This is a genomic window from Streptomyces pluripotens (assembly GCF_000802245.2).
Lineage (GTDB): Bacteria > Actinomycetota > Actinomycetes > Streptomycetales > Streptomycetaceae > Streptomyces > Streptomyces pluripotens.
Genome location: NZ_CP021080.1, coordinates 6,142,682 through 6,373,367, shown reverse-complemented (window position 1 = coordinate 6,373,367; position 230,686 = coordinate 6,142,682). Strand labels below are relative to the sequence as shown.

At 70.9% G+C, this 230,686-nt stretch carries 193 protein-coding genes, 1 tRNA gene and 12 pseudogenes (2 of these 206 cut by a window edge); 81 read left to right on the top strand and 125 right to left on the bottom strand.

The genetic code is table 11. The features are described 5' to 3' along the window. Nucleotides 1-637, top strand: partial view of a phospholipase D-like domain-containing protein gene (locus LK06_RS28275; RefSeq protein ID WP_043435366.1) — the end only. 2,039 nt of this gene lie to the left of the window's left edge; only the last 637 of its 2,676 coding nucleotides appear in the window; its start codon lies off the left edge, out of view; its stop codon occupies nt 635-637. Between the two features lie 70 nt (nt 638-707). On the opposite strand, the gene LK06_RS28270 is transcribed toward LK06_RS28275, so the two are convergent. Next, entirely contained in the window at nt 708-1,544 is an 837-nt protein-coding gene (locus tag LK06_RS28270) for a DUF429 domain-containing protein (protein WP_043435365.1), read from the bottom strand. Nucleotides 1,545-1,668: 124 nt separating this feature from the next. Between LK06_RS28270 and LK06_RS28265 the strand changes: the two genes are divergently transcribed. Next, nucleotides 1,669-1,905 carry a hypothetical protein gene (locus LK06_RS28265; protein WP_039657591.1) on the top strand — a complete coding sequence of 79 codons (237 nt, stop codon included), beginning with the start codon at nt 1,669-1,671 and terminating at the stop codon, nt 1,903-1,905. 143 nt (nt 1,906-2,048) lie between these two features. Here LK06_RS28265 and LK06_RS28260 read toward each other — a convergent pair whose 3' ends face one another. Further along, a complete protein-coding gene (locus LK06_RS28260) occupies nt 2,049-2,492 on the bottom strand; it encodes a hypothetical protein (RefSeq protein WP_039657593.1) in 444 nt (147 codons plus the stop codon). A 290-nt stretch (nt 2,493-2,782) separates the two neighbouring features. On the opposite strand from LK06_RS28260, the gene LK06_RS28255 reads away from it, so the two are divergent. Next, entirely contained in the window at nt 2,783-2,968 is a 186-nt protein-coding gene (locus LK06_RS28255; protein WP_039657595.1) for a hypothetical protein, read from the top strand. Between the two features lie 175 nt (nt 2,969-3,143). Here LK06_RS28255 and LK06_RS28250 read toward each other — a convergent pair. The 3 genes from LK06_RS28250 to LK06_RS28240 form a co-directional block, all read right to left on the bottom strand. Beyond that, nucleotides 3,144-3,231: transfer RNA gene (locus LK06_RS28250), tRNA-Leu, on the bottom strand. Between the two features lie 216 nt (nt 3,232-3,447). Continuing rightward, nucleotides 3,448-4,125: a GntR family transcriptional regulator gene (locus LK06_RS28245; RefSeq protein WP_039648104.1), complete on the bottom strand. Its 678-nt coding sequence runs from the start codon at nt 4,123-4,125 to the stop codon at nt 3,448-3,450. A 145-nt stretch (nt 4,126-4,270) separates the two neighbouring features. Continuing rightward, complete coding sequence (locus LK06_RS28240) at nt 4,271-5,218, bottom strand: beta-ketoacyl-ACP synthase III (RefSeq protein WP_039648106.1); 948 nt, start codon at nt 5,216-5,218, stop codon at nt 4,271-4,273. Between the two features lie 436 nt (nt 5,219-5,654). Between LK06_RS28240 and fdhD the strand changes: the two genes are divergently transcribed. Both fdhD and LK06_RS34630 read left to right on the top strand, forming a co-directional pair. Continuing rightward, nucleotides 5,655-6,503, top strand: a complete 849-nt coding sequence (fdhD, locus tag LK06_RS28235) for a formate dehydrogenase accessory sulfurtransferase FdhD (protein ID WP_039648108.1) — start codon at nt 5,655-5,657, stop codon at nt 6,501-6,503. A gap of 45 nt (nt 6,504-6,548) precedes the next feature. Beyond that, a pseudogene (locus LK06_RS34630) lies at nt 6,549-6,849 on the top strand (alcohol dehydrogenase catalytic domain-containing protein); the annotation flags it as partial. Between the two features lie 92 nt (nt 6,850-6,941). On the opposite strand, the gene LK06_RS28225 reads toward LK06_RS34630, so the two are convergent. Beyond that, the gene (locus tag LK06_RS28225; protein ID WP_039648111.1) at nt 6,942-7,985 is read right to left on the bottom strand and encodes a bile acid:sodium symporter family protein; all 1,044 of its coding nucleotides are present in this window, start codon (nt 7,983-7,985) and stop codon (nt 6,942-6,944) included. Between the two features lie 222 nt (nt 7,986-8,207). Between LK06_RS28225 and LK06_RS28220 the strand changes: the two genes are divergently transcribed. The 3 genes from LK06_RS28220 (at nt 8,208) to LK06_RS28210 (ending at nt 12,674) form a co-directional block, all read left to right on the top strand. After that, entirely contained in the window at nt 8,208-9,077 is an 870-nt protein-coding gene (locus tag LK06_RS28220; RefSeq protein ID WP_039648113.1) for a LysR substrate-binding domain-containing protein, read from the top strand. 614 nt (nt 9,078-9,691) lie between these two features. Beyond that, nucleotides 9,692-11,518, top strand: a complete 1,827-nt coding sequence (locus LK06_RS28215; protein WP_039648114.1) for an AMP-dependent synthetase/ligase — start codon at nt 9,692-9,694, stop codon at nt 11,516-11,518. A 319-nt stretch (nt 11,519-11,837) separates the two neighbouring features. Then, nucleotides 11,838-12,674, top strand: coding sequence for an aldo/keto reductase (locus tag LK06_RS28210; protein WP_039648115.1), 837 nt, complete (start codon nt 11,838-11,840; stop codon nt 12,672-12,674). A 496-nt stretch (nt 12,675-13,170) separates the two neighbouring features. Here LK06_RS28210 and LK06_RS28205 read toward each other — a convergent pair whose 3' ends face one another. The 3 genes from LK06_RS28205 to LK06_RS28195 form a co-directional block, all read right to left on the bottom strand. After that, nucleotides 13,171-13,782 carry a hypothetical protein gene (locus LK06_RS28205; RefSeq protein ID WP_043435362.1) on the bottom strand — a complete coding sequence of 204 codons (612 nt, stop codon included), beginning with the start codon at nt 13,780-13,782 and terminating at the stop codon, nt 13,171-13,173. Nucleotides 13,783-14,084: 302 nt separating this feature from the next. Continuing rightward, nucleotides 14,085-14,789: an SDR family oxidoreductase gene (locus tag LK06_RS28200; RefSeq protein ID WP_043435360.1), complete on the bottom strand. Its 705-nt coding sequence runs from the start codon at nt 14,787-14,789 to the stop codon at nt 14,085-14,087. A 115-nt stretch (nt 14,790-14,904) separates the two neighbouring features. Then, nucleotides 14,905-15,831: a class I SAM-dependent methyltransferase gene (locus tag LK06_RS28195; RefSeq protein ID WP_039648532.1), complete on the bottom strand. Its 927-nt coding sequence runs from the start codon at nt 15,829-15,831 to the stop codon at nt 14,905-14,907. Nucleotides 15,832-15,926: 95 nt separating this feature from the next. On the opposite strand from LK06_RS28195, the pseudogene LK06_RS34625 reads away from it, so the two are divergent. After that, nucleotides 15,927-16,163, top strand: a pseudogene (locus tag LK06_RS34625) (hypothetical protein); the annotation flags it as partial. A gap of 216 nt (nt 16,164-16,379) precedes the next feature. On the opposite strand, the gene LK06_RS28185 reads toward LK06_RS34625, so the two are convergent. Together LK06_RS28185 and LK06_RS28180 are read right to left on the bottom strand one after the other, a co-directional pair. Beyond that, the gene (locus LK06_RS28185) at nt 16,380-17,129 is read right to left on the bottom strand and encodes a class I SAM-dependent methyltransferase (protein WP_039648124.1); all 750 of its coding nucleotides are present in this window, start codon (nt 17,127-17,129) and stop codon (nt 16,380-16,382) included. 5 nt (nt 17,130-17,134) lie between these two features. Beyond that, nucleotides 17,135-17,440, bottom strand: a complete 306-nt coding sequence (locus LK06_RS28180) for a 4a-hydroxytetrahydrobiopterin dehydratase (protein ID WP_039648126.1) — start codon at nt 17,438-17,440, stop codon at nt 17,135-17,137. Nucleotides 17,441-17,588: 148 nt separating this feature from the next. Between LK06_RS28180 and LK06_RS28175 the strand changes: the two genes are divergently transcribed. From LK06_RS28175 to narJ, 3 genes are all read left to right on the top strand, one after another. Continuing rightward, nucleotides 17,589-18,416 (top strand): helix-turn-helix domain-containing protein, encoded by an 828-nt coding sequence (locus LK06_RS28175; RefSeq protein WP_039648127.1) that lies wholly within the window; start codon nt 17,589-17,591, stop codon nt 18,414-18,416. A gap of 214 nt (nt 18,417-18,630) precedes the next feature. After that, nucleotides 18,631-19,494 carry a helix-turn-helix domain-containing protein gene (locus LK06_RS28170; RefSeq protein WP_086083531.1) on the top strand — a complete coding sequence of 288 codons (864 nt, stop codon included), beginning with the start codon at nt 18,631-18,633 and terminating at the stop codon, nt 19,492-19,494. A gap of 489 nt (nt 19,495-19,983) precedes the next feature. After that, a complete protein-coding gene (gene narJ, locus LK06_RS28165; RefSeq protein WP_039648132.1) occupies nt 19,984-20,478 on the top strand; it encodes a nitrate reductase molybdenum cofactor assembly chaperone in 495 nt (164 codons plus the stop codon). A 117-nt stretch (nt 20,479-20,595) separates the two neighbouring features. On the opposite strand, the gene dnaK is transcribed toward narJ, so the two are convergent. The 5 genes and pseudogenes from dnaK to LK06_RS28145 form a co-directional block, all read right to left on the bottom strand. Beyond that, entirely contained in the window at nt 20,596-22,449 is a 1,854-nt protein-coding gene (dnaK, locus tag LK06_RS28160) for a molecular chaperone DnaK (RefSeq protein ID WP_039648134.1), read from the bottom strand. 133 nt (nt 22,450-22,582) lie between these two features. After that, nucleotides 22,583-23,008 carry an OsmC family protein gene (locus LK06_RS28155; protein WP_039648135.1) on the bottom strand — a complete coding sequence of 142 codons (426 nt, stop codon included), beginning with the start codon at nt 23,006-23,008 and terminating at the stop codon, nt 22,583-22,585. A gap of 64 nt (nt 23,009-23,072) precedes the next feature. Next, a pseudogene (locus tag LK06_RS34620) lies at nt 23,073-23,303 on the bottom strand (DUF2201 family putative metallopeptidase); the annotation flags it as partial. A gap of 163 nt (nt 23,304-23,466) precedes the next feature. Then, entirely contained in the window at nt 23,467-25,545 is a 2,079-nt protein-coding gene (locus LK06_RS28150; protein ID WP_039648137.1) for a phage holin family protein, read from the bottom strand. A gap of 96 nt (nt 25,546-25,641) precedes the next feature. After that, a complete protein-coding gene (locus LK06_RS28145) occupies nt 25,642-26,073 on the bottom strand; it encodes a hypothetical protein (RefSeq protein ID WP_039648139.1) in 432 nt (143 codons plus the stop codon). Between the two features lie 84 nt (nt 26,074-26,157). On the opposite strand from LK06_RS28145, the gene LK06_RS28140 reads away from it, so the two are divergent. Next, nucleotides 26,158-26,931: an MBL fold metallo-hydrolase gene (locus LK06_RS28140; RefSeq protein WP_039648533.1), complete on the top strand. Its 774-nt coding sequence runs from the start codon at nt 26,158-26,160 to the stop codon at nt 26,929-26,931. Further along, nucleotides 26,928-27,572, top strand: a complete 645-nt coding sequence (locus LK06_RS28135) for a DedA family protein (protein WP_234367528.1) — start codon at nt 26,928-26,930, stop codon at nt 27,570-27,572. The genes LK06_RS28140 and LK06_RS28135 overlap by 4 nt, the downstream gene beginning before the upstream one ends. A 198-nt stretch (nt 27,573-27,770) precedes the next feature. On the opposite strand, the gene LK06_RS28130 is transcribed toward LK06_RS28135, so the two are convergent. From LK06_RS28130 to LK06_RS28120, 3 genes are all read right to left on the bottom strand, one after another. After that, nucleotides 27,771-28,928, bottom strand: a complete 1,158-nt coding sequence (locus LK06_RS28130) for an MBL fold metallo-hydrolase (RefSeq protein WP_078859078.1) — start codon at nt 28,926-28,928, stop codon at nt 27,771-27,773. After that, the gene (locus LK06_RS28125; protein WP_039648140.1) at nt 28,925-30,181 is read right to left on the bottom strand and encodes an aminotransferase class I/II-fold pyridoxal phosphate-dependent enzyme; all 1,257 of its coding nucleotides are present in this window, start codon (nt 30,179-30,181) and stop codon (nt 28,925-28,927) included. Before LK06_RS28125 ends, LK06_RS28130 begins: the two co-directional genes overlap by 4 nt. A gap of 295 nt (nt 30,182-30,476) precedes the next feature. Then, on the bottom strand, nt 30,477-31,469 hold the full coding sequence (locus LK06_RS28120) for a hypothetical protein (RefSeq protein WP_052319057.1): 993 nt from the start codon (nt 31,467-31,469) through the stop codon (nt 30,477-30,479). A 437-nt stretch (nt 31,470-31,906) separates the two neighbouring features. Between LK06_RS28120 and LK06_RS28115 the strand changes: the two genes are divergently transcribed. Next, nucleotides 31,907-32,296: a DUF2795 domain-containing protein gene (locus tag LK06_RS28115; RefSeq protein ID WP_039648537.1), complete on the top strand. Its 390-nt coding sequence runs from the start codon at nt 31,907-31,909 to the stop codon at nt 32,294-32,296. Between the two features lie 264 nt (nt 32,297-32,560). Here the strand turns inward: LK06_RS28115 and LK06_RS28110 are convergent, their stop codons facing one another. The 3 genes from LK06_RS28110 to LK06_RS28100 form a co-directional block, all read right to left on the bottom strand. Then, complete coding sequence (locus LK06_RS28110; protein ID WP_039648142.1) at nt 32,561-32,818, bottom strand: DUF6158 family protein; 258 nt, start codon at nt 32,816-32,818, stop codon at nt 32,561-32,563. Between the two features lie 336 nt (nt 32,819-33,154). Further along, nucleotides 33,155-34,774 (bottom strand): ABC-F family ATP-binding cassette domain-containing protein, encoded by a 1,620-nt coding sequence (locus tag LK06_RS28105; protein WP_039648145.1) that lies wholly within the window; start codon nt 34,772-34,774, stop codon nt 33,155-33,157. 41 nt (nt 34,775-34,815) lie between these two features. After that, on the bottom strand, nt 34,816-35,472 hold the full coding sequence (locus LK06_RS28100; RefSeq protein WP_043435358.1) for a histidine phosphatase family protein: 657 nt from the start codon (nt 35,470-35,472) through the stop codon (nt 34,816-34,818). A gap of 575 nt (nt 35,473-36,047) precedes the next feature. On the opposite strand from LK06_RS28100, the gene LK06_RS28095 reads away from it, so the two are divergent. Together LK06_RS28095 and LK06_RS28090 are read left to right on the top strand one after the other, a co-directional pair. Further along, nucleotides 36,048-36,869 carry a class I SAM-dependent methyltransferase gene (locus LK06_RS28095; protein ID WP_039648149.1) on the top strand — a complete coding sequence of 274 codons (822 nt, stop codon included), beginning with the start codon at nt 36,048-36,050 and terminating at the stop codon, nt 36,867-36,869. Between the two features lie 42 nt (nt 36,870-36,911). Then, the gene (locus tag LK06_RS28090; RefSeq protein ID WP_039648151.1) at nt 36,912-37,082 is read left to right on the top strand and encodes a hypothetical protein; all 171 of its coding nucleotides are present in this window, start codon (nt 36,912-36,914) and stop codon (nt 37,080-37,082) included. Nucleotides 37,083-37,208: 126 nt separating this feature from the next. On the opposite strand, the gene LK06_RS28085 is transcribed toward LK06_RS28090, so the two are convergent. From LK06_RS28085 to LK06_RS35460, 3 genes and pseudogenes are all read right to left on the bottom strand, one after another. Beyond that, nucleotides 37,209-38,003, bottom strand: coding sequence for a GvpL/GvpF family gas vesicle protein (locus LK06_RS28085; RefSeq protein WP_043435355.1), 795 nt, complete (start codon nt 38,001-38,003; stop codon nt 37,209-37,211). A gap of 352 nt (nt 38,004-38,355) precedes the next feature. Next, nucleotides 38,356-40,224, bottom strand: coding sequence for a transketolase (locus tag LK06_RS28080; RefSeq protein ID WP_267886047.1), 1,869 nt, complete (start codon nt 40,222-40,224; stop codon nt 38,356-38,358). Between the two features lie 465 nt (nt 40,225-40,689). After that, a pseudogene (locus tag LK06_RS35460) lies at nt 40,690-40,944 on the bottom strand (FAD-dependent oxidoreductase); the annotation flags it as partial. 545 nt (nt 40,945-41,489) lie between these two features. Between LK06_RS35460 and LK06_RS28070 the strand changes: the two are divergent. After that, nucleotides 41,490-41,837 carry a VOC family protein gene (locus LK06_RS28070; RefSeq protein WP_039648156.1) on the top strand — a complete coding sequence of 116 codons (348 nt, stop codon included), beginning with the start codon at nt 41,490-41,492 and terminating at the stop codon, nt 41,835-41,837. 85 nt (nt 41,838-41,922) lie between these two features. On the opposite strand, the gene LK06_RS35350 is transcribed toward LK06_RS28070, so the two are convergent. The 10 genes and pseudogenes from LK06_RS35350 to LK06_RS28020 form a co-directional block, all read right to left on the bottom strand. Next, nucleotides 41,923-42,336 (bottom strand): hypothetical protein, encoded by a 414-nt coding sequence (locus LK06_RS35350; RefSeq protein ID WP_039648159.1) that lies wholly within the window; start codon nt 42,334-42,336, stop codon nt 41,923-41,925. Between the two features lie 39 nt (nt 42,337-42,375). Then, nucleotides 42,376-42,927 carry a GNAT family N-acetyltransferase gene (locus LK06_RS28060; RefSeq protein ID WP_039648161.1) on the bottom strand — a complete coding sequence of 184 codons (552 nt, stop codon included), beginning with the start codon at nt 42,925-42,927 and terminating at the stop codon, nt 42,376-42,378. A gap of 185 nt (nt 42,928-43,112) precedes the next feature. Then, entirely contained in the window at nt 43,113-44,036 is a 924-nt protein-coding gene (locus LK06_RS28055) for a S66 peptidase family protein (RefSeq protein WP_043408173.1), read from the bottom strand. Nucleotides 44,037-44,114: 78 nt separating this feature from the next. Then, on the bottom strand, nt 44,115-46,082 hold the full coding sequence (locus LK06_RS28050; RefSeq protein WP_043435351.1) for a S9 family peptidase: 1,968 nt from the start codon (nt 46,080-46,082) through the stop codon (nt 44,115-44,117). Between the two features lie 2 nt (nt 46,083-46,084). Further along, on the bottom strand, nt 46,085-47,389 hold the full coding sequence (locus LK06_RS28045) for a M20/M25/M40 family metallo-hydrolase (RefSeq protein ID WP_039648167.1): 1,305 nt from the start codon (nt 47,387-47,389) through the stop codon (nt 46,085-46,087). Continuing rightward, nucleotides 47,382-48,215, bottom strand: coding sequence for a M55 family metallopeptidase (locus LK06_RS28040; RefSeq protein WP_043408178.1), 834 nt, complete (start codon nt 48,213-48,215; stop codon nt 47,382-47,384). The genes LK06_RS28045 and LK06_RS28040 overlap by 8 nt, the downstream gene beginning before the upstream one ends. 330 nt (nt 48,216-48,545) lie before the next feature. After that, nucleotides 48,546-49,265, bottom strand: a complete 720-nt coding sequence (locus LK06_RS28035; protein ID WP_039648170.1) for a class I SAM-dependent methyltransferase — start codon at nt 49,263-49,265, stop codon at nt 48,546-48,548. Between the two features lie 233 nt (nt 49,266-49,498). Continuing rightward, nucleotides 49,499-51,947: pseudogene (locus LK06_RS28030) on the bottom strand (ATP-binding SpoIIE family protein phosphatase). Nucleotides 51,948-52,137: 190 nt separating this feature from the next. Further along, complete coding sequence (locus LK06_RS28025; RefSeq protein WP_043408186.1) at nt 52,138-54,555, bottom strand: MFS transporter; 2,418 nt, start codon at nt 54,553-54,555, stop codon at nt 52,138-52,140. A gap of 153 nt (nt 54,556-54,708) precedes the next feature. Then, nucleotides 54,709-55,152 carry an SRPBCC family protein gene (locus LK06_RS28020; protein ID WP_039648176.1) on the bottom strand — a complete coding sequence of 148 codons (444 nt, stop codon included), beginning with the start codon at nt 55,150-55,152 and terminating at the stop codon, nt 54,709-54,711. Nucleotides 55,153-55,228: 76 nt separating this feature from the next. Between LK06_RS28020 and LK06_RS34610 the strand changes: the two are divergent. Together LK06_RS34610 and LK06_RS28010 are read left to right on the top strand one after the other, a co-directional pair. Continuing rightward, nucleotides 55,229-55,486 (top strand): annotated as a pseudogene (locus LK06_RS34610) (Rv2578c family radical SAM protein); the annotation flags it as partial. 148 nt (nt 55,487-55,634) lie between these two features. Then, nucleotides 55,635-57,197, top strand: a complete 1,563-nt coding sequence (locus LK06_RS28010) for an alpha/beta hydrolase (protein ID WP_043435346.1) — start codon at nt 55,635-55,637, stop codon at nt 57,195-57,197. 251 nt (nt 57,198-57,448) lie between these two features. Here LK06_RS28010 and LK06_RS28005 read toward each other — a convergent pair whose 3' ends face one another. Next, nucleotides 57,449-58,021: an adenylosuccinate lyase gene (locus tag LK06_RS28005; RefSeq protein WP_039648538.1), complete on the bottom strand. Its 573-nt coding sequence runs from the start codon at nt 58,019-58,021 to the stop codon at nt 57,449-57,451. A gap of 421 nt (nt 58,022-58,442) precedes the next feature. Between LK06_RS28005 and LK06_RS28000 the strand changes: the two genes are divergently transcribed. The 9 genes from LK06_RS28000 (at nt 58,443) to pssA (ending at nt 69,465) form a co-directional block, all read left to right on the top strand. Beyond that, on the top strand, nt 58,443-60,248 hold the full coding sequence (locus LK06_RS28000; RefSeq protein WP_039648180.1) for a 3-hydroxyacyl-CoA dehydrogenase family protein: 1,806 nt from the start codon (nt 58,443-58,445) through the stop codon (nt 60,246-60,248). Between the two features lie 118 nt (nt 60,249-60,366). After that, the gene (locus LK06_RS27995; RefSeq protein WP_039648539.1) at nt 60,367-61,209 is read left to right on the top strand and encodes a TetR family transcriptional regulator; all 843 of its coding nucleotides are present in this window, start codon (nt 60,367-60,369) and stop codon (nt 61,207-61,209) included. 454 nt (nt 61,210-61,663) lie between these two features. After that, on the top strand, nt 61,664-63,001 hold the full coding sequence (gene ccrA / locus LK06_RS27990) for a crotonyl-CoA carboxylase/reductase (protein WP_043435377.1): 1,338 nt from the start codon (nt 61,664-61,666) through the stop codon (nt 62,999-63,001). Between the two features lie 17 nt (nt 63,002-63,018). Next, nucleotides 63,019-65,046: a protein meaA gene (locus LK06_RS27985; RefSeq protein WP_043435343.1), complete on the top strand. Its 2,028-nt coding sequence runs from the start codon at nt 63,019-63,021 to the stop codon at nt 65,044-65,046. After that, entirely contained in the window at nt 65,043-66,059 is a 1,017-nt protein-coding gene (locus LK06_RS27980; RefSeq protein ID WP_043435340.1) for an HpcH/HpaI aldolase/citrate lyase family protein, read from the top strand. The genes LK06_RS27985 and LK06_RS27980 overlap by 4 nt, the downstream gene beginning before the upstream one ends. 2 nt (nt 66,060-66,061) lie before the next feature. Next, nucleotides 66,062-66,586, top strand: a complete 525-nt coding sequence (locus LK06_RS27975; protein ID WP_039648185.1) for a MaoC family dehydratase — start codon at nt 66,062-66,064, stop codon at nt 66,584-66,586. Next, nucleotides 66,586-67,800, top strand: a complete 1,215-nt coding sequence (locus LK06_RS27970) for an acyl-CoA dehydrogenase family protein (protein WP_039648187.1) — start codon at nt 66,586-66,588, stop codon at nt 67,798-67,800. Before LK06_RS27975 ends, LK06_RS27970 begins: the two co-directional genes overlap by 1 nt. A 170-nt stretch (nt 67,801-67,970) precedes the next feature. Beyond that, entirely contained in the window at nt 67,971-68,627 is a 657-nt protein-coding gene (locus LK06_RS27965; RefSeq protein ID WP_043408195.1) for a phosphatidylserine decarboxylase, read from the top strand. Between the two features lie 22 nt (nt 68,628-68,649). Continuing rightward, nucleotides 68,650-69,465, top strand: coding sequence for a CDP-diacylglycerol--serine O-phosphatidyltransferase (gene pssA / locus LK06_RS27960; RefSeq protein ID WP_039648541.1), 816 nt, complete (start codon nt 68,650-68,652; stop codon nt 69,463-69,465). 99 nt (nt 69,466-69,564) lie between these two features. Here pssA and LK06_RS27955 read toward each other — a convergent pair whose 3' ends face one another. Continuing rightward, entirely contained in the window at nt 69,565-70,701 is a 1,137-nt protein-coding gene (locus tag LK06_RS27955; protein ID WP_039648542.1) for a glycerate kinase, read from the bottom strand. Between the two features lie 165 nt (nt 70,702-70,866). On the opposite strand from LK06_RS27955, the gene LK06_RS27950 reads away from it, so the two are divergent. The 3 genes from LK06_RS27950 to LK06_RS27940 all read left to right on the top strand — a co-directional run bounded on the left by LK06_RS27950 (nt 70,867) and on the right by LK06_RS27940 (nt 74,013). After that, complete coding sequence (locus LK06_RS27950; protein WP_052269667.1) at nt 70,867-71,988, top strand: ADP-ribosylglycohydrolase family protein; 1,122 nt, start codon at nt 70,867-70,869, stop codon at nt 71,986-71,988. A 232-nt stretch (nt 71,989-72,220) separates the two neighbouring features. After that, entirely contained in the window at nt 72,221-72,958 is a 738-nt protein-coding gene (locus LK06_RS27945) for an SIR2 family NAD-dependent protein deacylase (protein WP_039648191.1), read from the top strand. Nucleotides 72,959-72,993: 35 nt separating this feature from the next. Then, on the top strand, nt 72,994-74,013 hold the full coding sequence (locus LK06_RS27940) for a YhjD/YihY/BrkB family envelope integrity protein (RefSeq protein ID WP_234367527.1): 1,020 nt from the start codon (nt 72,994-72,996) through the stop codon (nt 74,011-74,013). Nucleotides 74,014-74,190: 177 nt separating this feature from the next. Here LK06_RS27940 and LK06_RS27935 read toward each other — a convergent pair whose 3' ends face one another. The 8 genes and pseudogenes from LK06_RS27935 to LK06_RS27900 all read right to left on the bottom strand — a co-directional run. Further along, complete coding sequence (locus tag LK06_RS27935; protein ID WP_052269668.1) at nt 74,191-74,712, bottom strand: methylated-DNA--[protein]-cysteine S-methyltransferase; 522 nt, start codon at nt 74,710-74,712, stop codon at nt 74,191-74,193. Nucleotides 74,713-74,724: 12 nt separating this feature from the next. Beyond that, nucleotides 74,725-76,230: an AlkA N-terminal domain-containing protein gene (locus LK06_RS27930; protein WP_039648193.1), complete on the bottom strand. Its 1,506-nt coding sequence runs from the start codon at nt 76,228-76,230 to the stop codon at nt 74,725-74,727. 284 nt (nt 76,231-76,514) lie between these two features. Beyond that, a complete protein-coding gene (locus LK06_RS27925) occupies nt 76,515-77,372 on the bottom strand; it encodes a methylenetetrahydrofolate reductase (RefSeq protein ID WP_052269698.1) in 858 nt (285 codons plus the stop codon). 394 nt (nt 77,373-77,766) lie between these two features. Beyond that, complete coding sequence (locus LK06_RS27920; protein ID WP_039648195.1) at nt 77,767-78,210, bottom strand: DUF7144 family membrane protein; 444 nt, start codon at nt 78,208-78,210, stop codon at nt 77,767-77,769. A gap of 433 nt (nt 78,211-78,643) precedes the next feature. Next, nucleotides 78,644-79,966 (bottom strand): hypothetical protein, encoded by a 1,323-nt coding sequence (locus LK06_RS27915; RefSeq protein WP_052269669.1) that lies wholly within the window; start codon nt 79,964-79,966, stop codon nt 78,644-78,646. Between the two features lie 148 nt (nt 79,967-80,114). Next, a complete protein-coding gene (locus tag LK06_RS27910) occupies nt 80,115-81,329 on the bottom strand; it encodes a cation:proton antiporter (RefSeq protein ID WP_043435337.1) in 1,215 nt (404 codons plus the stop codon). 21 nt (nt 81,330-81,350) lie between these two features. Further along, nucleotides 81,351-83,252: an alkyl/aryl-sulfatase gene (locus LK06_RS27905; protein ID WP_043435333.1), complete on the bottom strand. Its 1,902-nt coding sequence runs from the start codon at nt 83,250-83,252 to the stop codon at nt 81,351-81,353. Between the two features lie 246 nt (nt 83,253-83,498). After that, nucleotides 83,499-83,804, bottom strand: a pseudogene (locus LK06_RS27900) (TetR/AcrR family transcriptional regulator C-terminal domain-containing protein); the annotation flags it as partial. On the opposite strand from LK06_RS27900, the pseudogene LK06_RS27895 reads away from it, so the two are divergent. Next, nucleotides 83,784-84,839 (top strand): annotated as a pseudogene (locus LK06_RS27895) (CocE/NonD family hydrolase); the annotation flags it as partial. The pseudogenes LK06_RS27900 and LK06_RS27895 sit on opposite strands and share 21 nt — an antisense overlap. A 244-nt stretch (nt 84,840-85,083) precedes the next feature. Here the strand turns inward: LK06_RS27895 and LK06_RS27890 are convergent. The 3 genes from LK06_RS27890 to LK06_RS27880 all read right to left on the bottom strand — a co-directional run bounded on the left by LK06_RS27890 (nt 85,084) and on the right by LK06_RS27880 (nt 88,012). Then, nucleotides 85,084-85,593 carry an O-acetyl-ADP-ribose deacetylase gene (locus tag LK06_RS27890; protein WP_039648200.1) on the bottom strand — a complete coding sequence of 170 codons (510 nt, stop codon included), beginning with the start codon at nt 85,591-85,593 and terminating at the stop codon, nt 85,084-85,086. Further along, complete coding sequence (locus tag LK06_RS27885; protein ID WP_174673945.1) at nt 85,590-87,008, bottom strand: phytoene desaturase family protein; 1,419 nt, start codon at nt 87,006-87,008, stop codon at nt 85,590-85,592. The genes LK06_RS27890 and LK06_RS27885 overlap by 4 nt, the downstream gene beginning before the upstream one ends. Nucleotides 87,009-87,166: 158 nt before the next feature. Then, a complete protein-coding gene (locus LK06_RS27880; protein ID WP_043435330.1) occupies nt 87,167-88,012 on the bottom strand; it encodes an inositol monophosphatase family protein in 846 nt (281 codons plus the stop codon). A 586-nt stretch (nt 88,013-88,598) separates the two neighbouring features. On the opposite strand from LK06_RS27880, the gene LK06_RS27875 reads away from it, so the two are divergent. After that, complete coding sequence (locus LK06_RS27875) at nt 88,599-89,267, top strand: hypothetical protein (protein ID WP_043435369.1); 669 nt, start codon at nt 88,599-88,601, stop codon at nt 89,265-89,267. Nucleotides 89,268-89,470: 203 nt separating this feature from the next. Here the strand turns inward: LK06_RS27875 and LK06_RS27870 are convergent, their stop codons facing one another. The 8 genes from LK06_RS27870 to LK06_RS27835 form a co-directional block, all read right to left on the bottom strand. Next, complete coding sequence (locus tag LK06_RS27870) at nt 89,471-90,997, bottom strand: NCS1 family nucleobase:cation symporter-1 (protein WP_039648208.1); 1,527 nt, start codon at nt 90,995-90,997, stop codon at nt 89,471-89,473. A gap of 161 nt (nt 90,998-91,158) precedes the next feature. Beyond that, nucleotides 91,159-92,187, bottom strand: coding sequence for a TIGR03842 family LLM class F420-dependent oxidoreductase (locus LK06_RS27865; protein WP_043408198.1), 1,029 nt, complete (start codon nt 92,185-92,187; stop codon nt 91,159-91,161). A gap of 19 nt (nt 92,188-92,206) precedes the next feature. Then, nucleotides 92,207-93,610: a dihydropyrimidinase gene (gene hydA / locus LK06_RS27860; protein WP_039648212.1), complete on the bottom strand. Its 1,404-nt coding sequence runs from the start codon at nt 93,608-93,610 to the stop codon at nt 92,207-92,209. A gap of 30 nt (nt 93,611-93,640) precedes the next feature. Then, complete coding sequence (locus tag LK06_RS27855) at nt 93,641-94,483, bottom strand: nitrilase-related carbon-nitrogen hydrolase (RefSeq protein ID WP_039648214.1); 843 nt, start codon at nt 94,481-94,483, stop codon at nt 93,641-93,643. Nucleotides 94,484-94,638: 155 nt separating this feature from the next. Next, on the bottom strand, nt 94,639-96,216 hold the full coding sequence (locus LK06_RS27850) for a PucR family transcriptional regulator (RefSeq protein WP_039648217.1): 1,578 nt from the start codon (nt 96,214-96,216) through the stop codon (nt 94,639-94,641). 190 nt (nt 96,217-96,406) lie between these two features. Beyond that, nucleotides 96,407-97,744, bottom strand: coding sequence for an aspartate aminotransferase family protein (locus LK06_RS27845; RefSeq protein ID WP_052269670.1), 1,338 nt, complete (start codon nt 97,742-97,744; stop codon nt 96,407-96,409). Beyond that, nucleotides 97,687-98,529 (bottom strand): nitrilase-related carbon-nitrogen hydrolase, encoded by an 843-nt coding sequence (locus tag LK06_RS27840; protein WP_039648221.1) that lies wholly within the window; start codon nt 98,527-98,529, stop codon nt 97,687-97,689. The genes LK06_RS27845 and LK06_RS27840 overlap by 58 nt, the downstream gene beginning before the upstream one ends. A gap of 474 nt (nt 98,530-99,003) precedes the next feature. Next, on the bottom strand, nt 99,004-99,222 hold the full coding sequence (locus tag LK06_RS27835; RefSeq protein WP_107067931.1) for an Arc family DNA-binding protein: 219 nt from the start codon (nt 99,220-99,222) through the stop codon (nt 99,004-99,006). Nucleotides 99,223-99,275: 53 nt separating this feature from the next. Here LK06_RS27835 and LK06_RS34605 point away from each other — a divergent pair. Next, a pseudogene (locus tag LK06_RS34605) lies at nt 99,276-99,599 on the top strand (RNA-guided endonuclease TnpB family protein); the annotation flags it as partial. 92 nt (nt 99,600-99,691) lie between these two features. Here LK06_RS34605 and LK06_RS27825 read toward each other — a convergent pair. Next, complete coding sequence (locus LK06_RS27825; protein ID WP_086083526.1) at nt 99,692-101,467, bottom strand: hypothetical protein; 1,776 nt, start codon at nt 101,465-101,467, stop codon at nt 99,692-99,694. 398 nt (nt 101,468-101,865) lie between these two features. On the opposite strand from LK06_RS27825, the gene LK06_RS27820 reads away from it, so the two are divergent. Continuing rightward, a complete protein-coding gene (locus LK06_RS27820; RefSeq protein WP_039648228.1) occupies nt 101,866-104,403 on the top strand; it encodes an ATP-dependent Clp protease ATP-binding subunit in 2,538 nt (845 codons plus the stop codon). Between the two features lie 45 nt (nt 104,404-104,448). On the opposite strand, the gene ggt is transcribed toward LK06_RS27820, so the two are convergent. After that, nucleotides 104,449-106,248: a gamma-glutamyltransferase gene (gene ggt, locus LK06_RS27815; RefSeq protein WP_039648230.1), complete on the bottom strand. Its 1,800-nt coding sequence runs from the start codon at nt 106,246-106,248 to the stop codon at nt 104,449-104,451. A 360-nt stretch (nt 106,249-106,608) separates the two neighbouring features. On the opposite strand from ggt, the gene LK06_RS27810 reads away from it, so the two are divergent. Continuing rightward, nucleotides 106,609-108,177 carry a CocE/NonD family hydrolase gene (locus LK06_RS27810; RefSeq protein ID WP_039648232.1) on the top strand — a complete coding sequence of 523 codons (1,569 nt, stop codon included), beginning with the start codon at nt 106,609-106,611 and terminating at the stop codon, nt 108,175-108,177. 49 nt (nt 108,178-108,226) lie between these two features. On the opposite strand, the pseudogene LK06_RS34600 reads toward LK06_RS27810, so the two are convergent. The 5 genes and pseudogenes from LK06_RS34600 to pcaDC form a co-directional block, all read right to left on the bottom strand. Next, nucleotides 108,227-108,463 (bottom strand): annotated as a pseudogene (locus tag LK06_RS34600) (amino acid ABC transporter permease); the annotation flags it as partial. A 371-nt stretch (nt 108,464-108,834) separates the two neighbouring features. Continuing rightward, a complete protein-coding gene (locus tag LK06_RS27800) occupies nt 108,835-109,266 on the bottom strand; it encodes a DUF6278 family protein (RefSeq protein ID WP_039648236.1) in 432 nt (143 codons plus the stop codon). Between the two features lie 16 nt (nt 109,267-109,282). Beyond that, nucleotides 109,283-110,062 (bottom strand): exodeoxyribonuclease III, encoded by a 780-nt coding sequence (locus tag LK06_RS27795; RefSeq protein WP_039648237.1) that lies wholly within the window; start codon nt 110,060-110,062, stop codon nt 109,283-109,285. 45 nt (nt 110,063-110,107) lie between these two features. Continuing rightward, nucleotides 110,108-110,743, bottom strand: a complete 636-nt coding sequence (locus tag LK06_RS27790) for an MBL fold metallo-hydrolase (RefSeq protein WP_039648239.1) — start codon at nt 110,741-110,743, stop codon at nt 110,108-110,110. 39 nt (nt 110,744-110,782) lie between these two features. After that, nucleotides 110,783-112,072, bottom strand: coding sequence for a bifunctional 3-oxoadipate enol-lactonase/4-carboxymuconolactone decarboxylase PcaDC (pcaDC, locus tag LK06_RS27785; RefSeq protein ID WP_039648241.1), 1,290 nt, complete (start codon nt 112,070-112,072; stop codon nt 110,783-110,785). Nucleotides 112,073-113,079: 1,007 nt separating this feature from the next. Between pcaDC and LK06_RS27775 the strand changes: the two genes are divergently transcribed. From LK06_RS27775 to LK06_RS27760, 4 genes are all read left to right on the top strand, one after another. Next, nucleotides 113,080-116,109: a type 2 lanthipeptide synthetase LanM family protein gene (locus tag LK06_RS27775; RefSeq protein ID WP_052319014.1), complete on the top strand. Its 3,030-nt coding sequence runs from the start codon at nt 113,080-113,082 to the stop codon at nt 116,107-116,109. Nucleotides 116,110-116,142: 33 nt separating this feature from the next. Then, on the top strand, nt 116,143-116,430 hold the full coding sequence (locus LK06_RS27770) for a hypothetical protein (protein WP_039648244.1): 288 nt from the start codon (nt 116,143-116,145) through the stop codon (nt 116,428-116,430). A gap of 99 nt (nt 116,431-116,529) precedes the next feature. Next, entirely contained in the window at nt 116,530-119,460 is a 2,931-nt protein-coding gene (locus LK06_RS27765) for an ATP-binding protein (RefSeq protein WP_043434795.1), read from the top strand. Nucleotides 119,461-119,575: 115 nt separating this feature from the next. Further along, nucleotides 119,576-120,607, top strand: a complete 1,032-nt coding sequence (locus LK06_RS27760; RefSeq protein WP_043408207.1) for a hypothetical protein — start codon at nt 119,576-119,578, stop codon at nt 120,605-120,607. A gap of 144 nt (nt 120,608-120,751) precedes the next feature. On the opposite strand, the gene LK06_RS33495 is transcribed toward LK06_RS27760, so the two are convergent. From LK06_RS33495 to LK06_RS33480, 5 genes are all read right to left on the bottom strand, one after another. After that, nucleotides 120,752-120,904, bottom strand: a complete 153-nt coding sequence (locus LK06_RS33495; RefSeq protein WP_159025050.1) for a hypothetical protein — start codon at nt 120,902-120,904, stop codon at nt 120,752-120,754. A gap of 28 nt (nt 120,905-120,932) precedes the next feature. Next, complete coding sequence (locus LK06_RS33490; RefSeq protein ID WP_159025051.1) at nt 120,933-121,091, bottom strand: LxmA leader domain family RiPP; 159 nt, start codon at nt 121,089-121,091, stop codon at nt 120,933-120,935. Nucleotides 121,092-121,286: 195 nt separating this feature from the next. Next, entirely contained in the window at nt 121,287-121,421 is a 135-nt protein-coding gene (locus LK06_RS34960; protein ID WP_267894078.1) for a hypothetical protein, read from the bottom strand. Nucleotides 121,422-121,455: 34 nt separating this feature from the next. Then, nucleotides 121,456-121,602, bottom strand: coding sequence for an LxmA leader domain family RiPP (locus LK06_RS33485; protein ID WP_159025052.1), 147 nt, complete (start codon nt 121,600-121,602; stop codon nt 121,456-121,458). Nucleotides 121,603-121,632: 30 nt separating this feature from the next. Beyond that, a complete protein-coding gene (locus LK06_RS33480) occupies nt 121,633-121,791 on the bottom strand; it encodes an LxmA leader domain family RiPP (RefSeq protein WP_159025053.1) in 159 nt (52 codons plus the stop codon). Nucleotides 121,792-122,002: 211 nt separating this feature from the next. Here LK06_RS33480 and LK06_RS27755 point away from each other — a divergent pair, with 211 nt between their 5' ends. Further along, on the top strand, nt 122,003-123,235 hold the full coding sequence (locus tag LK06_RS27755) for a helix-turn-helix domain-containing protein (protein ID WP_039648250.1): 1,233 nt from the start codon (nt 122,003-122,005) through the stop codon (nt 123,233-123,235). 88 nt (nt 123,236-123,323) lie between these two features. Here the strand turns inward: LK06_RS27755 and LK06_RS27750 are convergent, their stop codons facing one another. From LK06_RS27750 to lxmK, 5 genes are read right to left on the bottom strand one after another with little or no spacing between them, the layout of a single operon-like run. Beyond that, a complete protein-coding gene (locus LK06_RS27750) occupies nt 123,324-124,475 on the bottom strand; it encodes a phosphotransferase (protein ID WP_052319013.1) in 1,152 nt (383 codons plus the stop codon). Next, nucleotides 124,459-125,169 (bottom strand): flavoprotein, encoded by a 711-nt coding sequence (locus LK06_RS27745; protein WP_078859012.1) that lies wholly within the window; start codon nt 125,167-125,169, stop codon nt 124,459-124,461. Before LK06_RS27745 ends, LK06_RS27750 begins: the two co-directional genes overlap by 17 nt. Next, complete coding sequence (locus LK06_RS27740; RefSeq protein ID WP_199806250.1) at nt 125,162-126,145, bottom strand: LLM class flavin-dependent oxidoreductase; 984 nt, start codon at nt 126,143-126,145, stop codon at nt 125,162-125,164. The genes LK06_RS27745 and LK06_RS27740 overlap by 8 nt, the downstream gene beginning before the upstream one ends. Before the next feature lie 19 nt (nt 126,146-126,164). Next, entirely contained in the window at nt 126,165-127,283 is a 1,119-nt protein-coding gene (locus LK06_RS27735; protein ID WP_052269673.1) for a T3SS effector HopA1 family protein, read from the bottom strand. Beyond that, nucleotides 127,280-128,422 (bottom strand): class V lanthionine synthetase subunit LxmK, encoded by a 1,143-nt coding sequence (gene lxmK / locus LK06_RS27730; RefSeq protein ID WP_159025054.1) that lies wholly within the window; start codon nt 128,420-128,422, stop codon nt 127,280-127,282. The genes LK06_RS27735 and lxmK overlap by 4 nt, the downstream gene beginning before the upstream one ends. A gap of 153 nt (nt 128,423-128,575) precedes the next feature. Between lxmK and LK06_RS27725 the strand changes: the two genes are divergently transcribed. From LK06_RS27725 to LK06_RS27715, 3 genes are read left to right on the top strand one after another with little or no spacing between them, the layout of a single operon-like run. Continuing rightward, nucleotides 128,576-130,396: an ABC transporter ATP-binding protein gene (locus tag LK06_RS27725; RefSeq protein ID WP_039648252.1), complete on the top strand. Its 1,821-nt coding sequence runs from the start codon at nt 128,576-128,578 to the stop codon at nt 130,394-130,396. Further along, nucleotides 130,389-131,753 carry a M16 family metallopeptidase gene (locus LK06_RS27720; protein WP_052269675.1) on the top strand — a complete coding sequence of 455 codons (1,365 nt, stop codon included), beginning with the start codon at nt 130,389-130,391 and terminating at the stop codon, nt 131,751-131,753. Before LK06_RS27725 ends, LK06_RS27720 begins: the two co-directional genes overlap by 8 nt. Before the next feature lie 59 nt (nt 131,754-131,812). Beyond that, nucleotides 131,813-133,174, top strand: coding sequence for a M16 family metallopeptidase (locus LK06_RS27715; RefSeq protein WP_043434793.1), 1,362 nt, complete (start codon nt 131,813-131,815; stop codon nt 133,172-133,174). A gap of 224 nt (nt 133,175-133,398) precedes the next feature. Here the strand turns inward: LK06_RS27715 and LK06_RS27710 are convergent, their stop codons facing one another. From LK06_RS27710 to LK06_RS27700, 3 genes are read right to left on the bottom strand one after another with little or no spacing between them, the layout of a single operon-like run. Next, nucleotides 133,399-133,614: a tautomerase family protein gene (locus tag LK06_RS27710; RefSeq protein WP_039648256.1), complete on the bottom strand. Its 216-nt coding sequence runs from the start codon at nt 133,612-133,614 to the stop codon at nt 133,399-133,401. A 26-nt stretch (nt 133,615-133,640) separates the two neighbouring features. Further along, a complete protein-coding gene (locus tag LK06_RS27705) occupies nt 133,641-134,549 on the bottom strand; it encodes an SDR family NAD(P)-dependent oxidoreductase (protein WP_039648258.1) in 909 nt (302 codons plus the stop codon). 48 nt (nt 134,550-134,597) lie between these two features. Then, nucleotides 134,598-135,380 (bottom strand): SDR family oxidoreductase, encoded by a 783-nt coding sequence (locus LK06_RS27700; RefSeq protein ID WP_039648260.1) that lies wholly within the window; start codon nt 135,378-135,380, stop codon nt 134,598-134,600. A gap of 192 nt (nt 135,381-135,572) precedes the next feature. Here LK06_RS27700 and LK06_RS27695 point away from each other — a divergent pair, with 192 nt between their 5' ends. Further along, the gene (locus LK06_RS27695; RefSeq protein WP_039648261.1) at nt 135,573-136,442 is read left to right on the top strand and encodes a helix-turn-helix transcriptional regulator; all 870 of its coding nucleotides are present in this window, start codon (nt 135,573-135,575) and stop codon (nt 136,440-136,442) included. A gap of 16 nt (nt 136,443-136,458) precedes the next feature. On the opposite strand, the gene LK06_RS27690 is transcribed toward LK06_RS27695, so the two are convergent. Continuing rightward, the gene (locus LK06_RS27690) at nt 136,459-137,541 is read right to left on the bottom strand and encodes a helix-turn-helix transcriptional regulator (RefSeq protein WP_159025055.1); all 1,083 of its coding nucleotides are present in this window, start codon (nt 137,539-137,541) and stop codon (nt 136,459-136,461) included. A gap of 1,111 nt (nt 137,542-138,652) precedes the next feature. On the opposite strand from LK06_RS27690, the gene LK06_RS27685 reads away from it, so the two are divergent. The 7 genes from LK06_RS27685 (at nt 138,653) to LK06_RS27655 (ending at nt 146,354) form a co-directional block, all read left to right on the top strand. Beyond that, the gene (locus LK06_RS27685) at nt 138,653-139,627 is read left to right on the top strand and encodes a ParB/RepB/Spo0J family partition protein (protein WP_052269677.1); all 975 of its coding nucleotides are present in this window, start codon (nt 138,653-138,655) and stop codon (nt 139,625-139,627) included. Between the two features lie 136 nt (nt 139,628-139,763). Further along, on the top strand, nt 139,764-140,975 hold the full coding sequence (locus LK06_RS27680; RefSeq protein ID WP_078859011.1) for an acyl-CoA dehydrogenase family protein: 1,212 nt from the start codon (nt 139,764-139,766) through the stop codon (nt 140,973-140,975). 70 nt (nt 140,976-141,045) lie between these two features. After that, nucleotides 141,046-142,104, top strand: coding sequence for a zinc-dependent alcohol dehydrogenase (locus tag LK06_RS27675; RefSeq protein ID WP_234367526.1), 1,059 nt, complete (start codon nt 141,046-141,048; stop codon nt 142,102-142,104). Between the two features lie 92 nt (nt 142,105-142,196). Beyond that, entirely contained in the window at nt 142,197-143,693 is a 1,497-nt protein-coding gene (locus LK06_RS27670; protein ID WP_052319012.1) for an alpha,alpha-trehalose-phosphate synthase (UDP-forming), read from the top strand. A gap of 45 nt (nt 143,694-143,738) precedes the next feature. Further along, entirely contained in the window at nt 143,739-144,710 is a 972-nt protein-coding gene (locus tag LK06_RS27665) for a UTP--glucose-1-phosphate uridylyltransferase (protein ID WP_078859010.1), read from the top strand. Nucleotides 144,711-144,775: 65 nt separating this feature from the next. Next, nucleotides 144,776-145,387, top strand: a complete 612-nt coding sequence (locus LK06_RS27660; protein ID WP_234367525.1) for a flavin reductase family protein — start codon at nt 144,776-144,778, stop codon at nt 145,385-145,387. Then, on the top strand, nt 145,377-146,354 hold the full coding sequence (locus tag LK06_RS27655) for a Gfo/Idh/MocA family protein (protein ID WP_052269679.1): 978 nt from the start codon (nt 145,377-145,379) through the stop codon (nt 146,352-146,354). Before LK06_RS27660 ends, LK06_RS27655 begins: the two co-directional genes overlap by 11 nt. A 141-nt stretch (nt 146,355-146,495) precedes the next feature. Here LK06_RS27655 and LK06_RS27650 read toward each other — a convergent pair whose 3' ends face one another. After that, nucleotides 146,496-147,101, bottom strand: coding sequence for a CGNR zinc finger domain-containing protein (locus LK06_RS27650; RefSeq protein ID WP_234367524.1), 606 nt, complete (start codon nt 147,099-147,101; stop codon nt 146,496-146,498). A 126-nt stretch (nt 147,102-147,227) separates the two neighbouring features. On the opposite strand from LK06_RS27650, the gene LK06_RS27645 reads away from it, so the two are divergent. Both LK06_RS27645 and LK06_RS27640 read left to right on the top strand, forming a co-directional pair. Continuing rightward, nucleotides 147,228-148,487, top strand: a complete 1,260-nt coding sequence (locus tag LK06_RS27645) for an MFS transporter (RefSeq protein ID WP_234367523.1) — start codon at nt 147,228-147,230, stop codon at nt 148,485-148,487. Between the two features lie 310 nt (nt 148,488-148,797). Next, complete coding sequence (locus LK06_RS27640) at nt 148,798-150,324, top strand: GMC family oxidoreductase (protein ID WP_039648268.1); 1,527 nt, start codon at nt 148,798-148,800, stop codon at nt 150,322-150,324. Between the two features lie 303 nt (nt 150,325-150,627). Here the strand turns inward: LK06_RS27640 and LK06_RS27635 are convergent, their stop codons facing one another. Then, nucleotides 150,628-152,022, bottom strand: coding sequence for an MmgE/PrpD family protein (locus LK06_RS27635; RefSeq protein ID WP_052319011.1), 1,395 nt, complete (start codon nt 152,020-152,022; stop codon nt 150,628-150,630). Between the two features lie 501 nt (nt 152,023-152,523). Between LK06_RS27635 and LK06_RS27630 the strand changes: the two genes are divergently transcribed. Continuing rightward, a complete protein-coding gene (locus LK06_RS27630) occupies nt 152,524-153,582 on the top strand; it encodes a hypothetical protein (protein ID WP_199806251.1) in 1,059 nt (352 codons plus the stop codon). 198 nt (nt 153,583-153,780) lie between these two features. Here LK06_RS27630 and LK06_RS27625 read toward each other — a convergent pair whose 3' ends face one another. The 13 genes from LK06_RS27625 to LK06_RS27570 form a co-directional block, all read right to left on the bottom strand. Beyond that, complete coding sequence (locus tag LK06_RS27625) at nt 153,781-154,443, bottom strand: DUF5825 family protein (RefSeq protein ID WP_039648269.1); 663 nt, start codon at nt 154,441-154,443, stop codon at nt 153,781-153,783. 148 nt (nt 154,444-154,591) lie between these two features. Continuing rightward, a complete protein-coding gene (locus LK06_RS27620) occupies nt 154,592-156,535 on the bottom strand; it encodes a RiPP maturation radical SAM C-methyltransferase (RefSeq protein ID WP_052269682.1) in 1,944 nt (647 codons plus the stop codon). 150 nt (nt 156,536-156,685) lie between these two features. After that, entirely contained in the window at nt 156,686-156,814 is a 129-nt protein-coding gene (locus tag LK06_RS34955; RefSeq protein ID WP_267886053.1) for a hypothetical protein, read from the bottom strand. 6 nt (nt 156,815-156,820) lie between these two features. Then, on the bottom strand, nt 156,821-158,692 hold the full coding sequence (locus LK06_RS27615; RefSeq protein WP_063837845.1) for a S9 family peptidase: 1,872 nt from the start codon (nt 158,690-158,692) through the stop codon (nt 156,821-156,823). Continuing rightward, on the bottom strand, nt 158,692-158,874 hold the full coding sequence (locus tag LK06_RS27610; protein ID WP_043434790.1) for a hypothetical protein: 183 nt from the start codon (nt 158,872-158,874) through the stop codon (nt 158,692-158,694). The genes LK06_RS27615 and LK06_RS27610 overlap by 1 nt, the downstream gene beginning before the upstream one ends. 893 nt (nt 158,875-159,767) lie before the next feature. Beyond that, nucleotides 159,768-161,432, bottom strand: coding sequence for an SWIM zinc finger family protein (locus LK06_RS33890; protein ID WP_234367522.1), 1,665 nt, complete (start codon nt 161,430-161,432; stop codon nt 159,768-159,770). A gap of 620 nt (nt 161,433-162,052) precedes the next feature. Then, on the bottom strand, nt 162,053-164,929 hold the full coding sequence (locus tag LK06_RS27600; RefSeq protein WP_039648273.1) for a DEAD/DEAH box helicase: 2,877 nt from the start codon (nt 164,927-164,929) through the stop codon (nt 162,053-162,055). Nucleotides 164,930-165,026: 97 nt separating this feature from the next. Continuing rightward, nucleotides 165,027-165,608: a hypothetical protein gene (locus LK06_RS27595; RefSeq protein WP_039648275.1), complete on the bottom strand. Its 582-nt coding sequence runs from the start codon at nt 165,606-165,608 to the stop codon at nt 165,027-165,029. Beyond that, nucleotides 165,605-166,750 carry an ROK family glucokinase gene (locus LK06_RS27590; RefSeq protein ID WP_039648277.1) on the bottom strand — a complete coding sequence of 382 codons (1,146 nt, stop codon included), beginning with the start codon at nt 166,748-166,750 and terminating at the stop codon, nt 165,605-165,607. Before LK06_RS27590 ends, LK06_RS27595 begins: the two co-directional genes overlap by 4 nt. A gap of 149 nt (nt 166,751-166,899) precedes the next feature. After that, nucleotides 166,900-167,691: an ATP-binding cassette domain-containing protein gene (locus LK06_RS27585; RefSeq protein WP_039648279.1), complete on the bottom strand. Its 792-nt coding sequence runs from the start codon at nt 167,689-167,691 to the stop codon at nt 166,900-166,902. Next, on the bottom strand, nt 167,688-168,728 hold the full coding sequence (locus LK06_RS27580; protein WP_039648281.1) for an ABC transporter permease: 1,041 nt from the start codon (nt 168,726-168,728) through the stop codon (nt 167,688-167,690). Before LK06_RS27580 ends, LK06_RS27585 begins: the two co-directional genes overlap by 4 nt. Then, the gene (locus LK06_RS27575) at nt 168,725-169,729 is read right to left on the bottom strand and encodes a sugar ABC transporter substrate-binding protein (RefSeq protein ID WP_039648283.1); all 1,005 of its coding nucleotides are present in this window, start codon (nt 169,727-169,729) and stop codon (nt 168,725-168,727) included. Before LK06_RS27575 ends, LK06_RS27580 begins: the two co-directional genes overlap by 4 nt. Before the next feature lie 173 nt (nt 169,730-169,902). Next, nucleotides 169,903-170,640: a GntR family transcriptional regulator gene (locus tag LK06_RS27570; protein WP_086083524.1), complete on the bottom strand. Its 738-nt coding sequence runs from the start codon at nt 170,638-170,640 to the stop codon at nt 169,903-169,905. A gap of 130 nt (nt 170,641-170,770) precedes the next feature. Here LK06_RS27570 and LK06_RS27565 point away from each other — a divergent pair, with 130 nt between their 5' ends. Next, nucleotides 170,771-171,775 (top strand): Gfo/Idh/MocA family protein, encoded by a 1,005-nt coding sequence (locus tag LK06_RS27565; RefSeq protein ID WP_039648287.1) that lies wholly within the window; start codon nt 170,771-170,773, stop codon nt 171,773-171,775. Nucleotides 171,776-171,803: 28 nt separating this feature from the next. Here the strand turns inward: LK06_RS27565 and LK06_RS27560 are convergent, their stop codons facing one another. From LK06_RS27560 to allB, 5 genes are all read right to left on the bottom strand, one after another. Then, nucleotides 171,804-172,994, bottom strand: a complete 1,191-nt coding sequence (locus LK06_RS27560; protein ID WP_174673944.1) for a cytochrome P450 family protein — start codon at nt 172,992-172,994, stop codon at nt 171,804-171,806. A gap of 400 nt (nt 172,995-173,394) precedes the next feature. Beyond that, complete coding sequence (locus LK06_RS27555) at nt 173,395-174,021, bottom strand: dihydrofolate reductase family protein (protein ID WP_043434788.1); 627 nt, start codon at nt 174,019-174,021, stop codon at nt 173,395-173,397. Nucleotides 174,022-174,114: 93 nt separating this feature from the next. Further along, the gene (locus tag LK06_RS27550) at nt 174,115-174,924 is read right to left on the bottom strand and encodes an AIM24 family protein (protein ID WP_071659274.1); all 810 of its coding nucleotides are present in this window, start codon (nt 174,922-174,924) and stop codon (nt 174,115-174,117) included. A 237-nt stretch (nt 174,925-175,161) separates the two neighbouring features. Beyond that, complete coding sequence (gene alc / locus LK06_RS27545; RefSeq protein WP_039648572.1) at nt 175,162-176,292, bottom strand: allantoicase; 1,131 nt, start codon at nt 176,290-176,292, stop codon at nt 175,162-175,164. Nucleotides 176,293-176,342: 50 nt separating this feature from the next. After that, complete coding sequence (gene allB / locus LK06_RS27540; protein WP_039648290.1) at nt 176,343-177,680, bottom strand: allantoinase AllB; 1,338 nt, start codon at nt 177,678-177,680, stop codon at nt 176,343-176,345. A gap of 271 nt (nt 177,681-177,951) precedes the next feature. On the opposite strand from allB, the gene LK06_RS27535 reads away from it, so the two are divergent. Further along, the gene (locus LK06_RS27535; RefSeq protein ID WP_039648292.1) at nt 177,952-178,743 is read left to right on the top strand and encodes an IclR family transcriptional regulator; all 792 of its coding nucleotides are present in this window, start codon (nt 177,952-177,954) and stop codon (nt 178,741-178,743) included. 194 nt (nt 178,744-178,937) lie between these two features. Here LK06_RS27535 and LK06_RS27530 read toward each other — a convergent pair whose 3' ends face one another. After that, complete coding sequence (locus LK06_RS27530) at nt 178,938-179,231, bottom strand: DUF5955 family protein (RefSeq protein WP_043434787.1); 294 nt, start codon at nt 179,229-179,231, stop codon at nt 178,938-178,940. Between the two features lie 169 nt (nt 179,232-179,400). Between LK06_RS27530 and LK06_RS27525 the strand changes: the two genes are divergently transcribed. The 3 genes from LK06_RS27525 to LK06_RS34950 all read left to right on the top strand — a co-directional run bounded on the left by LK06_RS27525 (nt 179,401) and on the right by LK06_RS34950 (nt 182,083). Next, nucleotides 179,401-180,009, top strand: coding sequence for a nucleotidyltransferase family protein (locus LK06_RS27525; protein ID WP_039648297.1), 609 nt, complete (start codon nt 179,401-179,403; stop codon nt 180,007-180,009). 219 nt (nt 180,010-180,228) lie between these two features. Further along, the gene (aceB, locus tag LK06_RS27520; RefSeq protein ID WP_039648299.1) at nt 180,229-181,854 is read left to right on the top strand and encodes a malate synthase A; all 1,626 of its coding nucleotides are present in this window, start codon (nt 180,229-180,231) and stop codon (nt 181,852-181,854) included. A 97-nt stretch (nt 181,855-181,951) separates the two neighbouring features. Continuing rightward, nucleotides 181,952-182,083: a hypothetical protein gene (locus LK06_RS34950; protein WP_267886057.1), complete on the top strand. Its 132-nt coding sequence runs from the start codon at nt 181,952-181,954 to the stop codon at nt 182,081-182,083. A 565-nt stretch (nt 182,084-182,648) separates the two neighbouring features. Here the strand turns inward: LK06_RS34950 and LK06_RS27515 are convergent. The 8 genes and pseudogenes from LK06_RS27515 to LK06_RS27475 form a co-directional block, all read right to left on the bottom strand. Further along, nucleotides 182,649-183,563, bottom strand: coding sequence for a HipA family kinase (locus LK06_RS27515; RefSeq protein ID WP_039648301.1), 915 nt, complete (start codon nt 183,561-183,563; stop codon nt 182,649-182,651). 79 nt (nt 183,564-183,642) lie between these two features. Then, a pseudogene (locus tag LK06_RS27510) lies at nt 183,643-183,930 on the bottom strand (tyrosine-type recombinase/integrase); the annotation flags it as partial. 28 nt (nt 183,931-183,958) lie between these two features. Beyond that, entirely contained in the window at nt 183,959-184,750 is a 792-nt protein-coding gene (locus LK06_RS27505; RefSeq protein WP_159025343.1) for an IS3 family transposase, read from the bottom strand. 623 nt (nt 184,751-185,373) lie between these two features. Continuing rightward, nucleotides 185,374-186,120 carry a hypothetical protein gene (locus LK06_RS27495; RefSeq protein WP_039648314.1) on the bottom strand — a complete coding sequence of 249 codons (747 nt, stop codon included), beginning with the start codon at nt 186,118-186,120 and terminating at the stop codon, nt 185,374-185,376. 214 nt (nt 186,121-186,334) lie between these two features. Further along, entirely contained in the window at nt 186,335-186,733 is a 399-nt protein-coding gene (locus LK06_RS27490) for a DUF6415 family natural product biosynthesis protein (protein WP_234367521.1), read from the bottom strand. Further along, a complete protein-coding gene (locus LK06_RS27485; RefSeq protein WP_043434785.1) occupies nt 186,730-186,939 on the bottom strand; it encodes a hypothetical protein in 210 nt (69 codons plus the stop codon). Before LK06_RS27485 ends, LK06_RS27490 begins: the two co-directional genes overlap by 4 nt. A 122-nt stretch (nt 186,940-187,061) precedes the next feature. Then, nucleotides 187,062-188,312, bottom strand: coding sequence for a helix-turn-helix domain-containing protein (locus LK06_RS27480; RefSeq protein WP_043434783.1), 1,251 nt, complete (start codon nt 188,310-188,312; stop codon nt 187,062-187,064). 483 nt (nt 188,313-188,795) lie between these two features. Further along, on the bottom strand, nt 188,796-189,536 hold the full coding sequence (locus LK06_RS27475) for an NAD(P)-dependent oxidoreductase (protein WP_039648319.1): 741 nt from the start codon (nt 189,534-189,536) through the stop codon (nt 188,796-188,798). A 117-nt stretch (nt 189,537-189,653) separates the two neighbouring features. On the opposite strand from LK06_RS27475, the gene LK06_RS27470 reads away from it, so the two are divergent. Further along, the gene (locus tag LK06_RS27470) at nt 189,654-190,340 is read left to right on the top strand and encodes a TetR/AcrR family transcriptional regulator C-terminal domain-containing protein (RefSeq protein WP_039648321.1); all 687 of its coding nucleotides are present in this window, start codon (nt 189,654-189,656) and stop codon (nt 190,338-190,340) included. A 244-nt stretch (nt 190,341-190,584) separates the two neighbouring features. Here the strand turns inward: LK06_RS27470 and LK06_RS27465 are convergent, their stop codons facing one another. Continuing rightward, nucleotides 190,585-192,114, bottom strand: coding sequence for an IucA/IucC family protein (locus LK06_RS27465; protein WP_039648324.1), 1,530 nt, complete (start codon nt 192,112-192,114; stop codon nt 190,585-190,587). A 260-nt stretch (nt 192,115-192,374) separates the two neighbouring features. Between LK06_RS27465 and LK06_RS27460 the strand changes: the two genes are divergently transcribed. From LK06_RS27460 to LK06_RS27450, 3 genes are read left to right on the top strand one after another with little or no spacing between them, the layout of a single operon-like run. Further along, nucleotides 192,375-193,895, top strand: coding sequence for an IucA/IucC family protein (locus LK06_RS27460; RefSeq protein ID WP_275673703.1), 1,521 nt, complete (start codon nt 192,375-192,377; stop codon nt 193,893-193,895). A 9-nt stretch (nt 193,896-193,904) separates the two neighbouring features. Further along, on the top strand, nt 193,905-195,167 hold the full coding sequence (locus tag LK06_RS27455) for a VWA domain-containing protein (protein WP_043408242.1): 1,263 nt from the start codon (nt 193,905-193,907) through the stop codon (nt 195,165-195,167). Further along, a complete protein-coding gene (locus tag LK06_RS27450) occupies nt 195,167-195,967 on the top strand; it encodes a hypothetical protein (RefSeq protein WP_039648580.1) in 801 nt (266 codons plus the stop codon). The genes LK06_RS27455 and LK06_RS27450 overlap by 1 nt, the downstream gene beginning before the upstream one ends. A 108-nt stretch (nt 195,968-196,075) precedes the next feature. Here the strand turns inward: LK06_RS27450 and LK06_RS27445 are convergent, their stop codons facing one another. After that, nucleotides 196,076-196,714, bottom strand: a complete 639-nt coding sequence (locus LK06_RS27445) for a winged helix-turn-helix transcriptional regulator (RefSeq protein WP_039648328.1) — start codon at nt 196,712-196,714, stop codon at nt 196,076-196,078. Between the two features lie 81 nt (nt 196,715-196,795). On the opposite strand from LK06_RS27445, the gene LK06_RS27440 reads away from it, so the two are divergent. The 4 genes from LK06_RS27440 (at nt 196,796) to LK06_RS27425 (ending at nt 200,392) form a co-directional block, all read left to right on the top strand. Further along, nucleotides 196,796-198,004, top strand: a complete 1,209-nt coding sequence (locus LK06_RS27440; RefSeq protein ID WP_039648330.1) for a pyridoxal phosphate-dependent aminotransferase — start codon at nt 196,796-196,798, stop codon at nt 198,002-198,004. A 364-nt stretch (nt 198,005-198,368) separates the two neighbouring features. Then, entirely contained in the window at nt 198,369-198,968 is a 600-nt protein-coding gene (locus tag LK06_RS27435) for a histidine phosphatase family protein (RefSeq protein WP_039648581.1), read from the top strand. Nucleotides 198,969-199,257: 289 nt separating this feature from the next. Continuing rightward, the gene (locus LK06_RS27430) at nt 199,258-199,875 is read left to right on the top strand and encodes a hypothetical protein (RefSeq protein WP_039648332.1); all 618 of its coding nucleotides are present in this window, start codon (nt 199,258-199,260) and stop codon (nt 199,873-199,875) included. A gap of 94 nt (nt 199,876-199,969) precedes the next feature. Further along, nucleotides 199,970-200,392, top strand: coding sequence for an acyl-CoA thioesterase (locus LK06_RS27425; RefSeq protein ID WP_039648334.1), 423 nt, complete (start codon nt 199,970-199,972; stop codon nt 200,390-200,392). Nucleotides 200,393-200,533: 141 nt separating this feature from the next. Here LK06_RS27425 and LK06_RS27420 read toward each other — a convergent pair whose 3' ends face one another. The 8 genes from LK06_RS27420 to LK06_RS27385 all read right to left on the bottom strand — a co-directional run bounded on the left by LK06_RS27420 (nt 200,534) and on the right by LK06_RS27385 (nt 206,667). After that, nucleotides 200,534-201,901 carry a nucleobase:cation symporter-2 family protein gene (locus tag LK06_RS27420; protein ID WP_043408246.1) on the bottom strand — a complete coding sequence of 456 codons (1,368 nt, stop codon included), beginning with the start codon at nt 201,899-201,901 and terminating at the stop codon, nt 200,534-200,536. 275 nt (nt 201,902-202,176) lie between these two features. Further along, entirely contained in the window at nt 202,177-203,562 is a 1,386-nt protein-coding gene (locus tag LK06_RS27415; RefSeq protein WP_043408248.1) for an 8-oxoguanine deaminase, read from the bottom strand. Nucleotides 203,563-203,630: 68 nt separating this feature from the next. Then, nucleotides 203,631-203,969: a hypothetical protein gene (locus tag LK06_RS27410; RefSeq protein ID WP_039648339.1), complete on the bottom strand. Its 339-nt coding sequence runs from the start codon at nt 203,967-203,969 to the stop codon at nt 203,631-203,633. Between the two features lie 62 nt (nt 203,970-204,031). Beyond that, complete coding sequence (pucL, locus tag LK06_RS27405) at nt 204,032-204,979, bottom strand: factor-independent urate hydroxylase (RefSeq protein WP_043434781.1); 948 nt, start codon at nt 204,977-204,979, stop codon at nt 204,032-204,034. Nucleotides 204,980-204,986: 7 nt separating this feature from the next. Then, entirely contained in the window at nt 204,987-205,385 is a 399-nt protein-coding gene (gene uraH / locus LK06_RS27400) for a hydroxyisourate hydrolase (protein WP_039648343.1), read from the bottom strand. A gap of 4 nt (nt 205,386-205,389) precedes the next feature. Then, the gene (uraD, locus tag LK06_RS27395) at nt 205,390-205,902 is read right to left on the bottom strand and encodes a 2-oxo-4-hydroxy-4-carboxy-5-ureidoimidazoline decarboxylase (RefSeq protein ID WP_039648345.1); all 513 of its coding nucleotides are present in this window, start codon (nt 205,900-205,902) and stop codon (nt 205,390-205,392) included. Nucleotides 205,903-206,044: 142 nt separating this feature from the next. Then, nucleotides 206,045-206,407: a helix-turn-helix domain-containing protein gene (locus tag LK06_RS27390; RefSeq protein ID WP_039648346.1), complete on the bottom strand. Its 363-nt coding sequence runs from the start codon at nt 206,405-206,407 to the stop codon at nt 206,045-206,047. Continuing rightward, on the bottom strand, nt 206,404-206,667 hold the full coding sequence (locus LK06_RS27385) for a YkoF family thiamine-binding protein (RefSeq protein ID WP_039648348.1): 264 nt from the start codon (nt 206,665-206,667) through the stop codon (nt 206,404-206,406). Before LK06_RS27385 ends, LK06_RS27390 begins: the two co-directional genes overlap by 4 nt. A gap of 169 nt (nt 206,668-206,836) precedes the next feature. Between LK06_RS27385 and LK06_RS27380 the strand changes: the two genes are divergently transcribed. The 5 genes from LK06_RS27380 (at nt 206,837) to LK06_RS27360 (ending at nt 211,646) form a co-directional block, all read left to right on the top strand. After that, entirely contained in the window at nt 206,837-207,667 is an 831-nt protein-coding gene (locus LK06_RS27380) for a TIM barrel protein (RefSeq protein WP_039648350.1), read from the top strand. Nucleotides 207,668-207,705: 38 nt separating this feature from the next. Beyond that, on the top strand, nt 207,706-208,599 hold the full coding sequence (locus LK06_RS27375; protein ID WP_039648352.1) for a 2-hydroxy-3-oxopropionate reductase: 894 nt from the start codon (nt 207,706-207,708) through the stop codon (nt 208,597-208,599). Nucleotides 208,600-208,817: 218 nt separating this feature from the next. Then, nucleotides 208,818-210,290 carry a catalase gene (locus LK06_RS27370; RefSeq protein WP_039648582.1) on the top strand — a complete coding sequence of 491 codons (1,473 nt, stop codon included), beginning with the start codon at nt 208,818-208,820 and terminating at the stop codon, nt 210,288-210,290. Between the two features lie 402 nt (nt 210,291-210,692). Then, complete coding sequence (locus LK06_RS27365; RefSeq protein WP_039648354.1) at nt 210,693-210,926, top strand: hypothetical protein; 234 nt, start codon at nt 210,693-210,695, stop codon at nt 210,924-210,926. Between the two features lie 153 nt (nt 210,927-211,079). Beyond that, the gene (locus tag LK06_RS27360; protein WP_043407874.1) at nt 211,080-211,646 is read left to right on the top strand and encodes a TIGR04222 domain-containing membrane protein; all 567 of its coding nucleotides are present in this window, start codon (nt 211,080-211,082) and stop codon (nt 211,644-211,646) included. A 94-nt stretch (nt 211,647-211,740) separates the two neighbouring features. On the opposite strand, the gene gcl is transcribed toward LK06_RS27360, so the two are convergent. Next, nucleotides 211,741-213,528: a glyoxylate carboligase gene (gene gcl / locus LK06_RS27355; protein ID WP_086083521.1), complete on the bottom strand. Its 1,788-nt coding sequence runs from the start codon at nt 213,526-213,528 to the stop codon at nt 211,741-211,743. Between the two features lie 218 nt (nt 213,529-213,746). On the opposite strand from gcl, the gene LK06_RS35125 reads away from it, so the two are divergent. After that, on the top strand, nt 213,747-213,911 hold the full coding sequence (locus LK06_RS35125) for a hypothetical protein (protein WP_199806254.1): 165 nt from the start codon (nt 213,747-213,749) through the stop codon (nt 213,909-213,911). A 438-nt stretch (nt 213,912-214,349) separates the two neighbouring features. On the opposite strand, the gene LK06_RS27345 is transcribed toward LK06_RS35125, so the two are convergent. After that, complete coding sequence (locus LK06_RS27345; protein ID WP_052319010.1) at nt 214,350-215,957, bottom strand: AMP-binding protein; 1,608 nt, start codon at nt 215,955-215,957, stop codon at nt 214,350-214,352. After that, nucleotides 215,954-217,627: an AMP-binding protein gene (locus tag LK06_RS27340; protein WP_039648358.1), complete on the bottom strand. Its 1,674-nt coding sequence runs from the start codon at nt 217,625-217,627 to the stop codon at nt 215,954-215,956. Before LK06_RS27340 ends, LK06_RS27345 begins: the two co-directional genes overlap by 4 nt. 139 nt (nt 217,628-217,766) lie before the next feature. Here LK06_RS27340 and LK06_RS27335 point away from each other — a divergent pair, with 139 nt between their 5' ends. From LK06_RS27335 to LK06_RS27315, 4 genes are all read left to right on the top strand, one after another. Beyond that, nucleotides 217,767-218,621 (top strand): helix-turn-helix transcriptional regulator, encoded by an 855-nt coding sequence (locus LK06_RS27335; RefSeq protein WP_275673679.1) that lies wholly within the window; start codon nt 217,767-217,769, stop codon nt 218,619-218,621. A 153-nt stretch (nt 218,622-218,774) separates the two neighbouring features. Next, on the top strand, nt 218,775-221,627 hold the full coding sequence (locus LK06_RS27330; RefSeq protein WP_043434778.1) for an ATP-binding protein: 2,853 nt from the start codon (nt 218,775-218,777) through the stop codon (nt 221,625-221,627). Between the two features lie 189 nt (nt 221,628-221,816). After that, nucleotides 221,817-222,605, top strand: coding sequence for a S1 family peptidase (locus tag LK06_RS27320; RefSeq protein WP_039648365.1), 789 nt, complete (start codon nt 221,817-221,819; stop codon nt 222,603-222,605). A 294-nt stretch (nt 222,606-222,899) separates the two neighbouring features. Then, complete coding sequence (locus LK06_RS27315) at nt 222,900-224,039, top strand: magnesium and cobalt transport protein CorA (protein ID WP_039648367.1); 1,140 nt, start codon at nt 222,900-222,902, stop codon at nt 224,037-224,039. Nucleotides 224,040-224,124: 85 nt separating this feature from the next. Here LK06_RS27315 and LK06_RS27310 read toward each other — a convergent pair. Next, nucleotides 224,125-224,411: pseudogene (locus LK06_RS27310) on the bottom strand (ISL3 family transposase); the annotation flags it as partial. 160 nt (nt 224,412-224,571) lie between these two features. Here LK06_RS27310 and LK06_RS27305 point away from each other — a divergent pair. After that, nucleotides 224,572-224,763: a hypothetical protein gene (locus tag LK06_RS27305; RefSeq protein WP_043407869.1), complete on the top strand. Its 192-nt coding sequence runs from the start codon at nt 224,572-224,574 to the stop codon at nt 224,761-224,763. 376 nt (nt 224,764-225,139) lie between these two features. Beyond that, complete coding sequence (locus LK06_RS27300; RefSeq protein WP_039648370.1) at nt 225,140-225,562, top strand: MBF2 family protein; 423 nt, start codon at nt 225,140-225,142, stop codon at nt 225,560-225,562. Nucleotides 225,563-225,654: 92 nt separating this feature from the next. On the opposite strand, the gene LK06_RS27295 is transcribed toward LK06_RS27300, so the two are convergent. From LK06_RS27295 to LK06_RS27275, 5 genes are all read right to left on the bottom strand, one after another. Next, the gene (locus LK06_RS27295) at nt 225,655-226,089 is read right to left on the bottom strand and encodes a hypothetical protein (RefSeq protein WP_043434776.1); all 435 of its coding nucleotides are present in this window, start codon (nt 226,087-226,089) and stop codon (nt 225,655-225,657) included. A 541-nt stretch (nt 226,090-226,630) separates the two neighbouring features. Next, on the bottom strand, nt 226,631-227,362 hold the full coding sequence (locus LK06_RS27290; protein ID WP_039648375.1) for an isocitrate lyase/PEP mutase family protein: 732 nt from the start codon (nt 227,360-227,362) through the stop codon (nt 226,631-226,633). Then, nucleotides 227,313-228,557, bottom strand: coding sequence for a 3-deoxy-7-phosphoheptulonate synthase (locus LK06_RS27285; RefSeq protein ID WP_199806258.1), 1,245 nt, complete (start codon nt 228,555-228,557; stop codon nt 227,313-227,315). Before LK06_RS27285 ends, LK06_RS27290 begins: the two co-directional genes overlap by 50 nt. A 200-nt stretch (nt 228,558-228,757) precedes the next feature. Next, nucleotides 228,758-230,176, bottom strand: coding sequence for a nitrosuccinate lyase (locus LK06_RS27280; RefSeq protein ID WP_043407864.1), 1,419 nt, complete (start codon nt 230,174-230,176; stop codon nt 228,758-228,760). Then, a protein-coding gene (locus tag LK06_RS27275; RefSeq protein ID WP_063891051.1) for an FAD/NAD(P)-binding protein crosses the window boundary here: on the bottom strand, nt 230,173-230,686 show its 3' portion. It continues 1,586 nt past the right edge of the window; only the last 514 of its 2,100 coding nucleotides appear in the window; its start codon lies beyond the right edge, outside the window; its stop codon occupies nt 230,173-230,175. Before LK06_RS27275 ends, LK06_RS27280 begins: the two co-directional genes overlap by 4 nt.

Genomic DNA, 230,686 nt, shown 5'->3' with positions numbered 1-230,686 from the left:
CGTCCAGGACGCCACGTTCTCCGGCGGCGGCGAGCACGACGTCCTGGCGGCCCGTGCCTGGCACGGCAGCAAGGCGATGATCGCGCGCGCCGAGCCCGCCGAGGCGGAGGACCTGATGATCCCGCCGGAGCGGGCGCTCGCCCGCGTCGCGTCCTGGAGCGAGGTGGACAGACTCATCGCTCTGGCGCAGGAAAACGACCCCTACGTGGAGGTGGTCGAGGGGCTCACCGCGGCCGGCTGGTCGGTCACGTGCGAGGACGGCCTCTGGGAGATAACGGGCTCCTTCGGCAATCCGCTTCCGGTGGTGGCCAAGGCCGCCGAACGACTGGGGCGGCACCACAGCGACGGCGTGCTCGTACGGGCCCGCAGCAAGAACCGCTGGGCCTTCATGGCGTGGGCGGACCCCTACCTGGTCCTGCTGAATCCCCCGGCACGCGTCTGGCGCACCTATCAGGTACGACTCCCTGCCACACCGGAATCACGGTTCAGCGGCGGCGACCTTTCCGCGGTACCCGGCCGCGTCGGTTCTCCGACCCCGCTGCCGAAGGGCCCACCGGAAGCTCTCAGGAAGATTCTCTCCAAAACAGGCCTCCCCTACCCGGAGTTGGTCAGTCGATTGTTCACACTCGACCCGTGACGGGGAAGGAAAGCGATCTACGCCGTGATGCCACCGGCGACGGCCCGTCGAGCGGCTGAGTTCCCTCCGTTCACCTCGCTCCACGGTCGCGCCGCTGCTCAGGGCGGGCAGGCGCGATGATGGTAGGAGCCTGCCCTGGGGGCAGGGAGCTGTCCGCTCCGAGTACTTGGCAACGCGCCAGTCCGTGCCGGGACCACAGGGCGGCCGTCCACGCACAGAGCAGCGCGTCGATGAGGTCCTCCAGATGCTTGTAGTCAGCCGCCTTCTGAGGTGAGGGCTCGGAGACCAGTTGACGGGAGCCGGGGTGGGAGGAGAGCAGGAGGGGCGGGTCGGCGGTGGTCAGGCCCTCCATGCGCCCGATCATCCTGGCGCACTCCGCCGCCCGCACCGCTCGCCACCGTGCCGTCGGAACTCGTGCCGGTCGGCGCTTGTACGTGGGGCGTTCCTGGTCGTAGCCCAGCTCGGCGGCTCCGACCAGGGTCGTGTACGGATAGCACTCGGAGAAGACCAGACCGCCGGTCGGCGGCCCGCCCCTGCCGTCGTCGTAGGCCCAGCCCGACTCCTGCAACCGTTCCCGCAGCAGCACTCCGGCCTGCCGGGGAGAGCTCTGGTTGGTGCTGTTCGCACTCACCTTCCAACGGCCGTACCGCTGGCCGACCTCCCTTTCGCACGGCCGCTGGCCGACCGGGTTGTCGACGACCAGCGGCGCGTCGACGAATGCCAGGGTCGATCCGTCGACGGCTGTCTTGGCCAGCCATGACATCGTCTCGTCGAGGCCACGGGTCCACCCGCATTCGATCACGACGCCGTGCCCGTCGATGGCGGCCACACCTGATTCATTCGGCTTGGTGCGAGCTCCGCTCTGCGCCCAGGCAAGGTCGATGCCTATGAACCGATCGATTCCCATGCATTCGTAATACCAGAGAACCGGCCACCGGCAGGGCGCGATACTCATCAGCCAGCGCCCCCATGGCGTGGCGGACTGCCGGAGGCGGCTGGCGTCCGCCCGGCAGGCCATGGCCTGCCGGACAATGGTTCTGCCCTCCGCCTCGTACTGGCGGCAACTGGTGCGGCGCTCCAGGCACCCATGGACGCCCGACGAGCGCAAGGACATGGCGTCGCTCCGCCGCCTGCTCACCGGCCTGCTCGACGTCGACGATGCGCTCGCGGAGTCCCTGCACTGGTCGGCACGCCAACACTCCACGGTGCCGCATCACGCTACCGCGCCGCTGGCGAGCCTGACGGAACAGGTGTCCGCCGCGCGCTGAACCGACTGGAGCGGGATGCCTCACGGGGGATCGCCACGGTCAAACGCCTCATGGGCCGCCAGTCCCAGGACCCGAAGGTGAGGCAGGCCGCCACCGTCCTTGCGGCCCTGAGGCCGGCAGCAGCGGTTGAGCATCCTGAGCCGTCAGGCTGACGGCCGGGCCGTCGGCGACCTGCTCGCCGGCCCGGCAACCGCACAGTGCAAGGGGACCGCAAGCGCGACGACAAACAAGCCGAAGACAGTGATCGGCAACAGCCAGAGCAACTGCGCAGGGTCGTCCCACAGCCAGTGCCGGTTACCCCACCAGTTCGCGCTGACGTCCCACACCATCACGGCACTTGCCAGCCAGATCCCTTCCCGCCGCACAAGCCCCACCAGCACGGCAGCCAACGGATCGAGGATCACCAGGCTGACGAAGAAGACCTGCAGAGAGACCTGCGGAAACGACGCATAGGCGTGGATGCCGCCACGGACCAGATCTGCGATATGAGAACCCGTGCCCTCAGTGAAACTAATCGAGTACACCGCGAGAACCCATCTCGCCCATAACGGCTGTGCGCCCCACCGTTCCCGCAACTCAAAGCCCACCGTGTCACCCTCGACAAGCGCCCGAGCCTCCGAGGAGGAGATGGCAGCGCGCGATCTCGCGATCCGTACTGCACTGCTGCACGCGAGTTGAGCCGAACTCACCCGAAGCTCCGAGCCCGCACCGGTTCCCGGCAACGTGCGCCGAGCGAGCCCCCTGTGCACGGGCGGCGAAGCACCCTCATATGTTCGACCGACCGCGCAGTGCGCACACAGCGCGCCCGTAACCAGGAGCGGTAGGAGCATGCCGGGAAGCGGAGCGGGCGCCCCTGCGCTCTGCACGGTCGTGTCCGGTGCAGCCTCTGTGGGCGGAAGACGCAGCCCGCCAGACCCCCGAGCAGACTCAAGCACGCCAGGTGATCAAGGACTGCGAGCGGCGGCTCGCCCGCTCCCAGGCAGCCCCCCAAGCCGGAGCCGAGCCCATCGTCGCCACCCAGCGGGGCAAAGACGCGGCACAGAAGAAGCTCGACGCGCGATAGATCCGATAAGGCCACTGAGGGTCTTGGAGCTATTGCACACCGCATTCAGACGGCCACCGCCGAGAAGAAAGGCCCGCCCTACGAAGCCCTGGGCATCACCATCAGCCACGAATAGCGATGAGGACCTCGACCGTAAGATCGAGGTCCTCATCGCCGTGTCGTCAATCGTTGTAGCTGGTGTCCGAGGGGGGACTTGAACCCCCACGCCCGATAAAGGGCACTAGCACCTCAAGCTAGCGCGTCTGCCATTCCGCCACCCGGACTAGGTGTCTGCCGTCCACCGGGTCTTCCCCGCGGCGACGAGACAACAATACCAAGGTTTCGGAGTGCGTTTCACCTGCGTATCCGTCCGCACGGACGGGAGGGGGCACCCGGAACCACCGGGCGACTGCATACGGTCGGCAGGATCCTGCCTACTGCAGGTAGCGGCTAGGTGTGACTCGCCGGCCCCGGGGAGGACGAGACGTGGCCGCGGCGGGTCAGGAAGCGCTCCGGTAGGAAGAGGAGTGGCGGGTTCGCTCGGTGTGTTCCCTCATTAGACGGCTGGCCAGTTGCTCGTCGTGGTCCCTGATCGCAAACACCAGGTCCGCGTGCTCGCTCCAGGAAGTGCCGCCGCGCATACGGGCCACAGGGGTGTAGTACCAACGGACCCGCCGGTCAACGTGGGCCGCGAGTTCCGCCAGTACCGCGTTGCGGGCCAATTCCATGACCTTGGTGTGGAAAGCCGCGTTCAACGCCATGGCGCGGGCCACGTCATCGGCGGCGACGGCGAGCCTCCCTTGCTCCACGACCCTGAAGAGGGCGTCGACGCCTGCCTGGTCGGCGTTGCGGGCCGCCAACCGGGCCGCCTCCGCTTCCAGCAGGGCACGGACGGTGAGTAGTTGGTCGGCCTCCGCCTCCGTGGGCTCGTGCACGAAGGCGCCCTGGGCGGGCCGCAGGTCGACCCACCCTTCGGAGTTGAGCCGCTGCAGTGCCTCACGGACCGGCTGCCGGGACACTCCGAGGTGTCCGGCGAGTTCGCTCTCCACCAGGTGCTGTCCGGGCGCCAGGACGCGGGTGGTGATGAGCTCCAGCAGCGCCTCGTACACCCGTTCACGCAACGGCCCGGGGCGTTCGAGCTTCGGTACCGCCCCCTGCGGCAGTTCGGTGGACAACATCACGCTCCCCCTCGTGGGCAGGTAGGTGTGGCGTGCGGACGCTGGACGCTCGTGGTCGACCGCCCTCGTCCAGGCACTGCTGTGCACGAGGTCCAGAGGCAGAGCGCGGTGCGGCCACCCGGACGGGCGAACCGCCTCCAGACCCTCACGGGCAGCGTACGACCTGCCCGGCGTACGAGAGGTTGCCTCCGAAGCCGAACAGCAGCACCGGATCACCGCTGGAAAGCGCTCCCCGTTCGACGAGCTTGGAGAAGGCGAGGGGAATGCTGGCGGCCGAGGTGTTGCCGGATTCGGTGACATCGCGGGCAACCACCGCGTTGACGGCACCCAGTTTCTCGGCCAGTGGTTCGATGATGCGCAGGTTGGCCTGGTGCAGGACAACCCCGGCCAGGTCCTCGGGGGCGACGCCGGCCTTCGCGCAAGCACGGCGCGCGATGGCGGGCAATTGGGTGGTGGCCCACCGGTAGACGCTCTGCCCCTCCTGCGCGAACCGCGGCGGCGTGCCCTCGATTCGCACGGCGTGTTTCATCTCCGGCACCGATCCCCACAGCACCGGGCCGATCCCGGCCCCGTGCTCCGGCGGGCACGCCTCGACCACGGCGGCGCCAGCCCCGTCACCGACGAGGACACAGGTCGTTCGGTCGGTCCAGTCGGTGACGTCGGACATCTTGTCGGCGCCGATGACCAGTGCGCGGGTGGCCGCACCGGCACGAACGGTGTGATCCGCAGTGGCCAGCGCGTGGGTGAACCCGGCGCACACCACGTTGACGTCCATCGCCGCCGGCTGCGGGACACCGAGCCGGGCCGCGACCCGGGCCGCTGTGTTCGGGGAGCGGTCGATGGCGGTGGATGTGGCCACGAGGACCAGGTCGATGTCGTCGGGGGTGAGACCGGCGGCGGCGAGGGCCTTGGCCGCAGCGTGCGCGGCCAACTCGTCGACCGGCTCGTCGGGGCCGGCGATATGCCGGGTCCGGATGCCCACCCGGCTGCGGATCCATTCGTCGCTGGTCTCGACCAGGACCGCGAGATCGCTGTTGGTGAGCACCTTGGCGGGCTGGTAGTGACCGATGGCGGCGATGCGCGTGCCGTGCATGTCGGATGTCCCCCTCGTTGCCGTTGGTAGCGGGATCCACCAGTCTGATCAGTGACTCACGGGTACGGCGGCACCTGAAGTCACAGGAAACGCGGGCAGAGATTGTCGGCTCCCGTCAGACCGCCGGAGATCCGGTCGTCGACCGGCGGCGCGCCGGGCCTCTGGACACCCGGGTCCACGGGCGTCCGAGTGGCCAAGTGGCCAAGTTCCGCAGTCTCCGTTCGCGCAGGTCGTCGCCGGATCCCGCCCCACGTCACACAGAACGGGTCGGCCCGCGCGCTGCCTGTGTGCAGGACAATGAGATCGTCGAGGTCACACCTCACCGCACGACGGCCTGGCGGCCCAGGGCGACCTGATGCTGAGGCGGCCCAGGGCAGCCTTTGCATCAAGGGCCTTTCCGGCCGACAGCACGTACAGAACCGGGACTGAAGAGAACATGGGACGAGTCACGGAACGACGCAAGATCCTTCGCATCCGCGACGGAGCCGTCTCCACCCGCCCGGACACCCTCGTCGCCGAAGAGCCCCTGGAGATCCGGCTGAACGGCAAACCCCTCGCGATCACCATGCGCACACCGGGCGATGACTTCGCGCTGGCAGCGGGATTCCTGGTGAGCGAGGGCGTACTGGCTACGGCATCCGATCTGCAGAATATTGTCTACTGTGCGGGAGCGACCGCGGACGGTTCCAACACCTACAACGTGGTCGACGTGAAGACCGCACCACACGTCACCCTGCCGACCTTCGGTCTGGAGCGGAACGTCTACACCTCCTCCTCGTGCGGACTGTGCGGCAAGGCCAGCCTGGACGCTGTGCGCACGACCGCACGCTGGCCGATCGCCGACAGCCCGCCGGTCCGGGTCACTCCCGAGTTGTTGGCCGACCTTCCTGAGCAGCTCCGAGCGGCCCAGCGGGTGTTCGACCGCACCGGTGGCCTGCACGCGGCGGCCCTGTTCACCGAGGGCGGGCAGCTGCTGGACTCAAGGGAGGACGTGGGGCGGCACAACGCGGTCGACAAGCTGATCGGCCGAGCGCTGCGCAACGGCAGCCTGCCGCTGTCCCGGACGATCCTCTTGGTCTCCGGCCGGGCCTCGTTCGAGCTGGCGCAGAAGGCAGTGATGGCGGGCATCCCGGTACTGGCGGCGGTGTCTGCGCCATCATCGCTGGCGGTGGACCTGGCTGCGGAGTCCGGGCTGACGCTGGTGGGCTTCCTGCGGGGCGGCTCGATGAACGTGTACGCCGGCGAGGACCGTCTCTCCCTGCGGGAGGCGGCTGCCCGGGGCTGACGGGGTTCCTGGGACCGGCCGCTCCCGCACGGGACCTGCGGCCCGCTGTTCCTGGAAGAGACTCCCGTCCCGACACCCGGTCGAGGCGAGGTGCTGGTGCGCCGCGAAGCTGTCGGACTCCCCCTGCCGGTGGTCCGCAAGGTCAACGAGGTGCCGAACCGGTCCAGCGGGGCGTCGAGATCGACGGCGAGGTCGTCTCGGCCGGTGAGGGAGTGAACCGTTTCCGAACCGTTTCCGCGCAGGCGACCGGGTGACCGGGCTCTGCTTCGGGCACGGGTACGCGGACTTCGCCCTGCTGCTCGAGACCATGGCTTCGCCCCTGCCGGACGGCGCGACCGCCGTGGACAGGCCTGGATCCGTTCCGGCCGCTCGCCGCGAGTCTCCCGTACGACCGACGGTGAGCCCGGCCGGGAACAGGTGGGCCCGTAGGCGGGACGATCACCGAAGGGCGCGGTCCGACGCCCGTCCCCGGAGCGGGGCGGCTGCTGACTCACGCAGTCCGTCCGGCGCCTCCTCAGGATCGTGGGCCCTGCGCTTGGCGATGACCGCACACACCATCAGCTGCATCTGGTGGAAGAGCATCAGCGGCAGCACGGCCAGGGAGGCATGGGCGCCGAACAAGACACTCGCCATGGGAAGTCCGGAGGCGAGGGACTTCTTCGAACCGGCGAATTGGATGGCGATCCGGTCCTCTCTGCCGAAGCCGAGCGCCTTGCTCCCGTACCAGGTCAGCATGAGCATCACGGCGAGCAGGACGGCCTCGACGACGAGGAGCGCGGCCAGCCGTTCAAGGCCGACCTGGTGCCAGATGCCCTGGGTCACGCCCTCGCTGAAGGCGGTGTAGACGACCAGGAGGATCGAGCCGCGGTCGACCAGTCCGAGGACCCTCTTGTGCCGGGCGACGAACCCGCCGAGCCAGTGCCGCAGCAGTTGCCCGGCCAGGAACGGCACCAGCAGCTGGAGCACGATCTTCACCAGCGATCCGGCGGAGAAGCCGCCGCCGCTGCTGCCGAGCAGGGCCGCCGCGAGCAGCGGGGTCACGACGATGCCTGCGAGGGAGGAGAAGGAGCCCGCACAGATCGCTGCGGGCACGTTTCCGCGGGCGATCGAGGTGAAGGCGATGGACGACTGGATCGTGGACGGCACCAGCGTCAGGAACAGCAGGCCCTGGTACAGAGGCTGGGTCAGCAGTGCCGGCACCAGCCCGCGCGCGGCCAGCCCGAGTATCGGGAAGATGACGAACGTACAGGTGAGCACGGTGACGTGAAGCCGCCAGTGGCGGAGTCCGTTCACTGCCTCCCGGGTGGACAGCCGGGCGCCGTAGAGGAAGAAGAGGAAGGCGATGGCGGCCGTGGAGGCACCCGAAGCCACGTCGGCGGCCGGGCCCCGGGCAGGGAGGAGCGTGGCGATGCCCACCGTCCCGAGCAGCAGCACGATGTACGGGTCGATCGGTATCCAACTCGGCCAGCGCAGGCGTTTCACGGTGCTCCGATTGCTGTATGTCTCCGTGTGGGCACTTTCAGGTCCGCGCGGGTCCGCACGGCCTCGTTGACTCCGTGTGGTTCCGTGCGGGTGCGGGCAGGTGTTGCTGATCCCGGTCTTGCGGAACTGCCTTCATGGTCCCCTTCCCCCGCTGATCGGGAATCCCATTTACCGCTCTGACTGTCATCATGTTTCATGATGACGCGTGTAGGCTCCGGAGTCGTGTACGACCCGACTCAGCTGCGCACCTTCTTGGCCGTGGCTCAGCTGCTCAGCTTCACTCAGGCTGCCCGCCGTCTGGAGCTGCAGCAGTCCACGGTCAGCCAGCACGTACGCCGTCTGGAGGACGCTGTCGGCCGGCAGCTGTTCTCCCGGGACACCCACTCGGTGGAGTTGACCGAGGACGGCGAGGCGATGCAGGGCTTCGCCCGCCGGATCCTGGAGGTGCACGAGCAAGCGACAGCGTTCTTCACCGGCACGCGCGTGCGCGGCCGGCTGCGGTTCGGGGCCTCCGAGGACTTCGTCCTCACCCGGCTGCCGGAGATCCTTGAGGGCTTCCGCCACGATCACCCCGAGGTCGACCTGGAGCTGACGGTGGAGCTGTCGGGCACCCTGCACGAACACTTGGCCGCGGGGAAGCTCGACCTGGTGCTGGCCAAGCGACGCCCGGAGGATCCCCGCGGCGCACTGGTCTGGCGCGACGACCTGGTGTGGATCGGCGCCGAGCGGCTGCGCCTGGACGCCGACCGGCCCGTCCCGCTGATCGTGTATCCGCCACCCGGCATCACCCGGGCCCGCGCGCTGGAGGCGCTGGAGCGGCAGGGTCGGGACTGGCGCATCGTGTGCACGAGCGGCAGCCTCAACGGGTTGACCGCGGCCGCACGCGCCGGGCTCGGAGTGATGGCCCATTCCCAGCGACTGATTCCGCCCGGACTGGTCCGATTGCCGGACCGAACCGGCCTGCCCGAACTGGGCAAGGTCGACTTCGTCCTCGTCCACGGCCGGCGCCGGGCCCCCGCGGAGGGCGCCGCGAACGCGCTGGCGTCAGCGATCCTGGCCGGCGGGGAGCAGCTGCGGCGGCAAAGCGGCTGAGCGGACCGACCGGTCACTGTGGGCAGCCGCCGACCCACGGGTGCGCGGGGCGCCAGGACCGCACGTCCAGGCCACCGCACACCCAGGTCACCCGTCGGCCCAGGTCACCACCTGCCGCCGGGCCCCGCCCGCACCACCTGGAAACACCCGCCAGGGACGGCCCGGCCGCCCCACACGGGCCCGGCGCCACTCGACCGCCGGCCCGGTCCCGGTCTACGCGCCCCCGTAACCTCCGGCACACCCGCACCGCCGGCGGAACGCCTGGTGATCACGATCCCTCGGGGCCCTCCGTGGGGTAGCCAGGGCGGCGACCGCGGTTCCAGGCGACACCACGCGCTCCGGGGCCGCCGGGCGGTGGGGGCGTGCAGGGGCGACTCGGGGCCGTAATCGGCCCGTACAGATTCGGTGGAGATAACGGCCCCGAAGCCTACTGACCCGCCAACATTGCGTCCGCATCTTCCCTATATGCGGGCATTTCCCGGCCGCTGGCCAGTGAAAACGTGAGGTTTGCTCGATTTCCGGCCCCTCCCGCACGTCGACCGGGTGGGGTAGCTTTCACGGCGCCGTGCCGAGCATGACGGGCGTGACCAAGCAGCGAGGAGCGGGAGCGAGGTTTGCAGGAGTTCACCAACCCGCCGTTGGCGTCGGTGCCGCCGGTGGGCGGTCTGGCCGACGTGGTCTTCGAGCATGCGCTGACGGACCCGCTGCACATCGCCCTCGGCCGCAAGGACAGTTCCGGACAATGGCGGGACGTGACCGCCGCGGAGTTCCGCGACGAGGTCCTCTCGCTCGCCAAGGGACTTCTCGCCCACGGCGTCCGCTTCGGGGACCGCGTCGCCATCATGTCCCGCACCCGCTACGAGTGGACCCTGTTCGACTTCGCGTTGTGGACCATCGGCGCCCAGGTCGTGCCCGTGTACCCCACCTCCTCGGCCGAGCAGTGTTTCTGGATGTGCTACGACGCCGAGGTGTCGGCGGCGATCGTGGAGCACGAGGACCACGCCATGACCATCGCCACCGTCATCGACCGACTACCGCGTCTGCGGCGGCTGTGGCAGCTGGACGCGGGCTGTGTGCAGGAGCTCTACGACGCCGGGGCCCATCTGGACGACGAGGTGGCGCACCGGTATCGGGAGGCGGTCACCCCGGACTCGGCCGCCACGATCATCTACACCTCGGGAACCACCGGCCGCCCCAAGGGCTGTGTGCTGTCGCACGGCAACTTCATGTTCGAGGCGGACACCGTGCTCCAGCGGTGGGAGCCGGTGTTCCGTTCCGGGAAGGGCGACGAGGCCTCCACACTGCTGTTCCTGCCACTGGCGCACGTCTTCGGACGCATGGTGGAGGTCGCCGCGATCCGCGGCCGAGTCCGCTTCGGACACCAGCCCGAGCTGCACGCAACTGCACTGCTGCCCGATCTGGCGACCTTTCGGCCGACGTTCATCCTCGCGGTGCCCTACATCTTCGAGAAGGTGTTGGGCGCCGCTCGTCGAAAAGCGGAGAAGGAGGGAAAGTCCGGCCCGTTCGAGAAGGCAGTCGACGTCGCGGTGAAGTACGCGGAGGCCACAGAGGCGAAGGCCTGGGGCATCGGGCCCGGCCCGTCGGCGGGCCTGCGCATGCAGCACCAGCTGTACGACAAACTGGTGTACGCAAAAGTGCGGGCAGCGATGGGCGGCCGTATACAGAATGCGATGTCCGGCGGTTCGGCGATGGACCGCCGGCTCGGGCTGTTCTTCGCGGGCGCCGGAGTGCAGGTCTACGAGGGGTACGGCCTCACCGAGTCGACGGCCGCGGCGACCGCCAACCCGCCCGAACGCACCCGGTACGGGACGGTCGGTCAGGCAATCCCGGGCGTCACGGTGCACATCGCCGGCGACGGGGAGGTCTGGCTGCACGGCGGCAATGTCTTCCAGGGCTACCTCAACAACCAGAAGGCCACCGACGAGACGCTGCACGACGGCTGGCTGGCCACCGGCGACCTGGGTTCCCTGGACGAAGACGGTTACCTGACCATCACCGGCAGGAAGAAAGAGATCCTGGTGACCTCGGGCGGCAAGAGCGTCTCCCCGGGCGTGCTGGAGGAACGGGTCCGCGAGCACCCGCTGGTCAACCAGTGCATCGTCGTCGGCAACGACCGCCCCTACATCGCCGCCCTGGTCACCCTCGACCAGGAGGCGGTCGAGCACTGGCAGCAACTGCGTGGAAAGCCCGGGATGACTCCCGCCCAGCTGGTACGCGATCCGGGCCTGGAAGCGGAAGTGCGGCGGGCGGTCGTCGCCGCCAACACCCTCGTCTCACAGGCCGAGTCGATCCGCACCTTCCGGATCCTCGCCCGGCCGTTCACCGAGGAGAACGGCCTGCTGACACCGTCGTTGAAGCTGAAGCGGAAGGCGATCGAACTGGCGTACACGAACGAGGTCGAGGCCCTGTACCGCACGTGACCCGTATCGCACGTGGCCCAGTCCCGTACCGACCTTTCACGCAGGCGGAAACGGGCGCAACTCCGTCGGCCGGACGGACCAAGCCCGGCGGCAGCCACACCATCGCGGCCCCGGATCTGGCGCGAGATTCCGGGGAAGACGCCTGGTGCTTCACGGCCGCCCTCCTCGGTCCCTATACCCTGCCGTGCGCGCCCCGGGGCTGACTCGCCGGTCAGCCGGAGCGGATTTCCGCGGTCAGGAATGCAACGCGGCGCATGATCGTTGAGCATAGGGAGTAACACGGAGTACCACCCTGTCGACCCTAAGGATCAAAAAGCTCGTGAGCAGCAAGGTCCCCCCGATCATCCTCAACAACGGCGTCGAGATGCCCCAGCTGGGTTTCGGTGTCTGGCAGGTGCCGGACGCCGAGGCCGAGCGAGTCGTCACCACGGCGCTGGAGTCCGGGTACCGCAGCATCGACACAGCCGCGATCTACGGCAACGAAGAAGGCACCGGCAAGGCCATCGCCGTCTCCGGTCTGCCCCGCGAGGACATCTTCGTCACCACCAAGCTCTGGAACAGCGACCAAGGGTACGACTCCACGCTGCGCGCCTTCGACACGTCGTTGGAGAAGCTGGGTCTCGACTACCTCGACCTTTACCTGATCCACTGGCCGGTGCCATCCCGGGGCAACTACATCGACACCTACAAGGCGCTTGAGAAGCTGCACGCCGACGGCCGTGTCCGCGCCCTCGGCGTGTCCAACTTCCTCCCCGAGCACCTGCGGAGGCTGGCTTCCGAGACTTCCGTCATCCCGACGGTCAACCAGATCGAGCTGCACCCGTACCTGCAGCAGCACGCAGCCCGCGCGTTCCACGCGGAGCAGGGCATCGCCACCGAGGCCTGGTCTCCGCTCGGCCAGGGAAGGGGTCTGCTGGAGGTGCCGGCCCTCATCGCGATCGCGCAGAAGCACAACCGCACCCCGGCCCAGATCGTGCTGCGCTGGCACGTCCAGCTCGGCAACATCGTGATCCCGAAGTCCGTGACGCCATCCCGGATCAAGGAGAACATCGAGGTCTTCGACTTCAGCCTGGACGACGAGGACCTCGCGGCCGTCAGTGCGCTCAACGAGGACCGGCGCCTGGGACCCGATCCGGCGACCTTCGACATGGGCTGACGGCCACCCACGAGCGAACCGGCCCCCTCGATCGAGCGACACACCGACGAAGGCCTCCCCTCCCCTCCCCTCCCCTCCCCTCCCCTCCCCTCCCCTCCACTCCACTCCCCTCCACTCCCTCCGCACGACGGCTGGGCGGCCCGCGCACCCACGGACCCGCGCGGGCCCTCGGACGACGTGCTGGCGGGTCGGCTGGAGGCCGGTACGCCGCTCGACGAGGGGGACGGGAACATGCCACCGGCTCATGCGGCTCCCCCACCCGTGCGCCGTACCGGCAGCAAAGATGTCCGTGCGCCGTAGGGGTGGGGAGCAGCCGCGCGCTGCCGTGAGCGGCGGGGGCGCAGGGGCGGCGGTGAACGCTTCTGCGCCGCGCGAAATGCGGGCGGTCGGCGGCGCGAGGATGGAGCGTGCGCGGCGAGGGCCGTGTACGGCACGATGGGCAGGAGCGACACGCGCGGACAGCCCGCGCGCGTGTCGGGCTGCTCGGCACTCCCTCTCAGCCGCCGCGTACCTCCGCGTGCAGGATCTCGAACTCCTCCAGACAGACCACCGTCACATGCGCCTTGACCGCGCTCTCGTGCCGCACCACCGCCTGCCCGGCGCGGGACGCGACGAGTGACCGGTGGTCGGCGAAGAGGGTGCCGGCCATACCACGGCCGCGCCCACGGTCCAGGAACAGGGCCGTACCCGCGAATCCGGGCAGGATCTCCAGCCGGGGCAGTGCGCCTGTCTGGAAGGTCTTGGCGACCTGCTCCGCACCGGCCGGCTCGAATTGCAGCCGGGACACCCGCAGTCCGCCACCCGTGAGGGGCCGGCGCCCGGGCTGGAAGACCGCGACCTCGTAGTTCTCCACCGACATCGTCCCCGCGAAGGGCTCCAGCAGCGTCGGCCTGCGTTCACGCATCACTTCGTCGCTGTTGTGCCGCGCCTCCTCCGACTCCCACCAGCTCACCGTGAGCAGCTTGCCGAGGTCGTGGTCGACGAAGACGCCCGCGCCCCGATAGCCGGGCCGTTCTTCGAGGAGATCGTGTCCTTGGGTGTTCAAAGCCCGGACAGCCGTGCCGAGCTGCGCCGGATCGCCGGTCGCGTACACCGCACGTACGAACATGCGTCTCGCCTCCCGGAGCGGTGACCGCCTCCGTGCCCGTCTCAGAGGCGGGCCTGTCGGGAACAGTCGCCTCCTCCAGTCTCACCATGGTTGCAAATCATCGCAATCCGCACAGACTTCGAGAACTCAGAGCGGCGAGGTGCCGGGACACGACGGCTGCTCCACCTTGTCCCACCAGGTAAGGAAATATTCCTAATAGAGACCTTCAGTCCGCCTTCAGGCGCCGACCCTCGCCGCAATGCGCGGGGCCGGCCCGCTCACGGGCCGTCCCGCCGATCCAGTGTTCCCGGCCGGACGCCAGGTCAGTTGGGCTGTCCCAGCGGACGTACGACCACGGTGTTGACGTCGACCCCGGCAGGCTGACGGATGGCCCAGACGATCGAGTCGGCGACCTGGTCCGCGGTGAGGAGGTGCCCGGGGGGCAGGCTGCCCCGGCCGTCCCAGAAGGGGGTCTCCACCCGGCCGGGGGCAACGAGTGTCACCCCGATACCGAAGTCCGTCACCTGGCGCCGGGTGTTCTCGGCGAGCCCAGTGACCGCCCACTTGGTCGCCCCGTAGATGTTGCCGGGCGAATTCACGAAACCGGCGACGCTGCCGATGAGGACGATCCGGCCGCGAGTCTCCTTCAGGGCCTGCACGGAAGCCCTGATGAGCAGGGCAGGTCCGAGGACATTGGTGAGCACCATCTCGGTCCAGCCGGCCGGGTCGCCATCAGCGACGGAATCGTGGGTGGCGATACCGGCGTTGGCGACAACGATATCCAGTCGACCGTATGCCGTGAGTGTACGGTCGACAGCATTCTGTATTTCGTCGAAGGCGGACGCGTCACCGACGACCGTCTGCAGTTCCTCCGGGTTGCCGAGCCCGTCAGCGAAGTCGCGCAGCCGCTGTTGCGAGCGTCCGGTGACGGTGACCCGATGCCCTGCAGCCAGGAGCTGACGTGCCACGGCGGCACCTATCCCACTACCACCACCAGTGACGAGCGCGACCGGAGAGTCGTCGTTCATGAGGTCCCCCTGCGATTCGTGTGCGTTGCGTAAACGCGGACAAGTCCATCACTTGGAGAGCACTCAAAGGCAAACCACCCGCCAACCGCGTCCCCAACCCCACAGGGCCGTCCAACTAGCCCGGCCGCACCGCCGTGTGCACCGTGTACGCACCCAGAACGAATGTGTCCGACCTGTGGTGCACGCTCGCCCGGTCGGAAGGGTCCAGCAGGCGGTCGAGCGTGGTCCGGTCATCGGGGTCGAGTTCGTCGCCGCACGCCTCACGCAGGCGGGACAGAGCGGCAGCGACGTAGGCACGGGCCCGGTCGGTGGCCGGGGCAGGTAGGTCGAGGAGGAAGCTACGGGTCCGGGTGTGTGTGAGGCCGGCGGCGGTCAGCAGCACCGGCCAGTCCTCGACCGCTGCGACGGAACCGGGCAGTTCGGCCCGCATCCGGGTGAACCAGTCCTCCTGCAGGGCGCCGAGGCGGGCCTGCAGCCCGGGGCGGCCGATGCCGATGTCCCGCGGCAGGAAGCGCAAGGGCAAGCCGCCTTCGAGGAGAGCGAGGGTACCGCCGGGGGCCAGCCGCTCGGCGAACGCAGCGAGGGCGGCCCGCTGGTCGCCGAGGTGGTGCAGGCTCTGACTTGCCCAGAGCAAATCGGCCGGATAGTCCAACTCCCCAAGGATGCCTGGAAGTTCACCGAGAAGGGTGCCGAACCGGTCGGCGACGCCATGCCGGGCGGCCCGGGCTCGGGCGCGTTCCAGCAGCGGCCCGGAGCTGTCGACGGCGACGATCCGGGCTGCGGGGAACGCCTCGGCGAACAAACACGAGACGACTCCGGGGCCACTGCCCGCGTCGACGATCAGCCCCGGCTCGGTCACCTCCTTCGCAAGCCATGCCATGGCCCGCTCGTACACCGGGGTGAACAGTTCCGCCTGGGTCTCCAGCAGGGGGCCCAGCTCGTTCCAATCCATGTCCGTGTCGTGCCCGTGCCCAGGCCCGTGGGGGCGGCCGTTGGCCTGCTCGTGGCGGTGTTCGGTGTCGTGGTGTGCGTCGTGCGCCATGTGGGGCAGCCTCTCGTCCGAGTACGGCCAGGATGCGACGACGCACCGAACCGGGGCCATTCCTGTTGCTGATACGGCAAAGGGTGACGGTTCGGGCCACGGGACGCCCCGGTGACGTCTACCTCTGCCGCCCGTTCCTGGTGCACGCGGCCCAGTCGCACCACGGCACACGGCCCCGTTTCATGGCGCAGCCGCCGCTGCATCCGGCCGTGCCGTACGAGTTGGAGCGGCCAGACGGAGACTACTCGGTGGTGGAATACGCGATCCGCCAGGGTCTTTCTCTGGGTGGGGGCTTGCCCCGGCAGACACTCCGCAGGTCGCCGGAGTCGTGATGGACCCGGCCGGGTCGTCGACCGCTGGGGTCGACCGGTGCGCCCTCGCTCGTGGCCTCCTGTTCGAACGGGTCACCCGCGGTCCGGAGCAGCCACCCCGGCCGCCCCGGCCGGGGTGGCTGCAACAGCCGGAATGATCGGAGTAGCTGAGACAGCTGAGAAGGCCGGGGCCGAGTGCCGCGCCGGCCAACAGCCGGGGGGCACCGGGCTGGAGCGTCAGCCGGCGGCCGGCTTCCGGTAGGCGCGCACGCTGAAGGTCGGATCCGGCCGCGGACGGTTCTGGTCCGGGAGGCGGGCGAGGCGCGCGGCGAACTCCTCGGTGCGCGGATCCCCCGGCGGCAGCATGGTGAACCAGCCACGGTGCAGGTCGGCGATGGTCTCCCGGGGGCTGCGACCTTGTCCGGCACCGCGGAACACGGACCGGCCGACAGGCTGGAGCCCGCACCGGGTGGCGTGGCCGGTGACGGTGCCGGCGGCGTCCGCGGCAGGGCGGCGAGGACGGGGGGCGAGGACGACGTCGATGTCACTGCCGACGTCGTGTGCGGCTGCCTTGTCAACGGTGGTGATGTAGACCCCGCCGGGCCGCAGCACACGGGCGCACTCGGCGACGATGGCACGGACGTCGTCGGCGTCGTCCAGCAGGTGCAGCAGCCAGACGGTGGTGACGGCGCCGAAGGCCCCGCCGCGAAAGGGCAGGCGGCGGCTGTCGGCCCGGACGATCGCGCCGGGCAGCCGGGCCGTCGCCCTACGGACCATTGCCGGGGTGAGATCCGCGCCGGTTACCCTCAGGCCGGGGCGGGCGGCAGCGAGCCGCCGGGTGACGATCCCGGTGCCGCAGGCGACGTCCAGGAGCCGGCCCACAGTGTCGGGTATCAGATCGAGAAGGGTCCGCGTGGCCGCTTCGGCGCGGGCCTCCCCGCCGCGGGAGACGTCGTAGCCGTCGGCTTCCTTGTTGTAGTCCAGCACGCCGCTCAGTGTGCGCCGTGGCCCGGGGCGATGTCCTCCACCCTGCGGGCGAGGTCGAAGTCCTTGTCGGTGACGGCCCCACCCGCGCTGTGGGTGTTCATGCTGAGGGACACGGTGTTGTAGCCGAGGGTGAGGTCGGAATGGTGGTCAAGCTCGTCCTGGACCGCGGCGATGTGTACGACCAGTGCCGCCGCCGCGAAGTGCGAGCCGAGCCGGTAGGAGCGGGCGAGCCGGTCGCCCTCCACCGACCAGCCGGGAAGCTCGGCCAACCGGTCCTCGATCTCCTTTTGCGACAGCGGTTCGACGGCCATGGCCGTGTCTCCCTTCGTAGGTGGCGCGCGGGCACGCGTTCAGCCTGCCACGTCCGGGACGTGCCCACTCCCCCGGCGCGGCGGCGGGTTGCCACGGGGCTGCGCCGCTCACTCCACGATCACGGGCGGGGCGATTAGGGTCGTCGCCATGACCATTGCCGCGCCCGGGCCCACCTCGTCCGCCACCGTCACCGACAAGGGCGCCGGTCCGCTCCTGCGCGCCTGGCGGGAGCGGCGCCGGATCTCGCAGTTGGAGCTGGCGCTGCGCGCCGAGTCATCGGCCCGGCACATCAGCTTCGTCGAAACCGGCCGGTCCCGGCCGAGCGAGAAGTTGCTGCTGCGGCTCGCCGAGCATCTGGATGTGCCGGTGCGCGAGCGCAACACCCTCCTCATGGCGGCCGGTTACGCCCCACGCTTTGCGGAGACCCCGCTGGACGACCCGGCGCTGGACGCCCTGCGCGACGGCATGCAGCGCCTCATCCAGGGCTATGAGCCCTACCCCGCGCTGGTGGTCGACGCCGGTTACACCGTCGTGGCCGCGAACCGGGGCATCGCGATGCTGCTGGAGGGGGTGTCAGCGGAGCTGATGACACCGGCGCCGAACGCGATGCGATTGACCCTGCATCCGCTGGGGCTGGCACCGCGTATCCGCAATCTCAGGGAGTGGCGCGGACATCTGCTGGCCCAGATGGAGCGGGAGATCGCCCTGTACCGCTCCGGCCGGCTGCGGGCCCTGTACGAGGAGGTGTCGGCCTACCCGGTACCCGGGGAGGGCGGGGGTGAGGAACCAGCCGAGCCCGTACCGTATTTTGCGCTGCCGATGCGGATCGAGCACGGTGGCCGGCTCCTGTCGTTCGTGTCGTCGATATCCACTTTCAACACGCCGATGGACGTCACGGTCGCCGAACTCGCGATCGAGACATTCCTACCGGCGGATCCTGCGACCGCCGCATACCTGCATGCTCTGGCTGGCTGATGGCCGGCTCCGCCCGACGGACCGCTGCTGCCGGAAGGCTCCCGGGTCGGCTGGCCGCCGGGTGGCCTACCGACCGGGGGCCCGCACAGCCCGATCATGGGGGCCCACCAAGGGGCCGGGTGCCTGGGCCCGGTGTCCGAGCCGGACCCGGTGTGCGAGACGGCGTCACGTGACAGACTGCACCGGTACTTCGGCGCGTAGGGGAGGGCGTGGCGTGAGTGAGCGGCGGGCTGCGCCCACTGTGGGCCAGGTGGTGCTCGGCAAGCGGTTGCAGGAGCTACGCGAAGCGGCGGGCCTCGGCCGCGATGAGGCCGCCCAGGTGCTTCGGGTGGCGTCGGCGACCGTACGGCGTATGGAGATGGCCGAGGTCGCACTGAAGATCCCGTACGTGCAGGTGCTCCTGTCCACCTACGGGGTGGCCGACGAGGAGGCGGCCGCGTTCGTGCGGCTGGCCGAGGAGGCGAACCAGCCGGGCTGGTGGCAACGGTTCCACGACGTACTGCCGGACTGGTTCAGCCTTTACGTGAGTCTGGAGGGCGCCGCCCGGGTCATCCGCTCCTACGAGCCGCACTTCGTGCCCGGTCTGCTGCAGACCGAGGAGTACGCACGGGCAGTGTTGGAGTCCGGAACGATCGGGCAGACCGAGCCGGAGACGATCGAACGGCATGTGTCGCTGCGTATGGAACGGCAGCGGCTGCTGGAGTGCGACGACCCGCCCCATCTATGGGTGATCATGGATGAGACGGTGGTCAGCCGTCCGGTGAGCGCACGTGCCGAGGTCATGCGGAACCAGTTGGACCGGCTGCTGGAGTACGCCGAACGGGACCGGGTCACACTGCAGATCGCCGAGTTCTCTGCGGGCCCTCATCCGGGGACGTACGCGCCGTTCACACTGTTCCGGTTCGCCGAGCCAGAGCTACCCGACATGGTGTTCACCGAGTATCTGACCGGCGCGCTGTATCTGGACTCGCGCCGGGAGGTTGCCGCGCACCTGGAGGTGCTGGACCACATGACGGCCCGGGCGGCTTCCGCGCAGCGCACGAAGAAGATCCTGCGGGAACACCTGGCGAACGCCTGATACCGAACGGGCGCATGACACCGGGCGTCAAGCGTGATGCCTCGCGAACACGGCGTGTCCTGCTGATGCCCCGGGACCGTCGGACGATGGCCTCGGGGCGGTCCCGTCCGGTCGACGCCTGGGGAACTTCCGGCCTTCCGGCCTTCGCGGATGACCCGTACGGGTCTGTGAACAGGTGCACCCCGGTACCCGCCCCTAGGTTCGAAGAACGGGGTGAACCGAGGGAGCGTGCGTGACAGGCGGACGGACGCCGACGGGACCCGGCGCGGCCCTGCCAGCCACCGGCCGCCGCCACCACGGGTCCACCTGCTGGAGAAGGCTGCTACGGAGCTGGCCGGCGAAGCGGCGCCTCCGGCCGGCCCACCCGGTGTGGGCGTGCGACGGGCCGTTCGGCCGGGACTCCGGCGACGGGTTCCTGCCGCCGCGGTCCATGCAGAACCTCCGCCCGCCGCGCGGGCGGCGGACGTCCGACGACGCGAAGGAGGCCCGATGCCCTCGGACGCGGTGTTGTACCAGGCAGCTGCACTGTGCCTGACCTATCCCGACGACGACCTCATCGCCCGGCTGCCGTTGCTGCGCGAAGCCGCCCCACAGCTACGTACGTTCACGGATTACGCGGCCATCACCTCATCTCAGGATCTGGCCGCACACTATGTGGAGGTCTTCCGTGCCGGGAACCGACACAGCCTGTATCTGAGCCGGTGGTACGAAGGCGACCTGCGACGGCGCCACCTGTTGCTGGTCCACATCGAGGATGTCTACCGGGAGCACGGTCTGGAGTGCAGCAGGGACGAACTGCCTGACTTCCTGCCCGCGGTCCTGGAGCTCACCTCGCGGACCGGCGACACCAGACTGCTGACGGAGTACCGCGGCGCTCTGGAGGGACTGCGTGCGCGGTTGACGGGCTACGGCACCCCGTATGCCTGCGTCCTGGATGCGGTATCCGCCATACTGCCGACTGTATGCAGCCGTCCGCGCCCATAACCACCCTCCGGGGGGCGCCCAGCGGGCCCCGCCGTCCCGGGCGGACACGTTCACCGCCCCCCGTCCCGGTGCGGTACCGGTTGAGGCTGGATGCGGAGCTGCCGGGCGGCGGGAGGGTCAGGCCGCGCCTCCCTTCGTGTCCCGGTCTTCGTCAACGATCTCCGCGTCCACCACTCCTTCTTCGTCGGGAGCGGCGCTCTGTTCCCCGGCCGTGCCACCGCCGGCCTCGGCGTACATGGCCTGACCCATCCGCTGGCTGACGGCAGCGAGCTTCTCGACACCAGTGCGCAGTACTGCGGTGTCCGCGTTCTGGTCGAGCAAGCCCTTCAGCTCGGCGATCGCCTCCTCGACTTCGCCGCGAGTCGCGGCGGGGACCCGGTCGTGATTGTCGCGGAGGAACTTCTCGGTCTGATAGGCAAGTTGTTCGGCCTGGTTGCGTGTCTCGGCCGCTTCGCGGCGTTCGCGGTCCTCCTCCGCGTACTTCTCGGCCTCCCGCATCATGCGGTCAATGTCCTCCTTGGGCAGGGCGGAGCCGCCAGTGACGGTCATCTTCTGTTCGCGGCCGGTCGCCAGGTCCTTGGCGGAGACGTGCATGATCCCGTTGGCATCGATATCGAAGGCGACCTCGATCTGCGGGACACCGCGCGGTGCTGGCGGCAGCCCGGTGAGATCGAAGACGCCGAGCTTCTTGTTGTAGGCGGCGATCTCACGTTCGCCCTGGTAGACCTGGATGCCGACGGAGGGCTGGTTATCGGCGGCGGTGGTGAAGATCTCCGAACGGCGCGTGGGGATCGTGGTGTTGCGTTCGATCAGCTTGGTCATGATGCCGCCCTTGGTCTCGATGCCCAGGGACAGCGGGGTGACGTCGAGCAGCAGTACGTCCTTGACGTCGCCGCGGATGACGCCTGCCTGGAGGGCGGCACCGACGGCAACCACCTCGTCGGGGTTGACGCCCTTGTGCGGGTCCTTGCCGGTGAGTTCCTTGACCAGGTCAGTGACCGCGGGCATCCGGGTGGAACCGCCGACCAAGATGACGTGGTCGATCGCGGACAGGTCCACTCCCGCGTCCCGGACGGCCTGGTGGAAGGGTTCCTTGCAGCGGTCCAGCAAATCGGCGGTGAGTTCCTGGAACTGAGCCCGCGTCAATTTCTCCTCCAGGTGCAGCGGGCCTTCGGCGGAGGCGGTGATGTAGGGCAGGTTGATCGACGTCTCCGAGGAGGACGACAGCTCGATCTTGGCCCTCTCTGCGGCTTCCCTGAGCCGTTGCACGGCCATCTTGTCGGCCGCGAGGTCGATGCCGTACTGCCCTTTGAAGCGCTTCACCAGATGCTCGACGATCCGCTGGTCCCAGTCGTCGCCACCTAGACGGGTGTCGCCGTTGGTGGCTTTCACCTCGATGACACCATCGCCGATTTCCAGCAGGGACACGTCGAAGGTACCGCCACCGAGGTCGAAGACGAGCACGGTCTGCTCCTCGCCGCGGTCCAGGCCGTAGGCGAGTGCGGCGGCGGTCGGTTCGTTGATGATCCGCAGCACCCTGAGACCGGCGATGTCTCCGGCCTCCTTGGTCGCCTGCCGCTGGGTGTCGTCGAAGTAGGCGGGCACGGTGATCACCGCATCTGTGACGTCCTCGCCGAGGTAGGACTCCGCGTCCCGCTTGAGTTTCTGCAGCACCCGGGCCGACAACTCCTGCGCGCGAAAGCGGGTGCCGTCCACGGAGCCGTGCTCGGGAAAGCGCCAGCCCGGATCTCCCATGTGGCGCTTCACGGAACGGGCGGTGCGGTCCACGTTGGTCACGGCCTGCCGTTTCGCGACCTCACCGACCAGCACGTCACCGTTCTTCGCGAATGCCACCACCGACGGTGTGGTCCGCGCACCTTCCGCGTTGGCGACGACGGTGGGTTCGCCGCCCTCCAGGACGGCCACCACCGAGTTCGTCGTCCCGAGGTCGATGCCGACTGCGCGTGTCATGTCCGTCCCCTTCCGCCCGGGTACCTGCCGCACTTCCAGCACAGGACGTGGCTGCGGCGCTGTCAATGCGCGGGCCCCGGAAACGGCGATGCCGCGCCCCGCAGCGGGACGCGGCATCGCAGACGTAGGGGTGTCAGGCCAGCTCAGCCGCCAGAGTGATGGTCGTACCAGTCAGGGCCTGGCTGACCGGGCAGTTCTTCTTGGCGTCCTCGGCGGCCGAGGCGAAGCCCCCGGCGTCCAGGCCCGGTACCTCGCCCCGCACGGTGAGGTGGACGCCCGTGATGCCCTCACCTGGCTGGAAGGTGACGTCGGCCTTGGTCTCCAGCCGGACGGGCGGGGTGCCGGCGCCGGCCAGGGCATGCGAGAGGGCCATGGAGAAGCAGCTGGAGTGGGCGGCGGCGATCAGCTCCTCCGGGCTGGTCTTGCCGTTCGCTTGCTCGGCGCGCGACGGCCACGACACCGGCTGCTGGCCGATGCCGGAGGAATCGAAGGTGACGACTCCGCTACCCTCGATCAGGTTGCCTTGCCAGACGGTGTGTGCGGTGCGCGTGGTGGCCACGGACGGTTCCTTTCGCTGAGTCCCGTTTCCCGGATTCGCTGTCCCTATCCGATCACATCCGTGCTCATCCCACCCTGAAGACCGGCCCACGCGCAGTGAACGGGAGATGACGCCCCTGGGGGGGATCAGTTAGCCCTGTTCCCGGCGTGCCCGCAGTACGTCGCACCAGCCGCCGGTAATGACCAGCGCCGGCGCAGCGGGCAGGAAGTCCTGTGCCTGGTGCAGCAGGTCGATGCAGGACCGTGCCGCCGCGCCCGTGCACCCCACGGCGCATGCGGCGCAGGGTGCCGGCGATGCGGTCGTAGACCTCCTCGGCCGACGCTCCTGCCGTCGGCCTACGGCAGGCTGCCCGCAGCGGACCGCATACGTTCGGCTGCACACAGCAGGTCGAGGTGTGGGGGTGCGCAAGCTCGAATCGAGGATCTTGTACGCGGAAGGTCGCATACAAGATCCTGGATTCAGGCGGCTCGCTCCTCCTCGTCGGCAGCGCTGAGCGGTACCTGGGGTCCGTTCAGCTCGCCCAGCCAGCGGCGCAGCACGCGGTGCAGTTGCTCGGCGCCGGTCAGCTGCCGGCCGTCCTCCGTCGGTGCGGACAGGTCCACGGGGGAGAGCAGGAACGGGTAGGACTGGGCTCCGCCGAGACCGCCGTGGGAGCCGATCTGCTCCTCGAAGGCGAGGACTGTGCCGTCGGCGGGGTCGTGGACGGAGTTCACCATGATGTCCGCAGTGTGTGGGAAGGAGTGGGTGCGGCGGACCGCGTCGGTGGCACCGGGCCCGAAGCTGGTCAGTGGCCCGGGTTCGTCGTCGAGCGCGGCGAGCGGGGTCTCGGTGCCGTGCGGGCCCAGCACCACACCGTCGTGCTCCTTGCTGCGCACTAGTAGGAAGCCGATGCCGGGGTGGTTGGCGAGGGTGGTGAGCAGGGCGGGGTGGCGTGCTTCGATCTCCTCCTTGGTCATGCGGTGGGAGATGTCCGGGAAGGAGACCAGGGCGAGGTTGCCGGAGGCGAGCACCATCGGCTCGGAGCCGCTGTCGGTGCGGTGGCGGCCGTGGTTCTCCTCTACGGGCCGGCGCAGTGCGGCCCGGACGGCGGCGCGGGCCTCGGCGCCGCTGTGGGTGCGCTCGGCACGGCGTGGAACGGGCAGTCCGCAGCCGGCCCGGACGAGGTCGCCCAGGGTGAGACCGTAACGGGCGCGGAAGGTTTCGCCGGGGCTCTGGCCGTGGTCGGACAGGACAACGATCCGGTAGGGGCGGGGAGCGTGTTCGGCGACGCGTTGGATGAGTGCGAGGGAGCGGTCGAGGCGCTGCAGGACCTTCTCGGCGTCGTGGGAGCCCGGGCCGGAGTGGTGGGCGACCTCGTCGTAGGCGACGAGGTCGGCGTAGACGGCGGTGCGGCCGGCGAGCATGTCGCCCATCACCGCGGTCACGACGACGTCCCGTTCGACGGTGGTGGCGAAGGCCCGGACGAGGGGATAGAGGCCGCTGCGGCTGACCCGCGGGCGTTGGTTCCTGACCCGGGCCCGGGCGGACTGGCCGATCTCGCGCGCCACCTCGGCGACGAAGGAGAGGGCGGTGCGGACGGCGTTGGCGGGGTCGGAGAAGTAGGCGAAGTAGCCTGCGCGGGATCGGTATTCCCGGCCGCGGCGGCGGGTGGTGATCGACAGGACGAGTGCCTGTTCGCCGGCGCCGCCGCTGAAGAGGTTGCCGCGGCTGGCGCCGTCGGCGGTGAGCAGTCCACCGTCGCCCGTATGCAGTATGGCGCGGCGCTGGAGTTCGGCGGCGCTGGTCGGCCGGTTGCACACCATCACCTCCCCCCGGTCTTTCTCGTACCACCGGAAGGCCGGCACGTCGAAGGTGCTGCCGTGCAGGATGCCGAGTTGGCTGGCGCCGGTCTGGCTGGACCAGTCGGTGCGCCATGAGGTGAGCCGGTGGGTCGGTTGTCCACCGTCGCCGGTCGACAGCCAGCGGGCGACGGTCGGCATCAGTCCCTTGCCGACGGCGTCCGCGAGGACGTCGTGGCCGACGCCGTCCAGTTGGACGCAGACCAGGCCGGGAGTGGACGGGCAGGGCGGGTGGGACCGGCGGCTGCGGGTGGCGAGCCGGTGCAGGCGACGCCGGTAGGTCTCGTCGTCGCGCACAGCGAGGGCGGCGCCGGTGGCCGAGGCGACCGCGGACATCACGGCGGCGACGATGACGGCCGTCTCCGGGGCGGCCTCGCCTCGGCCGGAGGGGTTGATGCGCAGGGCGAGCAGCAGCAGGGAACCGTTGAGGAAGAAGACCAGCAGGCCCAGGACGAGGGCGGGCACGAGCAGCAGCAGCCGGACGAGGAGCGGCCACACCACGGCGGAGAGCACGCCGAAGGCTCCGGCGCCGCAGGCGGCCGTAACGGCGATGCGGGTGGCGCTGTCGCCGTCAGCGGACTGGAGTCGGAAGTCGGGCAGGAGTGCGGCGAGGACCAGCATGGTGATGGTGGAGACCGCCCATACGGCGGTGCTCCGCCCGATCTGGCTGGCGACTCGACGCCACCGCACGTCTCGCACGCCCCGTACACCTCACGTCCTGGCCCGCTCGAACATCGGGGCCTGGATCCACCCTGTCATACGGGCTGGGGTGTGCCCGGGCGGGTCATCGGGGTCTCACCGTCCGTCGTAGCCTGCCGTCGGCATCGACAGCCGTCGGTGCACCCGTGCCTTCATGTGCGCATCGTACGACGGTTCGGCTCGTCCCACGGTTTCCACGCGCACGCCGCGGCGGGTGCATTCGGCCGTGAACGCCTCCACCGAGGACAGGGCTCGCTGGAGCACGCGCAGGCTGGGGGTGACGAACACGTCCACGCCGGGTCGTACTCCCTCCCACAGGGCGCTGTGGTCGAAGCGCAGCCCGCCGACGAGGAGTTCCCGGGCGACCACGTATCCGTGTTCCGCAGCCCAGTGGGCGCACATCGCGTGCTGGCTGCGGGAGTCCACCAGGAAGGGGTCGGCTTCCAGTTCCTCCAGGGGTGTCAGGCTCGCGATGGCGGTGACGCGTACCTGCGTGATCGCGTCGAAGGCGCCGCGCGGCTGTCCCATGGCGTCCCCCTCACCTCCGGGTTTCGCCGCCGACCCTACTCCTGCCCGTAGGCTTCGGGGAGTCGTCTGAAGGAGGTGGAGAAGGTGCCCGTGGAGATCACGTGGTGGGGTCATGCCACCTGTACGGTGACGGATGCGAACACACGGGTGCTCACCGATCCTCTGTTCGCCCGCCGGCTGGTGCATCTGCGGCGCCGGCGTGGTGGCGTACCGCCAGCGGGAGCCCGCCACGCCGACGTGGTGCTCGTCTCCCACCTGCACGCCGATCATCTGCACCTGCCCTCGCTGGCCGGACTCGCTCCGGGCACGCGGTTGCTCGTTCCGGGGGGCGCGCCGCGTGCGGTACCGGGTCTGCGTCGTCTGAGGCAGTTGCGGATCACCGAGGTGGTCCCCGGGGACGAGGTGCGGATCGGGAATCTGCTGGTCAGGGCGGTGCCTGCGCTCCATGACGGTCGGCGACTGCCGGTGGGCCCGCACCACTCCCCCGCGCTCGGCTATGTCGTGGAGGGCGAGGCACGGACCTACTTCGCCGGGGACACCGGACTGTTCGAGGCCATGGCCGAGCAGGTCGGGCCGGTGGACGTGGCACTGCTCCCGGTGGGCGGCTGGGGACCGTACCTGGGTGAGGGGCATCTGGACGCGGGGCGGGCGGCGCGGGCGCTGACCCGGCTGGCACCGCGTGTCGCGGTGCCGGTGCACTACGGCACGTACTGGCCAATCGGCATGGATGCGGTGCGCCCGCACGAATTCCACGCGCCGGGTGACGAATTCGTGCGCCTGGCAGCTGTGGCCGCGCCGCAGGTCGCGGTGTACCGGCTCGGGCACGGGGAGAGCGTCCGGCTGGAGGTCGCCCGGTGACTCTGTGGCCCTGCGCCGCGGGGCTCGCTGTGGCGTCGGTGTCCACCGTGCCGCCGGAGTCGACCCAGCGGGCGGTCGGCTATCCGTCATTGTTCCTGTTGGTGCTGATCGGGGCGCTGGTGCCGGTGGTGCCGACGGGGGCACTGGTGAGTTCGGCGGCGGTGGTGGCGTTCCATGAGACGGCGCCGTTCGCGTTGGCCCTGGTGTTCGTCACGGCGTCGCTGGCCGCGTTCTTGGGGGATGTGACGCTGTACTGGCTGGGTCGGCGCGGCATGCTGTCGAGGAACGGCTCCCGGTGGCTGGATGCGATCCAGGCGCGGGCGCCGGAGGAGCGGTTGGTGCTGGCGCGGGAGCGGCTGGCCGGGCACGGGGTTGCCGTGCTGGTGTTGTCACGACTGGTGCCCGCGGGACGTATTCCGGTGATGTTGGCCTGTCTGCTGGCCGGGTGGCCACTGCGGCGGTTCGCGCGGGGCAACGCGCCGGCGTGCCTGGCATGGGCGCTGACGTACCAGGTGATCGGGATCCTGGGTGGGTCGTTGTTCGAAGAGCCGTGGGAGGGTGTGGTGGCGGCGGTGGCGCTGACCGTGGTGATCGGTGCGGCGCCGGGGCTGGTGCGGAAGTTCCGGCAGCGGCACCGGTGACCGGGGCGTCGTTGGGGTGCGCGTGTGCGGTACGGGCGTGTGCACGGTCGGTGGTCCTGGGTGGTGCGAGTGCTTTCAGGGGCGGGCCCGTCCGATGTGCCTGGTCGGGCCGGTGGCGCCGGGACCACGTGTCATGCGGGTCGGGGGTTGCCGACAGGTGGCCGGGTGCCGCGGAGCCCCGGTGGCACACCGTGCCGGTCAGGGGATGAGGTCGAGCACCCGGGAGGCGCCCACGGGAAGGTCCCACAGGTCGCCGCGGTCCAGCCCTGCCTGGTCCCAGGCCGTCCGCACTCTCGTGAGCGGTTCCAGAACGGGTTCGGCGGAGAGGATGAACGTGCCCCAGTGCATGGGGGCCATGCGGCGCGCGCCGAGGTCGATCGTGGCCCGGACGGCTTCCTCGGGATCGCAGTGGACGTCGCTGAGCCACCAGCGGGGGTCGTAGGCGCCGATGGGCATCAGGGCGAGGTCAATGCCCGGGTAACGGCGGCCGATGCGGGAGAACCAATGGCCGTAACCGGTGTCACCGGCGAAGTAGAGGCGCTGTCCGCCGGACGCGGTGAGGACCCAGCCGCCCCAGAGACTGCGGCAGGTGTCGGCGAGGGTGCGCTTGGACCAGTGGTGGGCGGGTACGAAGTCGAAGCGCACGCCGCAGAGTTCGGCCCCCTCCCACCAGTCCAGTTCGGTAACGCAGGTGAACCGGCGCCGGCCGAACCAGGGCCCGAGGCCCGCGGGTACGAGTACCGGGGTGGTGCGCGGGAGCCGGCGCAGGGTGGGAGCGTCGAGGTGGTCGTAATGGTTGTGGCTGATGACGACGGCGTCGATGTGGGGCAGGCTGTCCCAGGCGACGCCGACGGGAGTGATGCGGGCCGGGGTGCCGATGATGCGTCGGGACCAGACCGGGTCGGTGAGGACGGTCAGCCCGCCGATCCGGACGATCCAACTGGCGTGTCCCGCCCAGGTTACGGCGAGGGCTTGGCTGCCGACGCGAGGAAGCGGGGCGGGTTCGTACGGGACGTGGGGAACGCCGGCGAGTCCCTCCTGGCCGGGGCGTGTGGAGCCTTCGCGGGCGAAGCGGGCGAGGGCCTTGAGGCCTGGCAGGGGGGCGGTCAGCCGGTCGTGGAACGTCCTTGGCCAGAACCGGTGTTCGCCAAGGGGGCGGGGCTCGGCCAGCGGGGGGAACGGTGTGGCGAAGGGGGACGGCGCGTCGACTCGGTCGGGTGCCGCGGGCGTCGCGGTCCTGGTCCCCGCCGGGGTCGTCACGGTTGCCGTGTCCGCCGCGGGCTTCGCGGTTGCGGTGGTGCCGGCCGCCCCCGTGGTTGTCGCGGCCTCCCCGGACCGGTGCGTCTGCTGCGTCATCGAAGGGGCTCCCCTCGCTGGGCGTCGTCGCGGAGATCGTCGAGGACCGACTTCAAGGAGATCAACGAGCGTTGCACGTGTGGCAGTTCCAACGGCGCGGGTGACGTGAGGCTTTCCGTGCGTTCCTCGTCCGTGCTGCCCAGCAGGGGGCCCGTGGCGAGTCGTACGCGCAGCGCCCCGAGGTCGTCGCCGAAGCGGTGGCCGCCGGAGGCGGGCATACCGAGCCGGGCGGTGAGGAAGTCTTCCAGTTCCTGTGCGTCGCCGACTCCCCGGGCAGTGAGCGGTTCGCGCAGCGGTCCGAGGTCGACGTACAGGTGGCGGCCGGCCTGTGGTGGCCGGGTGAGGGCGCCCGCGGCCACGATCGCGGCGTGCGCAGCCGCGGCCACACGGGCGTGGAGTCGTACGGTGGCCGTGCGGCGCTCCGCGACGGGTGGGGGTTCGTCCAATGCGTATCCGGCGGCCACGGCGACGGGTGCGGCGATGCGTGCGCCGAGCGCGGTGAGGATGTCGAGCACGCGTGCGTGGAGGTGTTGTCCGGGTTCGGTCGCCGGGAAGCGGGCGACGGCGGCGGGCCAGGCAGGGGGTAGCAGGGCGCCGGCGAGGTCGGTGACCACGGTGACCCGATCGGGGCGCATCTCCGCGGGGCTGAGCAGGACGGTCTCGTGCGGAGCGTGCAGCGTGTCGCGCCAGGTCTCGTCGCTGACCAGGTGGAGTCCCTCAGCCGTCGCGGCTTCAACCGTCTCGTGCAGCAATTCGGGCGGGGCGACGGTGGCGGTGGGATCGTCGGCGACGGATAGCACCAGCAGCCGCGGGTCGCCGCCTTCGACGCGGACGCGCCGGATGGTTTCCAACAGGGCGTAGGGATCGGGGACGCCGCCGCTCCCGGCGGGTGTGGGTACGTGGAAGACGGGTCGGCCCAGCAGCCGGGCGTAGGGTGCCCACCATGCGGCGCAGGGGCGGGGTACGAGGACGTCGGCACCGTCCCCGGCGAGCGCGGCGGTGACGGCGAGCAGCAACGCGGGAGCGCCGGGGCCGGCCGCGACGTGGTCGGGTACGCAGGGCAGCCCGCGCCGTGTCCAGTAGCCGCAGGCCGCCTCCAGCAGGGCGGGGGCGCCTCCGATGGGCTGGGCGTCGGCGCGGCCCGCAGCGGCGGCGAGTACGGCGGTGAGGTCGGGTAGCACGGGCAGACCGTCGTCGGGCAGTGGTGGGCCGTAGCGGACGGGGCCGTGGCCCTCGGGGTCCGTCAGACGCATCTCCGTCTCCGTGCAGTCCGTGGTGCCGTGAGTCGATCGGCCCGGGCCGATCGACTGCTGTCTGTCGCCTTTCCGGGACCCGTTCTCTGCCGTCCCTTCCAGTGGGGTGCATCGGGGTCCGTTGGGGTCCGGGTCCATTCCGCTGGGGTCCGTCCAGCCGTCGGCCTGACCTGGTCGTCCTGATCTGTACGTGCCGAAGGTGCAGGTGATGCGTACGGTGATCGTTGGTTTGTGTTCCCGGGATGGTGTGTACCCGCCACGCGGAACTCCATGAGGCTGCTGGGAGTTGCCCGGATCACAGGCCTGGGGTCCGCCGTCCCGCGGTCCGGCGGTGGCCGTACACCCGGTAGCCGGCCCCCCCGAAGGCGGTGGCGATGAGCGCACCGCCCGCGATAAGGGCCGGGACCGAGTCGTTGAAGGTGCCTCCGGCTCCGGCCTCCACTCCGCGTTGCACGGTGGCCGGGGCGCACCCGTGGGCGGCGGGGGACGGCTCGGGGCAGCCGGGTCCATCCGAGCAAGGCGCGCTGCGGAGCCCGGCGCACCGGTCGGCGCCGTCGGAGCAGGGGCCGGTTCCGGTGCACTCCGGTCCGGTGTTGTGGCACTGTTCGTTCTCGCGGCACGGAGGGGAGGACGCGCACGCGTCGCCCTCGTGGCAGTGCGTGCCGTCCTCACAGGGCTCTTCCCAGCACTGGCCGCCGTCCCCGCAGGGCTTGACGCTCGCGCAGGCAGGGGTGTCTGCGCACGGTCCCGGTTCGGCGCACGGATCACCGTCGTCGCCGCGCGCGCCGGTACCGGGGGTCATCGGTGCCTGGTCCGGTACACCGGGGACTTTTGGGCAGTTGCCGTCGATGCTCCAGACGGCATCCGGGCGCGTGCCCGCGGGGTCGTTCGCGGGGCGGTCCACGGGGTCGTTCGCGGGGCGGTCCACGGGGTCGTTCGCGGGGCGGTCCGCAGCTCTGGCCGTCGCAGCTCTGGCGTCCGCGACGAGCAGTGTGGTGACGGGGGAGGCGGTGGCTGTGTGGGAGGTTACGGACGCGTGTGTGCCGGTGCCGTCGACGCGGCTCGGGTGCGGCGCACCGTCGTCGAAGGCCCGGGAGGTGGTGGCGGGGGTGTCGGGCAGCACGCCGTTGGCGGTGTCGCAGGGCACGACCAGGGTGCCGGTGCCACCGGGGCGGACGGCGTGGGGGGCGACCCGGGCGGCGGGGCCAGCCGATGCGGCAGGCCCGACCAGGGCCAGTACGGCACCGGCAACGCAGGCGACGAACAGGGCACGGGCGGTGCGGCGCATGGGGCGGGCTCCTCGGTGGCGACATCGGGGCGGGTGGGGGCGCGGTGTGCCGGGTTCGGCGGCACGGCATGCGGCGCCACGGGGGCGGGACACGGGTACGTGCCCTTGCTGTCATGACAGCCCGGGTGGCGGCGCGTCGCGCGCGGCCGGACCCATTCGCGGGACATGACCGGCCGGTCGGGTGACGGCGGCGGCCCGGAAGGGCCAGCCGCGGAGCCAGCCGCGCGGTGCCCGGTGGGCCGGCGACAGCACCGTGGGCAGGAGCCCACCGCGGTAAGTGGCCCGGGCGCTGGGGCGGGCAGGTGGCGAAGCGGGCTGATTCCGGCGGGCGGATCCGGTGTCGGCCGAAGGCCGCCGGGTACTCGAGGGGAACTGCCGACCGCTGGGATCCGGTTCGCCGGGTGCCCGGTGCGGACTTCGATCCTCTGGAGGGAGCCATGCAGCGAGGCAGTGACCGGCTGAGCGTCTACCGGGACGATGAGATGAAGCACGAGCTCAAGGACCTGCTCAGGTCCGGGCATCCCACGCGCGTCGAGGAGTGGCATGATCCGGAGCCGACGGCGGACGACGACCCGGAGGTCTGGAGCGGTCCGGTGGCTCCCGGGCAGACCGGTGCGTCGGTGGGGGCGGTCCGGCTGGTTCTGGCCCGGTATCTGAACCGGCATCTCTTCCCGGCGAAGGCGGGCGAGCTGGCCCGGGTGCTGCGCCGGGGCAATGCGCCCGGTGCGTTGATCGACGCGGTGGCGGATCTCCCGCGCCGGGAGCGGTACGGGACACGGTATGAGAACGTGCAGCAGCTGGCGGAGGCGCTGGTGGGCCGCGCGTGAACCGGGGCCTGCCGGGAGCAGTAGTGAGCCTGGGTGCACCGGACGATGCGCAGGAATGGTCCGGTGACGGCTGGTACACCCGGTGTGCTTCACCGGGGTGGGAGGGCTGACCGGCTGCGGCGTGCGAACGGGGGTGAAGCGCGAACGGGGGAACGAGGGGCGGCCCTGACTGAGCCAGTCTTCCGTGCAGGGGCCGGGGCGGGGTCTGTTCCGGGCCCGGGTGCCGGAACAGAGGGGGTTTCGGCCCAGACGCCGGGCGGCGGGTCAGTTGCCGGCCGTGTCCGGAGTCGTGGATTCGCCGCAGCCGCGCTCACGGGCGCCCTCGCGGGTGCGGCCCGCGCTCACCAGGCGGCGCGGGTTGCGGCGCAGGTACTCGCCCTCCAGTTGGGCCATGCGCTCATTGTGGGCCCGCAGTGCGTCGTTCGAGCCGTAGAGGAGGGTGTCGTGGCGCGTACGGTGGATCGTCTCCAGCTCCTTCATGAGCTGCTGGTCGTCCAGCCGGCTGGCGTCGACTCCGGTCATGGTGATGCCCCGCTCGTCGTGTCCGTGTCCGTGGCTTGGATGCCCGCCCGGAAGGCACTGCCCCCGAGCGGTTTCCGGGAGAAATCCATCGAGCTCGCGTTCCTGAGTCCACTGTACGAACATCCGGGGTTCCGGGCCTCCGCATGCGGCGGCGTCTCCGGGACCGCGCCGGCGACGTGCTGGTCCGGGCGGTTGAGGTCGTGACGGACGTGGCCGGTCGTCCCACCCGGGCGCCGGTCCAGTCCAGGACCGGCGCCCGGGTGCGCGGGCGTTCCGGTCCGCGGGCGTTCCGGTGCGCTGGTGCGCTGGTGGTCTCGCCGGGTGGGCGGGGCCGGGTCAGCGTGCGCGTTGCACCCTGCGTTCGTCCCAGACCGGATCGGGGGTCTCGCGGACGCGGCCGTCGCTGCCAAAGACCAGGAAGCGGTCGAAGGAGCGGGCGAACCAGCGGTCGTGGGTGACCGCGAGGACGGTGCCCTCGAACGATTCCAGGCCTTCCTGCAAGGCTTCGGCCGATTCCAGGTCGAGGTTGTCGGTCGGCTCGTCCAGCAGGAGTGCGGTGGCTCCCGCCAGTTCCAGCAGCAGGATCTGGAAGCGGGCCTGCTGACCACCGGAGAGGCGATCGAATGCACGTTCGGCCTGTTGGGTCAGCTCGTAGCGGCGGAGCCGGGACATGGCGGCGCCCCGGTCCTGGGAGTGATCCTTCCAGAGGATGTCGAGAAGGGTGCGGCCCTGGAGTTCGGGGTGGGCGTGGGTCTGCGCGAAATGGCCGGGCTGGACCCGTGCGCCCAACCTGAACGCGCCGGTGTGCGCCACATCGCCGCCGGCCAGCAGGCGCAGGAAGTGTGATTTCCCGGAGCCGTTGGAGCCGAGGACGGCGACCCGTTCGCCGTAGAAGACCTCCAGGTCGAACGGCCGCATCAGGCCGGTCAGTTCAAGACCGTTACAGGTCAGGGCTCTCACACCGGTACGGCCGCCCTTCAGGCGCATGGTGATGTCCTGCTCGCGCGGCGGCTCGGGCGGTGGTCCGGCCTCCTCGAACTTGCGCAGCCGGGTCTGTGCGGCCTGGTAGCGGGATGCCATCTCGTGACTGACGGCAGCGGCCTGACGGAGGTTCAGGACCAGTTTCCTCAACTGGGCGTGTTTCTCGTCCCAGCGGCGGCGCAACTCCTCGAAGCGGGCGAAGCGTTCACGGCGGGCGTCGTGGTAGGTGGCAAAGCCGCCGCCGTGCACCCAGGTGTCGGCCCCGGCGGGCCCCGGCTCGACGGAGACGATCTTCTCGGCTGCGCGGGCGAGGAGTTCGCGGTCGTGGGAGACGAACAGCACGGTCTTGCGGGTCCCCTTGAGCTGTTCCTCCAGCCAGCGCTTGCCGGGAACGTCGAGGTAGTTGTCCGGCTCGTCCAGGAGCAGCACCTCATCGGTGCCGCGCAGCAGCGCCTCCAGCACGAGGCGTTTCTGTTCGCCGCCGGACAGGGAGCGCACCTGTCGCCACTGTGCCCGCTCGTACGGCACGCCGAGCGCGGCGGTGGTGCACATGTCCCACAGCGTTTCGGCCTCGTAGCCGCGCGCCTCGGCCCAGTCGGCGAGGGCCTGGGCGTACGTCAGCTGGGCGGCCTCGTCGTCGACGGTCATGATGGCGTGCTCGGCCTCGTCAACGGCTCCGGCCGCCGCTCGGATGCGCGGCGGGGCGACCGAGACGAGGAGGTCGCGTACGGTCGTCTCGTCCCGTACGGAACCCACGAACTGGGGCATCACGCCGAGCCCGCCACTGACGGTGACGGTGCCTCCGTGCGGCTTCAGCTCGCCGGAGACCAGCTTCAGCAGGGTCGTCTTGCCGGCGCCGTTGGGGCCGACCAAGGCGACGGAGGTGCCTTCGCCCACCCGGAACGACACGTCCCCGAGCAGGGCCCTTCCATCGGGCAGGTGGTACTCGAGGTGCGCGGCTTCCAGGTGTCCCATGCGCAGGGATTCTCCCGGGGCGGGCGGATCCGGGCAAACGCTTATCGGGTGTGATCCAACGGCTCCCCCGCCGGGCCGCTCTCGCCGGCCGGTTCCACGGTGGCGCCCTCCCAGCGCAGGGCCTTCCAGCCGTCGGCCGGGGTGCCTTCGAGGATCACCACACCGGTGTTCCGCAGTGGGCGGGCGACGGCGAAGGTCACGTCAAGGTTGACTGCCCGGGCGGCGGTCCACACACGGATCGCGGCGCCGTGGCTGATCATGGCCACGGTGCGGGCACCGCTCACGGCCGCCTCGGCGATCACGGCGTCGTACCGGGCGAGGGCCTCCTTGCCGTTCTCCCCGCCAGGGATGCGCGGTGCAGTGTCCCCGGCCGCCCAGGCAAACACGGTTCGCAGATACCGCTCGGCCCCGCGCGAGTGGCCGGGAAGCATCTCCAGATCACCGGCGGACAGCTCGCGGATTCCGTCGCGGATGATCTGGTTCAGGCCGCGGGCGGCGGCCAGTGGGGCGGCTGTGAGCTGGGTGCGTACGAGAGTGGACGTGTACAGGGCTTCGATGTCCTCGTCGGCGAGGGCCTCGGGCAGTGCGGCGGCTTGCGCCTCGCCGAGCGGGGTCAGCCCGGGGCCCGGGGCGGCAGTGTCCAGCAGTTGCCGCACATTGGACCGGGTCTGGCCGTGGCGGACCAGAAGCAGGCGCATCCGGCGGATCTCCTTACGCGCCAGCCGGGCGTACGGCGCCCGGACGCACGGGAAGCGGGCACTTCAGGGTATCCGCACTCCTTGATCCCGGCCCCCCGGACCCGGCCTCGGTCACACCCCACCACGTCACACCACGTCACACCACCGACGGTAGGGATCTCGCGCGGCCGAACGGCGTCCGGTCATGCGCGCCGAACGGCGTCACCGCGAAACCGCCGGCGGACGCGCGCTGCTGCCGCGAAGAAATCCACGAAGCGACCCGTGGGGCCGTGACCGCTGACCGGTGCGGGCCGGGGGCCGTCGCGGACCGAGTCGGCCGCGGGCGGGTCCATCCATGCGGGCGGGGCCGAGGACCTGATGCTCCACTGCCCCCCGCACCACAGCTCCCTGATGTTGCATCAGTCCAATATGCGATATGCGAGTCTCACCATTCGATAGGAGGCGTACCGTGGGACATGCGGCCGGACGGGGTCTGGGGCCATCGCTCGGTACTGCCGGGTCGGCAGGACGGGACACAAGGAACGCATTCGAATGCGACGGGATATTGGCGTGATGCCACCGGAAGGGACACGACCATGCCGAAAGCGCGAGAGACCGCCGTCTACACGCACGGGCACCACGAGTCGGTGCTGCGATCGCACACCTGGCGCACTGCCGCCAACTCCGCGGCCTATCTGCTGGGCTCGCTCAAGCCCGGCATGACGGTCCTGGACATCGGCTGCGGCCCGGGGACCATCACCGCCGACTTGGCGGAACTGGTTCCCGAGGGCCAGGTCACCGGGGTCGACATCGCACCGGGAATCCTGGAACGGGCCCGGGCCACCGCTGCCGGACGCGGTCTGGCGAACGTCAGCTTCGCGGTCGCCGACGTGCACGCCCTGGACTACCCGGACGACACCTTCTGCATGGTCCACGCCCACCAGGTGCTCCAGCACGTCGGCGATCCGGTGCAGGCGTTGCGGGAGATGCGCCGGGTGACGAAACCGGGCGGGTACGTCGCCGTGCGCGACGCGGACTATGCGGCGATGACGTGGTATCCGACGGTTCCAGGCCTGGACCAGTGGCTCGATCTCTACGAGCGGGTGGCCCGCGCGGGCGGCGGCGAGCCGGACGCCGGGCGGCGACTGAAGGCGTGGGCGCTGGCCGCGGGGTTCCGGGACATCATCGTCACCACCGGCACTTGGACGTTCACCACCGACGCCGAGCGGGCCTGGTGGAGCGGCCTGTGGGCGGACCGCACCGTCTCCTCGGCCTATGCCGAGCGGGCCACATCAGGGGGCCACGCGACAGCGGAGGAATTGCGGGCGGTCGCGGAGGCCTGGCGGGAGTGGGGAAGGCAGGAGGACGGCTGGTTCGCAGTCCTGCACGGGGAGATTCTGTGCCGCGTGGAAGTCTGATCCACGGGTTTCGGGAAACCCGCAGGGCAGGAGGTTCACGTCATGACTGCCATCCTGCTGGTTCTGCTTGTGGCCCTGATTCTCGTCGGTGTCGGATTCGTGGTGAAGATGATCTGGTGGATCGCCCTGGCGGTGCTGATCGTGTGGCTGCTGGGATTCCTGGTCCGGGGCTTGATCGGTTCAGACGACAGGAACCGCGGGCGCCGATGGTGATGTCCGCCGGCCGACGGCAGCGGTGCACACCGTCCGGTTCTCGAAGGGCTAGTCCAAGTGGTTCACGGGCGAGGCGGGCTCCTCTCAAAGCGCCGCTCCCCCTCGCCCCTCCGATGGACCGCCGCGTCATCCCTTGATGCCCTCAGCCGTACTTTCCCCCGTGAACGAGTAGGCGGCCCAGGGACCGGTGAGTACGACCCGGACCCCGGGGGCCTCGCCCTTCGCGCGGTCCACCAGTTCCACGAATTCCTCGGAGTGCGTGCGTGGCACCAGATAGGCCGCATCCAGCACGTTCCGGCCCGGCTCCGCGGCTCGCGGGGACTCCTCCCTGGAAGGCGGGGATTCCTGCGGGGTGCGCAACCGGACGTCACAGGCGTGCTGGGAAAGCCGCTCGTGCAGGGCCTGCGCGAACGTACCGGCCCGCTGCTGCCTCTCCTCCTGGGCGCGAGTGCCTGCCTCCCGGCGGTGCGGCCGACCCCGCCCGTCCGTGGGTTCCACCGCGAGCCCGGCGGGCCCGCCAGGCTCGGGCTCCAGATACACCTTCACGCCCCACTCCACCCGGCCGGCCAGGCGGTTCAGGGTGTTCCGGAAGTCGTCCTCGCGGTTCTCGATCATCGTGCGCACCCCGCTGTCGTCCGGAAAGACGGTCGCCAGCCGCAGCGGCAGCGGAGTGGTGACCGTGGTGAGCGCGTCGATCACGCCCTGGTGCGAGCGTGTGGTCGCGGTCAACCAGTCCGGGTCGGCCAGGTGGGCTCTGAGGGCTTCCCCGGCGAAGTCGGACCGCGGAACCGTACTGACGACCGCGACCAGCCCGCGATGACGCAGCAACGCAGGTGGGGCGCCCCCGATGCCCGTGAGCTGGGTTTGCAGGGGAGTCCCGAAGGGACGACAGACGGCGTACACGTAGCGCAGACCGCTCATGGTGCCTCCCTTCGACGTCCGACCCCGGCTCCGGCGTCTCCAGCCAGGGAGTGCGCGTTGCCCCGGCCCGCTCCGTCCAGGGCCGGACCGCCCCGCCGGATCCGGACCGGGGTGCACCGGGCCGTTCCCCTTCCGGTAGACGCCCATCTCCCAGTCGATGCCCACCTCCCCGGTCTTGTCCACCGAGGCGATGGCGAGCCCCGGTGGTGCACGGCCCTTCGCCGGGGTGGTCGGCGGGACGGCCCCCCGTCTCCTGCGCGATGGTCCCACCACGCGAGGACGGCACCGTGCCGGGCCCGTTCGGTCCTCACCCCGCGGCGGGGCGCGGGTACCGTACGTGTGCCACCGCGGCTCATCGCGCCACCGTCTCCTCCACCAGCAGCCTGACCGCCGCCGAAATACCCGCGGCGTCGATGCCGGCCGCGTGCAACTGTTCGTCGGGAGCGGCCGAGCCGGGCATGGTACGCACGGCGAGCCGCACCGTGCGGGGCCCGGGTCGACCGTCGGCGAACACCTCTGCGACGGCGTCCCCGAGGCCGCCCTCGGCGTGGTGGTCCTCGACCGTGAGGAGGCAGCCGGTCTCCTCGGCGGCCCCGCGCAGTGTGTCCGCGTCGACGGGCTTGACGGAATAGAGGTCGATGACTCGTACCCGGATGCCGTCCTCGGCGAGCCGGTCGGCGGCGGCGAGCGCCTCGTGCACGGTGACCCCGGCCGCCACGACCGTCAGCCGGTCGTCCTCGCTGCTGCGCAGCGTCCTGCTGCCGCCAGCCCCGAACTCCTCACCGGGGCCGTAGACCACCGGGGTCCTGCCGCGCGTGGTGCGCAGATAGCGGATGCCGTCGAGGCTGGCCATGGCCGCGACCAGCTTCGCGGTCTGGTTGGCGTCGCACGGGTAGAACACGGTGGAGCCGTGCACGGCGCGGAACATCGCCAGGTCCTCCAGCCCCATCTGCGAGGGCCCGTCCTGGCCGATCGCGACCCCGGCGTGCGAGCCGACCAGGTTGATGCCCAGGCCGCTGATGGACGCCATGCGAATGAAGTCGTGGGCGCGGGTGAGGAACGCAGCGAACGTCGATGCGTACGGCACCCAGCCGCGCACGGCCATGCCCGCAGCGGAGGCGACGAGCTGTTGCTCGGCGATGTAGCACTCGAAGAACCGGTTGGGGTGGGCCTTGGCGAACTCCTCGGTCCGGGTGGAATCACCGACCTCGCCGTCCAGGGCGACGACGTCGCCGCGGGCGCCGCCGAGCGCGGCAAGCGCCTTGCCGAAGGCGTCCCTGGTGGCGACCTCCTCCCCCACGTCGAAGGCGGGCAGCTGCAGTGCCTCGGTGGTGACCGGGCGTGGCGCGGCGGCGGCCGGCGGCTCACTGACCCGGACGTGCGTGGTACGGGGGCCGCCCAGTTCGGCGATGGCCGCTTCGGCCTCGGGCAGCGGTTTGCCGTGGAGTCCCTCGCGGTCCTCGACGGAAGCCACACCCTTGCCCTTGAGCGTGCGGGCCAGGATCACGGCGGGCTGCCCAGTGGTGGCCAGGGCCTGTGCGTAGGCCCGGTCGATCGCGTCGACGTCGTGGCCGTCGGTCTCGATGGCGTGCCAGCCGAAGGCCTGGAAACGACGTGCGTAGGCGTCCAGGTCGTGTCCGTGCCGGGTGGGGCCGCGCTGCCCGAGCCGGTTGACGTCTACGATCGCGATCAGGTTGTCGAGGTTCTCGTACCCGGCATGTTCGGCGGCTTCCCAGACGGAGCCCTCCGCCAGCTCGCTGTCGCCACACAGCACCCACACACGGTAGCCGGTGCGGTCCAGGCGCTTCGCGGCGAGCGCGATACCGGCCGCGATGGGCAGGCCCTGGCCGAGTGAGCCGGTGGCCGTCTCCACCCAGGGCACGCGCCGGGGCGTCGGGTGTCCTTCGAGTCGGCTGCCCAGCCTGCGGAAAGTGAGCAGCTCGCCGTCTTCGATGGCACCGGCCGCCTTGTAGGCGGCGTAGAGCAGCGGCGAGGCGTGTCCCTTGGACAGCACGAAGCGGTCGTTGGCGGGGTGTCCGGGGCGCTCGAAGTCGTAGCGTAGATGGTTCGCCAGCAGGACGGCCATCAGATCGGCCGCGGACATCGCGGACGTGGGGTGCCCGGACCCCGCGGCGGCGGACGCCCGTACGCTGTCCACGCGCAACTGCTGCCCCAATGCAGCGAGTTCGGTGGTGTTCATCGGCCTCCGGGCGCTGTTCATCGGTCTCCTTCGGTGTTCTTGCGCTCAGTCGGTGAGGTGGGTTCGGCCGGTGCGCGGGGCACGGGGCGGGGGGCGGGGCGGGGGATGAGAGACACCGGGTCGGGGCGATGGGTCAGGGGACTGGTGCGTCGGGCGGGGCCGGTGACCGGTGGCCGGACGTTGCAGCCCGCCCGGGAACCGCGCCACTCCCGGGGAAGCCGTCTCCAGAGGCACCGACCGGTCCCGTGCGAGGCCCAACTGGGCCCCCTGGCACGGAAGTACGACGTCCGGCAACCAGTCGGCGGCGACACGGAGGCGGTTGCCGGGCAGCGCGACCAGGTGGTGGCCGCGGGTGACCGCGCCGACGACCGGTCCGGACAGCGGGATGCCGAACGGGTTGGCGACGGCCCGGCTGCCTCCCAGGTCGACGGCGGTGCCCAGATCACGGTGCCGGTACGGGCGCCGGTGTCGGCCGAGCCCCAGCAAGGCGGCCAGGTCGACCCGGTCCGCCTCGCCGAGCGGCAGTCCCACTGCGCGCAGTGTGTCGGGCAGCGAGACGGTGACCCTGCGGGCCTCCAGGATGCCGGCGGCCACCTGGGGCAGCAGGGGTAGGTACGGGAAGTAGTCGGTCGGGTTCAGCAACGTGATGTCGGCCCGGTCCCGGGCGAGACCGGCCAGTGTGCGGGCAGCCCGGTACCCGGCGAATCCGGCGCCGACGATCACGACGCGAGGTCGGCTCACGATGCGCCTCCGGCGGTGTGGCTCGTCCGAGGCCTTCCGCGTAACCGGTGCCGGGGCACCCAAACCCCGGGCGGGTCACCCATACGCCGGTCGGTGCACCCGAACGCCGAAGTCGGCGCCGCTCCCCCGGGGGACCGGCCGCTGGGGCAGCGGGCGTCCCTCGGCGCCGCCTGGACGGCCTCCCTGGCCGTGTGTCGCCGTGCCCCGGCTGCCCGGCGTCTGGCGGACCGCGCTCTGGCCGGCCGGGTCCGCGCTGAGGTGCCACGCACCGGGGCTGCCCCCGCCGCACCTCCTTCCCTTCCCCTCTTCCCCTGCCCTCCCCTCTCCTTCACGCGGTACGGGGAACCCGCGCCTACCGGATTTCCCCCTGCGGCACGTCCCGTTGCACCGCTCCGCGGGACGGGCCCGGCCGGGGAGCATGCCTTCTGCACACGCGGGGGGTGGGGACGGGCCGGCCGGTGGTGGGTGGTGCGGGGGCCGTCCCGGCCCCTCGGACTGGGGCAGGGGCCTGCGTCGTGGCGGACGCCCCAACTAGGCTCGTCCCCATGGAGATTCTGGGCGCCTCACTGCGTATCTGCGTCGACGACATCGAAGCCGCGGTCCCTTTCTACGAGCGTCTGGCGGGTGGCAGAGCACTGCGCTTTGACCGTGGTGGGGTCCAGGTCGCCGCAGTCGGCTCCTTTCTCCTGATGAGCGGTCCGGAGGCGGAACTGGAGTTCCTGCGCAAAGTGACGGCGACGATCGCGGTGCAGGACGTGGACGAGGCCCACCAGCTGCTGATGGACCTCGGTGCCCGCATCGTCGCGGGACCGGTGTCCACACCCGCGGGCCGCAGCCTGCTCGCGGTGCACCCGGACGGATCGGTGTTCGAGTACGTCGACCAACGCGGCTGAGCCGGTCGGGCCGGGGCGGAGCACGTAGGGACGTCGTAGCGGGGCCGGTGGGGCTCATCGGTGAGGCGGGCCCTCAGCCGGATGATCACGTCCGTGCCCCCTCGTCCCAGGTCGGCGACCCGAGGCCCCTCCCGAACACGGTCCGCGCCTCGGTGCGCCTGCCCTCGGCGAGCAGCAACTCGGCTTCCGGTAAACGGAACCGGCCGCGCCGACGGACGGCGGCTGTTCCCACCCGGCCCGGGCCCGCGCCGTCCGCCGTATCCGAAGCAGCGCCTTGGGGGTCCCGCGACCGACCGCGGCGCAGGCGCAGCTTGTCGCCGCCGTGGGGCGCCTGAACCCGGGCGGTGTGCAGGGGGGAGCAAGAGAGAGTGGCGTGGCCGCCGGCGCCGATGTTCCGTGAAATGCCGCGGGAGTACCAGGCGCCGTTGAGGGCGAGGCCGGCGGCCTGCACCTCGGAGGTGGGGCAGAGGAGTTCACGTCCGGCGGGCAGGTGGAGCAATGAGGTGATCCGGCCACCGAGGCCGGGCGTTCCAGGGGGTCAGCCCAGGGGCCGCATCTCTGCGGTGAGTGCCCAGCGTTCATGGTCGCGCCAGGCACCATCGATGCGGATCATGCTGGGTGAGAAGCCCTCCAGCCGGAACCCGGCTCCACGGGCGAGCGCGATGGACGCGGTGTTCCCGGGCTGTACGTTGATCTCCAGCCGGTGCAGTCCCAGCGGCCCGAACGCGTACTCGATGACCAGGTCCAGGCCCTCGCGCATCAGTCCGCGGCCAGCAGCGTGGAAGAAGGCGCCGTAGCCGAGGGCGCCGCACTGGAAGCCGCCCCGGACGATGTTGTTGACGGTGATGAATCCGGCGATGCCTCCGGTGTCCTTCTCGCACACCAGGAAGCCGGCCTTGCCGTGCTCGCCGGTCAGCCGGGCCACGTAGTTCGCGTAGGCCTCGTCGCTGTCCGGCGGGAACAGCCAGGGCTGGTGCAGGTTCCTGCTCTCACGGGTCCGCGCGGTGAACTCCGGGCCGTCTTCGAGGGTGAAGTGGCGGATGGCCACACGGGGGCCTTCGGAGAGGAATCCGGAAGAGATGTGCAGCATCCGGCCAGCTTACGGCGCGGCTCCGTGTTGTGTTGTCGGACATCCTGTGCAGGGGCACCGGCGGGAAAGGGTGAGCGCAGCGGTGGCGGCACCTGCGGCTGGGGCCTGCCTGGTGTGCCGGTGGCCGGATCCTCGGTGGGCCGCTGTGTGGCTCTCCCGGTGGCCGGTCGCGGATGAGGCGCGGATCACCGAAGGGCCGGCCAGTCGAGCGTCAACGTGGCACCGTCCGCGTCGAGTTCGGCAGCGACTCCGAAGGGAATCGTCAAGGCGCCTTCGCAGTGGCCGAATCCGAAGTCCTCCACCACCGGAACACCGAGCGTGCCGAGCCGATCGGCCAACAGGGGCCGTACCTCGGCGTAGTCGGCGCACTCCTGCCAGGATCCGAGGAGTACTCCGTGTACCCCTTCCAGCCATCCGGAACGCAGGAGTTGGGTGAGGTACCGGTCCAGCCGGTACGTCTCCTCGCCCACGTCTTCCAGGCACAGCAGTCCGCCGCCGGCCGAAGGCCGGGTGTGCGGGGTGCCGCGTTCCGCGGCGAGCAGGCACAGGCAGCCGCCGAGGGTGACGCCGCGGGCGCGGCCGGGCACGAGGGGCGTGCCGCCGGAGGCGATGGTGCGGACTGTTTCCGGGGTGAAGAGGGTGGCTCGCAGATGCTGCTGGGCCCGGGTGGTCTCGATGAAGTCGATGCCGGCCGCCATCGGTCCGTAGAGTGTGGTGAGGCCCAGGCGGGTGGCGAAGGCCTCGTGCAGGACGGTGGCGTCGCTGAAACCGACGAAGATTTTCGGCCCGGCCGCCCGCATCGCGTCCCAGTCGAGCAGGTCGACCAGGCGCTGCGCCCCGTAACCGCCGCGGGCGCACAGGACCGCATCCACAGTGGGGTCGCACCAGGCGTTCTGGAGGTCGGCGGCGCGATCCGCGTCCGTACCCGCCAGGTAGCCGAACTCGCGGTGTTGGGCCAGGACATGGCGTCCGGGTACGGTGTCAAGGCCCCAGCCGCGCAGTACGTTGAAGCCCGCCTGCAGCCTGTCCTTGGGCACCGGCCCGCTGGTGGCGACGACAGCCACCCGCGCCCCGGGGGCCAGCCGGGGTGGCCGCACCAGTGCCTTCACGTGGCCAGCTCCGTCACTTGACCGGCTCTTCACGTGTCTGGCTCTTCACGTGTCTGACTCGTCACAGATCGGGTTCCTTTACGTGATCAGCTCGGTCTTCGGCACCTGCGGTGCCGGGTTCAGCCCGAACACCTGCACATATAGGGACAGTTCGGCTTCCAGGGCGCGGACCATCGTCTCGGCCCGTCGGAACCCGTGCCCCTCCCCCGGGAAGGTGAGATATGCGTGGGGTACGCCGCGGCCCTCGATCCGGGCGAGGAAACGTTCGCACTGCGCGGGCGGGCAGATGGCGTCGTCCAAGCCCTGGAGCAGCAGGAAGGGTACGGTGAGCCGGTCAGCGCGGGCGGTCGGTGAGCGCTCGGCGTAGCGGGCTGGCACGTCCGCGCGCGGGCCGATCAGCGACTCCAGGTAACGGGACTCGAAGTCGTGGGTCTCGCCGGGGCCCCAGGTGGTCAGGTCCAAGACGGGATAGATGATGGTGCCACAGGCGTAGAGACCGGTCGTGGTCAGGGAGGAGGCGGCCGTCCAGCCACCCGCGCTGCCGCCCCGGATGGCGAGCCGGTCGGGGTCTGCGGTCCCCTCGTCGGCGAGGGCGCGGGCGACAGCCGCGCAGTCCTCGACGTCGACCACGCCCCACTGCTCGCGCAGCCGCTCCCGGTAGGCCCGCCCGTATCCGGTGGATCCGCCGTAGTTCACCTCGGCGACGCCGATGCCCCGCGAGGTGAAGTAGGCGATCCCCAGGTCCAGCACGAGCGGCACCCGGCTGGTGGGCCCGCCGTGGGCCCAGATGACGTAGGGCGGCAACTCGCCGTCAGCGGGGCTTCGTTCGGGATGGTGCGGCGGGTAGACGTGGGCGTGCACCGCGCGGCCGTCGGGCCCGGCGAACACCCGGATCTGCGGCTCGGGGTAATAGGCAGGGTCGACGGTGTCCTGGTGTTGGGCGCCGACCGCACGGGCGTGGCCGGTGGTGGTGTCCAGTTCCACGACTTCGTATGCGGTACGAGGACTGGCACCGACACCGATCACACGCCCACCGCAGGTCGCGAGCGTGCCAGCGAACTCGGTCCACGGACCGTCGGTGTCGACCGTCTCGCCGGATTCGGGATCCAGTATCCCGAGTACGGTCGCCCCCCTGCCGTGGACGACCGCGATCATCCCGGAGTCCATCGGCGCGAACCAACGCAGCCCGAGTTGCCAGAGGGGCCCACCGAACTCCTCCTGTCGGGGGCACAGCGGGATGCCGTCGCGGTAGAGGTTCCACCAGCCACTGCGGTCGCTTGTATACAGAATGCTGCCGTCTGCAGACCAGTCGACCTGAGCGACGGCCTCATCCGGCCCGCCGGCGACCGTACGCACGTCCCTCAGCTCACCGTCGTCGCCGACCTCGGCGACGAGAAGCTCCGTACCCTCCCACGGCATGCGCGGATGATCCCAGGCGAGCCAGGCGGCACGTCGCCCGTCGGGGGACAGCCGCGGTCCGGTCACGAACCGGTGCCGGGCCGGAGTGAGCTCGCGGATGGCGTCGCGGTCGTCGGCGGCTGAGCCGTCCAGCGGCACGGCGACGAGAGCGCGACGTACGTCGTCGGGTCCTTCTCCCGTGAACTCCTCCATTACGCACCATGCTTCGCCGCGGACGAGGTCGATGCGGGGCTCCGCCCAACGCCAGCCGCGACCAGTGGATGCCACCGGAGTCAAAGGACGTGGCTCGCCGTCGGGTTCGTACCGGTACAGCCGCTGGTCCGCGAAGTGCACGAACACGACGACTGGCTGGCCGTGGCGCATGACTCCGGTCCAGGGCAGGCCGCCGTACTCGATGATTCGGCTGCGCACGTTCCAGGGGGCCGGCAGCACCTGTTCCTCGGTCCCGTCGGTCCGCCGCCGGACGAGGACCCGGCGTCCACCATCGGCGGGACGGGGTTCGGTCCACCAGATTTCGTCCCCCACCGTCCCCACCCAGTCCGGCCGCCCGTCGTGCGCAGCGGCGAGGGCCGCGTCGATGGGCGAAGGCCATGATCCGTACGACGCCTTGAGCACCGCGTCCCCCAAATCTAGGCGGTGCGCAGGAAGCGATCGAGGACCTGGACGCCGAAGTGCAACGCCTCGACGGGTACTCGCTCGTCCACGCCGTGGAACAGTGCCTGGTAGTCGAGGTCCTCCGGCAGCTTCAGCGGGGCGAAGCCGTAGCCGGTGACACCGAGCCTGGAGAACTGCTTGGCGTCCGTGCCCCCGGTCATGCAGTACGGCACCACATGCCCGTCCGGGGCGAACTCCTCGACGGCCGCTCGCATCTTCGCGAACACGGGTGCGTCCACCGGCGCCTGCAGGGCTTCCGTGCGGTGTTCGAATTCCCAGGTCACGTCCGGTCCGATCAGCCGGTCGAGGGTGCTGCGGAACTCGTCCTCGGCGCCTGCCAGATAGCGCCCGTCGACGAAGGCCACCGCTTCGCCGGGGATGACGTTCAGTTTGTAACCGGCCTCCAGCATGGTCGGGTTGGCGCTGTTGCGGACGGTATCCTCCACCAGTCCGGCGGCTGGGCCGAGCTTCTGCAGCAGCTGTTCGACGTCGGTGAAGTCGGCGTCCATGCCGTACAGGGCGGCTAGCTGGGTCAGTGTGGCCCGTACGGTCGGAGTGAGCCTGAGCGGCCATACGTGCTCGCCGATGCGGGTGACGGCGGCGGCGAGCCGGGTCACCGCGTTCTGCGTGTTCACCTTGGAGCCGTGACCGGCCCTGCCGTGGGCGGTGAGTTTCAGCCAGCCGGTGCCCCTCTCTCCCGCGGCGATGGGGTAGATCTCCCGGCCGGTGCCGTCGTGGAAGGTGAAGGCACCCGATTCGCCGATGCCCTCGGTGCAGCCTTCGAACAGTTCGGGGTGCTGTTCGGCGAGGTATCCGGACCCGTCCTCGGCGCTGGCTTCCTCGTCCGCGGTGAACGCGACGACGAGGTCGCGGCGGGGCCGTACGCCCTGCCGCGACCAGGACCGGAGGACCGCCAGGATCATCGCGTCCATGTTCTTCATGTCCACGGCACCTCGACCCCACACGATGCCGTCGCGGATCTCGCCGGAGAACGGGTGCACGCTCCAGTCGGCGGGCTCGGCGGGCACCACGTCGAGGTGGCCGTGCACCAGCAGTGCGTCGGCGGACGGATCGGTTCCGGCGACCCTGGCCACGACGTTGGTCCGGCCCGGTGTGCGTTCCAGCAGCAGCGGTTCCAGCCCGGCGCCGACCAGCCGCTCGGCCGCGTATTCGGCGGCGGGCCGCTCCCGACAGTCCCCACCGCCCCGGTTGGTGGTGTCCATTCGGATCAGGCCAGAGGTGAACTCCACGACCTCGTCAAGGGCCTGCTGGTCAGCCATACTGCTCCTCCACGGCGGCGGAGACGATCGTGGTGACCGCCTTGAACGTGCGGATGCCCTCGTACATGGTGCTGCTGCGGTACGCCACCTTCCGCTCCCCGGTCCGCGCGACGCCGGGGACGACGGTCGCGGCCATCGCCAGATGCGCGGCATCGAACTCCAGTGCAATGGCGAACGGGCCAGCATATGTCGGTTCTTGACGGTCCGCCAGCTGTGCCGCCTCTTCAGCGGCGGCGCGGATGGCCTCGGCGGTGCGGGACGGGGTACGGCATACCGCCGCGTACCGTGACACGTGGTCCTTGACCGCAACCTTCAGTGCTCCGGGAGCGTACCCGAGCGCGTCCTCACAGGCCAGGTCGTCGCCGGTGACGAGCACGACGGGGACGCCGTACTCGGCAGCCACGTGTGCGTTGAGCAGGCCCTCGCTGGCACGGACGTCGTTCAGCCACACCCCGGTGATCTGGTTGGCGAGGTAGGTGTGGGCGAGGACGCCTTCCATGCCGGCGCCCGCGTGGTAGCCGATGAACGCGATGCCGTCCACGTCGCCGTACTGCACACCCTCCACCATGGACAGTGCCTTGTGCCGCCCGGTGAGCATTTCGACCCGTTCGTCGAGCTGTTCCAGGAGCAGGTTGCGCATGGTCCAGTGGGCCTCGTTGACGAGCACCTGGTCAGCGCCGCCGTCGAAGAAGCCTTCTGCGGCGGCGTTGACGTCGGAGGTGAACATCGACCGGCACCGCTCCCACTGCGGTGTCCCCGGCAGCACGTCGGCCGGCCAGGTGACGCCCGTAGCTCCCTCCATGTCGGCACTGATGAGGATCTTCATGGTGTGTCACGTTACGCGTCGGGAAGCGGACAGGCTACGACCCTCGGCACGGCAGCCCACGGCCTGCCGGTCGGCAGGCGGCAGGGTCCGGATCCGGGGGCTCTGCCCGGCGCCACCGGCCTGGCAGAGCGGAACTCCTCCGGGAAGCCGGTGGAGGTGCCAGTCGTCAGGAACACCTCGGGAGGGAGGTGCACCGGACGCCACGACGTGCCTGACGCCCGCCGGGAGGTGCCGCTCCGCTCCCGCGCTGGCGGGGCGCGGAGCGGAAGGCCGTGGCCGGCCGGTCCGCCCGTGTTCCGCGGTGCGCCCGGCTCCCTGGGAGGACTCCGGTCACTTCCCGGCCAGAATGAACCAACGTGCCGGCAGCTCGATGCGGGTGCCGTCCGCCAGGTACTCGGTCTGCGCGAGGGTGGTCTCGCCGTCGGCGAGGATCGTGAGACCGGACTCGGCGAGCAGGCGCGGGATCTCCTGGTCGTCGGCGTCGGCGGGCCTGAGCCCGTGCCGGAAGACGCGCTGGAGCTTGGGCGGCGGTCCGGCCGGCCCGGCAGCGGCCCGCTGCAGGACGTCCCGGGAGCCGGAGGTGAGTTCGACGACGAACGCGCGTCCTTCGGTGCCGATGAGTTCGGCCACAGCGGCGGCCACGGCGGGGCGCGCGGCAGGTTCGCTCTGGTGGATGACGGCCCGCATGTAGACGTTGCTGTCACCGAGCCGGTCGTGCAAGGTGCGTACGGCGTCGGTGTCGGTCAGGTCGAGTTGCTGGAACTCGACGGCGTCGCCGTGCGCGGCGCGACGGGCGTGCTCGACGGCGGCGTGCGAGAGATCGACGCCGACGGCGCGGGCGAACCGGCCCGATAGGTATCGGGTTTGGGTGCCGTTTCCACAGCCGAGGTCGACGATGGTGCGGTTCGGGTCCGCGTAGGGCAGGAGCAGTTCACTGTGCGGGCCGGCGGTCAGGGAGGGATCGGAGTCCCAGATCGCCTCGCCCTTGGTGCCGGAGGTCTCACTCCAGTAACTCTCCCAGGAATGCCGGTAGTTGTTTGAGACGTTCATGCGATCTCCCCATGGTCGGTTCCGTGATCGGGATATCGCGCTGGCGGGGCGTGGGGCAAGGGGCGAGGGGCCCATCTTCACCGAATGTGTGGAGCCGGGACATACCGGGGCGTGAGAATTCCTTCTACACGCCCCCTCGTTCCGAGGCCGAGGGGGCCTCGGGTCCGCTGGCCGGCTCGGTCCCGTCCGCCGGCCTGTGGTGCCCCCGTTCACCGGCCTTCTGCAACCACCGTCTACAGGCCTGCTGAGACGGCTTGCTCGAACCAGACGGTCTTGCGGTGCCCGGTGGCGGTGGCGCCCCATTCAGTGGCCAGACGGCTGATGACGTTCAGTCCGCGGCCCGACTCGTCGAGGGGGTCGGCGTTGATCAGGCTGGGCAAGGCGGGTTCGCCGTCGGTGACCTCGAAGAGTAGCGCGTCGGTACGGACCACTCGTAGCCCGATCCGGCTGCCGGCCGCATGCCGGACGGCATTGGTGACTGCCTCGCTGACCAGCAGTTCGGCGCTGTCCATCGCCTGTGGCAGGTGCCACTTCAACAGTTGCTCGCGGACCAGGCGGCGGGCCCGGGCCGCCTCGCGAGGGTCGCTGTCGAGGTACCACTCGGCGACGTGGTCGTCGGGGATGCCGTTCAGGCGGGCCATGAGCAGGGCCACGTCGTCCTTGCGGCCGCCGCGGGTGTTCAGGGCGCGGATGATGGTGTCACAGGCGGCGTCCATCGAGGCGGCGGGGTGCGCGGCGGACTCACAGAGGGCGGCCAGCCCGTCGCCGATGTCGGAGCCGCGTACCTCGACCAGGCCGTCGGTGCACAGCACCACGGTCGCCGGGGGCGACTTCGATGCGGGTGACTTCGAAGGGGACGCCGCCAACGCCTATGGGAGCGCCGGTGGGCAGGTCGAGGAGTTCGCTTCGTCCGTCTTCGGCTCGGACCAGCACGGGTGGGATGTGTCCGGCGTTGGCGAGCTGGAGTTCGCCGCGGATGGGGTCGTACACCGCGTAGAGGCACGTGGCAAGGTAGGTGTCGCCGAGCCGTCGGGCCAGGTCGTCGAGGTTGCGCAGGAGCTGGGCGGGCGGAGTCTCCATCGTGGCCATGGTCTGGACGGCGGTACGCAGCTGTCCCATCATGGCGGCGGAGTTGAGTCCGTGACCCATGACGTCGCCGACGACGAGGGCGGTGCGCGATCCGGGCAGTTTGATGCTGTCGAACCAGTCGCCGCCGATGCGGCCGAGCCGGGTGCCGGGCAGGTAGCGGGTGGCGATGTCGCATCCGGCCATCCGGGACGCGACCTTCGGCAGCATGCTGTCCTGCAGGGTGTCGGCGACGCTCTCCTGGTAGGTGTACATGCGGGCGTTGTCGAGGACGAGGCCCGCGCGGGCGGCGAGTTCGGCGCCGGTGGTGCGGTCCATGTCGTCGAACGGCGGCCGGTCGGCGCGGCGTAGCAGCACCATGAAGCCGAGCACGACGTTGCGCGCCTTGAGCGGGACGATCAGCAGGGAGCGACCGTTGATGAGCGGCCTGAGGTCGCGTTTCTCGAACTCCCCGGAGATGCGGTCGCCCAGTTCGTCGCTGATGCGCGGGATGAGGACCGGTTCACCGGTGTTCATGCACTGGTAGAACGGGGTGTGTTCGGGGAATGCGAAGGCTTCGCCGACCGGGACGGTGTCGTCCCAGCGGCCCGGCTCGTCGTTGTGTTCCACCCAGACGCGGAACATCACCGTGCTGGGGTCCGGCGGGCCGTCCGGGAAGCCCTCGCCCGCCAGGGCCGCGGCGCGCAGGTGGGTGCCGGCGAAGTCCGCGAAACGAGGGACGGCGGCGCTGGTGACCTCGCGGATGGTCTCACCAAGGTCGAGTGAGGAGCCGATGCCGGAGCTGACCTCGTTCAGGAACTCCAGCCGCTCGCGGACGGCGGCGTACTCCAGGTCCTGTTCGACGCCGGCCGCGACCGCGGTGGCGGCTGCCCGCTCCCGCGGTGCGACGGTGTCGGCCCGGGTGCGTCCGAGGCGGCGGGGCACTCCCCAGTACGGGGTCACGGGGACCCGGTCGCAATGACTGAACTCCAGGACGGGATAGCCGAGTTCCAGTATCTGGGAGACGATCCGGCCACTGAGGCCCGGACCCATGCTGGGGAGGACCTCGGGGAGCCGTCGTTCGAGTTCATCGGAGGCGGGTAGTTCGGTGTGGCGGGCGAAGCCGGGCGAAATGCGTTCGGCGGTCTCGTCGTCGTGGCCACGTTCGGTACACAGGCGGGTGGCGTCGGCGGCGAGGACGAGGAGCGACGGTCCGGGGCCGATGAGCGGGTAGGCCCACCACAGCATGTCGAGCCGCTCGCCGTCCGGCTCCTGCCGCTGCGAGCTCAGGCGGGCACGGCCGGCTGTGGCGTAGCCCGTATGGCCGCCGAGGGAGGCTTCCAGATCGGGTCCGAACGCGCCGTACTCGTCGTAGGCGTCGAGCAGCGAGTCGCCGCGCAGGTGGTCAGGGAAGGCACCGGAGACCGGCAACAAGTCGGTCGCAGGGCGCCCGACGGCGTCGTGTTTGGGCACGCCGAACAGGCGCCGTGCACCTGTGCTCCAGTGAGACACCAGTCCGTCACGGTCGACGACGACCACGGCCAGCGGGATCCGGCCCGCCGTGGCGCTGCCGGTACCGCGCCCGGGAGCTGTGTCCCGCTTGTTGCCACGGTCCATGGCCCAGGCCCTTTCTCCCCACGGCTGTTCGCAGATCATCTGTGCCGCCCGCAACTACGGTACGGCGGCGGCAGGTCGCGATGTGTGGCAATCCTGGAATTGGATTCACCGGATCGCACCGGCGCGTGGCCCGCGCCTTCGCGGGCGCTCCTGGGCCTTCCACGGTGCGGTCTTCCCGCCTGAGGCCTTGTCAGTCCTCGTGGCCGAGCTGCAGGTCCCGTTCCGTGCGGCCACCGCCCGCGACCTGCAGCACGGTGGCGACCGGCGGGTAGCCGGCGGCGATGAGCGTGTACTCCCCGGAGGAGAGGTCGACGAACCGGAACGTCCCGTCGGCGCCGGTGGTGAGGGTGTCGACCACGTTGCCGGCGGCGTCGAGAAGGGTGACGCGCGCGTCTTCCACGGCCCGTCCGCCGCTCGCCCGGACAGTGCCCTTGAGCACGGCTCCGCCCGCGAGTTCGACGTCCTGCCGGGTCTCCCGGGAGGCCTGCACCGTGACCGGGAGCGCCGCGGGCCGGAAGGCGGGGGCGCTGGCGGCGAGGGTGTACTCACCGGCGACCAGTTCGGTGATGACGTAGCCGCCCTCGCGGCTGCTACGGGTGGCGGCCACGACCTCGCCGTGCACATTGGTGAGGGTGACGGTGGCGTCCCGGACGGGACTGCCGTCGGCGGTGAGCACACTGCCGGCCAGGCGTCCGGCGCCGCCGAGGACGACGTCGAGGTCGACGGGCCGCTCACCGACGGTGACGGAGACAGCCTGCGGCTGGTGGCCGCCGGCCGCGGCGATCATCACATACGCCCCGGAGCCGGGCGTGCTCAGCGCGTACCGCCCGTCCTCACCGCTCGCGCCCCGGCCGATCTGTTGTCCGGCGGCGTCGATGAGGGTGAGGGCCGCGCGCGGCACCGCGGTCCCGTCGGGGTGCTGCACCGTGCCGCAGACGGGGATGCCGGCCGGGTACGACGAACGGGCCTGCGGGATCGGGGTGTTCACCGGCACGGTCTCCTGCTCGGGGGCATGGTGGGACACCAGGGGTTTCTCCTTGAGGAAGAAGGCGATGAACAGGCCGAGGACGAGCACCGGGACGAGGTAGAGGAAGATCCGGGGCATCGCGTCGGCGTAGGCGCGGACGTAGGCGTCACGCAGGACCGGGGGCAGCGCGTGGACGAGCTGCGGGGTGATCGAGTCGGGGTCGGGCAGTCGGGTGGCAGCGTGCCGGGGCAGTTCCCGGGACAGGGAGCGGGCGAGCCGGTCGGCGAAGAGAGTGCCGAACACGGCGGCGCCGACGCTGCCCCCGATCTGCCGGAAGTAGTTGTTGGCGCTGGTGGCGGTGCCGATGTCGGCGGGTCGTACGGAGTTCTGCACGGCGAGGACCAGCACGGGCATCACCATGCCGATGCCCGTGCCGAGGACGGCCATCCACATGCTGTAGTGCAGCCGAGGGGTACCGGCTTCGAGGCGGGAGAGCAGCCACATGCCGAGGGCGGCGACGGCCCCGCCGAGCACGGGGAACACCTTGTAGCGGCCGGTGCGGCTGATGAGCTGTCCGCTGGTGATCGAGGCGCCGACGACCCCGGCCATCATGGGCAGCATCAGCAGTCCGGAGCTGGTGGCGCTGGCCCCGTCGACCATCTGCAGGAAGGTCGGCAGATAGCTGGCGGCGCCGAAGAGGGCGACGCCGGTCACGAGGCCCATCAGGCCGCTGGCGTTGAAGACGGGGTCGCGGAACAGCCGGAGCGGGATGAGAGGTTCGGCGGCGAAGTGCTCGGCGACGAGGAAGAGGACGGCCGCGGCCACCGCGCCCGCGCCGAGGCCGAGGATCTGCGGCGAGCGCCAGGGGTACTCGGTGCCGCCCCAGCTGGTCAGCAGGACCAGACAGGTGGAAGCGGTGGCCAGCAGCAGCGCACCGGGCAGGTCGAGACGGCGGGGGGAGCGGGGCCTGGGGAGTTTCAGGACGACGGTGACGACAGCGAGGGTGAGCAGGCCGAAAGGGACGTTGATGTAGAAGCACCAGCGCCAGGAGAGGTGATCGGTGAAGTAACCGCCAAGGAGCGGCCCCGCGACGGACGCGAGCCCGAACGAGGCACCGATCAGGCCCATGTAGCGCCCTCGTTCGCGGGGCGGCACGATGTCGGCGATGATCGCCTGCACGCCGATCATGAGCCCGCCCGCGCCGACGCCTTGGAGTGCGCGGAAGGCGATCAGCTGGTCCATGGACTGGGCCCGGCCGGCCAGCGCGGAGCCGGCGACGAAGACGGCAATGGCGAACTGGAAGACGCCCTTACGGCCGAACAGGTCGCCGAGCTTGCCGTACAGGGGCAGGCCGATGGTGGAGGTGAGCAGATAGGCGGTGATGGCCCAGGACATCCGGTCCAGACCGTGCAGTTCGCCGACGATCTTCGGCAGCGCGGTGGCGACGATCATCTGGTCCAGCGCCGCGAGGAGCAGCGCCAGCATCAGCCCGGAGAACACCAGCCGTACCCGGCATGCCCGCGGCTGGGCGGAGGGTGCGGAGCCGGAGGGGTCGGAGGCGTCACAGGAGGTGGCGGCAGTCTCGCCCGTCGCGGCTGGTACCGCGGCCGGCTCGTGCTTCACCAGTGTCGTCCCGCCCACGTGCCGCTCCCCTCGTCACACCTGTCACACTTCCCGCACGAGGCGACAACTGCGAACAACTGCGGCGGGTTACGGAACCGCCCGGGGTGGGGCAGAGATCCACCCGAACCGGTGAAGGAGCGCGTCCTCCCCTTCACCGGCGGGTTCCGGGTCCTACTGCTCGACCTCGGCAGCGAGCTTGGCGAGGACGGCGTCGTAGATGCGGCCGAGCCCCTTGGGAGCGAAGGTCTTCTCGAAGAAGCCGCCGATGCCGCCGGCACCGTTCCAGGTGGTGGTCACGACGACCCGGGACTTGCCCTCGCCCGCCGGGGTGACACGCCAGGTGGTGATCATGGAGGAGTTGCGGTCCTTCTCGACCAGTTCCCCGTCGGTAGGCTCGCTCACCTCCAGGAGGCAGTCGCGCACGCGCTTGCTGGTGGCCTGAAGCTTCCAGTGGACGAGGGTTCCCTCACCGTCACCGCCTTCGCGCACCTCGTACTCGCTGAAGTGTTCGGGCAGCACCTTCTGCCGTGTGCCGCGGTAGTCGGCGAGGGCGTCGAACACCTTCTCCGCGTCCGCCGCGACGACCCGTTCCGTAGTGGCCTCGACCTGCGCCATTGCGTTCCTCCAGAACCTAATTGCTCGGGGTTGGGGCAAGCCAACCACTCCGGCGCCCGGGCCCTCAAATCGGGGCCTGCGGCCGGGTGCCCGGGAGTGGTTCACGGCCTGGCTCGGGCAGCACCATCCGCACCTGGTGCGCCGCTGCGAGCAGCTGTACGCGAAGGGGGCCTACGCGCCGAGGTGGCACCGGCGCAGGATCACCCGTCAGGTGCGCGAGCTGGCGCAGGAGTACGGCGTCGGACCACGGGCCCGGGCGTGGCCGTCCCGCATCCGCCCGGCAGCGCCGGCGCGGTCCCCGGCCGCCGCTGAGGACCAGCTGGCACTCATATGACAGACCACCCGGGGGCGTTGGGGGGCATCCATCGGCCCATTCGGGTCACGTATCGCCAGAACGGGTTCTTCAGGTCCCCATTGCCGGGACCATGCGGCGAGGACCGTGACGTTCACGGCTCGTCGAAACCTCCGTCCCGGGAGGACCCATGGGAACACGCGCAGCCGTGCTGTGCGCGGTCGCCGTCATGACGGCGGGCTCGCTCACGGCCGCCCCGGCGCAGGCGACCCCCCGTGCTTCGGCGCCCGCACCCGTCTGGAAGACGTGCGGCACCAGCGCGTACCCGACGCTCCAGTGCACGTCCCTGGAGGTGCCACTGGACCATGCGGACCCGTCGGGCCGTAAGATCACGCTCGCGCTGTCCCGCATCCCGCACACCGCGCCGGTCTTCCAGGGTCCGCTGCTGGTCAACCCCGGCGGCCCCGGTGGCAGCGGGCTGGCGCTGGCCGGCTTCGTCGCCTCGGCGCTGCCCGAGCGCGTGGCGGCCCAGTACGACGTGATCGGCTTCGATCCGCGCGGGGTCGGCAGGAGCACCCCCGCCCTGGACTGCTCACCCGGACACTTCCGGCCGGTGCGCCCGGACACGGTGCCGACCACGCCCGCGCTGGAGCAGGCGAACCTGCGGCGGGCGCGGTCCTTCGCCGCCGCGTGCCGCCGCACGTACTCCGACCTGCTGCCGTACCTCGACACCGTCAGCGCCGCCCGGGACATGGACGCCATCCGGGACGCCCTCGGCGCCCGGAAGATCAGCTACTTCGGCTATTCCTACGGCACCTACCTCGGTGCGGTCTACGCGAAGCTGTACCCCGAGCGGGTCCGCCGGCTGGTGCTGGACTCGATCGTGGACCCGACCGGGGTGTGGTACCAGGACAACATCGGCCAGGACTACGCCTTCAACGACCGCCACCGTGCCCTGATCGCATGGATCGCCACGCACGACACCGTGTACGGGCTCGGCAAGGACCCCGCCAAGATCGAGGCCGAGTGGTACGCGATGCGGGCGGCCCTGGCGCGGGAACCGGCCGCGGGCGAGGTCGGCGCCGCCGAGTTGGAGGACACCTTCGTCCCCGGCGGTTACTACAACGGCTACTGGCCCTACCTCGCCGAGGCGTTCGCAGCCTACGTCCACCGCAAGGACACCGTTCCTCTCGTCAAGGCCTACGAGGACTTCGCCGCCGTGGACGCACAGGGCAGCAACGGCTACAGCATCTACGCGTCCGTGCTGTGCCGTGACGCCGCCTGGCCACGGGGCTGGAACCGGTGGCGCGCGGACACCTGGCAGGTGTACGAGAAGGCGCCTTTCATGGCCTGGAACAACGCCTGGTATAACGCGCCCTGCGCGTTCTGGCCGACCGACGCACTGGAGCCGGTGAACGTCGCCAACGCCAAGCTGCCGCCGGCGCTGCTCTTCCAGGCGACCGACGACGCGGCCACCCCCTACCAGGGCGGTGTGACGGTCCACCGTCTGCTGGCCCGCTCCAGCCTCGTGGTCGAGGAGGGCGGCGGCAACCACGGCATCACGTTGAGTGGCAACGACTGCTTGGACGGGTACCTTTCCGCATATCTGGCCAGCGGCGAGGCGCCGCACGGCGCAGGCGTGGCCGACGCGGTCTGCGGGAAGTCACCCGATCCGGAACCGTTGACGACGAAGGCAGCGTCGGCCTCGTCCCGGGGCTCGGTGCTGCACCGGCTGCTGGGCTTCCGCCGGTAGGCGCCCCCGGCCGGCGGTGAAATCCGCGGGCGCGACGCGTCCGGCGTTCCCCGGGGGCCGGCATGAGCGACCGGCCCACGCGCATGCGCCCGATGGCCGCGGAGAGGCACCACGCCCGCCCGCCGGGGTCTGTGAACGGGCCGCTTCCCGGCCGCACGGCACCGCGGAACCCGCCGAGGCGGGCGGCGTTGCGGTGTTCGAAGTCCGGTACGTCCAGGGCCTGAGCGGCTGACCGCGCATCACCTGGCCGTCTACCGCGGCGGTATCCGCGCCAGCGCGTGCACCGCCGCTTCCGCGAGCACCGGGTGCGCCAGGGCCTCGTTCAGCACCCGTCGGGCACGCGGGTCGCCGAGCGCGCCCAGGCCCTCCACGCAGGCAAGGGCGACCCTCCGGTAGGGGTCGTGCGGGCGCAGTCGGCGCTCCAGCGTGGTGATCAGCGCGGGAACTGACTCCGGGGCGCGCAGGGCGACCAGGAGCCGTACCGGGTGCAGGGCGTAGGCGACGCGCAGTTCATTGGTGGCGAGGGCGGCGGCTGCCCGGGCCGTACGCGGGTCGCCCAGTCGGGCCAGGGCATGGGCGGCGGAGGCGCAGCGCGGGGGGTCCCGGTGGTTGAGCAGCAGCACCAGCGACTCGAAGGCGCGCCGGTCGCCCGCGAGACCGAGGCGGAAGGCGGCCAGTTCCCTGGCCCACAGCGGCTGCCCGGGCGCGGTGAGCAGCACCGCCAGTTCATCATGGTCCTCGGTCGCCGACAGGCGGTCGAATTCCGCCGGGCCGCGCGACTCCTGCCGTAAGCGGTCCGTGAGCGATCGCAACTCTTCGTCCACGACCATCAGCGTAAGCGGGTTCCCGGCGCATGAGGGAGCTACATCACAAAGTCGAGTCGGGGCCGACATCTAGCGCGCTCGTTACCCGCGAGTTAAGCTCATTCGAGCGAGTAACCCTCGCGCTTCCGCTGGCGACGGTTTGGTGACGCGGCCGCCGCTGGAGGTATCACCCCACGCCTGTAGAGGGCGGTTGGGGAACTGTTCGGTTCGGTACACCGTGTGTACCGCGGTACGGCCCGGCTTCGGGACAGAGCCGGTCGGAATCCGCCTCCGCGCGGGCGTGAGCACGCCCGTGGCGCCGGCGGCACCGGGCGTGTGCGATTGCAGCCCGGCAACACCCGCACTCCTTTCCGCACCGTGGTGCGCCACCGGGCGCACCCGGGGCATTCCTCGTCGTCACCCTCATCCCTGGAGTCCCGCGATGGCCACTCCCCTGTCCGACACCCCTCTGTCCCCGCTCAAGACGGTCGCCGTCGTCGGCCTCGGCACGATGGGCACCGGCATCACCGAAGTCCTTGTGAAGGCCGGCCGCGAGGTGATCGGTATCGACGTCAGCGAGGCCCAGGCCACGAAGTCACTCGCTGCGCTGGAGGCCTCCACCGCCCGTGCCGTGGCACGGGGCAAGCTGACCGACCCGGAGCGCTCCGAGGCACTGGCCCGGGTCCGCATCTCCACCGACCTGCACGCGGCGGCCGAGGCCGATCTCGTCATCGAGGTGGCCCCGGAGTCGTACGAGATCAAGCAGCAGATCTTCCGTGAGCTGGACGGTATCGTCCGTCCCGGAACGATCCTCGCGACCGGCACCAACGCCCTGTCGGTGACTCGGCTGGCTGCCGATTCCGCGCACCCCGAGCGGGTGCTCGGCCTGCACTTCTTCAACCCGGCGCCGGCGATGAAGCTGGTCGAGGTCGTTTCCTCGGTGCTGACCGCGCCGCAGGCCGTGGCAGCGGTCACCGATCTCGCGGTCGAGTTGGGCAAGGAGCCGGTCGCGGTCGGCGACCGCCCCGGTTTCGTCGCCGATGGGCTGCTCTTCGGCTACCTCAACCAGGCGGCCGCGATGTACGAGGCCAAGTACGCCTCCCGGGAGGACATCGACGCGGCGATGCGGCTCGGCTGCGGCCTGCCGATGGGGCCGCTCGCTCTGCTGGACCTGATCGGCATCGACACCGCCCGCACGGTCCTGGAAGCCATGTACGCCGAGTCCCGAGACCGGCTGCATGCGCCCGCCCCGATCCTGGGGCAGCTCAGCGAGGCGGGTCTGACCGGCCGCAAATCCGGGCGCGGCTTCTACACGTACGAGGCGCCGGGCAGTGCCACCGTCGTGCCGGACGCGCTGACTCCCGCGGAGGGCGGCCCGACCACCCCGGGCCGCGAGGTCCACTCGGTCGGTGTCGCGGGCTCCGGCACCATGGCCTCCGGCATCGCCGAGGTGTTCGCCAAGGCTGGCTACCAGGTCGTCCTCGCCGCCCGCAGCGAGGAGAAGGCGCAGGCGGCCAAAGCCCGCATCGGCACGTCTCTCGCCCGCTCCGTGGACAAGGGCCGGCTGGCCGCCGAGGCCGCCGCACAGATCCTGGACCGGATCACCGCGGCGGGCTCCTACGACGCCTTCGCCGGCGTCGACCTGGCCGTCGAGGCCATCGCCGAGGACCTGGAGGCCAAGCGGCAGCTGTTCGCGACGCTGGACAAGGTCTGCAAGCCGGGGGCCGTCCTGGCCACCACCACGTCCTCCCTGCCCGTTGTCGCCTGCGCCCGCGCCACCTCGCGCCCGCAGGACGTGATCGGCATGCACTTCTTCAACCCGGCACCGGCCATGAAGCTGGTCGAGGTGGTCCGCACGGTCCTGACGGCCGACGATGTCCACACCACTGTCCGCGAACTGTGCGGCAGGATCGGGAAGCACCCGGTGGACTGCGGCGACCGGGCCGGTTTCATCGTGAACGCGCTGTTGTTCCCGTACCTCAACAACGCGATCAAGATGGTCCAGGAGCACTACGCCTCTCTGGACGACATCGACGCGGCGATGAAACTCGGCGGCGGCTACCCGATGGGCCCCTTCGAGCTGCTGGACGTGGTCGGTCTGGATGTCTCGCTGGCCATCGAGCAGGTCCTGCACCGCGAATTCCGTGACCCCGGCCTCGCCCCGGCGCCGCTGTTGGAGCACCTGGTGGCCGCGGGCTGCCTCGGCCGCAAGACCGGTCGCGGCTTCCGCGAGCATGCCCGCCGCTGACGGCGCCGGCGACGGGTACGACGACGAGCGCGACTGGGGCGGCCTGCTCGGCCCGGCCCAGGGCCCCCCGCCCTTCCCGGGCGGGGGAAACCCCGCACCTGCGCATCGTGCTGCACACATGCAGTACGTTCGGGTCATGTCCCAGCCCGCCAAGTCCTCACGTACACCCGCTACGCCCGACGCGCCGGAAAGTGCCGCAGGCACTCGCGCCGCCGCCCAGCGGCTCAAGATGCGCCGGGAACTGGCGGCCGCAGCCATGGAGCTGTTCGCCACCAAGGGGTACGAGGCGACCACAGTCGACGAGATCGCAGCCGCCGCCGGGGTCGCCCGCCGCACCTTCTTCCGCCACTTCCGTTCCAAGGAAGAGGCGATCTTCCCGGACCACGACGACACGCTGGTGCGCGCCGAGGCGGTCCTCAACGCCGCCCCCGCCCACGAACACCCGCTCGACACCGTGTGCCGCGGCATCAAGGAAGTCATGCGGATGTACGCGGCACGGCCCGAGATCTCGGTCGCCCGCTACAAGCTCACGCGCGAGGTGCCCACCCTGCGCGAGGCGGAGATCGCCTCGGTGGCCCGCTACGAGCGGCTGTTCACGCGCTACCTACTCGGTCACTTCGATGAGCACGCCCACGCCGACGACGCCAACGACGACCCCCTGCTCGCCGAGGTCGCCGCCTCCGCCGTCGTCACCGCCCACAACCACGTGCTCAGGCGCTGGCTGCGGGCGGGTGGCCAGGGAGACGTGGAGGCCCAGCTGGACCACGCCTTCGCGATCGTGCGGAAGACGTTCGGCAGCGGGATCGGAGCCGGACGCAGTTCGACACCCAGGCCGGAGGGCCCCGTATCGGCTCCGGCGGCGGTGTCCGCGCACGACGAGGTGCTGGTGACGGTCGCTCGCACCGATGCACCGCTTCAGGAGGTCATGCGGACCATCCAGGAGGCGTTGAAGGAGCGCTGAGCCCGCTCCCCAGTTCTGACGACGGCGTTCTGACGACGGCGTTCTGACGGCCACCCCGAGGGGTGGCCGTTTTGCCATGCCAGGGGGCATTTTCCGGCAGCTTCCCTACCCCATTCGATCGATCATCGCTCATTTGTTACGTAAAGATTTCATCTGAGAGCAAGTTCTGGCACTCAGTGCCTTGCCGCCTGACACGCGGTGTCATACGTTGGTGGTGTCCGGGCGGCCGGCGCGCAGAGATCATTCGCTCGCCGGCTGTCCCAGCAAGCCTCATGGCCTGCACGCCCGGACGCCTGCGTCACAGGCAACCTCTCGCGCCACAAAGCGCTGCCGAAGCACCACCGGGCCGAACCGACGGCACACCCTCAACACCCCAGCAGCACTCATCACAGCACCGACGAACCCTCAGCGCCCCTCCCTCAGGGCGCTCACCGCCGGAGGCAACACCGTGACCGTGAAGGACATCCTGGACGCGATCCAGTCGCAGGACGCCACGTCCGCCGACTTCGCCGCGCTACGACTCCCCGAGTCGTACCGTGCGATCACCGTGCACAAGGACGAGACGGAGATGTTCGCGGGCCTGCAGACCCGCGACAAGGACCCGCGCAAGTCGATCCACCTCGACGAGGTCCCCGTGCCCGAACTCGGACCGGGCGAGGCCCTGGTGGCCGTGATGGCCTCCTCGGTCAACTACAACTCGGTGTGGACCTCGATCTTCGAGCCGCTGCCGACGTTCGGCTTCCTTGAGCGCTACGGCAGGCTCAGCGAGCTGACGAAGCGCCACGACCTGCCCTACCACATCATCGGCTCGGACCTCGCGGGCGTCGTCCTGCGCACCGGCCCGGGGGTGAACGCCTGGAAACCCGGCGACGAGGTCGTCGCCCACTGCCTGTCCGTCGAGCTGGAGTCCTCCGACGGCCACAACGACACCATGCTCGACCCAGAGCAGCGCATCTGGGGCTTCGAGACCAACTTCGGCGGCCTCGCCGAGATCGCGCTCGTCAAGTCCAACCAGCTGATGCCCAAGCCGGCCCACCTGACCTGGGAGGAGGCCGCGGCCCCCGGCCTGGTCAACTCCACCGCCTACCGGCAACTGGTCTCCCGCAACGGCGCCCAGATGAAACAAGGCGACAACGTCCTCATCTGGGGCGCGAGCGGCGGCCTCGGCTCCTACGCCACCCAGTTCGCCCTCGCCGGCGGCGCCACACCCATCTGCATCGTCTCCAGCGAGCAGAAGGCGGAGATCTGCCGGAAAATGGGAGCCGAGCTGATCATCGACCGCAGCGCCGAGGGCTACAGGTTCTGGAAGGACGAACACACCCAGGACCCGAAGGAGTGGAAGCGCTTCGGCAAGCGCATCCGCGAACTCACCGGCGGCGAGGACGTCGACATCGTCTTCGAACACCCCGGCCGGGAAACCTTCGGCGCCTCGGTCTACGTCACCCGCAAGGGCGGCACGATCGTCACCTGCGCCTCCACCTCCGGCTACCACCACGAGTACGACAACCGCTACCTGTGGATGTCCCTGAAGCGGATCATCGGCTCGCACTTCGCCAACTACCGCGAAGCCTGGGAGGCCAACCGCCTCATCGCCAAGGGCAAGATCCACCCCACCCTGTCGAGGGTCTACTCCCTGCAAGACACCGGCCAGGCCGCCTACGACGTCCACCGCAACCTCCACCAGGGCAAGGTCGGCGTGCTGTGCCTGGCATCCGAAGAAGGCCTGGGCGTGCGCGACAAGGAGATGCGCGCCAAGCACGCCGACGCCATCAACCGCTTCCGCAACGTCTGAGACACCCGAGGTCATAGATGACTGAGCGTCAGAAGGACCGGCCGTGGCTCATGCGCACGTACGCCGGTCACTCCACGGCCGAGGCGTCCAACGAGCTGTACCGGCGCAACCTAGCCAAGGGTCAGACCGGTCTGTCCGTGGCGTTCGACCTGCCGACCCAGACCGGCTACGACCCCGACCACATCCTCGCCCGCGGCGAGGTCGGCCGGGTGGGCGTGCCCGTCGCACACCTCGGTGACATGCGCCGACTGTTCCAGGACATCCCACTGGAGCAGATGAACACCTCGATGACGATCAACGCCACCGCCATGTGGCTGCTGGCGCTCTACCAGGTCGTCGCGGAGGAGCAGGGCGCGGACATCACCAAGCTCCAGGGCACGACCCAGAACGACATCGTCAAGGAGTACCTGTCCCGGGGGACGCATGTCTTCCCTCCCGGCCCCTCGCTCCGGCTGACCACGGACATGATCGCGTACACGGTCTCCCACATCCCGAAGTGGAACCCGATCAACATCTGCAGCTACCACCTGCAGGAGGCCGGAGCCACGCCCGTACAGGAGATCGCGTACGCGGTCTCCACCGCGATCGCCGTCCTGGACGCCGTTCGGGACGGCGGTCAGGTGCCCCCGGAACGCATGGGCGACGTGGTCGCCCGGATCTCCTTCTTCGTGAACGCGGGCGTCCGCTTCATCGAGGAGATGTGCAAGATGAAGGCGTTCGGCCGCATCTGGGACAAGATCACGCGCGAGCGGTACGGCATCGAGAACCCCAAGCAACGCCGTTTTCGCTACGGCGTCCAGGTCAACTCCCTCGGCCTGACGGAGGCGCAGCCGGAGAACAACGTCCAGCGGATCGTCCTGGAGATGCTGGCCGTCACCCTCTCCAAGAACGCCCGTGCGCGTGCCGTGCAGCTGCCCGCCTGGAACGAGGCGCTCGGCCTGCCCCGGCCCTGGGACCAGCAGTGGTCGCTGCGCATCCAGCAGATCCTCGCGTATGAGAGCGACCTACTGGAGTACGACGACATCTTCGAGGGTTCACACGTCATCGAGGCGAAGGTGAACGCCCTCGTCGAGGAGTCCCTCGCCGAGATCGGTCGCATCCAGGAGATGGGCGGCGCGATGGCCGCCGTCGAGTCCGGCTACCTCAAGGCGCAGCTGGTCTCCTCGCACGCCGAGCGCCGGGCGCGGATCGAGTCCGGCGAAGAGAAGATCGTCGGCGTCAACCTCTTCGAGGCCACCGAGCCGAACCCGCTCACGGCCGACCTGGACACCGCGATCATGACGGTCGACCCTGCGGTCGAGGCCCGGGTCACCGAGTCGCTCCAGCACTGGCGGGACACCCGCTACCAGCCTCCCTTCAACCACCCGCGGCCCTGCAAGGCGCTGGAACGGTTGAAGGAGGCCGCCAAGGGGACCGAGAACCTCATGGAGGCCACGCTGGAGTGCGCCCGCGCCGGTGTCACCACCGGCGAATGGGCCGGGGCGCTGCGCGAGGTGTTCGGCGAGTACCGGGCACCCACCGGGGTCTCCTCGGCGCCGGTGGCGGTCGCCGCCGAGGCGGGCTCGGCTCTCGCCGGGGTCCGCGCCGGAGTGGACGCCACAGCCCGCGAGCTGGGCGTCGGCAAGCTGCGCTTCCTGGTCGGCAAGCCGGGTCTGGACGGGCACTCCAACGGCGCGGAGCAGATCGCCGTCCGTGCACGCGACGCCGGCTTCGAGGTGGTCTACCAGGGCATCCGGCTCACTCCGGAGCAGATCGTGGACGCGGCCCTGGCGGAGGACGTGCACGCCGTGGGCCTGTCGATCCTGTCCGGTTCGCACGCCCAGCTGGTTCCGGATGTACTCCAGCGGCTGCGTGTGGCCGGTGCCACAGATATACCCGTGATCGCAGGTGGCATCATCCCGAACGGTGACGCCGAACACCTCAGGGCCGCCGGAGTGGCAGCGGTGTTCACCCCGAAGGACTTCGACATCACCGCGATCATCGGCCGCATCGTCGGCGAGATCCGCAAAGCGAACAAGCTCGACCCCCTGGAGGTCCCCGCATGACGACCGCCCACCCGTCGCCCGCCACCGCCCTTGCGGCGGGCGGCTCCGCCGCACACCCCGTCGACCGCCTTCGACCGCGCCGCTCGTGCCTGGCGGTCCCGGGAAGCAGCCCCCGCTTCCTGGAGAAGGCCCAGGGCCTCCCTGCCGACCAGGTCTTCCTGGACCTGGAGGACGCCTGCGCGCCGCTCGCCAAGCCCGAGGCTCGGCACACCATCGTCAAGTTCCTCAACGAGGGCGACTGGACGGGCAAGACCCGGGTGGTGCGCGTCAACGACTGGACGACGGAGTGGACGTACCGGGACGTTGTCACGGTGGTGGAGGGCGCCGGCCCCAACCTCGACTGCATCATGCTGCCGAAGGTGCAGAACGCCCAGCAGATCGTCGCGCTGGACCTGCTGCTGACCCAGATCGAGAAGACGATGGGCTTCGAGGTCGGCCGCATCGGCATCGAGGCGCAGATCGAGAACGCACAGGGCCTGAACAACGTCAACGAGATCGCTCAGGCCTCCCCGCGCATCGAGACGATCATCTTCGGCCCGGCCGACTTCATGGCGTCGATCAACATGAAGTCCCTCGTCGTGGGCGAGCAGCCGCCGGGCTACCCGGCGGACGCTTACCACTACATCCTGATGAAGATCCTGATGGCCGCCCGCGCCAACGACCTCCAGGCGATCGACGGCCCCTACCTGCAGATCCGCAACGTCGACGGCTTCCGTGAGGTGGCTGGTCGCGCCGCGGCGCTCGGATTCGACGGCAAGTGGGTGCTGCACCCGGGCCAGATCGACGCCGCCAACGAGGTCTTCTCGCCCTCCCAGGAGGACTACGACCACGCCGAACTGATCCTGGACGCGTACGAGTACTACACGTCCGAGGCGGGCGGCAAGAAGGGCTCCGCGATGCTCGGTGACGAGATGATCGACGAGGCCAGCCGCAAGATGGCGCTGGTCGTCGCGGGCAAGGGACGCGCCGCCGGCATGCAGCGCACCAGCACGTTCGAGATTCCGGAGGCGTGAGCATGCAGTTCGGGCGCACCTACGAGGAGTTCGAGGTCGGGGCGACGTACAAGCACTGGCCGGGCAAGACGGTCACGGAGTACGACGACCACCTGTTCTGTCTCCTCACCATGAACCACCACCCGCTCCACATGGACGTCAACTACGCCGAGAAGACAACCGACTTCGGCAAGAACGTCGTGGTGGGCAACTACATCTACTCGCTGCTGCTCGGCATGTCCGTCCCGGACGTCTCCGGCAAGGCGATCGCCAACCTGGAGATCGAGTCGCTCAGGCACGTGGCGCCAACCTTCCACGGCGACACGGTCTACGGCGAGACGACCGTGCTCGACAAGTGGCCGTCGAAGTCGAAGAACGACCGCGGCATCGTCTACGTCGAGACCAAGGGGTACAAGCAGGACGGCACCCTGGTGTGCGTGTTCCGCCGCAAGGTCATGGTGCCCACCGAGACGTACACCAAGGAACGCGGCGGCGAGCAGCCGGGCCGCCCGGAGCTGAACGCACCTACGGAAAAGACGGAGAAGTGATGGCGCGCCTCGCCCAGACCGCCGGTCTGACCGACGTCCAGCAGGAGATCGTCTCCACCGTCCGGGACTTCGTCGACAAGGAGATCATCCCGGTCGCGACCGAACTGGAGCACCGCGACGAGTACCCGCAGGCGATCGTGGACGGCCTGAAGGAACTCGGCCTGTTCGGCCTGATGATCCCCGAGGAGTACGGGGGCCTGGGCGAGTCGCTGCTCACCTACGCGCTGTGCGTGGAGGAGATCGCCCGCGGCTGGATGTCGGTGTCCGGCATCATCAACACGCACTTCATCGTGGCGTACATGCTCAAGCAGCACGGCACGCAGGAGCAGAAGGACCACTTCCTGCCGAGGATGGCGGCCGGTGACGTCCGCGGCGCCTTCTCGATGTCGGAGCCGGGCCTGGGCTCGGATGTCTCGGCGATCACGTCGAAGGCGGTGAAGGACGGCGACGAGTACGTCCTGAACGGCCAGAAGATGTGGCTGACGAACGGCGGCACGTCGTCCCTCGTAGCCGTCCTGGTCCGAAGTGACGAAGGACACTCCCCTTCGGAATCGGCTGCTGCCCCCCACAAGTCGATGACGACCTTCCTGGTGGAGAAGGAGCCCGGCTTCGGCGAGGTCCGCCCGGGCCTCACGATCCCCGGCAAGATCGAGAAGATGGGGTACAAGGGTGTCGATACCACCGAGCTGATCATGGACGGCCTGCGGGTTCCGGCCGACCGGGTGCTCGGCGGTGTCACGGGCCGAGGTTTTTACCAAATGATGGATGGCGTGGAGGTCGGGCGCGTCAACGTGGCGGCGCGTGGCTGTGGTGTCGCTCAGCGTGCGTTCGAGCTGGGTGTGCAGTACGCCCAGCAGCGACACACCTTCGGCAAGCCGATCGCCCAGCACCAGGCCATCCAGTTCAAATTGGCGGAAATGGCCACCAAGGTCGAGGCCGCTCATGCAATGATGGTCAACGCAGCACGCAAAAAGGATTCTGGGGAACGAAACGACCTTGAGGCCGGCATGGCGAAGTACCTCGCCTCCGAGTACTGCAAGGAGGTCGTGGAGGACGCCTTCCGGATCCACGGCGGCTACGGCTTCTCCAAGGAGTACGAGATCGAGCGCCTCTACCGCGAGGCCCCGATGCTGCTGATCGGTGAAGGTACCGCCGAGATCCAGAAAATGATCATCGGGCGCAGGCTGCTCGAAGAGTATCGATTCCAGGGCTGATTGTCCGGTTACGGGGTGTTTTCTCCGAGAAGAAGATCACACCCCGTAGACGCTCTTCGGACGCCGACTCGGCTGACTGGCTTGCCCAGTTACGGCCTGCGACCGGTACGATCCCGGAAAAGCCGCCGTCCCCCGTCAGAGCGCGGCATCATCCGCTACGAAGGTCATCCATGCCCCACAGCCAAACCTCTGCACCTCGCGACAGCCGAGCCGGCGTACGCCTCGCGCGCGGAGCATCGCCGTGGCTTCTCCCGACCGTCGCCACCGCAGCCCTCAGCCTGGCCCGCGCCCGCCGCTCGGGTGCCGCCAGGGCCGTCGCCGTGCCCGCCACCGCGCTCGCGGCGGGCATGCTGTGGTTCTTCCGCGACCCCGAGCGCGAGATCACCCAGGGCCGGGTCATCTCGCCTGCCGACGGTGTGGTGCAGAGCATCATGCCGTGGAAGGACGGGCGCACCCGCGTCGCGATCTTCATGAGCCCGCTCAACGTCCACGTCAACCGGGCGCCCCTCGCCGGCACGGTGACGTCGGTCGAGCACGTCCCCGGCGGCTTCGTTCCGGCCTTCAACAAGGAGAGCGAGAACAACGAGCGCGTAGTCTGGCATTTCGACACCGAACTCGGCGACATCGAGATGATCCAGATCGCCGGCGCGGTGGCCCGCCGCATCGTTCCCTACATCCCTCAGGGCACAAAGGTCGAGCAGGGTGACCGGATCGGTCTGATCCGCTTCGGCTCGCGTGTCGACCTCTATCTGCCCGAGGGTGTGGAGGTCGCGGTCGAGGTCGGGCAGAAGACCGTGGCTGGGGTGACTCGCATTGACCGTGATTGATCCGGAGACCCAGGCGGGCTGGGTGCCCGAGGCCGATGATGCGGATGAAGAAGAGGAGATGCCCCTCTCGCTGCGTCTGTCGATAGCGGACACCCTCACGCTGGGCAACGCCACGTGCGGCTTCATGGCGGTGTACTTCACCACCACCGGCATCCTGATCCCGCACCTCACCGGCAGCCAGGAGTCCGGCATGGCCCGCCACAGCGCGGCCACTGCGGTCATCCTGATGCTGTGCGCGGCCGTGTTCGATCTGTTCGACGGACTCGTGGCCAGGAAGCTGCGTTCGTCACCGATGGGTGCGGAGCTGGACAACCTCTCCGACCTGATCAGCTTCGGCCTCGCCCCCGCCTACTTCGTACTGGTCTACGGCATGGTCGCGGACGACGCGCATCAACGGGTGGCGGCGCTGGGAGCGATCGTGGTGCTGCTGGCCGTGGTGCTCAGACTCGCCCGCTTCAGCTGCGTGACCATGAAGGACGGCGTGTTCCAGGGCATGCCCTCGCCGTTCGGCGCGCTGACGGTGGTCTCCATCGTGCTGTTGGAGCTGCCCTTCGTGGCGACCCTGCTGGCGATCCTGGGCACCGCCTGGCTGATGGTGAGCCGTGTGGAGTACCCGAAGCCGCGGGGACGCCTGGCCGGCGCCATGCTGTCGTGGATCGTCCTCTCGATGGGGCTGCTGGCCGCCTGGGCCTTCGACGCGCCCAGCGGCCAGCTCCTGCTCCAGACGGGCTGCGCCCTGCAACTGGTCATGGGCGCGGTGATCCCGCTGTTCGCCACGGCTCGCCGGGTGAACAACATTCGCGGCAACCGCCGGGAGGCGCGCGCGGCGCAGTCGTGACGCTCCGTGCGAAGGGCCCCGAACCCGGTTGCTTGGGTTCGGGGCCCTTCGCCGTGCACACGCCCACGCCGATGTGCCTCCCCGGGGTTCCCCGGGGGCTCAGCGCAGGAAGTCCTCGGCGATCCGCACCGCGATGCGTTCCAGGATCGGGCCCGCATCCGCGATGCACCGGGCGACGTCGGGCTCAGCCGAGGTCAGCGGATAGGCCCGGCCGATGCCGGCCCGCTCCAGCTCCTGAGGTGCCAGGGTCAGCCGCCCGCACACCGCGACGACCTCCTTGCCGGCGGCCCGGGCGGCGGCGGCGACACCCGCAGGCGCCTTGCCGTGCAGCGTCTGTTCGTCCAGCGAACCCTCACCGGTGATGACCAGCGAGGCCCGTTCCAGCGCCGGCGCGAAGCCCAGCACGTCCAGCATCACTTCGATGCCCGGGCGGAAACGGGCACCCAGGAGCAGCGCACCGTAGCCGATGCCCCCCGCCGCCCCCGCGCCGGGGGACGCCGCGTACTCTGCTGCCCGCGGCCCGACCTCGGCCTCAAGCACCTTCGCGTAGTGTGCGAGGGCCGCGTCCAGGGCCTGCACGTCTTCCGGTGAGGCCCCCTTCTGCGGGCCGTACACCGCAGGTGCACCCTTCGGCCCGGTCAGCGGATTGTCGACATCGCTGGCCAGCACCAGCTCAACGGACGACAGCCGCGGGTCCAGCCCGGACAGATCCGCCCGCGCGAGCTCCGCCAGCCCGCCGCCCCCCGGCGGCACCGGATCCCCCTGAGCATTCAGGAACCGCGCGCCCAGGGCCGACAGCATCCCCGCGCCACCGTCCGTCGTGGCGCTGCCCCCAACGCCGAACACGATGGTCCGCGCGCCCGCGTCCAGCGCGGCTCGCAGTAGTTCCCCGGATCCGTACGTCGAGCCGGTCAGCGGGGCGAAGACACCGGCGGGCAGGCACTGCAGCCCGCTCGCCTCGGCCATCTCCACCACCGCGGTGTCGCCGCGCAGCGCGAATGCGGCCGTGACGTCCCGGCCGAGCGGTCCGGCGACCCGGATCTCCCGCCGTGCGAAGCCGGCCGCGACCGCCGCTTCCACGGTGCCGTCACCACCGTCGGCCACGGGCAGCGCCTCGATGTGAAGATCCGGCACGACCCGGCGCAGCCCGGCCGTCACCCGCTCGGCGACCTGCACGGCCGTCAGCGAGCCCTTGAACTTGTCCGCGGCGATGAGCACCCGACGGGTCTCGTTCACTGCAGCGTCCGCCACCTTGCTTTCCCCTTGCTCTCCGGGCCCCGCGCATGTCAGGGCCAGTCGCGCCGCTGCGACCTTAACCTCACGAGTACCTCTGCGTCATGCCCCGGCCGCCCCCCGGAAGGTCCCTGACAGGCAGCGGCGCAAAACGGGTAGACCCCAACCATGAGCCCTCGTCCCGTCCCCGCCGGGCCCGCCGCCGCCCACCGGGCCGGCCCGGGCCGGCCCACCGGGCCCCCTCTCGCCGACCGTCTCCACGGCGCTTGGCTCGGGCGGGTCGCCGGCAACATGCTCGGCAAGCCGGTCGAACAGGGCGAGGTGTGGACGCGCGCCCGCATCGACCGCTATCTGCGCCGGGCGGCGGCCCTGCCGCTCACCGACTACCTCCCCGAGCCCACCGACGCGGCCGACCGCGCCGCGCTGCGTCCGGAGTGGCGCGCCTGCGTCCGCGGCCGGGTCCATGGCAGCTGCCGCGACGACGACGTGGACTACGCGATCCTCGGCCTGCACCTGCTGGAGACCCACGGCTTCGGATTCAGCACCGAACAGGTCGGCGACCTCTGGCTGCTCACACTGCCCTACCGGCAGATCTTCACCGCGGAACGGGCGGCGTACCGCAACCTCGTGAACGGGTTGAGACCACCGCTGACGGCTACCTACGACAACCCCTGCCAAGAGTGGATCGGCGCCCTCATCCGCGCCGACGTCTACGGCTGGACCTGTCCCGGCGCCCCCTCCCGGGCGGCCGGGCTCGCCCGCCGGGACGCGGTGCTGTCCCACACCGGCAACGGCGTCTACGGCGCCATGTTCGCGGCCGCGCTGATCTCGGCGGCCTTCACCGCCGCCACCGTGCGGGACGCTCTGGAGACCGCGCTCGGGGTGATCCCGGCGAGCAGCCGCCTCGCCCGGACCGTGAGGCGAGTCGTCACCCTCCACGAGGCACGACTGCCCTGGGAGGAGACCCTGACCACGGTGTCCGCCGAGACCGCCGGACTCGGCTGGATCCACACCGTGCCCAACGCCGCCGTGCTCACCGCCGGTCTGCTGTACGGAGATGGCGACTTCACCCGGACCATCGCGCTCACCGTGCGCGGCGGCCTGGACACCGACTCGAACGGGGCGACGGCCGGTTCGGTGGCAGGTGTCCGCGCCGGCGCGGAAGGGATCCCGGCCCGGTGGAAGGACCCGCTGCACGACACGGTGCGCAGCGCCGTGTCCGGTTTCGACGGGGTACGGATCAGTGAGCTGGCCGAACGCACCCTGCGCCTGGCGACGGCGGGGCCGTAGCCGCTGTGCCGGCCGGGTGCGCCGGTCGGCCCTGGACGTGCTCGTGGACGGCACGCTCGCGGCACGCGCACGGCGGAGGTGGAGAACGGCCAGCGGACGGACCGGCAGACCTCCTTCCAGGTCCAGGGGCCCGGCGCGCAAGGCGGGGCCAGGGGGCCTGGGGGGATATGGCCGCCCGCCGGCCGTTCAAACTGTTCGCGGGAGCCGCAGCACCCGGCCTACCCTCGGTGGCATGACCAAGCCACTCGTCGCCGTGCTGAGCGGCGCCGGCATCTCCACTGACTCCGGAATCCCCGACTATCGCGGTCCCAACGGGCTGTGGCGGCAGGATCCGCAGGCCGAGAAGCTGGTGACGTACGAGTACTACATGGGGGACCCGGAGATCCGCCGACGGTCCTGGCAACTGCGGCGCAGGAACCGCGCGCTGCACGCCGAACCGAACGCCGCGCACCGGGCCGTCGCCGAACTGGAGAAGTCCGGGACGACGGTGCGGGTGATCACCCAGAACGTGGACGGTCTGCACCAGCTGGCCGGGATGCCCGCACGCAAGGTGCTCGAACTGCACGGCAGCGCGCGCAGTGTCGTGTGCACCGGGTGCAGGAAGCGCGGGTCGATGGAAGACGTCCTCACCCGGGTCGAGGCCGGCGAGGTAGATCCGGCCTGCCTGGAGTGCGGGGGCATCCTGAAGTCGGCAACGGTGATGTTCGGCGAGCGGCTGGATCCAGCCGTCCTTGGTCAGGCCCTGGCGATCAGCAAGGCCTGCACCGTATTCCTCGCCGTCGGCAGCAGCCTGCAGGTGCAGCCCGCCGCCGGGCTGGTCGGCGTGGCCGCCGACCACGGAGCTCACCTGATCATCGTCAACGCCGAACCGACACCGTATGACGAACTCGCCGACGAGGTCGTCCGGGAGCCGATCGGCACCGCGCTGCCCGCACTGCTGAACCGGTTCAGCGCCGACGGCGCTTCCTAGGACCCGCCGGGAACAACCCTGTGGGTGAAGGAGCCGTGTCGCCCGCCGTCTGCACCCGCAACGGCCGGTTAGGCTCGCCTCGCCCACAGGTTCCGGTCTTCGAGGAAGGTACGACGGCGAGGATCAATCGTGAGCGCCTCGTCGGCCTGCTGACGTTCTGGCTGCGTCCTGCCTTCGCGTTGCGCGTCATCAACCGGTTTCAGAGGATCGTCGGCTTCGACCGCTCGATGGCTCTGGCTTCCAGCGCTCTCACCGCGCTGGTACCCATGGCCATCCTCACCAGCGCCGTCCTGGGCAGCTTCGTCCACTACGACGTCGCGGAGCAGATCATCAGGCGCTACGACCTCACCGGTGCCGGCGCCGAGGCCATCAACTCCCTCTTCTCCCCTGCTGAGAACACGAGCGCGAGCGTGGGTGTCTTCGGGGCGGTCTTCCTGACCATCTCGGTGCTGAGCTTCGCGCGGGCCTCCCAGCGGCTCTTCGAGCAGACCTGGGAACTCAAGCCGCTCAGCGTGCGCAACACGCGCAACGGTCTGTGGTGGATCCTCACCCTCGGCGGCTACACCCTGATCACCGGGTGGATCTCCGCGGTCCTCGGTGGGCGCGGGCTGGGTCTGGGCGCCTCGACGTGCGAGGCACCCTTGACCGCCGTGTTCCTGGTCTGGAGCGGCTGGATCCTGTCGGCCAGGCGGATCGCCTGGCCCGACCTGGTCCCCTTCGGCGTCATCGCGGCCGTCCTCGCGGCCGTCTATTCCGTGGGCGCGGCCCTCTACCTGCCGCACCTGTTCAACACCTACGCTGCCCGCTACGGGGTCGTGGGTGCCGTCTTCGCGATGCTGTCGGCCCTCTTCGCGGCCATGCTGCTCCTCGTGGCATCGGCTGCGGTGGGACGACAGGTGCAGGACGAGCTGGTCCGGATCCGTCAGGGCCGGCGCCCCTCCGAGCACGAGGTACGTCAACAGTGGGAAAGCGTGGTCGAGCAGACACGGTCCCGCTGGCGCACGGTCCGGTCACACGTGTCGCACCGCCGCGACAACGGCGTGGACCGCGCATAGTCCCGCAGTGCGCGCCGGGACCCCGCTCGCCGCCACGGGCGCAGGCCGGCCGCCACACCCCGGGCACGGCTCCGGGGCACGGCCGTGGGGTCTACGGCCCACAGCGGGCCGGTCACCGGCAGGAGCGGTCCGTCCGGCAGCCGGGTGTTGCCGGACGGGGCGGCGTGCGGATGCCGATCACCGTGCCTGCCGTTCGCCTCTCGCACCTCGGCAGAGGGCCGCCGCACGCTCGCACTCCAGCAGGCGCCGTTTGCGCTCCAGGCCGCCGCCGTAGCCGGTGAGGCTGCCGTCCGCGCCGATCACCCGATGGCAGGGGACGACGATGCCGACGGGATTGCGGCCGTTGGCGAGGCCGACCGCACGGGAGGCTCCGGGGCTGCCGAGGGCTTCAGCCAGTTCACCGTAGGTGCGGGTCTCGCCGTAGGGGATGCGGGTGAGCTGCTCCCACACCCGGCGCTGGAACGGCGTTCCCTGCGGGGCGACTTCGATGGTGAACTCGGTCAGTTCACCCGCGAAGTAAGCCGACAGTTGCTCCCGTGTCCGGGCGAAGCAGCGCAGGTCATCGTCGTTCGGGCCGAAGCTCTCCTGAGGTGGGCGGTGCCGCTGGTCGGTCATGTAGAGGCCGCACAGAACGCCGTCCGTGTCGGCGACGAGGGTGAGCGGGCCGTACGGGCTGTCGGTCACGGTATGGCGCTTCACTGCTGAACCTTCTTAACCTTCGTACGTGGGGAGGAAGTTGATCGGGTGATTGTCGGTGGCCCACAGGTACTGGACCGCGTAGGCCCGCCAGGGCCGCCAGCCTTCCGAGCGGGCGGTGAGCGCGGCGGGGGTGGCCGGCAGGCCCAGCTTCTTCGCCGCGCGCCGGACCCCGAGGTCGGTGGGGAGGAAGGCGTCGGGGTCGCCCAGGGCGCGCATGGCGATGACGCCTGCCGTCCAGGGGCCGAAGCCGGGCAGGCCGAGCAGCCGGGTCCGGGCCTCTGCCCAGTCGGCCCCGATGCCCAGGTGCAGTTGCCCCTCGGCGAGCCCGCGCACGAGTGTGGTGAAGGTGGTGCGCCGGGCGCGGGGCATGGCCAGCGTCCCGGGGTCGGCTCCGGCCAGTGCCTCGGGGGACGGGAAGAGATGGGTGAGGCCGCCCTCGGGGTCGTCCAGGGGTTTGCCGTGCGCGGTGACCAGGCGGGCTGCGTGGGTACGGGCAGCCGCGGTGGACACCTGCTGTCCGAGGACGGCACGGACGGCGAATTCCGCCTCGTCGACCGTGCGCGGCACGCGGCGGCCCGGGGCCCGGTCGACCAGGGGGGCGAGCAGCGGGTCGGCACGCAGCCGGGCGTCGACGGCGACCGGGTCGGCGTCCAGGTCGAGCAGGCGGCGGCAGCGGCTGATCGCCACGGACAGGTCGCGCAGGTCCCCGAGGGTGAGGCGGCAGGCAATGTGGTCGGGGCGGGGTGAGAGCGCGGCGATAGCGTGCCCGTACGGCAGCCGTAGGGTGCGCCGGTAGGCTCCGTCGTGCCATTCCTCCACGCCGGGTACGGCGGTGGCGGCGAGGTGGCCGAAGAGGTTGTGCGGGTTGAGCGGGGCGCGGAACGGCAGGCGCAGGGACAGGGTTCCAGGGGTTGCGGGGGTGCCGCCCGCGGGGTTCCCGGGTACGCGGGTGCGGGCGCGCAGCCCGCTCGGGGACACGGCGAAGACCTCACGGACGGTGTCGTTGAAGGTGCGGATGGAGGAGAAGCCGGCTGCGAAGGCGATCTCCGTCATGGGCAGCTGGGTGGTCTCGACGAGCAGCCGCGCGGTCTGCGCGCGCTGGGCGCGGGCGAGCGCCAGGGGCCCGGCACCCAGTTCAGCCAGCAGTTCCCGCTGCACCTGCCGGGTGCTGTACCCGAGCCGGGTGGCTAGTCCAGCCACGCCCTCGCGGTCCACGACGCCGTCGGCGATCAGCCGCATGGCCCGGGCCACCAGGTCGGCGCGCCGGTTCCACTCCGGGGAGCCGGGACTGGCGTCGGGCCGGCAGCGCTTGCAGGCCCGGAATCCGGCCTGCTGGCACGCGGCGGCGCTCGGGTAGAACGCCATGTTCTCCGCCTTGGGCGGGACCGCCGGGCAACTGGGCCTGCAGTAGATGCCAGTGGTCAGGACGGCTGTGAAGAACCATCCGTCGAACCGTGCGTCCTTGGACTGCGCGGCGCGCACGCAGTGCTCCCGGTCGAGCTGTGTCCCTGTTCGCATGTGTCCAGCATCGACCAGTTGACGCCCGGGTGGCTGGCGGGAATCCGACACGTACGTGGGCATGACCAGGGGGGCGGGCGAAGCACTGCGAGGGTGTCCGAGTGCCACAGCGGGCAACGCCTTCCCGTCAAGGAGCCGCGTCCGGTGCCGGCTCTGGGGACCACCGGCCGGAGGCTGGGGGGCAGTACCGGCCGGAAGCCCTCGTGCTGGACGTGCATGAGCTTTCGGACGGGGCGTTGCGTGCCGGGCGTCGCGACGGGGCGAACGTGGTGCCTGCTGCGGCACTAGGCGCGGCTGTGCTGCGGAAGCCCCTCCTGCCACGCAGCCCGGGTCTGCGGAATGCTGCCCTGTCGCCGGAAGCGGGTGGCCCACTCGGCGGTGGTCCGCAGCCCGCCGAACGTGTAGAAATGCACCTTCACCGTGCCGTGCCGCGCGGGGTCGTACCGATCGGCCAGCGCCTGCAGGAAGCGGTCCGGGCCGGTCGTCGCCATCAGGTTGGTCAACGAGAAGCCGTACTTGCGGGCGACGGATGCGCCGGTGGCGACGCCGAAGCGGGTGGCGTAGCCGAGCAGGCGGCGCGCACCCGCCGGGCCCGGGACACCGATGCGGACGGGCAGCTGGACGCCCCGGGCACGGACGGCTTCCAGCCAGTCGAGGACCGGGACGGCGTCGAAGCCGAACTGGGTGATGACGTCGCCGGTGAACCCCTCCGCGGCGATGGCCGCCGCCTTGTCCGCGAGCGCCGTCCACAGGTCGGGGCCGGCTATCGCGGGGTGGCCGTCGGGGTATCCGCTGATGCCGATGTGGCGGACTCCGTGGCGCTGCAGCAGCCCGGTGCGCAGGACGGCGAGGGCGTCCGGGTAGGGGCCCTCGGGGCGGGCGGGGTCACCGCCGACGACGAAGACGTTCCCTGCGGTGCCGTCGGCCGCAAGCCCGGAGAGGAACTCCTCCAGAGCGGAACGGGAGGGCAGCCTGCGCGCGGCGAGGTGCGCAACGGGCACGAATCCGAGCCGTTTGACCTCGCGGGCGGCCGTCAGCCGCATGCCGAGGTCCTCGCCGGCGAGGAAGGTGATGTTGATCCGGGTGCCCGGCGGGATGCTGTCCCGGGCCTCCTCCAGCCGAAGCACGTCCTTGCCGGTCATCTCCAGCGAGAAGCCGTCCAGCAGCTGAGCGGCCCGCTCCGGTCCCCTGGTTCCGGTCGGAAGGGGGGAATCCCCGTCGGGCGGGGCGGTGCGAGCGGGGTCCATCGTGCTCCTCGTACGGTTCGGGGTCTGGCCCCGGCCGATGATGCCACGCGAACGTCCGACGTCCGGGGGCAGGGGCAAGGTGCAGGGGGCGCCGACGCTGGTGTCCGGCCCCCGCGCATCGCAGCGGGACGGTTGCTCCCCATCGGACCACGGCCGCTGCGGTGAGGCCTCGGGCCGCCGAGGGGGCGCGCAGCCGGCGCCCCGGACCCCCGACGGGCGGGGACCCCCGCCCCGGGCTCGTCTGCGGGCGGATGGCGGGCGCGGCAGATGGTCCACCGCGCCCGGGACGTCAGGTGGACGCGGTCGTGGGCTCGTACACCGCGAGCGCCCAGATGATGAACACGTCGATCGCCATCATGATCACCGACCACACCGGCGCGTACGGCAGGAACATGAACTGGGCCACCAGGCTCAGCGAGGCAAGGGCGATACCGACCAGGCGGGCCCACGCGGCGCCGGAGAGGATGCCGAAGCCGGCGACGACGGCGATGGCGCCCAGGATCAGCAGGATCCAGCCCCAGCCGGTCAGGTTGATCTTGTAGACGTAGTCGCCGATGTGGGCGTAGACCTGGTTCTTCGCGATCGCCGCGATTCCCTGCAGGATGGCAAGGACACCGTTGACGACCATCAGGACACCCGCGAAGACGATTCCGCCGGCGACCCAGGAGCTGTTCCCGGTGGGGGGCGGTCCGTAGCCACCGGACGGCGCGCCGGAGTGGGGCTGTGCGGTCATGATCGCGCTCCGTTTCTGTGAGGCGAGGAGCCGGGTCGCGCCCCGTCGGGCAGGGCGGCCGTACCGGGCGTCTTCCGCCCGGCCTGCTTCCGACACTTCACCCCCAACCCCTCGTCCGGCCACGTGGGTTGAGCCGATCGGGTGATACATGCGGCGCCGTCCGGCGGTCTCCGGCCGCTGTCCGGGCCGGAAGACGGCTGTGGTCGCTCCCGCACCGCGGCCCGGCGACCGCTCCCCCACAGGTCTGTCGTGGCTGTGCTTGTTCCCCGGACATGGTTCGGCGCCGGGAGACGACCAGAGTGCCGGGAGCCGGGCCGGGAGACGACCGGAGCGTGTGCCCGCCCCCTCCGGCACGCCCGCGCGACGGCGGCCGGGAGGAACGCCGTCCACGGGTGGCCGCGGCGGTGATGGCGGTGGCGGACCGCGGCGCGGGTCAGGCGGGCGTCCCGGTCGCGGGCGGCTTGCCGGCCGGCGGTTCCGCCAAGAACTCGACGACGGCCAACAGGAACAGCAGGCACAGGGCGAGCCCGACCACCACCCAGCCGGTGGGGTAGGACCACAGCAGGTAGACCAGCAGGACGGCGGCCACCAGCACCCAGGTGATCCAGGTGCGGTAGCGGCTCACGAAGGGGCCGACCGGGCCGGTCCGCATCCCGGCTCGGTCGGCGGTGCCGCGTACCGCGCCGATACCGGAGGTCCACAGCCGTCTGACGAGTCCCGCGCGGCGGCCCGGGCCAGTGAGCCAGGCGGCCAGGGCGACGATGATGCCGAGGGCCACGACCATGCGGACCGTGGTCTGTAGGAAACGGGTCAACGTGTCGTAGACGGCCCCGGCCGCGGCTTGGGAGACGTCGGCTGGCAGCCGGTCGAGATAGATCACCCGGAACACGCGCAGGCCGATGCCGAGGATCCCGGTGGCGACGACGACGCCGAGGCTGCCCGCGACCAGTGCCCGGCGCCGGTGTACCGAGAGCAGCACGCCGCCGGCCACCAGCAGGACCGCCAGTACCGGCAGCCAGTTGCCGGCGAGTTGCAGAAGTCGCACATATGTCTTGATCTTGCCGATCTGATCAGATCTGACGAGGGTGAAGTTCGTGTGCACCGTGGGGATGTTCCCGGCGACGGTGATTCCCGAATCGACGAGGCGCTGCTTGAGCTGGTCCACCAGGGGGCCGATGTCGAGGTTGACGGTGTCGTTCGTCAGCTGCACCGCGCCGCCGCCACTGCCGGTGAGGGCCTTGTCCAAGGCACTGTGGATCTTGCGGTTGGCCTCGGTCCAGACCGTCTTGAAGGCGTTCGACCGGACGACGGTCTGGGCTGCGCTGTGGACGAAGCTGCGTACGGCGCTTTCGAGCGCGTCGCCGAGTCTTCCGCCCAGCGCCTTCTCCAGACGGGGCCGGTCCTGAGGTGCCGCCTCGGAGAGCAGGGTGGGCAGGTCGAGATGGGTCATGACCGCGTCGGTGATCCGGTTGGCCACGGCGTCCTGCACGTCGGGGTTCGAGGCGAGTGGGGCCACGGTGGCCACGTAGCGGTCGGTGTCGTCCACCTGGTCGGCCGCCCAGGCGGCGACCACGGCGAGCGGGGCCAGGACGCAGCCGAGAACGATGAGGACCGCGGCGAGGAAGGATGTGACGCGGTGGCGGGGCGGCCGGGCCCGTTCGCCTTCGAGGGCGGCCACCCGTGCACGCAGTTCCTGGAGTTCCCGGTCCCCGGACGAGTGGGCGCCATCGTCCGCGGGTGCTGGGCCGTCTGTCACTCGTGCCTCCTGGTCGGTCCGGCCGCTCTGTTTGCCAGCGCACCGTCATCGGGGCGCCAGCGCGAGCAGAGCGGGGCCGTTCGGGTCACCGGTCCAGGCAGTCGGCCCCGCCTCGCCGGCGGCCTTCGGTGACCGGCGCCGTCGCCCGTCACCAGGCCTCCGACTCCGTCGAGGACGCGGACGGGGGCTTCTCCGGCCTCCGTCCAGCACGTGTCCTCATCGCCAGGAGCGGCAGGAGCAGCACCGAGAGCATCGCGGCCCCGACCAGTGCCGCCGCCTCGTCCGTGCCGAGCACCTTCTGGTCGACCCCGATGGTCGTGATCGCCACGACGAGGGGCAGACAGGTCGACACGAAGAGCGTGAGCGCCCTGCGGTCAGCGCGAGCGAGGCCACGTGGCGCCAGGAGGTGCACCGGCCCACCGCGCACGAGGAGGAACAGCACCAGGAACACCGGTACGAGCACGAGGGCCCGCCAGTCGTGCAGCAGGGCGTACAGGTCGAAGTCGATGCCGGTGACCACGTAGAACAGGGGAACCAGGAAACCGAACCCCAGCGCCTCCACCTTGCCGATGACCTCCGCACTGTGTTCGGGCGAGGCACCGTGCAGCAGAAGGCGCGTGAGTACGCCGGCGGCGAAGGCACCGAGCAGGATGTCCAGGCCGAAGGCCTGGGCGAGAGCCAGCATCCCGGCCAGGAGCAGCATGACGAGGCGGACCGCGAACTGTCCGCTGCTGTGCAGGGTCGTGTCGATCAGGCGGGAGAACCAGGGCTGCCGGGGGCGCATCGCCCACCAGACGGCGCCCGCGGTGACCGCCGCGAAGCCGATCAGCAGCGCAGTCGACTCGCCCGGTTTGCGGCCGCTCAGCAGCAGGGCGATCGCCACCACCGGGCCGAACTCCCCCACAGCGCCGAATGTCGACATCACCCTGCCGAACGGCGTGTGCAGGTCCCCCCGGTCGCGCAGGATCGGCAGCACGGTGCCCAGTGCGGTGCTGGTCAGCGAGGTGCCGATGACGAACGCCTTGAACGTCTCCCCGCCGCTGAGCGCGAGGGCGAGGCCGATGCCCGCCGCGAGGGACAGCAGCCAGGCGCCCAGCGCGTGGCGCAGGGTCCTGCCGGGGATTTCCTCGAACTCGATCTCGTACCCGGCGAGAAAGATCAGCATGGCGAGTCCCAGGTCGGACAGTGTGTCGACGACCTTGTCGGGTTGCGCCCAGCCGAGCACCCCGGGGCCGATGACGATGCCGAGGGCGATCTCGAAGATGACCAGCGGGATGCGGATCCAGCGCGCCGTGCTCTCGGCGAGGAGTGGCGCGAGCACGGCGACCGTCATGATCAGAACGAGGGTGCCGGGGTGGAACATGGGCGGCCGCCGCTGCGCCCGTCACGGAGTGACGATGGCGAAGTCCGGGTCGGGTTCGGTGAGGTGGCCGAGGAGTTCGGTCAGCTTTCCGGCGTCACCGGTCACCTCGACGCCGTCGCGTGCCGTCAGGTCGGCCGGCGTGATGGTGCCGAGCAGCAGGGCGCGCAGTTCCTCCTCGGTGAGGGTGATCCCGGTGTCCGGGACGGCCGCGGCCCGCCCGGTGCCGGTGACGTGGGTGAGGACGCCGTTACGCAGGCGCATGGTCACTGGCTCCCCGTCGGTGACGCTGAAGCGCACGGTGATGTCCGCATCCCAGCTGCGCGGTCCGTCCACCCGGATCGCGAGGGCGTCGAAGAGCTGTTCCAGTGTCAGGGCCGCCAGCAGGTCGGGCGAGACCGTCGAGGTGGGTGTGCCGACCGGGCCGTGGCGCAGTTCGAGGGCTCCGCTGAGGAAGAAGTTGCGCCAGGTCCCGTTCTCGCTGCCGTAGCCGAGCTGTTCCAGGGCGTCGGCCTGGAGGTCACGTGCCTGCGCGTTGTCCGGGTCGGCGAACAGCACGTGGTTGACGACCTGGACCACCCAGCGGAAGTCGCCGTCGGCGAACGACTGGCGGGCTCGCCGCAGTACTTCGCCTGCGCCTCCCATGAACTCCACGTACCGCTTCGCCGCCTGGGTCGGCGGGTGCTCCCACAGGTGCGCGGGGTTGCCGTCGAACCAGCCGAGGTAGCGCTGGTAGACGGCCTTGGTGTTGTGGCTGACGGAGCCGTAGTAGCCGTGGGTGTGCCAGGCTCGCTCCAGGGCCGGCGGCAGCTCGATCCGCTCGGCGATCTCCAGCGCGGTGAGGCCTTGGTTGAGCATGCGCAGGGTCTGGTCGTGGAGGTAGGCGTACAAGTCTCGCTGCTGGGACAGGAACTCCACCACCCGCTCGCGGCCCCACACCGGCCAGTGGTGGGAGGCGAAGGCGACGTCGGACAGGTCGGCGAAGAGGTCGATGGCCTCGGTGAGGTAGCGGGCCCACACCCGCGGGTCGCGGACCTGGGCACCGCGCGGGGTGAGCAGGTTGTGCAGGTTGTGGGTGGCGTTCTCGGCCGTGCACAGTGCCGCGTGGTCGGGGAAGTGGATGTTCAGCTCCGCCGGCGCCTCGGTGCCCGGGGTGAGCTGGAAGACCATGCGGATACCGTCGATCACCTCCGTCTGCCCGGTGCGGGTGATGTAGGCCGTCGGTGGAATCAGGCCGACCGACCCGGTGGAGACCGTCTGCCCGAGGCCGGCGCCGATCTGCCCCCGTTCGCCCTTGGGCAGGGCGGCACCGTACATGTAGGCGGCACGACGGTTCATCGCCGTGCCGGCGTAGACGTTCTCGCTGACGGCGTGTGCCAGGAAGCCGTGCGGGGCGAAGACCGGAACGCCCCCTGCCACGTCCTCGTCGGTCACCACACCCCGCACACCGCCGAAGTGGTCGGCATGGCTGTGCGTGTAGAGCACTGCGGTCACGGGCCGGTCACCGCGATGGCTCCGGTACAGGGCGAGCCCGGCCGCCGCGGTCTCGGCGCACAGCAGCGGGTCGATGACGAGGACGCCGCGCCCGCCCTCCACGATCGTCATGTTGGACAGGTCGAATCCGCGCACCTGGTAGATGCCCTCGGTCACCTCGAAGAGTCCGTGGTCGCAGCAGAGCCGGCTCTGCCTCCACAGGCTCGGGTTGGCGGTGGCCGGGCACTCCTGGTCGAGGAACCCGTAGGCGTCGAGGTCCCATACCGCACGCCCCACGGCGTCCTTGACGACGCTCTCCCGGGCCGTGCCCATGAAGCCGCGCCGCGCGTCCGCGAGGTCACGGGTGTCGTCGAAGGGGAACCGTCGCAGGACGGCATCGTTGGCCCGAACGATCGACGGCTCCGCGGGTTTTGCTTCGGTGTTCTGGGTCACCTCGTTCTCCCTCGCAGGCGTTGGGCCGGAAACCGGCGGCACGGCGGACCCGGCCAGTGCCACCCTCGCCCGGCACGCCTGCCGGCACGAGCGGATCTACGCCGTACGGGTCAACCCGCCCCGTCCTCGGATCAGATCCCCTCGTTGCCCGTCGTCGCCACGGCCTGCTTCGGGAGGAGCCGGTTCTTGGAGGAGCCGGGGGCTTGCGGAGCGCTGCGGGCGGGACGCCGCGACCGGTACGCGGGATCAGTCGGAGCCGAGGCCGTCGATCAAGCGGCTGAGGAACCGGGTGAAGGTGGCTTCGGGGGTGAGGGGGCGTCCAGGAGCAGAGAGGGCTTCGGCGAGTTCCGGATGGCGGCCGTCGGCGGCGACGGCGAGGTAGCGGGCTTCGGCAGTACGCCGGTCGGGGGACCGTGCCGCTGAGGTCTGGGCGACCTCGTAGTTGACGTGGCCGGCGACGAAGGCGGTGAGCTGGGCGAAGACCTCCAGTCTTGCCGCACCGTCCAGTCCGGTGGGCCGCAGGGCGGCGAGGGCGCGTTCCAGGAAGGCCAGCACCGGGGCACGGCACCGTTCGTCAAAGCGACGCTGCGCCTCCAGCGCCGCCTGCGTGACATCACCACCGCGCAACCCCTGCGCGGGGCACATGAGTCGGCCCTCGGGGGTGAAGTGCCCTGGCTGGACGAGGTGATGACGCACCCTGACGCCACGGACGCCTACCGGCACGGCGCGTCGCTGGCGGAGCCAGCGACGCGGCTCCACGTACCCACGAGTCTGATCACCGGATGGCACGACGCACTGGCCGACCAGACATTCGAGCAGTACGGCCGGCTGCGCCGGGCCGGATGCGAGACCGCTCTGCTCGTCGGCCCCTGGTCCCACGCCTCTGCCCTGCAACAGGGGTGGCCCGAGGTGTTTGCCGAGAGCCTGGTGTGGCTGCGCGCCCACCTCTGTGCCGACCCCTCCGGCCTGCGCCCCCGTACGGTGCACGTGCACGTCGGCGGCGAGGACGCATGGCGGGACCTCGGCGACTGGCCGCCGGCCTTCGCCGCCACGCCGTGGCACCCCGTCCCGGGCGGCCGTCTCACCCGGCAGGCCCCACGGACTCCGCACCACTGACGACGTTCCGTTACGACCCGGCCGATCCGACCCCGTCCCTCGGCGGCCCACTGCTGTCCCGCACCGCCGGCCCCCGGGACAACGGCAGCCTGGAGGCCCGAGACGACGTCCTGACGTTCACCGGCCCTCCGCTGACCGAGCCCGTGGAGATCCTGGGCCCGGTCTCCGCACGACTGAGCGTCTCCACGGACACCGGGTACGCCGACGTCTTCACCCGCCTGTGTGACGTCGACCCCCAAGGGCGCTCCGTCAACGTCTGTGACGGGTTGGGCCGGCTCCGGACCACCGGACCCGCACCCTCACGGGTCACCGTGCCGATGAGCTCCACCGCCCACCGCTTCGCCGTCGTCACCGCATACGGTGGCAGATCAGCGGGGTGCCCATCCGCGCTTCGCCCGCAACCCAGCCACCGGGCAGCCGTCGGTGGATGCCGCCACCTTCGTACCCGTGTGCATCACGCTCCACACGGACGGCGTTGGTGCTTCCCCACAACTCCGGGCCCGCGTAGTCCTTCAGCCCGACGGGGCACCGCTGACCGTTGGGGCCGGCCGATCCCGCTCACTGCACCAGGTCGTCTCCGCCGTTCAGGTCAGCCGCATGAGGCGCACTCCGACCGCAGGCCCCGGAGCGCGCCCAGGACGTCCGGGGGCGCTCCGGGGGCGGTGCCCACTCTTTCGCGCCTGCCTGACCGTGCTCCGGCGCAGCGGTGCCCCCTTCAGTCGAGTTGCCGGGCGAACGCCTCGTACGCCCGGTCGTCGAACAGGACGAAGCGCACCTCCTCGACTGCTGTCGGGGTGTTCCGCACCGTTTCCACCGCGATCCGGGCCGCGTCGTCCATCGGCCACCGGTACACCCCGGTGGAGATCGCGGGGAAGGCCACGGTGCGCGCGCCGAGTTCGTCGGCCAACCGGAGGGACTCCCGGTAGCAGGAAGCCAGCAGGTCCGAACGGTCTTCTTTCGCGGACCACACGGCGCCCACCGTGTGGATGACCCAGCGGGCGTCCAGTTCCCCCGCCGTGGTGGCGACCGCCTGGCCGGTGGGCAGGCCCCGGCCGAGTCTGGCAGCGCGCAGCCTGCGGCACTCCTCCAGGATGGCGGGGCCGCCACGACGGTGGATCGCACCGTCCACGCCTCCGCCGCCGAGGAGGGAGGAGTTGGCCGCGTTGACGATCACGTCGGCGCTCTGCCGGGTGATGTCGCCGTGCACCAGGGTCATGGTCGTCATGCCTGCCTCAATCTGCGCCACACGGCCTTGGCCGCATTGTGCCCCGACATGCCGTGCACTCCGGGACCCGGCGGGGTGGCCGAGGAGCAGAGGTAGACGGCCGGATGGGGGGTGTGGTACGGGAACAGGGACGGCCTGGGCCGCAGCAGCAACTGGAGTCCGGAAGTCGCGCCGCAGGCGATGTCGCCACCGACGTAGTTGGCGTTGTGGGCCGCCATCTCGGCGGGGCCGGCGACGGCGCGGGCGAGCACGCGGTCGCGGAAACCGGGGGCGAAGCGCTCCAGTTGGCGTTCCATGGCGTCAGTGAGGTCGCCGGACCAGCTGTTGGGGACGTGGCCGTACGCCCAGAAGACGTGTTGTCCCTCGGGGGCGCGGCTGGAGTCGATCACGCTGGGCTGCACAGTGATCATGAACGGCCTGTCGGGGGCGCGGCCCTCACGGGAGGCGGCACGCAGGGCAGTGCCGATCTCGGCCCGGCTCGCACCGATCTGCACGGTTCCGGCAGCACGGGCCTCGGGGGCGGTCCAGGGCACCGGTCCGTCCAGTGCGTAGTCGATCTTGAAGACACTGGGGCCGTAACGGTAGCCGGCGTAGTAGTCACCGAAGCCGGCGATGCGGGCGAGCGCGGTGGGTGAGGTGTCGAAGACGTACGCACGCGCGGGCGGCAGGTCATCCAGGCGCTTGACCTCGAAGTCGGTGTACACGCCACCGCCGAGGTCCGCCAGATAGGCCGCGAGCGCGTCGGAGATCGCCTGGGAGCCGCCGCGGGGCACCGGCCAGCCGCGGGCGTGCGCGGCCAGGGCGAAGACCAGTCCGACGGCCGAGGTGGCCAGGCCGCTGAGCGGGGCCATGACATGCGCGACCAGTCCAGCGAAGAGTGCTTTGGCCCGCTCGTCCTTGAACCGGCGCATGAGCCACGTGGACGGAGGCAGCCCGGCCAGACCGAACCGGGCCAGGGTCACGGGGTCGCGCGGCAACGCCGTCAGCGGCAGGGACATAAAGTCCCGCACGAGGGTGTCCCAGTGGGCGAGGAACGGCTTGACCAGCCTGCGGTACGCACCCGCGTCGCGCGGCCCGAAGGAGGCTGCGGTCTCGGCCACCGACCTGGACAGCACGGCCGCACTGCCGTCCGGGAAGGGGTGCGCCATCGGCAGGTCGGCGTGCAGCCACTGCAGGCCGTAGCGGTCGAGGGGCAGGGCACGGAACGCGGGCGAGTTGATCCCGAGGGGGTGGGCGGCCGAGCAGGGGTCGTGCCGGAAGCCAGGGAGGGTCAGTTCCGCGGTGCGGGCGCCGCCGCCCACGGTGGACCTCGCCTCGAACAGGGCGACGGAGAAACCGCGGCGGGCGAGCTCCACGGCAGCGGTCAGTCCGTTCGGTCCCGCACCCACCACGACCGCATCGAGCATCGACGGCACCTTCGGACCCCTTCGTCAGCCGATGGCCACTCGGTTTCAGGATATGCCGGAGGACCGCTGTGCCCGGCCCCGGGTGATGCGCGCACCGTCCCGTCGGGCGCGGACGCCGCCGGGCGAACGGCCGACCACCGCAGGACGGCGGCCGACGCGTGGTGGGTTCAGGCCGTCGCGCCCAGCAGGCCGGCCAGCCGGCGGGCGGTGGCGGCGTCACGGGCGGCGGTGAACGGCAGCGTGTTGCCGCCGGTCACACGGAACGGCTCCCCGGCGCCGGTGAGGTGTGCACCGCCCGCCTCCTCGACCAGAAGCAGCCCAGCCGCATGGTCCCAGGCGGCCTCCCAGGAGAACGCCACGGCGTCCGCCTCGCCCCGCGCGACGGCGAGGTACTCAAGGCCCGCGGAACCACAGGGACGGGGCGCTACCCCGTCGGTGCACAGGGCGCGCAGCACCCGCTTCTGCTCATCGGTGGTGAAGTCCGGGTGGGACGTGGCGACGACGAGGTCCCGACCGGGCGAGGGCGGGCCCGCGATCAGCCGCTCCCCGTCTAGGAAGGCTCCCCGGCCGCGTACGGCAGTGGCGAGTTGGCCGCGTGCCGCGGCATACGTCCAGGAGGCCATGACGACACCGCGGTGAGCGAGCGCGATCAGGGTGCAGAAGCCGTCGTCGCCGTGCACGAACTGGCGGGTGCCGTCGACCGGGTCGACGATCCAGACCGGTGCGTCGCCCTGGATCGCCTCGTACGTCGTCGGGTCGGCGTGCACCGCCTCCTCGCCGACCACCACCGAGCCGGGCAGCAGGGCGCCGAGAGCCTCGGTGAGGCGCAGCTCGGCGAGGCGGTCGGCGTCCGTCACCAGGTCGTGGGGGCCGCTCTTGTGGGCCACCTCGTGCTCCGCGAGGCGCCGGAAGCGGGGAAGGATCTCGGCCGCAGCCGCCGTGCGTACGGCTTCCTCCACATCGGCCGAGCAGCGGGTGAGAAACTCCTCGATGGTTTCCGTCTCTTCGATCATGCCCCCATGAGAGCACGCGCCGCTGACAATCCCTGCCCCGCCGGTGTATTGCGGGTGGAATCGGAGTGAAGAACGGGGGCCGGTCACGCCCTCGCGCGTCGTACGGGACGGGACCAGACCGGAACCGGTCCCTCGCACGTCGTACGGGACGGGACCAGAACCGGGACCAGACCGGAACCGGTGACGGGGGCCTGACCGGGACAGGACCGAACAGGTCGCGGGCGGGCGCAGCCTTCTTCCGAGTGTTGCTTCTCAGGCGCGGCTTCTCCGTGCCGTCGCCCCCGTGCCGTCTTCCCCGCGCCGGCGTCACCCGGGCAGATCGCTGGCCGCCCGGCCGTCCGGCGACGGTCGCCCGGCTCGCCGGCCTCACGCCTCGGCGATGACCGCCCGCCGCGCCGGGCAACGCTCCACCGGACCGGTGACAGACTCCAACACATATGGGGCGAAGCGGTACATCGAGTGGTCGTCACCGTGACCGGCCGGGCACACAGCGAGTTGGCACTTCCGACTCACAGGCAGTCATGTGACACTGTCGTCCCCGTCCACCCTGCGGACCCCTTCCGCACCCTCCCACGAGAAGTGCGCCGTGCGTTCTCTTCCTCTGCCGCTTGCCCTCACCGCGCGTCTGTCGCCGGTCGCGGTCCTCGCCTGCGCCGGGTGGGCGCTGACCTCCGGCCCGGCCGCGCCGGCCGCGGTCGGGCACCGGCCGGCAGGGCAGAAGACGTCCGCCGGGTCCCCCTCCTCCGCGCCTTCGCCCACCGCGGCACCAAAGGCGTACACCACCGCGCCCGTCCCCTGCACCAGTGTGCCCGCCGCCACCATCACGGCACTGGTGCCGGGGGCTAAGACTGCGGGCAAGGAGATTCCGTCCACGGACACCAAACTCCGCCGCACCTGCTCCTGGAACGCACTCAAGGGCTACGACTACCGCTGGCTCGACGTCTCCTTCGAGATCAGCGCCTCGGGCCAGGAGGCGAAGCAGGAGTACGAGCAGCGGGTCGGCGAGAAGAGCGGTGGCGGGGCCGTTCCCGGGGTAGGGGACGCCGCCTACTCGGTCGTGAACCTCACCACGGAGGACAAACAGCAGACCCGCGAGGGCGTGGTGATGGTCCGTACCGCCAACGCCCTGGTGGTCGTCACCTACAGCGGCAGCAACTTCGAGACGAAGAAGGCCCCGAGCACGGACGAGATCAACAAGGGCGCCATCAAGGTGGCACGGGCCGCGGTCGGTGCGCTGGAGGCCGGCCGGGGCTGACCCGTGGGCAGGCCGCCCGCCCCGCGTAGCGGCCGGGAACCGGCGTCCACGCCCTCGGTCACGCCCGCCGGGACGGCCGCGGTGCAGTCCCCGACCTGCCGGACGCCGCACGGTCGCAAGCCGGAGCAGGACGGACGCCGGTCCTGCCGAACACCGAACTCGCCGGACTCCGAGCCCGCCGGACACTGCTCCCCCAGTGCCGGTCAGACCCGGTACCGGTCCCGGCCCGAGGCGAACGTAAGTGCCACGTACAGCACCATCGAGGCCCCGAGGCCCACGGCCCACCCGTAGTCGGCGAGAGGTTCGAGGGCCGGGATGGGCCTGCCGTCGATCAGCGGATGGAAGTCGGCGCCGCCGATCGCGAGCGTGCCCCCGGCGAGGAAGGCGACGACCGCCCGCCAGTTCCAGCCGGCCGCGTACCAGTATCGGCCGCCCGCACGGTACAGGTCGGCGAGGTCCAGGCGGGTGCGGCGCAGCAGCCAGTAGTCGGCGACGAGGATGCCTGCGACGGTGCCGAGCAAACCGCCGACCAGGCCGAGCCAGGTGAAGATGTAGCCCTGCGGGTCGGAGTAGAGCTTCCACGGAAGGATCATGACGGCCAGCACCGCGGTGATCAGGGCTCCGGTGCGGAAACCGATCTTCCTCGGCGCCAGGTTGGAGAAGTCGAAGGCCGGGGAGACCAGGTTGGCCGCGATGTTCACGGACAGCGTCGCGACCAGTACGGTGACCAGGGCGTAGAGCAGCCCGGCCACGTTGTCGGTCTTGGCGGCGAGTTGGACCGGATCCCAGATCGGCTTGCCGTACACCGCCTGGGAGCCGGACGTCACGAGGACGGAGAGGAAGGCGAACAGCGTCATGGTGGTCGGCAGGCCGAGGGCCTGCCCCCAGGTCTGTGCGCGCTGGCTCCTTCCGTAGCGGGTGAAGTCCGGGATGTTCAGCGACAGCGTGGACCAGAAGCCGATCATGCCCATCAAGGAGGGCCAGAACAGTCTCCAGAAGTCCCCTCCCCAGCCGAGTCTGGAAGGCTGGTCGAACAGCGGGCCGACGCCGCCGGCTTTGCTACTCATCCACCACAGCATCACGAAAGCACCGACAAGGACGAAGGGCGCCGCCCAGTTCTCGAAGCGGCGCACGGTCTCCATGCCGCGGTGGATGATGGCCACCTGGAGCGCCCAGAAGACGGCGAAGGACAGCCACATGGTCCAGGCGTGACCGCCGATGCGGGCGGCGTCGGACCAACTGCCACCGATCAGTTTGCCGGCCAGGAAGTAGATCGCCTCACCGCCGATCCAGGTCTGGATGCCGAACCAGCCGCAAGCCACCAACGCCCGCACGACCGCCGGAAGGTTCGCTCCGCGTACGCCGAAGGATGCGCGGGCGAAGACCGGGAAGGGGATGCCGTACTTCGGGCCCGCGTGCCCGGTGAGGAGCATGGGCACCAGCACGATCAGGTTGGCCAGGGCGATGGTGAACACGGCCTGTTTCCAGTCCATGCCCACCGCGACCAGCCCGGAGGCCAGTGTCCAGGAGGCGGTGTTGTGGGCCATGCCGACCCAGAGCGCGGAGAAGTTGTACGTGGTCCAGGTGCGCCCGCCGACCGGAACCGGCAGCAGGTCCTCGTTGGCATAGGGGCCGCTGGGCTGCGGCGCGCCAGGGGCGATCTCCACCCGGCCGTCGGGGAGGGTGACTTGAGCGGACGGTGGTATGTCCGTGGGAGCGGTGTCGGTCATGGGCAGGCCAATCAGGTGAGGTGGGTCGGGAGAGGCCGTGCGGGCACCGGCCCCTCCCCGGGACGGCGGGGAGGGGTGACCAAGCGGTGGGGGGTGTGGAGGGGAGCGGGACGGGGACGGGACGGGGGGACGGAGAGAAGGGAGGGTGGCGGCGTGTGCGCTCAGGTCGCTCGGGCGTTGACCGCCGGGATCACCTGGGTGCCGTAGGCGTCGATGACGGCCTCCTGGGCGTCGTGCATGTCGTACACCGCGAACTGGTCGACGCCCAGCGCGCGGAGCGCGTTCAGCTTCTCGATGTGCTTGGCGACCGGGCCGATCACGCAGAACCGGTCCACGATCTCGTCCGGTACGAACTGGGTGTCCGGATTGCCGCTGCGCCCGTGGTGCGCGTAGTCGTAGCCCTGGCGTGCCCTGATGTAGTCGGTGAGCTCCTCGGGAACCCGGGAGGAGTGCTCGCCGTACTTGGCGACCAGGTCGGCCACGTGGTTGCCGACCATGCCGCCGAACCAGCGGCACTGCTCACGGGCGTGCGCGAGAGCCTCGGGCGAGTCGTCCGCGGTCACGTAGGCCGGTGCCGCCACGCAGATACTGACCTCCGACGGGTCGCGTCCGGCGGCAGCAGCCGCGTCCTTGACGGCCTTCACCATGTACTCGGTGAGATAGAGGTCGGACAGTTGGAGGATGAAGCCGTCGGCCTCCTCGCCGGTCATCTTGAGTGCTTTGGGACCGTACGCGGCCATCCAGACGGGGAGTTCGGCGCCCGGCTTGATCCACGGGAACCTGATCTTGGTGCCGCCGAGGTCGGCCTCCTCGCCACGGCCGAGGGCGCGGATCACCTTCATGGCCTCACTGATGCGGGCGAGCGTGTTGGGTTTGCGACCCGCGACGCGCATCGCCGAGTCACCGCGGCCGATGCCGCACACCGTGCGGTTGCCGAACATGTCGTTGAGGGTGGCGAAGGTGGAGGCGGTAACCTCCCAGGTTCGGGTGCCCGGGTTGGTGACCATCGGGCCGACCTTCAAGCTGGTGGTGTTCGAGAGGATCTGACTGTAGATCACGAACGGCTCCTGCCACAGCACGGCGGAGTCGAAGGTCCAGCCGTGGGTGAAGCCGTTGCTCTCAGCCCGTTTCATCAGGCTGATGACGCGCGAGGCCGGCGGGTCGGTCTGCAGGACGAGTCCGAAATCCATGGTGTGCCTGGCTCCCTTCCTAGGTGAGGTACTGACAGGTGGAGCGCGGGGTGTAGACGCCGTGTCCGGCGTGCCCGGTGTACTCCCGCTGGTCGATGACGGGTTCGCCGCGTGAGAGGACCGTCTCGACGCGGCCGGTGACGCGCTTGCCCTCGTAGGCCGAGTAGTCGACGTTCATGTGGTGGCTCTGGACGGACATCACCTGTTCGGCGTGTGGGTCGTAGATCACGACGTCCGCGTCGGCCCCCGGAGCGATGGTGCCCTTCTTCGGGTACAAGCCGAACATCCGGGCTGGGGTGGCGCAGGCGATCTCGATCCAGCGGCGGCGGGAGATGTGCCCGTCGACGACGGCCTGGTGCAGCAGGTCCATGCGGTTCTCCACGCCCGGCAGCCCGTTGGGGATCCTGGAGAAGTCGCCGCGGCCCAGTTCCTTCTGGCCGGTGAAGCAGAACGGGCAGTGGTCGGTGGAGACCACCTGTAGGTCGTTGGTGCGCAGCCCCTGCCAGAGCCGGGCCTGGTGCTCCTTCGGCCTGAGCGGCGTGCTGCACACGTACTTGGCGCCCTCGAAGCCCGGCTCGGCGAGGTTGTCGGTGGACAGGAACAGGTACTGCGGGCAGGTCTCACCGAAGACGTTCAGCCCCTCGTCCCGGGCGCGTGCCAGCTCGGCCACCGCTTCCATGGCCGAGACGTGCACGACGTACAGGGGGGCTCCGGCGACCTGGGCGAGGCGAATGGCACGGTGGGTGGCCTCCGCCTCCAGCAGGGCCTTGCGGACCTCACCGTGGTACCGCGGGTCGCTCTCGCCCCGGGCGAGGGCCTGCTCGACCAGGACGTCGATGGCGATGCCGTTCTCGGCGTGCATCATGATCAACCCGCCGTTCCCGGCGGAACGCTGCATGGCGCGCAGGATCTGCCCGTCGTCGGAGTAGAACACCCCCGGGTAGGCCATGAATTGTTTGAAGGAGGTGACGCCCTCCTCCACCAGCAGGTCCATCTCCTTGAGCGTCTCTTCATTCACGTCCGAGACGATCATGTGGAAGGCGTAGTCGATCGCGCAGTTGCCCTCGGCCTTGGCGTGCCAGGTGTCCAGGCCTTCGCGGAGGGTGTGGCCGACACTCTGCACCGCGAAGTCCACGATCGTCGTGGTACCGCCCCAGGCCGCCGCGCGGGTACCGGTCTCGAAGGTATCGGAGGCGAAGGTTCCGCCGAACGGCAGCTCCATGTGGGTGTGGGCGTCGACTCCGCCCGGGATGACGTACTTCCCGGTGGCGTCGATCACCCGTGCGGCGCTGAACGCCCCGGCCGCGGGGGTGCCGGAGGCGGCGAGGGCGGCGATACGGCCGTCCTCGATCAGCACGTCGGCGTGGATCTCATCGGACGCGGTGACGACGAGACCACCGCGGATGACGGTACGGCTGCTCATGGTCCCTCTCCTCCCAGGGGATTGGTGCGGTCAGGGCGCGGTCAGCGGCGAGTAGGCCCCCGGTGCCCGGTCGCGGTAGAACTGCCAGCGGTCGCGGACCTCGCGGAGCTTGGCCAGGTCCAGGTCGCGGACAATGAGTTCGGTCTCCTTGTCGCTCGCGACCTCCCCGACGAACCGGGCCTCCGGGTCCACGAAATAGGTGGTGCCGTAGAAGTCGTTGTCGCCCAGGTCCTCCACGCCGACCCGGTTGATCGCGCCGACGAAGTACTCGTTGGCGACGGCCGCGGCAGGCTGTTCCAGCTGCCACAGGTAGCGGGACAGGCCGCGGGAGGTGGCCGACGGGTTGAAGACGATCTCGGCGCCGGCGAGCCCCAACGCCCGCCAGCCTTCCGGGAAGTGGCGGTCGTAGCAGATGTAGACGCCTATCCGGCCGGCAGCGGTGTCGAACACCGGCCAGCCGCTGTTGCCCGGGCGGAAATAGAACTTCTCCCAGAATCCCTGCACCTGGGGGATGTGGGTCTTGCGGTACTTGCCGAGATAGGAGCCGTCGGCGTCGATCACCGCGGCCGTGTTATACAGCACGCCGGGCTGCTCCTCCTCGTACATCGGCAGCACGAGGACGATGCCCAGTTCGCGGGCGAGTGTCTGGAAGCGCTGGACGGTCGGGCCCTCGGGAATCCTCTCGGCGTACTCGTAGAACGCCTTGTCCTGGACCTGGCAGAAGTAGGGGCCGTAGAACAGCTCCTGGAAGCAGAGGACCTGGGCACCCTGGGCAGCCGCGTCGCGGGCCGCTTGTTCGTGGACCTGGATCATGGATTCCTTGTCGCCGGTCCAGGTGGTCTGGAAGAGGGCGGCACGGATCACTCGGCTCATCGGGACCTCCGGTAGCTCGGTGTGCGGCGAGCCTAGGAAGCCCAGGCGGGCGGTTTGAGTGGCAGCGTGTCACGTCTGTGGGCCACGCCCGTGCCACCGTGTCACGTGTTCCAGGCTCCATGTTTCACCGTTGTTCTCCTCAGTGGCCCTGTGGTTCACCGCTGTTGTGCGTCGTGCGCGAGGAGCGCGATGTGCGCGGAGGCCGCCTGTTCGAAGTCGTCCAGGTCGACGCCGAGCCGGGCCTGTATCGTCTCCAGGCGGCGGTAGAGGGCGGGCCGGGATACGTGGTGGAGCTGGGCGGTGCGTGACTTGTTGCGGCCGGTCGCGAGATAGGTGCGCAGCACGTTCAGCAGTTCCGGTTCCGTGTCGCACAGCAGCCCGTGAAGTTCCCTCTCGGCGAAGGCCTGCACGTGCGGGTCGTCGCGCAGCAGCCGGACCAGACCGCGCAGGTGGACGTCCTTCAGGCGGACGACGGCAGGGAGGTCGAGGGCGGCGGAGGACTCGGCGACGGCGTCCGCGACGTGCCGCGCCTCGCGCAGCCCGGCGGGCACGTCGTCCCAGGCAGCGCGCGGATCGGCGGCGGCGACCACCGTGCCCGGTGCGCCGCTCTCGGTGCGCAGCCGGCTCGCGAAATGTGCGGTCAGTACCTCGGCGTACTGGTCGCGGGCGAGGCTGAGCAGCACAGCGGTCACCCCGGGCGCAAGTTCACCGGCCAGACCGGACAGCCCCAGCACGCGCAGCACACGGTCCAGCCGGGCCGGATCCACGCCGGGCACGACGAGCGGGACGAAGGTCCGCCGGTTCACCGGCAGTCCGGCCGCCCGGGCCCGCGGTAGCAACTGCCGGGCCGGTACGGCGCCGCGGACGAGGTCGGTCAGCAGGCACTGGGCAGACTGCTCCTCCCAGGTGTGCGCAGAGCCGCCGCTCAGCATGCGGTGCAGGACGAGAGCCTCGGCGGCCCGGTCGGCGAGCAGCCGTCCGGTCGCCGTCTCCCCCCGGTAGCCGCACAACAGCAGCCGGCCCCACCGCTCCCCGCCTCCGCCCAGCGCGGTGCAGATCCAGCCGTCGCCCGCGCTGCCGCCCGCCTGCCGGGCGATCCGCTCCCAGTCGCGCAGTACGTCGTCCACCGCGGACCGCTCCCCAGCCGTGACGAGGACTCGGTGGGCGAGGTTGGTGACGACGACCGGGCAGCCGCTGTGCCGGGCGACCTCGTCCAGCAGCCGTTGCAGCGGAGCGCCGGCCGTGATCAGCCCGGTGAGCGCGGTCCGTACGGTTTCCGACAGGCTGACGGCGGCGAACTTCCTCCGTACCAGCCGGGACTGGACTTCCTCGGTCAGCTCGGCGAAGGGGAAGGGCCGGTGCAGGACGACCAGGGGCAGACCGCACCGCTCGGCTGCCCGGCGCATCACCTCGGGCGGTGCTGGGAAGGCCCGCCCGAGGCCGAGGACCACGGCCGCGGCCTCGGCCCGGTGCAGGGACCGGATGTACTCGGTCTGCTTGGCCTCGTCCCCGGCGAGGAGGACTCCGGTGGTGAGGACCATCTCGCCGCCGCTGAGCATCACACCGACGTCCGCAGCCTCGGCGACGTGTACCCAGCGCACCGGCCGGTCGAGCTGTCCGGCCCCCGCCACCACCTCCGGCTCGCCGGCGAGGACCCGCTCCAGGGTGAGCACCCGGCGGACCGAGAGCGCGGGTTCCAGCGGCTGCCAGGTGGTGGGCGCAACGGTGGTCATGGCCGTATCCCTTGCTCGGGCGGTGCTGGTGCCGCAACAGGCGGCGTTCGCCCCGTCGCGACGCCCGGCACGCACGCTCGCCGCACCGTCCGACAACCCGCGTGCGTCCAGCACGAGGGCTTCTGGCCGGCGCTCCGAGAGCACTTACCGGATGCCGCTCCCTGACGGGCAATCGCTGCCCGGCGCGGCACTAGTACGAACTCCTCAGCGCGCGTTCGAGGATGGCCGCGCCTTCCTCGGCCTCGGCGACGGTCAGCGACAGCGGCGGCGCGATGCGCAGGGCGCTGGTGCTGTGGCCGCCGCCCTTGCCGATGAGCAGTCCACCCGCGCGGGCCGCTTCCAGGACCGCGGCGGCGGCCTGTGGATCGGCCTCGTCCGTCCCCGGTCTGACCAGCTCGATGCCGATCATCAGTCCGCGCCCGCGCACCTCCCGCACCCCGGGCAGCTGGGCGGCGACGGACCTCAGCCGCTCGATGAGCAGTCCGCCGACCCGGCGGGCGTTGCCCTGGAGGTCGTGTTCCAGGAGGTAGGTGAGGTTGGCGAGACCGGCGGCCATGGTGATCTGAGTGCCGCCGAAGGTGGAGATGCTGTGGGCGTCCAGGCAGTTCATGATCTCGGAGCGGGCGATCACTCCGCCGACGGACATGCCGTTGCCGATGCCCTTGGCGAAGGTGACGATGTCCGGCGGACCGCTGCGAGCATGGGCCTGCCAGCCCCAGAAGTGCTCTCCGGTGCGGCCCCAGCCGGTCTGCACCTCATCGGCGATCCATAGGATCCCGTGTGCGTTCAACACCTCACGGAATGCCGCGTACAGTCCGTCGGGTGGCGAGGTGAAGCCGCCGACGCCCTGGATCGGTTCGGCGATCAGCGCGGCGGGCGGCCGGGTGTGGCCCAGCATGTCCTTCAGATCGGCGACACAGGCGTCGGTGAATGCCTGGTCGTCCAGTTCCGCGTACGGCCCCCGGGTGCGCACCGAGCCGTGGACGTACAGCGTCTGCAGCGGAGACAGCGAGGTGGGGGACCAGCCGCGGTTGCCGGTGATGCCGACCGTGCTGAAGGAGCGGCCGTGGTAGCTGTTGCGCATGGCGAGGATCGTGTTGCTGCGCCGGTGGGCGGTGGCGAGCAGCAGGGCGGTGTCATTGGCCTCGGTGCCGGACGTGGTGAAGAACACCCGGGCGTCCGGGATGCCGCTCACCTGGGCGATACGCTCGGCGAGTTCGACCATCGGCCGGTTGAGGTAGAGGGTCGAGGAGTGGATGATCCGCCCGGCCTGCTCGGAGACCGCCTTGGTCACCTCGGGCAGCGCGTGCGCGGTCATCGTGGTCAGGATGCCGCCGAAGAAGTCCAGGTACCTGTTGCCGTCGGAGTCCCAGACGTGCCGTCCCTCGCCGTGGGTGATCTCCAACGGGTCGTCGTAGTAGAGGGCGAGCCAGTCCGGGAGGACCCTGCGGTGGCGGGAGTAGAGGTCTTTCACGGCTGCACCAGTCCTTCGTAGGCGTCGGGGCGGCGGTCGCGGTAGAAAGCCCATTGCTGCCGCACTTCCTCGATGAGGCCGAAATCGAGGTCGCGCACGAGGAGTTCCTCCGTCTTGTCGCTTGCCAACTCACCGACGAACTGACCGCGCGGATCCACGAAGTAGCTCGTGCCGTAGAAGTCGTTGTCGCCGTACTCCTCCTTGCCGACCCGGTTGATGGCGGCGATGAAGTACTCGTTGGCGACGGCCGCGGCAGGCTGCTCCAATTGCCAGAGGTGAGCGGACAGGCCGCGGTGGGTGGCGGAGGGGTTGTAGACCAGCTGCGCTCCGTTGAGGCCGAGTTGCCGCCAGCCCTCGGGGAAGTGCCGGTCGTAGCAGATGTAGACGCCGACCTTGCCGACGGCGGTGTCGAAGACCGGCCATCCCCGGTTGCCGGGCTTGAAGTAGTACTTCTCCCAGAAGCCCTTGACCTGCGGGATGTGGTGCTTGCGGTAGGTGCCGAGGCAGGTGCCGTCGGCGTCGATCACGGCCGCGGTGTTGTAGTAGAAGCCGGACTGCTCGACTTCGAAGACGGGGACGACGATGACCATCCCGGTCTCGCGCGCGAGGTCCTGCATCCGGCGGACCGTCGGCCCGTCCGGTACCTGCTCGGCCCATCGGTAGTGCTCCGGCTCCTGGACCTGACAGAAGTAGGGAGCGTTGAAGACTTCTTGGAACCCGATGATCTGCGCACCCTGGCGGGCCGCCTCACGGGCGTGCGCCTCGTGCTTCGCCACCATGGACTCGGTGTCGCCGGTCCAGGTGGCCTGGACCAGTGCGGCGCGGACGACGTTGGCCATGAGCTGATCCTTCGACGCGACGTCAGAGCCTCTACGCCCGTAGAGCAGGCCGTAGAGGGACGAACGTAAGCCTCTGGGAGGCCCTTGCCAAGACCATCGTCGTTAACCCGCGGAGTCGATCACGTTTCACACTCCTGTGGGTGAGCGGGGACCCACCCGAGGGCGGACCGGGGCGCACCGGGACGACGGCACATGGAGCGCGACTACCCTGCGTCATCGCACCCGCGGCCCGAGCAGGGCACCAGATTGCCGGGCCGGGTACCCGTCCGGGCCCGGCAGCCCGGACGGCACGTACGGGGTCTCCCGCGGTCGGCCCCGCCGACGGTGCGCGCCCGATGATCCGCGGGATGCGAGCCGCAAGCCGCGAGCCGCCGGGAGGAGTCGTTTCACCGGGTTCCTTCGAGGATGCCCCGGCTTTCAGGTCGGGGAGGGATCGGACTCCTGCGGAGCGGGGCAGGGAAAGTCGAATCGCCGTCAGGGTGTCCCGGCGTCGGCTACGGTGGCGTCGTGTTCGACCTCCAGCCGGTAGACGATCTCGGAGTTGAGGGACCTGCGAGCGGACCTGGCCTGAGCGACCAACCACTCATGCAGGTCGGAGGGCAGGCGGAGCGTGATGCGCTTCTCTTCATCCATGACCCCAGAGTAGTGGGTTTCAAGTGTTCTGCCGGTGGCAGATTGACACCATGACGACATGACGGAAGGTGACGGAGGGCGCCGGGCGCGCCCGGTACACCTACCGGCTCCGCATGTCGTCGACCGCCCGCGCCGGTCTGATGGCCGAGTGGGCACGATGCCGGTGGGTGTGGAATGAGTGCGTGGCAGTGTCCCGCAGGGTCCGGGGCGAGACCGAGAGGACGACGTGCGGCCCGGCGCAGCTCGACAAGATGCTGACCGGGGCCCGCAACGCCATGACCTGGCTGTGTGAGGGCGCCTCGGTGCCGCAGCAGCAGACCATCCGCGACTTCGCCAGGTCCCGCGCCAAGGCACTCAAGGACATCAAGGCGAAGCTGCCGGTACGCCAGCGTGCCGGAATGCCCCGCATCAAGCGCAAGCGGGACGTGCCGCCAACCCGGCTGGTGCCGACGGCGCAAGACCTCCAGGAGCGCTGCTCCCGGAGGGAGCCTGAGCCAGGAATCCTCTCCCTTCAAGGGAGAGGAGGATGTCAAAGTGCGTGCCCGGCGACCCTCAGGGCGTGCACGAGGTCCCAGTGCCGCTCCTCGGAGACGTCGTGCGCGGCCCGAAGCAGCAGCGGCACGAGTCGGACCGGGTCCACGGCGACACTGCGGGCGGCCTCTTCCGGGGTGCGGACGCGGACGTAGGCGTCCAGCAGCACCTGCACCTCACGCCGGCGGCCCTCGGTGTCCAGCCACAGCAGGGCCTCACCCATGCGCTCTGCCGGACGGGCCACTCCGTGCCGCAGCAACTGCTGACCGTCGGCCTCCCGGCCCGTGGCGACCAGCTCATCGGCGACGGCGACCAGCCGCTCGACAGGTAGTGAGGCGGCTTCCCACAGCAGTGTGGCCCAGTCGGCACCGAGCCCGACCCGGTGCAGCGCGCCCGCGAGCAGCGGAAAACGGGCGGCGGGCCACTGCGCGGCCTCGGCCAGCAGCACATGTGCCTCCCCGCTGCGCCCTTGGGCCCGCAACTGCGCCAGCCGCTCGACGGCCCCGGCGACCGCCTCACGCGCCTGGTCGTCGACCTGGCCGGTGACCACCGGCGCGGCTGGGGCAGGCTCCGCGGCCCCCGCGAACCGGGCCCCGCGCGGGGTGCGGCGCCCGCCGGCCGTGTCCGGTGCGTCCGGTGCGTCCGGTGCGTCCGGTGCAAGGGCCTGCGGTACGACGACGGGGGCGGCCCCGTCGTCGACCATGCCGGCGAAGCGGGCGCTGCCACGGCGGCGTTTGCGCGCCCTGCCGGGTGCGGGCGGGGCGGACACGGGCGGAGTGGGGTGCGGTGGCTCAGGAGAGCGGTCCGCGGGGGTAGCCGCGCCGACCGGGGAGGCGGAGTCGGAGGCGGCGGTCGCCAAGCCCGACGCACCGAGCGCGGGTGGGACGGGGCCGGCCCGGTCGACGGGCGCGTCGGCGGCCTGCGGTGTCCGAGCGAAGGGCCCGCCGCCCCGGTGGACCCGGGCGGCGGGCCGGACCGGGCCGGCCGGAGATGCCTCCGCGCCGGTGGGCGTTCCGGGACGGCCGGACCGGCCGGCCCCGTTCCCAGCCGGCCGGGGCGCCTGACTTGCCGCGGGCGGCGCACCGGGTGCAGCGGACCACGAGGGCTGCCCGGAGGTGGGCGCGTGGGTACGGCGCGCAGGCCCCCGGCCGCTGCCGTCGGGTGGAACCGCCGCACCCGTCGGCCCCTCCCCCACCGTTTCCGGGGTTCGGCCCGCGCCCCCGCGGCGCGCCCCCGGCGGTTCCCCGGCCGGGTCACCGCTCCCCGACCGGTGCTCCAAGTCCGCCAGACGCGTCCGAAGTTCGGTGCACCGGGCGGTGGCGCGCTCATGGTTGTCGCGGGCCCAGGCGAGGTCGAGGCGGAGCGACGCGGCCTCCGCCTCGGCGACCGGCTCCGACAGCCGGCGGCCCAACCCGGCTTCACGCTCGGCGGCGTAGCGCTGCTCACGGAGCATGACGTCGAGGCGGTCGATGAGGGCGTCCCGGGCGCCGGGCAGGGCGTCGTATGCGGCGAGAGCGGCCGTGTGCAGTGTGCGGGCTCGTTCCCCCTCGGCCGCCGCACCCGCGGGGCCGTACGCCGCGCCCAGGTCCTGCAGCAGTGCCTCCACCACGTCCCACGGCGGCACCTCGCGCCCCTCCAGGCAGGCCCGCATCCCCTCGGGGTCCCGCTGCCAGAAGACCCGGCTCCAGCCCTCGCCACGGTCTATGCGGGCCATGAGACCGTCCAGATAACCCGCGAACTCCCTCACCCGACCGGGAATGTGATCCACAGTCATCGCACAGCTCCTGCCCGGCCGCCAGCACTCCGGTCGGTAGGCAACACCAGTTGTGTTACGGGTCTGCTACGCAGAGTTTTCCGGCAGTGCGCGGACGGCACATGGCGGAAACTCGACCGTTGCGCAGGCCGCGTCCACCCCGCACGCGCGGAGCACGGAGCACACGGTGGCAGTCACGCGAAGCTCCCGGACCGGGCCCGCAGGCGAGGGGCCCACGTGAGCGCCGGGGAAGCCGCGGGCGGGCCGGCCCGCCACCCCTCACACACCTGCCAGGCGGACGGGCGGCGCCGTTCCCGCAGGCGAACATGCCCAGCCCAACGGATCGTGTCATCGTGGCAGGAGCGGCCCGTGCCCGGATCCGGCCGCTCCGCAAGTCGTCAGCGAAGGAACGGAACGCCATGACCAACGGCTACCCTCCTGACCCCTTCGGTGAGTTCCTGGCCCGTTTCTTCAGCGGAGCCGCGGGCGGTACCAACCGCCCCCGGCACATCGACATCGGCCGCCTGCTCAGCCAGCCGGCCCGGGAACTGGTCAGAGGAGCCGCCCTGTACGCCGCCGAACACGGCAGCAAGGACCTGGACACCCAGCATCTGCTGCGCGCGGCCGCGGACAGCGAGCCCACCCGGTCCCTGCTGAGCCGGGCGGGCGCGGACCCGGACTCGCTCGCAACGGAGATCGACGGCCGGGCGGGCCCGGTGCAGCACCCGCCGGGCGAGACGCCGCCACCCACCTCCCTGTCGCTGACCCCTGCCGTCAAGCGGGCGCTGCTGGACGCACACGACATGGCGCGGGCGAGCGGGGCCGGTTACATCGGACCTGAGCACGTGCTGACCGCGCTGGCCGCGAACCCGGACTCGGCGGCCGGGCACATCTTGCACGCCGCCCACTTCTCCTCGGGGGCGCTGCCGCCGGAGGTCCCGGAGAGTCCGCAGATCCGCCCTGAGCGGCAGCGGCCCACCGCCACGCCCACACTGGACAAGTACGCCCGCGATCTGACCGACCTGGCCCGGCAGGACCGGATCGACCCGGTCATCGGCCGGGACACGGAGATCGAGCAGACCATCGAGGTGCTGTCCCGGCGCGGCAAGAACAACCCGGTCCTGATCGGTGACGCGGGCGTGGGCAAGACGGCCATCGTCGAGGGGCTCGCGCAGCGGATCGCCGACGGCGACGTGCCAGACGTTCTCGCCGGGCGCCGGGTGGTCGCCCTGGACCTGACCGGGGTCGTGGCCGGCACCCGGTACCGGGGCGACTTCGAGGAGCGCATGAACACCATCGTGGAGGAGATCCGCGCGCAGTCCGACCGGTTGATCGTGTTCATCGACGAACTGCACACCGTGGTCGGTGCGGGGTCCGGCGGTGAGGGCGGCTCGATGGACGCCGGCAACATCCTCAAACCGGCCCTTGCCCGGGGCGAACTGCACATCGTGGGTGCGACCACGCTGGAGGAGTTCCGCCGGATCGAGAAGGACGCGGCGCTGGCCCGCCGGTTCCAGCCGGTCCTGGTGCCCGAACCGACGATCGAGGACACCATCGGGATCCTGCGCGGGCTGCGCGACCGGTACGAGGCCCACCACCAGGTCCGCTACACCGACGAGGCCCTGGTCGCCGCCGTCGCGCTGTCCGACCGGTATCTCACCGACCGCCGCCTGCCGGACAAGGCGATCGATCTGATCGACCAGGCGGGCGCGCGGGTACGGCTCGGGGCACGGACGAAGGGCACGAATGTGCGCGCCATGGAGCGCGAGGTGGAGCAGTTGGTCCGGGACAAGGACCAGGCGGTGGCGGACGAGGACTACGAGCAGGCCAAGCAATTGCGCGACCGGATCGGCGAGCTGAAGCAGCGGATCGCGCGCGCCACCGACGACGAGAAGGCCGACGAGGGACAGCTGGAGGTGACCGTGGAGGCCATCGCCGGGGTCGTCTCCCGACAGACCGGCATCCCGGTCAGCCGCCTCACCCAGGAGGAGAAGGAACGGCTGCTGGGCCTGGAGGAACACCTGCATCAGCGGGTGGTGGGCCAGGAAGAGGCCGTGAGTGCGGTCGCCGAGGCGGTACTGCGCTCGCGCGCGGGACTCGCCAGCCCGGACCGGCCGATCGGCAGTTTCCTCTTCCTCGGACCGACCGGGGTGGGAAAGACCGAATTGGCCCGGGCTCTGGCGGAAGCCCTGTTCAGCAGCGAGGAACGGATGGTCCGTCTGGACATGAGCGAGTACCAGGAGCGGCACGCGGTCTCCCGGCTGGTGGGCGCCCCGCCCGGGTACGTGGGCCACGAGGAGGCCGGACAGCTCACCGAGGCGGTGCGCCGGCACCCGTACTCGCTGCTGCTGCTGGACGAAGTGGAGAAGGCGCACCCGGACGTCTTCAACATCCTGCTGCAGGTGCTCGACGACGGCCGCCTCACCGATTCCCAGGGCCGGACGGTGGACTTCACCAACACGGTCGTCGTGATGACCAGCAACCTCGGCTCGGAGGCGATCACCCGGCGCGGCGCCGGGATCGGGTTCGGTCCAGGGGGCGCGGACGCGGACGAGGAGGCGCGGCGCGAGCAGATCCTACGGCCGCTGCGCGAGCATTTCCGGCCGGAGTTCCTCAACCGCATCGACGAGATCGTCGTCTTCCGTCAGCTGACGAGCGCGCAACTGCGGCAGATTACCGACCTGCTGCTGAACGGCACCCGACGGTTGCTGGACGGGCAGGGCATCACGGTCGAGTTCACCGGCGCGGCCGTCGACTGGCTCGCCGAACACGGCTACCAGCCGGAGTACGGTGCCCGTCCGCTGCGCCGCACCATCCAGCGGGAGGTGGACAACCAGCTGTCCCGGTTGCTGCTGGACGGCACGATCACCGAGGGCGGCCGGGTCACCGTGGACGAGCGGGACGGGCGGCTGGACTTCCGCACGGAGACGCCCCGGCCTCCTGCGCCACAGGTGTGAGGAGTTCCCCTGCGCCCGGACGGGCACCGGGACGAGACCGGGACACTAGGGTGTCGGGCACACCACCATCGCCGACCCGCCACCGCGCCGCGCCTCTTCAGCTGCGGCGAGCCACTTCCCGCCCGGCAGCCGCTGCACGCCGGTCGCCGCGCCGATCTCCCGGTTGACCCTGAAGCGGTGCCCGATGGCCTCCAGCCGTGAGCGCAGGTCGCTGTCGTACAGGGCGGGTTCGAGTTCGGTCCGATCCGCGTTGCGCTGGCTGGCGCGAGGTGCGGCGATCGCAGCGGCCAACGGCAGATGGCGGTCGATGACCCCGGTCAGGATCTGCAGGACGGTGGTGATGATGGTGGCACCACCGGGCGAGCCGAGCGCCGCCACCGGCCGGCCGTGCCGGTCCAGGACGATGACCGGGGAGATGGACGAGCGCGGGCGCTTGCCCGGACCGGGCAGGTTCGGGTCGTGCACGGCCGGGTCGGCCGGGGCGAACGAGAAGTCGGTCAGTTCGTTGTTCAGCAGGAATCCCCGGCCGGGCACGGTCATGCCGCTGCCACCGGTCTGCTCGATGGTGAGTGTGTAGGAGACGACGTTGCCCCACGTGTCGGCCACGGTCAGATGCGTGGTGTTCAGGCCCTCATACGTGGTCGGGGTCGCCGTACCACCCTTGCCGCAGGCCGCCGGGTGACGGGGGTCGCCGGGCGCGAGCGGACTGGTGAGCACCGCGTCGTCCTTGATCAGACAGGCGCGCGAGTCCGCGTACCGCTGCGACAGCAGTTGCCTGGTCGGTACGTTCTCGAAGGCGGGGTCGCCGACCCAGCGCCCGCGATCGGCGAAGGCGATCCGGCTCGCCTCGATGAAGTGGTGCAGGTACTGCACCTCGCTCGCTCTCGAAAGGTCGGTCCGCTCCAGGATGTTGAGCGCCTCGCCGACCGTCGTACCGCCGGAGGAGGAAGGTGCGATGGAGTACACCTCCAGGCCCCGGTAGGAGGTCTTCGCCGGTCTTTGCTGTCTGGTCCGGTAGCCGGCGAGGTCCCTCGTGGTCAGCCGGCCGGGCCGCGCGTTCCAGCCGGAAGCCGCATCCACCGGCGGATCGTCGGCCGTGGCGACGATGTCCTTGCCGATCTCGCCGTGGTAGACCGCACCGACACCCTTGCGGCCCAGTTCCTGGTAAGTGCGGGCCAGGTCGGGATTCTTGAAGGTGGATCCGACGGCCGGCAGCCGTCCGTTCGGCAGGAACAGCACAGCGGTGTCCGGGAAGTAGCGGAACCGGGTCTCGTTGGACGCGGTCTGCGAGCGGAAGGTTTCGTCCACGGTGAAGCCGTCACGGGCGATCCGCTCTGCGGGCTTCAGGACCGTGCCGAGCTTCTGGGTGCCCCACTCGTGCAGTGCCGTCTGCCAGGTGGCGGGCGTGCCCGGGGTACCGACGCTCAGTCCGCTGCTGACGGCATCGGTGAAGGCGAGCGGCTTGCCGTTCTCCGTGAACAACCCGGAGTCGGCGGTCAGCGGTGCCGTCTCGCGGCCGTCGATGGTGTGCACCCTATGGGACCGGGCGTCGTAGTAGACGAAGTAGCCGCCACCGCCGATGCCGGAGGAGTACGGTTCGGTGACGCCGAGCGCGGCGGCGGTGGCGACGGCCGCATCGACCGCGTTGCCGCCGTGCCGAAGTACCTCGATACCGGCGGCAGAGGCGTCCGCGTCGACGCTGGCGACCGCGCCGCCGTAGCCAACGGCCACCGGGGCCTTGGGGATCTGTCCGGCGGTCTCGGCGGGTGGCGCCGCCGCTCCCACCGACACCACGGCGGCCGAGACCGTCACAACAGCAAGTTTCCGCGCACCAGGACGACGCATCCGTACCTCCTGTCGGAACCGTCCGCGCAGCGTAGCCAGATCGCCTGGTGGCCGACAGTGGAACCTCGGCCACCTACCGCACGCATGTCACTCCTCGAACACCGGTACGTCATCTCGGCGTTCGGGCCCGCTAGTGCGGCGGTCGTGGACGACGACGTGCGCACCGGCCCGACGTGACCGAACTCGTGGCAGACGTGACGCGGGCGGCACGGACTCCTCTGCCGGAAGCGGCCTGATGCGGTACGGCGTAGCGCCTTCAACAATCTTTATGCGTACGTAACTTACCGATAGGTTACTTGCGGTAAGGCGCTGCGGTTACCGTCGGGTCACTTTGCACTGTCACAAGTGAAGGAGTGACCCGTGGGACACGGTCGAACCGCTCTTCGCACCTCCGTCGCCGGAACCGCCGCGGCAGCACTGCTCGCCGGTGGCCTCGTCGGCCTGGCCCCGGCCGCCCAAGCCGCCGCCCAGGGCATCCGCTACGTCGACATCACCGGCGACGGCGGCACCGTACTGAAGGCCAACGTCGTGACGCCCGCCGGGGCCGACGGCTCACAGCGCTACCCGCTGATCGTGCTGCCCACGAGCTGGGGCCTACCCCAGATCGAATACCTCGCGCAGGCACGGAAGCTCGCCGACTCCGGCTACGTGGTCCTCACCTACAACGTGCGCGGCTTCTGGCAGTCCGGCGGCCGGATAGAAGTGGCCGGTCCACCCGACGTAGCCGACGCCTCCGACGTCATCGACTGGGCCCTCGCGCACACCCCGTCCGATCCGCAGCACATCGGCATGGCGGGGGTGTCGTACGGCGCCGGGATCAGCCTGCTGGCCGCCGCCCACGACAAACGCATCAAGGCCGTGGCCTCGCTCAGCGGCTGGGCGGACCTGGTCGCCTCGATCTATTCCGGCCGCACCCAGCACGTCCAGGCACTGGAAGTCCTGGACGGCGCGGCCACCCTCACCGGCCGCGAGAGTCCCCAACTGCGCGAGATCTTCCACAACATGTACTCCTCGAACCTGTCGAAGGAACAGGAGATGATCAACTGGGGGCGGAAACGTTCTGCCATGACCTATGTCGACCAACTGAACAAGAACGGCGCAGCGGTCCTACTCTCCAACGCCTGGGGGGACACCGTCTTCCCGGTGAACCAGTACGCCGACTTCTACCAGAAGCTGACCGTGCCCAAGCGGCTGGAGCTGCGTCCGGGCGACCACGCGACCCCCGAACTGACCGGCCTGTTCGGGCTGCCCAACGACGTGTGGACGGACACCGAGCGCTGGTTCGACCACTACCTCAAGGGCGCCGACAACGGCATCGAGCGCGAACAGCCCGTCCGGCTGACGTCCCGCAGCGCGGGGAGGTACGAGAGCTACCCGAACTGGAAATCGGTCAGCGCGACCCACCGGAAGATCGCCCTCGCCGGCACCAAGACCATCCACGCGAACGTCGACTCCGGCGCGGACGGCGGGGTCGTCTTCCTCTCCAGCATCTTGGACCAGGTCGCCCACCTGCCACCGATGGCCTGGGTGCCGTTGCTGCCGCGTCGCTGGGCAGCCGTCTGGCAGTCGGGGCGTTACCACACGGCCCAGCACGTGCGTGGCACGGCCACCTTGCACACCACGCTCACACCGACCAAGGAGAGTGGCACCCTCATCGCCTACCTGTACGACGTGGGCCCACTCGGCGTCGGCAAACTGGTCACCCACGCGCCCTACACCTGGCACGGGCGGACCCCGGGCAAGCCGTTCGACGTCGACCTGGACCTGTTCTCCACAGCCTACGACGTTCCGGCCAGGCACCACCTCGCGCTGGTGGTCGACACCGTCGACCCGCTCTACATCGAGCACAACCCGTCCGGCGCGCAGCTGACCTTCTCCTCGCCTTCGGACGACCCGTCATACGTGTCCGTCCCGCTCGGCGAGCAGTGATCTCCGGCTGCCGCCGGACGAGCCTGGCCCGTGTGAACTGCCACCCCCCTTACGGTCTCGGGGCCATGGGGAACTCCCCACCCGGCAGCAACACCCCCGGTCCGACCGCGGCGACCGCCACGGCACCGGCCCTGGGACTGCGCTGCTCACGGCGGGACGCCCGGCCGGCGCACCACGAGAGCAGCAGGTACATCCCGATGACGATCGGCCAGATCACCATCACCACAGGGATGAACGGCAAATCGTAGTCGAGGTTCGGCGGGACCGGCTTCCCGGCATCGGGGAACGCCCCGTGCATCCCCCGCACGCCGTGCACGAACGCGGCCCCGCGCAGGCCGCGTTCGCGGCAGGTGCGGTGCCACCCGGCGCGGGCGGCGGGCAGGACCGCGCAGGCCACCGCAGCGCGGGGCGCCGGGTTGGTACGGAAGGCGGACGTGGCCGGAGGGCCGGATGCCCCTCGGGACCTCCGGCTCCTCCGCGTACGTACTGGCTCCGTGCTTCGCTCAGCGGATCGACGGCCATTCGCAGCCCTACTCGCTCTCAGCTGTGTCCTGGTTGCCGCAAACTATCCAGACGACAGCGGAGTTGAGGGACGACACGCACTCCCGGGCATTAGCCGTATTTACGCCGCATGGGGCCCCGTGCACCGCACGGGGGTCAGGTCTCGGCGATCTCCGCGTACTGCTGCGACAACTCGGGGACACCGCTCACGGCCCACCCCCGCCCGGCCGGGACGACTTCGACCTCACGGCCGGAGGCAAGTCGTACTACCGGCTCGCCGTCGGGGCGGATCTCCCAGGCGGCGCCGGGCACGGTGCGCACCACGACCGTGCCCAGGTACAGCCCGGCGTCGTTGCCCAGCCCGGGCAAGGCCTCCGCGTCCTCCCGCCAGCGCGGGACCAGCTGGTCCAGCGCCTCCAGCGAGGCCGGGGTGTCGTCGAGGCACACGCCCGACCTGGCCGCCTGCGACCGGAGCAGCTCGCACTCGGAGAGCAGTCCGGCAACCGCTGCGGAGTCCGGCGCGGGTCCGGCGGGGAACTGCGCATCACCACGGTTCTTGCGCCGATGGCCCGGGAACGGAATGTTCATGTCCCCAAGCGTGGCATCACACGGCGACGTCGACCACCACCGGCGCGTGGTCGGAGGCGCCCTTGCCCTTGCGCTCCTCACGGTCGACGTAGGCGTCCTCGACCGCCTTCGCGAACGGCTCGTTGCCGTACACCAGGTCGATGCGCATGCCACGGTTCTTGGGGAAGCAGAGCTGACGGTAGTCCCAGTACGTGTACGGGTGCTCGTACTTGAGCGGGCGCGGGACGACATCGTTCAGGCCGGCCCCCCGCAGGGCGGCGAGGGCGTCGCGCTCGGCCGGGGTGACATGGGTGGCGCCCTCGAAAGCGGCGGTGTCGTAGACGTCGTCGTCCGTCGGCGCCACGTTGTAGTCGCCCAGTACCGCGAACGGACGGCTGCCGGACGCGTCACCGGCGACGGCCGCCCGCAGGGCCTCGAACCACTGGAGCTTGTAGGCGTAGTGCGGGTGATCCACCTCGCGGCCGTTGGGCACGTACACCGACCAGACGCGAACCGGGCCGCAGGTCGCCGAGATGGCCCGCGGCTCAGTCACCCCTTCGTATCCGGGGTCGCCGGGCAGACCCTTGGCCACGTCCTCGATCCCCACGCGGGAGAGCACCGCCACACCGTTCCACCGGCCGGTCGCATGGACCGCCGCCTCGTAGCCCAGCTCGCGCAGCTGGTCGAAGGGGAACTGTTCCTCGGCGATCTTGGCTTCCTGGAGGCAGAGCACATCGGTGCCGCTGCTCTCCAGCCAGGACAGCAGCCTCGGGAGGCGGGCGGTGATCGAGTTCACGTTCCAGGTGGCGATGCGCATGCCCCACAACCTACCCGGCGACGGTGACAACGCCGGCGGCCACGCTCAGACCTGCGCCGACGCTCCGGGCACGAGCCGCTGGTGGTCGGTGCCGCCCAGGGCACCGATCTGGCGGTCGTAGATCGGGCGGGCGAGGTCGGTGAGCAGGGCGTCGTGCACGTCGTAGGCGCGCTGCGGCCTGACCTCGCGGACGTAGTCGATCACTTCGGCGATCTTGTTCCAGGGGGCCATCACCGGGAGCATCAGCGTTTCCACCGGAAGGTCGGGGACGGTGAGGGCGTCACCGGGGTGGAAGACCCTACCGCCGTCGATCAGGTAGCCGACGTTGGTGACGCGCGGGATGTCCGGGTGGATCACCGCGTGCAGTTCGCCGTGGACCTGCACCTCGAAGCCGGCCGCGGTGAAGGTGTCACCGTGCCCGACGGTGTGCACACGCCCTGGGAAGGCCGCCGCGATCTGCTCGGCGACGGCCTTCAGCGTCCAGATCCCGGCGGCCGGGTTCGCCTCCAGGGCGGCCCGCAGCCGGCCCTCATCGAAGTGGTCCGGATGCTCGTGGGTGACCAGGATCGCGTCCGCGCCGGCCGCCGCGTCCTGCTCGCTGAACCCGCCGGGATCGATGACGAGGGTCCGTCCGTCCTTTTCCAGACGGACACAGGCATGGGACTTCTTCGTGAGCTTCATGTCTCCCCATCCTGCCTTGTACGACCGCCGCCCGGAAAACTACCCGGTGGGTGTGGTCTCCTCCCTGATGACCTGCCGGGCCACCCGGAACCCGCTGTTCGCGGCCGGAACCCCGCAGTACACGGCCACCTGCAGCAACACCTCCTTGATCTCGTCGGGGGTGAGGCCGTTGCGCAGCGCCGCCCGGGTGTGGAAGGCCAGCTCCTCCAGGTGGCCGCCCGCCACCAGCGCGGTCAGCGTGACGCAACTGCGGGTACGACGGTCCAGCCCGGGCCGGTCCCAGACCTCGCCCCAGGCGTAGCGGGTGACGAACTCCTGGAAGTCCCCGGTGAACTCGTCGGCCTGCGCGAGCGCCTGGTCCACGTGCGCGTCGCCCAGCACCTCCCGTCGGATCTTCAGTCCGGTCTCGTACCGGTCGGACCGCCCGGCGGGTTGTACAGGGGCGGCGGCCGGGGCGATCTCGGCGACCGGGACGGGCTGTGGCGGGGCGGCTGGCACCGGGACGGACGGGGCGCCGGGGAGCACCGTCTGGCCGGTGTCGGAACGCTGCTGACAGACGGTGGAAAAATGACGCAGGAGCAGGTCGGTGACGGCGGCGGGCTGCTCGACCGGCACCAGGTGAGAGGCGTTGGGGACAACCGCCAGCCGGGCGTCCGGGATGCCGGCAACCAGGGTACGGGCCTCGGCCGACCCGGTGACGCGATCGTCCGCGCCGACCAATACCAGGGTGGGCACCCCCACCCGGCCGAGCCCGGACCGCACGTCGTAGGCGGCCAGAGCCTCACAGGCGGCGATGTAGCAGCCGGGGTCGGTGGTGCGGACCATCTGCACCGCCCACTCGGTGATGGCGGGCTGTGCGGCGGCAAACCCGACGGTGAACCAGCGGTCGGGCGCGGTCCGGGCGATCGGGTCGAGCCCGTTCGTACGGACGACCACCCCGCGCTGCCGGAATTCATCGGCGGTACCGAACCGGGGCGAAGCCGCGATCAGCGCCAGCGAGGCGAGCCGCTCGGGGTGGTGCAGGGCCAGCTCCACGCCGATGGCCCCGCCGAGCGCACAGCCCGCGTACCCGAAGCGCTGCACCCCGAGCGCGTCCAGGGTGACCAGCAGCCGGGCCGTCAACTCGGCGACCGAACTGGCCGGGTGGGCAGGAGCGCCGCCGTGTCCCGGCAGATCGAACCGCAGGACCCGCCACTGCTGGGCCAGTTCGGGAATCTGTCGGTCCCACATGTGCCATGTGGTACCCAGAGAGGGACCCAGGATCAGGACGGGAGCCTCTTCTGGCCCGTCAAAGCGGTATTGCAGGGTGTTCGACGGTGTCTCACTCACGCGTCAGACCCTCTCACGTATCACGAAATCTCACACAGCCCGGGGAACCTGGCGGCTGATGACCCTCTCGGCGCGGCACGTCCGGCACTGCCGGAACCCTCGGGGATCCAGATACGAGTTCTCCGGCGTGTACGCGTGGCCGTGTGCACAGTGCCTCCTTCTGGCTCGCGCGCTCTCCCAGTTGCTGCGCCGCAGGACTTCCTTCTTTGGCACGGCTTCCCGGTGGCCCGGGTTGCAGCAAAGCGTAAAGTGCCGTCCCCAAGGATCGGCAGGACGCACTTGGAAGCCCTCCGGAGTCTCACCGACCAACAACCTGCACACCACGGGGTGGACAAGCTGTGTCGCTCCCCCGTAGGAGACTTGGCCGTGGCCTGGCTGCCCCTTCCCGTTGCAGCTGCCGGTCCACAGCCAGCAGCCGGTCTCCGCGTCCACCTCGATCTTGCCAGCGATACGCCTGGGCACGTCGCCCGGCTGGTAGACCGCCTGGCTCACACTTGCCCCTCCGTTGCACTCCCGTGCAAGCCATGCCACATCGTGGCGGCTTCGCGAAGGTCCTCGACGTCCGGCTTCACGTACCACTTCTTGGTGGTCTTCACATTCGTGTGTCCGGCCCACCGCGCAAGGATATGACCCGTCACGACGCTGTTGGCCAGGTACGTGAGGCACGACGAACGAGCGTCGTAGAGTCGTAGAGACGGACGCGGCGGAGACCAAGCGCAACTCAATGAGCGCACCCGCCCTGTCGCCCCGCCATTCGAGAGCGGATGGGTCTGTTGCATCCCAAGCTGCCCCCATAGCTCGCAGGTTCAGGCGCTACTCCGTGTCTGGCATCCGCAGGAGCTGGACAGCTCCGGCAGCCCGGTCTAAGACTGCTGATCATCGTTGACAGGGATGAAACTGGAACATCCGGGTCGCAGTGGGGCAGGCGCAAAGTGGGGTGGGCGTACGGGAACTTGGGGGGCGATTACCCATCCCCGGCATCCCCGCCAGGTGCCATGGTTCGGTGCGTGAGCAAGCAGCGGACAGCCCTGAAGAGCGCGCCACCACCGGCCGTCGCCCCGTGGGCGGTGCCGCGGGACCCGGCGGGGTTCCTGCACGCCGTCCTCGCCCGGGTGCCTGAGGAGCCGTCGCCGCCGCACCCGGCCGACGCGGGCTCCGTACGCCAACTCGCCCATCCCTTCGGCCCGTTTCTCATCGCCGCCGAGGCGCTCGTCCGCCGCCGGCGGCCGGACCCCGGCACCGATCTCGACGCGGTGTGGGCGGGCGTGGCGGACGGTCTCGCCGAGCGGCTGGCCGATCTCGCCGGCCGGGTACTGGTCCGGGAACTGCGAGAGGCCCGTACGGCTGGGCGTCTGCGCGGGCGGACCGGGCCGGAGCGGTATCTCGACTTCCTCACCCGTCTCGCCGGGCGCCCCGCGCTCACCGACCTCTTCGCCCGCTACCCGGTGCTGCCCGGCCTACTGGCCCGGGAGGCGCACGGCACCGCGCGGGCCCTGTCCGAGCTGCTGGACCGGCTCCGCCGTGACCGTACGGCGCTGGACTCGGTGCTCCTGCCCGGGGCCTGCACGGCTCGGCTGACGGCGGTGGACCTCGGCGCCGGGGACCGGCACGGCGGCGGGCGTTCGGTGGCGGTGCTGCGCTTCGCGGACGGCCGGCGCCTGGTGTACAAACCGCGCCCGCTCGGCCTGCACCAGTGCTGGAACGGCCTGCTGGACTGGTTGCGTTCGGCCCTACCCGACCTCGCGCCGCGCGGGGTGGCGGTGCTGCCCCGCGGCGAGTACGGCTGGGCCGAGTTCGTGGCGCCCACGCCCTGCGCCGACGAGGCCGAGGTCGGGCTGTTCTACCGGCGGCAGGGCGCGCTGCTAGCCCTCTGCCACGCCATCGACGCGACCGACCTGCACGCGGAGAACCTCATCGCCTGCGGCGGGCATCCTGTGGTCATCGACGTGGAGACGCTGTTCCATCCGGCCTGGCAGCCGTGTACTGACGTCGGAGATGATCCGGCGACGGCCGCGCTGGACGACTCCGTCGCCCGGACCGGACTGCTGCCGTGGGTGATGTCGACGGAGGCCGGGGACGTGGACGTGTCCGCCTTCGGTGGCGGCGGCCCGGACGCGGTGCCGCTCAGCGTGCGGGACTGGGCGGGGCTCGGGACCGACACCCTGCGCCTGGAACCGCGGCCGGCTCCCGCTCCGGGCGGCGCCAACCGGCCGACGCTGCACGGCGTCGCCGTCGACCCGCTCGACCATGGCGGCGACCTGCGCGCCGGATTCGCGCGGGGCTACGAGGCGGTGCTGGCCCGCGCCGGCGAGCTGACCCGGCCGGGCGGCGTGCTCGCACGGTTCGCCGGGCAGCCGACGCGGGTCGTCATGCGGCCGTCCCACGTCTACGCCACGATGCTGGCCGAGTCCGTCGCGCCGGAACGGCTGGCCTCCCGCGAAGCGCACGCGGCCGCCTTCGCCGCGCTCACCGAGGAGACGGGCCTCACCCACCTGCGGGACCTGGCCCCGTACGAGCGGGCCGACCTCCTCGACGGCGACCTCCCCCTGTTCACCGGCCGGACCGACAGCACCTGCCTGACCACCTCCCGGGGCCGTCCCCTGCCCTTCACCCCGGCCGCCACCGGCCTCGACACGGCCCGCGCCAAGATCACCCGGATGTCCCCGGACGGCCTGCGCGGTCAGGACTGGCTGATCGCGGCGACCCTGGCGACGAAACGGGGCGGGGCGGCACGGTTCGGCGAGCCGACCGGGGCGGCTTCCTCGGAGGGGGCGGCCGCGACGGGGGCCAGGGGCAGCCGGTCCCGGGGCGCGGGGCGCGACGGGGCCGCCCGCGAGCCGGTTGAGGACCGCGCGGAGTCGCTGGAGCTGGCTCGCCGGCTCGGCGACGATCTGGTCGCTGGTGCGGAGCACAACGCCGCACGGACCAACTGGATCGGGCTGGAGACGCTGGACGACGGCGGCTCCTGGACCGTCGCCCAACTCGGCGGCGGCCTCGCCGACGGCTACACCGGCACCGCCCTCTTCCTCGCCCAACTGGCCGCGCTCACCGGCAACGAGCAGTATGGCGTGGTGGCCGCGCACGCGGCCCGGGCGCTGCCCAGCCTGGTCACCGCGCTGTCCCGCTACCCGGTGCTGGCGCGCGAGGTCGGGCCCGGCGGTTTCTTCGGGCTCGGCGGCATCTGCTACGGCCTCGTCCGGCTGGCCGGCCTCCTCGACGACGCGACCCTGCGCGGCGCGCTGGAGCCGGCGCTGACCGCACTGGCGGCGTCGGCGGGGGGTGCCGGTGCGGGCGTCGGCGCGGACAGCAGCCTGGACATCGCCCTGGGCGTCGGAAGCGGCCTGGCCGGGGGACTCGCCGCGCTGCACGCCGTCCACGCGGAGACCGGCGATCCCGAAGCCGCCCGGCTGGCGGAGGTGTTCGCCGCCCGCCTGGCCGAGGCCGCTGGCGCCGGCCAGGCGGGCACGGGCTCCGGCTTCCTGGGCGGTTCGGCCGGGGTGTGGTGGGCGGCGGGGCTGCGGGAGGGGGACGGGATGCGTCCCGGGCGCGGCCGGGGGGCTTCTTCCTGCGACGGCCCCGGGGCACCGCCGGCCGCGTTCACTCGTCCGGGAGGCGACCTGGACGAGTGGGCGGCCGACGGCGCAGACACGGGGTGGTGCCGTGGGCTCGCCGGGGCGGTCCTCGCCCGGGGCGGGGAGGCGGGGGGCGAGCCCCTGGTGCGCCGGTTCATCGAGGCGGTGGCCGACCGACCGCCGTTGGCCGACCAGTCGCTGTGCCACGGCGAACTCGGGGTCATCGAGGCCCTGATCGAGCTGGAGCGGGCCGGCCGTACCGACGTGCGCCCGCTCCGTGCGGCCGCCGGCCGACGCCTGGCCGACGCGATCCACCGGCACGGCGCGCGCTGCGGCACCCCCGACCGGGTGCCGACGCCCGGTCTGCTGCACGGCACGGCGGGCATCGGCTACGGCCTGCTCCGGCTCCACAGCCCGCAGCAGGTCCCCTCTGTCCTGCTGCTGCGCCCCGGCCGCCCCCAGTGACGTGCCGAAGACAGTACGACGGGCAGGACAGTCATGACCGACACCAAGGCCACAGACACGATTCAGACACCGACGCAGGAACGAAGGGAACACACCGTGGACGAGAGGGAGCACGCCGTGGACGAGTCGGAGCGCACCCCGGCCGAGGAGGCCCTTGCCGCGACGGCAGCGGAGGAGAGCGCCGACGGCGATGAGGGCAACCGCGGCGGGAGAGACGCGGCGCGGCGCCGGTCGAGAATACTGGCCGGGCTGACCGTGGGCGCCTGTGTGCTTGGCGCGGGCGCGACCGGCCCGATCACGACGGTGGTCAGCATCCGCTGAGAACGCGGTCGTTGGGCTGAAAGCCCCGGCAACCCCTACGCGGGGGACGGCCGGGGCTTCGCCAACCCCGGGAATTGCGGCGGACGTTACAATCCGTGCATGCGTACCCGTGCAGCCGCCCTGGTGGGACGGTCGAGTCAACTCGCGACATTGGGTACGTATGTGGACGAGGCCTCGCGGGGCAGGGGCAACGCCCTCTTCCTCGTGGGCGAACCCGGCATCGGCAAGTCCCGACTGCTGCGCGAGGTGGTGGCCTCCGCGTCGGCTGCCGGGATGCCGGTGCTGCGGGGCCGGGGCAGCAGCACGGGACCGGCCGTGCCCTTCCGCCCGCTGGCCGAGGCCCTGCTGGCGGTCACCAGGGGCGGCCTGGCCCCAGCCCGGTGGGCAGACCTCGGCCCCTACCGCCCCGTGCTCGGACGGCTGGTGCCGGAGTGGGCCGAACAGGACGGACCGCACGGTGACGCCTCGCTGGTGGTGCTCGCGGAGGCGATCCTGCGCCTGACGGCGCTGGCCGGCCGGGAGCACGGCTGTGTGCTGGCGCTGGAGGACCTGCACGAGGCCGACCCCGAGACCCTGGCCGTCGTGGAGTACCTGGCCGGGAACCTCGCCGGGCAGCCGGTGCTGCTGTTGGCCACGCTGCGCTCCGGGGCGGGCGGTGCCCCGGAGCTGGCCGACGAGCTGACCCGGCGCGGCGACGGCACCGTACTGACGCTGGCCCGGCTCGACCGGCCGCAGGTGCACGAGCTGATGGCCAGTTGCCTGGAGACGCGGCCGGAGTCCCTGTCCGACGGCGCGTCGGAACGGGTGTGGCAGGACAGCGGCGGCAATCCGCTCATGGTCGAGGAACTGCTGCACAGCATGATCAGCGCGGGTGACCTGGTGGCCGAGGAGGGCGTCTGGCAGCTCGCCGGTGCCGCCGTCGCCGCGGTGCGGCCCACGCTGCTGCGGGTGATCGGCGAGCGCGCCGACCGGCTCGGCGGCGGCGTCACCCGGTTGCTGTCGGTGGCCGCCCTGCTGGGCCGGCGGTTTCCGCTCGTGCTGGTCCGGCGGATCCTGGGCGTCGGGGACCAGGCGCTGCTCGGCGAGGTCCGCTCCGCGGTCGAGGCGCAGCTTCTGGTGCCGGACGAGCACGAGCCGGGCTGGTACGCCTTCGCACACCCCCTCGCCCTGGAGGCGCTGCGGGGCAGGCTGGCTCCGAACGACCTGGCCGCGCTGTCCCGGCGCGCGGCGGACGAGATAGCCGCCGCCCACCCCGGACTGCCGGACGCGTGGTGCCAGTTGGCGGCCCGGCTGCGGGAGTCGGCGGGCGAGCACGTGGAGGCGGCACGGCTGTACGTCGAGTGCGGGCGCCGGGCGGCGGCCGACGGAGCGCCGGGTTCGGCGACGGCGGTGCTGCGGCGGGCCCGTGCGACGCTCGCCGGGGCCGGGGTGGACAGCGCGCACCACGAGGTGCGGCGGGACCTGCTGGAGGCGCTGCTGCATGCGCTGGCCGAGGACGGCCAGTTCGAGCAGGCGGTGAGCGTGGTCGACGAGCTGACGCTGTACGCGCCCGGCGACCGCGGCCGGCGCATCGACCGGCACATACGGCTCGCCTGGGCGGCGCAGGTCTCCGGGCACTGGGCGGAGGGCCACGCGCAGGTGACGGCGGCCCGCGAGCTGGCGCCCGGGGTAGCCGACCCCGAGCAGCTGGCCGCGCTGGACGCGGTCGCCGCCTACCTCGCGATCCTCAGTCCCGCGCCCGACCGGCTCGACCAGTGCGACCGGCTGGCGCGCCGTGCGGTGGAACGGGCCGAGGGCGTTCCGCTGCCGTCGGTGATGTGCCAGGGGTGGTACGCCATCGGGTACGCGGCCCGGGAGCGGGACCTGACCGAGTCGGACCTGTGTTTCCGGCGGGCGCTGGAGGCCGCGGTGGCGCACAGGCTGCCGATGTGGCGCAACTACGCGCTGACCGGGCTCGGCGGGAACGCCTGGCTGGCCGAGGGTGACGCCGGTCCGCTGCGGCACGCCCACGCCGAGATGCTGCGCTGCGGCGCCATCGGGCTCGCGCAGAACGCGGCGGCGGTGCTGGGCCTCGGCGCCGTCCTGGTCGGTGAGTTCGAGCGTGCCGAGCGGGAACTGGACGCGTGCCTGGCGGAGAGCCGGCGGCTGAAGCTGGTCGCGGTGACCCACTATGTGCTGACCTCACGGGTCATCCTGGCCGCGCACCGAGGGCGGCGCGAGGAGATGCGGGCGGCGCTCGCCGAGTTCACCGCCCACGCCGGGGACGAGTCGGTGGAGGCGTCCCAGGTGCACGGGCTCGGGGCCGCGTTCTGCGCGCTGCTGGAGGAGGACCGACCCACGGCGGAGCAGGAGCTGGCCCGGGTGACGGCCGAACGGAGCCGTCGGCAGACGCCGTTCCACCTGGATGGGCAGTACGGGCTCGGTGTTCTTCTCGACGTGCTCGCCGGCCGGGCCGACGCCGAGCGGGTACGGTCCGTCGCCGCCACCCACCGCGGCCGGATGCGGTGGAACCGGCATTTCCTGGCGCTGGCGGAGGCGGTCCTGGCCGGGCGGCGTGGGGACACGGCGGCCGCGGCGGACGCGATGACCCGCGCGGACGCGGCGGGCCGGGTGTACGGCATGGCCCGCCACCTGGGACTGCGGCTGGTCGCCGAACCGGCGGCGGCCGAGGGCTGGGGCGACCCGAAGGCGTGGCTGCGCGAGGCCGAGGACCACTTCCACCGGGCCGGGGTGGGCCCGGTCGCCGCGGCCTGCCGCACCCTGCTGCGCCGGCTGGGCGCGCCGGTACGGCAGCGCCGCGTCGGCACCGAGCGCATCCCCGAGCCGCTACGCCAACTGGGCCTGACCGTCCGGGAGTACGAGGTCCTGGAACTGATGCCGGAGCGCCTCGGCAACAAGGCCCTGGCCGGCCGCCTGCACATCTCCCCCCGCACAGCGGAGAAGCACGTGGCGAGCCTCCTGCGGAAGACCGGCCTCCCCGACCGGGACACCCTCTTCGACCGCTCCCGAGAGCTGCTCTCACGCGTATAAGGGCCGGCCGGCGGGGAGTGGGGCGAATCTGGGGCGAGTTCCCCCATGCCCTAGGGGGCGGGCCGCCCGATGATGGCCCTGTCCGAAGCGCAGGGACGCGTGGGAAGGGGCTGTCGTGGCACTCGGCGAGACGGTGGGACTGTGGCCGGGCACGGGCGTGCACAAGGGGACGATCGCGCCGCACCCGGCCCCGGCCGTGCACGAGGTCCAGCCGCCCAGCGCGCCGCCGACCCACCGGGCGGCCGTGGCCGACCTCGCCCTGTGGGCCTCGGGCGCCCGCCCGCACCCCGCGGCCCACGGCGTCGAGGTCCTTCCCGGCTCCGCCCGGCCCGGCTCCGCCCCGCTCGACGCGGCTCGGGAGTGGCAGCACCTGGGCAGGCACTCCGAGGCCGCCCGGTCGGCACGGCGGGCGCTGTGGACCGGGGCGGAACCGGAGCGTGCCGAGGCGCTGCGGATCCTGGCGGTCGCCCTGTGGCAGGGCCCGGAGCCGGCCTCGGCCGCGCTGTTCCGCCTGCGGACCCTGTGGGCGGAGCACTCGGACGGACACCCCGCCGCCCGGTTGGCCCTCGCCGGCCCGCTCGCGGTGCTGTACGGCATGCGGGAGCGCTGGACCGAGGCCCGTGCCGCCCTGGCCGTAACGCGGGCCGCGACAGCGGAACTGGACCCCGCGGGCGGCACCGTGCTGCTGCCGCTCCTGACGGCGGAGGTCGAGTCGCTGGCGGGCCGGTACCAGCGGTCCGTACGGCTCCGGCGGGAGGCGGCGGACGCGGCGGCCCTGCTCGGGCTCGACCGGATTCGGGAGGCAGCGGCCCGGGCGGTCGTACGGCGCCTCGGCGAGGCAGCCCGGCCGGAGGCGGAGACGGAGACGGAGACGGCGGGCGAGACGGAGACGGACGGGGCGGCGGAGGCCCTCGCGTCGGCGGACCGCGCGGTGCGCGCGGCGGCCGCGACCGACTCCCCCGTGGCCGAGGCGCTGGCCCGGCTGGAGCGGGCGGAGGCCCTGCGGCTGTCCGGCCGCCCCCTGGACGCGCGCCGGGACGTGTGCCTGGCCGGCCTGTGTTTCGCCCGCAAGGGACACGTGCCCGGGGTCAGCCGGGCGGCGGCACGGCACGCGGCGCTGGCGTCGCCGGACCGCACCCGCAGCTGACCGGCGGGGAGGGGAGCCGCCGCGCCGCGGAACCGCACGGGGGTCCCGCAGACGGGGACCACGCGCGCGGGAAGGGACACGACTGAGGGGCAGGAGGCCTGTCGGCCTTCCTGCCCCTCAGCGTTGCCCCCCCGGCCGGCCCGTCTAGTACACGCTGACGGTCGCCACTGTGGTGGTGCAGGTCGTGGTGATGTACGAGAAGATCGAGGTCGTCGGCAGTTGCTGCTCCGCCGAGGCAGCGAGGTCCGCGGCGTCCACGAAGTACCGGTAGCCCTCGATGAGTTCCTGATCGCTCACGATGTCTCCTCGTGCTCCGTGGGGTGGGTCAGCAGGTGTGCTCGGCGGTGAGCGAGATGCTGACGCCGGTGATCAAGCTGATGGTGATGGTCGAGGACATCTCCTCGTGGGCCGTCGCCGACTGGGCGGCCAGCTCCTCGACGTCGGTGTAGGCGGCGAAACCGTTCATCAGGTCCTGAGCAGACATGTGCATCTCCTTCGTAGTGACGGTGTGCCCGGTTGGCTGGGCACATCTCATTTCTACGTTCATGACATCCATGAGTCAAGTCTCGTGACAAGATTAGTCAGATTTGACAGGATGCCCAGTCCCGAACGCCCCACAGGGGCAGAAGGCCGCAATGGCCTCCTGCCCCTGCCGAGGTGCGCACGACCGTGAGGACGGTCACGCAAGGCTGTTGGTGACAGTGAGCGGGGGAGAGGCCATCGAGATCACGGACAGCGTCGGGTCCGCGGCCTCGGCCGGCTCCTCCACGTCGACAATGGTCCGGTACCCCGCCACGAGATCGCGAGCACTCACGCCCGCGCCCCCTCGACGAGCCGGCCGGCTCCGGCTAGTTGGTGATCGTCGAGGTCACGGTCGTGGAGTCGCTGACCGTGAAGATGGCGGTCGTCGGCGCATACTCCCCCGTCGGGACCACCGCCAGCTCCTCGACGTCGACGAAGGTCCGGTACCCGTCGACGAGATCGTGTGGGGTCATGGGCCATTGCCCCCTCGGGACGTGGCGGACTCAACAGCCGGTGTCGTAGGTGTGCATCAGGCTGATCGTGACGAGCGTGACGGCGACCGAGAGCGACTGCTCCTCACGGGCCTCCGCGGCCGGCTGGGCGGCCAGCTCCTCGGCGTCGACATAGGCGGCGAAACCGTTCATCAGGTTCTGGGCGGACATGTGCGCTCCTTCTCGGAAATGGAACCGGGTGATGGCCGTGGCCCTCCCGGTCGCCCGGCGGGCCATGCACCACGTTTCTACATCCCATGACACAAGGGAGTCAATATTCATGACTAAATTTGTCATCACGCCGGAGGTCGTAGTCCCCGAATCCCTGGCGGAGCCGTAAGCTGGCTCCCATTCCTTGACACGCACGCGGAATGGACGGCGCATGGAACTGTTGGGCCAACCGGAGTTCGGCCGGCTGCTGCGCAGACTGCGGATCGAGCGGGGGTTGTCACAGGCGGACCTGGTGGGCCCGAAAGTCTCGGCCAGCTACGTCTCACGCCTGGAGTCGGGCGGCCGGGCGGTGACCCGGCAGGCGGCGGTGCACCTCGCCGAGCGGCTGGGGGTGGCGGCGGACGTGTTCCAGGTCTCCCCCGGCACGGCGGCCACCGACCGGGCGTCCGCGCTGCTCGCGGCCGGGGTCACCGCGCTCGACGACGGCGCACCCGCCGAGGCCGTACGGCTGCTCACGACCTGTGCCGCGCTGCCCGACGTCTCCCCGGCCTATGCCTGGCAGGTGCTCTGGTACCTGGCCCGGGCCTACGAGCGGCTCGGTGACGTGCCCGCGCGACGGGACGCCCTGGAGCGGCTGCGCCCGGTCGCCCAGGAGACGGGGATCACGCACCTGCGGGTACGGGTCCTGGCGGCGCTGTCCGGCTGCGACCGGATGCTCGGCGACACGGAGGGCGCGATCGCCCGGGCGCGTGAGGCACTGACCGTGGCGCAGGACGCCACGGCCGAGGACCAGGCCGAGGCGCTGACCGCGCTCGCGGCGGCCGAGGTGGAGGCGGGCCGGCTCGGCGAGGCCGACGAGCACGCCGGCCTGCTGCTGGAACGCGCCGCGGGGACCTCCGGGGGCCGCAGGGTCCGGGCACTGTGGACGGCGGCGACGGTCCACGCAGCACGCGACGCGCACGACCGTGCCCTGCCGCTGCTGGAGGAGGCCCTGCGGATCGCGGACGCCCGCAGCGACCTGCTGCTGTGGGCGCGGCTGCGGCTGGCCGCCGTCTCCGCGCACGTCGAGGTGCACGGGGAGGTGACGGAGCAGGCGGAACGCTGGTGCCGGGAGGCGGAGACCGCGCTCGCGATGATGGACGGGGCGGCCGGCCGGCCGGCGGAACTGGACGCCACCCAGGCGCGGATCGCCTTCCGGCGGGGCGACCTCGCCGGCGCGGTCCGCCTGTGCCGGGAGGCGCTCGCCACGTCCGGGACGATGAGCCACCACGACCGCGTACGCACCGAGATCCTGCTGCACGAGGCCGAACTGGCCTCCGGCGCGGGGGAACCGGCGGCGGCCGAGCTGCGCCGCATCGCCGAGGAGGCGACCCGCTCCGGCAACCTCGACGTGGCCGCCCGCGCGTGGAAGGCCCTCGCGGAGGCGACGGCGAAAGGGGCTTGATGCCGGGTGGGGGCCGAGGGGCCCGAGCCGGTCACGCGCGGGGCCGGTCGTAGGCCGAGGCGCCTCGGGGGCGCCGCTCAGCCGGCGACTACGGGTCCACCCGCGCGCGGACCGTCTCGGCCGTGTCCATGGCCTCCGCGACCAGATCCAGGTAGACGAGCAGTTGCTCGTGCCAGACGACGTACGAGGCGAAGTCGTGGGCGTGGGTGAGGCTCCGGATCACCAGCGCCCGGTGGACGGCGGCCGGGGACGGCCGGGTGCCGTAGCCCTCCAGCAGTGCCTGGGCGAGGGCGGTGTAGTCGGCGGGACCGCACACTCCCCAGCGCTCTCCCGCCGCCATCTCCTCGATCTCGGCGAGCTGCCAGGCGAGGTCGAACTCCCACGTGCCGAGGGTGAGTTCCTCTCCGGTGAAGAGCACCGGGCGGTCGGCGGGGCCGCCGTCCCCGGACGGCAGGACCAGGTTGCCGAAGGCGGGGCCGCCGTGCAGCAGGACCCGGGGGCCCGGGCCGTGGGCGGCGCTCTCACTCCACTCTGCGACGAGGCGCAGCCGCCGGTCCCCGAGGTGGGCACGGGCCGCGGCGTGCAGACGCGCAGCCACGCCGGGTCCGGTCCCGGTGCGCAGCCACCGCGCGAGCCGAGCGGGAGCCGGCGGCACCCAGGCCACGCCGGACCCGGAGCCGGGCTCCGCAGCCGGCCCCGTGCCGGACACCGCTGCCGACACCGCTGCGGGCCCTGCGGCGGGCTCTCCTCCGGGGGTCGGTCCGGTGTGCAGCAGCCGCAGTGTCGTACCCAGGCCGCGTACGGCGTCCCGTACGGCCTGCTGGGCATCCGGGTCCCGGTCCTCGCGGAGCACCGCGGCGACCGAACGGACCCCGGGGGCCCGGTAGCGCAGGACACCCGCCTGTACGGCGTCGGGGGCGGCCGGTGCGAGACCGACCGGTGCCGCCGCGGATGCCGCCCGTACCCGGGCCGCCCAGGCGTCGCCGGGCAACGGCAACGGGACGTCGCGGGCCGGTCCGGGACGGCGGGCCCACACGTATCCCCCCTCAGGCACGGCCAGGACCGCCGTCACGATGTGCCGTGTCCCCAGCTCCCGTACCAGCCGCTCCCCCGCCGGCACACGGATACCGGTACCGGGTCCGACGGTGGGCCGTGTCGAGCCGGGACCGGGGAGCGTGGCCGCCCGGGCGGGGAGCGTGGCCGCCCGGGCGGGGGTGGAGGCGTCAGGCCGCGTCGGCATGAGCTGGTCCCTCCAGGGGGTGGAGCAGGGAGCGGTGGCGGATCATCAGGTCCCAGAGGATCGACAGGGGGGCGGCCACCGAGGCGTCGTCGCGGCCGGTGGAGGCGCTGCGGCCGGGGTGCGGGGGCGCGATCAGGACGTTGTCGTACCGTTCCAGCGCCTTGAGGTGGGCGCGGTAGGCCGGGCTCGCCTCGGCGCCCGGCGGGAGCGCGGGGGCGATGCCGATGACTGCCCGGGTGCACTGGAGTGCCATCAGCAGGGGTGTGTCGGCGTGGCCCTGGGCGAACCGGCCGATGAAGTTCAGGCCCGCCGGGTGGACGGCCACCGCCTCGGGCCACTGCGCCAGTTCGACGTGGTCCAGATGCGGGATCGTACTATCGGAGGTGGTGCCGGGCCAGGCGTCCAGCAGTACCTCGCGGCCCAGGATCGCCGTGAGCGCGGGTCTGCTGACGAACCGTTCGGCGCTGCGGGTGACCGCCACGCGGACCTCGGTGTGCGGGTGGGCGATGCGCAGCCAGTTCAGCCAGTACGGCAGGAACGCCACGCTCAGCGCGCCGGTGCCGAAGAGCAGCAGCCGGGCGGGCGCCTTCGTCGCCTCACCGGTCGGCCCGGCCCCCGCCCCCGGCTCCTGGCCGACACCGGTCGTTCTGTGCTGTCCAGCGGTCCCCGTTCGGGAAGTGCCCGGGTCAGCCATGGAGTTCCTCCACCGCGGTGAACACGTCCTCCAGGTCCGCCATGGCCTCCTGGATGCCGTGGGTGAAGTGGACGCCGCCGACGTTGAGGATCAGTTCGTCGATGCCGGCCGTGCGGTACCGGGCGAGTGCGGCGGCGATGTGCGCGGGGCTGCCGTAGACGAACACGCCCTTGTCGACGAGCTGTTTGGCCTTCACCAGCAGGTCGTCCTCGCGGCGCATGGTCAAGCCCGCGCGGCGCAGCATGTCGAGGTAGTGCGGGGCGGCGAGGTGGCCGGCGGACACCTTCGCCGCGAGGGCGGCCGGGTCGCGTCCGGGACGGTCGACGGCCAGGTGGACCACGGTCGCCACGCGCGGCGGCCGCCGGTCGCCGGCGCCTTCCTCCAGCGCGGGCAGCAGCACGTCGCCGATGTACTCGGCCGGCGTGAGCCAGGTGATGGCGACGTCGGCCACGCCGGCGGCAGACCGGGCCATCGCAGGACGCAGCACGCCCGCGCCGACCTCCACGACCGGGTGCGGCCGGGTCGGCGGCAGCGCGACGCGCATGCGGTAGTACTCGCCCGGCTCGGTCGTACCGCCGTCGAGCAACGTGCGGGCCGCGTCGAGGAACTCCGTGGCGGCGGCGCGGGGACTACGGTACGGCCCCCCGTGCAGGGAGGCGACGAAGCCGGGGGTGGCGGGCCCGTAGCCCATGACGACGGGCCGGCCGGTGATGTGCGCGAGGGAACGGGCCTGCAGAGCTGCGTCGAACGGGGTGCGCAGCGGCGTCAGGGACACGCCCGTGCCCACCGGGAAGCGCAGTCCGCGCCCGGCGAAGTGGGCGAAGAGCTGGAGGCTGTCAATGTGCAGCGACTGCCCGGTCCAAAGGCGGCGTGCGTGTCTGCGGACGGTGAGTTCGGCGTAGGGCAGGACGTCGTCGACGCCCTCCGGCTGGTACGGGATCATCACGGCGGGCGTGGCCCGCTGGGGCATGGCCATGGCTCGGTCCAATCGTGGGTCAGCGCCCGATGGCGGCGAACGGCCGGGGCAGGCCAGCGAGCAGGGGCGGCGGGGGGCCGTCGTACGACGGGGTGGACGGCGTCGCGGCGGTCGCCGCCGGCGACGGCAGGACGGTGCGGGGTGAGGCGGCGTTGTGGGCCGGGTCAGCGGGGTCGATGCCGGCCTCGACCAGGCTGTCGCGCACGGCCTCGTGCAGGGAGCGGCCGGCGGGGTCCTCGGCGTGGGAGACGAGGCCGGAGGCCACCGCGGCGGCCCGGTGCTCGCCGAAGCTGACCCGCCGCATGCCGGGGCGGTCGTCGGCCGGTTCCCAAGCGGCGCCGACGCCGGGGGCGAGTCGCCTCACGAAGTCCGAGACATTGCCGCCGAGTCCGGGCAGATCCCGGGCGGCGTCCGCGAGGAGTTCGGCGGCGCCCCAGCTCTCCGGGCCCAGGTAGACCACGCACGCGTCCTGCCGGGGGTAGCCGTTCCGGGACGAGGCGATCTTCGCCCGGTACGGCAGCCGTTCGGTCTCCAGCAGGCCCAGCACGGCCGACCAGACGCCCGGTGCCGCTTCCAGTTCGGTGACGTGCAGGTAGACGCGGAGCGTGGCGGTGGAGCGGGCCCGCGCGGGGACGGTTCCCTCGCAGAGGAAGAAGCCGGGGGACAGCGCCGGGCGGGCGGCGTCCAGGCGCACGCTGAGCCGGCCGTCGGCCCGGATGCGGGTGGGGTCGACGCGCTCGCGGGCCATCGTCACCCGGACGCCGTCGAGCAGGACGGGGACGTGGCGGTCGTCGCCCTCGCCGGCCGGCTCCACGATCCGGGTGAGGTGGCGATGTGGCATGGCGTCGAGCAGCCGCGCCTCAAGGGCGGTGTCGCGCAGCACGCGGGGGGCCGGTGTTTCCTCGTCGGTGCGGCCCATGTGGTGGCGGCGGTACAGCTCCTCCGCGAGCGCGGCTCGCAAAGCGCGCGGATCGTCGGCGGTCACGTTCCGTCCGCCGGCCGTGGCGGCCGTCGCACCGGCGGCGACGGTCGTGTTCACGAGGATCCGCAGGATGCCGGGTGCCAGGGGGCCGGGCGGGGGCGGGGGCACGGTCATGGCCGTAACCGCCGAGGTGGGTGCGGTCGTGGTGGTGTTCATGCCTGGGGTTCCTCCCAGCCGAGTACGGGCACGAAGGCGTCCGGGGAGATCAGTGCGGTGCGGCCGATGCCGGCGGCGGCGCGTTCGGCGGCGGAGAGGCGTGCGCTGTGCTCGGCGGAGGCAAGGAGCCGGTCGAGCAGGTGCCAGCCGGCGAACGCGGTGGCGCGGGCGAGGAGCCCCGGGTCCTGCGCGACGGCGTCGGGACGCAGCCGGCCGTAGCCGCGGTGGAAGGCGCCGATCAGCGGGGTGACACGGGCCAGTTCGGCGGTGCCGGTGGCGATGACCTCCTCGTGGGAGACGGGGACGCCGGGCACCTGGGAGAGGCCCGCGGGCACCTTCAGCACGGCGCGGTAGAGCCAGTCGCCGGCGAACGCGCCCAGGTCGCGGGCCGGGTCGGCGTGGCGGAACTCCTCCCAGTCGGTCAGTAGCATCGGGCTGCCCGGGGCGGTGAGGAACTGGTCCAAGCGCAGGTCGCCGTGGACGGGGGTGCGCAGGGCGCGGGACTCCGCAGCGCGCAGGTCGTGCAGCGCCTGGTGCAGCACGCGATCGCCCTGCAGCAGCCGCCACGCCTCCAGCGCCCCGGCGGTGGCCCGGGTGTACGCCGCCCACGGCAGGGCGCACAGGTGGCCGAGAGGCGGCAGCGGCGCGGGCGCGTTCTCGATGGGCGTGCCGTCGTCGGGGCGCAGCGCGTGCAGGGCTCCGACGATCCGGCCGGCCTCGTGGGCGAGGGCTGCGTCGAACTCGTCGCGGCTCGCCAGGTCGCTGCCGGAGGCGGAGTCGGCGACCAGCTCGAAGGCGAAGAGGCGGGCCGCCTCGTCGGAGCCGATGAGCCGTGGGCGCGGGATCGGCTCGCCGTCGCAGGCGGACGCGGCCCGTTCGAAGGCCAGCACCCGGCGGAACCGGCGTAGGGACTCCTCGTCCTGCCCGCCGATGTGCTTGACGAAGACCGCCCGGCCCCGGGTGGTGGTGCCCGCCCAGTTGTCGTTGCGGCCGGGGAAGGCATGGAGCGCCTCCTCGGTGAAGTCCCCCAGATCCAGCCGGTGCAGCAGCGCCGGTATGGCGGGGAAGTCGGAGAGATCCGCTGGGGCGAGCCGGCGGCGGGTGCGCTCGTCCGGCGGCGCCATAGTGTCAACCGTCATGACACAGTACCGTAGCGCCACCCCGGACGGAATTGTCAAGAGACGTGACATCGCTGACATGAGACTTGACATCCCGTGGGTGGGATGGGTTACCTCGGTTCCAGTCCTTCGCCACGCGCTCGCCGTGGCCGCAGCCGACCCCGAGGAGCAGCCATGCCTGCCGACCAGACGCGCCCGAAACCCCCGCGCCCCCGTCTGCGCGTGCTCCGCCAAGTGGTACGAGACGGCCGGAACACCGTCCCGGCCGTGCTGCTCGCACTGGCCGCCACCGCCGCGACGCTCACCGTGCCGCTTGTCGTGCGGCGCGTCGTGAATGGGTTCACCGAGCACCGGTCCGTGACCGGGTCTGTCATGCTGATGACGACCCTGGCGCTGTTCGGTGCGGTGGCCGCGGCGCTGTCCTCGTTCCTGCTCGCCCGGGCCGGCGAGAGCATGGTGCTGACCGTCCGGCAGCGCGTGGTGGCCCACGCGCTGCGGCTGCCGCTGCCCGGCGCCCGCCGCCTCGGCGCCGGCGAGCTGGTCGCCCGGGTCACCTCGGACTCCGCGCAGCTGCGGTCGGTGGTCGACATCGGAGTCACGCAACTGCCGATGGCCACGCTCACGGTCACCGCGACGCTCGTCATCATGGGCCTGCTCGACTGGGTGCTGCTGCTCATCGTGCTGGGCACCTTCTCGGTCGCCGGGCTGGCGATCGCGGTGTTCGTCAAGGGCATCCGGCACAGCACCGCGGCCCAGCAGGAGGCCATCGGCGAACTCGCCCAGCGCTTCACCTCTGCACTCGGCGCCCTCGCCACGGTGAAGGCGTGCCGGGCGGAGGCCCAGGTCACCGACGCCATCGGCGACGACGCCACGAGCGCCGCCGGCTCGGCGGTCAGTGCCGCCCGACGGCAGGCGTTCGTCACACCGATCATGGGACTCGGCCAGCAACTGGCCCTCATCGGCGTGGTCCTGGGCAGCGGCGCCCGGCTGGCCTCGGGCGCGCTCAGCGTCGCCGGGTTCGCCGCGTTCCTGCTCTACCTCCTCCAACTCATCGCCCCGCTCACCCTGGTCGCCAACGGCGTCTCCCGCCTCCAGCTCGGATTCGCCGCCCAGTCACGCATCGAGGACGTGCTGGCGGAGGAGACGGAGGATGCGGTGTCCTCGCCGCAGGGGCAGGGCGACGGGAAGACGGAGGGGGAGGCGAGGGCCGCGGGGTCGGCACCTGAGGGGAATGCGGAGGCCGGGGGCGCCGCCGTCGAGTTCGAACAGGTCGTCTTCAGCCACGACGGCGAGCGAAGGGCCGCCGACGCGCTGTCCTTCGCCGTGCCCCGGCACGGAGTCACCGCCCTGGTCGGCCCGTCCGGCGCGGGGAAGACCACGGCGCTAGACCTGATCGAGCGGTTCCTCGTCCCGGGCGGCGGCGCCGTACGGGTCCTCGGCCGCGACACCCGCCGCTGGCCGCTGCACGACCTGCGCGCCCAGGTGGCCTACCTGGACCAGGCGTTCACCCTCCTCGAAGGCACCGTACGGGAGAACCTGCTGCTCGGGCGGGCCACACCCGTCGCCGACGACGCGCTGTGGGCAGCGCTGACCGCGGTAGGACTCGACGACGCCATCATCCGGCTGCCGCAGGGCCTGGGCAGCACCGTCGGACGCGCCGACGACCTCTCAGGCGGCCAGCGGCAGCGGCTGGCGCTGGCCCGCGTGCTGCTGACCGACGCCTCCGTGGTCCTCCTGGACGAGCCGACCTCCCAACTCGACAGCATCAACGAGAACCGGCTGCGCGACGTGATCGAGCGGCTGTCCCGGGACCGTGCGGTGGTGGTCGTGGCCCACCGCATCTCGACCGTGCGCCAGGCCCACCACATCGTCGTCCTGGACGAGGGCCGCTGCCTGGACACCGGCACGCACGACGAACTCCTCGACCGCTGCGGCACGTACGCCGAACTGGTGCGCGGCCAGCGCCTGGGCCTGCGGGTGACGGCGGGTGTCTGAGAGCACGGCACCGCCCCAGGGCTCCCCCGCCCCCGCCCATCTCACCCGGTTCACGCTGGACAACGGACTCCGCGTCGTCCTCGCCCCCGAGCCCGGCACTGGGGTCTGCGCGGTCGGGGTGCACTACGGCGTGGGATTCCGGTCGGATCCGCCCGGCCGGGCGGGCCTCGCGCACCTGCTGGAGCACCTGATGTTCCGGCGTCGTACCGGTCCCGGCGGCGCCGGCGCGGCCGGTGCGCCCGCCGGGGGCTACGCCAACGCGGCGACCAGGCCGGACTCCACCGACTTCCACCAGGTCGTCCCGGCCGCCCTGCTGCCGGACGCACTCGCCGCCGAACACGACCGGATGGCCGGCCCGGTGCCGGCCCCCGCCGACCTCGCGGCGGAGCTGGACGTGATTGCCGAGGAGATCCGGCGCAACGTCACCGGCCGCCCCTACGGCGGCTTCCCCAAGTCCCGGCTGCCCCCACTGCTCTACGGCGACCACGCCAACGCCCATGACGGGTACGGCGATACGGCCGTACTGCGCCGCCTCACCCCCGCGGAGTGCCGTGCCTTCTTCGACCGGCACCACACGCCCAGCAACGCCGTGCTGACCGTGGTCGGCGACGTGTCCCCCGAGGCCGCCCGGCACGCGGTGGAGCGGCGGTTCGCCGACCTGCCGCCCCGCCCCTTCACTCCGCCCGCACCGGCCGCCAACGACCCGGCCCGGGACGAACCCGAACAGGACGGCGCCGGGAACGGCCGGCACGTCGACCGGTACGGCCGGCACACGGACCCGCTCGCCCCGCTGCCTGCCGTCAGCGTCGGCTACCAGCTGCCCGACCCCGCCGCCGACCTGCCCGGCCATCTCGCGCACGTGCTGCTCGCCGCGCTGCTGGAATCCCGGCTGCGCGCACGGCTGGTGACCCGAGAACGGACCGCGGTGGCCGTGACCGCCGACTGCGGGCTGGTCGGCGGCCCGTTCGCCGCACGCCACCCGGTGACCTTCGCGTGCACCGTCACCCACCCGGAGACGACCGGCACCGAGGCCGTCGTGCACGCCCTGGACGACGAACTGCACACGCTGGCCTCCGACGGCCCCGCTCCCGGGGAACTCCGTCTGGCGGCCCGCCGGTGGGTCAGCGACCTGCTGCGGCAGCACGATGCGCCGCACGTCCGCGTCCGGTCCCTGGGCGCGTTCGAACTCCTTTACGGCGATGCGTCCCTGCACCACCGGGTCCCCGGGCTGCTGGCCGCCACGTCAGTCGCGCAGACCGCCGAGGCGGCCCGACGGCTGCGTGCCGCTCCTCGCGCCGTGCTCACCCTGACGCCGGGCCGGGCACCCCGGCCCCAGCGGGCGGGCCGGGCGGCGTGACGCCGTCCGGCCCGCCCGCCCCGACACCGCCCTCACCTCACCTCCCCGGAGGCCCGCCCATGTCGTCCGTTGACGCTCTCCCGCCGTGCACCGACATCCGGTTGACCACTGGGCTGCGGGTCACCGCCGTGCGGTTGGCGACCGTGGGGCGGGTGGAGGTACGGCTCAGCGTGCCGCTCGGCAGCGCCGACGACGGCCCGGAGCCGACCGCGCGGGCGGCCGTGCTCGCGGCCTGTGTGCTGCGCGGCACCACCGGCGCAGACGGCACATCGGTCGACCACGCCCTGGGCATGGCCGGCGGGAACGTCGTGCCGCTCGCCGGTGCCGGGCACCTGGCGCTGCGCGGCGGTGTGCTCACCGACGGCCTGGACACGCTGCTGCGGATCCTCGCCGGGGCGCTGTCCTCGGCGGCGTACACCGACGACGAGGTGGCGGCGGCGCGCACCGTGCTCGGCGGGCAGACGGCGGTGGCCCGGATGACCCCGGGCGTGGCCGCACGCGCCCTGCTGGCGCGACACGCCCCGGGCTGGACGGCCGGTCGTCCCCAGGAGCCGCCGACACCCGACGACATCGCGAAGGTCACGCCCGAGCAGGTGCGCGCCCTGCACACTCGCACGCTCGTGCCGACCCGTGCGCGACTCGTCCTGGTGGGCGACCTGGACCCCGAGGCGGCGACGGAGGCGGCGCGCGAGGCATTCGCCGAATGGACGGCTCGCGGGGCGCGCCGGCCGGAACCGGACACCGCCCCGCCGGCCCCGGCGGACACCCGCACCTTCGCTCCGGGCGTCCTCGCCCTCCATCCCGCGGTCCAGCCCCGCACCGCGCAGATCCGGCTCTGTTCCGTACGGGACGGCGAACCACTCGGGCCCGCCGTGCGGCTGGCCGCTGGGGTGCTCGGCGGGCACCCCGGGTCGCGGCTCGTCACGCGGCTGCGGGAGCGGCACGGGTACACCTACGCCGTACGGGCCTGGGTGGAGGAACGGCCATGGCGGCAGCCGTACGGCACCGGCCGGCGGGCGGAGGGGCATCAGCTGCTCGTGGAGGTGGACACGGCCCCGCAGAAGGCCGCCGCCCTGCTGGACGCACTGGGCGATGAGCTGGCGCGCATGGTGGTTCAGCCGCCGTCGGCCGGCGAAGTGGCAGCCGCCCGCGCGCACTTCTCCGGGTCCTTGCTGATCGCCTGGTCGACCCAGGCCGGCCTCGCGGACGCGCTGGCCGACCCCGCGCTGGGGGCACCGGCCGGGCCCGCCGACCTGCGTGAGCCCGTGGACGCCCTGCGCCGTACGTCCGTCGAGGCCGTCGCCGAGGCAGCGCGCGCCATCTGCTCCCCCGACCGGTTCACCGGGGTGGTGGTCGGCGCGTGCGACGGCCTGCGCCCGGCCCACTGGTCGGTCGTGGCCCCTCCGGTGGCCCCGGTGTGACGCACCGGCCCCGTTCCTTACCACGAGCGCTGGGAACACGAGAGCGCGTACTACGCGCGCCGTGCCTCGGCTGAGACACCCGCTGTGTCGGTGAAGGCGGGCTGCAGCAACAGGGAAGCGTCCCGGAGCACGGGGAGGGAGAGGGTCCGGCCGCTCGGGGTGGGGAGAGGCGCACGCGTACGTCACCCCTCCCCACCGGGACCGTGAGCTGGCCGCGCCGGACGTCAGCCCTCGGGCGTCTCCTGGAGCACAGCAAGGGTCAGGACGTTCCCGCCGATGCCCCAGCCGCCGTCGGTGACCTCCTCGACCAGAACCATGGTGTTGGCTCGGGCCCGTTCGCCGTAGATCTCGACGTACAGGTCGGTGGCGCGGGTGACGATCTCCTCCTTCTGCTTCTCGTCGAGGGTTCCGGCCGGGACCTTGAAGTTCGCGAACGGCATGGTGGTTCTCTTTTCCGGAAGTGGGCTTACAGGGAACTGCCTGCGGTGAGCAGGTCCTCCAGTCCGGCGCGGCGGAAGAAGTCGGCACGGATGCGGTCGGCGACCGCGGAGACGACTTCGCTGCCGTCGCGGCTGGGGTCTATGTGGGTGCGCAGTGGCCGGGTGCCGGCGGGCATGGCCACCAGGCGTACGACGGCGTCGGCGACCTGCGTGGCGTCCGCGTCCGGCGGAGCGAGCGCGGCCAGCCGCTGGTCGAGGCCGGTCAACAGGGCGCCGTAGTGCTCGTCGTAGGCGGCGGCCCGGGCGGTGTCGGCGGGGGCGCCCGCGTGGGTGAAGTGGTTGGTGCCCGAGGTGAAGGCGCCGGGCACGACGATGGCAGTGTCGATGCCGAACCGTAGTATCTCGGCGGCGTAGCTGACGGCCAGGGCGTCCAGGGCGGCCTTCGCGGCGAAGTAGGGGCCGGCGAACGGCGGGCAGCCGCCGCGGGTGCTGGAGCTTGCGACCCACACGAGCAGCCCCTCTCCCCGGTCTCGCAGGTGGGGCAGCGCGGCGCGGTTGACCCGCTGGGCACCCAGCACGTTGACGTCGTACAGCCGCGCCAGTTCGTCGGGGGTGAAGGCCTCGGCCGGACCGGTGGCCATGTGGCCGGCATTGTGGACGAGCACATCCAGCCGGCCGTGGGCGGCCAGGACGCGGGCGACGGCAGCGTCGACGGATTCCTGGGATGCGACATCGAGTTCCACCGCGTGCAGGTCGATGTCGTGGTCGGTGGCGTAGCGCCTCAGCTCGGCCACCGCCGGCGCGTTGCGGGTGGCCGTGTGCCGAATGCCGGCGTAGACGGTGTGGCCGGCGCCGGCGAGAGCGCGGACGGTCAGTGCGCCGAAGCCGCTGGAGGCCCCGGTCAACAAGATGGTTCTGGGGGTGTGAGCGGGCATGGGATTCCTCACGAGGAGTGGGAGAAAGCGTGGCGGGGGCCAGCTCCGTCAGACGATGCCGCCGTTGGCACGGATGACCTGGCCGTTGACCCAGTGGCCGGCCCGGGAGGCCAGGAAGGCCACCACCTCGGCGATGTCTGCCGGGGTACCGAGGCGTTCCAGCGGGGGCTGTGCGGCCAGGCGGGCGATGGTCTCCTCGTCCTTGCCCTCCAGGAACAGGTCGGTGGCGGTGGGACCGGGAGCCACGGCGTTGACCGTGACGTCCCGGCCGCGCAGCTCGCGGGCGAGGATCAACGTGAGGGCCTCAACCGCGCCCTTGCTCGCGCTGTAGGCGCCATAGCCGGGAAAGGCCAGGCCCACCACGGACGTGGAGAAGGTGACGACGGCGCCGCCGTCGCGGATCCTGCGGGCGGCCTGCTGGGCGATCACGAAGGTGCCGCGGATGTTGGTGCGGTGGACCGCGTCCAGATCCGCCAGGTCCAGGTCGGCGACGGAGGCCAGGTGCATGCGCCCCGCTGCGTGCACGACGACGTCAACGCCGCCGAACTCGGACTCGGCGGTGGTGAACAATGCGGCCGCCTGCCGCTCGTCGGCGACATCCGCCTGTACCGCGACCGCGCGGCCACCGGCGACGGTGACCTGCTGAACGGCGGCCTCGGCCGGATCACGGTTGCCCGCGTACCCGACGACGACGGCGAATCCGTCGGCCGCCAGCCTGCTCACCGTCTGCCGGCCGATGCCGCGCGAACCGCCGGTGACGACGGCGACACGGTGCCGGTCGGTGCCGTGTTCGGACGTGCTGCGGTGCTGGTCGTTTTCTTGGGATGGCATGGGGGCTCCTGGGAAGGCCGGACCGGGGTGCCACGGCGGGTGGACCGGGGTGAGAAACACCGGCGCTGCCGTCGGCGGCGCGTGGCTTGCGGCTCCCAGCCTGAACCGGTGATCCCACGCCAGCCAGGGCTGTTCCCACCCTGGGGCCGGCGTCCCCTGGCTCAGCACGCCGGTAGGGGCGACGATGAGTGCGTGGACCACGCCGAACTCGCCGCATTCCTGAAGTCCCGACGCGACCGGATCCGCCCGTCCGACGTCGGACTCCCCACCGGGCCCCGGCGCCGGGTCCCCGGTCTGCGGCGCGAGGAGGTCGCCCAGTTGGCCGGCCTCTCCGCGGACTACTACACCGAGCTCGAACGCGGACGGGGTGCCCAGCCCTCGGCCCAGGTGCTGGCCGCCCTCGCCCGGGCCCTACGACTGGACGGTGACGCCCGCGATCACTTGTTCCACCTCGCCGACCGCCCCGTGCCGCCCACGGCCCGCGGACCGGCCGCACACGTCCAGCCCGGCCTGCTCGGCCTGCTGGACCGGCTCACGACCACCCCCGCCCAGGTCATCACCGATCTGCACGAGACCCTTGTCCAGAACCCCCTGGCCGCCGCGCTCGTCGGCCGGCCGCCGGCGGTGCACGGTCCCTCGGCAAGCCTCGTCTACCGCTGGTTCACCGATCCGGACGCCCGCGCCGTCTACCCGGCCGAGGACCACCCCCACCACTCCCGGGTCTTCGTCGCCGACCTCCAGGCCGTCACCGCCCGTCGCGGCCGCGACGGTGAGGTGAAACGGATGGTGGCCGAACTCAGGCGCCTCAGCGGAGAGTTCGCCGCCCTCTGGGACACCCACGATGTCGCCCTGCGCAGGAGCGACCACAAACGCATCGTCCACCCCGCCCTGGGCGTCATCGAGCTCGACTGCCACAGTCTGTTCAGCGAGGACGGTTGCCAACGCCTGCTGTGGTTCACCGCCCCGCCCGGCACCGAGGGCGCCGCCCAGTTGGAGCTCCTCTCCGTCATCGGCACGCAAGACATGCGCAGCGCGGACGAAATCGGCTGGCCGCGGACCTGACCGGCCGTTTCCTCACCTACTCGCCCGGCTCGTCGAACCATCCCCGTCGCTGGGCCTCGGCGCCCGCGGCGAAACGGGTTTCGGCGGAGAGTTCATCCATGATCTCACTGATGCGCCGGCGTACGGTGCGCGAGGTCAGGCCCAGTCGCCGGGCAATGGCTTCGTCCTTCAGGCCCTGCCGCATCAGCGCCGCGATCCCCAGACGCTGGCGTTCCCGCTCTTCGACCGCACCGCTGGAGGGCGGCGGGGCTGTCAGCGGCCGGGCTTCCCTCCACAGTAGTTCGAAGTAGTGGCGCAAGGCGTCCACGACAACGGGCGAGGTCAGGTGAAGGGCCACGCTGGAGCCGGTCGGAGTGAGCGCCATGAGAGCCTGTAAGCCGTCTGTCAGCTTCATCTTCACCGTCAGACGCGGCAGCAGGCGTATCTCCTCGCCGGCGGCAGCGCAGCGTTCGAGGATCGCAGCACCCACGGGATCGCTCAGGAACTTGGTCTCGTAGATGCTCCGGTGCCGCACTCCGCGGGCGATCGACGCGGCCGTCGGGGGCTGCGCCGAACTCCGCGTCAGCGGAAGGTCGTAACGGAACGTCTCCAGCGTCAGATGCTCCTCGGTGGCCGCGGTTCCAATGGTGTTGGACAGTGCGGCGATGTCGTCGGAGTCGGTGAGCACGCGCGCGAGGCGGTGCCGGGTGGCCTCCTGCGCCTGCCGGTCGGCCAGCTGACGGATCTGCACGGCCTCCCGTTGCGCGCGGGCGATGATGTCGTACTGCGCGTTGAGGTCGTGCTGTTTCTGGGCCATCGCCGCTTCCAGAGCCGGAACCGGTGCCGCGGCCGCCAGGACCGGCGGGTCGTGGGGCAGCACGTGCGCCAGCCCCATGGCCAGCAGACGAGCGCTGCTCCCGTCGCCGCCCAGGCGCGCATCGGCCCCCTCCAACGGTATGGGCCCGTCCGCCTCGGCCAGCGCCCGATAGCTACCGGCGAGGCCGGCGGTCGTCAGCACCGTCAGTGTGTCCACGGTCCGGGCCAGTACCTCGGCGGCCTTGGTGGCGAAAACAATGGGCCTGTCAATGAGCCGTGCGTCCCCCATCGTCCTGCTGTCCACAATCTTCCCCCCTCTTCCGTTGTGCCCATGGTGCAGTCTCGCAACGGATCTTTACAGCTGCTTTGAAACAGCTTGAACCAGGCGCCGACCGCCCGGTCCCCGTCCTTCCGGCGCAGGTCAGGGAAGCTGCACGGAGCGCGCTGCGGGACTGCCCGTTCAGGAAGGTGCACGGGAGGCCGGATCGTGGGACCGCCGCCGGAGGGATGACGGCGGCCAGGCCGGTGGCCACTAGTGTCCAATCGGCCACAACTACGCCTGGCCAGGGAAATGGACACCCTGTGAACTCGCCAGTGCGCAGGGGTACGTGTGGTGAGACCGGTGGGGGGAAGCCCGAGCATGTACGGCAGCATGACCATGGCTGAAGGCGGGCCGGGAACGATGACGTACCGGTCGGGCGGCTGTGCCGCCCGGTGCCCTCGGCGTAGCGCAACCGTGACGCGTCCGGTCACGCGGGGGCCCGCTGCACGGCTGTGAACTGCCGGCCGGTCCGCACTTCACCGCAGCCAACCGCGGTTGCCGCATTCCTCAGTCGCTGACCAGCGGCTTCCCGTCACCGACCGATGCCCGGTCCGAGCACAGCCCAGTCGCGGATCAGTGACGCTCCCGGCTGACACGTATCTGTTCCCGCACGTCATGGACACCCAGGGGGGACACCGACCATGACCAGTACGCCATCTCCGTCTTCTGCCCGCAGACCGGTCCGAGCCAGGTTCCGGCGCTCGGCCCGGACCGGTACGGGGAAGATCCCGTCGGAGGGCGGGGAGTACCCGAAGGCCCTCCTGAGCCCGCCCGGACGGGCCTTCGTGGCCGCCGGATTCCACGGCACGCCGCCGACGGACCGCCGCGCACAGAAGGATCCCACTCTGGTGGTCTCCAGCCGGCCGACGTCCCCAGACAGGCTCGTCGCGCCCCTGGAAGACCTCTGTGGCGTGCGGATGTCCGACCCCGCCGGGCCACCCGACCCTGCCGAGGCAACCGACCCGACCGGGGTAGCCCGGCCTACCAGGGCCACCAGCCCCACTGGGGCAACCGTCCCTGCCGGGACCACCAGCCCCACTGGGGTGACCGGGCCGCTCATCGACGCCGACAGCGCCCTCCTGGGAAACCGGCGATGACCGCGCCGACGCCGCGTACGCGGACCGGTTTGGCGGAGGACAGGACGGAACGGATAGCCGTCTCGGCGCTGATGCCCGCCGACTCCCCCCGGGCCGGGGAGGTCGACCTGTCCTACGCCAGGTCACTGATGGCACTGCCGGAACTGCCGCCGATCCTGGTCTGCCGGCGCACCATGCGTGTCATCGACGGCATGCACCGGCTCACGGCGGCCCTGCTGGCCGGTCGCGCCGAGATCGACGTCCGCTACTTCGACGGGGACGCGGAGGAGGCGTTCATCCGGGCCGTCCAGGCCAATCTGCACCACGGACGACGGTTGAACCAACAGGAGCGGACCGCGGCGGCCCGCCGCATCCTGGCCGCCTACCCGCAGTGGTCGAACCGGTCGATCGCCCAGGCCGCAGGGCTTTCCACGAAGACGGTCGCCGCGATCCGGCAGAGTTCATCTGGGGACGGGCCGCAGTTGAACACCCGGGTGGGACGGGACGGTCGGGCCCGTCCGGTGGACCCGTCCGCCGGACGGCAGCGTGCGGCAGCCTATCTGCGCGATCACCCGGACGCGTCGCTGCGGCAGATCGCCTCCGCCGCACAGGTCTCCGTGGGCACCGCCCGTGACGTCCGGTCGAAGGTGCAGCGGGGCGAGGACCCCATCGCACCGAAGGACGCCCGCGGCCAGGCCAGAACCGTCCCGCTGGCCGCGGTCGCCCACGCGCACAGCGCACCCGTGCCGGACCGGCGCCGCACCGCGGCCGCAGATCCGCTCGCCGCCCTCGCCCGCGATCCCTCGCTGCGGTTCTCGGATCCCGGGAGGCGCCTGCTGCGCCTGCTCGACAACCGCGCTCTCCTGGGGGGCGACCCGAAGACGCTGCTGGCCGCCGTACCCCGGCACAGCCGAGCTGTGCTGATCGCGGCGGTGCACCAGCACGTCGACCTATGGCTGTCGTTCGTCAGCGTCCTCGACCAAGTGAGCTGAACCCGCAGTTCCACAGGAGCGGCCGGCGTCCCTGACGCCGGCCGCTCCTGTGGTGCGGGAGCGCTTCCCCTGGTTGTTTCCCGTATTGAACAGGCGTTCGTGCTGCCTACGCTCCCAGCCACCTGAGGAGGTGGGCATGGCACACAACCACGACGGCGAGCAGCCCCTCGCCCTGATCGACAGAAGGCCCGTGTCGGCCGAGACCACGGACTGGCTCTCCCGTGTCGACGGGATCGCCCCCGTCGTCGAGAAGTGGCGCGAGGAGGGTGAACGGCAGCGGTTCTCGCCGGTCCCGGTCTTCGAGGCACTCCAGGAAGCCGGGTTCCACCGCATGTTGGTCTCCCGCGACTTCGGCGGTGCACAGGTGTCGCTGGAAACCGGATCGCAGGTACTGCAGGCGCTCGCCCGTCTCGACCCCGCCGTCGCCTGGCAAATGGGAGTGCAGGCCGCCATCGGCCGGCTCTCGGACTACCTGCCCGGAGCGGAAGCACGTGAACTGTTCCTGGACCAAGGTGCGCTGGTGGTCGGATCGGTCAACCCCACGGGGACGGCCGAGGCGGTCGCCGGCGGCTACCGCCTCACCGGGCGCTGGGGCTTCGCCAGCGGTTCGGCACACGCCGCCTGGCTGGTGTGCGCGGCCCGGGTCACGGGCGGCGGCACACCGCGCACCGCCGGGCAGGGTTCCGAGATCCGTATGCTGTTCGTCCCGAAGTCCGCCGTACGGATGCTGGACAACTGGCACACCCTGGGCCTGCGCGGCACGGGCAGCGAGGACTACGAGGTCGACGGCGTCTTCGTCGCCGAGCAGTACACGGTCGCCCAGCAGGACATGTTCGCCCCGCCGCCGGCAGGCCCGTCCCGTGGCTACGGCATCAGCTACTACGACTTCGGCTTGTTCGGGTCCTCTTCGACCGTCCTGGGCGCGGCCCGCGGAGCGCTGCGGGAGTTCCAGATGCTCGCCGCCGCCAAGAAGCCGATGGCCGGAACGAGCACCCTGGCGGCCAGCCACACCGCACAGGAGCGGTTCGCTCGCGCCGAGGCGCGGGTGCGGGCCGCACGACTGCTGCTGGCGGACGCGGCTTGGCACGCTGAACGGTTCGGCGACGTCGGCGGGGACGCACTGAGCGCCACCGTCCGGCTGACCGCGGCGACCGTGGCTGAACTGTGCTGCGAGACGATATCCAGCCTGTTCACCGTGGCCGGCACCTCGTCGCTCTATTCGAGCAGCATGCTCGAACGCTACTTCCGTGACGCGCATTCGGCCGCGAAGCACATCACCCTGTCGCCGACCAATGTCGAGATGGCAGGCCAGTACCTCCTCGGCGGTGGCCTGAGCATGCGCCGCTGATCCCCGGCGCACGCCCCGGCCCCGCTCTTCCCGAAACCGCGATCCGCCCGGAAGGACAACCATGCCGACCATGAAGGCCTTTCAGCTCGTAGCCCCGCGCCAGACCGTCCTCGCTCAGGTGCCGCGTCCGGCCGCACCCGCCGACGGGCTCCTGCTGCGTACCCGCTGCGTGTCGATCTGCTCGACCGACGTCTCCTTCTTCGAGGGGCACCTCTTCCCCTCCGAGTACCCGATCGTCCTCGGGCATGAGTACCTCGGTGAAGTCGTCGAGAAGGGACCGAAGTTCACGCGTTCCGACATCGAGATCGGCGATCGCATCGTGTATTGGGGGCAGACCGACTTCGACGGCTTCGCCGAGTACCGCACGCTGCGCCCGATCTTCTCCGGAGAGATCAGGGAAGACGTGTTCTGGGCCGACCGGAACTTCAACGACGACCTGCGGGCTGCCGCCGTCAAGGTGCCCGCCGCCCTCGACGACCTGCAGGCCTCCTTCATCGAACCCACCACCGGCGCGCTGCGCTCCATCCTCGCCAACCCGCCGAGGATCGGCGACAAGGTCCTCATCATGGGCACCGGTCCGATCGGCATCATCGCCGGCAGCGTCATCAGGCGTCTACTCGCCCCGAACCAGGTGGTGTCCGTCGACGCCAACCCGGTGCGCAACCAGCACGCCGAGGAACACTTCTCCGAGCGCGCCTACCTGCCCGAGGAACTCATCGCCGAGGTGGAGGAGAACACCTTCGACTACGTCTTCGACGCACTGCCCACCGTCAAGGTGGACGACGAGGAGAAGGACCCCCGCCGCGTGGCGATGCGCCGGCTGAAGCCGAAGGGCCGGTACGTGCTCTACGGGGCCTCCCAGGAGATGCAGAAGTTCGACACCTGGCTGATGCTCGCCAAGGGCATCAACGTCAGCGCCTCTCCCTTCGACGTGACGGCGTTTCCGATGCACCATTCCGCGAACGTGATCCAGGCCGCCATGCAGATGCTGCTGTCGGGCATCGTCGACGGCAAGCGCTTGCTGTCCACCGTGCACAGCTTTGACGACTACGACGGCCTCGTCGAGATCTTCAAGAACTACCGCAGTACCACCGATCTCAAGACGATCGTCGACTTCCGCGCCGCCTAGAACACCCCACCGCACAAGCTGCCGAGCCCGGCGGGCACCCCTGTCCCCGCCGTGTCCGCCGGGTCCGGCCCACCGGAGAAGGGAAACAGGACGTGGACACCCCCAGGCCCGGACGCACCGCGGCGTCCGACGCGGACTTCGTCGTCGTAGCCAATCGTCTCCCCCTGCACCTGGACACCACCGACCTGGACGCACCACGCTGGCGGCGCAGCCCGGGAGGACTGGTCAGCGCGCTGGAACCGATCCTGCGCACCCGGCGCGGCGCCTGGGCCGGGTGGGCCGGAACCGTGACCGGCGGCGCGCACCCCGCCCTGCCGGACCAGGACACCAGGATGCATCCGGTGCCCCTCACCGAGGACGAGTACCGGGACTACTACGAGGGCTTCTCCAACGCCACCCTGTGGCCGCTGTTCCATGACGCGGTGGTGCCGCCCGACTTCGACCAGTCGTGGTGGCACAGTTACCTCGGGGTCAACCAGCGGTTCGCACAGCACGCGGCCGCCCTGGCCGGTCCCGGGGCCACCGTCTGGGTCCAGGACTACCAACTGATGCTGGTCCCGGCGATGTTGCGGGCCCTGCGGCCCGACGTGCGCATCGGCTTCTTCCTGCACATCCCGTTCCCTCCACCGGAGCTCTTCCTGCAGCTCCCCTGGCGCAGCCAGATCGTGGACGGTCTGCTCGGCGCGGACCTGATCGGCTTCCAGTTGCCCGGCGGCGCCGAGAACTTCCTGCAACTGGTGCGCCGGCTGCGCAGGGGGGAGGACGTGAGCCGTGCCCCGCATGCATCCGTGCTGGGCCGGGTGCTCTTGCGGGACCGGGAGGTCCGCGTGGGCGCCTTCCCGATCTCGGTCGACGCAGCGGGGCTGGAGGATCTGGCCCGCAGCGAGCCCGTACGGGAACGGACGCGGCAGATCCGCCGACAACTCGGCGAGCGCCGCAGGATCATGCTGGGCGTCGACCGACTCGACTACACCAAGGGCATCGACCAGCGGCTGCGTGCCTTCGAGGGGCTCCTCGCCGCCGGCCGTGCCACCGCGCAGGACACCGTCCTGGTGCAGATCGCCACTCCGAGCCGGGAGCGGATCGGCCACTACCGGCGCCAGCGCGCCCGTATCGAGGCCCGGGTCGGGCAGATCAACGGGGCGTTCGGGCAGGTCGGCCAGGTACCGGTGCACTATCTCCACACCACGGTGGACCGCAGCGAACTCGCCGCCCTCTACGGCGCCGCCGACGTCATGCTGGTGACGCCGCTGCGCGATGGAATGAACCTGGTCGCGAAGGAGTTCGTCGCCGCCCGCCCCGACCTGGGCGGCTCACTGGTGCTCAGCGAGTTCGCGGGTGCCGCGCAGGAACTCACCCGAGCCCTACTGGTCAACCCGCATCATCCCGTGGAGTTCCAGGACGTCATGGCCGCCGCCTTGGGCCAGGACGAGACGGAGGGGCGCCGCCGTATGCGGGACCTGCGTCACCACGTCCGCGAACGGGACGTCCACCACTGGGCCCACTCCTTCCTCGCGGTACTGCACGGCGGTAGCGGCTCGGTGCCCTCGGGCCCCGGCGCCACGCCGCAGACCGCGGACGTCGCGTGACACCTGCTGCTTCCGGCACACCACCACAAGGATGCGGAGACCCCGATGCCCTCCACGCCCTCAACGCACTCCCTCCCCTCCACTCCGTCCATCTCCTCGACGCCCGCCACACCTGCACCGCCGCCGCGCGTCCGCAAGGCCGTCATACCGGCCGCCGGACTGGGCACGCGCTTCCTGCCCGCGACCAAGGCGACCCCGAAGGAGATGCTGCCCATCGTCGACAAGCCCGCCATCCAGTACGTGGTCGAAGAGGCCGTCGCCACTGGCCTGAACGATGTCCTCATGGTCACCGGCCGGGGCAAGCGCGCCCTGGAGGACCACTTCGACCGCAACACCGAACTGGAGGCGGTCCTCAGCGGCAAGGGTGACACGGCACGGCTCGACCTGGTGCGCGCCGCGACCGACCTCGCCACCGTCCACTACGTGCGCCAGGGCGATCCCATGGGCCTGGGCCACGCCGTGCTGTGCGCCGCACCGCACGTCGGCGACGAGCCCTTCGCCGTGCTCCTCGGCGACGATCTGATCGACCCGGCGGACCCCCTCCTGACGCGCATGACCGGTCTGCGGGAGGAACTGGGCGGCAGCGTGATCGCACTGATGGACGTCGGCTCGGGGGACATCCACCGCTACGGCTGCGCCGCGACCGGGCCCTGTGACCGGGACGGTGTCGTACGGGTGACTGACCTGGTCGAGAAGCCGGAGGCGGGCCGGGCACCCAGCACCCTCGGTGTCATCGGCCGCTACGTCCTCGACCCGGGCGTCTTCGAGGTGCTGGCCACGACACCCCCCGGGCGCGGGGGCGAGATCCAGCTCACCGACGCCCTGCGCACCCTGGCACGCGATCCCGGGATTGCCGGCCCGGTCCACGCGGTGGTCTTCACCGGTCACCGGTATGACACCGGTGACCGCGGCGAGTACTTGCGTGCCACCGTCCGGCTCGCCTGCGAACGCGAGGACCTCGGCCCAGAGTTCCGTAGCTGGCTGCGCGCGTTCACCGCGCGGGAGATCGCCGCCTGACCCTAGCGGTGACCGCGCTCGTCCTTCTTCCCCCACTCGATCACGCCCGAGGAGGCGTCGCATCCATGTCCGTCGACACCGAAGAAAGCAGCACCGAGAACATCGGCGCGCACCACCTCGACACGGAAGGCGTCAGCGTGGAAGACACTGACGCGGAAGACACCGGCAGCAAGAGGATCGGCTTCGAAGAGGTCGACTTCACTCGCGCCATGGCCCGGGTGCCCGGCCCCGTGGTGGTCGCCACCACGGTCGACGAAAGCGGTCGCCGCTGGGGATTCACCGCGAGTTCCTTCGTCTCCCTCTCGCTGGCCCCACCCCTGGTGACGGTCAGTCTGGGCAAGAAGGCCAGTACGCACGCCGCCTTCACCGTCGCCGACCACTTCATGGTCAACGTCTTGGCCCACGACCAGTCAGACATCGCCCGGCGCTTCGCGACCTCCGGTGTCGACCGGTTCGCCGCGGGAGACACCCTCCCCCTGGAGCGCGGACTGCCGGGCATCCCGGAGGCCGCGGTCCGGCTCGTGTGCCGCATGCACGAAGTGGCGGACGGAGGCGACCACAGCATGTTGATCGGCCGGGTCCTGGACTGCATCACTTGCACGGATCGGGAAGCGCTGGTGTATGTCGACCGGGGCTTCGCCCGCACCGCGGTCCCGGAAGCCACCCGTGTCCGTTGACCGCACTCCGAGCGAGGGCCCGCGCCGGCCGAGGGCCGCGATCCTGGGTACGGCGCATCCCCATCTCGGCAACCATCTCCGCGCACTGGCCGGACGCGCGGAGGTGTGCGCGGTGTACCAGGGACGCTATCCGGCCAGTGCTTCCCTGGACCACACCCGGCTGCGCGGGGTGCCCGTGGTGACCGACGCCGCGAGCGCTCTCGTCCACGCGGACCTGGCCTTGATCTGCTCCACGACCGCCGAACATTCCGAACTGGGTGCGGTCGTGGCGCAGGCCGGCCTACCGGTCCTCATGGAGAAACCCCTCGCCGCCGACGCCGCCGAGGCGGAGGAGCTGGCCGGCCGGCTCACAGCTGCCGGGATCCCGGCGGCGATGGCGATGTTCCTGCGTCACGCACCCGTCCTGCGCAGGGCCCGGCGTCTCCTGACCGACGGCCGGCTCGGCCGGCTCATCGCGTGCGATGCACGGTTCACCCATCCCGGACTCCTGGAGCGGTACTTCACCGGTACCACGGCGGCCTGGATGCTCAGTCCGTCCTGGGGCGGTCGGGGCGCCTTCGCCGATCTCGGCGTGCATCTCGTGGACCTGCTGCGTTGGCTCAGGCCCGATACACCGATCCGGGTGCGCGCCGGTGTCCTGTCCCCCCTTCCGGCGGGTGGCGCGGGAGATGCCGGCGGCACGGCCCTGCTGGAGTGGGGTCCGGTCCCGGCGACCCTGCACACGGGATGGACGTCGTGCCCCGGAGGAATACGCCTGGTCCTCGAAGGGACGCGGGGGACGCTGCACGTCAACGGCGGTCATCTGGTGCTGACCACGGCCAAGGGAAGCTTCGCGGAGTCGCATCGACCGCCTGCGGCCGGTGATGCGACGACGGCCTTCCTGTCGAACCCCGGAGAGCTCGCGGGCCTGCACGACGCCGTAGCGTGCGCACGCGTTCTGGAGGCCGTCGGCGAAGCCGCCGCGTGACCTACCGTCAGGCAGGCCAGCCAGTGAAGGCGTGTCGCCGGCCAACCGCTGAGGCCAGATGATGCGGTGTCAGAGCAACTGTGGAGCGGTGTCCCCGGCAGACGCCCCCTCCAAGACGCCCCCAAGGATGATGACGTGCCGTCAATTCACATCCGGGGAACCGTGCTTGGTCCGCCAGGTGCTCTTCTTCGACTGGTTGCCGCACGTGTCCATGGAGCACCAACGTCGGTTGCCCGGACGGGAGGTGTCGAGGAACCAGGCCGCGCAGCGCGGTCCGGCACAGGCGCGTACCCGAGCCAGCATGGCGGACGTCACCAGGTCGAGTGCGTCGCGGGCGACGTCGGAGAGGACCGCGCGCACCGGATCCGCGGCGGTGTACGTCACCAAGCCCCCTTCGTCGAGCACCGGCACCGGGGGTGCCACTGCGGCGGCCTGGTTCAGCAAGGCTCGATCGCCCGGTGGACACCCGCCGGGCCCGCTGTCGCCGCGGGCCGCCACCAGCAGTGCGTACACCGCTTCCCTTAGCTGTCGAGCCTGGCGCAACACATCCTGTGTCGGGACCGGAACGGCGACGCCGGCGGGATACGGGCCCAGTTGGGCGACCCAGGCGGCCAGCGCCTCCGGAGTCGGAAGTTCCTCAGTGGCGCCTTCCATGCCGCGCAACCGGAGGGTGCGCATGAAGTCGAGGCAGAGCCGCCCGGCACCGCTGCGGAAGCGGGGCGCCATGGGCGCAGGGGAGAGAGCCATGAAAACCACCCTACTTCGGAACCGGTTTTACTGGTACCGTCAAAGAACCGGTTAAACCGGTTCCGCGACCTTCTGTCGCCACCCTTCCTGATTCCCGCCCCCTCTTTCCCTGACGAGGTGTGTGTCGTGCACGCTGGCCCTCCTTCCCCCGCCACGCCGGCACTGAGCCGGCGCCTGGTCTTGCTGCTTTCCATCGCCTGCGGCGTCGCAGTGGCCAACATCTACTTCCCCCAGGCGATCAGCCCGCTGATCGCCAAGGACCTGCACGTGTCGGCGGCTTCCGCAGCCGTCGTGGTCACCTGCGCCCAACTCGGTTACGCCGCCGGCATCTTTCTGCTGGTGCCCCTCGGTGACCGACTGCGGCACCGAGGGCTGATCACCACCCTGTTGCTGATCACCTGCGCCGGCCTCGTGCTGGCGGGCACTGCCTCGTCCCTGCCCGTCCTCGCCGTCGCGAGTTCCCTGGTCGGGTTGACCACGGTGGTACCCCAGATCCTCATCCCCATGGCGGCGGGACTGACCGAACCGGAGCGCCGCGGCGCGGTCACCGGCACGCTCCTCTCGGGCCTGATCGGCGGCATCCTCCTGGCCCGAACCTTCTCCGGCACCCTGGGCCAGTGGTTGAGCTGGCGTGCCCCCTATCTCGTGGCGGCGGGCCTGGCACTCGTCCTGACCCTTGCCATGGCCGCCGCGCTCCCGCACACGAAGCCCAGCACCGGCCAGCGCTACCCGGCGCTGCTGGGAGCCACACTGCACCTCCTGCGTTCCGAACCGCTGCTGCGGCGTTCCTGCCAGTACCAGATCCTGGTGTTCGCCGCGTTCAGCGCCGCCTGGACCGCACTGGCCCTGTTCATCACCGGACCCGCATACAACCTGGGCACTCCGACCGTGGGCGTACTCGCCCTGGTGGGTGCGGGAAGCATGTTCGCCACCCCGATCGCCGGCCGCCGTTCAGACCGGCGTGGCCCCGACACCGTGAACCTGGTCTGCTTGCTCGGCGCGATCGCCGCCGCGGCCGTCCTGCTCACCGGTCGCCTGGGCGGTGCCGCCGGACTGATCGGCCTCGGCGCCGGGATGTTGCTGCTCGACGTGGCCATGCAGTCGGGCCAGGTCGCCAATCAGGCCCGCATCTTCGCCCTCCGTCCGGAGGCCCGCGCGCGCCTGAACACGGCCTACATGACGTGCGCGTTCCTCGGCGGCAGCGCCGGCTCCTGGCTGGGCGTGCACGCCTACTCCGTCTTCGGCTGGAACGGTGTGTGTGGCCTGGTCGCCCTCCTGGCCGGCCTCGCCCTGCTCCGACACGTCCTACGGGGTCGACTGGTCACGGCTGCTGAAGCACCGGTTGCGGCTCCTGCAGGGGCGGACGGCGTGCCCGCCGGACGCTGAGGCGCGCAGGGGACCACTCGGGCCGGCGGCACCGCACGTGCGCGCCCCGAAACGCCAGCGCGTCCTGTCCACCGCACACGGATCACCGAACACGGATCACCGAACACAGATCACCGCATACAGACCACCACTGCATACAGACCACCACTGCATACAGATCACCGCGCACAGTCCACTGCATTCAGATCACCGCATACGATCACGCACAGCAAGGAGCTGTCATGGCCGAAAGACTCTGCCGGAAGAGCACCACCTGGGGTGTGAGCACTCCCCCGGGTGCCACCCTCCTGGCCCGAGAGGCGGTCGCCAAGTGAGCCGGTGGGACTATGTCATCGTCGGGGCAGGCTCGGCCGGATGCGTCCTCGCCGACCGCCTCAGCGCCGACGGTGCGGCGGAGGTACTCCTGATCGAGGCCGGCACCGGGAACCCGGAGACCCGCCCCGAGGTGCAGGTGCCGATCCTGTTCCCACGGCTGTTCGGTGGCGACCTGGACTGGAATTTCTCCACCACCCCGCAGCCGGGACTGGCCGACCGCTCGATACCGATTCCCCGGGGCAAGGCGGTCGGCGGTTCCTCGGTGATCAACGCCCAGCTGTGGACCCGCGGGCACCGGGCGGACTACGACGGCTGGGCCGCGTCGGGCCTGACCGGCTGGAGCCACGACGACCTGCAGCCCTACTTCGATCGCGCCGAGCAGCGGATCAGCCTGACCGGCCTGCGTTATCCGCTCCCGGTCACCCCGGCGTTCGTCAACGCCTGCGCGCGCCTGGGTTACGCACCGGCGGCCGAGGTCCAGGAGGGCTACGCCCTGGCCCGCGCGACCCACCGTGACGGCCTGCGGCACAGTTCGGCGGACGCCTACCTGGGGCCGGCCCGGGAGCGACCGAACCTCACCGTGCTGGCCGACACGCTGGTGCGCCGTGTGTTGTTCGAGGGAACGCGCGCCACGGGGGTCGAGGTCGAAGGGGAGTCCGGAGTCGAGGTTCTCCGCGCGGAGCGCGAGGTCGTTCTTTCGGCCGGGTCCGTGGGCAGCCCGCACCTGTTGCTGCTGTCAGGCGTGGGCCCCGCGGGGGAGCTGTCCCGGCACGGAGTCCCGGTGGTGCGTGACCTACCTTCGGTGGGCCGGGACCTGACGGACCATCTGTTGGTGCCCCTCGCCTTCGAGGCCATGGGCTTCCAGTCGCCCGGTGCGGTGGCCTCACCCGAACAGGTCAGCCAGTACCTGCGGGACCGGAGTGGCACCCTGGACTCGATCATCTCCGAGGCGCTGCTCTTCCTGCGCACCCGTGAGGAGATCGAGGCTCCGGACATCGAGGTGGTCCACCTGGTGGTGCCCCTGGGCGAACACGAGCGGCCGGCCGCGCACGGACTGGCCCTGGGCGTCATCCTGCTGCGACCGCGCAGCCGAGGCACGATCACCCTGCGCAGCGCCGATCCACACGATGCCCCACTGATCGATCCTCACTACCTGTCCGACGAGGCGGGCGACGACCTGGCGACCCTGGTGGCAGGCATCCGCGCCGCGCAACGCATCCTCCGGCAGCCGGACTTCGCACAGTGGCTGGGCAAACCGCTCACGGACGGGGCGCTGTCCGAGGACGTCGATGACATCGCCGCCTATGTCCGGGCCACGGGCGGCAGCATCCACCACTTGGTGAGCACCTGCCGGATGGGCACGGATGAGCACTCGGTGGTCGACCCCGAGTTCAGGGTACGGGGCCTGACGGGTCTGCGTGTGGTGGACGCTTCCGCGATGCCGAGCCTCGTGCGAGCGCATACCCACGCCCCTGTGACGATGCTCGCCGAACGCGCCGCGGACGTGCTCCTCCAGCACTGACCAGGCCTCTCCGTCCGCGCTCCGTCCACCCACGGTGTGCACCCTCGGTCCGCCCCGGCCAGCGTTTCCCCAGCCGGTCGGGGCACTTGGCCTTCGCGGGCCGCTGACGCCCGGGGCCGGTCCGCGGAGAGCGGCACGGTCCCGGGCGTCTCGTCCCCTTGCCTGGCCGGGTTCCGCCAGGAGCGGAGCTCGTTGATGCAAGGGTGGCGTGCATCGCGTTGCGCTCCTCGTGCTGCTCAGCACGGTGGGGCAGTGGCCGGCCGCGCCGTACTCCGGACCGGGGGAGCCGCGGAGGCCGGGCCGTCACGGTGGGGCGGCACCCGTGTCTGCCGTCTCCGCCGCTGTCAGATCGTGCTGCAGCGGTGTCAACAGGTCCCCGAGGTCATCGAGTCGCTCAAGGTTCCACAGACTGGTGAGGATCCCGCTGCGCTCCGCCACGGGCACCAGGTGGCCGAGATTCCGGCGCAGTTTCTGGGAGATGTCCTCGTCGGACAGCGGGTCGTGCGGATCGCCTCGTGAGAATGCGCGCTCGTGACGCACGACGTCCCCGTTGCGGAGGGTCACGGAGATACGGCATGGCGTCGCCGGAGGATATCTCCGCGTCATGGCCGGATCCTCGGTCACCTTGATCTTTCCCAGCAATTGCCGGAGCTGCGGGTCACCCGCACGCTCTTCGTCGAAGTCGCTGTATTCGAGGGGTTTGAGCAGTGCCGTCGCCACGGAATAGGGGAGCGAATGGGTGCGGCCCGCGCGACTGCTCGGCTGGAAGGCCGATTCCGTGAGGCCGTTGCGTACCGCCCGTTCGTAGGTTTCCACCTCCACCGTACGGATGTCGTCGGCTCTGGCGATCTTGGGCAACAATTCCTGGGCGACGTCGATCGGAGTCTGGCAGAAGAACAGTGCCGGCCACCGCTTGAAGATGATCTGCGTGAGATCGGGTTCGGAGCCGATCGACATCTCACCGTGCGCGAAGAAGCGGTCGGCTCCGAACTCCCCCTCGTAGATGGCGCGCGGTCCGGTGAATCCCGCTCCGGCCAGCCGGGCAGCCTGCAGGCCACGCATGGCGCCGGACGCATAGGTGCAGTGTTTCCAGTCGGTCACATCTCCTACCGCGGCCTGGTTGCTGCTGAATCCGAAACCACCGGCGATTCGCTGGGCTTCGACCAGTTGATCCTCGGAAAGGCCGAGCGCCTGTCCGGCCGACAGCGCGGTCCAGAAGACGGCAGCGGCGTCGTGGTCGAAGCCGGTCGACTCGGGGTCGTAGCGGTCGGTGAACGTCGCGGACAGGTGGAAGCAGATGTTCACCGCCTTCAGGAATTGGCCGCCGGTCCAGTTCAGCCAGTCAGCCAGGACCAGGGCCAGGGCCACGTTGTCGGACGGGTGGACCCCGGCCTGACTGTGTGGCGAGACGTATGTGTTCAGCAGGTCGCTGCGGCGTGCCAGGATCGTGTTGAGGAAGACCGCGTCCACGATGTCCGACTCCTGTCCGACACCCCAGACGGGGCTGCCCGATCCCGCCCCCGGTCCCCCTGCCACGCGACGGAACTCACCCAGCAGTTCCCGGTCGGAGAACGAGGCGCAGATTCCCGCATACGAGTCGATGACGCTGCGCTTGATCGTGTGGAGTTCCTCTTCACCGAGACATCTGTCGGCGAGTTGCCGCGTGTGCCGTGCCAGCCTCGTCTCCAAGTCCGCCATGACGCAATTTTAGTGACCGGTCGAGGGCACCGCACCTGGCCACCGAACGGCGTTGCCGGAATCTGTTCCGCACCGGATCGGGTGTGCGCGCCTGGTGTCACCAGGCGCGCAAGCCAGAATCCTCTCCGTGTCAGCGGCATCCGGAAACCGGGGCCGGGCGCGGTGGCTGTTCCCCCGCTGGTACCGGCGGGCAGCCGCTCTGAAAGGGCCATGTACCGGGCGGTACGACGGCCGGGTCATCTACTGAAGGAAGAAAGCGGGCTGATGCCCCGGTCGGACAGTCACACCGGTGAGGAAAGAAACCCGGTTGCGAACCCGGCCCCCTACAGGAGCCATTTTCTGCACCGTTTTCCCCGCGGGCGTCCGCGGGTCGCCCAGTTGCTGAATTCAGCGTTCTTGATTCGTCTCGGCAGCGCCTGCACGGCACTCCCCGTCGCATGCTCTACGTTTTTCCGGAGCGGGCCCGGCGACCGTGCCCACCGTGTGACAGGAGGCCAATTGATGCGACGTCAGTTCCTTGCACGCCGTCTGCTGCCGGCTGTCTCCGTGCTGAGCGCTCTCTCGCTTGCCGCGTGTGGGGCCCGGGACTCGTCCGCCGTCGACGGCTCTCCCGGCGCCTCGTCGACCGTCGAGCGCCAGATCAGGGCGCCACGTGAGTTCAGCGGCATTGCCTGGCTCGCCACCGACCACAGGTCCGCCACGGCGGGGAGTGACGAGGAGCCCCAGGAGGTCTTCCTGGTCTGCCACGACGCGAGGGACAACGACGCCGAACGTGACCTGCCCCGTCTCAGCATCGTGCGGACCCCGGTCAACACCGACGGGATCATCGTCCGGGAGCTCGACGTCAAGTTCCCCAGCGTGCCGAACGACCTCGAAAGCATCGCCCGGCTGCCCGGCCGCAACGAGGCCCTGCTGGTGGAGAGCAACGCCGACGGCGACGACCCCGACCCCACCATCTATCTGGCCAGGTGGGACGGAGACCTCAATGTCGAGATCGCGGGCTCGGTGCCGTGGCCGCGGACGCCCGAGCCGCTCGTGAACGTGGAGGCGACGGCCGTTGCGACCATCCGCGGCAGGGACTACTTCGTGTATGCCGAGCGGGCACAGGGCAGCGACACCACCCACATCAACATGACCCGCCTGACGGTCGGCAAGGACGGCGAGATCAGGTTCGGCAGGAAGTGGACCTCGGTTCCCTTCACTGCGGCCGAGCCCCCGGGAGCGCGCCCCGCCTCGGGCCTCGACATCGACGCCGAGGGCAACCTCTACGTCTCGTCCGCGTACGATCCCGGCGATCTCGGCCCCTTCGACAGCGCCGTCTACCGTGCGGCCACGGTTCGCCCGGGCGGGCCCCTTGGTGCGACGTTGCATCCGGTCAGGCCGCCGCAGGAGCTGGCTCGCAGTTCGGGACTCAAGGTCGAGGGCGTCGGGTTGGTCGACGGCTCCTTTCCGATCTTCATCAGCGACGACGACGAGGACTACGGTGGCCTGCTTCGCCAGCTGCGGGTGACGGGACCGGGCGGCCGACCGTGGCGTCAGGGCGGACCGTCCGGACGGTAGCCACAGGAGCTGCGGCCCGTCGAGACTCTGATCACGCGCGGGGCGTTCCGTGCGAGGCCCCTACGATCGAGTGATCGCATTCCGGACAAGCGGAACACCGGGCGCCCGCCGACCTGGCGCGTCCCCGTGGCCGCGAGGTCACACCCGCTGCCCGGCAGGCCGTGCCGGTGCCGGTGCCGGTGCCGGTGCCGGTGCCGGTCAGAGGGTGATCGCCTCCTTGGCCCAGCGCTGCACACGGTAGGGCAGGAACCAGGCCTGCCCGCCCACCGAACCGACCAGGTGCTCCTCCTCCAGGTCGGCCAGTACCGCGGGTGCGACGGCCGAGCGCGGGGCGCCGGCGGACAGCGCCTCGATCGCTTCGTGGAACTCGGGCTCCCGCACGGTGAAGCGGTGCAGCGACCCCCAGCGCCGGTCGCGGATCTGAATGAAGCCGGGACCGCGCCGCCACAGGCACTTGCCCAGGTAGTGAGCGTGCCGCCACTGGCCGGGGACCCCGGCGTCGTCCGGTGTCCCGGTCGTGGTCCGCGGTGGATGCAGATGGGACAGGGCGCGCCAGTCGGTCTGCCCCGCGTCCAGCGCCAGCCGCCAGTCGACCACGACGCCGAGCGCGGTCAGATCGCGGATCAGGCACAGCGCCCACACGGTGGACACGGCCGACGGGGCATCGGTCAGGTCGAGCGTCCCAGGCAGCTCCACCCGTCGCGCACCCACCTCCCACAGGCGCCGGGCCGCGTCCGCGGGCGGACCGCTGACCTCGACGTCACCCAGGCTCATCCCGTCCAGTTCGCGGACGGCCGGATCGTAGTCCCGCCAGGCGATGACACGTGCGCCGGGCCGGGCGGGGGCTGCGGGGGTGGACACAGTGGGACTCTCCTGTCGGATCGGAGGGGGACGCGTGGGGGCGTGTCCGGATGGTCCCCGGACACCAGCCGGTACGACGCTCCCGGGGCAGGCTCCCGGGGGCTCGCGTGACGGTCGAGGGCTCGTGGACCGGCGCCGTCGGCTGTGCTCAGCCCCCTGCCGGGGTGGTCACCGCTTCCGGTCGGACCTCCGCCTCGGCCACCGGTGAGCCGTCTGGCTCCAGGGTGCGCATGAACCCCAGCCTGAGCAGGTCGTCGTTGACGGACTCCGGGGCCAGGTGCACGTAGCTCCCGGCGTCGGTGAACACCAGGCCCAGGTCGAGCCAACGGTCAAGGACGCGCCGCACGGCGGACTCGTCGGGCGCGTCGCCCTCGCCCCGCACGGTGATCTTGCGGGTGAGTGCGGCTGGGGTGTGCGGCTGGGCGAGCAGGCGGAACGCGGCGAGTTCCCTCGGGTCGTCGATGACGTGCGAGCGCCAGGTGAACGCCCGGCGCCGGTTGGCGAATACGATTCTGTCGCCGAGGTCGACGTGGGTGAGCCTGCTGGTGAGGTGTGCCTCCTGCCACTGGCGCAGCGCCTCGTTGAGCCGGTTCGTCGTCTGGACTCCGATACCGCGGGCGGGAACGTCGAACACGTAGGCGAGGTCGAGCAGTTCGTCCTCGGGCAGGTCGTAGGTGACGCGGTAGGGCAGGGCGGGGCGCAGTTCGGAGAAGCCCAGTTCGGGCCGGGTGAAGTACGGGCTGAAGCGTTCGATGGCGATCCGCGCGGACAGGTCGATCGGGGGGTCCAGGTGCTCCAGCGCGGGGAGTTGCGCGATCACCGGGTCGTAGTCGCTGTCCCGCTCGTCGGGGAAGCCGTGCAGGTAGTTCCAGAAGATGGACAGGCCCGCGGTCTGCCCGTCGCGCAGCATGCGGACGTTCTGGCATCCGCTGACACCCTTGTCCATCAGGTCGAGCACCCGGTCGTTGAGGCTCTCGATGCCCGGCTGGACGAAGACCAGACCGGCGTCGGCGAGGGTCTGCAGTTGCTCGCTCCGCATGTTCGCCTTGATCTCCACGTGCATCCGCAGGTCGTAGCCGCTGTCGATGATGCGGGGCAGCACACTCTTGAGGTAGCCCATGTCGAGGATGTTGTCGACGAGGTACATGTCCAGGACCTGGTGTTCGCGGACGAGGTCCATGATCTCGTCGTAGAACGTCTGCGGGCTCTTGCTGCGGAATTCCATGAAGGAACCGTTGAGCCCGCAGAAGGTGCAGTGGTGCTTCTCGCCCCACCAGCAGCCGCGGGCGCTCTCGACGACGAGCTTGGGCTCCACCCAGGAGCGGGCGGAGGAGGAGGCGAGGCGTTCGAAGTACCCGGAGTAGTCGGGGGGCAGGATCGCCGCTGGGGGCAAGGGTGCGGTGCTCATGGGATTCGCCACCGAGGTATCGTCCTCGCGCCGGCATATCCCGGGGATCAGGGAGATGTCGGTGCCCTCGCGCAGGGCGTTCAGCAGAGCGGGGAGGGACGCCTCGCCTTCGCCGCGCACCACGTAGTCCAGGAACGGGAAGTTGCGGTGGGCCGCCGCGCCCTGTTCGCCGTCGCAGTTGGCGCCGCCCATCAGCGTGACGACGTGCGGGGCGAGCCTCTTGACGTACTTCGCCGCGGCGAGGGCCGCGGTGTTCTGCTGGAACGTCGAGCTGAACCCGACCACGTCCGGCCGCCATGCGACGATCCGTTCGGCGATGCGGGCGACGAACCTCGGCGCCTCGGCGTGCAGGCGCAGGGACATCTTCAGCCGTTCCTCGCCGATCCGGGTGCCCATCGCCTCGGTGAACTCGGCGACCCGCCAGTCCGGGTCGTCGTAGAGGGCGGAGGAGAAGACCCAGTCGCCGCAGCCGAGGAAGTAGGAAGAGAGCGAGTAGTACTCGTAGTCCTGGTGCCCGAAGCCGGGGTCGGTGGCGGTGAGCCAGTCGATGTACTCCAGGTTGGCGTGCAGGACCTCCGCCTCGGCCCCGGGCACCTTCTCGTTCACGGCCCGTTTCAGGATGCCGAGCGCCAGGGAAGGCAGGTCGACGGGCGACCACGGCATGTTGACCAGGAGTACGCGCACGGCTCTCCTCTTCCTCTGCGGTGTGTGCGGATGTCCGCGGGTGGCGATGGGTCCGAGGGACGGCCGGCCCCGTACGACGGCACCGGGCCGGCCGGTGCCGTCCGGTGCCGCGGCAGTGCGGACACCGGACGGTATTTCACTGACGGATCGTCAGATCTGTTCCTCGGTGGTCTCGGCCTCCCGGAGCGGGACGCGGACACCCACGCCCACGGACCAGCTGACGTGCCGGGACTCCTCGGAGTCCGCCAGCGGGTCGTTGTCTATGACGTCCTTCTGCATGCGGCATCATCTCCTTGTCGGTGCGGTTGATTGAGCGTCCTTCCCCCCTGTCCGCGGCCCGTGAAGGTGCCGGGACAGGAAGACCAGTGAGCGGCGCAGCACCTGTAGGTGGTCCCGGCCGTCGAAGCCGTCGTGGCCGGTGCCGAGCCACATCGACTCGTGTGGCACGCCATGCTCACGCAGCGCGGCGAGGTACGACTCGATCTGTGCGGGTGGACACTTGACGTCCCGTCGGGCGCCGACCACGAGCGTCGGGGACCGGACCTCTCCGACGTAGGTGAGCGGGGAGGAACGCGCCCAGCGCTCCGGCTGCTGCCGGGGCGTCCCGCCGAACAGCCGCTCGTCGAGGGCGCGCAGCTGCGGGGTTCCGTCCCGATACGCCAGTGCGTAGTCAGCGATCGGCTTGACGGCCACCCCCGCCTGCCACAGTTCCGGCCGCGCCCCCAGTGCCAGCAGCACCAGGTAGCCGCCCCAGGAGCCGCCCCACAGGCCGATGGCCCGGGGGTCGGCGAGGCCTGCGTCGATCAGGTGGCGGCGGACCGAGGCCAGGTCGGTCACCTGCGTGAGGCCGACGCCCTCCGGGTAGGCCGTCCGCCAGCGTGGTCCGTATCCGGTGGAACCCCGGTAGTTGACCCGGGCGACGGTGAACCCGTGGGCGACCAGGGAGTGCACGGCGGGGTCGTAGGCGTCACGGTCGTGGTCGGCGGGTCCGCCGTGCACCAGGAAGACCGTGGGGCGTGCGCCCTCGGCGTCGTCCGGCACCGTGATCAGGCTGTGCACCTCGCCGTCCGCGCCCGGCGTCCACAGGTCGAGCGATCGCCCCGGGACCCTGGGCGGATCGGTCATCGGCTCGGGCAGCGGTACGCCGTGCGAGGACACGGCGACCGGGGGTGTGACGGAGTCGGTCCACAGGTAGTGGACGTCACCGTCCTCCCGGGGCACCGCGTCGAGCACGCTGCCCGGTGGCACCCGCACCGGTTCCAGTGCGGCCCGCTCCAGATCGGCACGGTACAGCTCACTGCGTCCGCGGCGGTCGCGGCGTATCAACGCCTGGCGGCGCCCCGGGTACCAGCGGGCGGTCATCTCGGTGTCGAAGGAGCACCAGGGATGACGGCGCAGGCCGTGGGCCGGGGTCCAGGTCGCGAGCCGGTAGCCGTCGTCGCACTGGGCGACGAGAAGGAGCTCCGGTTCCGTGCCGGGTGCGCCGTCGCCCGGTCCGGTGCCGTCGCGCAGGGGGCCGACGGGTGGCGTACGGAAGCCGAGTGGCCACAACGCCCCGGTGTTTCCAGGTAGTTCGGCTACGACCTGTCCGTCGAGCCGCATCAGTAACACGGCGTGCGCGGTGTGGCTGCCCCCGGTGAGTGCGAGCAGGCAGCCGTCCGGGGAGATGTCGACCAGGGCCGCGGGGTGGGCGGTACGGACGAGGTGCTCCACCCGGCCGCCGGGGCGTCCTAGGTGAACGGCGAGGCCCTGTCCGTCCGTGAGTCCAACAGCGGCGATCCCCGACTCGCTGAGGGCGAGGCCATGCGGCCTTGCGGCGGGCAGCCCGGCGAATGCAGGGGTGTCAGGGCCGCCGGTGAAGTCCTGGAGGAGCCAGCGCCCTCGGCCGTCCGGGTCCTCGTCGAACCACCACACCGTGCCCTCGGCATCGATCGCACAGCGCAGTGTTCCGTGCGGACGGCTCGTCACCTGGCGTGCGACGCCGGCGTCGCTGTCCCAGGTGAAGATCTCGCAGCGCCCGTCCGCGTCCCCGGTGAACACCATGCGGTGCGGCATCCGCCGGGCGGCCTGGGGCAGGGCCGGGCGGTAGACCTGGAAGGTGCGCCGGGCGGGCGGGGGGCCGCTCGGGCCGGGACTCGGGCGCGGGGGTGCGGTCATCAGCGCTTCACCACCCGCACCGCCTCGGCCGGCCAAGCGGCGTCCGGCGCAACGGTGGTGCCGGAGAGGGCCGGGTTCACACCCGGGACGTCCCGTCGGACGGCCTCCGGTCCGGCGCAGCAGTCGGCGATGACATCCGTCTCTCTCCCGAACGGACGGCGGTGCAGGGATTCCCGGATCACCGGATACAGCCGGGGTCCACAGCGTCGGCCGTCCCGGCGCTTTCCCTTCGCGCCGTCATCGGCCGGCTAATCCGCGGCGCGCATGTGAACCCTTGTCCTTCATTGCAGCCCCCAGAGGTCGACCGATTTCGGCAATGCACGCACCGCAATACCGAGCCGGATGTTCACCGAATCCCCATGAAATCTCCGGAAGATTAGCAGCGTCGGATCACGCCCGACAAGACCTGTTCGGATCTTTTCCGTACGCTTTCCCTGAGTGAGGGACTGAGCAGAGAGTCACTGGTCAGGGGCCCACGAGCCATGAGGTAGTTCCCTTCGGCCGCCACGTGCCGCCCGGAATGCCCCTTCCGCTTCTCGGTGAGTCCGGTCGGCCGCGGCGTCATTGCCCGAGAACGCCGCTTGAAGCCCCATCGGCGCACAACCGTAAGGGGACCCTCAAGCCTCCGGGAATCGAAGGTGCGGAAAACGATCGGAAACGAGAAGCGATCGACGGCGTTCCGGTACCGCCCACCCGGAACGGGAATGGCGGAAAAGACATCTGTTCAAAATCCTCTCCCCTTGCCGACCAGAGACCTGACAAGGCCTTCCTCCGGTAGGGACGCCCAGCGAACCGCGCACCCGATCGGCATTCCGCTCCACCCCGCCGGCTTCCCGCCGCACTCCGCACGACACGGGTGTGTTCCGCGGCCGTTCGCCAGGGCCCGGGTCTCCTCCGAGGTCTCCGCCACGTCGCCGCTGACGAGGGAGCCATCGAGGTGGCCCAGCACGCCGCGGGGAAATCCGAGGTGATCACGTTGTTCCCGCACCGACGCGTTCATCACGTACGCGGGCAGGGGCCGGCCGATCCGCAAACGCCCTGTCCGAACGGTGGCCGTCGGCCAGGCGTCGTCCGGTCAGGCGTCGCCGGGTGCGAGGAGGCCCGTGAGCGCGCCCACCGGTTCGAGGTCCGGGGTGCCGCGGGGCCACCAATCGTCCTGCCCAGGCTCCGACTCGTAGGTGTACCACAGCCCGTCCCGGCCGAGGCGGAGCTGGATGTGGCCACCCGGGTGGGTGAGACGGTTGCACCAGGGACGGAACGCGGGCAGGCCGGCGGCACGGAGCGAGGGGCGGGCACGGTCGAAGCGGCCGGCCGGTGGATCCCAGGGCTCGTCCAGGACCGCCAGCCCCTCCAGGCCTCCCTGCCGCCAGGCGGCGACGCCCCGTGCGAGGTCCGCCGGAGTGCGGCCGACGGCCGCGGCGAGCGTGGAGTACAGCGAACGGGTGGTCGCGGTCAGGCCGGAACCCGGGCGGGCCGCGGCCAGCCGCACCGCGTCCTGCCACAAGGTCAGCTCACCGACTGGGTCACGTCCGGTACCGAGCAGGGCGTGTGCACGGGCGGCGGCGTCGGTGGCCAACTGGTCCAGGGTGAAGGAGTCGGGCCCGCCGGGCGCCGCCGGGTAGACCGGGGGCTGCTCGGCGTGCGGTGGCTCCGGCAGCGGCTCGGGAAGCTCCGGGAGCCGGCGCGGGGCCAGGGCATCGGTGGCCCGAATGCCGGGCAGGGCGTCCGGGCGCTGTCCCCGCGCGGTACGGGCCGTGCGAGCCGCGCTGCGCCGGGCGAGCGCGTCGAGCAGGTCCCCCTCACCCCGGCCACGCAGCAGGAGCAGCACGAAGGGGTCGGCGTCGAGCAGACGGGCTGTCTGGTAGCAGAGGGCTGCCGCGTGCTTGCAGGGGTGGCCGGAATCGGGACAGCTGCAGTGGGCAGTGAGGTCGCCGGGGGCGGGCAGCAGGGGGGCACCGCAGCCGGCGAGGGAGTGGGGCAGTTCCTTGTCGAGCAGCGCTGCAATGTGGCCGGGCCGGTCTGCGGCTGCGTCCAGGAAACGGACCCAGTCCTCGTCCGTCAGTGTGCGCAGCCGCAGCTGTACGCGGTAGGGGCGCGGCCGGCTCCCCCGTACGTACGCCAGCACGAGTCCCGGTGTGACGGTGATCGCGTCCACGTGCCCCTGGTCCGCGTAGCCACGGCCGCGTATCAGCCGCTTGGGGTCGAGCGCGCTCTGCTCCAGAGCCTCGGTCCAGGCGTTGCCCCACCAGGTCGTGGCGAACGGTGCGCCATCGGCGGCCTCGCGGGGCGCGAACGCCGGAAACGTGCGGCGGAGTTCGGTGTCGCGGTGGGGCGTGGCCATGGTCGGCGGCGCGTGCGCGACCGCAGGGGCCGGGGTCGTCGAGTGCGGCTCGGCGGGGTTGGTGCTGTCGCCGGTGGTGCCGGTGCTCCCCGGGCCCTCCTCCGGGGTGTCGCTCCCGGACGGCAAACTGAAGGCGCTGGCCAGGTAGTGCCGCATGTCCTGCGCGGCCTTGATCCGGGTGGACCGGGAGTCCCACCCTGGTGCGGGCGGGGTGGGAGGCGTGCCAGAGGCGTGTCGCGCGTCGCGTGCCTCGCCTCTGGCAGGCAGTTCCCTACCGCCCTCGCTCCGGGGCGCCACCGCCTCCGCGCGCACCGCCTGCCGCCGGGCGGCACGCAGCGCCTCGCGGGCGGCGTCGCCGGGGCGCCCGCCCGGCACAGCGGTGGGGGCTGACGGGGCCACGCGGCGGGCACCGCCCCCGAGCGTTCCGGACCGGGCCGGAGTTGCGCCGGAGTCCTCAGGTGTGGGAGCCCGGTCCGCCCGTCCGTCGTCTTCCCCGCGCGGTGACGCTCCGGTGTCCGCCGGAGTCCCCTGTCCGCTCCCAAGCGCCGCAGCGGCAGGCACCGACCCCTGCCTCAGGTCACGGTGTGCGGGAGTTGCAGTCTGCTGGTCGCGGTGCGGCAGAGCGGCTTCCGGCGGGGCTTCGCCGGCACCCCGGTGCGTACCAGCGGCACCGTCTGCGGCGGGGTCGCCCTGGCCCGGCACAGCGGCATCCGCAGGAACGGTGCCCCGGTCCCGGCGCGTGGAGGCGGTACCCGTGGTAGCCGGTGTTCCGTCCCGGCGAGCGGAGGCGGTCGCTCGCAGTGCTGCTCTTGCCGCGTCTCCGGGCCTCGGCACGATGCCGGGCGGGCGTCCCTCCGTCTCCCCAGCCGGGTCCGGTGCCCGCTCCGGGGCATCGGGAACCGGCCCGCCGGCCGTGTCCGGCGCTTTCCGGACCGTCGCCGCCTGCCCTGCCTCCGCCCGTTGCCGGGCCGCGCGCAGAGCCCGGCGGGCGGCGTCCCCGGGACGCTGTCCGCCGCTGGTCACGTCGCCCTCCGCAGTGAGACCAAGTCGGACAGCTCGCGGTCGGTGAGTTCGGTGAGGGCCGCCTCGCCGGAGCCGAGGACGGCGTCGGCCAGGGCACGCTTGGCGGTCAGCATCTCGGCGATGCGGTCTTCCACCGTGCCCTCGGTGACCAGGCGGTGGACCTGGACGGGCTGGGTCTGCCCGATGCGGTAGGCCCGGTCGGTGGCCTGTTCCTCGACGGCCGGGTTCCACCAGCGGTCGAAGTGGACGACATGGCCGGCGCGGGTGAGGTTGAGGCCGGTGCCCGCGGCTTTCAAGGACAGCACCAGGACCGGGGTTTCGCCGTTCTGGAAGCGGTCGACCATGCGCTCGCGCTCCGGCACGGGTGTGCCGCCGTGCAGAAGGTCCACGGGGATCGCACGGGCGGACAGGTGGGCGGTGATGAGGCGGGCCATTCCGACGTACTGGGTGAAGACGAGAGCCGCGCCGTCCTCTGCCAACAGGGTGTCCAGCAGTTCGTCGAGGAGGGCCAGTTTGCCCGAGCGGTGGGCCAGCCGCCCGGCAGGGTGCTCCTCCTTCAGGTACAGCGCCGGGTGGTCGCAGATCTGTTTGAGGGCACCGAGCAGCTTGAGCACCAGGCCGCGGCGGGCGATGCCCTCGGCGCTCTCGATGGCCAGCAGCGACTCGCGCACCACCGCCTCGTACAGGGCGGCCTGTTCCCGGGTGAGCGGCACCGGGTGGTCCGTCTCGGTCTTGGGAGGCAGTTCGGGCACGATACCGGGATCGGACTTCTTTCGGCGCAGCAGGAAGGGCCGGACCAGGCGGGCCAGGCGGGCCACCGCCTCGTCGTCCTCGCCGTTCTCCACGGCGCGCGCGTGCCGGGCCCGGAAGGATTCCAGGGGGCCGAGGAGTCCGGGGGTGGTCCAGTCGAGCAGGGCCCACAGTTCGGAGAGGTTGTTCTCCACCGGGGTGCCGGTGAGCGCCACGCGGGCAGGGGTGGGGATGGTGCGCAGTGCTCTGGCGGTGGCCGAACGGGGGTTCTTCACGTGCTGGGCCTCGTCGGCGACGACCAGGCCCCAGGGCTGCCCGGCCAGGCAGGCGGCAGTGGAACGCATGGTGCCGTAGGTGGTGAGGACGAAACCGCCGTCGAGGCCGTCCAGCGTGCGGTCGGGGCCGTGGAAGCGGCGGACGGGGGTGTCGGGCGCGAACCGGCCGATCTCGCGCTGCCAGTTGCCCAGCAGGGACGCCGGGCAGACGACGAGGGTCGGCTCGGTGCGGGCGCGCTTGAGGTGCAGCGCGATGAGCGTGACAGTCTTGCCAAGGCCCATGTCGTCGGCGAGGCAACCGCCGAGGCCGAGGGAGGTCATGAGGTCGAGCCAGGCGAGACCGCGCAGCTGGTAGTCACGGAGGGTGGCGTTCAGTCCGGCGGGCGGGTCCGCGGGGCGAAGGCCCGCGGTGAGGCGGTCGCGGAGTGCGGCGAGCGCGCCGGCGGGTACCGCCTGCACGGTCTCGCCGTCGACCTCTGCGGTGCCAGTGAGCGCGACGGACAGCGCGTCGACCGGGTCGAGCAGACCCAGTTCGCGTTGACGTGCCTTGCGGACCAGGGCCGGGTCGACCAGTACCCAGCGGTCCCGGAGCCGCACGACCGGCCGGTGGGCTTCGGCGAGCGCGTCCATCTCGGCCTCACTGAGCGGGTCGCCGCCGAGCGCCAGCTGCCAGCGGAACCGCAGCAGGTCCTCGCTCTCGAAGAAGCCGGTGCCGTCGGTCGCCGAGCCGGGCGCGGGACGGACCACCGCGGTGGCCGTCAGGTCGTGGGCGAGGTCCCTGGGCCAGTGCACGGCGACGCCGGCGGCGGCCAGCCGGCCGGCCGCCGTACCGAGCAGTTCGCCCAGCTCCTCCTCGGACAGGGCGAGGACATCGGGTACGTGCTGTTCGGCGAGCCGGTCCAGGGGCGGCCACACGCGGGCGGCCCGCCGTACGGCGAGCGCCGCGTCCACGTGCGCGCGTGGCCCGAAGGCCGTGTCGGCCTCCCCCGCCCACAGATCCGCCGCGTCGGTCACCAGGGTGGGATCGGCGAGGCTGTGCACCTGCACGATCGCTGCCCCGGCGGCGCGGGCGCCGTCGCACGCGCCCGCGTCGAACACGTGGTACGCGGACAAGTCCAGGCGGAGGGAGATCCGGACGCCCACGTCCATGCCCGCGGCGACCTCGGCCGCCCACGCGTGGGCCTGCGGCAGGGGCTGGGGTTCGCGGGCGGCGAAGGGCTTGCCGCAGGCGTGTGGAGCGGCTGGGGTGCGGGGCAGGGTGTCGGCGACCGCGTCCAGGAAGGAGCGGACCAGCGCCTCCGGCTCCGGCAACCGGAGCGGCCCCGGGTTGGGGAGGGGCACGGCGTGGCCTTCCGGGGGCAGGGCCGCGGCGATGGCACGCAGGTGAGCGATGTCGTCGGGGTCCAGCGGACCGGCCCGCCAGGCGTCGTGGCCGCTCGGTGTGAGTCCTGGCAGCAACCTGCCGCGGGCGACCAGCCGCAGCGCGTGCAGGGCGGCGGCCCCCCAGCCGGCCGTGGCCGGGTGGGCGGCCGGGTCGTGCCGGGCTTGAACCAGCAGCGGCAGGGCCGTGGCGAGCGGCAGGATCAGGGCGGGCACCTGCCGGCGGCGCACCCGGGCGCCGTGGGGCCGTACGACCGTCAACTCGGTGATGCCGGGTTCGGCACCGCCCTCGCCGGGCAGGGGGCCGCCGGCGGGGTCCCAGAACGCGACGCGGCCCTCGCGCGGCAGCGGCGCGGGCAGGTAGACGGACGCCAGGCACACCGGGATCGGGTACCCGGTGGCCGGGCGCCCGATCTCCGTCTCCCGGGTACCTCCCGTGCGCTGGGCCACCGCAGCCGTGCCGCTCATCCGTCCTGCCACCTCCCGCCCATGCGTCCGACCGGATGTCCTCGACTCTACGGGCGGGGTCTGACAACCGGCCCCGGCGACCCGTCGGGGCCCGTGGTCACGGGATGGTGCGGGAGACGACGTACACCGTCGGGTTGGCCGGGTCGGACAGGTTCACGACGACGTCCTGGGTGGGCGCGGGGTTCTTCTGCTCATGGGTCAGACCCCACCAGGGGCCGGGACCGGTGAAGTTCCAGCCGCTGACCTTCCGGTCGCGGGCGCCGATGGCGATGTCGTTCTTCCTCAGCTCCTCCCTGCGGACGCCCATGGCCTCGAGGAAGCTGTCCAGACCGGCGGAGTTGGTGCGGAACTCCACGTAGAGGCGGCTCGTCTTCCAATTGTTCGTCTCGTAGGAGGCGATGGGGTCGGCCGGGTGCGGGACGGTCACCTCGTAGAGGCGGCGCTGCACCTTGGACGGCCAGCCCGGAGTGAGGCCGGTCGCGGAGTACCTCGCCTCCTTGTCCTTGCCGCTGTTGCGGCTCTGGTTGGCGGAGATCACCAGGTACCCGGCCGGGACACCGATCAGCAGCACGATGATCAGCAGGGTGAGGGCCCTGCGCTTGGCCTTGTGCCGCGGGTCCTCGGCGGGCCCGCCCTGCTCGTGCGGCAGGGCGGTCTGGTGGGGCAGCGACGCGGTCATACGGTGTTCCGGTCGCGCCGGGCCTGCGTGTACCGCTCGTAACGCTCGTGGCGCTCCACCCGGCGCCGTTTGGCCCGGCGGAACCGGCGTGCGACCAACCGGGCCAGGTCGGCGGCGCCCACCATGCCCGCCTCGGGGCCGAGCTGGGCGCGGGTGATGCGGGCCTCGGGGCGGTAACCGCGGCCGGTGAGGTGCCGTTTGAAGGCGTCCCGGGCCGGTCCGATGAGCAGGTCGTCGGCTGCGCTGACACCGCCGCCGATCACAAAGCAGGACGGGTCCAGGGCGGCGGCAAGGTTGGCGATGCCGACGCCGAGCCACTGGCCGATGTCCTGGAGCAGTTCCACGCACATGGCGTCGCCCTCGCGGGCCAGCTCGGTGATCATCGGGCCGGTGATGTCGTCGATGTTGCCCTTGACGTGCTCGATGATCCCGTAGGCGACCGGGGAGTCGGCGACGGCCAGTTCCTTGGCCTCGCGGACGAGCGCATTGCCGGAGCTGTACTGCTCCCAGCAGCCGCGGTTGCCGCACGGGCAGCGGTGGCCGCCGGGTACCACCTGCATGTGGCCGAACTCGCCCGCGACACCGTACTTGCCGCGCTTGACCTGTCCGTCCTCCAGGATCGCACCACCGATGCCGGTGCCCAGTGTGATCATGACCAGGTGGTCCTCGCCCCGTCCGGCGCCGAAGCGCCACTCGGCCCAGGCAGCGGTGTTGGCGTCGTTGTCCACCAGCACCGGGACCGAGAGCCGTCCCGAGAGACGGTCGCGCAGGGGCTCGTTGCGCCACGACAGATGGGGCGCGAACAGCACGCGGTTGCGGTCGGCGTCGACCCAGCCGGCCGCGCCGATGCCGACCGCGTGCACATCGTGCCGGTCGGACAGGTCCAGGACCAGTTCGACGATGGTGTCCTCGACGACCTTGGGGCTCTTGGACTTGTCCGGGGTTTCTGCGCGGAGCTTCTCCAGGATGTTGCCGTCGGCGTCCACAACGCCCGCCATGACCTTGGTACCGCCGATGTCGATGCCGACCGTCGGCACCCGGGGTGCCGTCAGGTGGGATCGGCGCTCCCGGGTACCGACGGTTCTCAGGACCGGGGCCCGGCGGGAGCCGATGGGGGCGGTGAGGTCGCGGTAGGTGCTCATCGGGCTCGATTGTGCCGCACGCGCATGCCGAGTGCCGCGTGGGGCGTGGGGAAGCTGCGGGCCCGACACCGTGGCCGGGGGTGCCCGGGGCGGTCCGCGGCCACCCGGCGCAACCACCCCGGACGACCCCGGCACTCGTCCCGCGTCCCTCAGTCGCGCCGTAGCTCGTGGCGCAGGGCGTCCAGATCGGCTCCGCCCGCCATCTGCCCGGTCAGCTGGTCCAGGGTGATCTCTTCCCGGGTGTGATTGCCCACGGCTGCGCCGCGTCGCAACAGGACGAATCTGTCGCCGACCAGATACGCGTGGTGCGGGTTATGGGTGATCAGCACAACCCCAAGGCCCTCATCCCGCGCAGCAGCCACATACTTCAGCACCACTCCGGACTGCTTCACGCCCAGTGCCGCCGTCGGCTCGTCGAGGATCAGGACCCGGGCTCCGAAGTGCACCGCCCTGGCGATCGCCACGCACTGGCGTTCGCCGCCGGAGAGGGTGCCGATGGGCTGGTCCACGTCCCGCAGGTCGATGCCCATGCGGAGCAGCGCCTCTCGTGTGGTGCGGCGCATGAGGGCGGTGTCCAGGCGCTTGAACGGGCCGACGCCCGTGCGGGGCTCGGAGCCCAGGAAGAAGTTCCGCCAGACCGGCATCAGCGGGACGACGGCCAGGTCCTGGTAGACCGTGGCGATGCCCTGGTCCAGGGCATCGCGAGGGGAGGCGAACCGGGTCGCGCGGCCCTCGATGCGCAGGGTCCCGCCATCGTGCTGGTGCAGACCCGCGATGATCTTGATCAGGGTGGACTTGCCCGCGCCGTTGTCGCCGAGGACACAGGTGATCTCTCCCGCGTGGACCTCCAGGGAGACGCCCTCCAGGGCCCGGACCGTGCCGTAGTGCTTGCTGACGCCGGACAGCTCGACCAGAGCCGTACGCGTCTTCGCCTGCGTCATTTCGCCGCCTCCGCGCGCTTGCGGACCCAGGTGTTGAGCAGGGTCGCGAGGAGCAGCATCGCTCCGAGGAAGAACTTGAACCAGTCGGGGTTCCACTCGGCGAAGACGATGCCCTTGCTGGTCATGCCGAACAGGAGCGCGCCCACCGCCGAGCCGACCGCGCTGCCGTGGCCGCCGGTGATCAGACAGCCGCCGATCACGGCGGCGATGATGTAGATCAGCTCGTTGCCGACGCCCTCGCCGGACTGGATTGCGTCGAAGGAGAAGAGCAGGTGCTGGCCCAGGACCCAGGCGCCGAAGGCGACGCCCAGGTAGAGACCGGTCTTGGTCTTCGCGACCGGGACACCGACCGCGCGGGCCGCGTCCGCGTTGCCGCCGACGGCGAAGATCCAGTTGCCGGCGCGGGTGCGCAGCAGGATCCAGGAGGCGAGGGCGACCAGGCCGAGCCACCACACGATGGTGACCTTGACGTCGACGCCGCCGACGGTGAGCGTCGAGGCGAAGACCTCGCGGGCGCTCGCGAAACCCTCCATGTCGGCGATGGTCTTGGTGGAGACGGTGCCGTCGATCAGCTTGGTGAAGCCGAGGTTCATGCCGGCCAGCATCAGGAAAGTGCCTAGGGTGACGATGAAACTGGGCAGCCCGGTGCGGGTCAGCATGAAGCCGTTGAAGGCGCCGACGGCCAGTGTGACCAGCAGGGACACCCCGACACCGACCCAGGCGTTCGCCGTCATCTGGTAGCTGAACATCGAGGAGACCAGCGCCGAGGACGTCACCAGGACGCCCGCCGACAGGTCGAACTCTCCGCCGATCATCAGCAGGGCCACGGGCACGGCCATGATGCCGATGGCCGAGGAGGCGTACAGGACCGTGCTGAGGCTGGAGGCACGTAGGAAGCCGTCGGCGGCGAGGGCGAAGAAGGCGAAGACGGCGAGCGCGCCGACGACGGAGCCGAGCTCGGGACGGGAGAGCAGCCGCTTCGGCGGCGAGATCCGCAGAACCCTTTCATCAGTCGTCTCATCAGTCGTCGCGGTCATCGCGTGCCCCGCTCGGTGTATTTCGCCAGCGCGTCCGCCTGGTCCTTGGTGACGATCTGCGGGCCGGTCAGAACCGGCTTGCCACCGCCGAGGACGTCGCCGTTGTACTTGTACAGCCACAGCAGGTCAACGGCCTGGTAGCCCTGGAGGTAGGGCTGCTGGTCGACGGCGAAGCCAAGGGTGCCGTTCCTGAGTCCGGCGACGACCTTGGCATTGAGGTCGAAGGTGTCGATCTCCGCCCTGCTGCCCGCGTCGGTCTTCGCCTTCACGGCGGTGTCGGCATAGGGGGCACCGAGGGTGACGACCGCGTCGAGGGACGTGTCGGCCTGCAGCTTGGCCTCGATGGCGGACTGCACGTCGGGCATGCTGGTGCCGTTGACGTACAGCTTCCTCAGTGTGCCGCGGAAGGTCTTGCCGATGCCGTCACAGCGCTGCTCGTGACCCACGTTGCCCTGTTCGTGCAGCACGCACAGGACGTTCTTCCTCCCCCGCTTGTTCAGCTCCTCACCGACGGCCTCGCCTGCGACGGACTCGTCCTGGCCGATGTGGGTGAGGGCACCGAAGGCCTTGGACTGCGCCGAGCCGGAGTTGACCGTGATCACCGGGATCCCGGCCTTCTCGGCCCGGGCCACCGCAGCCTTCATGGCCTCCGGCTTGGCGAGGGTCACGATGATCCCGTCGACCTTCTTGTCGACCGCCGCGTCCACGAGCTGGGCCTGCTGCTGGGCCTCGTCGTCGTGCGAGTAGAGGAAGGTGACGTTGTCCTTCCGGGCTGCCTGTTCGGCACCGCTCTGGACGATGTCCCAGAAGGTGTCGCCGTCACCTGAATGAGTGATCATCGCGAAGGTCCAGCGGGGGGTGGCCACCGCCACCCCTGCCGGGGCGACGGCGGCCCGACGGGCATCCTCGGCCCGCTTGCCGCCGGTGCTGCTGCATCCGGCGAGGGCCACACTCAGTGCCCCCGCCACCGCGATACCCACCCAGGTCCGAAACCGTGCCACGAGGCCGTGCCCTTCTCGCTGTGTCCGTACGTACGCGAGGGGCCGGCGATCACCTCAGCGGCCCCAAACGCTCCAGTATCGAACACCGGGAACACTCATGACCTGACCGGGGAGCATCACACGACCCAATTGTCCGGACATTGTGACGAGCAGAGGGCGGAAACCAGCCACGCTCAGGGACGTACGAGCAGCTGGAACTCGAATGAGTAGCGGGTCGGGCGGTAAAGGTGGTCGCCGAACTCGACCGCACGGCCGGTGTCGTCGAAGGTGGTGCGCTGCATGGTGAGCAGCGGGGCACCTTCAGCCTCGGCCAGCCGCTCGGCCTCCGCGGCCGAGGCACCGCGGGCACCGATGGACTGGCGGGCGCTGTGCAGGGTGATCCCGGCGGAGCGCATCAAACGGTACAGGCCGGTGGCCTCCAGCTGGGCGGTGTCCAGGTCGAGCAGACCGGGCGGCAGGTGGTTGACCAGGTAGGCCATCGGTTCACCGTGGGCGAGCCGGAGCCGCTCGACGCGCTGGACGTCACCGCCCTCCACGACACCGAGGGCGGCGGCCACCGTGGCGGAGGCCGGGACGACGGCGTTGACCAGGACCTCGGTCGCGGGGCGCTGGCCAGCCGCCTCCAGGTCGTCGTAGAGACTGCTCAGCTCCAGCGGGCGCTTGACCTGGCTGTGCACGACCTGGGTGCCGACGCCCCGGCGACGAACGAGCAGGCCCTTGTCGACGAGGGACTGGATGGCCTGGCGGACGGTGGGCCGGGACAGGCCGAGCCGCGCCGCCAGCTCGATCTCGTTGCCCAGCAGGCTGCCCGGGGTGAGACTGCCCTGCTCGATGGCGGCCTCCAACTGCTGGGAGAGCTGGAAGTACAACGGCACCGGCGAGCTACGGTCCACATGAAGGTCGAGCGCCACGGTCGGGTCCACATCTGGTTTCGGCACGAGCCCGAGGGTAGTCCCGTGATTGGTTGACGGGAAGTCGTGTAGTCCGATTGTCCGGACATGCACATTGACAGAGTGCGGGGTCCACCCTCACTTTGTTTCCATGCGCATCGGGGTCATCGGTACGGGCCGCATCGGCACCCTTCACGCGAGGACGCTCCATCGCCACCGCGAGGTCGGATCCCTGATCCTGACGGACGCGGATCCGGCGCGGGCCCAAGCGCTGGCACACCGGCTCGGCGAAACCGCGGCGCCGGGCACCGACGAGATCTTCAAGTGGGGTGTGGACGCCGTGGTGATCACCACGGCCACAGCAGCCCATGCCGAACTGATCGGTCGGGCGGCCCGATCGGGCCTTCCGGTCTTCTGCGAGAAGCCGATTGCGCTGGACCTGCCGGGCACACTGCACGCGCTCGCCGAGGTCGAGAAGGCCGGCACGATCCTCCAGATGGGCTTCCAGCGGCGATTCGACGCGGGGTACGCCGGCGCCCGGGAGGCCGTGCGCGCGGGACGACTCGGACGGCTGCACACCGTACGGGCCCTCACGTGTGACCAGTCCCCTCCCCCGGCACCGTGGCTGCCGCTGTCCGGCGGGCTGTTCCGGGACACGCTGATCCACGACTTCGACATACTGCGGTGGGTGACCGGCCGGGAGGTGGCCTCCGTGTACGCGGTCGGCTCCGACCGCGGCCCCGCGATGTTCCGCGAGGCCGGTGACGTCGACACGGGCGCGGCACTACTGACCCTGGACGACGGCACGCTGGCCGTGGCGACCGCAGCCCGACTCAACGGCGCGGGCTACGACGTCCGCATGGAGCTGGCCGGCGAACGGGACACGGTGGTGGTGGGGCTGGACGACCGCACCCCGCTGGCGTCCACCGAGCCGACCGGACCGCCCCCCGCGGACAAGCCGTGGACCGGCTTCCCGGAGCGGTTCGGCCCCGCGTACGAGGCCGAACTGGCCGCCTTTGTCGAGCTGGTGTGCGGCGAGCGGCCCAATCCGTGCGACGGCCGCGAGGCGCTGCAGGCACTGCGGATCGCCGAGGCCTGCGAAATCTCCCGGCAGGAACGGCGGCCGGTGTCACCGGCCGAGATCCCGGACCGGTAGCGGCCGCCGCGGGGCTGAGTGGACGCCGCTACCAACGCACCGGCAGGGTCCTCACTCCGCGCATGAGCATGCCCGGCAGCCAGGCGTCGGTCGTGCCGTCCACAGCAAGACCGGGGGCCCGCTCCAACAGCGCGCCGATCGCGATCCGGCCCTCCAGCCGGGCCAGAGGTGCGCCGAGGCAGAAGTGGATGCCATGGCCGAAAGCCAGGTGGCCCCGGGTGTCGCGGCGGATGTCGAAGCGGTCCGGGTCGGCGAAGCGCCCACCGTCGCGCTGGGCTGCGCTGAGACCGATCATCACGTGGTCGTCCTGCCCGATCCTGGCGCCCGCGATCTCCAGCGGCTCGGCGGCGTACCGGAACGTGGCGTTCTCCACCGGCCCCTCCCAGCGCAGCGTCTCCTCCACCGCTCCGCCGAGGAGGGTCATGTCGGCGCGCAGGGCAGCCAGTTGGCCGGGGTGGGTGAGCAGGGCGAGAACGCAGTTGCCGATGAGGTTGACCGTGGTCTCGTGGCCGGCGATGAGCAACAGGAAGGCCATGCCCCGCAGCTCCTGCGGGGAGAGCCGGTCACCGTCCTCGGAGGTGGTGCGGATCAGATCGCTGAGCAGATCGCCCGACGGACCGGCGCAGCGCTTGTCCTCAATCAGTTCCGTGAGGTACTCGGCGAGTCGAGCGATCGCCGCGTACCCGCTGTCCGGGCCGGTCGGTGCTACCACCTCCGTGGAAATCTTCCGGAACTCCACGCGGTCCATCTCCGGGACCCCGAGCAGCTCGCAGATGACCGTGATGGGCAGCGGATAGGCGAGGGACTCGATGAGGTCGGCACGGCCGAGCGGCAGCATCTCGTCGAGCAGTTCATCGGTGATCTGCTGGATCCGCGGACGCAGTTGCTCGACCCGGCGCATGGTGAACGCACGCGCCACCAGGCTGCGCAGCCGCGTGTGCTGCGGCGGGTCGGTGGCCAGCAAGTGCTTGCCGATCAGCTGCTCGTCCACGGGGCTGGCGCCGATCCTGGAGCCGTCCTTGGCCAGCCGGGGGTCGGTGAGGGCCGCCCGCGCCTCCTCGTATCCCACGATCAGCCAAGGCTCGTAGTCGCCGTCCGGCGTGGCGAGCCTGACCCGATGGACAGGCCCCTGGTCGCGCAGCCACGCGTACACCGGATGCGGGTCGCGGCGCAGCTGCTCTCCGAACTCCCGTAGATCGACCACCCGTTCGTCGTTCATCGTTCCCCCTTCAGGAATACCCCCGAGGCCCGCCGGGCTCGTCCCGGTGCTCTGACAACGACCACGACGGCCGGCTAGTGCCCAGCCGCCCCGTCTCCCTCCGCCTTCCCCATCCGTCCGTCCCCCGCCCCGTCGCCCCTCTCCGCGCCCCTCCGCCCCGTCCGCCTCCTAGGACTCCTACGCCTCCTACGCCTCCTACGCCTCCTACGCCTCCTACGCCTCCTGCGCCTCCTCCATGCTGAGGCGACGACCGCGGCGTAGGGCACGACGCGCGGAAATTTGGCATGCCTACACCAAACATGTCGGTCTTTCATCAAGGGCGACGAGCGGTCAGTGCGTTGCCCTGCTGGCCCGGTGCCCTCGCAGGGTCCGTGTTCCGGGAGCAGCCCAGAGGCGGCGATCAGGCGTCGGCGGGGAGTTCGTAGGACCCGTACTCGGGACGGCCGGACAGGTCGTACGACTGGATGGAGACACCGGAGACCGTGACCCGCCCTGCGGTGTGCGTGAAGCGGGTGGGCACGGCGCCCTCCACGAACAAGCGGCGCCCGGCGCCGAGGACTACCGGGAAGGTCAGCAGGTGCAGGGTGTCGAGGAGTCTCAGGTCCACCAGGGAGCGAACCAGGGCGCCACTGCCGTGGACCTGGAGTTCGCCGTCCGTCCTCTCCTTGAGAGCCGTGACCTCCCTGGCCAGATCGCCGCACACCACCGTGGTGCCGGACCAGCCGGGTGAGGTGAGGGTGGAGGACACGACGTGCTTGGGCAGACCGTTCAGCCGGGACGCCACCGGGTCGGCCGGGTCGGTCACCTGGGGCCAGTAGGCCGAGAAGATCTCGTAGGTACGGCGGCCGAGCAGGAAGGCGCCCGCACGGCTGAAGACGTCGGCGATGAACCGGCCGAAGTCGTCGTCACCGTACGGAAAGCTCCAGCCGCCCTGGTCGAAGCCGCCGCTGGGGTCCTCCCCGGGGCCGCCGGGTGCCTGGTAGACGCCATCGAGCGTGACGAAGACGGTCGAGACGAGTTTGCCCATGGCGGGTGCCTTCTTCCTGGTACGGGGTCAGTGTCATCACCTCAGACCCCGCACGCGCCCGCAACTCATCGGTCCCGGCCTCAGTGGCCCCGCTCAGCCGGTGTGCGTGGAGAACAGTCCGCCGGTCGGGCCCTGCTTGTCGCCGCCCTGGGCCTTCCTCAGGGCATTGGCGAGGCTCTCGATGGTGAGCGACTGAAGGATCACCCTGCCGTTGCCCTCCAAGGTGGCCAGGGACAGGCCCTCGCCTCCGAAGACGGCGTTCATGATCCCTTGGCGGTTGAGGCCGCCGACACGCTGGACGCCGTACTGGACGCCCTCCTCGAAGGCGACGACACAGCCGGTGTCGACCTCGATGCGGCCGCCGAAGTCGGCCGGGTTCAGGTCGATGAAGTTGCCCGCGCCGGCGATGATCACCGTGCCGTGCCCGGTGAACTTCTCCAGGACGAAACCCTCACCGCCGCTCATGCCGGTACGGCCTCCCGCGAAGGCGATGCCGAAGTCCACGGTGGACTCCGCAGCCACGAAGGCGTCCTTCTCGGCGAACCACGCGTTCGTGCCATCGAGTTCCAGCGCACGCATCTCGCCGGGGAGCACACCCGCGAAGCCGACGGTGCCCTGGCCGCCCTGGGCAGTGAAGTACTGGAACGCCAGCGACTCGCCGGCGAGCACCCGCTGGCCGACCTGCATGGCGGTACCCATGGCCTGGCGCAACAGGCCGCCCATACCACCCCCCTGGGCCTGCTGCCCGCCGTTGCCGGACGGGCCGGACAACCGCGTCTCCATGGTCACGTTCGTCGTCTTGAACAGGAACTTCCCGGCCTCGCAGTACACGGTCTGACCGGGGTACAGGTTGACGACCGCCATCTGCATGGCGTTGCCGACGATCTCTTGCTGAAGGGTCACGGGGGGAGAACGCGGGAGTTGGAGGGAAGAGTTCCAGGAAACCCGAACCCGTGTCGGTTCGCCGCCGACGGGAGGCCCCACCGCGGACGGCGCGGCAACGAACGGGACAGCGCGGGCGACGCGGGCGACGGAAACGCGGCAGCGGGGGCGCGCCGGCTGCGTGCGGCACGGGTGGGTGACCCGTGGGGCGCCCCGGTGCTGTCCGGGCCGGGGCACCCCACGCGTATTGGGGCCGGATCAGCCACCGAGTTCCTGGTGGCGGACCACGAGGCGGTGCGCGCCCTCCTCAGTGAGGGAACCGAACAGCCGCAGGCGGGAGATGCCGCCGTCGGGGTAGATGTCCATGCGCGCGTGCGTGCCGACGGCCGGTTGCGGCAGCACGAAGCGGTGGGCGGTGTCGGGCTGGAGCCGGGTACGGGGAAGGATCTCGCACCACTCGCCGCCCTGGCCGTCCCGCACGGAGACCGAGGCCCAGCCGGCGCTGTTGCCCTTCAGGTAGGCCGTGTCGATCTCGACCGCGCGGATCCGGGACTGGGCCACCAGCCGGTAGCAGATCCAGTCGTTGCCCCGGTCGCGGCGGCGGCGGGTCTCCCAGCCGTCGTCCATCTTGCGGGAGCGGCCCGGCTGAATGGTGTTGGTGGCCGGGGAGTAGAAGAGGTCGGAGGCGTCCTCGACCCGGCCTCCGTTCTCCAGGGCGACGACGTCGAAGGTGCCGAGCGTGCTCAGCCACTGCGGGTCCGGGACGACTTCGCCGTACACGCGCAGGCGGGCGATGCCGCCGTCGGGGTGCTGGTTGACACGCAGGTGCGTGAAACGCTGTTCCACGGTGACCTCGAAGCCGTTCGCCGCATGTCCGCCGACGGGGGTGCGCGGCACCAGGGTGGTCCACTTCACGTCGTCGCCGAGAAGTTCCTCCGGGGACGGGGAGTCCGGCACCGACGTGCCCTCGATGGACACCGCCTGCGGGTAGTTGCCACGGAAGTGGGCGGTGTCCACGACGATCCCGCGGATCACGCCGGGCGCGCCCAGGCGGACCAGCGCCCAGTCGTGGTCCTCTGCCGCCGGCCAGGGGTGCCCGGCGGAGCCACCGCGCCGGCGGCGCGTCTCCCAGCCGTCCATGACCTTGCCCTTGTGCCCGAAGTGTTCGGGGTCGAACTCGGCCCGCCCGGGCACCAGCAGGTTCTCGCGCTGGGCGAAGAACTCGTCGTTGGCGGCAATAACGCCGGCGCCGAGCTGCCGGTCGGCGAGGTTGGCGTACCGGGTGAAGGGGAAGTCGGCGGTGCGGTAGTCCGCGTACGGGTCCCCTCCTCCATAGGGGTTCGCGTCGCCGGTGAAGCCGGCCCAACCTGACTGTTGCTGCGCCGTCACGGTGATCAGGGGTTCCTTTCTGGGGTCGACGGGGTGGGTGCGGGGGTGGGTCACTGGGGGCGGGTGAGCAGGATGCCGCTCGGCGCGGTGAACTCGCCCCCGGCCACGATGCGCTCACCACGCAACCAGGTGGACTTCACGACGCCGTACAGGGTCTTTCCGGCGTACGCGGTGACCCGGTTGCGGTGCTGCAGGCGGGCCGGGTCGACGGCGAAGGTCTCGTCCGGGGCGAAGACGGCGAAGTCGGCGTCGCGCCCGACCTCGATCGCGCCCTTCTGGCCCAGGCCTGCCAGGGCGGCGGTCCGCGTGGACATCCAGCGGACGACGTCCTCCAGGCCGTGCCCGCGCCTGCGGGCCTCGGTCCACACCGCGGGGAGACTCAGCTGGAGGCCGGAAATACCGCCCCAGGCGGTGGCGAAGTCCTCGGTCTTCAGGTCGACGGTGGAGGGCGAGTGGTCGGTGACCACGCAGTCGATGGTGCCGTCGGCCAGCGCCGCCCAGAGCAGGTCCTGGTTGGCCGCCTCACGGATCGGCGGGCAGCACTTGAACTCGCTGGCGCCGTCCGGGACCTCCTCGGCCGTGAGGGTGAGGTAGTGCGGACAGGTCTCCACGGTGACGCGGACTCCCTCGGCCCGGGCGGCGCGGATCAGCGGGAGCGCGTCACCGGAGGACAGGTGCAGCACGTGCACCCGCGCATGCAGGCGTTTCGCCTGCGCGAGGAGATGCGCGATGGCCGTGTCCTCGGCGTCGTGCGGGCGGGAGGCGAGGAAGTCGGCGTACTTGGGGCCACCGTGCTGCGGGGCCGAGGCCAGGTGGTCCGGGTCCTCGGCGTGCACGATCAACAGGCCGTCGAAACCGGCGATCTCCGCCAGTGACCGGGCGAGCTGACCCTGGTCCAGGTGCGGGAACTCGTCCACCCCGGACGGTGACAGGAAGGCCTTGAAGCCGAAGACGCCGGCCTCGTGCAGCAGACGCAGGTCCGTTGCGTTGTCGGGCAGCGCGCCTCCCCAGAAACCGACGTCGACGTGCGCCTTGTCCCGCGCCACCCGCTGCTTGGTGCGCAGGTGGTCGACCGTGGTGGTCGGCGGGAGCGAGTTGAGCGGCATGTCGATCAGGGTGGTGATGCCCCCGGCCGCCGCCGCGCGCGTGGCGGTCCAGAAGCCCTCCCACTCGGTGCGGCCCGGATCGTTGACGTGCACGTGGGTGTCGACCAGGCCGGGCAGCAGGACGTGGTCACCGACGTCCTCCAGCCTGGCCCCGGCCGGGACCTCGGCGCGGTACGGCAGGACGGCCGTGATCCTCCCGGCGGACACGGTGACCGTGGCGGCCCGCGTCCCTTCTGGTGTGATGACGCGCGTCGAGCGCAGCACCAGCTCAGCGTCGGACACCCGAACCCCTCTCTGTACCGCCGTTCACGCCCAGGAAACGGGAATACCCCCACGTAACGGATTTCAACGTTCTGTTGAAAGAGTCTTCACTCCCACCCCTTTGCCGTCAAGGGGCACAGTTCCGGGCGGCGATCCACTCTCACCCGCTCTAGACATTTCCACAACGCGGAATTATTATTCCACTCAGCAGAACGTAGCCAGGTGCAAGCAAGGAGTCAACCGGCTGACGGGTAGGCTTCTGCCCACTCGCCAGCCCCGAAAGGAACGCGCCGTGCCGAGGTCCAGCGCCAGCACCACCGACTCCGCCAAATCCTCCGCCGGCGGGGTCCAGTCCCTGGAGCGCGCCTTCGACTTGCTCGAACGCATGGCCGATGCGGGCGGCGAGGTGGGGCTGAGCGAGCTGTCCGCGACCAGCGGGCTCCCCCTACCGACCATTCACCGGCTGATGCGCACACTGGTGGCCTGCGGATACGTCCGTCAGCAGCCGAACCGGCGGTACGCCCTCGGCCCTCGTCTCATCCGGCTCGGCGAGTCCGCGTCCCGGCTGCTCGGCACCTGGGCGCGACCGTACCTGGCACGGCTGGTCGAGGAGACCGGCGAGACCGCGAACATGGCACTGCTGGACGGCGACGAGATCGTGTACGTGGCACAGGTGCCGTCCAAGCACTCGATGCGGATGTTCACGGAGGTGGGACGCCGGGTGCTCCCGCACTCCACGGGGGTGGGCAAGGCGCTGCTGGCGGGGGTGCCCGACAACGAAGTGCGGGCGCTGCTCACCCGCACCGGGATGCCGGCCGCGACGGAGAAGACGATCACCACGCCGGACGGGTTCCTGGCGGCACTTGAGGACGTACGGCAACTGGGGTACGCCGTCGACGACAACGAGCAGGAGATAGGGGTACGGTGCCTCGCGGTGCCCGTACCGGAGTCCCCGACGGCTGCGGCGATCTCCATCTCCGGGCCGGCGGGCCGGGTCACCGAGGCGGCGACGGAGAAGATCGTGCCGGTGCTCCAGCAGGTCGCCCTGGAACTGTCCCAGGCACTGGCCGGTTCCGGCGCGTAGGACGCGGATGCCACGGGTGCACCGGGTACCACGGGTGCACCGGCGTCCGCGGGACGCGGGAGCACACGGTGCGCCGTGAGGGGCGTGCAGTCCGACACGGGGCGCACGGCTCCCCGAGAAGAACACGCGGGTTCAGCGTGGGGCGCACGGCCTCCCGAGGGGGCGCACCCCTCGCCCCCCTCGGACCGGCACGGTCAGCCCTCCCGCGACGGCTGTCCGAACAGGTCCACCGCCTCCCGCACCTCGGACAGCCCTCGGGCCAAGGCACTGACCGAACCGATCGCCCCGGCGATCAGTAACAGCGACCCGCGCAACCGCGGTATCTCCAGCAGCACACCACCGGAGGCCATCGCGGCCAACGCGGCCAGTTCGTCCTCGGCTATGTCCCGGTCGGGGAACTCCGCTGGATGCGCGGCGAGTTCGCGGCGCAGCCGGGACACTGCGGTCCACAGCTCCGCCGTCCTCGGATCCCCGTCGCTGCCGGCCATCGTCCTCTGCCCCAAGCTCCGCAATACCGCCCCTCCCCTGACACGCCGTGGTGCGCGGGCCAGTAAACGCCACCCCGTGCGGTCGCGCCACAGCGCGGACCGAAATTCAGCCCTGTGGAAACGCCGCCGGAAACCCGCCACTCCTGCCATCGTCGGGTAAGCAGGACCTATGACGGACAACCGGGAGCTTCAGGCGGATGTCGCCGGGCTACTGCTCGCCGCCGGCGGGGGCAGACGGCTCGGCGGGCGACCCAAGGCACTGCTCCGACACCGGGGGCGGCCCCTGGTCGAGCACGCAGTCGGGGTGCTGCGCGCGGCCGGGTGCGGACGGATCCACGTGGTGCTGGGCGCACGATCGGACGAGGTGAGGGAGCACGCCGAACTGAGCGACTGCGTACTCGTGGACAACCCGGACTGGACGGAGGGCATGGGCAGCTCACTGCGCGCCGGGCTGGCATCGCTCGCCGGTACCGGCGCACGGGCAGCCTTGGTGAGCCTGGTGGACCAGCCCGGCATCGGGCCGGCGGCAGCCACCCGGGTGCTCGGCGCTTTCGAGGACGAGAAGACGCTGGCCTCGGCCGCCTACGACGGGGTACGCGGCCACCCCGTGCTGTTCGGCGCGGCGCACTGGAAGGGCATCACGGCGACTGCCACCGGGGACCGCGGCGCCCGCGCCTACCTGAAGGAGCACGCGGGGACAGTCAGACTCGTGGAATGTGCGGACGTGGCCGATCCGTACGACATCGACACCGAGGCCGATCTGGCCCACCTTGAGTGAACGCGGTGGCACCGAGCGCCACCTTTCCTCGACTCAGAGAATCTCGATATCAACAAACCATTGAAGTTCCACGATAAGGAAACTACTATCCACTAATCAGAAGCGCTCCGTCGTCCCGCGCTCGAATTCACTCACGCGGGGCACCTCCCGCCGCGAGCGCCGACCACCCTGTTCCTGCTTCTTGGCACCCGGTGCCACCGCTGAAGGAAGTGACAGCTCATGTCCGCACCAGCGCCGTCCCCGCTGGCCATCGTCGACGCCGAGCCCCTGCCCCGGCAGGAGGAGGTCCTCACGGACGCCGCGCTCACCTTCGTGGCGGAGCTGCACCGGCGGTTCACCCCGCGCCGTGACGAGCTCCTCGCCCGCCGGGCCGAGCGCCGCGCCGACATCGCCCGCACCTCCTCGCTCGACTTCCTCCCCGAAACGGCCGCGATCCGCGAGGACGACTCGTGGAGGGTCGCCCCGGCACCCGCCTCGCTGAACGACCGACGGGTGGAGATCACCGGTCCGACCGACCGCAAGATGACCATCAACGCGCTCAACTCGGGCGCACGGGTCTGGCTCGCCGACTTCGAGGACGCCTCCGCGCCCACCTGGGAGAACGTAGTCCTCGGCCAGCTCAACCTGATCGACGCCTACACCCGGAACATCGACTTCACGGACGAGCGCACCGGCAAGTCGTACGCTCTCCGGCCGAACGAGGAGCTGGCGACCGTCGTCATGCGCCCGCGCGGCTGGCACCTGACCGAGCGGCACCTCGTCGACGCCGACGGCCAACCGGTCCCCGGCGCCTTCGTGGACTTCGGCCTCTACTTCTTCCACAACGCCCAGCGCCTGCTGGACCTCGGCAAGGGCCCGTACTTCTATCTGCCGAAGACGGAGTCGCACCTCGAAGCCCGGCTGTGGAACGACGTGTTCATCTTCGCCCAGGACTACGTCGGCATCCCGCAGGGCACCATCCGCGCGACCGTCCTGATCGAGACGATCACCGCCGCGTACGAGATGGAGGAGATCCTCTACGAACTGCGCGACCACGCCTCGGGGCTCAATGCCGGCCGGTGGGACTACCTATTCTCCATCGTGAAGAACTTCCGTGACGGCGGGCCGAAGTTCGTCCTGCCGGACCGCAACGCGGTGACGATGACCGCCCCGTTCATGCGGGCGTACACCGAACTCCTCGTCCGCACCTGCCACAAGCGCGGCGCGCACGCGATCGGCGGCATGGCGGCCTTCATCCCGTCCCGCAAGGACCCGGAGGTGAACAAGGTCGCCTTCGAGAAGGTCCGCGCCGACAAGGACCGCGAGGCGGAGGACGGTTTCGACGGCTCCTGGGTCGCCCACCCCGACCTGGTGCCCATCGCCATGGAGTCCTTCGACAAGGTCCTCGGTGACAAGCCCAACCAGAAGGACCGGCTGCGCGAGGACGTGCACGTCGAAGCCGCGGACCTGACCGCCATCGACTCACTGGAGGCGAAGCCGACCTACAACGGCCTGGTCAACGCCGTTCAGGTGGGGATCCGTTACATCGAGGCCTGGCTGCGCGGACTCGGCGCGGTCGCCATCTTCAACCTGATGGAGGACGCGGCCACCGCCGAGATCTCCCGCTCGCAGATCTGGCAGTGGATCAACGCGGGCGTCGAGTTCGAGAACGGCGAGAAGGCCACGCCCGAGCTGGCCCGCAAGGTCGCCACCGAGGAACTCGCCGCCATCCGCGAGGAGGTCGGCGAGGACGCGTTCGCGGCCGGGCACTGGCAGGAGGCCCACGACCTGCTGCTGAAGGTGTCCCTCGACGCGGACTACGCCGACTTCCTCACCCTGCCCGCATACGAACAGCTACACGGCTGACGCCCGATGCGGCGCGGCCGGTGGCCCGGAGCCCTCTCCGGGCCACCGGCCGCGATCCGCGCGGTACACAGCGGCGACGCCGTCGGACCAGTGCCGCATGGGCATCGCGCTGCGCATCGGCCAACCCCAGGAGAAGCAGGTGGCCGCCCATGCCCTGGACGGCACCCCTGACCAGTTGTGCGCGGTGGCGAAGTCGGCTCCGGCACCGACGACGAGACGGCAGCACTGAGCAAGACCTGGGACGCCGACCTCCCCGCCGGGTTCACGAACAAGTCGTCGGACCGCAGGCAGGTGCGGCAGAAGTACGTACCGTTCAACAATCCACCATCCGGCTGCTCCAGCGCCGCATGGGGCGAGGCGCCGGACTTCTTCGACACGCTCGGCCTGACCACTCGACCTGACCAGGTGCACACCTGCGCCCAGAGCGCCGCCCAGCAATGGACGTACGCCCAGGGCACCGGCGCACTGAGGAACAGGGCCGGAAAACTGCTCCAGAAAGGGACACTCGTCAGGGAACACAGTCGACCGGCGACGGAGGACGACGATGAGCAAGGAGATCACGGCCTCCGACGAGTACGTCTGGACGACCCACACCGGACGTGCTGCGCCGGGCGGCGGGGACCGGCCGCCCAGGGTAGTCCCGCCGCAGCCGGTGGCCAGACCGAAGTGTTCCGTCCCGCCCATGGCGGTGGCAGCGCAGACGCGCCATGTCACCGGCACGGAATTAGGTCGTCAGGGCCGGTGCGCCGACATGCGGGGATTTGACGGTGGACCCCTATCAAGATCACTGGGCCTCACCCCAGGTGCACCGTCCCGTCGTGTTCCACCGCCGGCCTGCCGTGCAGATCGGGAACCTGCTTGAGCCAGTCCGGACGACCCCGCCTGGTCTTCGCCGCGCGGGCGGCCTGCTCCGCCGCCAGTTCCGCAGGGCTCGGGAAATCGGTGGGCAGCCACTGTGGGGAGAGCCGGACACGGGCCAGGAGATAGTCGGCGTAGGCGTCCCGGACGTCGTCGGGCGTGCCGGACCCGGCGTCCTCGGCCAGCCAGGCGTCCGGCACCTCGGCGACGATCCCACGCAGCAGAGCCCTGGTCACTCGGGGCGCCAGTTCGGCGTCGGCGGCCCGCACATCGGGGCCGTAGCGGCCAAGGGCATGCTGCCGGAAGTCATACCTCTTGCCGGGGTCCGTGGTGCCCCAACGATGGTGGAAGACGAGGGCGGCACCATGGTCGATGAGCCACAGGCGCGGCGGCGCGATGCCGAGCGTGGGCCAGACCATCAGGTTGGAGCTGTGGATCGTGCGGTCCACATTGACGGTCAGCGCATCCAGCCAGACGATCCGGCCCGCCTCCAGAGGGTCCACCGGGAAATCCTCCGCAACCTCGGGGGTGACGTCCCGGGCTCCCGGCAGATAGTCCATGCCGAGGTTCACCCCCGCGCTCGCAGTGTGCAGGCCCCGCACCTCGTGATGGGGCTCGCCGGCGGCGACGGCCGGGTCGAAGTGGACGAGGACCAGCTCCGGGAAGCGCAGGCCGAGCGCACGCGCGAGTTCACCGACGATCACTTCGGCGACCAGCGCCTTGTGTCCCTGCGCCGATCCGGTGAACTTCACGACGTAGGTGCCCAGGTCGTCGGCCTCTACAACGCCGGGGACCGAGCCGCCGGAACGGAGGGGTTCGATGTAGCGGGTGGCGGTGACCTCTCTCAGCATCTCCCAAGGCCCCGCAGCTTATTTTCCTTACATTCCATGACCCGCTCCAACTCCGTGTAATCTGGGGAAACCTCCCCGATCAGCCCTGGGGAGAATCTGGGGAGTTTCGACCGGCATGCTCATCTCCCCGCCTCCCCAGCAGTCCGTCAATGGCGCTGCGCCCCTTGCTTCCGGCCTCCGGCATGAAGTGAGCATAGTAACCAAGCGTGACAGCCGGAGAGGAGTGCCCGAGCCATCGCGCCAACGTCACGACGGGCTCCCCTGCCTCCAGCATGATCGAGGCGTAGGTGTGCCGCAGCACGTGGAAGCCGTCTTTCGGCGCCGCCTCCCACTGCCAGTCCTTCGCGCCCTTGACGCGCGGAGGAATGTCAATCCCCTCGCAGCGTGGAGACGATCTATGCGGCCAGTCCCTCGGTGAGGGTGGCCCGGTACTCGCGTTCGTAGTCGATCGGGCTTTTGAACCCGCACACGCTATGTAGCCGCCTGGTGTTGTAGAAGTCAGTGATCCAGGTGGCGATCTTGATGCGGGCCTCGGTGCGGGTGCGGAAGGTGTGCCGGTGGACGTACTCGACCTTCAGCACGCTGTTGAACGCCTCGCTCACGGCGTTGTCGAAGCAAGATCCGACTCGGCCCATGGACTGCACGACGCCCAGCTTGCGGCAGGCCCGCTTGAACTTCCGGGAGCAGTATTCGCTACCTCTGTCGGTGTGCATGATCACACCGCGGACGTCGCCGCCCCGGGTGGCCGCGGCCATGTTGAGTGAAGCCACCACCAGTTCGGCGTCGTGCCGGGCGCCCATCGCGTAGCCGAGCAGCCGACGGGAGAAAAGATCGATCACCGTTGCCAGGTAGAGCTTGCCCTCGCCGGTGTCGAACTCGGTCATGTCGCCTGCCCAGACGAGGTCGGGTTCCTCGGCGGTGAAGTCCCGGCGGACGAAGTCCGGGGCGGCCGGCCGCTTCCCTGGCCTGATCAGAGACCGGCGGCGCGTGACCTTCCGGCCCGCCAGCCCGAGCTCGGCCATCAGCTTCGCGACGGTGTTCACCGACACCCGCCAGCCCCGGCGTACCAGCTCGATGAACACCTTCGGCGAGCCGTAAGTGCCCCGGAGCAGCGGAAGATCTCCTCGATCTCCTCCACCAGGTGCTGCGGGCGCATCTCCCGCTCGGTCGGCGGTCAGTCGCGCCACTTGTAGCACCATGACTCCGATACCCCCAGAGCACGGCACGCGACGCGATGCAGTATCCCCTCCTCGGCCTTGCAGCTGCTGATCACCCCGACCGCCACAGCCGGGTCCGCCTCAGCTACTTCACCCACAAGGCCACGAATCGCTTGCACACATCACGCTCCATCTCCAGCTCGCGGATGCGTTTGTCCTTCTCCCCGGCCTCGGCCCGCAGCCGCTCCAGCTCCGCCCGCTCGCTCTCCCGCAGCCGACCACCAGAGGGCTCGGCCGCCGGCCGGTCCGCCGACGGCGACCCGTTGCGCCTTCTCGAACAGCCCCACCAACCTGATCAAGCCTCCTCGGGACGGTTCGGGAAGGGGGCTTGAGAACGCGGGAGGCGTAGCCGGCGGCGACCGCGTCGAACATGCCCATGTCCTGGTCCTCTATGCCCAGGCCGCGCAACCCGTTCGGGAACGGCATGACCCTGTACTCGTCCATCGTCTACGAGAGCGCGTCGAGCTTCTTCTGAACCACCTGGAGATACTGCCAAAGGCCGTGCAGTGACGTGCCGTTCATACCGCTAGACCGGACGTCACGGCACGCCCTGCGCACAGGCCCAAACCCCGTGAACCTATGCGGTCACAGCGCTACCCGGCCCATACCGTGTACACGGCACGAACTGCGGGCCGAACGGCTGGGATGTCTGCCCACTGTTCCCGGTAGCTGGCTCCGGGCGCCAGGGTGCTTGGGACGTTGTCGGATGATCCTGTGTCGCCGCCGACGATCTTCCCAGCCTTGTCGTAGAGAATCACCTGCTGGATGACATAGCCATTCACAGCCTTCTTCGTGCTGTTGGTGACCTTCACCGTCAGGTTGTAGGAGTAGGGCGTGTCGACGATGCCGTCGTCGGTGGTGCCCTTGCTCAGCTTGAGTTCACTGGTGGCGAGTGGCGTGGCGGAAGTGCCGGCGTACATGGCGTTGTCCGAAGGACTGACGGTGACCTTCGCTGGGGTCCCAGTAAGTTGGGTGACGCTGTCGCCGAGGTTGCCGAAGTAGTCGAAGCTGCCGCGGGCGGGGACAGCTGGCAGGGTTTCGGTGTCGGATCCGATGATGGTGCCGCTCTTGTCGAGCGCGCGCGCATCGAGGCTGACTGAGGCCGGAGAGGCACCGGGGTTCGAGACGCGGGCAACGTACCAGACCGCAGTCGTGCCCATCCCCTTGTCGGTGTGGGTCCACAACAGACGCACGCTCGCCTTCGGTGCAGGGTTGCTCGACGAGTCGACGGCTGCCGTCGCGGTGTCATGTGAGATCGCGTCGTGTTGGGTGCCGCTGCTGCATCCGGTGAGCAGAACACCGGCGGTCAAAGCGGCGGCCAGACTGATGCTGCGTCTCACGTGATTCCCCCAGTACCAATACGAGTTCGCTGGATAGTCCCATCAGCCACATGGTGGGTCAACTGATCAGTTGAGGCCGTAGTAGACGTCGGACTGCTCACGAGCACCGATCTGTGGCGCACTGCCCGCGAGTTGCGGTGCGCGGGGTCCGCGTGAGCGCCAAGGCGAGGGCCGGTCACGGCCGCCACGTACACGAGCGGGTCGACGACCGCGTTCACGGCTTCCTGCCTTCCGGAGCTGCTTCGCCGTCGAGTCCGTCATAGTGGTCGCACAGGGCTTTGGCGGAGCGGGCCAACTTCCGTGCCACGGCAACGCGGACAGCCGGTGTGCCGCCGTCCCCCAGCCGAAGTTTCCCAGCCGCCTCGCCGACACAAGCGAGCGCACAGTACCGCGGGATGCTCCCCTTCGGCAGCCGCGAGGCCTTCGCCTCGACCTCGGGGATCAGGACCGCCAGCTGCCCCCTCAGCAGCATGGTGAGCGTGTCCAACCCCGTGGGGACCGCTGGCAGCGCCTCCGGGACGTCGTCCGGACCGAGCAGGAGGCGCACGGTCTCGCGCGTCGTCTCAATGTCCACCGGAGCCGCGTCGACGTCTCGGTTCATCGTGGTGCTCACCCGCGCACCGCCCGTCCGGCCCGGCAGCCCAGGCAGCCGCACTGCGGGAATGCCGTGCTGAACAGAGGAGGAATGGGCTGGTTCCCGGGGATGATGGTGAGCGTGCCCCGGTCCCGGGTGACGGTGCCGTAGCGGTCCACCGTGTAGACCCGCATCGTCATGCCGCCCTGTGGGCTGGTTGCGGGTGAGGCTGTACGGTTCGTCATGTCGACGCTCCTACGTAGCGTTGGCCATGCCCCGGGAGGTGTCTCACCACCTCGCCGGGGTCCGACGCTTCGACCGTAGGGGCGTCCTTCGACGACCGCCGACCGTAATTCGGTCGCTACGCTCAGGCAGCGAGAAGGCCTACCTTCTCGGCCAGTTCTGCCGCGCGACGCCGACGTGGTGCCTGAGTGGACTCGATACTCTCCAAGAGGATCGTCTTCGCGTACCCGTTGTATCGGATCGTCTCCGGTGCGGCTTCGAACGCCTTACCCAGCGACGCCAGCGCCGCATCCGGCTGGCCATCCAACTGGAATCCCCGGGCCTCCTCGATCCTGTGCCGGGCCCGGCGCGGCCTGGACTCGATGACGTAATCGTCGGCACGGGCCGCTTGCCGAACGGACTCGCCACCCTGGCGCAGCTCGACTGCCACGGTGACCGCGTGGGCGCCCATCACAGCGCGTGAGAACGAGGTGACGGGGTGGTAGTAGTCGGCCGGCAGCCGGGTGGCCATGTCGTTCGCCTTGTCCCAGTGCCGCCATGCCGTGCCGGTCTCCAGGCGGCGCGCCGCGGTGTACCCGAGTTCGAACTGCAAGGCGCCTGCGATGGCAAGGACATCGTCGCTCGCGTCGGGCAGCAAGGGTTCCAGGTAGCGGACGGCTTCCAGGTTGACGGCGTCCGCAGCATCGTAGTGGCGGGGGCCGGTATCGCGATGCGCCTGTGCCAGGAGCCAGGCCGCCACACCGATCGTGTGCGGGTCCTCGCTGTCCTGGGCGGCAACCATGCCCCGCTCAGCCACGCGCCACAGCAAGGAGCTGTCGGGTTGGTAGGCGATGAAGAACTGCGAGAGCGAGTACGTCTGGGCGAGGAGGGCCTGCGTCCGTCGCCGTTCCGCGGCGCTGTCGGCCTGCCGTACGAGGGCCTGGGCGTCCCGGATCAGGTCGGGCAGCAGCTTGCCGATGGCCTCCCTGTGATTCTTCGACGCATGCCGGGCCTTCCACGCGGCGTGCATCCGAGCCTCCAGGTGCGCAACGGGTGGCGGTTCCACGACGGTGGTGAGTGGAAACGAGTCGATCGCGGCCTTCACGGCTGCGAGCCGCGGGTGCCCCGGGCCGACGAATAGTGCCACCTGTGCCTCCGGCCTGCCCGTGAGGTCGGCCAGGTCACGGACCCGGAGAATCTCAGCGATGCGGAGCACTGATTCCAGGCCTGGTGCTTTCTGCTGGCCATTCTCGATCTTGCGGTAGGTATGCGGCGAGACACCAAGGAGATCAGCGACCTGGGTTTGGGTCATCCCTCGACGCTCACGCAGGATCTGCACTCTCTGACCAAACCTCAGCGGATCGGCGCACGGGTCCGGGGTAACATCTGAGGACATCACGGCCTTGCCCCTCCTAGCAGCTTCGTCACTGCCAGAGTAGGGGGCAGGGCCGGTTTCATGTGAGCGTCCGGCACTCACGGACGGCCAGCGCAAGCCGCAGCAGCCGAACTCCACACACGAGCAAGTAACCCCAGCGCATGGGCCCTTCGACGGACCGCGCGGTCGAGGCTGCGCCGTCCATGGCGTCCCCGTGCGTGTTCCGACGATGGACTTGGCCGACGTAGCGATCGCAGCGGTGCCGCCCATGGGTCAAAAGTGTTCCACCGAGGGCGAGATGGGCCAGGCCAGCCTAGCGGTGGTCAGTCATCCAGTCATGTTCATGGCCGTACCGGCCCCTGGCCAACTCGGTGAGGTGTATCGACGACCCGGCCACCGTGGTGCGATCGTGCCGCACCACGGTTCTGTGGCCGGTCGGCGTCCGGTCGGTGCTCGGTCCGGCCCGGGTGCACGGGCCGGGAGGAGCGACGGCACATGTGCGGTTCAGGCCGCTTGGTCCGCGGGCGCGTGGGCGAGCGCGGAGGGGCTGAGCCGTCCCACGATCGCCGGTGCCTGCCGGACGAGTTCGTCGTTGCGCAGTGCCTCGACCATGAACAGGGCGAAGTCCACACGGCGCGTCAGGTTGCTCGCCAGGACCGGGTCGCCCACGTGCCGGCTCCAGACGGGCAGCCCCTGGCTCTCGCCCTCCTCCAGGTCGCTGCCGCGCACCACGGTCCAGCGGGTGTCGCTGGCGAAGATCCTGCGGCACGCCTCCACCTGGTCGTCCAGGTCCACGAGCCTGGCGAGCTTCGCCAGCCGTCCGAAGGCCGCCACGAACGCCCTGAGTCTGAGCGGGTACACGTCCTTGCCGTCGCGCGTGATGTGCCACCCGCAGGAGAAGACCAGCCGGGCGTCCGGAGCGGCGTGGTCGAGTACGGCCTGGGCCGTGCCGGAGGCGTAGTGGTTCATCCCCCAAGGAGCCAGCACGGTGAGCACCGCGTCGCACCCGTCGACGGCCCGTGCGATCACCGCCCGGTCGTCGGTCGCCCCGGGCACGACCGTGATGCGGCCCTCGAACTCGGCGAGTTTGCCCACGCTCTGCTCCCGGCAGACGCCCACCACCTCGTAGCCCCGCTCCAGCGCGTGCCGGACCATGTAGCGCCCGAGCCTGCCGGACGCTCCGACGATGCAGACCTTCCTCGGTGTGCCCGCTGTGCGAGCACCGTCCCGCCTCACCGGATCCACGTGTTCCTCCTGGGTTGTCGTCCGACACGCTGTCCTTACGTTGTAAGGCTACCTTACGCGGTAAGGTGATCAAGGGCTCTGAACCGCCTTTCGAGAATCCAAGCGAAGGGAACGCCATTGGCCGCCCGTGAATCCCGCACCCCGGCACGCCACCGGGACCAGCCGCTGAGCAGGCAGTCGGTGCTCCGCGCGGCGGTGGACCTGGCCGACGAGGCGGGCGTGGGCGCGTTGACCATGCGCAGGCTCGCCGAGCGCCTCGGCGTCGAGGCCATGTCGCTGTACCACCACGTGGCCAACAAGGAGGCGATCCTCGACGGCATGGTCGACGCGGTCTTCGACGAGGTCGACCTCCCGCCGGCCGGGCTCGACTGGAAGGCCGCCATGCGGCAGCGGGCGGTCTCGATGCGCGCCGCACTCGCCCGTCACCCCTGGGCGATCGGCCTCATGGAGTCGCGCGCCAACCCCGGTCCGGGGACGCTGCGCCACCACGACGCGGTCATCGGCGCCCTGCGGTCGGGCGGCTTCGGCGTCGCGGGTGCGGCGCACGCGTTCTCGGTGCTGGACAGCTACGTCTACGGATTCGCGCTGCAGGAGACCAGCCTGCCGTTCGAGTCGTCCGGCGGCGATCTCGACGAACTGGCCGAGGCCGTCCTGGGCACGATGTCCCCCGGCGACTTCCCGCACCTCACCGAGATGATCGTCGGCCACACCATGAAGCCCGGATACGCCTACGCCGACGAGTTCGCCATCGGCCTCGACCTGATCCTCGACGGCCTGGAACTGCGGCGCGCCCTCTGGCAGTGACGGCTCCGGCCATGGCCCGCGGTCACTCGGTGTGCTGTCCGCGGTTCGGTGACCGGATGGCCTGCGCCCCGCCGCCCATGGCGACGGCAGCCGGCGGATGGCAGGACACACGTCGGCAGGACACACGTCGGCGGCAGGGCGCGGGCCGGGTGCGAGCGCGGGCCGGCGGCAGAACGCGGACGAACAGGGACCGGCAGCAGGGGGCGGCCGGACAGGGACAGGTCAGGCACCGGCCAGGGACAGGTCAGGCACCGGCCAGGGGATTCGGCACGGGCTGGTAGCGGGCGTCCGCGCCGTCCGCGCCCGTCCAGCGCAGCAGCAGGTTGGTCTTGCCGGGGAGGGTGGGCGAGGCCAGCAGGGCCGGGATCTCGGGCAGGTCGTGCCGGGCGAGTTCACGGCGGACGGCGGGCCACGGATCCAGGCCGGGGTGGTCTTCGGCGAGAGTGGCCGCGATCTCGCTGAGGTGGTTGACGACCAGGCAGTACACCAGTCGCTCCCAGCCGGCGGCGCGCGAGACGTCCGTCAGCAGCTTGGCCCCCTCGGCGTCCCGGAACAGTGCCTGCACGGGCGTACCGGCGGCGTCCACGGCGACGAGGGTGTTCTGCAGATGGGCCTCCAGGACGACCCCGTGGTCGCTGAACGCGGTCAGGGCGGGCGGGACGACCTGCCGCAGGTACGCCTCCCACCAGGCCAGGGGATCGGCCGCGGTGGCATGCGGGCTGCCGTCGAAGCCCTCCGCGAGGCTCGCGGCGAGCAACGCGGTGGCGCCCGGCAGTAGATGGCCGTGCAGGCCGTCCCGGACGAGGACGGCGAGTTCCTCGAAGGCGAAGGCGGCCGTGCGGTAGCCCCGGTCGCTCAGCCAGGACGCGGGCACGGACGGTCCCATGGTGGCGAAGGCTTGCTGGACGGTGGTGTCGGTCCGGCGCAGTTTCCGCAGGTCGTGCCGCCACAGCCGGCGGATGTCGTTCGTGATGCGGACGTCCAGGCTGAACTTCAGGAACAGATCGCGCCGGGGCTCGTACACCGTGCGGACCGCCGCCGTGGGCCAGGCGGGGTAGGGGGTGGTGCCGAGCCGGAGCAGGCGGCCGTCGGCGAAGGCGGGGGCGAGTTCGCGGGCGACGAGGCCGAGTTGCCAGGGATGCGCGGGCAGCAGCCGGTAGCCGGGCGGTGCCGAGCCGAGGGCGTCCAGTGCGCTGGTGTCGCCCTCCTCGGCCACCTGGTCCTCGCGAACGCCCAGCAGCGCCAGCGGGAAGCACGCATGGGCCTCGGGGGCGTAGGGCAGCCAGGAGCCGACCGGGCCGCCTCCGCGGGCCTTGGGGGCCGGGTGGTAGGGGTGGCCGGTGAGCAGGGACTGCTCGGAGTACAGGTACGCGTTCCTGGGCGGCGTCGCCTGTGCGCGGGCGGCGAGCAGGGCGGCGACGGCGTCCCGAGAGTCGATCATCTCGGCGGGCAGGTCGCCGCCCGGCAGTCCGGTGTGCCGGCGCATTTCCTCGGCGACGAGTTTGACCAGTTCGGTGTGGCCGACCCGGTGCCAGGTGCCGGCCGCGTGCAGCTCGGGGTCGGCGGGGCGCCGCCCGGGGCGCACGCGCAGCAGTCGCCCGCTCGGCAGCCGGTGGATACGCCGCTCGCCGGCTTCCGGGAGGGGCTCGGCCACCTCGCGCAAGAGACAGTTGAGCAGGGGCGCGGCCGCGTAAGCGTCGGCGCGTCGCCCGACGGAGCCGCTGGACGGCGGGCCGGCAGTGCCGGTGGAGGGATGGAGGTCCACACGATCCATTCAGTGTTCGGCCGGGCCGGTCCCTGCCCGGGTCATTCCTTGTCCTTGGCCGGTCCCCACCCGGGTCGGTCTTCGGCCTGGTGGCGTTCCTGCCCGGGTCGGTGTCGGTCCTTGTCCTGGCCGGTTGCTGCCCGGGTCGGCTTCTGACCTCGCCGGTCTCTGCTGAGGTCGTCTTTGACCGGGTCCCGTCGCGATCAGTATGTCTGCCGTCCCCCACAATCGTGCCCGCTGCCGTACCCGTACCCGTACCCGAGGAGCCGATGGTGTACCGTCCGTTGACCACCGAGGCCGAGGTCGCCCGGGAACTGGCCGGTATCCGGCCCGGTTTGCTTCCCGGGTACACAGCCGAACTACCAGGGGCGCGCGCCGCCGTGCTGACCCGTCTGTGGCGGGCGCTCGCCCATGAGCCGCTGCCGTGGGTCACCCGGAGGTTTGGGGGGACAGGCGGTCTCGCCCTGCTGCTCGACGACGGCCGGGCCCTGCACGGACCGGCCTCGGATCCCTACGCGACCGGCGCGCACGTCAACGACCTACGTTTGGACGGTGTGCCCTACGACGATCCGGCGCTGCTGGTGGCGGACCTCGCGGTGCCGCACGCAGCCGGGTTCTCGGCCGAACTCGCGCACAGTGTGGTGTCGTTGGCGCTGTCGCGGGCGGACGCGGTTCACCCGGAGGAGTGGCCCGCTCAGGACTGGCAATGGGAGCAGCGGGTGATCGACGGGCACCCGTTCCACCCCAACTGCCGTGCCCGGACCGACTTCTCGGTGTCGGACCAGTTGGCGTACGGGCCGGAGCACCGGCCGGTGGTGGAGCTGGGCACGGTACCGGTGCGGGCGGACCAGTGCCTGGTGTCGGGTTCCTGGCCGGGTGAACTGCGTGACGGAGGGCACCTGTTGCTGCCCGTGCATCCCTGGCAGGCAGAACATGTGCTCAAACGGTCCAGCCGTCCGTGGCGCACGGCCCGTCCTCTGCTGTCCCTGCGCACCCTCGCGCCGACCGACGGCGGCCCGCACGTGAAGACGGCGCTGAGCACCCGGCTGACCTCCTCGGTCCGGGACATCTCCGGGTACTCGGTCCGAGCGTCCGCGGACCTCTCGGCTCTCGGAGCCGCGCTGGCCGCCCGCACAGACGGACTCCTGCACGTCACGCACACGTTGGGGGCGGTGTCCGCCCACTCGCCGGACCTGGCCGCACTGCTCAGGGAGTCGCCCGAGGTGTACGCGGCACCGGGCGAGCGGGTCCTGCCGGTGGCCGCGCTCACCACCACGGCCCTCCCCTCCTCCCCCGCCTGGCTCGCGGCCTTCACGCGCCTTGCGCTCACCGTCGGCCTGCGTCTGCTGGAACTGGGCGTGGCGCTGGAGGCGCACGGCCAGAATCTCCTGGTGATCCTGTCGGCCGGTGGTGAACCCGTGCGCCTGGTCTACCGCGACCTGGCCGATATCCGGATCAGTCCCGCCCGTCTGGCCCACCACGGCTTGACCCCGCCGGACCTCACGGGCCGTCTGATCACCGACGACGAAACCGCCTTGCGGCGCAAGCTGTTCGGCTCTCTGGTGGCGGGCGCCCTGGCCGGCACCGCTGGTTCGGGTCCGGCTCTCGGCGCGGCCCTGGAGTCCGCCGTGCCGGACCTGCCGGACACCGCGGATCTGCGGGCACTGCGCGAAGACCCGCTGCCCGCCAAGGCGCTGACCCTGATGCGTTTGTCCCCGGACAGTCCCGGTGACCTGTGGACCTCGCTGCCCAACCCGCTCGTTTTGGAGCGCGGCCCGTCCGGTCAATAGGATCCGGCGATGATCAGAAGACAACGGCTGGTGGCGGGAGTCTGCGCTCTGCTCGCCGCCCTGACGGCGGGACTCGCGTTCCCGTCCTCGGCTGTGGCCGACGAGACGGAACAGGCGGCTCCCAAGGTCGAACTCGTGCTGGACGTCAGCGGTTCCATGCGCACCAGGGACATCGACGGTGGTTCCCGAATGGCCGCGGCGAAGCAGGCGTTCAACGAGGTGCTCGACGCGACTCCCAAGGAGGTCCAGCTCGGCATCCGCACCCTGGGCGCCAACTACCACGGCAACGACCGCAAAGAGGGCTGCAAGGACACCGCCCAGCTCTACCCGGTCGGCCCGCTGAACCGGACCGATGCGAAGGCGGCGGTGGCCACGCTGGCGCCGACCGGTTGGACGCCGATCGGGCCCGCGCTGCTGAAGGCGGCGGACGATCTGCGCGGCGGTGACGGTACCCGCCGTATCGTCCTGATCAGCGACGGCGAGGACACCTGCCAGCCGCTCGATCCGTGCGAAGTGGCCCGGGAGATAGCCGCCAAGGGCATCGGGCTGACCATCGACACCCTTGGTCTGGTGCCGGACGCCAAGACGCGCGATCAGCTCAGCTGCATCGCGGACGCGACCGGCGGGACCTACACCTCCGTGCAGCACAAGGAGGAACTGACCGACCGAGTGGGGCAGTTGGTGGATCGTGCGGCCGATCCAGTGGTCACGCCGGTGGCCGCCGAGGGAGCCGACCGGTGCGAGAAGGCGCCGATGCTCACGTCGGGGCTGTACACCGACCGTGAGGAGTTCGGGCAGCAGCGCTGGTACAAGGTGGAGGTCAACCCCGGCCAGGAGCTGCGCGCCTCGGTGAGCGTGGCGGACGACCGGGCCGTCAACCCCCAGTATGGTGTGCTGTTGAGGGCGGTGACCGTGCACGGGCGTGAGATCGTGCGCGGTGAGGCCGGCGGCACCGGCCGTACGGACGTCATCTCGACCGGCCTGCGCTACCCGCGGCCGAAGAGCGACGACGACGCGGCGACCGCGGAGACGGTGTGTCTGCAGGTCACCCAGTCGTTCTCGGCTGCTTCGGAGGTGAAGACGACGCCGGGTCTGCCGCTGGAGCTGACCGTGGACGTGGTGGACGGACCGTCCGGTCACCACGACGTGGCCTCGTTCGGGCTCGGGCGCGGCTGGTGGCTGCTCGGCGCACTGGTGCTGGCCGGCTTCCTGGCAGGTCTGCTGTGGGGGTGGCTGTCACGCTGGCGGGTCGCGGTCTGGAGGACGAACTGATGCGTATGACACGTGTGTGGGGCGCTGCGCTCCTGGCGCTCGGCCTGGCCGCGGGGCCGGCCGTTGCCGATTCCTCTCCGTCCCCGAGTGCCTCCGGCGACGGCACGGCACCCACTCGGGCGGGCACCTCCTTCCGTACGGCGACGGAGATCGAACAGGGGCAGCAGGCCACCGCGTCCGGGTCCACCGGTGACTATCTGTACTGGTCGTTCCCCGCGGACATCGGGCAGCGGCCCACCGTCAAGGCGACGGTGAAGTTGCCCGGGAACCACGGGTCGCAGACCTGGCAGGTCGATGTGTACGACGGGCTGCGGCGCCGCCAGTCCTGCCAGTACGGCGCGGCGACGCGCACCGTCGCGCAGGGCGCTGCCACGGTCGAGCTGGCCTGTGTGCTGCGCACGGTGCGCAGTTGGTCGGAGCCGTGGGCCAACGACCCGTTGCCGGGTACGTACTACGTCCGGCTGACCGTGGTGGACCTCGGCGCCTCCGATCTCGGACAGCCGGTGAGCACCGAGGTGCGCGTCGACTCCAAGGACATCGGCGGCGCAGCCGCTGTGGACGGCTCGTTGGCCAAGCCGCTCGTCCCGGGCATCGCGGTCAAGTCCGGCGAGAAGAAGGACGGTTCGACACCGGCGGTGTTGTCCAGCTTCGGCTCCGACGACGGCTGGTCCGCCGGCTGGTGGTCCAGCCGCTGGGTGTGGACCGCGATCGGTGGCGTGCTGGCCGCGCTCGCCGGTATCGGCGGGTACGCGCTGACGCGTGGCTCGGGACGGCCCTCACGGGTGCCACCGGGCGCCTGACGATTGCCGCACCGCACGACGTCGGGACACCGACGCGCCGTGTGGGTGAGCCGTACGGCTCACCGGTCCCCCGGGAAGGCCCGCCGCTCCGGCGGGCCTTCGCTCGTGTCAGGCCTCGCACAGCGCCTTCGCGAACGCGCTGTCGCCGGTCACCGTGACGCGTCCGGCCCGGACGGCCGCGGTGAGGTCCAGTTCCCCGCGTGCCACGGCTTCGCACGTCCCCGCATCCAGGTCGAGTCGCGCGTCGGCCTCGCCGGGCGCGGGACCGTCGCCGTACACCGGTCCGTCCGCGCTGCCGACCCGCAGATGGAACTCTCCCGACTCCAGTCGGACTTCGACCAGTCCCGCGCCGGCCCCCTCATCGGCCAGGGCACGCAGCAACGGCAGTGCGAACCAGTGTGCGCGCACCGCGTCGGTCGGCCGTCGCTCCCCGAGTTCGGCCTCGCCCCATGCCCCCAAGGCCTGCAGCACGGGCAGCAAGGCTGTTCCCCGTGGGGTGAGTTCGTACACCTGCACGACTCCCGGCGGCGGCAGTCGGCGGCGGGTGGCGAGTCCGTCGCGTTCCATGTCCTTCAGCCGGGAGGCGAGCACGTCCGTGCTCACACCGGGCAGGTCCGCGTGCAGGTCCGTGTAACGGCGGGGGCCCGCGAGTAGCTCCCGGACGATCAGCAGGGTCCAGCGGTCGCCCACGAGGTCCAGGGCGCGGGCCGCGGGACAGTACTGGTCGTAGCTTCGGCGAGGTGGCATGCGACGCAGTCTAGACAAGTTGTTGGACTTTCCAAGCTCTCACTTGGTAAAACCAAGCACCACGAGTTTCCGGAGGGACGCATGGAGTTCCGACAGTCGAACAAGCTCAGCGAGGTCTGCTACGAGATCCGCGGCCCGGTGATCGAGCACGCCAACGCGCTGGAGGAGGCGGGGCACAGCGTGCTCCGGCTGAACACCGGCAACCCCGCGGCCTTCGGCTTCGAGGCACCGGAGGAAATCGTCCAGGACATGATCCGGATGCTGCCGCAGGCGCACGGCTATACGGACTCGCGCGGCATCCTCTCCGCCCGCCGCGCGGTCGCCCAGCGCTATCAGAACCTGGGCCTCGACGTCGGCGTGGAAGACGTCTACCTGGGCAACGGCGTCTCGGAGCTGGTCTCCATGGCCGTACAGGCCCTGGTCGAGGACGGTGACGAAATCCTCGTCCCTGCACCGGACTTCCCTCTCTGGACGGCCACGACGACCCTGTCCGGCGGACGCGCGGTCCACTACGTGTGCGACGAACAGGCCGACTGGAACCCGGACCTGGCCGACATGGCGTCGAAGATCACGGACCGTACCAAGGCCGTGGTCATCATCAACCCCAACAACCCCACCGGCGCGGTCTACCCCAAGGAGGTCGTCGAAGGCATCCTGGACCTGGCCCGCCAGCACGGGCTGATGGTGTTCGCCGACGAGATCTACGACCAGATCCTCTACGACGACGCGGTCCACCACTCCGCCGCCGCGCTCGCCCCCGACCTGGTCGTGCTCACCTTCTGCGGCCTGTCGAAGACGTACCGGGTGGCAGGCTTCCGCTCCGGCTGGCTGGTCGTCACGGGCCCCAGGCAGCATGCGAAGGACTACCTGGAGGGTCTGACCATGCTGGCCTCCATGCGCCTGTGCGCCAACGCACCCGCCCAGTACGCGATCCAGGCCGCGCTGGGCGGACGCCAGTCCATCCGCGACCTCACCCTGCCCGGGGGGCGGTTGCACGAGCAGCGGAACACCGCCTGGCAGAAGCTCAACGAGATCCCCGGCGTGAGCTGCGTGAAGCCCAGGGGAGCCCTCTACGCGTTCCCGCGCATCGATCCCACGGTGCACCGGATCCACGACGACGAAAGGTTCGTCCTCGACCTTCTCCTCCGCGAGAAGATCCAGGTCGTCCAGGGCACGGGTTTCAACTGGCCCTCCCCCGATCACTTCCGCATCCTGACGTTGCCGCACGCGGACGACTTGGAAGCGGCGATCGGCAGGATCGGGCGGTTCCTCAGCGGGTACCGGCAGTAGTCCCTCCGCACGCCGGCACGCGGATCACCCCGCACGGCCGGAGGACTTCGCGCAGGACGTGCCGCACGCGCCGCCGGCGCACGCCTGACTAGTGGCACACCGGTCGGGCGGCTGCTCGCTGCTCCTGCCGGGCCTCGGCCTTCCGTGTCGGCCGGTACGGCGGGGCCCGGTCCCGGCTCATGTGGTCGTCCGGGCGCGTACCGGGCCGTGTGCAGCTGGTCCCCGGTCCCTCGCGGCGCTCACAGCACCGTTCGTCCTCCCCGGTGTGGCCCCGACGGGACACCGGCCGTCCGGCGCAGCCCGTTCTGCGGACCACGGCCGGCCTGTGACACCGTGCTGGCAGGCGAGCTGGAAGGGCTTCGACGTGGGTGACCTCTTTCTGGTCCGGCACGGTGAGACCGAGTGGTCACGGTCCGGACGACACACCGGCTGGACGGACGTACCGCTCACCGAGCACGGTCGGGACGAGGCGAGGCGCCTGGTCCCGTTGATCCGCTCGCACCGGATCGGGGCGGCGTTCGTCAGCCCGCTGCAGCGGGCCCGCGAGACCGCCCAGCTCATCGGGATCCACGACGCACGGGTGGACACCGACCTGCGCGAGTGGGACTACGGCGGGTACGAGGGCGTGACCACCACGGAGATCCACCGGCGCAGGCCCGGCTGGTTCTTGTTCACGGACGGGGTCCTACCCGGGCCCCCAGAGCATCCGGGCGAGAGCGTGGAGCAGGTCGGGGAACGCGCCGACCGGATGCTGGACAAGGCCGACGCGGCCCTCGCCAACACCGAGGGCGTGGTCGTCTTGATCGCCCACGGCCACTTCCTGCGCGTGCTCACCGCCCGTCGCCTGGGACTGCAGCCGGATCACGGGGCGCTGTTCCAACTGGCGACGGGGACGTTGTGCCGGCTCAGCACGGAGCACGGGCGGCCGGTGGTGGCGGGGTGGAACATTCGGCCACCGCAGTAACCCATCGCCGCTGGCCGCACGGCCGTTCCCGGGTGGTACGACCGGATGTGGGCGGCACAGCACAGCCGAATGCGAGTGGTGCAGCCGGATACGGGCACCAGCCCGGTTCGTCACGAACCGGCCCTCCGCGACACCCGGGTGGCGGCGCGCCGTCCCCCCGCGGGGACCTTCCCCACCGGTACCGAACGACATGCCCCGCCCCGTCACTGTCAGACGCGGGCCGTACCCTGCGAAGGGGCCGTCTCCCCGGCTGCGCCCGTCCAGCCGGGGCTCCCGGAAGGAGCGAGCCGTGACCCGAGCACCGACCGCCGCCCAGCGGCAGGTGATCGATGCCGCCGACCCGGTCACCGGCCGGCTGCGCGGTACTCAGGCTCAGCTCGCGGCACTGGTCAAGCGGGGGCTCGCCTTCCGGCACCCACGGCCGCCGCACGACCACTTCCTCACCCCGGCCGGGCACCGCATGCGCGAGGCGGTACCCGAACCACAGGTGCCCACGCCGTCCACCGGGGTGTTCACGCCCCGCGTCGGAGGTGAGGAGGGGGCTCCCCTGGCCGGTCCGGCGCGGCTGCGCGAGGTGCACAGCGCCTGGCAGGGGCTGCTGGAACTACGCCGGATGACCCACCCCGACGGCGCGGTGGACCGGCCGTGCGGCTGGGAGCGTACGCATCTGGTGCAGGCCGCGGCGCTCGCCCTGGAGGCGGCCGGACACCGTCCGGCGGGAGGTGACGCGGACGGCTACCGGGTACGCGCGACCGCGCAACCGGAGGCGGTGGCCGTATACGCGCCGGACCCGGGCACCCTGGCGGCCTGCGGGGCCACGCTGGAGCGAGCGGGCTGGCAGGCGGGTGAGTACACCGAACCGCGGACGAGGGTGCGGTACCTGCTGGCCTCGCCGCGCCGGGTGTGAACGGCATGTCAGGATCAGCGGGTCAGTGCGTCCTACAGCAGAAGTCCGACACCAGAAGTCCTACCCGACAAGCCGTACACGACAAGGGGACATCGTGAGCGAGCCGTTTTCCGTGCACGTGACCGTCCGCGGATACGAGACAGACGTCCAGGGCCACCTCAACCAGGCGGTGTACATCAACTACGCGGAGCACGCCCGCTGGTCGCTCCTGCGGGCAGCCGGGGTGACCCAGACCGGGCTGATCGCCCAGGGCGTGGGCCCGGTGGCGCTGGAAACGACGATTCGCTACCGGCGGGAACTGCTCGCCGGTGACGAGGTCGACGTGACGTGCGCGTTCGAATGGGGTGGTGGCAAAACCTTCCGCATCCGCCAGGAGGTGCGCAGGGCGGACGGCACGGTGGCGGCCGAGATCACCGCGGTCGCCGGGCTGATGGACCTCAAGGAGAGAAAGTTGATCGCCGATCCGGGCAAGGTGTTCAAGGAACTGGCGGCCGATCCAGCCCCCTTCGGTCTGTAGCCGCCCCCGGGCACGGCCTGGGGCCGGGGACAGACGGTGTGCCACGACGGGTCAGGGCGATTCGCGTTCGCCTCCCCTCTCCCTGCCCGTTTCTACCCGGCCCCGCCCGGCTCCGCCTTGCCCCGACCAGCCCCGACCGCTTCAGTGTGCGGCGGCGATCTCCTCCCCCGCCTCCACGGGACGGGTGGCGTCCTGTGCCTCGCGGCCCTTGCCCAGGTGGTTGAAGAGCAGGTTGAGGACCACGGCGGCCACGCAGCCGGTCGAGATGCCCGAGTCCAGGACGATCTTCGCGGTCTCGGGGAAGGAGTGGTAGAACGCAGGTGCGGTGATCGGGATCATCCCGACGGCCAGGGAGACGGCCACGGTCAGGATGTTGCCGTCCCGGTCGAGGCCGGCCCGCACCAGGGTCTGGATGCCACTCGCGGCGACCGAGCCGAACAGCACGACGCCGGCGCCGCCGAGCACGGGTCGGGGCACGACCGCGATGAGCGAGGCGGCCATCGGGCACAGGCCCATCAAGACCAGGAAGCCGCCGGCGGTGGCGACGACGTACCGGCTGCGGATCCGTGTCATCGCCACCAGACCGATGTTCTGGGCGAAGGCGCTGCACATGAAGCCGTTGAAGAGCGGGCTGAGCGCGGAGCCGAGGGTGTCGGCGCGCAGGCCGGCCGCGATGGTCCTCTCGTCCGCGGGGCGTTCGACGATCTCGCCCAACGCCAGGATGTCGGCGGTGGACTCGGTCATCGACACCACCATCACCACGCACAGCGAGAGGATGGCGGCCGGCCGGAACTGGGGGGTGCCGAAGTGGAACGGGGTCGGGAAGCCCACCACGTCGGCGTGCGCGACGGGGCCGAAGTCGGTGACGCCGAAGGGTACGGCGAGGAGCGTACCGGCGATCAGGCCGAGCAGGACGGCGATCTGCTTGACGAAACCGCGGGTGAAGCGGCGCAACAGCAGAACGATGGCCAAGGTGACGCCGGCGAGGGTGAGATAGGTGACCGAACCGTAGTCACCGGCCTTCGGGTCGGGTCCCTGGGCCCAGCCGAAGGCGACCGGCAGCAGCGACACGCCGATCAGGGTGATGACGGAGCCGGTGACGACCGGGGGGAAGAAACGGACCGCCTTGCTGAAGAAGGGGGCGGCCAGGAAGCCGAGGAGGCCAGCGACGACGACCGCGCCGAAGATGACCGGCAGGGCGTCGGACTTGTCCCGGGTGGAGGCGACGACGGCGGTCATGGGGGCTACCCCGGCGAACGTGACGCCGTTGACGAAGGGCAGCCGGGCGCCGATCTTCCAGACGCCCAGGGTCTGGAGAAGGGTGGCGAGGCCGGCGGTGAACAAGCAGGCGCCGGTGAGGAAGGTCAGGTCGGTCGCGGTCAGGCCCACGGCCGCGCCGATGATCAGGGGCGGGGCGACGACTCCGGCGTACATGGCGGCCACGTGCTGCAGTCCGCTGGTCGCCATTTTGAGGGCGGGAAGCTTTTCGTCAACAGGATGGGCGGCCACGGCGGGTCCTCCGGTCGGTTGACACGTCTTCGTCGACGTGGGTTTCAAGGAGGTGGTGCGTGTGGTCGTGCGGGACCGTGACGGGGGCTGGGCACACGAGTCGTGTTCGATGCGCGGTGAGCGGTGACCGGCTCCGGGGCGCGCGCTTGCGCGCGCCCCGGAGCCGGCTGCCGTGAATCCCGCTCGGATTCACGGTCCCGGCCGGGAGCCGTCCCTCCCGACCGGAGTCTTCCGGCTCTCGGCCGCACGCGGCGACCGCCGGGGATCGTGGTGGATCAGGCCTGGGCGGTGATCCGGGCCAGGCGCTGGGCCTCCTGACGGGTGGAGCGGGCGATGGCGTCCTCGTCGGCGGTGAGGAGACGACCGTTCTCGACGATCTGGCGGCCGTCCACGAAGGACGCGGTGACCGGCGCCGCCGCGCCGAACACCAGCGCCGTCACCGGATCGGCGATGGAGGCGTGGGCGAGCGTGTCCATCCGCCACAGCACCAGGTCGGCCAGCTTGCCCGGCTCCAGCGAGCCGGTCTGTTCCGCCCGGCCGAGAACCTGGGCACCCCCGTAGGTACCGAGCCGCAGCGCCTGGCGGGCGTTCAACGCGGCCTCGCGGTGCGGGCCGAGGCGGTTGATCAACAGGGCGTTGCGCAGTTCGGTGTGGAGTTCGCCGGACTCGTTGGAGGCGGTGCCGTCGACGCCGAGGCCCACCGGGACGCCCGCCCTGAGCATGTCGGGGACGCGGGCGATCCCGGCCGCGAGCCGGGCGTTGGAGGAGGGGCAGTGGGCGACACCGGTCTTCGTACGGGCGAAGGCGGCGATGTCGGAGTCGGTCATGTGGACGCAGTGCGCCATCCACACATCGGCACCGAGCCAGCCCGTGGACTCGAAGTAGTCGGTCGGGCCCATGCCGAACAGTTCGTGGCAGAACTTCTCCTCCTCTACGGTCTCCGAACCGTGGGTGTGCAGGCGTACGCCCAGCCGGCGGGCCAGTTCAGCGCCCTCGCGCATGAGTTCGGTGGAGACGGAGAACGGCGAGCAGGGGGCGACCGCCACCTGCGTCATGGCGTCGAAGGAGGGATCGTGGTGCTTCCTGACGGTCTCCTCCGTCGCCGCGAGGGCGCCCTGAAGCGTCTCGACGGCGAAGTCCGGCGGCAGGCCTCCGTCCTTCTCACTGCGGTCCATCGAGCCGCGTGCCAGGGTGAAGCGCACGCCCATCTCGGCGGCGGCCTTGATGATCGAACCGGACAGGTCGCCGGAACCATGCGGGAAGACGTAGTGGTGGTCCATGGCCGTGGTGACACCACCGCGGGCCATCATGGCGAGGGACCCCTGTGCGGCCGAGTAGGTCATCTGCTCGTCGATGCGCGCCCAGGTGGGGTAGAGCGCGACCAGCCAGTTGAACAGGTTGTGGTCGGTGGCCAGGCCCCGGGTGATCCACTGGTAGAAGTGGTGGTGGGTGTTGACCAGTCCGGGCGTGGCCAGATGGCCGCTCGCGTCGATCCGGCGCACCACGTTCTCCAGGCCTTCGGGGGCACGGCCCGCGCCAACCGACTCGATCCGGTTGCCGGCGAGGACCAGGTGCCCGCGGGCGTACTCCGTGTCGCCCGCGTCCACGGTCGCGATCGCGCAGTTCTCGATGACGATGCGCTGGGCTGCCGATGGTGCCATCGTGCTTCCTTGTCTTTCGGTGGCGGCCCGTGGAGGGGGAGTGTCCACGGGGAGGGCACGGCAGGACCCTAGGAGGATTTGAGTGCCGGAGCAGGGTGGCTCCGGGTGCCGAGGTGGTGGAAGAACAGGTTGAACGGGGCCGTGACGAGCACGTCAGCGTCGATCGCGGGGCCGGACGGGGTTCGCGCCCGGGTTTGCGCCCGGGCCGGGAAGTCGGTGTGGAAGGCCGGCGCTGACGGCGGAGCGCTGCCGGCGCCGAGCGCCGCGGCGGCCTCGACGAAGCGGGAACCGTCGTCCGGTGCCGCCCGGGACGGCGCACGGATGCCGCTGACGGCGATCGGCCGGAACGGGAGGCGACCCGAGCCGTCGCGGTGTGCCGTGGCGGCCCCGTTCGCAGGCTGTGCCATTTCGTTCCCTCCGGTGTGCGGCGCCCCGGCCTCGGTGACGGGGCCGGGGCGCGCGTCCCGCGTCAGAGATTGGTCATGTCGACCGGGATACGGGCCTCACAGCCATCGCGCACGACCGTGCCCTCGATGAGGCCGTAGGGGCGGTCGGCGGCGAAGTACACCTCGTTGTCGTTCTTCAGCCCGAAGGGCTCCAGGTCGACGAGGAAGTGGTGCTTGTTGGGCAGCGAGAAGCGGACCTCGTCGATCTCGCTGCGGTTGTTGATGATGCGCGAGCCCATCTGATACAGCGTCTGCTGCAGCGAGAGCGAGTAAGTCTCGGCGAAGGCCTGGAGCATGTGTTTCCTGACCTGCTCGTAGGACTTCTCCCAGTTGGGCATCTTCTGCTCGTCGTCGGTCCAGTTGAACCGCCACTGGGCCGCGACCGATGTGGCCAGGATGCGGTCGTAGGCCTCCTGGAGGGTCGTGTACTTGTCCTTGATGTAGCCCCAGAACTCGGAGTTGGTCGAGTTCAACACCGTCAGGTCCTTGAGGCCGGAGATGACCTGCCACTGCTCGCCGTCGTAGGTGATCTCGGTCAGGCGGGTCTCCTGGCCCTTGCGGACGAAGGAGTGCTTGACCTCGTCGGCGCCGATGAACTTGGAGTTGGCGTCGGAGGACTCGATCCGCTCCCAGGCGTACTCCTCGATGCGGATCCGCGCCCGGTGGATCACCTCTTGCGAGGTGACGAAGTGGCGGGCGAGGTGGATACCGAACTGCTCGGCGGACTCGATGCCGTGTTCCCTGGCCTTCGCGAACACCGTGTTCTTGGTGGTGTCGGTGGGCAGGACGTGGGCGTTGGAGCCGGAGTAGTGGACGTCGTCCATGTCGCCGCTGAGCGCCACGGAGACGTTGAGGTCCTTGATGTGGTGGGTGGCGCCGTCCCGCGTGATCTTGACCACTCGGTTCTCGGCCTTGCCGTACTGGTTCTGTCCCAGGACCACAGGGCGGGCCGGGCGGGAATTTTCTGCCATGTGTCTGCTAGCTCCCTCGGTAAACGGAGTAGCCGAACGGGTTGAGCAGCAGCGGTACGTGGTAGTGCTCCCCGGGGACCACGGCGAACGTGATCGCCACCTCCGGGAAGAACACGGACTGCGCACCGCTGTCCCGATTCGCGGGGGCGTCCTGCTGCGCATCGGCTTGCTTCTTCTCGAAATACGGCTCGACGGCGAAGTCCAGCCGTACGTGGGTGGTCCCTTCCGGCAGCGCCGGCAGGTCCTTGCACCGGCCGTCAGCGTCGGTCGCGGAGCCGCCGAGCGCCTGCCAGTCCGTTCCCCGCCCGGTCCGGGCGGAAAGGTGAACGGCGACGCTCTCCGCGGGACGGCCGACGGAGGTGTCCAGGATGTGCGTGGACACGGAGGTGGTGGTGCTGGTGCTCATGGTGTCAGGCGTCCTCTTCGACGAGTCGGGCCAGTCGGATGCGGTTGATCTTTCCCAGCTCGGTGCGGACGATCTCCCGCTCCTTCTCCGGCGCGTTGTCGATCCGCTCCCTGGCTGCGTCCCGCATCTGCTCGCCGGTCCTGCCGGTGGCGCAGATGAGGAAGACGTGGCCGAACCTCTCCTGGTACGTCAGGTTGAGTTCGAGCATCTCGGCCTTGAGTTCCTCCGAGGCGCCGGCCATGCCGCGCTGTTCGCGTGCCGAGGCCGGGTCGCCGGGCCTGGGGCGCCCGATCGGCGGATGCCCGGCCATCGCCTCCTCCAGGTCCGCGGTCGTCAGCTCGGCCATGGCGGCGTCGCTGGCGGCGTAGAGGTCCTCCAGGGTGGCGTAGGGGCGGGCGGCGAGTAGTTGTCGGGCCCATGCGGCGGACGCGCACGCCTCGTGAAGGGTTGCGAAGGCCGCGCTGTCCTCCAGATCGTTGAACCGGGCCAGACCCGAGGGCGTGGAAGTCGACGTCACGGGAGCCTCCGTGGCCGCGATGGGCCTTCGTGCTGAACGGGCTGCCGATAGCTAACGCCCTCGGAAACACGACGTCAACACTTTGTTGAAAATTCTGCGTAACAAGCCCGCCGACTTCCAGGGGACGGCGCAGCCTCGCCGATCAGGCCCCCTTCTCCCGGTTGAGGTAGTTGTAGACGGTGAAGCGGCTGACGCCGAGCGCGCTCGCCACGGTCTCCACACCGTGCCGCACGGCGAAGGCCCCGCGGGCTTCCAGGATGCGCACGACTTCCTGCTTGGACTTGCGGTCCAGGTCCGCCAGCGGTCGCCCCCGCCTGCGTTCCATGGCAGCCAGGATGTGGTCGAGGGAATCGGCCAGCTGAGGCAGGCGCACGGCGACGGCGTCGGCCCCCTCCCAGGCCAGGACGACGTCCTCGGGGCCGGCCTCGTCCGGTGGAAGCAGTTCCCCACCCATCGCGTCGACCAGCGGTTTCACGGCCGCGATGAAGGGCTCGTCCCCGGTCATCTGTTACCCTCCCCTTCCCCGCCCCCGATCACGTTGACCTGGAGCGAGACCCGGGTGGCACCGGCCTCCAGGCTCTTGCGCAGTAGCGCGTCCACAGCCGTGAGCACCCGGTCGGCGTCCCCCTCGGCGGTGTTGCCGAACGGGCCGACGTCCACGGCGTCGAGTTCGGCTGCCTCGATGATCCGCCGCGCCGCCAGGGCGTGCGCGGGCGCCTCGTCCAGGTCGAAGGGCTCGGTCGTGAACTCCACTCTCAATCGCACGCGCTCAACCTAACGCGCGGCGCGACTTTCGGGCAGTCCTGCCCGGTCCGGGGCCGTGCGGCTCGCGGGGCACCCCTTGACAAGCGACGACACCCGACGGCAATCTTCCATTAAGCAGAAACGAACTTCCGCAATATGGAATCTTGATACGGAAGGGAGCGCGGCCCGAATGGGATTCGCAGACCAGCGCTTCAACGTCAACCTGTCGATCCTCTTCACGGAACTCCCGCTCCTGGAGCGCCCCGCGGCAGCCGCGGCGTCGGGCTTCACCGCGGTCGAACTGTGGTGGCCCTGGATCGACTCCCCGACCCCCGACCAGCGCCAACTCGACGCCCTGAAGAAGGCGATCGAGGACGCGGGCGTCCACCTCACGGGGCTGAACTTCTACGCGGGACGACTGCCGGGCCCGGACCGCGGCGCACTGTCCGTCCCCGGCGCGGAGGCGGAGAGGTTCCGCGCCAACATCGAGGTGACCGCCGACTTCGCCGCTTCCCTCGACTGCAAGGCCCTCAACGCCCTGTACGGCAACCGCGTCGAGGGCGTGGACCCGGCCGAGCAGGACGCCCTCGCCCTGGAGAACCTGGTGCTCGCCGCACAGGCCGCCGACCGGATCGGCGCGATCCTGCTGGTCGAGGCGCTGAACCAGCCCGAGTCACCGTCGTACCCGCTGGTGTCGGCGCCCGCGGCGGTGGAGGTCGTCGACCGGGTCAACGCGACGACGGGGCTGCGGAACGCGAAATTTCTCATGGACCTGTACCACCTGTCGATGAACGGCGAGGACCTGCCGTCGGTGATCGAGCAGTACGCGGCGAAGACCGGCCATGTACAGATCGCCGACAACCCCGGCCGCGGCGCCCCCGGGACGGGCTCACTCCCGCTGGAGGAGCTGCTCGACCGACTGAGGAAGGCCGGCTACGACGGCTGGGTCGGACTGGAGTACAAGCCCGGCGACCGCCCGAGCGCCGAGACCTTCGAGTGGCTCCCGCGCGAAGCGCGCTGAACCCCCTTGACACAGCAGAGCAGCGAGAGAGGCATCCGATGAGCAACACCCTCCCCAAGATCGCGTGGATCGGTCTCGGCATCATGGGCTCCCCCATGTCCGAGAACCTGATCAAGGCGGGCTACCAGGTCACCGGGTTCACCTTGGAGCAGGAGAAGCTGGACCGGCTGGCCGCCGCCGGCGGCACCGCGGCCGGCTCCCTGGCGGAGGCGGTCCGGGACGCCGACGTGATCGTCACGATGGTGCCCGCCTCCCCGCAGGTCGAGGCCATCTCCTACGGCCCGGACGGCATCCTGGAGAACGCCCGGAAGGGCGCCCTGCTGATCGACATGTCCTCGATCACCCCGCAGACCTCCGTCGACCTGGCCACCGCCGCCAGGGACAAGGGCATCCGGGTCCTGGACGCCCCGGTGTCCGGTGGCGAGGCCGGCGCCGTCGAGGCAGTGTTGTCGATCATGGTCGGTGGCGAGCAGGCCGACTTCGAGCAGGCCAGGCCGGTGTTCGAGGCCCTCGGCAAGACCATCGTGCGGTGCGGCCCACACGGCTCCGGCCAGACCGTGAAGGCCGCCAACCAGCTGATCGTCGCCGTGAACATCCAGGCGTGCGCCGAGGCGGTGGTCTTCCTGGAGAAGTCGGGGGTGGACCTGGAGGCCGCGCTGGACGTGCTCAACGGCGGACTGGCGGGTTCCACCGTACTGACCCGCAAGAAGGACAACTTCCTGGGTCGGGACTTCAAGCCGGGCTTCCGCATCGACCTGCACCACAAGGACATGGGCATCGTCACCGACGCCGCCCGCAACGTCGGCGCCGCCCTGCCGGTCGGTGCCGTGGTCGCCCAACTGGTCGCCTCGCTGCGCGCCCAGGGTGACGGAGGCCTGGACCACTCGGCCTTGCTGCGGGCCGTGGAGCGCCTCTCCGGCGCCCAGCTCTGACCCGCCCCAGACTTCCGGGCGGCGCCGCCGCCGACACCAGTCCTGTCGCGCCCAGGCGTCGGCGCCGCCCGGAATCAAATTCAACAAACTGTTGACGTCTCGTCCGCCCAAATCTAGGCTCACGCCAGCGAAAGCTCCATAAAGCGGAAGTCTGATTCCGAAAATTCCAGGATTCCGCAGATTCCCGCTGCCCTCTCGCACGGAAGGTCCCGATGTCGATGCGCGTGTTCAAGGCGCGAACTCTCACCACGGAGTCTGGCGCACCAGTCGCAGACAACCAGAACTCCACCTCCGCCGGCGTCGGCGGCCCGCTGCTGATCCAGGACCAACACCTCCTGGAGAAGCTCGCGCGCTTCAACCGCGAGCGCATCCCGGAGCGCGTGGTGCACGCCCGTGGCTCCGGCGCCTACGGTCACTTCGAGGTGACGGACGACGTCACCAGCTTCACCCACGCCGACTTCCTCAGCGAGATCGGCAAGCGCACCGAGGTGTTCGTGCGCTTCTCCACGGTCGCCGACTCCCTCGGCGGCGCGGACGCCGTCCGCGACCCGCGCGGCTTCGCGGTGAAGTTCTACACCGAGCAGGGCAACTACGACCTCGTCGGCAACAACACCCCGGTGTTCTTCATCAAGGACCCGATCAAGTTCCCCGATTTCATCCACTCGCAGAAGCGGGACCCGTTCACCGGCAAGCAGGAGCCGGACAACGTCTGGGACTTCTGGGCCCACGCCCCCGAGGCGACGCACCAGGTGACCTGGCTAATGGGTGACCGCGGCATCCCCGCGTCCTACCGCCACATGAACGGCTACGGCTCGCACACCTACCAGTGGACGAACACCGCGGGCGAGGCCTTCTTCGTCAAGTACCACTTCAAGACCAATCAGGGCATCCGCTGTCTGAGCAGCGAGCAGGCCGCGGAGACCGCGGGCAAGGACCCCAGTTCGCACCAGACCGACCTGCTCCAGGCGATTGAGCGCGGGGTCCACCCGTCCTGGACGCTGTACGTCCAGCTCATGCCTGCGGCCGAGGCGGCGGACTACCGCTTCAACCCGTTCGACCTGACCAAGGTGTGGCCGCACCGGGACTACCCGCTGCAGCGCGTGGGCCGCCTGGTCCTGGACCGCAACCCGGACAACGTCTTCGCCGAAGTCGAGCAGGCCGCGTTCTCCCCGAACAACTTCGTGCCCGGCATCGGACCGTCCCCGGACAAGATGCTCCAGGGCCGCCTGTTCGCCTACGCGGACGCCCATCGCTACCGGCTCGGCGTGAACCACACCCAGCTCCCGGTGAACGCCCCGAAGGCGGTGCCGGGCGGCGCCCAGAACTACGGCCGCGACGGCCACATGGCGCTCAACTCCCAGGGGCGGCACGCCAAGAACTACGAGCCGAACTCCTACGACGGCCCGGTGGAGACCGGCCGCCCCCTGTCGGCCCCGCTCGCGGTGAACGGCCACAGCGGCACCCACGAGGCCCCGCTCCACACCAAGGACGACGCCTTCTACCAGGCCGGCGAGTTGTACCGGCTGATGTCCGCGGAGGAGAAGTCCCGTCTGATCGCCAACATCGCCGGCGGCCTCTCGCAAGTCTCCCGCGACGACGTGATCGAGAAGAACCTGGCCCACTTCCACGCCGCCGACCCGGAGTACGGCAGGCGCGTGGAGGAGGCGGTCCGCGCCCTGCGCGAGGACTGAGACCACAAGCTGCGTCCGGGACGTGACGGGGAGGTCCCGGCCCGGACGCGTACGACCCGCCGCCGAGCGGTCCGCATGAGGGGTGATCACTCGGCAGAGGTGGGCAGGGCGAGGACCGCGGCGGAGTGCGCGCCAGTGCGGTGGTGAAGGCCCCGAGTCCCCTTCTCGACCAGAGGGAAGGGCACCCGGCTCCGTCGCAGCCGCCGCGGTCCCCGGCCATGGCCCCAGCCAGAGGCCCAACGAACTCCGTCCGGTGGCGCGAACGTCCTGTCGCGCCCAGCCTCGCGCCGTCGGACGGCCAGCGCAGCACGCCGAAGCGCCCCCCGAGCAGGGGGCGCTTCGGCGTGCTGCGCTGGCCGTCTCCGGCGTGCACTTCCGCCTCGCCCGCCGCACGCTGAAGGCATGGGCAATCCGACGCAGTTCCCGCACATCGTGGTCCACCCGCCCGCTCTGGACGGCTCCCGGCGGGTCACCGAGGGGGAGGTGATCCTGGGGATTGCCTCCCATCTGGACGACGTCGTGGAAATCCTGCGGCTGGCAGACCTGGACCGGATCGAAGTGGAGGAGAGCGATCTGATCGAGTGGCAGGGCGGCGGGCCGGACGACTGGCCGGGACTGTCGGAGCACGAACTGTAGCGGTGGGCGTGCAACGGTGGCCGTCCCTTCGCACCCCCCTGAGGACAACCTCTGAAAACCGCGGTGCAGGCTTCGAACACCCCCCTGACCGGGCATATCACCGGCAGGGGGTTCGCCGGCACGGGGGCGGCGATCCCTGTGCCGGGGGGTGCCATGGAGAGTACGACGTCGCTGCCGGCCGACCCGCACGCGATCGCACTGTTGCGCGGCGGTGCCCGGGCCGCCGTGACGGTGGCGGTGCTGGGACTGCATCTGCGGGGCGCCGTCGAGGCGGGCCGCGGCACGCTGCGGACGTCCGGCCCGGTCCCCCGGGAGTCCGCGCCCACCCTGGCCAGGGCCGTCCATGCCACACTGCACCGGCCCGCCGGCCTACGGCAGTTGCTGGACCGGCGGGGCGTCCGGGATGCGCTGGCGGGGCTACGCGGAGAACTGGGCACGGCCGGTCTGCTGCGGACCGTCCTGCCCGGGCCCACGTTCCGGGCCCGCCGGGCCCTGAAGGACCTACGCGGCGGACATCCGCTGCCCGCCCACCGCTACGGTCTGTCCGTGGAGGACAAGCTGCTCCTGGTCGCCCTGCACGGTGACAAGGCGCTGTCCGCCCTGGCACCCCGCTTCACCCGTGAGGCGGGCCTGACGGACCAGGGCCCCGCCGGACCCGAGCTGCGCCGGCCCCCACGCGACGGGGGCGACGGGAGCGCAGGCGGCTCCGGCCCGGTGTGAGCCGGCGTGAGTTGGTGTGCCGTGGTGTGAACGGCAGCGTGAGAGGGGCGGCCGGTCCGCGGACCGGCCGCCCCTCTCACGTGCGGGGGACGTGTCAGACCTTCAGCGGCCGGACCGCCGTGGGAGCGTGACCGGGCTCGGTGGCGAGTTCCTCGAACTCGGAGATGTCGCTGATGTCCATGGTGCGACTCATCGAGATGTTGGTGATCCGCTCCAGGATCGCCTCGACGACGACCGGGATCTGGTACTCGGCGGCCAGTTTCTTGGCCTCCTCGAAGGCGGCGCCCAGCTGGTCCGGCTCGGTGACCCGGATCGCCTTGCAGCCCAGCCCCTCGGCGACCTTGACGTGGTCCACGCCGTAGACGCCCAGTTCGGGCGTGTTGATGTTCTCGAACTCCAGGTTGACCTGGAAGTTGATGTCCAGCCCGAGCTGCGCCTGGCGGATCAGGCCGAGGTAGGCGTTGTTCACCAGGACGTGGACGTAGGGGATCTTGTGCTGCGCAGCGACCGCGAGTTCCTCGATCAGGAACTGGAAGTCGTAGTCGCCGGAGAGCGCGACGACCGGGGAGTCCGGGTCGGCCTTGGCCACACCGATGGCGGCCGGGATGGTCCAGCCCAACGGGCCGGCCTGGCCGCAGTTGATCCAGTGGCGCGGCTTGTAGACGTGCAGCATCTGCGCACCGGCGATCTGGGAGAGACCGATGGTGGTGACGTACCGCGTCTCGGGGCCGAAGGCCCTGTTCATCTCCTCGTAGACGCGCTGCGGCTTCATCGGGACGTCGTCAAAGTGCGTACGGCGCTGGAGGGTGGCCTTCCGCTCCTGGGTGGCCGCCACCCAGTCGCCGCGGTCCGGGAGCCTGCCCTCGGCCTTCAGTTCCCTGGCGACCTCGATGAACAGTTGCAGGGCGGCCTTCGCGTCGGAGACGACTCCGTAGTCCGGCGGGAAGATCTTGCCGATCTGGGTGGGCTCGACGTCCACGTGGACGAACTTCCGGCCCCGGCGGTAGACGTCGAGTTTGTAGCCGGTGTGCCGGTTGGCCCAGCGGTTGCCGATGCCGAGGACGAAGTCGGACTCCAGGAAGTTGGCGTTGCCGTAGCGGTGCGAGGTCTGGACGCCGGCCATGCCCGCGTTGAGTTCGTGGTCGTCGGGCAGCGCCCCCCAACCCATCAGGGTCGGGATGACCGGGGTCCGGGTCAGCTCGGCGAACTCGGCCAGCAGACCGGAGGCGTCGGCCCCGATGATGCCTCCGCCGGCGACGATCACCGGACGCTCGGCGGCGAGCAGGAAGGAGAACGCCTTCTCGATCTGGGCCCGGGTTGCAGTGGGGCGGTAGATCGGTAGTGGCTCGTAGGTCTCCGGGTCGAACTCGATCTCGGTCAGCTGGACATCGATCGGCAGGTCGATCAGCACCGGGCCCGGGCGACCTGAGCGCATCAGGTGGAAGGCCTGCTGGAAGACGCCGGGGACCTGTGCCGCCTCCAGGACGGTGACCGCCATCTTGGTCACCGGCTTGGCGATCGAGGCGATGTCCACGGCCTGGAAGTCCTCCTTGTGGATCACGTTCGTCGGCGCCTGGCCGGTGATGCACAAGATCGGGACCGAGTCACCCATGGCGGAGTACAGGCCGGTGATCATGTCCGTGCCGGCCGGGCCGGACGTGCCGATGCACACACCGATGTTGCCCGGCTCGGCTCGCGTGAAGCCCTCCGCCATGTGCGAGGCACCCTCGACGTGGCGGGCGAGGGTGTGGTCGATGCCGCCCCCTTCCTTGAGCGCCTTGTAGAAGGGGTTGATCGCCGCGCCCGGCACGCCGAAGGCGTCGGTGACGCCCTCGCGCTTGAGGATCTCAACTGCCGCGCGGGCAGCGGTCATACGAGCCATCGGGTACTCCTGCCTCGGCTGTCGGATGCGTACTCCCGTCGCGCCCCGCGGTGAGCACAGCCTCCCTTGATTTTCCGTATTACGGAATTTAATTTCTACTATCTGGAAGCAATGTAGGGGCGGGGGCGAACGCCGTCAAGGGAGTGAAAGTGCCGGACGAGCGGGTACGGCAAGAGGAGGGTGAGGAACCGTCGCGACGCCCAGCCTTGGAGTCGGCCATGCCCGAGAGCGTGCCGGTGCACTGTTCGGCCTGTCGGCGCGAACACGTCCACACCGTGCCGGTCTATCCGCGCGCGTGCGGTGCACCCACCGGCCCCTGCTGGAGCCGACCGCCCAACCGACGCGTCACCACCGCCGCGCTGTACCTGCGCTGGCTGGACTAAGCGGACCTTCGCCGGACCGGTGAGCGGCCCCCGAACGGCACTGGGGCTGGCCGCCTGGGGGGTGGTCGCCCAGGTGGCCCCGGCCCCACGGCGGCCCCGCCCGGGACGTGGAGTGTGTGGGCTCAACGGCGATGACGGAGTCCGTGGACTGCCTGTACGTCTCCTTCGCGGGCTACACCGATGCCGCCGGCGCCGCACCGGAAACCTGGGCATCCCGTTGTCCGTCGTGGACCTCGCGGGTTCATCCCCACAGCCAGTGAACGACCACGCCGGCGCACTGACCTCCGCAGGCGCGCCCGGGCCGGGAAACCGGCCGCGGGACCGGCGCGCCGACCGTCCCGCGGGCCAGGCTTCCGGCGGTCCCACACGGCGCTCCGAACGCGGTGAGGCCGGGGTTCCCACCCGCGGCCTCAGTCCCGCGAACTCAGTCTTGCGGTCTCACGCCTGATACTTCTGCCGCAGCTCGACCTTGCGCACCTTCCCGGACACCGTCATCGGGAAGGAGTCGAGGATCTGGAGCCTGCTGGGGACCTTGTAGTGCGCCAGCCGCCCCTCGCAGAAGGCGCGCAGTTCCTCCAAGGTGATCGGATCGGCCCCTTCGAGCGGGATGACGCAGGCGAGCACCTCCTCGCCGTACTTCTCGTGCGGCACCCCCACCACCTGGACGTCCCTGATCTTCGGATGCGAGTAGAGGAACTCCTCGACCTCACGCGGATAGATGTTCTCCCCACCCCGGATGATCATGTCCTTGATGCGGCCGACGATCTCGACGTATCCGTCCTCGCGCATCACCGCGAGGTCTCCGGTGTGCATCCAGCGACCCGTGTCCACGGCCTCGGCGGTCTTTTCGGGCTCGTTCCAGTAGCCGAGCATCACGCTGTAACCGCGGGTGCACAGTTCCCCCGCAGTGCCCCGGGGCACCGTCACCCCGTCCACCGGGTCGACGATCTTGACCTCAAGGTGGGGCAGGACGCGACCCACGGTGGCGGTGCGGTGCTCCAGGTCGTCGTCGATGCGGGTCTGCAGGGAGACCGGGGAGGTCTCGGTCATTCCGTAGCAGATGGACACCTCGGCCATGTGCATCTCGGCGACGACCCGCTTCATCACCTCCACCGGGCAGGGCGAGCCCGCCATGATGCCGGTGCGCAACGTGGAGAGGTCGTAGGAGGTGAAGTCCGGGAGGTTCAGCTCCGCGATGAACATGGTCGGGACGCCGTAGAGGGCGGTGCAGCGCTCCTGCTGTACCGCCTCCAGGGTGGCCTTCGGATCGAAGGACGGGGCGGGGATGACCATGCAGGCGCCGTGCGAGGTGGCCGCCAGATTCCCCATCACCATGCCGAAACAGTGGTAGAAGGGGACCGGAATGCAGACCCTGTCCTGCTCCGTGTAGGCGATCAGCTCCCCCACGAAGTACCCGTTGTTGAGGATGTTGTGGTGGGACAGGGTGGCGCCCTTGGGGAAGCCGGTCGTTCCCGAGGTGTACTGGATGTTGATGGGGTCGTCACAGCTCAGCTCGCCGCTGCGGACCCGGAGGTCCTCGCGCTGGCCGGCGCCGCGCCGCAGCATCGCCTGCCAGCTCGGATCCCCGATGTACACGACCTCCCGCAGCTGCGGGCATCTGCCCCGCACGTCCTCGACCATCGTGCGGTAGTCACTCGTCTTGTGCTGGAGGGAGGCGAACAGCAGGGAGATCCCGGCCTGGTTGAGGACGTACTCGACCTCGTGTGTGCGGTAGGCGGGATTGATGTTGACCATGATGGCGCCGATGCGCGCGGTGGCGTACTGCACGAGCACCCACTCGGCGCAGTTGACCGCCCAGATGCCCACGCGGTCGCCCTTGGCGACCCCGCTCGCCAGCAGCGCGTACGCCAGTTCGTCGACGTCGGCAGCGAACTGGGAGTAGGTCCAGCGCCGTCCGGAGGGCACGTCGACCAGGGCCTCGCGGTCCGGCCAGACGGTGACCGCCCGGTCGAGGTTGGCGCCGATGGTGTCACCGAGCAGGGCGGTGGTTCCGGTCCCGTGGGTGTACGACAGCTTCGGTCTCACCGGAAGTCCTCCTCGCGGTATTCGTCGTCCGAGCCCTCGGCCGTGGCCTCGCGCAGCTCGATCCGGCGGATCTTGCCGGAGACGGTCTTGGGCAGCGTGCCGAACTCCAGCCGGCGGATCCGCTTGTACGGGGCAAGCACCTGGCGGGAGTGCTCGAAGATGGCCTTCGCGGTGTCGGGGCCCGGCTCGAACCCCTCGGCGAGGACGACGTAGGCCTTGGGCACGGCGAGCCGCAGTTCGTCCGGGGCGGGGACCACGGCGGCCTCGGCCACCGCCTCGTGCTCCAGCAGCGCGCTCTCCAGCTCGAACGGGCTGATCTTGTAGTCAGAGGCCTTGAAGACGTCGTCGGCGCGCCCGACGTAGGTGAGGTAGCCGTCCTCGTCACGGGAGGCGATGTCACCGGTGCGGTAGTAGCCACCGGCCATGGCCTCGGCCGTGCGGTCGGGGTCGCCGTGGTAGCCGGTCATCAGGCCGACCGGGCGTTCGGAGAGGTCCAGGGCGATCTCGCCCTCGCCGGCACCGGGCGCTCCGGTGACCGGATCGAGGAGTTCCACCCGGTAGCCGGGGCTGGGACGGCCCATCGAGCCGGTCTTGAGCGGCTGGCCCGGGCTGTTGGAGACCTGGACGGCGGTCTCGGTCTGTCCGAAGCCGTCCCTGATGGTGACGCCCCAGGCACGCCGGACCTGGTCGATGACCTCGGGGTTGAGCGGTTCACCGGCGGCCACGGCCTCACGCGGCGGACGGCGTAGCTGGCCGAGGTCGGCCTGGATGAGCATGCGCCACACGGTCGGCGGGGCGCAGAAGGTGGTGACCTGGGCGCGGTCCATCTCGGCCATCAGGCGGGCCGCGTCGAACCGGGTGTAGTTGAAGATGAAGACGGTCGCCTCGGCGTTCCACGGGGCGAACAGATTGGACCAGGCGTGCTTGGCCCAGCCGGGCGAGGAGATGTTCAGGTGTACGTCGCCGGGCTTCAGGCCGATCCAGTACATCGTGGCCAGGTGCCCGATCGGGTACGAGGTGTGGGTGTGCTCGACCAGCTTGGGTCGGGCGGTCGTGCCCGAGGTGAAGTAGAGCATGAGCGGGTCGTCGGCCCGGGTGGGGCCGTCGGGCTGGAACCCGGCGGGGGCGGTGTACGCGTCCTCGTACCGCTCCCAGCCCTCCTCCGGTGGTCCGCCGACCCGGATCCGGGTGTAGGCGCCCGGCACGTCCGCGAACTTGGCGGTGTCCTCGGCCCGTACGATCACGTGCTTCACCCGGCCCCGGTCCACCCGGTCTCGCAGGTCGGCGGGGCCGAGCAGCGGGGTGGCCGGGATGACGACCGCCCGCAGTTTCATCGCGGCCAGCGCGGTCTCCCACAGCTCTACCTGGTTCCCGAGCATGACGAGGATGCGGTCCTCCGCCGCGACCCCGCGCTCGCGCAGCCACCCGGCGATCCGGTCGGACCGCTCGGACAGCTCGGCGAAGGACAGCCGGGTCCCGGTGCCGTCCTCCTCGACGATGTGCAACGCGGTCCGGTCGTTGCCGGCGGCGATCACGTCGAACCAGTCCAGCGCCCAGTTGAAGTGTTCGGGTCGTGGCCAGGCGAACCCGTCACGGGCGGTCCCGTAGTCCTCGCGGTGTTCCAGCAGGAAGTCCCGCGCCCTGCGGAACAGGTCGGTCGCGGTCGTCATCCGTCCTCCTCGCTCTTTTTCGGCCGTTCACCCCGGATGCTCGCGCTCAGCGGCTCACTTCCGTGCTCCGGACCTTGCCGGGCGGCTCCCCGGCATCGTCTAATCCGTGATGCAGGTCTCACTACCCCCGAACGGGGGTATGGGCGACCGAAGGGGCGAACAAGTGACGGCAAACGTGGCGGGGGCGGTGGAGATCGGCAGTGCGCTGGCCCGGCTGCGACGGGCGACCGGGCTCCCGGTCGCCTTCGGCGGGCTGGTCGAATCCGGACGGCCGCAGATCCGTATCAGCGAGCTCAGCGGCACCACCACCGCCGCCCTGCACTCGCTCGCGGTGAGCTCGGGCAACGGGCTGGGCGGCAAGGCGGTGGCGCTGGCCCGGCCGTGTGCGGTGATGGACTACCCCAGCTCCCGGCAGATCACCCACGAGTACGACGTACCCGTGGCTGCCGAGGGGATCCGCTCGGTGCTGGCCGTGCCGGTCGTCGTACGACGGCGGGTGCGCGGGGTGCTGTACGGCGCGTTGCGCTCGGCGCAGCCGCTCGGCGACCGCACCCTCGGCGCGGCGGTGGCGGCGGCCCGGGACGTCGAGCAGGCACTGGTGGTGCGGGACGAGGCGCGGGGTTTGCTGGCGGCAGGCCGTCCGGGACCCGCCGACGCGGCCAGGGTCACCGGCTGGGAGCAGGTGCGCGAGGCGCACGCTGCGCTGCGGGCGCTGGCGCCGCGGATCACCGATGCCCAGCTGCGAACGGAACTGCTGGCCGCATGCGGACTACTGGCCGCGCCGCGCCCGGACGGCGACGGCAGTCTGGCGCCGCGCGAAGTGGACGTGCTGTCCTGGGTCGCGGCGGGTGCCACCAACGCGACGGTGGCCGAGAGACTGGGGTTGCGCCCGGAGACGGTCAAGAGCTACCTGCGCTCGGCGATGCGGAAACTGGGCGCGCACACCCGGGGAGAGGCGGTGACCGCGGCCCGCAGGGCGGGGCTGCTGCCGTAGCGCCGAGGCGGTAAGGAAACCTGCCCGTCCGTGCAGCGATGCTTTGAATTTCCCTGTGCTTGACCGTTTGTTATTTCCCTCACCACGGCTTCCGTCCGAATTTCAAGGATCGTTGCCTAGAATTTGGCCCGAACACGACACACGAGGGGAGCGGTGACCGTGCGACGGGACTTCCAGGAGCCTGCCAGGTGCCGCCCCGACCTGGTCATCGGCCGACAGGAGCTGTTCGCGAGCGCCCGTGACCAACTCGCCTTGGGCGGGAGCGTGCTGCTGCACGGCCCCGCCGGAATAGGAAAATCCACCGTCCTGCGGGCATTGGCAGAGGAAAACGCCGCCAGCGCGCGAACGGTGTTGCGCTGTTCGGCAACGGAGTCCGAATCCCATCTGCCCTTCCTCGCCCTCGCCGACCTGCTCGGCCTGGTGCTCGACGAGGTCTCCCCCCGGCTGCCCGCAGCCCAGCGCACCGCCCTGGAGTCGGCGCTGACCGGCCGCGGCGAGTCCAGCCTGCAGCGTGACGGCCTCGCCCTGCGGCTGGCCGTGCTCTCCGCACTGCGCGCCCTGGCCACGCAGGGACCGGTGCTGGTCGTCGCGGACGATCTGCAGTGGCTGGATCCGGCCAGCTCCGAACTACTCGGCTTCGCCGCCCGGCGACTCGAAGGCACGCCGGTGCAGCTACTGTGCGCGGTGCGCACGGAAGGCCAGGAGAGCCAGGAGTACGACCGTCACCTGCGCGCCTGCCCGCCAGGCACCCTCGCCGTCCGGCTCGGCCCGCTCTCACGCGCCCAGGTCGCCCAGTTGCTCGACCACCGCGGCCACGGGGGTCTGCCCCGCTCCACGGTCCGCGAGATCCATCGCACCAGTGGCGGCAACCCCTTGTTCGCCCAGGAACTCGGCCGTGCCCTCGCCGAGAGCCCCACGCCGCCCCGGCCGGGCGAGCCGCTGCCCGTGCCCACCTCGCTGCGGGCACTGGTGCTCAGCCGGCTGGACATGCTGTCGGTCGAGGCCCGCCGCACCCTGTTGGTGGCCAGCGCCGGCGCCCGCCCCACCCCGGCGCTGCTGCACGAGGCCGGCCGGAGGAACGCCGAGGCCGAGTGCGCCCAAGCCGCCGAACTCGGGCTGCTGGCGACCGAGCCCGACGCACCGGCCGTACGGTTCGCGCACCCGCTGATTTCGGCCGCGCTGTACGCGGAGGCCCCCGTGCAGGAGCGCCGGGCCGCGCACGCGGCGCTGTCCACCGCCGCCTCCGACCCGATCGAGCGGGCCCGGCACCTGGCCCTCGCCACCACGGGCACCGACCTCGGGGTCGCCGCCCGACTCGCCGAAGCCGCATCCCTCGCCCGCGACCGCGGGGCGCCTTCGGTGGCGGCCCACCTGGGACTGCTCGCCGCCCGGCACACCCCGATCGACGGCGCACCGGGCCAGGAGGAGCGCCGGCTGGTGGCCGCCGAGGACGCGATCACCGCCGGCGAGGTGGACCTGGCCCGGGACATCGCCCGCGAGGTGCTGTCCCGGGCGAGCGTGCCCGCCGACCGGGTGCGGGCCTGGATGCTCGTCACCGACACCGCCGGCCACACCATGGCGGAGGTCGACGCCGTCTTCCCGCAGGCCCTCGCCGACGCCGGCGACGACCCCAGGCTGCTGGCCCTGGTCCACTACCAGCTGGCCTGGCGGGCACTGATCGTGGAGGGCGATTTCACCGAGGCCCGGGAAGCCGCCGCGCACGCCGCCGAACTGGCCGCACGCGGCAAGGACCGGCGCACTGAACTGCTCTCCCTGGCCTTCCAGGCGCAGACCGAGACCCTGATGGGCCATCCGGAGGCGCCCCGGACCATCAAACGCGCGCTGCAGGAACCCCAGGACCCGAAGGTGGCTTGGCATCACAACGGGGCGCGCAGCGCCCGGTTCCGCTGGCTGGTCATGAGCGACCAGCTGGTCGAGGCACGGACGACGGTCACCGCGCTGCTGCGTGAGGTACGCCGGCGCGGCTCGGTGGAGAGCGAGGTGCACTTCCTGCGCGGCCTGGCCGAGACCGAGCTGCGCGCCGGGCACTGCGGCCGGGCCCGGGAACTGGCCCGCGAGAGCCTGCGACTGGCCCGGGACTCGGGGATCGGCGAGACCGCCTCGGCGATGCTCACCTCACTCGCGGAGGCCTCCGGCGGTGATGTGGACCGGGCCCTGGCGCTCGCCCGGGAGGCGGTGGAGCACGCCGAGGGGGACGGCGACCAGATGTATCTCTCACGAGCCCTGGGCGCCCTCGGGTACGCCCAGTTGGTGGCCGGCGACCCGGCGGGCACCGTCCGCTCGCTGCGCCGGGTGCGCAGCCTGGAGCTGGGCCTTGGCATCACCGACCCGGCGCGCGGCCGCTGGCAGGGAGATCTCGCCGAGGCGCTGGTCCGGATCGGCGAACCGGTGGAGGCGCAGGACGTCATCGAGGTGAGCCGCGAGCACGCACTACGGCTCGGCCGGGAGAGCGTCCTCGCCGTCCTGGACCGCTCCGAGGCCCTGGTGCGTGCCGCCCAGGGGGACCTGGAGGCGGCCGTCGCCCAGTTGACATCCGCTCAGGACCGGCTGGGCAAGCTCGGCTACGGGCTGGAAGAGGCGCGGGCCGCCTTCTCGCTGGCCCGGCTGCGGGCCCGGCGCCCGAGGCTGGCGGGCACCGCGGGCACGGCCCGCGGCAACACCGCGGTCTTCGACGAGGCCACCCGGATGTTCCGCCGCTGCCGGGCGCTGCCCTGGCTGCGCCAGGTGGACGAGGCCCTCACCGCCGACGAGCCGGAGTCGACGCTCGCGGTACCGGACACCGTGGACGCGCTGGACGTGCTCGCCGCGATGGAGCGTCAGGTCGCCGCGCTGGTCATGGAGGGTTCCACCAACCGGGAGATCGCCGCGCGCCTGTTCATCAGCGTCAAGACCGTGGAAGCCACCCTGACCCGGGTCTACCGCAAGCTGGGAATCCGATCGCGTGTCGACATCGTCCGATTGGCGGCAGGTCGCCGCGCGAAGTGAGAACAGGGTTGGTTGACTGACCGGACCGAGGGTTTTCCCTCACCCCACCCCCTAGGGGGTTCCCTCATTGGGAGCCGAGGGTTCCGCGTCCTAGCGTAAGGGCCGTGCCGCTCGCCCGGGCACACGGGGTGGATCCCCCACCCCCGCCCCGGGCGACCCCCACCGGTGCAAACGCCACTCAGGAGACTCATGTTCGGGCTCAGACGCGCCAGACAGGCCGCCGCAGCGCTGGCGGTCACCGCCGCAGCGGCGACCACGCTGCTCGCCTCCCCCGCAGCGAGTGCCGCTCCGCAGCCCGTCGTCGGAGGTACCGCCACCACGACGACCGCCTACCCGTTCATGATGCAGATCACGGACGCTTCCGGAAACCAGTTCTGCGGTGGCACGCTGGTGGCCGCCAGCAAGGTGGTGACCGCTGCGCACTGCGTGGTCGGCGCGACCCCGCGCGGCGTCCGCGTGATCGGTGGCCAGACCTATCTGAACGGCACCGACGGCACGGTCGGCAGGGTGAGCGGGATCTGGGTCAACCCAGACTACACGGACGCCACCAACGGCGACGACGTGGCCGTGCTGACCCTGTCCGCGCCGATGCCGTACACCCCGGCGCCGTACGTCGCCTCCTCCCAGACAGCCGTGTACGCGGCTGGCACCACGGCCCGGGTCCTCGGCTGGGGCACCACCAGGGAGAACGGCAGCCCCTCCAACCAGCTGCGGACCGCGGCCGTGCCGATCGTGTCCGACTCCAGCTGCCGTACCTCCTACGGTTCGGACTTCGTCCAGTCCGACATGGTATGCGCCGGATACACCTCCGGCGGCGTAGACACCTGCCAGGGCGACAGCGGCGGTCCCCTGCTCATCGGGGGCGTCCTGGCAGGGATCACTTCATGGGGCGAGGGATGCGCGGAGGCGGGCCACCCGGGTGTCTACACCCGGCTGGCCGCCTTCTCGGACCTGGTGACCGCGCAGGTCGACTCGTGACCCGGAAGTCCTCCCGAGCACCCCTCGGGTAGATGCCAGGGGGGCGTTGCGAGCCACCACGAGCGGCCCGCAACGCCCCCCTCTCCACTACCGGACCGCTCGTCCGCGAGGGGAGCGGCGGCCACGCTGCCCCCGCCGCCATGACCGCACACCAGCCAGCCCCCTCGGACGCCTTCCTTCCGCGGCTCTCGGCCGACCTGGCGTCCGCTGCGGACGCCGCCCGCGGGGGCTGCGGATATCCTGCTCGTACGCCCGCTGGGTGATCACCGTCCGCAGGCTCGACGGAGGCAGCCGATGTCCGACCGACCGGGTGGCAGGAACGGCGGCCGCAGGTCCGTCTGGCGCCGCGCCCTCACCCCGCCCCAGCCCGCCGCCGAACCACCCGCACCCGGTCCGGCGGAGAGCGCCGTACCGCCGAGCATCGTCCAGGCGGCGCTGTACCGCGATGGCGTCCGCGTCTCCTCCCCCGCCACCCTCGCCGAGACCTACCGGGAGCTGCGTGAGCGGGCCCCCGGCATGGCGTGGATCGGCCTCGCCCGTCCCACCGGAGCACAGCTGCAGTCACTGGCGACCGAGTTCGATCTGCACCCACTGGCGGTCGAGGACGCGATGGAGGCGCACCAGCGGCCCAAGCTGGAGCGGTACGGCGACACCCTGTTCGTCGTGCTGCGCGCCGCCCGCTACCTCGACGCGCCGGAGGAGGTGGACTTCGGCGAGTTGCACGTGTTCGTGGGCCCTGACTTCGTCATCACGGTCCGGCACGGCGCCGCTCCCGATCTCTCGGCGGTTCGCCACCGAATGGAGGGCACCCCCGAGTTGCTGAAACTCGGCCCGGAGGCGGTGCTGTACGCGATCCTCGACGCGGTAGTGGACGGGTACGCCCCGGTGGTCTCCGGGGTGCAGAACGACATCGACGAGATCGAGACCGAGGTTTTCCGCGGCGACCCCGAGGTCTCCCGCCGCATCTACGAACTCTCCCGGGAAATGGTCGAGTTCCAGCGTGCCACCCGCCCGCTCGTCGGCATGCTGCACGGCCTGATGGCCGGTTTCGACAAGTACGAGACAGACGAGGAACTCCAGCGCTACCTCCGTGACGTGGCGGACCACGTGACGCACATCAGCGAACGCGTGGACAGCTTCCGCCAGGCCCTCACCGAGATCCTCACGGTCAACGCGACGTTGGTCACCCAGCAGCAGAACGCGGAGATGCGGGCACTGGCGGAGGCAGGCTTCGAACAGAACGAGGAAATCAAGAAGATCTCCTCGTGGGCGGCCATTCTCTTCGCTCCGACGTTGGTGGGGACGATCTACGGCATGAACTTCTCGCACATGCCGGAGTTGCACTGGGTGTTCGGATACCCCTTCGCGATCGTGCTGATGGCAGTGGTCTGTGCCAGTCTGTACATCATCTTCAAGCGGCGGGACTGGCTGTAGTCGACGCACCAACCCCCATGGCCTCCTTCGCATCGCGAACCATGCGGAAGGTCCATTTCGAGGCCCTGGGGAGAACTGGGGATGGCGCCGGCCTTCGCGCGCGCGGGCTTCCAGACCTCGGCATTGAAGATGTCAGCGCGGATGTGCGGTATTGAGGGACGCGGAGCATCCGCTTGGGCCAGTCGGCCCGCGCGTAGCGTTTGACGGTGTTCAGGGTCAGCTGCAGTCGGCGGGCGCATCGAGCAGGCCCACGCCCTTCTCGGGCAGGTTGTGGACCTGGTGCCAGCGTTCCAGGGTCGTCTGCGCGCGGGGACCGTCGTGGATGGGCACGTCCAAGACCCGAAAACACCATCTGCACAAACTCGTTGACTTCCTTCGCTCGAAGGTCAACGACCCTCACGACTCTCCGTCGCTACCGAATGTGAGTCAGGGCCCAACTGGAAGGACAGCCTGCGGCAATCGGCCACCAAGGTCCTGGAGGCACCGCGACGAGCCGCGGCACTTCTCGGCGGCCCAGCACGCCCTCGACACCGTGCCCGGTGCCGGGGATCTGCTTCACGCACGCATCGACATGATCCGGGACCAGGCCGGGGAGCCTCGCATCGTCGAGGTCGAACTCATCGAACCCTTCCTCTATTTGCAGTACGACGACAAGGCTGCGGAGCGCCTGGCGCACGCCGTGAACAGCCTTCTCACCCGGCCCACAACTGACCGACCTCTGTAGCTGCACTCGGCGAGGGGGCGCAGCTCAGGGCCGGCCCGACAGGGTCCGGTCGTTCGCTCATGACTGTTTGAAACGTGCAGGCCGGAGTGGGCTTGATCCGCTTTGACGGACAGCGGAGAGCAGGGGCTTCGGTCCCGGAAGGATGATGTCCATCATGGAGAGCATGGGAAGCGGCCGGTCATGACGCCGTGGCGCTGCAGAGCGCGACATACAGCGTCGATCTCCGAGTCGGCTGGGTGACGGTCTTGCCCACGTCGCTGTGTATGGTTACGGCACATCCGCGCTGTCACGTGGCGTGAGGGTTCGGTTACGTAACCGTCGCTGTTGGCTGTAGCCTCCGTGCGATCTTGCTGTGATCACGAGGAGGAAGCATCTGATGCGAGGCATTCGTACCAGCCTGCCGATCGTTGCGGCTGCGGCAGTCCTGGCCGCCGTCGGCATGACCCCCGCCACGGCCGCTGCGGCCCCGCCTGCCGCCAGGGTCACGGCCCAGGCGGAGGGAACAACCGTGTACGAGGAGGGCCAACCGGGGGGCCTTCTGTTCTACCGCGGGAACCTGGGCTCCAATTCCCCATGGCAACCCAGCCCGCAGTCCAAGACGGTGAGGTACCCAGCCATCGGTGAGTACCTCACCCCCATCGGCTACCTCAAGATCATCGACAATCTGGACAGCGGCTACAGCACGGCCACCATCAAGGCCGGCGGCGTCGGGTCCAACTACGTGGAGATCGAGTACGACGCCCCTGCTTTCAGAGGCTACGACTACAACGTGGAAATCCGCGGAGTCAAGCTGCTCTGAGCTCAATTGAGTGGCTGTTGTCTTCCCGGGCTTGGGGGCAGTGTTTCCGCTGTTCAGGCATAAGGGCGACCGTTGCGGGGAGTGATGGCGTGTCATGTCGCCGCCCCGTGGAGGTCGGGTATGTCGTGAGGAAAAATGATCACTCGGCCAAACCCGTCTTCCCGGTGCGGCACCTGCGTTCGTGCTCCAGGCGGATCACGCTGCTTGCGCCGCGGGCGGGCCAAGCAGCACCGTCCGCAGTCCGGCGCTTCGCCGCCGGCCATCTCGGCCAGCAGCATCAGCAGCCAGTCGCGCTTGTACCGGGCATGGACTACGGCGTGCGTGGGGAAGGGGACCGCCTCGACCGTGGCGGGATAGACCGAGCCTTGGTGCAGGACGTTGCCGAAGAGTTCATACAGCGCTTCGTCGACCGCTTCGGGATCGTCTGAGTACAGTGCGCGCACTGGCTGCGGCACGTCTGCAGCACCGCCGTAGGCGTGGGTGAGCGAGGCCCAGTCCACCGCGCCCAGGTCCTCGGGTGATCTCATGCGCGCGACCCTACCCACCGTCACCGACAAGGGGCCGACTCGCTCGGTCCACTGGAGGAGATCCAGGAGTCGACGGGTTCCTGCCGTTCTCGTACGGCGCAGGGGACGGCCGTCCCATCAGGGGCCGTCGGGCTTGGTCTGCGCGCGAGCCGTGCCGATGCACTGGGCTTGACCAGCCGGCCCCTCCCGGACGACGGGGTGGTCGTCGACGGATAGGACCGGTGAACGTGCCGGGCCGGTGTCCGGCAGGACACCGCGGCCCTGGGTCGATGACGTCCCACTGGGTGGTCTGGAAGCTCTCTTGGCTCTTTCCCAGCCGCGCCTCGGGAGGAGCGGCTGGGAAGGTTCGCCGTGCTCCTGCCGCTCGGCGTTTCCCAGGCCAGGCAGCGAAGTACCCCCGGATTAGCAGGTCACGTTCGCCCAACCAGCCACGCGCCGGGCGGCATCGCCCGGCAGGCCGACGATTCCCCCCGAGGACAACCGAGGCGTCGGCCAGGCGAAGAGTCAGGCCCCCGGGCGGTGCCATGGTCAGTCCTCACCATCAGGTGAGGTCGCTCGCCAGGTCCAGCACAGTGCTCGCCGCGCGCCGGTGCAGGGTGTGGCCGAAGGTGACCCGCGCGACCCCCAAGGTGCCGAGTTCGGCGGAGGTCGGGCCGTCCGGGAGTCGCAGGGCGTTCACCGGGCGGTCGACGCAGCTCACGATGTCGGGCAGGCACTCGGTCGGGGCGAGGATCGGGTACACGCAGTCGACCCCTGCTTCTGCGTAGAGTCGGGCGCGCTTGACCGCCGACTCCACCGAGCCGTCCCCGTGGAGGAAGGTGTCGATGCGGGCGTTGAGGACGATGCGGTCGCCGGCCGCCACGCTGACCTCGGCGAGCCAGTCGGCATGCCGGAGCGGGTCCTTGACTTCACCGCTGGCCGCTACCGAGTCCTCCAGGTTGCAACCGACCACACCAGCCTCCAGCAACCGGTCGACGATCTCCCGGGGGGAGAGGCCGTAACCGTCCTCGATGTCCGCTGTCACGGGCACGTCCACCGCCCGGGTGATGCGGGCGATGGCGGCGAACATCTCGTCAACCGGGGTGTGGCCGCCGTCCTCGTACCCGAGAACGGCGGCCACCGCGGCGCTGGAGGTGGCGAGTACGGTGTGCCCAGCCCCGGCGAACACCCGGGCGCTGAAGGCGTCCCACACATTCGGGATGATCAGTGGCGAAGCGGGTTCCTCACGCTCGTGCATACGGCGAAAGGACTCGGCGGGGGTGAGGCTCCGCATGGTGCTCTCTCCTGTTGATCCGATGGGTGGCGTAGAGACCGGCCAGTTCCCGGGCCAGGTCCAGGGACTGGGCGCGGTTCAACCGGGGGTCACAGGTGGTCTCGTAGCGGGTGGGCAGGTGGGAGGGGGTGACTTCGTAGACGCCCCCCAGGCACTCGGTGACGTGCTCTCCGGTCAACTCGATGTGCACGCCTCCGGCGTGCGTGCCGAGTGTCCGGTGTACCTCGAAGAAGCCGCGGACCTCATCCACGATGTCGTTGAGGTGGCGGGTTTTGAAGCCGTCCTGGGCGCTGAAGGTGTTGCCGTGCATGGGGTCACAGATCCAGATGGCGGGCGACCCCTGGGCCGTCACTTTGGCCACCAGGTCAGGGAGCACCTCGCGCACGGCTCCGGCCCCCATCCTGCTGACGAAGGTCAGGCGGCCCGGCTCCCGGTCAGGATCCAGCCGCTCGATCAGGGCGATCAGATCATCAGGGGTCGTGCTGGGCCCCACCTTGACTGCCACCGGGTTGCGGATGTGCGCCGCGTAGTCGACATGTGCCCCGTCGAGTTGGCGGGTCCGCTCGCCCACCCACACAGTGTGGGCGGACAGGTTGTAGATGCCCTGCGGGATGACGCGGGTGAGCGCGCACTCGTACTCCAGCACCAGCGCCTCGTGGCTGGTCCAGAACTCGGTGCGGTGGTGCGCCGAGAACGCCCGCAGCAGGTTCAGGGTGGTGGCTGAGGTCTGGTAGGCGCGGCCGAGTCGACGCGGTTCGGGAGTCCGGGATTCTGGCGTGAAACCGACGCCGTTGACGAGGTCGCCCCGATAGGAGGGAAGGGTGATGCCGTCCCGGGTCTCGTGCGCGCTGGAGCGCGGCTTGGCGTACTGGCCGGCCATGCGCCCGATGGTGACGACCGGCAGGGCAGCACCCTCACCGATGACCGCGGCCATCTGGTTGATGGTGCGGAACTTGGCGGACACCTGGTCCTGTGAGACCCCGTCGAAGGTCTCGGCGCAGTCACCGCCCTGGAGCAGGACAGCGGCGCCACGGGCGACGGCGGCCAGGCGCTCGCGCAGGCTGTCGATCTCCTGGGGGAGCACGAGTCCCGGGGCCGCAGCAAGGCCGGCCACTGCCTCGGCGAGGGCCTCGGGGTCGGGCCAGTCGGGCTGCTGGGCGGCCCTCAGCCCGGGGGCGGGGAAGCAGTGCGGCAGCGAGGTGCGCCGAGGCGGCGCCGGACCGAAGCCGTCAGGAGCGATGGGGTGGGCCCCGGGGGCGGGTGCGCCGTGGAGCCGGTCCCCCTGGGGGTGGGCGTCGTGGGGGTGGGTGTCATGGGGGTGGGTCGTCACCGGGCCGGCCGGCTGGGGTGCGTGGGGATCGGCGTCGATGGGGAGCTCGGAGAGCTGGCTGGTGGTCACTGGAGGCGGTTCCCTCTCTTCAGGGCGCGGTCGACCAGAGGGCCCGCCGCTCCCGTGTACTGGGCGGGATCGAGCAGGAGGGACAGTTCCGTCGCGTCGAACATGCCCTGGAGGTCAGGGTGTTCGGAGAGGATTGCGCCGAGGGGTCGGCTCTGCTCGGCGGCGCGCGCGGAGGCGTGGGTGAGCAGCCGCTTGGCCGTGACCTTGCCGAGTCGGGGGGACAGAACCGCGGCGATCCGCTCCGATACGATCTGACCTCCCGTCACCTTCAGGTTGGCATCCATGCGTTCAGGGGAGACGGACAGTCCCTGGGCGAGCTCTGCGGCGGTGTGGGCGGCCCCGCCGGCGAGACGCAGGCACTCGCGCAGCAGCAGCCACTCGGCGTGCCAGGTGCCCCCGGACCGCTCGTCCTCGGTGGTGAGGCTCTGGGTGAGCCCCGCGGCCAGGACCGGCACCTGGAGTGCAGCGGAGCGAATGAGGGTGGCGAGCACGGGATTGCGCTTGTGCGGCATCGCGGAGGAGGCGCCACGCCCGGCGGGGGCCGGCTCGGCGGCTTCTCCGACCTCAGTGCGGGCCAGTACTTGCACATCCACCGCGAACTTCCCGAGTGCGGCCGCGGTGTGGGCTAGCGCAGCGCCCAGGTCGGCCAGCGGGGTACGCAGCGCGTGCCACGGCAGGTCGGGGCGGGCGAGCCCCGTTTCCGCGGCGTAGCCGTCGAGCAGCCGCTCAGTGTACTCGGCGGCGTCGAACTCGCCTTCTCCTTTGTCGAGTTCCGCGTACTGCAGGTAGCCGGCGAGGGTTCCGGCCGCGCCACCCAGAGAGACCGGCAGGCCCGCGCTGCGGACCCGGGCGACTCGGTCGGCCGCGTCGAGGACGAGGCTGCGCCAGCCGGCTGCCTTGAGCCCGAAAGTGGTCGGCACCGCCTGCAGCGCCAGGGTGCGGCCGGCCTGCGGGGTGTCCCGGTGCGCGCGGGCCAGTTCCCCGAGGGCGTCCGCCGTGCGGTGCAGGTCGTCCAGGACCAGCCCGAGGGCGCGGGAGGCGACCAGCATGGCTCCGGTGTCGAAGATGTCCTGGCTGGTCGAGCCCCGATGCACGTATTCGGCGGCCACCGGGTCCTCCGCGGCCACCGCCCGGGTCAGGGCGGCGACCAGCCCGACAACGGGGTTCGCGGTCTCGCGCGAGAGACGGGCGAGGGCGCGTACGTCGAACAGGTCGGCGCGCGCGGCGGCGGTGATGATCTTGGCGGCCTGCTCGGGGAGGGCTCCGAGTTCGGCCTGGGTGCGCGCAAGGGCGGACTCGGCGTCGAGCATGGCCTGCAGCCACGCTTCGTCGGAGGTGGCCGCCTCCACGGGGGTGCTGACGCGGACCGGTGAGAGCAGTCCTGAGTCGGCACCAGCATCTGGCAGGAGGCTCATCTGTGTGCCCCCCAGTGCGCCGGCCGGCCGATGGGGCCGGGGAACTCGGAGTGGTCGCAGTGGTGCATGCGCTCCCCGTGCTGCCCACAGCCCATGTGTTCCGGCTGGACCGACTGGCTCGTGGCGGTGCTGGCCGCCGCCTCCGGAAGGGCCGGCTCGGTGGCCAGGGCCGCGGCTGCGATGGCGTCGGAGTCCTCCAGGGTCACCGAACCCACGCCGGGTCGGATCCCGGCCGCGGTGATCCAGTGCACGGACTCCGTCGGCACGCCGTAGGCGAACCGCCGCGGGTGGGGACGGCCGGCCGCGTCTACGATGCGGTAGGGACGTTCGGTGACGTCGAGCCCGCCCGTCTCGTAGCTGGTGCCGCACTCCCCGGAAAGGCGGTAGGGGGCGCACTGCCCGCTGTCGAGGAGGTGCCGCAGCAGCGGGTCCGCGGTGCGGCGCAGGTCGGGTTCGGGCAGCCGGGCCTCAACCAGGGTGGCTGCTGTGCACCGCTGGTCGGGCAGGACG

What these genes read in the sequence shown, in the direction of transcription:
- LK06_RS28270 (WP_043435365.1), bottom strand. Translation starts at nt 1,544, where the DNA reads ATGGGAATCGATCGGTTCATAGGCATCGACCTTGCCTGGGCGCAGAGC.
- LK06_RS28265 (WP_039657591.1), top strand. Translation starts at nt 1,669, where the DNA reads ATGGTTCTGCCCTCCGCCTCGTACTGGCGGCAACTGGTGCGGCGCTCC.
- LK06_RS28245 (WP_039648104.1), bottom strand. Translation starts at nt 4,125, where the DNA reads ATGTTGTCCACCGAACTGCCGCAGGGGGCGGTACCGAAGCTCGAACGC.
- LK06_RS28240 (WP_039648106.1), bottom strand. Translation starts at nt 5,218, where the DNA reads ATGCACGGCACGCGCATCGCCGCCATCGGTCACTACCAGCCCGCCAAG.
- fdhD (WP_039648108.1), top strand. Translation starts at nt 5,655, where the DNA reads ATGGGACGAGTCACGGAACGACGCAAGATCCTTCGCATCCGCGACGGA.
- LK06_RS28205 (WP_043435362.1), bottom strand. Translation starts at nt 13,782, where the DNA reads ATGTTCGTACGTGCGGTGTACGCGACCGGCGATCCGGCGCAGCTCGGC.
- LK06_RS28200 (WP_043435360.1), bottom strand. Translation starts at nt 14,789, where the DNA reads ATGAACGACGACTCTCCGGTCGCGCTCGTCACTGGTGGTGGTAGTGGG.
- LK06_RS28195 (WP_039648532.1), bottom strand. Translation starts at nt 15,831, where the DNA reads ATGGCGCACGACGCACACCACGACACCGAACACCGCCACGAGCAGGCC.
- LK06_RS28180 (WP_039648126.1), bottom strand. Translation starts at nt 17,440, where the DNA reads ATGGCCGTCGAACCGCTGTCGCAAAAGGAGATCGAGGACCGGTTGGCC.
- LK06_RS28175 (WP_039648127.1), top strand. Translation starts at nt 17,589, where the DNA reads ATGACCATTGCCGCGCCCGGGCCCACCTCGTCCGCCACCGTCACCGAC.
- narJ (WP_039648132.1), top strand. Translation starts at nt 19,984, where the DNA reads ATGCCCTCGGACGCGGTGTTGTACCAGGCAGCTGCACTGTGCCTGACC.
- dnaK (WP_039648134.1), bottom strand. Translation starts at nt 22,449, where the DNA reads ATGACACGCGCAGTCGGCATCGACCTCGGGACGACGAACTCGGTGGTG.
- LK06_RS28145 (WP_039648139.1), bottom strand. Translation starts at nt 26,073, where the DNA reads ATGGGACAGCCGCGCGGCGCCTTCGACGCGATCACGCAGGTACGCGTC.
- LK06_RS28130 (WP_078859078.1), bottom strand. Translation starts at nt 28,928, where the DNA reads ATGACGCAGCAGACGCACCGGTCCGGGGAGGCCGCGACAACCACGGGG.
- LK06_RS28125 (WP_039648140.1), bottom strand. Translation starts at nt 30,181, where the DNA reads ATGCGTCTGACGGACCCCGAGGGCCACGGCCCCGTCCGCTACGGCCCA.
- LK06_RS28120 (WP_052319057.1), bottom strand. Translation starts at nt 31,469, where the DNA reads ATGCGCCGCACCGCCCGTGCCCTGTTCGTCGCCTGCGTTGCCGGTGCC.
- LK06_RS28115 (WP_039648537.1), top strand. Translation starts at nt 31,907, where the DNA reads ATGCAGCGAGGCAGTGACCGGCTGAGCGTCTACCGGGACGATGAGATG.
- LK06_RS28110 (WP_039648142.1), bottom strand. Translation starts at nt 32,818, where the DNA reads ATGACCGGAGTCGACGCCAGCCGGCTGGACGACCAGCAGCTCATGAAG.
- LK06_RS28105 (WP_039648145.1), bottom strand. Translation starts at nt 34,774, where the DNA reads ATGGGACACCTGGAAGCCGCGCACCTCGAGTACCACCTGCCCGATGGA.
- LK06_RS28100 (WP_043435358.1), bottom strand. Translation starts at nt 35,472, where the DNA reads ATGCGCCTGCTTCTGGTCCGCCACGGCCAGACCCGGTCCAATGTGCGG.
- LK06_RS28095 (WP_039648149.1), top strand. Translation starts at nt 36,048, where the DNA reads ATGCCGAAAGCGCGAGAGACCGCCGTCTACACGCACGGGCACCACGAG.
- LK06_RS28090 (WP_039648151.1), top strand. Translation starts at nt 36,912, where the DNA reads ATGACTGCCATCCTGCTGGTTCTGCTTGTGGCCCTGATTCTCGTCGGT.
- LK06_RS28085 (WP_043435355.1), bottom strand. Translation starts at nt 38,003, where the DNA reads ATGAGCGGTCTGCGCTACGTGTACGCCGTCTGTCGTCCCTTCGGGACT.
- LK06_RS28080 (WP_267886047.1), bottom strand. Translation starts at nt 40,224, where the DNA reads ATGAACAGCGCCCGGAGGCCGATGAACACCACCGAACTCGCTGCATTG.
- LK06_RS28070 (WP_039648156.1), top strand. Translation starts at nt 41,490, where the DNA reads ATGGAGATTCTGGGCGCCTCACTGCGTATCTGCGTCGACGACATCGAA.
- LK06_RS28060 (WP_039648161.1), bottom strand. Translation starts at nt 42,927, where the DNA reads ATGCTGCACATCTCTTCCGGATTCCTCTCCGAAGGCCCCCGTGTGGCC.
- LK06_RS28045 (WP_039648167.1), bottom strand. Translation starts at nt 47,389, where the DNA reads ATGGCTGACCAGCAGGCCCTTGACGAGGTCGTGGAGTTCACCTCTGGC.
- LK06_RS28040 (WP_043408178.1), bottom strand. Translation starts at nt 48,215, where the DNA reads ATGAAGATCCTCATCAGTGCCGACATGGAGGGAGCTACGGGCGTCACC.
- LK06_RS28035 (WP_039648170.1), bottom strand. Translation starts at nt 49,265, where the DNA reads ATGAACGTCTCAAACAACTACCGGCATTCCTGGGAGAGTTACTGGAGT.
- LK06_RS28020 (WP_039648176.1), bottom strand. Translation starts at nt 55,152, where the DNA reads ATGGCGCAGGTCGAGGCCACTACGGAACGGGTCGTCGCGGCGGACGCG.
- LK06_RS28010 (WP_043435346.1), top strand. Translation starts at nt 55,635, where the DNA reads ATGGGAACACGCGCAGCCGTGCTGTGCGCGGTCGCCGTCATGACGGCG.
- LK06_RS28000 (WP_039648180.1), top strand. Translation starts at nt 58,443, where the DNA reads ATGGCCACTCCCCTGTCCGACACCCCTCTGTCCCCGCTCAAGACGGTC.
- LK06_RS27995 (WP_039648539.1), top strand. Translation starts at nt 60,367, where the DNA reads ATGCAGTACGTTCGGGTCATGTCCCAGCCCGCCAAGTCCTCACGTACA.
- LK06_RS27985 (WP_043435343.1), top strand. Translation starts at nt 63,019, where the DNA reads ATGACTGAGCGTCAGAAGGACCGGCCGTGGCTCATGCGCACGTACGCC.
- LK06_RS27980 (WP_043435340.1), top strand. Translation starts at nt 65,043, where the DNA reads ATGACGACCGCCCACCCGTCGCCCGCCACCGCCCTTGCGGCGGGCGGC.
- LK06_RS27975 (WP_039648185.1), top strand. Translation starts at nt 66,062, where the DNA reads ATGCAGTTCGGGCGCACCTACGAGGAGTTCGAGGTCGGGGCGACGTAC.
- LK06_RS27970 (WP_039648187.1), top strand. Translation starts at nt 66,586, where the DNA reads ATGGCGCGCCTCGCCCAGACCGCCGGTCTGACCGACGTCCAGCAGGAG.
- LK06_RS27965 (WP_043408195.1), top strand. Translation starts at nt 67,971, where the DNA reads ATGCCCCACAGCCAAACCTCTGCACCTCGCGACAGCCGAGCCGGCGTA.
- LK06_RS27950 (WP_052269667.1), top strand. Translation starts at nt 70,867, where the DNA reads ATGAGCCCTCGTCCCGTCCCCGCCGGGCCCGCCGCCGCCCACCGGGCC.
- LK06_RS27945 (WP_039648191.1), top strand. Translation starts at nt 72,221, where the DNA reads ATGACCAAGCCACTCGTCGCCGTGCTGAGCGGCGCCGGCATCTCCACT.
- LK06_RS27930 (WP_039648193.1), bottom strand. Translation starts at nt 76,230, where the DNA reads ATGCGAACAGGGACACAGCTCGACCGGGAGCACTGCGTGCGCGCCGCG.
- LK06_RS27925 (WP_052269698.1), bottom strand. Translation starts at nt 77,372, where the DNA reads ATGACCGGCAAGGACGTGCTTCGGCTGGAGGAGGCCCGGGACAGCATC.
- LK06_RS27920 (WP_039648195.1), bottom strand. Translation starts at nt 78,210, where the DNA reads ATGACCGCACAGCCCCACTCCGGCGCGCCGTCCGGTGGCTACGGACCG.
- LK06_RS27910 (WP_043435337.1), bottom strand. Translation starts at nt 81,329, where the DNA reads ATGTTCCACCCCGGCACCCTCGTTCTGATCATGACGGTCGCCGTGCTC.
- LK06_RS27890 (WP_039648200.1), bottom strand. Translation starts at nt 85,593, where the DNA reads ATGACGACCATGACCCTGGTGCACGGCGACATCACCCGGCAGAGCGCC.
- LK06_RS27880 (WP_043435330.1), bottom strand. Translation starts at nt 88,012, where the DNA reads ATGATCGAAGAGACGGAAACCATCGAGGAGTTTCTCACCCGCTGCTCG.
- LK06_RS27870 (WP_039648208.1), bottom strand. Translation starts at nt 90,997, where the DNA reads ATGACCGACACCGCTCCCACGGACATACCACCGTCCGCTCAAGTCACC.
- LK06_RS27865 (WP_043408198.1), bottom strand. Translation starts at nt 92,187, where the DNA reads ATGGATTTCGGACTCGTCCTGCAGACCGACCCGCCGGCCTCGCGCGTC.
- hydA (WP_039648212.1), bottom strand. Translation starts at nt 93,610, where the DNA reads ATGAGCAGCCGTACCGTCATCCGCGGTGGTCTCGTCGTCACCGCGTCC.
- LK06_RS27855 (WP_039648214.1), bottom strand. Translation starts at nt 94,483, where the DNA reads ATGAGCCGAGTGATCCGTGCCGCCCTCTTCCAGACCACCTGGACCGGC.
- LK06_RS27850 (WP_039648217.1), bottom strand. Translation starts at nt 96,216, where the DNA reads ATGACCACCGTTGCGCCCACCACCTGGCAGCCGCTGGAACCCGCGCTC.
- LK06_RS27845 (WP_052269670.1), bottom strand. Translation starts at nt 97,744, where the DNA reads ATGGGCTTTCTACCGCGACCGCCGCCCCGACGCCTACGAAGGACTGGT.
- LK06_RS27840 (WP_039648221.1), bottom strand. Translation starts at nt 98,529, where the DNA reads ATGGCCAACGTCGTCCGCGCCGCACTGGTCCAGGCCACCTGGACCGGC.
- LK06_RS27835 (WP_107067931.1), bottom strand. Translation starts at nt 99,222, where the DNA reads ATGTCGTCATGGTGTCAATCTGCCACCGGCAGAACACTTGAAACCCAC.
- LK06_RS27825 (WP_086083526.1), bottom strand. Translation starts at nt 101,467, where the DNA reads ATGACTGTGGATCACATTCCCGGTCGGGTGAGGGAGTTCGCGGGTTAT.
- LK06_RS27820 (WP_039648228.1), top strand. Translation starts at nt 101,866, where the DNA reads ATGACCAACGGCTACCCTCCTGACCCCTTCGGTGAGTTCCTGGCCCGT.
- ggt (WP_039648230.1), bottom strand. Translation starts at nt 106,248, where the DNA reads ATGCGTCGTCCTGGTGCGCGGAAACTTGCTGTTGTGACGGTCTCGGCC.
- LK06_RS27800 (WP_039648236.1), bottom strand. Translation starts at nt 109,266, where the DNA reads ATGAACATTCCGTTCCCGGGCCATCGGCGCAAGAACCGTGGTGATGCG.
- LK06_RS27795 (WP_039648237.1), bottom strand. Translation starts at nt 110,062, where the DNA reads ATGCGCATCGCCACCTGGAACGTGAACTCGATCACCGCCCGCCTCCCG.
- LK06_RS27790 (WP_039648239.1), bottom strand. Translation starts at nt 110,743, where the DNA reads ATGAAGCTCACGAAGAAGTCCCATGCCTGTGTCCGTCTGGAAAAGGAC.
- LK06_RS27770 (WP_039648244.1), top strand. Translation starts at nt 116,143, where the DNA reads ATGACCGACACCAAGGCCACAGACACGATTCAGACACCGACGCAGGAA.
- LK06_RS27765 (WP_043434795.1), top strand. Translation starts at nt 116,530, where the DNA reads ATGCGTACCCGTGCAGCCGCCCTGGTGGGACGGTCGAGTCAACTCGCG.
- LK06_RS33490 (WP_159025051.1), bottom strand. Translation starts at nt 121,091, where the DNA reads ATGTCTGCTCAGGACCTGATGAACGGTTTCGCCGCCTACACCGACGTC.
- LK06_RS33485 (WP_159025052.1), bottom strand. Translation starts at nt 121,602, where the DNA reads ATGACCCCACACGATCTCGTCGACGGGTACCGGACCTTCGTCGACGTC.
- LK06_RS33480 (WP_159025053.1), bottom strand. Translation starts at nt 121,791, where the DNA reads ATGTCCGCCCAGAACCTGATGAACGGTTTCGCCGCCTATGTCGACGCC.
- LK06_RS27755 (WP_039648250.1), top strand. Translation starts at nt 122,003, where the DNA reads ATGGAACTGTTGGGCCAACCGGAGTTCGGCCGGCTGCTGCGCAGACTG.
- LK06_RS27750 (WP_052319013.1), bottom strand. Translation starts at nt 124,475, where the DNA reads ATGCCGACGCGGCCTGACGCCTCCACCCCCGCCCGGGCGGCCACGCTC.
- LK06_RS27745 (WP_078859012.1), bottom strand. Translation starts at nt 125,169, where the DNA reads ATGGCTGACCCGGGCACTTCCCGAACGGGGACCGCTGGACAGCACAGA.
- LK06_RS27740 (WP_199806250.1), bottom strand. Translation starts at nt 126,145, where the DNA reads ATGGCCATGCCCCAGCGGGCCACGCCCGCCGTGATGATCCCGTACCAG.
- LK06_RS27735 (WP_052269673.1), bottom strand. Translation starts at nt 127,283, where the DNA reads ATGAACACCACCACGACCGCACCCACCTCGGCGGTTACGGCCATGACC.
- lxmK (WP_159025054.1), bottom strand. Translation starts at nt 128,422, where the DNA reads ATGACGGTTGACACTATGGCGCCGCCGGACGAGCGCACCCGCCGCCGG.
- LK06_RS27725 (WP_039648252.1), top strand. Translation starts at nt 128,576, where the DNA reads ATGCCTGCCGACCAGACGCGCCCGAAACCCCCGCGCCCCCGTCTGCGC.
- LK06_RS27715 (WP_043434793.1), top strand. Translation starts at nt 131,813, where the DNA reads ATGTCGTCCGTTGACGCTCTCCCGCCGTGCACCGACATCCGGTTGACC.
- LK06_RS27710 (WP_039648256.1), bottom strand. Translation starts at nt 133,614, where the DNA reads ATGCCGTTCGCGAACTTCAAGGTCCCGGCCGGAACCCTCGACGAGAAG.
- LK06_RS27705 (WP_039648258.1), bottom strand. Translation starts at nt 134,549, where the DNA reads ATGCCCGCTCACACCCCCAGAACCATCTTGTTGACCGGGGCCTCCAGC.
- LK06_RS27700 (WP_039648260.1), bottom strand. Translation starts at nt 135,380, where the DNA reads ATGCCATCCCAAGAAAACGACCAGCACCGCAGCACGTCCGAACACGGC.
- LK06_RS27685 (WP_052269677.1), top strand. Translation starts at nt 138,653, where the DNA reads ATGACCGCGCCGACGCCGCGTACGCGGACCGGTTTGGCGGAGGACAGG.
- LK06_RS27680 (WP_078859011.1), top strand. Translation starts at nt 139,764, where the DNA reads ATGGCACACAACCACGACGGCGAGCAGCCCCTCGCCCTGATCGACAGA.
- LK06_RS27675 (WP_234367526.1), top strand. Translation starts at nt 141,046, where the DNA reads ATGAAGGCCTTTCAGCTCGTAGCCCCGCGCCAGACCGTCCTCGCTCAG.
- LK06_RS27665 (WP_078859010.1), top strand. Translation starts at nt 143,739, where the DNA reads ATGCCCTCCACGCCCTCAACGCACTCCCTCCCCTCCACTCCGTCCATC.
- LK06_RS27660 (WP_234367525.1), top strand. Translation starts at nt 144,776, where the DNA reads ATGTCCGTCGACACCGAAGAAAGCAGCACCGAGAACATCGGCGCGCAC.
- LK06_RS27650 (WP_234367524.1), bottom strand. Translation starts at nt 147,101, where the DNA reads ATGGCTCTCTCCCCTGCGCCCATGGCGCCCCGCTTCCGCAGCGGTGCC.
- LK06_RS27635 (WP_052319011.1), bottom strand. Translation starts at nt 152,022, where the DNA reads ATGGCGGACTTGGAGACGAGGCTGGCACGGCACACGCGGCAACTCGCC.
- LK06_RS27630 (WP_199806251.1), top strand. Translation starts at nt 152,524, where the DNA reads ATGCGACGTCAGTTCCTTGCACGCCGTCTGCTGCCGGCTGTCTCCGTG.
- LK06_RS34955 (WP_267886053.1), bottom strand. Translation starts at nt 156,814, where the DNA reads ATGCAGAAGGACGTCATAGACAACGACCCGCTGGCGGACTCCGAGGAG.
- LK06_RS27615 (WP_063837845.1), bottom strand. Translation starts at nt 158,692, where the DNA reads ATGACCGCACCCCCGCGCCCGAGTCCCGGCCCGAGCGGCCCCCCGCCC.
- LK06_RS27600 (WP_039648273.1), bottom strand. Translation starts at nt 164,929, where the DNA reads ATGAGCGGCACGGCTGCGGTGGCCCAGCGCACGGGAGGTACCCGGGAG.
- LK06_RS27595 (WP_039648275.1), bottom strand. Translation starts at nt 165,608, where the DNA reads ATGACCGCGTCGCTGCCCCACCAGACCGCCCTGCCGCACGAGCAGGGC.
- LK06_RS27590 (WP_039648277.1), bottom strand. Translation starts at nt 166,750, where the DNA reads ATGAGCACCTACCGCGACCTCACCGCCCCCATCGGCTCCCGCCGGGCC.
- LK06_RS27585 (WP_039648279.1), bottom strand. Translation starts at nt 167,691, where the DNA reads ATGACGCAGGCGAAGACGCGTACGGCTCTGGTCGAGCTGTCCGGCGTC.
- LK06_RS27580 (WP_039648281.1), bottom strand. Translation starts at nt 168,728, where the DNA reads ATGACCGCGACGACTGATGAGACGACTGATGAAAGGGTTCTGCGGATC.
- LK06_RS27565 (WP_039648287.1), top strand. Translation starts at nt 170,771, where the DNA reads ATGCGCATCGGGGTCATCGGTACGGGCCGCATCGGCACCCTTCACGCG.
- LK06_RS27560 (WP_174673944.1), bottom strand. Translation starts at nt 172,994, where the DNA reads ATGAACGACGAACGGGTGGTCGATCTACGGGAGTTCGGAGAGCAGCTG.
- LK06_RS27555 (WP_043434788.1), bottom strand. Translation starts at nt 174,021, where the DNA reads ATGGGCAAACTCGTCTCGACCGTCTTCGTCACGCTCGATGGCGTCTAC.
- LK06_RS27530 (WP_043434787.1), bottom strand. Translation starts at nt 179,231, where the DNA reads ATGGCCGGCAGCGACGGGGATCCGAGGACGGCGGAGCTGTGGACCGCA.
- LK06_RS27525 (WP_039648297.1), top strand. Translation starts at nt 179,401, where the DNA reads ATGACGGACAACCGGGAGCTTCAGGCGGATGTCGCCGGGCTACTGCTC.
- aceB (WP_039648299.1), top strand. Translation starts at nt 180,229, where the DNA reads ATGTCCGCACCAGCGCCGTCCCCGCTGGCCATCGTCGACGCCGAGCCC.
- LK06_RS34950 (WP_267886057.1), top strand. Translation starts at nt 181,952, where the DNA reads ATGGGCATCGCGCTGCGCATCGGCCAACCCCAGGAGAAGCAGGTGGCC.
- LK06_RS27515 (WP_039648301.1), bottom strand. Translation starts at nt 183,563, where the DNA reads ATGCTGAGAGAGGTCACCGCCACCCGCTACATCGAACCCCTCCGTTCC.
- LK06_RS27485 (WP_043434785.1), bottom strand. Translation starts at nt 186,939, where the DNA reads ATGACGAACCGTACAGCCTCACCCGCAACCAGCCCACAGGGCGGCATG.
- LK06_RS27480 (WP_043434783.1), bottom strand. Translation starts at nt 188,312, where the DNA reads ATGTCCTCAGATGTTACCCCGGACCCGTGCGCCGATCCGCTGAGGTTT.
- LK06_RS27465 (WP_039648324.1), bottom strand. Translation starts at nt 192,114, where the DNA reads ATGGATCGTGTGGACCTCCATCCCTCCACCGGCACTGCCGGCCCGCCG.
- LK06_RS27460 (WP_275673703.1), top strand. Translation starts at nt 192,375, where the DNA reads ATGGTGTACCGTCCGTTGACCACCGAGGCCGAGGTCGCCCGGGAACTG.
- LK06_RS27455 (WP_043408242.1), top strand. Translation starts at nt 193,905, where the DNA reads ATGATCAGAAGACAACGGCTGGTGGCGGGAGTCTGCGCTCTGCTCGCC.
- LK06_RS27450 (WP_039648580.1), top strand. Translation starts at nt 195,167, where the DNA reads ATGCGTATGACACGTGTGTGGGGCGCTGCGCTCCTGGCGCTCGGCCTG.
- LK06_RS27445 (WP_039648328.1), bottom strand. Translation starts at nt 196,714, where the DNA reads ATGCCACCTCGCCGAAGCTACGACCAGTACTGTCCCGCGGCCCGCGCC.
- LK06_RS27440 (WP_039648330.1), top strand. Translation starts at nt 196,796, where the DNA reads ATGGAGTTCCGACAGTCGAACAAGCTCAGCGAGGTCTGCTACGAGATC.
- LK06_RS27415 (WP_043408248.1), bottom strand. Translation starts at nt 203,562, where the DNA reads ATGGCACCATCGGCAGCCCAGCGCATCGTCATCGAGAACTGCGCGATC.
- LK06_RS27410 (WP_039648339.1), bottom strand. Translation starts at nt 203,969, where the DNA reads ATGGCACAGCCTGCGAACGGGGCCGCCACGGCACACCGCGACGGCTCG.
- pucL (WP_043434781.1), bottom strand. Translation starts at nt 204,979, where the DNA reads ATGGCAGAAAATTCCCGCCCGGCCCGCCCTGTGGTCCTGGGACAGAAC.
- uraH (WP_039648343.1), bottom strand. Translation starts at nt 205,385, where the DNA reads ATGAGCACCAGCACCACCACCTCCGTGTCCACGCACATCCTGGACACC.
- LK06_RS27390 (WP_039648346.1), bottom strand. Translation starts at nt 206,407, where the DNA reads ATGACCGGGGACGAGCCCTTCATCGCGGCCGTGAAACCGCTGGTCGAC.
- LK06_RS27380 (WP_039648350.1), top strand. Translation starts at nt 206,837, where the DNA reads ATGGGATTCGCAGACCAGCGCTTCAACGTCAACCTGTCGATCCTCTTC.
- LK06_RS27375 (WP_039648352.1), top strand. Translation starts at nt 207,706, where the DNA reads ATGAGCAACACCCTCCCCAAGATCGCGTGGATCGGTCTCGGCATCATG.
- LK06_RS27370 (WP_039648582.1), top strand. Translation starts at nt 208,818, where the DNA reads ATGCGCGTGTTCAAGGCGCGAACTCTCACCACGGAGTCTGGCGCACCA.
- LK06_RS27365 (WP_039648354.1), top strand. Translation starts at nt 210,693, where the DNA reads ATGGGCAATCCGACGCAGTTCCCGCACATCGTGGTCCACCCGCCCGCT.
- LK06_RS27360 (WP_043407874.1), top strand. Translation starts at nt 211,080, where the DNA reads ATGGAGAGTACGACGTCGCTGCCGGCCGACCCGCACGCGATCGCACTG.
- gcl (WP_086083521.1), bottom strand. Translation starts at nt 213,528, where the DNA reads ATGGCTCGTATGACCGCTGCCCGCGCGGCAGTTGAGATCCTCAAGCGC.
- LK06_RS35125 (WP_199806254.1), top strand. Translation starts at nt 213,747, where the DNA reads ATGCCCGAGAGCGTGCCGGTGCACTGTTCGGCCTGTCGGCGCGAACAC.
- LK06_RS27340 (WP_039648358.1), bottom strand. Translation starts at nt 217,627, where the DNA reads ATGACGACCGCGACCGACCTGTTCCGCAGGGCGCGGGACTTCCTGCTG.
- LK06_RS27335 (WP_275673679.1), top strand. Translation starts at nt 217,767, where the DNA reads ATGGGCGACCGAAGGGGCGAACAAGTGACGGCAAACGTGGCGGGGGCG.
- LK06_RS27320 (WP_039648365.1), top strand. Translation starts at nt 221,817, where the DNA reads ATGTTCGGGCTCAGACGCGCCAGACAGGCCGCCGCAGCGCTGGCGGTC.
- LK06_RS27315 (WP_039648367.1), top strand. Translation starts at nt 222,900, where the DNA reads ATGTCCGACCGACCGGGTGGCAGGAACGGCGGCCGCAGGTCCGTCTGG.
- LK06_RS27300 (WP_039648370.1), top strand. Translation starts at nt 225,140, where the DNA reads ATGCGAGGCATTCGTACCAGCCTGCCGATCGTTGCGGCTGCGGCAGTC.
- LK06_RS27295 (WP_043434776.1), bottom strand. Translation starts at nt 226,089, where the DNA reads ATGAGATCACCCGAGGACCTGGGCGCGGTGGACTGGGCCTCGCTCACC.
- LK06_RS27290 (WP_039648375.1), bottom strand. Translation starts at nt 227,362, where the DNA reads ATGCGGAGCCTCACCCCCGCCGAGTCCTTTCGCCGTATGCACGAGCGT.
- LK06_RS27280 (WP_043407864.1), bottom strand. Translation starts at nt 230,176, where the DNA reads ATGAGCCTCCTGCCAGATGCTGGTGCCGACTCAGGACTGCTCTCACCG.